At 36.0% G+C, this 230,686-nt stretch carries 210 protein-coding genes, 2 pseudogenes and 1 riboswitch (2 of these 213 only partly in view); of the genes and pseudogenes, 123 read left to right on the top strand and 89 right to left on the bottom strand.

The annotated features are described in order from the left end of the window. A protein-coding gene (locus tag H6W53_RS08530; RefSeq protein ID WP_087711034.1) for a putative quinol monooxygenase crosses the window boundary here: on the top strand, positions 1–104 show its final stretch. It extends 187 nt beyond the left edge of the window; only the last 104 of its 291 coding nucleotides appear in the window; its start codon lies beyond the left edge, outside the window; it ends in the stop codon at positions 102–104. Positions 105–263: 159 nt separating this feature from the next. Here the strand turns inward: H6W53_RS08530 and H6W53_RS08525 are convergent, their stop codons facing one another. Then, on the bottom strand, positions 264–1,064 hold the full coding sequence (locus tag H6W53_RS08525; protein WP_185206063.1) for a T9SS type A sorting domain-containing protein: 801 nt from the start codon (positions 1,062–1,064) through the stop codon (positions 264–266). Positions 1,065–1,160: 96 nt separating this feature from the next. Here H6W53_RS08525 and H6W53_RS08520 point away from each other — a divergent pair, with 96 nt between their 5' ends. From H6W53_RS08520 to H6W53_RS08480, 9 genes are all read left to right on the top strand, one after another. Then, positions 1,161–3,278, top strand: a complete 2,118-nt coding sequence (locus tag H6W53_RS08520) for a TonB-dependent receptor plug domain-containing protein (RefSeq protein WP_185206061.1) — start codon at positions 1,161–1,163, stop codon at positions 3,276–3,278. Positions 3,279–3,293: 15 nt separating this feature from the next. Next, positions 3,294–4,382 carry an HmuY family protein gene (locus tag H6W53_RS08515; protein WP_185206060.1) on the top strand — a complete coding sequence of 363 codons (1,089 nt, stop codon included), beginning with the start codon at positions 3,294–3,296 and terminating at the stop codon, positions 4,380–4,382. Between the two features lie 27 nt (positions 4,383–4,409). After that, positions 4,410–5,285, top strand: a complete 876-nt coding sequence (locus H6W53_RS08510; protein ID WP_185206059.1) for a hemin ABC transporter substrate-binding protein — start codon at positions 4,410–4,412, stop codon at positions 5,283–5,285. After that, positions 5,269–6,312: a FecCD family ABC transporter permease gene (locus H6W53_RS08505; protein WP_185206058.1), complete on the top strand. Its 1,044-nt coding sequence runs from the start codon at positions 5,269–5,271 to the stop codon at positions 6,310–6,312. Before H6W53_RS08510 ends, H6W53_RS08505 begins: the two co-directional genes overlap by 17 nt. Beyond that, positions 6,309–7,079 (top strand): heme ABC transporter ATP-binding protein, encoded by a 771-nt coding sequence (locus H6W53_RS08500; protein ID WP_108410348.1) that lies wholly within the window; start codon positions 6,309–6,311, stop codon positions 7,077–7,079. Before H6W53_RS08505 ends, H6W53_RS08500 begins: the two co-directional genes overlap by 4 nt. Before the next feature lies 1 nt (position 7,080). Beyond that, positions 7,081–7,731: a class I SAM-dependent methyltransferase gene (locus H6W53_RS08495; RefSeq protein ID WP_185206057.1), complete on the top strand. Its 651-nt coding sequence runs from the start codon at positions 7,081–7,083 to the stop codon at positions 7,729–7,731. 4 nt (positions 7,732–7,735) lie between these two features. Further along, positions 7,736–8,764 carry a hemin-degrading factor gene (locus H6W53_RS08490; protein WP_185206056.1) on the top strand — a complete coding sequence of 343 codons (1,029 nt, stop codon included), beginning with the start codon at positions 7,736–7,738 and terminating at the stop codon, positions 8,762–8,764. Positions 8,765–9,352: 588 nt separating this feature from the next. Further along, complete coding sequence (locus tag H6W53_RS08485) at positions 9,353–10,225, top strand: ChaN family lipoprotein (protein WP_185206054.1); 873 nt, start codon at positions 9,353–9,355, stop codon at positions 10,223–10,225. 228 nt (positions 10,226–10,453) lie between these two features. Continuing rightward, complete coding sequence (locus H6W53_RS08480; RefSeq protein ID WP_185206052.1) at positions 10,454–11,083, top strand: peptide deformylase; 630 nt, start codon at positions 10,454–10,456, stop codon at positions 11,081–11,083. Positions 11,084–11,086: 3 nt separating this feature from the next. On the opposite strand, the gene H6W53_RS08475 is transcribed toward H6W53_RS08480, so the two are convergent. The 6 genes from H6W53_RS08475 to H6W53_RS08450 form a co-directional block, all read right to left on the bottom strand. After that, the gene (locus H6W53_RS08475) at positions 11,087–11,683 is read right to left on the bottom strand and encodes a hypothetical protein (protein ID WP_185206050.1); all 597 of its coding nucleotides are present in this window, start codon (positions 11,681–11,683) and stop codon (positions 11,087–11,089) included. A gap of 59 nt (positions 11,684–11,742) precedes the next feature. Beyond that, positions 11,743–12,057: a hypothetical protein gene (locus H6W53_RS08470; RefSeq protein ID WP_185206048.1), complete on the bottom strand. Its 315-nt coding sequence runs from the start codon at positions 12,055–12,057 to the stop codon at positions 11,743–11,745. A gap of 170 nt (positions 12,058–12,227) precedes the next feature. Beyond that, positions 12,228–13,349 (bottom strand): lactonase family protein, encoded by a 1,122-nt coding sequence (locus H6W53_RS08465; RefSeq protein ID WP_185206046.1) that lies wholly within the window; start codon positions 13,347–13,349, stop codon positions 12,228–12,230. 346 nt (positions 13,350–13,695) lie between these two features. Continuing rightward, positions 13,696–14,118, bottom strand: a complete 423-nt coding sequence (locus H6W53_RS08460; RefSeq protein ID WP_116097987.1) for an organic hydroperoxide resistance protein — start codon at positions 14,116–14,118, stop codon at positions 13,696–13,698. Next, complete coding sequence (locus H6W53_RS08455) at positions 14,119–14,553, bottom strand: MarR family winged helix-turn-helix transcriptional regulator (RefSeq protein WP_076393251.1); 435 nt, start codon at positions 14,551–14,553, stop codon at positions 14,119–14,121. Positions 14,554–14,576: 23 nt separating this feature from the next. Beyond that, positions 14,577–15,209, bottom strand: a complete 633-nt coding sequence (locus H6W53_RS08450; protein WP_087711009.1) for an NAD(P)H-dependent oxidoreductase — start codon at positions 15,207–15,209, stop codon at positions 14,577–14,579. Between the two features lie 182 nt (positions 15,210–15,391). Here H6W53_RS08450 and H6W53_RS08445 point away from each other — a divergent pair, with 182 nt between their 5' ends. Further along, positions 15,392–16,144: an SDR family oxidoreductase gene (locus H6W53_RS08445; RefSeq protein WP_185206043.1), complete on the top strand. Its 753-nt coding sequence runs from the start codon at positions 15,392–15,394 to the stop codon at positions 16,142–16,144. Between the two features lie 16 nt (positions 16,145–16,160). On the opposite strand, the gene H6W53_RS08440 is transcribed toward H6W53_RS08445, so the two are convergent. The 12 genes from H6W53_RS08440 to H6W53_RS08385 all read right to left on the bottom strand — a co-directional run bounded on the left by H6W53_RS08440 (position 16,161) and on the right by H6W53_RS08385 (position 27,063). Beyond that, on the bottom strand, positions 16,161–16,472 hold the full coding sequence (locus H6W53_RS08440) for a hypothetical protein (RefSeq protein WP_185206041.1): 312 nt from the start codon (positions 16,470–16,472) through the stop codon (positions 16,161–16,163). Between the two features lie 66 nt (positions 16,473–16,538). Beyond that, entirely contained in the window at positions 16,539–17,498 is a 960-nt protein-coding gene (locus H6W53_RS08435) for a protein-glutamine glutaminase (RefSeq protein ID WP_185206039.1), read from the bottom strand. A 792-nt stretch (positions 17,499–18,290) separates the two neighbouring features. Next, the gene (gene lipB, locus H6W53_RS08430; protein WP_185206037.1) at positions 18,291–19,019 is read right to left on the bottom strand and encodes a lipoyl(octanoyl) transferase LipB; all 729 of its coding nucleotides are present in this window, start codon (positions 19,017–19,019) and stop codon (positions 18,291–18,293) included. Positions 19,020–19,051: 32 nt separating this feature from the next. Continuing rightward, entirely contained in the window at positions 19,052–19,786 is a 735-nt protein-coding gene (trpA, locus tag H6W53_RS08425; protein ID WP_185206035.1) for a tryptophan synthase subunit alpha, read from the bottom strand. A 361-nt stretch (positions 19,787–20,147) separates the two neighbouring features. Then, the gene (gene trpB / locus H6W53_RS08420; RefSeq protein ID WP_076393265.1) at positions 20,148–21,326 is read right to left on the bottom strand and encodes a tryptophan synthase subunit beta; all 1,179 of its coding nucleotides are present in this window, start codon (positions 21,324–21,326) and stop codon (positions 20,148–20,150) included. Continuing rightward, the gene (locus tag H6W53_RS08415) at positions 21,316–21,879 is read right to left on the bottom strand and encodes a hypothetical protein (protein WP_185206033.1); all 564 of its coding nucleotides are present in this window, start codon (positions 21,877–21,879) and stop codon (positions 21,316–21,318) included. The genes trpB and H6W53_RS08415 overlap by 11 nt, the downstream gene beginning before the upstream one ends. Positions 21,880–22,126: 247 nt before the next feature. Beyond that, the gene (locus H6W53_RS08410) at positions 22,127–22,801 is read right to left on the bottom strand and encodes a phosphoribosylanthranilate isomerase (protein ID WP_185206031.1); all 675 of its coding nucleotides are present in this window, start codon (positions 22,799–22,801) and stop codon (positions 22,127–22,129) included. 10 nt (positions 22,802–22,811) lie between these two features. Continuing rightward, the gene (gene trpC / locus H6W53_RS08405) at positions 22,812–23,591 is read right to left on the bottom strand and encodes an indole-3-glycerol phosphate synthase TrpC (protein ID WP_185206028.1); all 780 of its coding nucleotides are present in this window, start codon (positions 23,589–23,591) and stop codon (positions 22,812–22,814) included. Positions 23,592–23,602: 11 nt separating this feature from the next. Beyond that, positions 23,603–24,589, bottom strand: a complete 987-nt coding sequence (gene trpD, locus H6W53_RS08400) for an anthranilate phosphoribosyltransferase (protein WP_185206026.1) — start codon at positions 24,587–24,589, stop codon at positions 23,603–23,605. A 38-nt stretch (positions 24,590–24,627) separates the two neighbouring features. Then, a complete protein-coding gene (locus H6W53_RS08395) occupies positions 24,628–25,239 on the bottom strand; it encodes an anthranilate synthase component II (RefSeq protein WP_076393270.1) in 612 nt (203 codons plus the stop codon). Positions 25,240–25,241: 2 nt separating this feature from the next. Beyond that, positions 25,242–25,595 carry a four helix bundle protein gene (locus tag H6W53_RS08390; RefSeq protein ID WP_185206024.1) on the bottom strand — a complete coding sequence of 118 codons (354 nt, stop codon included), beginning with the start codon at positions 25,593–25,595 and terminating at the stop codon, positions 25,242–25,244. 43 nt (positions 25,596–25,638) lie between these two features. Beyond that, entirely contained in the window at positions 25,639–27,063 is a 1,425-nt protein-coding gene (locus tag H6W53_RS08385; protein ID WP_185206022.1) for an anthranilate synthase component I family protein, read from the bottom strand. 381 nt (positions 27,064–27,444) lie between these two features. On the opposite strand from H6W53_RS08385, the gene H6W53_RS08380 reads away from it, so the two are divergent. From H6W53_RS08380 to rlmF, 3 genes are read left to right on the top strand one after another with little or no spacing between them, the layout of a single operon-like run. Beyond that, positions 27,445–27,666: a hypothetical protein gene (locus tag H6W53_RS08380; protein ID WP_076393272.1), complete on the top strand. Its 222-nt coding sequence runs from the start codon at positions 27,445–27,447 to the stop codon at positions 27,664–27,666. After that, complete coding sequence (locus H6W53_RS08375) at positions 27,666–28,040, top strand: c-type cytochrome (protein ID WP_076393273.1); 375 nt, start codon at positions 27,666–27,668, stop codon at positions 28,038–28,040. Before H6W53_RS08380 ends, H6W53_RS08375 begins: the two co-directional genes overlap by 1 nt. Positions 28,041–28,043: 3 nt before the next feature. After that, entirely contained in the window at positions 28,044–28,955 is a 912-nt protein-coding gene (gene rlmF, locus H6W53_RS08370; RefSeq protein WP_185206020.1) for a 23S rRNA (adenine(1618)-N(6))-methyltransferase RlmF, read from the top strand. 70 nt (positions 28,956–29,025) lie between these two features. Here the strand turns inward: rlmF and H6W53_RS08365 are convergent, their stop codons facing one another. After that, on the bottom strand, positions 29,026–30,732 hold the full coding sequence (locus tag H6W53_RS08365) for a beta strand repeat-containing protein (RefSeq protein ID WP_185206018.1): 1,707 nt from the start codon (positions 30,730–30,732) through the stop codon (positions 29,026–29,028). A gap of 230 nt (positions 30,733–30,962) precedes the next feature. On the opposite strand from H6W53_RS08365, the gene lysS reads away from it, so the two are divergent. The 3 genes from lysS (at position 30,963) to H6W53_RS08350 (ending at position 34,362) form a co-directional block, all read left to right on the top strand. Next, the gene (gene lysS, locus H6W53_RS08360) at positions 30,963–32,660 is read left to right on the top strand and encodes a lysine--tRNA ligase (RefSeq protein ID WP_185206016.1); all 1,698 of its coding nucleotides are present in this window, start codon (positions 30,963–30,965) and stop codon (positions 32,658–32,660) included. An 84-nt stretch (positions 32,661–32,744) separates the two neighbouring features. Next, positions 32,745–33,485 carry a hypothetical protein gene (locus tag H6W53_RS08355; protein ID WP_185206014.1) on the top strand — a complete coding sequence of 247 codons (741 nt, stop codon included), beginning with the start codon at positions 32,745–32,747 and terminating at the stop codon, positions 33,483–33,485. 58 nt (positions 33,486–33,543) lie between these two features. Further along, positions 33,544–34,362, top strand: coding sequence for an OmpA family protein (locus tag H6W53_RS08350; protein WP_185206012.1), 819 nt, complete (start codon positions 33,544–33,546; stop codon positions 34,360–34,362). Between the two features lie 54 nt (positions 34,363–34,416). On the opposite strand, the gene H6W53_RS08345 is transcribed toward H6W53_RS08350, so the two are convergent. Beyond that, positions 34,417–35,421: a cytochrome d ubiquinol oxidase subunit II gene (locus tag H6W53_RS08345; protein ID WP_185206010.1), complete on the bottom strand. Its 1,005-nt coding sequence runs from the start codon at positions 35,419–35,421 to the stop codon at positions 34,417–34,419. Then, the gene (locus tag H6W53_RS08340) at positions 35,418–36,761 is read right to left on the bottom strand and encodes a cytochrome ubiquinol oxidase subunit I (RefSeq protein WP_185206008.1); all 1,344 of its coding nucleotides are present in this window, start codon (positions 36,759–36,761) and stop codon (positions 35,418–35,420) included. Before H6W53_RS08340 ends, H6W53_RS08345 begins: the two co-directional genes overlap by 4 nt. A 232-nt stretch (positions 36,762–36,993) precedes the next feature. Here H6W53_RS08340 and gyrB point away from each other — a divergent pair, with 232 nt between their 5' ends. The 5 genes from gyrB (at position 36,994) to H6W53_RS08315 (ending at position 44,689) form a co-directional block, all read left to right on the top strand. Continuing rightward, the gene (gyrB, locus tag H6W53_RS08335) at positions 36,994–38,928 is read left to right on the top strand and encodes a DNA topoisomerase (ATP-hydrolyzing) subunit B (protein ID WP_185206005.1); all 1,935 of its coding nucleotides are present in this window, start codon (positions 36,994–36,996) and stop codon (positions 38,926–38,928) included. A gap of 137 nt (positions 38,929–39,065) precedes the next feature. Next, positions 39,066–40,958, top strand: coding sequence for a DUF3857 domain-containing protein (locus H6W53_RS08330; RefSeq protein ID WP_185206003.1), 1,893 nt, complete (start codon positions 39,066–39,068; stop codon positions 40,956–40,958). A gap of 1 nt (position 40,959) precedes the next feature. Beyond that, positions 40,960–42,894, top strand: a complete 1,935-nt coding sequence (locus H6W53_RS08325; RefSeq protein WP_185206001.1) for a transglutaminase-like domain-containing protein — start codon at positions 40,960–40,962, stop codon at positions 42,892–42,894. A 78-nt stretch (positions 42,895–42,972) separates the two neighbouring features. Further along, the gene (locus H6W53_RS08320) at positions 42,973–43,794 is read left to right on the top strand and encodes an RsiV family protein (RefSeq protein ID WP_185205999.1); all 822 of its coding nucleotides are present in this window, start codon (positions 42,973–42,975) and stop codon (positions 43,792–43,794) included. Between the two features lie 43 nt (positions 43,795–43,837). Then, positions 43,838–44,689 carry a diacylglycerol/lipid kinase family protein gene (locus H6W53_RS08315; RefSeq protein ID WP_185205997.1) on the top strand — a complete coding sequence of 284 codons (852 nt, stop codon included), beginning with the start codon at positions 43,838–43,840 and terminating at the stop codon, positions 44,687–44,689. 201 nt (positions 44,690–44,890) lie between these two features. Here H6W53_RS08315 and H6W53_RS08310 read toward each other — a convergent pair whose 3' ends face one another. Together H6W53_RS08310 and ggt are read right to left on the bottom strand one after the other, a co-directional pair. Beyond that, positions 44,891–46,171 carry a dicarboxylate/amino acid:cation symporter gene (locus H6W53_RS08310; RefSeq protein ID WP_185205995.1) on the bottom strand — a complete coding sequence of 427 codons (1,281 nt, stop codon included), beginning with the start codon at positions 46,169–46,171 and terminating at the stop codon, positions 44,891–44,893. A gap of 270 nt (positions 46,172–46,441) precedes the next feature. Next, complete coding sequence (gene ggt / locus H6W53_RS08305) at positions 46,442–48,127, bottom strand: gamma-glutamyltransferase (protein ID WP_087710962.1); 1,686 nt, start codon at positions 48,125–48,127, stop codon at positions 46,442–46,444. Between the two features lie 91 nt (positions 48,128–48,218). Between ggt and H6W53_RS08300 the strand changes: the two genes are divergently transcribed. The 3 genes from H6W53_RS08300 (at position 48,219) to H6W53_RS08290 (ending at position 50,648) form a co-directional block, all read left to right on the top strand. Next, on the top strand, positions 48,219–49,184 hold the full coding sequence (locus H6W53_RS08300; protein WP_076393298.1) for an NAD-dependent epimerase/dehydratase family protein: 966 nt from the start codon (positions 48,219–48,221) through the stop codon (positions 49,182–49,184). 85 nt (positions 49,185–49,269) lie between these two features. Then, positions 49,270–50,022, top strand: a complete 753-nt coding sequence (locus tag H6W53_RS08295; protein WP_185205993.1) for a polysaccharide deacetylase family protein — start codon at positions 49,270–49,272, stop codon at positions 50,020–50,022. 2 nt (positions 50,023–50,024) lie between these two features. Beyond that, the gene (locus H6W53_RS08290) at positions 50,025–50,648 is read left to right on the top strand and encodes a hypothetical protein (RefSeq protein ID WP_185205990.1); all 624 of its coding nucleotides are present in this window, start codon (positions 50,025–50,027) and stop codon (positions 50,646–50,648) included. A gap of 25 nt (positions 50,649–50,673) precedes the next feature. Here the strand turns inward: H6W53_RS08290 and H6W53_RS08285 are convergent, their stop codons facing one another. Continuing rightward, positions 50,674–51,879 carry a metallophosphoesterase gene (locus tag H6W53_RS08285; RefSeq protein ID WP_185205988.1) on the bottom strand — a complete coding sequence of 402 codons (1,206 nt, stop codon included), beginning with the start codon at positions 51,877–51,879 and terminating at the stop codon, positions 50,674–50,676. Positions 51,880–51,947: 68 nt separating this feature from the next. Beyond that, complete coding sequence (locus tag H6W53_RS08280) at positions 51,948–53,015, bottom strand: 3-oxoacyl-ACP synthase III family protein (protein WP_185205985.1); 1,068 nt, start codon at positions 53,013–53,015, stop codon at positions 51,948–51,950. Positions 53,016–53,118: 103 nt separating this feature from the next. On the opposite strand from H6W53_RS08280, the gene H6W53_RS08275 reads away from it, so the two are divergent. From H6W53_RS08275 to H6W53_RS08240, 8 genes are all read left to right on the top strand, one after another. After that, positions 53,119–53,688, top strand: coding sequence for a hypothetical protein (locus tag H6W53_RS08275; RefSeq protein WP_185205983.1), 570 nt, complete (start codon positions 53,119–53,121; stop codon positions 53,686–53,688). A 3-nt stretch (positions 53,689–53,691) separates the two neighbouring features. Further along, positions 53,692–54,423, top strand: a complete 732-nt coding sequence (gene ubiE, locus H6W53_RS08270) for a bifunctional demethylmenaquinone methyltransferase/2-methoxy-6-polyprenyl-1,4-benzoquinol methylase UbiE (RefSeq protein WP_076393308.1) — start codon at positions 53,692–53,694, stop codon at positions 54,421–54,423. Between the two features lie 3 nt (positions 54,424–54,426). Next, complete coding sequence (locus tag H6W53_RS08265; RefSeq protein WP_087710951.1) at positions 54,427–55,209, top strand: porin family protein; 783 nt, start codon at positions 54,427–54,429, stop codon at positions 55,207–55,209. A gap of 138 nt (positions 55,210–55,347) precedes the next feature. Further along, positions 55,348–55,650, top strand: a complete 303-nt coding sequence (locus tag H6W53_RS08260) for a hypothetical protein (RefSeq protein ID WP_076393320.1) — start codon at positions 55,348–55,350, stop codon at positions 55,648–55,650. Beyond that, on the top strand, positions 55,650–55,940 hold the full coding sequence (locus tag H6W53_RS08255; protein ID WP_076393322.1) for a cell division protein ZapA: 291 nt from the start codon (positions 55,650–55,652) through the stop codon (positions 55,938–55,940). The genes H6W53_RS08260 and H6W53_RS08255 overlap by 1 nt, the downstream gene beginning before the upstream one ends. Positions 55,941–56,180: 240 nt before the next feature. Continuing rightward, positions 56,181–57,746: a ribonuclease Y gene (gene rny, locus H6W53_RS08250; protein ID WP_185144408.1), complete on the top strand. Its 1,566-nt coding sequence runs from the start codon at positions 56,181–56,183 to the stop codon at positions 57,744–57,746. A gap of 293 nt (positions 57,747–58,039) precedes the next feature. After that, positions 58,040–59,281: an MFS transporter gene (locus H6W53_RS08245; protein WP_185205981.1), complete on the top strand. Its 1,242-nt coding sequence runs from the start codon at positions 58,040–58,042 to the stop codon at positions 59,279–59,281. 171 nt (positions 59,282–59,452) lie between these two features. After that, complete coding sequence (locus H6W53_RS08240; protein WP_087710944.1) at positions 59,453–59,641, top strand: hypothetical protein; 189 nt, start codon at positions 59,453–59,455, stop codon at positions 59,639–59,641. Between the two features lie 240 nt (positions 59,642–59,881). On the opposite strand, the gene H6W53_RS08235 is transcribed toward H6W53_RS08240, so the two are convergent. The 4 genes from H6W53_RS08235 to H6W53_RS08220 form a co-directional block, all read right to left on the bottom strand. Then, complete coding sequence (locus tag H6W53_RS08235) at positions 59,882–60,823, bottom strand: YeiH family protein (RefSeq protein WP_185205979.1); 942 nt, start codon at positions 60,821–60,823, stop codon at positions 59,882–59,884. 117 nt (positions 60,824–60,940) lie between these two features. Beyond that, positions 60,941–61,822 carry a LysR family transcriptional regulator gene (locus H6W53_RS08230; RefSeq protein WP_185205977.1) on the bottom strand — a complete coding sequence of 294 codons (882 nt, stop codon included), beginning with the start codon at positions 61,820–61,822 and terminating at the stop codon, positions 60,941–60,943. A gap of 71 nt (positions 61,823–61,893) precedes the next feature. Then, positions 61,894–63,198 carry a voltage-gated chloride channel family protein gene (locus H6W53_RS08225; RefSeq protein ID WP_185205975.1) on the bottom strand — a complete coding sequence of 435 codons (1,305 nt, stop codon included), beginning with the start codon at positions 63,196–63,198 and terminating at the stop codon, positions 61,894–61,896. A 30-nt stretch (positions 63,199–63,228) separates the two neighbouring features. Then, a riboswitch (Fluoride riboswitch) is annotated at positions 63,229–63,296 on the bottom strand. 78 nt (positions 63,297–63,374) lie between these two features. Then, entirely contained in the window at positions 63,375–63,842 is a 468-nt protein-coding gene (locus H6W53_RS08220) for an acyl-CoA thioesterase (RefSeq protein WP_116098049.1), read from the bottom strand. Between the two features lie 114 nt (positions 63,843–63,956). On the opposite strand from H6W53_RS08220, the gene H6W53_RS08215 reads away from it, so the two are divergent. After that, on the top strand, positions 63,957–64,310 hold the full coding sequence (locus H6W53_RS08215) for an arsenate reductase family protein (protein WP_185205973.1): 354 nt from the start codon (positions 63,957–63,959) through the stop codon (positions 64,308–64,310). 3 nt (positions 64,311–64,313) lie between these two features. Then, positions 64,314–64,757, top strand: a complete 444-nt coding sequence (locus tag H6W53_RS08210; RefSeq protein WP_185205971.1) for a hypothetical protein — start codon at positions 64,314–64,316, stop codon at positions 64,755–64,757. A 162-nt stretch (positions 64,758–64,919) separates the two neighbouring features. Here H6W53_RS08210 and H6W53_RS08205 read toward each other — a convergent pair whose 3' ends face one another. From H6W53_RS08205 to idi, 4 genes are all read right to left on the bottom strand, one after another. After that, positions 64,920–65,459, bottom strand: a complete 540-nt coding sequence (locus H6W53_RS08205; protein ID WP_185205969.1) for a hypothetical protein — start codon at positions 65,457–65,459, stop codon at positions 64,920–64,922. Between the two features lie 204 nt (positions 65,460–65,663). Then, on the bottom strand, positions 65,664–66,740 hold the full coding sequence (gene gcvT, locus H6W53_RS08200) for a glycine cleavage system aminomethyltransferase GcvT (protein WP_185205967.1): 1,077 nt from the start codon (positions 66,738–66,740) through the stop codon (positions 65,664–65,666). 15 nt (positions 66,741–66,755) lie between these two features. Continuing rightward, on the bottom strand, positions 66,756–67,232 hold the full coding sequence (locus tag H6W53_RS08195) for a hypothetical protein (RefSeq protein WP_185205965.1): 477 nt from the start codon (positions 67,230–67,232) through the stop codon (positions 66,756–66,758). Continuing rightward, positions 67,229–67,744 carry an isopentenyl-diphosphate Delta-isomerase gene (idi, locus tag H6W53_RS08190; protein WP_185205962.1) on the bottom strand — a complete coding sequence of 172 codons (516 nt, stop codon included), beginning with the start codon at positions 67,742–67,744 and terminating at the stop codon, positions 67,229–67,231. The genes H6W53_RS08195 and idi overlap by 4 nt, the downstream gene beginning before the upstream one ends. A gap of 286 nt (positions 67,745–68,030) precedes the next feature. On the opposite strand from idi, the gene H6W53_RS08185 reads away from it, so the two are divergent. Together H6W53_RS08185 and H6W53_RS08180 are read left to right on the top strand one after the other, a co-directional pair. After that, positions 68,031–68,438, top strand: a complete 408-nt coding sequence (locus H6W53_RS08185) for a phosphoheptose isomerase (protein WP_076393358.1) — start codon at positions 68,031–68,033, stop codon at positions 68,436–68,438. Positions 68,439–68,529: 91 nt separating this feature from the next. Beyond that, positions 68,530–69,489, top strand: coding sequence for a D-2-hydroxyacid dehydrogenase (locus H6W53_RS08180; RefSeq protein ID WP_185205960.1), 960 nt, complete (start codon positions 68,530–68,532; stop codon positions 69,487–69,489). A 70-nt stretch (positions 69,490–69,559) separates the two neighbouring features. Here the strand turns inward: H6W53_RS08180 and mscL are convergent, their stop codons facing one another. Then, positions 69,560–70,006, bottom strand: coding sequence for a large conductance mechanosensitive channel protein MscL (gene mscL, locus H6W53_RS08175; protein WP_185205958.1), 447 nt, complete (start codon positions 70,004–70,006; stop codon positions 69,560–69,562). A 206-nt stretch (positions 70,007–70,212) separates the two neighbouring features. On the opposite strand from mscL, the gene H6W53_RS08170 reads away from it, so the two are divergent. Further along, complete coding sequence (locus tag H6W53_RS08170) at positions 70,213–71,727, top strand: NAD(P)H-hydrate dehydratase (protein ID WP_185205956.1); 1,515 nt, start codon at positions 70,213–70,215, stop codon at positions 71,725–71,727. Between the two features lie 274 nt (positions 71,728–72,001). Here the strand turns inward: H6W53_RS08170 and lgt are convergent, their stop codons facing one another. The 8 genes from lgt to H6W53_RS08130 form a co-directional block, all read right to left on the bottom strand. After that, positions 72,002–72,868, bottom strand: a complete 867-nt coding sequence (lgt, locus tag H6W53_RS08165; RefSeq protein ID WP_116098081.1) for a prolipoprotein diacylglyceryl transferase — start codon at positions 72,866–72,868, stop codon at positions 72,002–72,004. Positions 72,869–73,304: 436 nt separating this feature from the next. Next, positions 73,305–73,547 (bottom strand): membrane protein insertion efficiency factor YidD, encoded by a 243-nt coding sequence (yidD, locus tag H6W53_RS08160; RefSeq protein ID WP_185205954.1) that lies wholly within the window; start codon positions 73,545–73,547, stop codon positions 73,305–73,307. Positions 73,548–73,862: 315 nt separating this feature from the next. Beyond that, positions 73,863–75,020, bottom strand: coding sequence for a hypothetical protein (locus H6W53_RS08155; protein ID WP_185205952.1), 1,158 nt, complete (start codon positions 75,018–75,020; stop codon positions 73,863–73,865). A 427-nt stretch (positions 75,021–75,447) separates the two neighbouring features. Beyond that, on the bottom strand, positions 75,448–76,065 hold the full coding sequence (locus H6W53_RS08150) for a hypothetical protein (RefSeq protein WP_185205950.1): 618 nt from the start codon (positions 76,063–76,065) through the stop codon (positions 75,448–75,450). Positions 76,066–76,104: 39 nt separating this feature from the next. Beyond that, on the bottom strand, positions 76,105–76,674 hold the full coding sequence (locus H6W53_RS08145; RefSeq protein ID WP_185205948.1) for a DUF6705 family protein: 570 nt from the start codon (positions 76,672–76,674) through the stop codon (positions 76,105–76,107). A gap of 2 nt (positions 76,675–76,676) precedes the next feature. Then, entirely contained in the window at positions 76,677–77,252 is a 576-nt protein-coding gene (locus H6W53_RS08140) for a DUF6705 family protein (protein ID WP_185205946.1), read from the bottom strand. A gap of 13 nt (positions 77,253–77,265) precedes the next feature. Next, positions 77,266–77,799, bottom strand: a complete 534-nt coding sequence (locus H6W53_RS08135) for a hypothetical protein (protein WP_185205944.1) — start codon at positions 77,797–77,799, stop codon at positions 77,266–77,268. A 4-nt stretch (positions 77,800–77,803) separates the two neighbouring features. After that, on the bottom strand, positions 77,804–78,568 hold the full coding sequence (locus H6W53_RS08130; protein WP_185205941.1) for a hypothetical protein: 765 nt from the start codon (positions 78,566–78,568) through the stop codon (positions 77,804–77,806). 224 nt (positions 78,569–78,792) lie between these two features. Here H6W53_RS08130 and H6W53_RS08125 point away from each other — a divergent pair, with 224 nt between their 5' ends. The 3 genes from H6W53_RS08125 to H6W53_RS08115 all read left to right on the top strand — a co-directional run bounded on the left by H6W53_RS08125 (position 78,793) and on the right by H6W53_RS08115 (position 81,737). Continuing rightward, positions 78,793–79,188: a helix-turn-helix domain-containing protein gene (locus tag H6W53_RS08125; RefSeq protein WP_185205939.1), complete on the top strand. Its 396-nt coding sequence runs from the start codon at positions 78,793–78,795 to the stop codon at positions 79,186–79,188. 207 nt (positions 79,189–79,395) lie between these two features. Continuing rightward, positions 79,396–80,142 (top strand): DUF6261 family protein, encoded by a 747-nt coding sequence (locus H6W53_RS08120; RefSeq protein WP_185205937.1) that lies wholly within the window; start codon positions 79,396–79,398, stop codon positions 80,140–80,142. Between the two features lie 317 nt (positions 80,143–80,459). After that, positions 80,460–81,737 (top strand): replication-associated recombination protein A, encoded by a 1,278-nt coding sequence (locus H6W53_RS08115; RefSeq protein WP_185205935.1) that lies wholly within the window; start codon positions 80,460–80,462, stop codon positions 81,735–81,737. Between the two features lie 811 nt (positions 81,738–82,548). Here H6W53_RS08115 and H6W53_RS08110 read toward each other — a convergent pair. From H6W53_RS08110 to H6W53_RS08090, 5 genes are all read right to left on the bottom strand, one after another. Continuing rightward, a complete protein-coding gene (locus H6W53_RS08110; RefSeq protein ID WP_185205933.1) occupies positions 82,549–82,989 on the bottom strand; it encodes a hypothetical protein in 441 nt (146 codons plus the stop codon). Positions 82,990–83,106: 117 nt separating this feature from the next. Further along, the gene (locus tag H6W53_RS08105) at positions 83,107–85,311 is read right to left on the bottom strand and encodes a DUF2339 domain-containing protein (RefSeq protein ID WP_185205931.1); all 2,205 of its coding nucleotides are present in this window, start codon (positions 85,309–85,311) and stop codon (positions 83,107–83,109) included. A gap of 115 nt (positions 85,312–85,426) precedes the next feature. Next, entirely contained in the window at positions 85,427–86,161 is a 735-nt protein-coding gene (locus H6W53_RS08100; protein WP_185205929.1) for a hypothetical protein, read from the bottom strand. Positions 86,162–86,484: 323 nt separating this feature from the next. Further along, positions 86,485–87,333, bottom strand: a complete 849-nt coding sequence (gene pheA, locus H6W53_RS08095) for a prephenate dehydratase (protein ID WP_116098199.1) — start codon at positions 87,331–87,333, stop codon at positions 86,485–86,487. Between the two features lie 102 nt (positions 87,334–87,435). Continuing rightward, positions 87,436–87,846, bottom strand: a complete 411-nt coding sequence (locus H6W53_RS08090) for an acyl-CoA thioesterase (protein ID WP_087710920.1) — start codon at positions 87,844–87,846, stop codon at positions 87,436–87,438. Positions 87,847–87,984: 138 nt separating this feature from the next. Between H6W53_RS08090 and dnaA the strand changes: the two genes are divergently transcribed. From dnaA to H6W53_RS08070, 4 genes are all read left to right on the top strand, one after another. After that, positions 87,985–89,439, top strand: coding sequence for a chromosomal replication initiator protein DnaA (gene dnaA / locus H6W53_RS08085; protein WP_076393394.1), 1,455 nt, complete (start codon positions 87,985–87,987; stop codon positions 89,437–89,439). 96 nt (positions 89,440–89,535) lie between these two features. Next, positions 89,536–89,985: a low molecular weight protein-tyrosine-phosphatase gene (locus H6W53_RS08080; RefSeq protein WP_185205927.1), complete on the top strand. Its 450-nt coding sequence runs from the start codon at positions 89,536–89,538 to the stop codon at positions 89,983–89,985. Positions 89,986–89,987: 2 nt separating this feature from the next. Next, positions 89,988–90,488, top strand: a complete 501-nt coding sequence (locus H6W53_RS08075; RefSeq protein WP_185205924.1) for a nuclear transport factor 2 family protein — start codon at positions 89,988–89,990, stop codon at positions 90,486–90,488. A 4-nt stretch (positions 90,489–90,492) separates the two neighbouring features. Next, a complete protein-coding gene (locus H6W53_RS08070; RefSeq protein WP_185205922.1) occupies positions 90,493–91,191 on the top strand; it encodes an SAM-dependent methyltransferase in 699 nt (232 codons plus the stop codon). Positions 91,192–91,286: 95 nt separating this feature from the next. Here H6W53_RS08070 and H6W53_RS08065 read toward each other — a convergent pair. Further along, a pseudogene (locus H6W53_RS08065) lies at positions 91,287–91,427 on the bottom strand (GxxExxY protein); the annotation flags it as partial. Positions 91,428–91,607: 180 nt separating this feature from the next. Here H6W53_RS08065 and H6W53_RS08060 point away from each other — a divergent pair. Next, positions 91,608–92,675, top strand: a complete 1,068-nt coding sequence (locus tag H6W53_RS08060) for a DUF2891 domain-containing protein (protein ID WP_185205920.1) — start codon at positions 91,608–91,610, stop codon at positions 92,673–92,675. 182 nt (positions 92,676–92,857) lie between these two features. On the opposite strand, the gene H6W53_RS08055 is transcribed toward H6W53_RS08060, so the two are convergent. Continuing rightward, a complete protein-coding gene (locus H6W53_RS08055; RefSeq protein ID WP_087710910.1) occupies positions 92,858–93,331 on the bottom strand; it encodes a DUF962 domain-containing protein in 474 nt (157 codons plus the stop codon). A 70-nt stretch (positions 93,332–93,401) separates the two neighbouring features. Between H6W53_RS08055 and H6W53_RS08050 the strand changes: the two genes are divergently transcribed. From H6W53_RS08050 to H6W53_RS08030, 5 genes are all read left to right on the top strand, one after another. Then, positions 93,402–94,247, top strand: a complete 846-nt coding sequence (locus tag H6W53_RS08050; RefSeq protein ID WP_087710908.1) for a helix-turn-helix domain-containing protein — start codon at positions 93,402–93,404, stop codon at positions 94,245–94,247. Between the two features lie 89 nt (positions 94,248–94,336). Further along, on the top strand, positions 94,337–95,647 hold the full coding sequence (locus tag H6W53_RS08045) for a TolC family protein (RefSeq protein ID WP_185205918.1): 1,311 nt from the start codon (positions 94,337–94,339) through the stop codon (positions 95,645–95,647). Positions 95,648–95,669: 22 nt separating this feature from the next. Beyond that, complete coding sequence (locus tag H6W53_RS08040; RefSeq protein WP_185205916.1) at positions 95,670–96,785, top strand: HlyD family secretion protein; 1,116 nt, start codon at positions 95,670–95,672, stop codon at positions 96,783–96,785. A 92-nt stretch (positions 96,786–96,877) separates the two neighbouring features. Beyond that, positions 96,878–98,470 carry an MFS transporter gene (locus H6W53_RS08035; RefSeq protein WP_185205914.1) on the top strand — a complete coding sequence of 531 codons (1,593 nt, stop codon included), beginning with the start codon at positions 96,878–96,880 and terminating at the stop codon, positions 98,468–98,470. Positions 98,471–99,077: 607 nt separating this feature from the next. Next, entirely contained in the window at positions 99,078–99,782 is a 705-nt protein-coding gene (locus tag H6W53_RS08030) for a class I SAM-dependent methyltransferase (protein ID WP_185205911.1), read from the top strand. A gap of 244 nt (positions 99,783–100,026) precedes the next feature. On the opposite strand, the gene metG is transcribed toward H6W53_RS08030, so the two are convergent. Then, positions 100,027–102,063, bottom strand: a complete 2,037-nt coding sequence (gene metG / locus H6W53_RS08025; RefSeq protein ID WP_185205909.1) for a methionine--tRNA ligase — start codon at positions 102,061–102,063, stop codon at positions 100,027–100,029. 332 nt (positions 102,064–102,395) lie between these two features. On the opposite strand from metG, the gene H6W53_RS08020 reads away from it, so the two are divergent. The 22 genes from H6W53_RS08020 to guaA all read left to right on the top strand — a co-directional run bounded on the left by H6W53_RS08020 (position 102,396) and on the right by guaA (position 132,977). Then, positions 102,396–105,164 carry a SusC/RagA family TonB-linked outer membrane protein gene (locus H6W53_RS08020; RefSeq protein ID WP_185205907.1) on the top strand — a complete coding sequence of 923 codons (2,769 nt, stop codon included), beginning with the start codon at positions 102,396–102,398 and terminating at the stop codon, positions 105,162–105,164. 5 nt (positions 105,165–105,169) lie between these two features. After that, the gene (locus tag H6W53_RS08015) at positions 105,170–106,750 is read left to right on the top strand and encodes a RagB/SusD family nutrient uptake outer membrane protein (protein ID WP_185205904.1); all 1,581 of its coding nucleotides are present in this window, start codon (positions 105,170–105,172) and stop codon (positions 106,748–106,750) included. An 18-nt stretch (positions 106,751–106,768) separates the two neighbouring features. Continuing rightward, positions 106,769–107,848: a SusE domain-containing protein gene (locus H6W53_RS08010; RefSeq protein ID WP_185205902.1), complete on the top strand. Its 1,080-nt coding sequence runs from the start codon at positions 106,769–106,771 to the stop codon at positions 107,846–107,848. Positions 107,849–107,950: 102 nt separating this feature from the next. Continuing rightward, positions 107,951–110,110 carry a glycoside hydrolase family 97 protein gene (locus tag H6W53_RS08005; RefSeq protein WP_185205900.1) on the top strand — a complete coding sequence of 720 codons (2,160 nt, stop codon included), beginning with the start codon at positions 107,951–107,953 and terminating at the stop codon, positions 110,108–110,110. A 163-nt stretch (positions 110,111–110,273) separates the two neighbouring features. Beyond that, positions 110,274–111,317, top strand: a complete 1,044-nt coding sequence (locus tag H6W53_RS08000; protein WP_228457775.1) for a succinylglutamate desuccinylase/aspartoacylase family protein — start codon at positions 110,274–110,276, stop codon at positions 111,315–111,317. Between the two features lie 45 nt (positions 111,318–111,362). Further along, positions 111,363–113,219 (top strand): glycoside hydrolase family 13 protein, encoded by a 1,857-nt coding sequence (locus H6W53_RS07995; protein ID WP_185205896.1) that lies wholly within the window; start codon positions 111,363–111,365, stop codon positions 113,217–113,219. Positions 113,220–113,379: 160 nt separating this feature from the next. Continuing rightward, positions 113,380–113,892 (top strand): nuclear transport factor 2 family protein, encoded by a 513-nt coding sequence (locus H6W53_RS07990; protein ID WP_185205894.1) that lies wholly within the window; start codon positions 113,380–113,382, stop codon positions 113,890–113,892. Beyond that, positions 113,892–115,310 (top strand): MFS transporter, encoded by a 1,419-nt coding sequence (locus H6W53_RS07985; protein WP_185205892.1) that lies wholly within the window; start codon positions 113,892–113,894, stop codon positions 115,308–115,310. Before H6W53_RS07990 ends, H6W53_RS07985 begins: the two co-directional genes overlap by 1 nt. Continuing rightward, a complete protein-coding gene (locus tag H6W53_RS07980) occupies positions 115,279–115,515 on the top strand; it encodes a hypothetical protein (RefSeq protein ID WP_185206491.1) in 237 nt (78 codons plus the stop codon). Before H6W53_RS07985 ends, H6W53_RS07980 begins: the two co-directional genes overlap by 32 nt. Before the next feature lie 623 nt (positions 115,516–116,138). Then, positions 116,139–117,041, top strand: a complete 903-nt coding sequence (locus H6W53_RS07975; protein ID WP_185205890.1) for a branched-chain amino acid transaminase — start codon at positions 116,139–116,141, stop codon at positions 117,039–117,041. Continuing rightward, the gene (gene ilvD / locus H6W53_RS07970) at positions 117,034–118,719 is read left to right on the top strand and encodes a dihydroxy-acid dehydratase (RefSeq protein WP_185205888.1); all 1,686 of its coding nucleotides are present in this window, start codon (positions 117,034–117,036) and stop codon (positions 118,717–118,719) included. Before H6W53_RS07975 ends, ilvD begins: the two co-directional genes overlap by 8 nt. 22 nt (positions 118,720–118,741) lie before the next feature. Next, complete coding sequence (gene ilvB / locus H6W53_RS07965) at positions 118,742–120,481, top strand: biosynthetic-type acetolactate synthase large subunit (protein WP_185206467.1); 1,740 nt, start codon at positions 118,742–118,744, stop codon at positions 120,479–120,481. Between the two features lie 10 nt (positions 120,482–120,491). Then, on the top strand, positions 120,492–121,082 hold the full coding sequence (gene ilvN, locus H6W53_RS07960) for an acetolactate synthase small subunit (RefSeq protein WP_076393459.1): 591 nt from the start codon (positions 120,492–120,494) through the stop codon (positions 121,080–121,082). A gap of 321 nt (positions 121,083–121,403) precedes the next feature. After that, entirely contained in the window at positions 121,404–122,885 is a 1,482-nt protein-coding gene (gene ilvC, locus H6W53_RS07955) for a ketol-acid reductoisomerase (RefSeq protein WP_185205886.1), read from the top strand. 136 nt (positions 122,886–123,021) lie between these two features. After that, complete coding sequence (ilvA, locus tag H6W53_RS07950; protein WP_410500670.1) at positions 123,022–124,290, top strand: threonine ammonia-lyase IlvA; 1,269 nt, start codon at positions 123,022–123,024, stop codon at positions 124,288–124,290. Between the two features lie 112 nt (positions 124,291–124,402). Then, positions 124,403–125,131, top strand: coding sequence for a pirin family protein (locus H6W53_RS07945; RefSeq protein ID WP_185205882.1), 729 nt, complete (start codon positions 124,403–124,405; stop codon positions 125,129–125,131). Between the two features lie 232 nt (positions 125,132–125,363). After that, positions 125,364–125,915, top strand: a complete 552-nt coding sequence (locus H6W53_RS07940) for an NADPH-dependent FMN reductase (RefSeq protein ID WP_185205880.1) — start codon at positions 125,364–125,366, stop codon at positions 125,913–125,915. 281 nt (positions 125,916–126,196) lie between these two features. After that, on the top strand, positions 126,197–127,189 hold the full coding sequence (gene purM, locus H6W53_RS07935) for a phosphoribosylformylglycinamidine cyclo-ligase (protein WP_185205878.1): 993 nt from the start codon (positions 126,197–126,199) through the stop codon (positions 127,187–127,189). Between the two features lie 62 nt (positions 127,190–127,251). Beyond that, entirely contained in the window at positions 127,252–127,818 is a 567-nt protein-coding gene (gene purN / locus H6W53_RS07930; RefSeq protein WP_185205876.1) for a phosphoribosylglycinamide formyltransferase, read from the top strand. A gap of 415 nt (positions 127,819–128,233) precedes the next feature. Further along, positions 128,234–129,751 carry a bifunctional phosphoribosylaminoimidazolecarboxamide formyltransferase/IMP cyclohydrolase gene (gene purH, locus H6W53_RS07925; protein ID WP_076393472.1) on the top strand — a complete coding sequence of 506 codons (1,518 nt, stop codon included), beginning with the start codon at positions 128,234–128,236 and terminating at the stop codon, positions 129,749–129,751. A 248-nt stretch (positions 129,752–129,999) separates the two neighbouring features. Further along, complete coding sequence (purD, locus tag H6W53_RS07920; RefSeq protein WP_185205874.1) at positions 130,000–131,238, top strand: phosphoribosylamine--glycine ligase; 1,239 nt, start codon at positions 130,000–130,002, stop codon at positions 131,236–131,238. A 209-nt stretch (positions 131,239–131,447) separates the two neighbouring features. Then, positions 131,448–132,977 (top strand): glutamine-hydrolyzing GMP synthase, encoded by a 1,530-nt coding sequence (guaA, locus tag H6W53_RS07915; RefSeq protein ID WP_185205871.1) that lies wholly within the window; start codon positions 131,448–131,450, stop codon positions 132,975–132,977. Between the two features lie 290 nt (positions 132,978–133,267). On the opposite strand, the gene H6W53_RS07910 is transcribed toward guaA, so the two are convergent. Then, on the bottom strand, positions 133,268–133,582 hold the full coding sequence (locus tag H6W53_RS07910) for a hypothetical protein (RefSeq protein WP_123956650.1): 315 nt from the start codon (positions 133,580–133,582) through the stop codon (positions 133,268–133,270). A 48-nt stretch (positions 133,583–133,630) separates the two neighbouring features. On the opposite strand from H6W53_RS07910, the gene H6W53_RS07905 reads away from it, so the two are divergent. Beyond that, a complete protein-coding gene (locus H6W53_RS07905) occupies positions 133,631–135,130 on the top strand; it encodes a carbon-nitrogen hydrolase family protein (RefSeq protein ID WP_116098138.1) in 1,500 nt (499 codons plus the stop codon). Positions 135,131–135,167: 37 nt separating this feature from the next. Here H6W53_RS07905 and H6W53_RS07900 read toward each other — a convergent pair whose 3' ends face one another. Beyond that, complete coding sequence (locus H6W53_RS07900; RefSeq protein WP_165763002.1) at positions 135,168–135,317, bottom strand: bacteriocin-like protein; 150 nt, start codon at positions 135,315–135,317, stop codon at positions 135,168–135,170. A gap of 565 nt (positions 135,318–135,882) precedes the next feature. On the opposite strand from H6W53_RS07900, the gene H6W53_RS07895 reads away from it, so the two are divergent. Beyond that, entirely contained in the window at positions 135,883–137,529 is a 1,647-nt protein-coding gene (locus H6W53_RS07895; RefSeq protein WP_185205869.1) for an ABC1 kinase family protein, read from the top strand. Between the two features lie 91 nt (positions 137,530–137,620). Here the strand turns inward: H6W53_RS07895 and H6W53_RS07890 are convergent, their stop codons facing one another. Then, positions 137,621–140,260 (bottom strand): hypothetical protein, encoded by a 2,640-nt coding sequence (locus H6W53_RS07890; RefSeq protein ID WP_185205867.1) that lies wholly within the window; start codon positions 140,258–140,260, stop codon positions 137,621–137,623. Between the two features lie 52 nt (positions 140,261–140,312). Beyond that, the gene (locus H6W53_RS07885; protein ID WP_185205865.1) at positions 140,313–140,492 is read right to left on the bottom strand and encodes a hypothetical protein; all 180 of its coding nucleotides are present in this window, start codon (positions 140,490–140,492) and stop codon (positions 140,313–140,315) included. Positions 140,493–140,551: 59 nt separating this feature from the next. Here H6W53_RS07885 and H6W53_RS07880 point away from each other — a divergent pair, with 59 nt between their 5' ends. From H6W53_RS07880 to H6W53_RS07855, 7 genes and pseudogenes are all read left to right on the top strand, one after another. Continuing rightward, positions 140,552–141,295: a helix-turn-helix transcriptional regulator gene (locus H6W53_RS07880; protein ID WP_185205863.1), complete on the top strand. Its 744-nt coding sequence runs from the start codon at positions 140,552–140,554 to the stop codon at positions 141,293–141,295. 104 nt (positions 141,296–141,399) lie between these two features. Beyond that, entirely contained in the window at positions 141,400–142,767 is a 1,368-nt protein-coding gene (locus tag H6W53_RS07875) for a flavin monoamine oxidase family protein (protein ID WP_185205861.1), read from the top strand. A gap of 114 nt (positions 142,768–142,881) precedes the next feature. After that, positions 142,882–143,070 (top strand): annotated as a pseudogene (locus tag H6W53_RS21715) (helix-turn-helix domain-containing protein); the annotation flags it as partial. A 132-nt stretch (positions 143,071–143,202) separates the two neighbouring features. Continuing rightward, the gene (locus H6W53_RS21495; RefSeq protein WP_228457774.1) at positions 143,203–143,394 is read left to right on the top strand and encodes a hypothetical protein; all 192 of its coding nucleotides are present in this window, start codon (positions 143,203–143,205) and stop codon (positions 143,392–143,394) included. A 35-nt stretch (positions 143,395–143,429) separates the two neighbouring features. Continuing rightward, positions 143,430–143,612 carry a GyrI-like domain-containing protein gene (locus tag H6W53_RS21710; RefSeq protein ID WP_185205859.1) on the top strand — a complete coding sequence of 61 codons (183 nt, stop codon included), beginning with the start codon at positions 143,430–143,432 and terminating at the stop codon, positions 143,610–143,612. A gap of 107 nt (positions 143,613–143,719) precedes the next feature. After that, the gene (locus H6W53_RS07860) at positions 143,720–145,024 is read left to right on the top strand and encodes an agmatine deiminase family protein (RefSeq protein WP_228457773.1); all 1,305 of its coding nucleotides are present in this window, start codon (positions 143,720–143,722) and stop codon (positions 145,022–145,024) included. A 46-nt stretch (positions 145,025–145,070) separates the two neighbouring features. After that, positions 145,071–145,391, top strand: coding sequence for a hypothetical protein (locus tag H6W53_RS07855; RefSeq protein ID WP_185205855.1), 321 nt, complete (start codon positions 145,071–145,073; stop codon positions 145,389–145,391). Between the two features lie 3 nt (positions 145,392–145,394). Here the strand turns inward: H6W53_RS07855 and H6W53_RS07850 are convergent, their stop codons facing one another. Next, the gene (locus H6W53_RS07850) at positions 145,395–145,739 is read right to left on the bottom strand and encodes a winged helix-turn-helix transcriptional regulator (protein ID WP_185205853.1); all 345 of its coding nucleotides are present in this window, start codon (positions 145,737–145,739) and stop codon (positions 145,395–145,397) included. Between the two features lie 112 nt (positions 145,740–145,851). Here H6W53_RS07850 and H6W53_RS07845 point away from each other — a divergent pair, with 112 nt between their 5' ends. The 3 genes from H6W53_RS07845 (at position 145,852) to H6W53_RS07835 (ending at position 148,685) form a co-directional block, all read left to right on the top strand. Beyond that, on the top strand, positions 145,852–146,616 hold the full coding sequence (locus H6W53_RS07845; RefSeq protein WP_185205851.1) for a type 1 glutamine amidotransferase domain-containing protein: 765 nt from the start codon (positions 145,852–145,854) through the stop codon (positions 146,614–146,616). 30 nt (positions 146,617–146,646) lie between these two features. Then, positions 146,647–147,261: an NADPH-dependent F420 reductase gene (locus tag H6W53_RS07840; protein WP_185205849.1), complete on the top strand. Its 615-nt coding sequence runs from the start codon at positions 146,647–146,649 to the stop codon at positions 147,259–147,261. Between the two features lie 71 nt (positions 147,262–147,332). Further along, a complete protein-coding gene (locus H6W53_RS07835; protein WP_116098121.1) occupies positions 147,333–148,685 on the top strand; it encodes a DEAD/DEAH box helicase in 1,353 nt (450 codons plus the stop codon). Positions 148,686–148,717: 32 nt separating this feature from the next. Here the strand turns inward: H6W53_RS07835 and H6W53_RS07830 are convergent, their stop codons facing one another. The 9 genes from H6W53_RS07830 to H6W53_RS07790 all read right to left on the bottom strand — a co-directional run bounded on the left by H6W53_RS07830 (position 148,718) and on the right by H6W53_RS07790 (position 156,021). Further along, positions 148,718–149,152, bottom strand: coding sequence for a lipocalin family protein (locus H6W53_RS07830; RefSeq protein WP_185205847.1), 435 nt, complete (start codon positions 149,150–149,152; stop codon positions 148,718–148,720). Between the two features lie 287 nt (positions 149,153–149,439). Further along, a complete protein-coding gene (locus H6W53_RS07825) occupies positions 149,440–149,907 on the bottom strand; it encodes a hypothetical protein (protein ID WP_185205845.1) in 468 nt (155 codons plus the stop codon). Position 149,908: 1 nt separating this feature from the next. Next, positions 149,909–150,562, bottom strand: coding sequence for a GDSL-type esterase/lipase family protein (locus tag H6W53_RS07820; protein ID WP_185205843.1), 654 nt, complete (start codon positions 150,560–150,562; stop codon positions 149,909–149,911). Between the two features lie 77 nt (positions 150,563–150,639). Then, the gene (locus H6W53_RS07815; RefSeq protein WP_087710843.1) at positions 150,640–151,101 is read right to left on the bottom strand and encodes a lipocalin family protein; all 462 of its coding nucleotides are present in this window, start codon (positions 151,099–151,101) and stop codon (positions 150,640–150,642) included. Positions 151,102–151,295: 194 nt separating this feature from the next. Continuing rightward, on the bottom strand, positions 151,296–152,459 hold the full coding sequence (locus tag H6W53_RS07810) for an iron-containing alcohol dehydrogenase (RefSeq protein ID WP_185205841.1): 1,164 nt from the start codon (positions 152,457–152,459) through the stop codon (positions 151,296–151,298). Between the two features lie 1,151 nt (positions 152,460–153,610). Next, positions 153,611–154,189 (bottom strand): hypothetical protein, encoded by a 579-nt coding sequence (locus H6W53_RS07805; RefSeq protein WP_185205839.1) that lies wholly within the window; start codon positions 154,187–154,189, stop codon positions 153,611–153,613. A 33-nt stretch (positions 154,190–154,222) separates the two neighbouring features. Beyond that, positions 154,223–154,627, bottom strand: coding sequence for a hypothetical protein (locus H6W53_RS07800; protein WP_185205836.1), 405 nt, complete (start codon positions 154,625–154,627; stop codon positions 154,223–154,225). A gap of 43 nt (positions 154,628–154,670) precedes the next feature. Continuing rightward, complete coding sequence (locus tag H6W53_RS07795; RefSeq protein WP_185205834.1) at positions 154,671–155,444, bottom strand: DUF2971 domain-containing protein; 774 nt, start codon at positions 155,442–155,444, stop codon at positions 154,671–154,673. Beyond that, positions 155,431–156,021 (bottom strand): TM2 domain-containing protein, encoded by a 591-nt coding sequence (locus H6W53_RS07790; protein ID WP_185205831.1) that lies wholly within the window; start codon positions 156,019–156,021, stop codon positions 155,431–155,433. The genes H6W53_RS07795 and H6W53_RS07790 overlap by 14 nt, the downstream gene beginning before the upstream one ends. 123 nt (positions 156,022–156,144) lie before the next feature. Between H6W53_RS07790 and H6W53_RS07785 the strand changes: the two genes are divergently transcribed. After that, entirely contained in the window at positions 156,145–158,679 is a 2,535-nt protein-coding gene (locus H6W53_RS07785) for a phosphoenolpyruvate carboxylase (protein WP_185205829.1), read from the top strand. Positions 158,680–158,784: 105 nt separating this feature from the next. On the opposite strand, the gene H6W53_RS07780 is transcribed toward H6W53_RS07785, so the two are convergent. Continuing rightward, positions 158,785–160,395 (bottom strand): S8 family peptidase, encoded by a 1,611-nt coding sequence (locus H6W53_RS07780; protein WP_185205826.1) that lies wholly within the window; start codon positions 160,393–160,395, stop codon positions 158,785–158,787. Between the two features lie 86 nt (positions 160,396–160,481). On the opposite strand from H6W53_RS07780, the gene H6W53_RS07775 reads away from it, so the two are divergent. From H6W53_RS07775 to H6W53_RS07760, 4 genes are all read left to right on the top strand, one after another. Next, positions 160,482–161,606 (top strand): DegT/DnrJ/EryC1/StrS family aminotransferase, encoded by a 1,125-nt coding sequence (locus H6W53_RS07775; protein ID WP_185205824.1) that lies wholly within the window; start codon positions 160,482–160,484, stop codon positions 161,604–161,606. A 436-nt stretch (positions 161,607–162,042) separates the two neighbouring features. Beyond that, the gene (locus H6W53_RS07770) at positions 162,043–162,480 is read left to right on the top strand and encodes a hypothetical protein (RefSeq protein ID WP_185205822.1); all 438 of its coding nucleotides are present in this window, start codon (positions 162,043–162,045) and stop codon (positions 162,478–162,480) included. 18 nt (positions 162,481–162,498) lie between these two features. Further along, positions 162,499–163,521 (top strand): UDP-glucose 4-epimerase GalE, encoded by a 1,023-nt coding sequence (gene galE / locus H6W53_RS07765; RefSeq protein ID WP_185205819.1) that lies wholly within the window; start codon positions 162,499–162,501, stop codon positions 163,519–163,521. Between the two features lie 28 nt (positions 163,522–163,549). Then, complete coding sequence (locus H6W53_RS07760) at positions 163,550–164,002, top strand: adenylyltransferase/cytidyltransferase family protein (RefSeq protein ID WP_076393532.1); 453 nt, start codon at positions 163,550–163,552, stop codon at positions 164,000–164,002. Positions 164,003–164,051: 49 nt separating this feature from the next. On the opposite strand, the gene H6W53_RS07755 is transcribed toward H6W53_RS07760, so the two are convergent. The 5 genes from H6W53_RS07755 to pnuC form a co-directional block, all read right to left on the bottom strand. Beyond that, a complete protein-coding gene (locus H6W53_RS07755; RefSeq protein WP_185205816.1) occupies positions 164,052–166,571 on the bottom strand; it encodes a TonB-dependent receptor domain-containing protein in 2,520 nt (839 codons plus the stop codon). Between the two features lie 167 nt (positions 166,572–166,738). After that, positions 166,739–167,764, bottom strand: coding sequence for an endolytic transglycosylase MltG (gene mltG / locus H6W53_RS07750; protein ID WP_185205806.1), 1,026 nt, complete (start codon positions 167,762–167,764; stop codon positions 166,739–166,741). A 27-nt stretch (positions 167,765–167,791) separates the two neighbouring features. Continuing rightward, entirely contained in the window at positions 167,792–168,559 is a 768-nt protein-coding gene (gene dapF / locus H6W53_RS07745; RefSeq protein WP_185205804.1) for a diaminopimelate epimerase, read from the bottom strand. A gap of 104 nt (positions 168,560–168,663) precedes the next feature. Further along, entirely contained in the window at positions 168,664–169,290 is a 627-nt protein-coding gene (locus H6W53_RS07740) for a hypothetical protein (protein WP_185205802.1), read from the bottom strand. A gap of 4 nt (positions 169,291–169,294) precedes the next feature. Continuing rightward, on the bottom strand, positions 169,295–169,966 hold the full coding sequence (pnuC, locus tag H6W53_RS07735; RefSeq protein ID WP_185205800.1) for a nicotinamide riboside transporter PnuC: 672 nt from the start codon (positions 169,964–169,966) through the stop codon (positions 169,295–169,297). 165 nt (positions 169,967–170,131) lie between these two features. Here pnuC and H6W53_RS07730 point away from each other — a divergent pair, with 165 nt between their 5' ends. The 4 genes from H6W53_RS07730 to H6W53_RS07715 all read left to right on the top strand — a co-directional run bounded on the left by H6W53_RS07730 (position 170,132) and on the right by H6W53_RS07715 (position 175,723). Then, positions 170,132–171,649, top strand: coding sequence for an APC family permease (locus H6W53_RS07730; RefSeq protein WP_185205798.1), 1,518 nt, complete (start codon positions 170,132–170,134; stop codon positions 171,647–171,649). Between the two features lie 61 nt (positions 171,650–171,710). Beyond that, positions 171,711–172,724, top strand: coding sequence for a WD40/YVTN/BNR-like repeat-containing protein (locus H6W53_RS07725; RefSeq protein ID WP_185205796.1), 1,014 nt, complete (start codon positions 171,711–171,713; stop codon positions 172,722–172,724). Between the two features lie 424 nt (positions 172,725–173,148). Next, the gene (hemN, locus tag H6W53_RS07720; protein WP_185205794.1) at positions 173,149–174,507 is read left to right on the top strand and encodes an oxygen-independent coproporphyrinogen III oxidase; all 1,359 of its coding nucleotides are present in this window, start codon (positions 173,149–173,151) and stop codon (positions 174,505–174,507) included. A 4-nt stretch (positions 174,508–174,511) separates the two neighbouring features. Continuing rightward, complete coding sequence (locus H6W53_RS07715) at positions 174,512–175,723, top strand: hypothetical protein (RefSeq protein WP_185205792.1); 1,212 nt, start codon at positions 174,512–174,514, stop codon at positions 175,721–175,723. Positions 175,724–175,748: 25 nt separating this feature from the next. Here H6W53_RS07715 and H6W53_RS07710 read toward each other — a convergent pair whose 3' ends face one another. Further along, a complete protein-coding gene (locus H6W53_RS07710; protein ID WP_185205790.1) occupies positions 175,749–177,113 on the bottom strand; it encodes a PQQ-dependent sugar dehydrogenase in 1,365 nt (454 codons plus the stop codon). A gap of 215 nt (positions 177,114–177,328) precedes the next feature. Here H6W53_RS07710 and secD point away from each other — a divergent pair, with 215 nt between their 5' ends. The 7 genes from secD to H6W53_RS07675 all read left to right on the top strand — a co-directional run bounded on the left by secD (position 177,329) and on the right by H6W53_RS07675 (position 184,565). Beyond that, on the top strand, positions 177,329–180,241 hold the full coding sequence (gene secD, locus H6W53_RS07705) for a protein translocase subunit SecD (protein WP_185205787.1): 2,913 nt from the start codon (positions 177,329–177,331) through the stop codon (positions 180,239–180,241). Between the two features lie 356 nt (positions 180,242–180,597). Continuing rightward, positions 180,598–181,830 (top strand): TCR/Tet family MFS transporter, encoded by a 1,233-nt coding sequence (locus tag H6W53_RS07700; RefSeq protein WP_185205785.1) that lies wholly within the window; start codon positions 180,598–180,600, stop codon positions 181,828–181,830. 187 nt (positions 181,831–182,017) lie between these two features. Then, positions 182,018–182,362 carry a twin-arginine translocase TatA/TatE family subunit gene (locus tag H6W53_RS07695; RefSeq protein WP_185205783.1) on the top strand — a complete coding sequence of 115 codons (345 nt, stop codon included), beginning with the start codon at positions 182,018–182,020 and terminating at the stop codon, positions 182,360–182,362. A 1-nt stretch (position 182,363) separates the two neighbouring features. After that, entirely contained in the window at positions 182,364–182,930 is a 567-nt protein-coding gene (locus tag H6W53_RS07690; RefSeq protein ID WP_185205780.1) for a phosphatase PAP2 family protein, read from the top strand. Then, positions 182,927–183,742, top strand: a complete 816-nt coding sequence (locus H6W53_RS07685) for a tetratricopeptide repeat protein (protein ID WP_185205778.1) — start codon at positions 182,927–182,929, stop codon at positions 183,740–183,742. The genes H6W53_RS07690 and H6W53_RS07685 overlap by 4 nt, the downstream gene beginning before the upstream one ends. Positions 183,743–183,755: 13 nt before the next feature. Further along, positions 183,756–184,067 carry a hypothetical protein gene (locus H6W53_RS07680; RefSeq protein ID WP_139326157.1) on the top strand — a complete coding sequence of 104 codons (312 nt, stop codon included), beginning with the start codon at positions 183,756–183,758 and terminating at the stop codon, positions 184,065–184,067. Positions 184,068–184,109: 42 nt separating this feature from the next. Beyond that, a complete protein-coding gene (locus tag H6W53_RS07675; RefSeq protein WP_185205776.1) occupies positions 184,110–184,565 on the top strand; it encodes a tRNA (cytidine(34)-2'-O)-methyltransferase in 456 nt (151 codons plus the stop codon). Positions 184,566–184,589: 24 nt separating this feature from the next. Here H6W53_RS07675 and H6W53_RS07670 read toward each other — a convergent pair whose 3' ends face one another. Continuing rightward, complete coding sequence (locus H6W53_RS07670; RefSeq protein ID WP_108411135.1) at positions 184,590–185,063, bottom strand: 23S rRNA (pseudouridine(1915)-N(3))-methyltransferase RlmH; 474 nt, start codon at positions 185,061–185,063, stop codon at positions 184,590–184,592. Positions 185,064–185,460: 397 nt separating this feature from the next. Here H6W53_RS07670 and H6W53_RS07665 point away from each other — a divergent pair, with 397 nt between their 5' ends. Beyond that, the gene (locus H6W53_RS07665; RefSeq protein ID WP_185205774.1) at positions 185,461–186,480 is read left to right on the top strand and encodes a YihY/virulence factor BrkB family protein; all 1,020 of its coding nucleotides are present in this window, start codon (positions 185,461–185,463) and stop codon (positions 186,478–186,480) included. On the opposite strand, the gene nhaA is transcribed toward H6W53_RS07665, so the two are convergent. The 13 genes from nhaA to H6W53_RS07600 all read right to left on the bottom strand — a co-directional run bounded on the left by nhaA (position 186,477) and on the right by H6W53_RS07600 (position 203,441). Further along, positions 186,477–187,658 carry a Na+/H+ antiporter NhaA gene (gene nhaA, locus H6W53_RS07660; protein ID WP_185205771.1) on the bottom strand — a complete coding sequence of 394 codons (1,182 nt, stop codon included), beginning with the start codon at positions 187,656–187,658 and terminating at the stop codon, positions 186,477–186,479. The genes H6W53_RS07665 and nhaA overlap by 4 nt on opposite strands. Before the next feature lie 2 nt (positions 187,659–187,660). Next, on the bottom strand, positions 187,661–189,871 hold the full coding sequence (locus H6W53_RS07655; RefSeq protein WP_076393574.1) for a RelA/SpoT family protein: 2,211 nt from the start codon (positions 189,869–189,871) through the stop codon (positions 187,661–187,663). Between the two features lie 112 nt (positions 189,872–189,983). After that, the gene (locus H6W53_RS07650) at positions 189,984–190,349 is read right to left on the bottom strand and encodes a hypothetical protein (protein WP_185205769.1); all 366 of its coding nucleotides are present in this window, start codon (positions 190,347–190,349) and stop codon (positions 189,984–189,986) included. Positions 190,350–190,497: 148 nt separating this feature from the next. Next, positions 190,498–191,472 (bottom strand): XAC2610-related protein, encoded by a 975-nt coding sequence (locus tag H6W53_RS07645; RefSeq protein WP_185205767.1) that lies wholly within the window; start codon positions 191,470–191,472, stop codon positions 190,498–190,500. A gap of 343 nt (positions 191,473–191,815) precedes the next feature. Then, complete coding sequence (acs, locus tag H6W53_RS07640; protein WP_317169744.1) at positions 191,816–193,741, bottom strand: acetate--CoA ligase; 1,926 nt, start codon at positions 193,739–193,741, stop codon at positions 191,816–191,818. Between the two features lie 247 nt (positions 193,742–193,988). Continuing rightward, complete coding sequence (locus H6W53_RS07635) at positions 193,989–195,875, bottom strand: AMP-binding protein (protein ID WP_185205762.1); 1,887 nt, start codon at positions 195,873–195,875, stop codon at positions 193,989–193,991. 108 nt (positions 195,876–195,983) lie between these two features. After that, on the bottom strand, positions 195,984–196,343 hold the full coding sequence (locus H6W53_RS07630; RefSeq protein ID WP_087706415.1) for a response regulator transcription factor: 360 nt from the start codon (positions 196,341–196,343) through the stop codon (positions 195,984–195,986). A gap of 77 nt (positions 196,344–196,420) precedes the next feature. Beyond that, positions 196,421–199,087: an ATP-binding protein gene (locus tag H6W53_RS07625; RefSeq protein ID WP_410500691.1), complete on the bottom strand. Its 2,667-nt coding sequence runs from the start codon at positions 199,085–199,087 to the stop codon at positions 196,421–196,423. Next, positions 199,080–199,274 (bottom strand): hypothetical protein, encoded by a 195-nt coding sequence (locus tag H6W53_RS07620; protein ID WP_185205758.1) that lies wholly within the window; start codon positions 199,272–199,274, stop codon positions 199,080–199,082. Before H6W53_RS07620 ends, H6W53_RS07625 begins: the two co-directional genes overlap by 8 nt. Positions 199,275–199,352: 78 nt before the next feature. After that, positions 199,353–199,592 carry a DUF6814 family protein gene (locus H6W53_RS07615; RefSeq protein WP_185205756.1) on the bottom strand — a complete coding sequence of 80 codons (240 nt, stop codon included), beginning with the start codon at positions 199,590–199,592 and terminating at the stop codon, positions 199,353–199,355. A gap of 43 nt (positions 199,593–199,635) precedes the next feature. Continuing rightward, entirely contained in the window at positions 199,636–201,216 is a 1,581-nt protein-coding gene (locus tag H6W53_RS07610) for an MFS transporter (RefSeq protein WP_185205753.1), read from the bottom strand. Between the two features lie 237 nt (positions 201,217–201,453). Then, a complete protein-coding gene (locus H6W53_RS07605; RefSeq protein ID WP_185205751.1) occupies positions 201,454–202,833 on the bottom strand; it encodes a porin in 1,380 nt (459 codons plus the stop codon). A 191-nt stretch (positions 202,834–203,024) separates the two neighbouring features. Beyond that, a complete protein-coding gene (locus H6W53_RS07600) occupies positions 203,025–203,441 on the bottom strand; it encodes a terminase gpP N-terminus-related DNA-binding protein (RefSeq protein WP_059137148.1) in 417 nt (138 codons plus the stop codon). Between the two features lie 160 nt (positions 203,442–203,601). Here H6W53_RS07600 and H6W53_RS07595 point away from each other — a divergent pair, with 160 nt between their 5' ends. From H6W53_RS07595 to argH, 8 genes are all read left to right on the top strand, one after another. Next, positions 203,602–204,198: a GNAT family N-acetyltransferase gene (locus H6W53_RS07595; protein WP_185205749.1), complete on the top strand. Its 597-nt coding sequence runs from the start codon at positions 203,602–203,604 to the stop codon at positions 204,196–204,198. Further along, the gene (gene argG, locus H6W53_RS07590) at positions 204,170–205,357 is read left to right on the top strand and encodes an argininosuccinate synthase (RefSeq protein WP_185205746.1); all 1,188 of its coding nucleotides are present in this window, start codon (positions 204,170–204,172) and stop codon (positions 205,355–205,357) included. Before H6W53_RS07595 ends, argG begins: the two co-directional genes overlap by 29 nt. A 250-nt stretch (positions 205,358–205,607) precedes the next feature. Continuing rightward, positions 205,608–206,573 (top strand): N-acetyl-gamma-glutamyl-phosphate reductase, encoded by a 966-nt coding sequence (gene argC, locus H6W53_RS07585; RefSeq protein ID WP_185205744.1) that lies wholly within the window; start codon positions 205,608–205,610, stop codon positions 206,571–206,573. A gap of 292 nt (positions 206,574–206,865) precedes the next feature. Beyond that, entirely contained in the window at positions 206,866–208,005 is a 1,140-nt protein-coding gene (locus H6W53_RS07580) for an aspartate aminotransferase family protein (RefSeq protein WP_185205742.1), read from the top strand. A gap of 417 nt (positions 208,006–208,422) precedes the next feature. Then, complete coding sequence (locus tag H6W53_RS07575; protein WP_185205740.1) at positions 208,423–209,418, top strand: acetylornithine carbamoyltransferase; 996 nt, start codon at positions 208,423–208,425, stop codon at positions 209,416–209,418. Positions 209,419–209,473: 55 nt separating this feature from the next. After that, on the top strand, positions 209,474–210,268 hold the full coding sequence (gene argB, locus H6W53_RS07570; protein WP_185205738.1) for an acetylglutamate kinase: 795 nt from the start codon (positions 209,474–209,476) through the stop codon (positions 210,266–210,268). Next, complete coding sequence (locus tag H6W53_RS07565) at positions 210,243–211,325, top strand: M20 family metallo-hydrolase (RefSeq protein WP_185205735.1); 1,083 nt, start codon at positions 210,243–210,245, stop codon at positions 211,323–211,325. Before argB ends, H6W53_RS07565 begins: the two co-directional genes overlap by 26 nt. Before the next feature lie 434 nt (positions 211,326–211,759). Beyond that, complete coding sequence (gene argH, locus H6W53_RS07560; RefSeq protein WP_185205733.1) at positions 211,760–213,064, top strand: argininosuccinate lyase; 1,305 nt, start codon at positions 211,760–211,762, stop codon at positions 213,062–213,064. A 127-nt stretch (positions 213,065–213,191) separates the two neighbouring features. Here the strand turns inward: argH and H6W53_RS07555 are convergent, their stop codons facing one another. Then, positions 213,192–213,653: an Lrp/AsnC family transcriptional regulator gene (locus H6W53_RS07555; protein ID WP_076393695.1), complete on the bottom strand. Its 462-nt coding sequence runs from the start codon at positions 213,651–213,653 to the stop codon at positions 213,192–213,194. A 160-nt stretch (positions 213,654–213,813) separates the two neighbouring features. Here H6W53_RS07555 and egtD point away from each other — a divergent pair, with 160 nt between their 5' ends. From egtD to H6W53_RS07500, 11 genes are all read left to right on the top strand, one after another. Continuing rightward, complete coding sequence (egtD, locus tag H6W53_RS07550) at positions 213,814–214,800, top strand: L-histidine N(alpha)-methyltransferase (protein WP_185205731.1); 987 nt, start codon at positions 213,814–213,816, stop codon at positions 214,798–214,800. A gap of 21 nt (positions 214,801–214,821) precedes the next feature. After that, positions 214,822–216,003, top strand: a complete 1,182-nt coding sequence (gene egtB, locus H6W53_RS07545; protein WP_185205728.1) for an ergothioneine biosynthesis protein EgtB — start codon at positions 214,822–214,824, stop codon at positions 216,001–216,003. A 9-nt stretch (positions 216,004–216,012) separates the two neighbouring features. Next, the gene (locus H6W53_RS07540) at positions 216,013–216,918 is read left to right on the top strand and encodes an ABC transporter ATP-binding protein (protein WP_185205726.1); all 906 of its coding nucleotides are present in this window, start codon (positions 216,013–216,015) and stop codon (positions 216,916–216,918) included. Next, the gene (locus H6W53_RS07535) at positions 216,918–218,480 is read left to right on the top strand and encodes an ABC transporter permease/substrate-binding protein (RefSeq protein WP_185205724.1); all 1,563 of its coding nucleotides are present in this window, start codon (positions 216,918–216,920) and stop codon (positions 218,478–218,480) included. The genes H6W53_RS07540 and H6W53_RS07535 overlap by 1 nt, the downstream gene beginning before the upstream one ends. A gap of 198 nt (positions 218,481–218,678) precedes the next feature. Then, on the top strand, positions 218,679–219,374 hold the full coding sequence (locus H6W53_RS07530) for a DNA-3-methyladenine glycosylase family protein (RefSeq protein ID WP_228457772.1): 696 nt from the start codon (positions 218,679–218,681) through the stop codon (positions 219,372–219,374). A 165-nt stretch (positions 219,375–219,539) separates the two neighbouring features. Beyond that, positions 219,540–220,430, top strand: a complete 891-nt coding sequence (locus H6W53_RS07525) for an aspartate carbamoyltransferase catalytic subunit (RefSeq protein WP_116099860.1) — start codon at positions 219,540–219,542, stop codon at positions 220,428–220,430. 218 nt (positions 220,431–220,648) lie between these two features. Further along, on the top strand, positions 220,649–221,722 hold the full coding sequence (locus H6W53_RS07520; protein WP_185205722.1) for a carbamoyl phosphate synthase small subunit: 1,074 nt from the start codon (positions 220,649–220,651) through the stop codon (positions 221,720–221,722). Positions 221,723–221,992: 270 nt separating this feature from the next. Continuing rightward, positions 221,993–225,172, top strand: coding sequence for a carbamoyl-phosphate synthase large subunit (gene carB, locus H6W53_RS07515; RefSeq protein WP_185205712.1), 3,180 nt, complete (start codon positions 221,993–221,995; stop codon positions 225,170–225,172). A 116-nt stretch (positions 225,173–225,288) separates the two neighbouring features. Further along, complete coding sequence (locus H6W53_RS07510) at positions 225,289–225,777, top strand: hypothetical protein (protein WP_185205702.1); 489 nt, start codon at positions 225,289–225,291, stop codon at positions 225,775–225,777. Positions 225,778–225,914: 137 nt separating this feature from the next. Beyond that, positions 225,915–226,535: a hypothetical protein gene (locus H6W53_RS07505; RefSeq protein WP_185205700.1), complete on the top strand. Its 621-nt coding sequence runs from the start codon at positions 225,915–225,917 to the stop codon at positions 226,533–226,535. 12 nt (positions 226,536–226,547) lie between these two features. Next, positions 226,548–226,979: an SRPBCC family protein gene (locus H6W53_RS07500; RefSeq protein WP_185205698.1), complete on the top strand. Its 432-nt coding sequence runs from the start codon at positions 226,548–226,550 to the stop codon at positions 226,977–226,979. A gap of 40 nt (positions 226,980–227,019) precedes the next feature. Here H6W53_RS07500 and H6W53_RS07495 read toward each other — a convergent pair whose 3' ends face one another. After that, the gene (locus H6W53_RS07495; RefSeq protein WP_185205696.1) at positions 227,020–227,259 is read right to left on the bottom strand and encodes a hypothetical protein; all 240 of its coding nucleotides are present in this window, start codon (positions 227,257–227,259) and stop codon (positions 227,020–227,022) included. Between the two features lie 33 nt (positions 227,260–227,292). Then, positions 227,293–228,138, bottom strand: coding sequence for a hypothetical protein (locus tag H6W53_RS07490; RefSeq protein ID WP_185205694.1), 846 nt, complete (start codon positions 228,136–228,138; stop codon positions 227,293–227,295). 112 nt (positions 228,139–228,250) lie between these two features. On the opposite strand from H6W53_RS07490, the gene H6W53_RS07485 reads away from it, so the two are divergent. Together H6W53_RS07485 and H6W53_RS07480 are read left to right on the top strand one after the other, a co-directional pair. Continuing rightward, positions 228,251–229,402: an ATP-binding cassette domain-containing protein gene (locus H6W53_RS07485; RefSeq protein WP_185205692.1), complete on the top strand. Its 1,152-nt coding sequence runs from the start codon at positions 228,251–228,253 to the stop codon at positions 229,400–229,402. A gap of 21 nt (positions 229,403–229,423) precedes the next feature. After that, positions 229,424–230,686, top strand: partial view of a hypothetical protein gene (locus tag H6W53_RS07480; protein WP_185205690.1) — the 5' portion only. The gene runs 615 nt beyond the window's last position; the window shows 1,263 of its 1,878 coding nt (coding positions 1–1,263); the start codon lies at positions 229,424–229,426; the stop codon falls past the right edge of the window.

The raw sequence follows: 230,686 nt of genomic DNA, 5'->3' as shown, positions 1-230,686 counted from the left end.
TGAACCGACACAACGGGCAGGATCATTTGCTGAATTTCAGAAGAGATGTTTCTAAAATGCTGGAAAGTTCTACTCAGGTATTTAAAGGATTTAAAACTCTGTAAACTGTAAGAAGAAAGTTAGTCACTTAAAAATAACTTTACTCTTCCTGAGGGAAGCATAAAACTAAAAGGCTGTTCACTATTGCGGACAGCCTTTTATTAGAAAAAATAGAAAGTATTATCAATAAAGCTCCTGTGAACTTTTGTGATCCTGTGAAAAGTTTATTTTTTAATGAATTTTGATTTTACGATTTCTCCTTCCGCCGTTTCAATCAAAATATAATAAACTCCGGTTTGAAGCGTACTGATGTCAAACGATCTTCCGGATAATTTTCCTTCGGCTGTTTTCTGACCTCCCGCTGAATAGATCTGAATTTTTTTCGGTTCTTTTTTAGCAACAAACTGCAATGCGGTATTGTCGGAATTTACGGCAAACTGTACACTTTCCTTTGATTTTGCCTGATTTGAAACCGCAAGTATCGAACTTACTGCGTAAGAAATGTCATCCAACTGAATCGCGGTATGATTTAGACTTCCTACAATTCTGAAGGCAATATATTGTTTATTGGATGCAGGAATCGGTACGGAATACTGCGTGTCTGTTGAGGTAAGCGTAATAATATTTCCGATTCTCGAAAAACTTGCCATATCTGCTGTTGTAACACCGTCCACAAATCCAACTTCAATAGTTCCGGTACTTCCTGCGGAAGATCCTGCTGTAAGGGAAGACTTGAACGTAAGCGTCTGAGTTCCGTCCGGTGCCACAATTTGCGGAGCAATAGCATAACCCGGTGTATTCGTTGTAAAAAAGCTGTAATACTGGATATGTTTGTCCGCAGCATTTGAATTGTCAACATATACCCATGGTCCGGAACCACTTTGTACACGGTTCCAGTTATTTTGCGGCCATGCTGCGCCTGTTCCTGCCGTGAAAGATTCAAAATTCTCATTAATCGTTGTTACCTGTGCATTTCCCGAAATCGCTGTAAGCAGTAAACCTCCAATAAGTAGTCCTAGTTTCATAACATTATTTTTATTTAGAATTATTCTACAAAATTATATAATTATTTTTAATTGTTCTAAATAAAATATTATATTTGTCAAAAATTTTTTGATCCTATGAAGAAGAAATTGCTTTCTGTTCTGGCTTTAACGATGATTTTGTGGATGGACGCGCAGAAAAAAGATTCTGTAAAGCTGGAAAAAATTGAAGAGGTTGTCCTTACGGGACAGTATACTCAGCAATCCATTAATAAATCAATTTACAAAGTGGAGGTCATCGATGCGCAGCAGATCAAAAATATGGCAGCAACCAATGTGGCAGATGTTTTAAACCAAAGCCTGAATATTCTGATTACTTCAGACCGCAATTCCGGAAATTCAACGGCGAGTTTACTGGGACTGGGTGGAGAATACACCAAAATCCTGATTGACAATATTCCTGTGGTGGGAGATGTGGGACTGGGAAACAATATAGATCTTACCAAACTCAATATCAATAATGTAGAACGTATAGAAGTGGTAAGAGGTTCAATGGGAGTGGATTACGGAAGCAATGCCGTTGCCGGAGTCATCAATATCATTACCAAAAAAAGCACTCAGAAAAAATTAACGTTAAATGCTTCGGTTCAGGAAGAAACCGTAGGAAAAGAATACAACTGGTACAAAAAAGGAGAAGGAAGACATATCCAAACCCTGAATGCAGGATATAACTTAAATGAAAACTGGTACATCGGAGCCAATATCAATCATAACGATTTTCAGGGATTCAAAGGAACGCAGAAAGGATATAAATATTTTGAACAGGACGGAAAAAGAGGATATCTGTGGCAGCCGAAAGATGTTCTGAATATCGACGGAGTAATTCGCTACAGTAAAAATAAAACTTCCGTTTTCTATAAATTCGGATTCGTTAATGAAAAACTCAATTTCTACAGCCCGATTGTTTCAGAACTTTATTTAGGAGAGGGAAACAGAACTTATACTTCTGCCGACAGAGATTATCTCACGACAAGATACGTCAATCAGTTAAATGTTCAGACCAAATTAGGCAGCATCAATTATACCGGTGATTTTTCTTATCAGACTCAGGACAGAAAATACAGAGATTTTACCTATGATATTCCGAACAGGACAGTAATGGGAACGAAAGAAGCTTATCAGTCCTATAACAAAGCAGATGTCATCTATTCGCGAGGCGTTTTCAGCAATTTTCTTGATGATAAAAAAATAGATTTCCAGTTGGGTTATGAACTCGATCATACCAAAGGATACGCAGGTTTTATTGCAGGAGATTTTGCAGGAAATAATGTAGACCGAAAAATTTTCAATTACGCCAATTTTATTTCTGCGGAATGGAATCCCACAGACTGGCTTTCATTTAGACCCGGTTACCGTTTGGCGCTGAGTGATAAATTTGATACACAGCACAATTATTCCTTAACGGTAAGAGGAAAAATAGATGATTCCAGTAATATCCGACTCGTGGCAGGAAGCGCGAACCGGTTTCCCAATTTTGATGAACTGTATACCTATTTTGTAGACAGTAACCACGACATCAGAGGAAATGAAGATTTAAAACCGGAAGAAGGAATCACGATCTCTTTAAACGGAGACAAAAAATTCACTACCAGTTCAGGATGGAATGTTCAGGTAGGAGCGAGCGCAACGTACATGGATCTCAAAAACAGGATAGAAGTTCTGCAGATCAATCAGAGTCCGTTACAATACAAATACATCAATATCAACAAATTCAGATCATTACTCTTTGAAGCCAATTTTAAAGTTCAGAAAAACCAGTTCAGCCTTGCAGCCAATGCTTCTTATTATGGCATCGGAAAAGAACTCTTTTCGGGAACTCTGGTTTCTCCCGATGATTTCTTTTATACATTCGAAGGAAAACTGGCTGCAAACTATACCCTTCCAAAAACAGGAACCAATGTTTCGTTGTTTTACAGACACGTCGGGAAACTTCAGATGTTTGTCTTAGACAGTCAGGATATTGCCCATCCTTTTTATTATGTGGGAGAGCGCGGCAACTTTAACATGATGGATTTCGTGGTAAGTCAGCCCTTTTTCAAAAATCATTTTGAACTCAGTGCAGGAATCAAGAACATTTTTGATGTTTCATCCGTAAGAGACACCACCGTTGCCGGAACCGCACACGGAACCACCGATCCGAACTCGAACCTTTTCTACGGCAGAAGCTACTTCACCAGACTTACCTACAACTTTTAAAAAATAATCATTGAAATGAAAAAAATACTGCTTTACCTCTTCATCGGGACATCATTCATCACCCAGTCCTGTATTAATGATAATGAAGATCCCGTTGCCATATCAAAAATTGAAGGTTCCATCGTGAATCCTACCGTTGGCGGACCTACACAGCCCAATCAGGTCTGGTTTGATCTGGGAACGGATTCTGAAGTGCTGACCAAAAGAACCGATTGGGATCTCGCTTTGTATTCAGGAAGCAATTTTAAAGTCATTCTTAATTCTTCTCTGATGATGGCAGCAGGAAAAATCCCGAATGCTGCGAATATCGATCTGGTCACAGAAGCTGAGGTTTCCGGTTTGCAGGATCTTGTACAGGTTGCGAATTTTAATCCTTCCAACACCATTTATATTGATGATGTAAAGGGAAATTTTCCTTCAGGCTATACCGCGATTGAAGAAATTAATCCCAATGAATCTGAAAATGCAGTATATCTTCTGAACATGGGGAAAGGAATTTACACAGGAAATGTTCCTGCGGGAAGCGTTACCACAGCCGGAGAAAGCAGAGGATGGATGAAAATTCAGGTTTCGAGAACTTCAAACGGAGGATATAAAATAAAATACGCCCCAATAAACTCAACCTCTCACAAGGAATTAACCATCAATAAAAACTCCGCGTACAATTATAATTTCGTCAGCCTGAAAAATGAAAAAGAACTCTTCATTCAGCCTGAAAAAAAGAAATGGGATCTTTGCTTTTCGGTCTTTACCAATACCATTACAGGAGCTGGAAGCTATGTGTATGCAGACTTTATCACCATCAATAATGTAGGTGGAGCAGGAGCTTATGAAGTAAAAGCTTCAGGAACCACAACCGGTGTTGAAGCCTACAATAATTTTAAAGTTTCGGATATCGATCAGTCGAAATTCATTTACAACGATCAGCGCGTTATCGGAGGAAACTGGAGAGAAGTCGGACCTTCCGGATATCAGGTAAAAGGTGATGTATTTTATGTCATCAAAGATCCGGACGGATATTATTTTAAGCTGAGATTCACCAGACTTACGAGCAGCAGCGGCGAAAGAGGCTATCCGCAGTTCGAATACAAACCCTTGTTCTAAAATTTTTAAATCAAATAAAAAGATATCATGAAAAAATTCATTCTTGCCGCATCTGTATTAATGGCAGTCTATTCCTGCAAAAAAGAAGGAGCTTCTACTGAAAATAAAACAGAACAAAGCTCTGAAGCTCCCAAATCTGCTCATAAAATAGTAACGCTGAATGGCGGAATCACTGAAATAGTAGCCGCTTTGGGTCACGAAAAAGAAATCGTGGGAACCGACGTGACAAGTACTTTTCCCGAATCTCTTAAATCGACGGCTAAAGATCTGGGACACGTAAGATCAATGACCATCGAGCCTATTATGGCGGTTTTTCCCACCTTAATTTTGGCTTCCGATAAAGACATCAATCCTGAACTGATGGGGAAAATTAAATCTTCCGGCATCAAAACAGAAATTTTCAAGCAGGAATTTACTGTTGACGGAACTAAAAAACTGATCGCAGAAGTAGCGAAAGCAGTCGGAAATACAGATTATCAGAAACTGAATGATAAAATTGATGCCGATCTGAAACAGATTCAGCCGATTGCTAAAAAACCGAAAGTCCTGTTCATCTATGCAAGAGGAAATATGCTCATGGTTTCAGGAAAAAATACACCGATGGCTTCTTTAATTGAAATTGCAGGCGGACAGAATGCCGTTAATGGTTTTGAAGATTTCAAACCTTTAACACCGGAAGCGGTTGTAAAGGCAAATCCCGATGTATTATTCTTCTTCACGAGCGGATTGCAGGGAGCGGGAGGAAACGAAGGCGCGCTAAAAATGCCGGGAGTTTCCCAAACCAATGCCGGAAAAAATAAAAAAATTATTGCCATGGACGGCGGTCTTGTTTCCGGTTTCGGACCAAGATTAGGACAGGCAGCAGTAGAATTAAACCAACTTCTGATTGAAAGCACCAAGTAAATTATCCGTTTACATCATCATAAGCACCGTAGTGCTTTGCATCATTGCAGTAGGGTCGCTTAACACCGGAGTTTACGATTTCGGAGGTCAGTCTGCATTCACTGTTTTACAAAAAATAATGAACGGAGATCAGTCAATCTCAATGAGCGATAAATATGTAGTCTGGGACGTAAGAGCAGCCAGAATTGTGATGGCGATCCTTATTGGAAGTATGTTGGCGGTTTCCGGAACAGGTTTGCAGGGATTGTTCAGAAATCCTCTAGCAACGGGAGATTTAATCGGGCTCACTTCCGGAGCAACCCTGCTTGCAGCCATTACCATCGTTTTGGGAGGATATTTCAGAGAATTTCTTCCTGAAGCCGTACAGTTTTCATTGGTGGGGATCGCGGCTTTTATCGGATCTTTTATTTCCATGCTTCTGGTGTACAGAATTTCAACCAGCGGCGGTAAAACCAATGTCGTGATGATGTTATTATCGGGAGTTGCCATTACAGCGATCGGATTTTCCATTACAGGTTTCCTGATTTACATCTCAAAAGACGACCAGTTAAGAGATTTAACGTTCTGGAATTTAGGAAGTTTAGCCGCTGCAACATGGACGAAGAATATCATTTTGGGAATCGTTCTGGTTATTTCGTACACGGTTTTACTGCCAAAAGGTAAAGCGTTGAATGCAATGATGTTAGGCGAAAAAGATGCACAGCATTTGGGAATTAATGTAGAAAGATTAAAAAAGCAGATCATCCTTATTACGGCTTTAATGGTGGGAAGCTGTGTAGCATTTTCAGGAACCATTGGTTTTGTCGGGCTTATCGTTCCGTATATTTTAAGATTTTTGTTTAAATCAGACTATGCTGTTATTTTACCGTTATCAGCAGTTTGCGGAAGTATTTTGCTGTTGACGGCAGATACTTTCAGCAGAAGTATTGTGGAACCTTCGGAACTTCCGATCGGGATTTTAACCGCCTTAATGGGAGGTCCGGTTTTCATTGCGATTTTAGTTAAATTTAAAAAATCACTGTTATGATAAAAGCGCATCAGATCAGTTATCAGCATAAAACCTTTCATATTCTGGATTCGGTGGACGTTCATCTGGAATATGGCGAATTTCTGGCAATTGTCGGTCCAAACGGAGCAGGAAAATCGAGCCTTCTGAGTATTCTTGCCAATGAAATTAAATCTGAACAGCAGATTGTATTTAAAAACAGGCATATCAACGACTGGAATGTGAAAGAGCTTTCAAAACACAAAGCCAAATTTTCACAGCACAACAGCAACGATATTCCGCTGGAAGTAAAAGAGGTCGTGATGATGGGACGTTATCCGTATTTCGATGCACAGCCTAAAACAGAAGACCATGAATCGACAAACCGAATGATGAATGAAACGGATATTCTGCATTTAAAAGAAAGAGAATACAACACTTTATCGGGAGGCGAAAAACAGCGCGTTCATCTTTCGAGGGTTTTTGCGCAGCTTCAGAACGAAATTGCCCACAAACTTGTTTTTTTAGATGAACCTTTAAATAATTTAGACATTAAACATCAGTACAAAGCATTGGAAATCATTAAAAATTTTACCAAAAAAGCCAATTCTGCGATTGTTGTTCTTCATGATCTCAATCTTGCCGCACAATATGCCGATAAAGTTTTATTAATGAAATCAGGAAAAGTTGCCGCATACGGAACTCCGGAAGAGGTTTTCACCGCAGAAAATATCCGGGAAGCCTACAATTTTCCGTGTACAATCTGCAATCATCCGGTAACTTCGCACCCAATGATTATTTTTGGATAATATGGATACAGAAAAACTGAAAATATTAGCACAGAATCTCGCCCATCCTCAAGGAGAAAAAGGAATTGAGATCGGCGAAATGATGAATGAAACCAACATCGGAATGACGTTGGAAAGCATACAGACCCTTTTAATAGAAGACAATGAACACGTTCTGGAAATCGGTCATGGAAATGCAGGGCATGTCAGAAATATTTTAAACAAAGCCATTGATGTAAAATATACCGGAATTGATATTTCGGAAACCATGCATCATGAAGCCATAAAACTGAATAAAGATTTTAAAAATCAGGCTGAATTTATCCTGTATGAAGGAACAGAACTGCCTTTTGAAGACAAAACATTCGATAAAATATTTACCGTAAACACCGTTTATTTCTGGGAAAAACCAACAGATTTTCTCAATGAAATTTACAGAGTTCTGAAAGACAACGGAACATTTGTTCTCACTTTCGGACAGCGCAATTTCATGGAAAAACTTCCTTTTACGCAGTTCGGTTTTACATTGTACAATACCGATGAAATGGAGGAAACTGTTTCCAAAAGTTATTTTAAAAGAATGAAAATTTCCGAACGGCAGGAAGAAGTAAAAAGCAAAACCGGAGAAGAAACCATCACAAGAAATTACACAATTTTAACCATTAAAAAATAAATAAATGAGCACATTAGTAAACGATCTGAAGGAAAAATGGGAAGCTCTTAAAGCTGAAAATCCGCATCTGAGAATCCGAAATGCCGCAGCAGAACTCGGAGTAAGCGAAGCGGAACTGTTGGCAACCAGCGTAGGAGAAGGCGTAACGGTTCTGAAGCCGGAATTCCAGAATATTTTAGCGGAAGCAGAGCAGTTAGGAAAAGTAATGGCGCTTACACGCAACGAAGAGTGCGTTCACGAAAGAAAAGGAGTGTATCTGAACGGCGATTTCAGCAGTCCTCATGCACAGCTTTTCGTGGGAGAAGATATTGATTTAAGGATTTTCCTGAATCACTGGAAATTTGCTTTTGCAGTGGTGGAAGGAGATAAAAAAAGCCTTCAGTTTTTCGGAAAAGACGGTTTGGCGCTGCATAAAATTTACCTTACCAAAGACAGCAATGAAGCTGCATTCGATGAAATGGCAGAAAAATATAAAGCAGAAGAGCAGAACGGATCTTTCGATTTTGAAAAAGCAGCTCCGAAAGCAGAAGAAAAACCGGATGCCGAAATTGATGTAGAAGGCTTTCAAAAAGCATGGACAGAACTGAAAGATACGCACGATTTCTTTATGATGACCAGAAAATTCGGAGTGAGCAGAACGCAGGCGTTGAGACTGGCTCCTGAAGGTTTTGCAAAGAAAATTGAAAGCTCAAAAGTCGTAAATGTACTGGAAGATGCATCGGAAAAAGAACTTCCGATCATGATTTTTGTCGGAAACAGGGGAATCATCCAGATTCATACGGGAAATGTGAAAAAAACACTTTGGCATCAGCAATGGTTCAACGTGATGGATCCGGATTTCAATCTGCATCTGGACGTTACCAAAATTGCGGAAGCATGGATTGTGAAAAAACCGACGGAAGACGGAGAAGTGACCGCCATTGAAGTTTTCAATAAAGAGGGCGATTTTATCGTTCAGTTTTTCGGAAAAAGAAAACCCGGAATCCCGGAATTACAGGAATGGAAAGACCTCGTTGCCGATCTTGAAAAATAAATTGAAATAGTTAGATAGTTTCTTTAAGCCGTTTTGTTTTTTACAGGCGGCTTTTTTTATCTAAACGCAAATGGCACGAATGGTTTCACGAATGACACAAGGTAACGTTGATTTATTTTAATGCGAAGCTTTTTTAAACACGAATCGCACTAATATTTTTCACAAATGATACGATATTTAACGCGAAGAACGCGAAGTCTTTTTGACCTAATTGAGGATATTTTTTTGTTCGCAAGGGCACTTCGTTCAGCAAATGATAGAACTAGCCACTCAGCTAAGACATTGCCAAATGCGATCATAAAACGTTCGCTTAATAAAAGATGAAATCTGAATAACTTTGCTTACTTTAAAATATTTACTTTGCGTTAAAATAAATCAACGTTACATTGTGTCATTCGTGAAACCATTTGTGTGATTAGTGTTTAAAAAAGCTTCGCGTTAAAATAAACAATGGATCATTAAAAAATTAAAGTTATATTGTGATATTCGTGAAGCCATTTGTGTTATTCGTGTTTAAAAAAAACAACAAGTAATTAAAATTATATCATGATATTTGTAAAGCCATTCGTGTTTAAAAACAAAATTAAAATGAAAAACCTTTTCACAGCCTTTTTTCTTACTGTTTTCTGTTCATTTCAGGCACAGCAATTTAAAGCCTATCAGTTTTACGACAAAAAAGGAAAATCAATAAAGCCCGAAAAACTCATCAGACAACTGGCTGATTACGACGTGGTTTTCTTTGGTGAAAATCATAATAATTCCATCAACCACTGGTTACAGCTTAAAGTGACGGAAGGTTTGTATACTCAGAAAAACGGACAGCTTATTTTAGGTGCTGAAATGTTCGAAAGAGACAATCAGCAACAACTGAATCAATACCTTAATGGGAAAATAGATGCGAAAACACTGAAAGATTCCGCAAGACTCTGGAATAATTTCACGACCGATTATAAACCTTTGGTTGATTTTGCCAAAGCAAAAAAGCTGAATTTCATCGCAACCAATATTCCCAGAAAATATGCATCCCAAACCGCCAAAGAAGGTCTGGAATCTCTGAATAATTTATCCGAAAAAGAAAAATCTTATATCGCACAACTTCCCATAAAAGTAACACTAGAAACGCCGGGTTATCCTGAAATGAAAGCGATGATGGGCGATCACGCAGAAGGAACGAAAGTGATGAATTTTATTTCCGCTCAGGCAATAAAAGATGCGACTATGGCGGAATCCATCCTGAAAAATCTGCAATCCGGAAAAACATTCATCCATTACAACGGAAACTATCACAGCAAGGAATTTGGCGGGATTTACTGGTACATTAAACAAAAAAATCCGAACCTGAAAATGGCGGTCATTTCTGTTTTTGAATCAGATGATTCTGAATTAAAAGTTCCTGAGAAAGACTACATTCCCACCGATTTTAATTTGATCATTCCCAGTGATATGACGAAAACATATTGAGAAAGAGCCAGGTAAAAAGTGAAAAGTAAAAAGTTATGTTTTCATTTAGATTAAAAGTGTGTGAGAATTTCAAGCAGATTCTTCCTTCGTCAGAATGACAATGATTCGTTTAAAATGCAATGAGGTCTGCATATTTTTCATTGCTTTTTATCAAAAATTCAATTGGGTTTCAACCAAAATATACAAAACTTAGTCTGCAATATTTATCTTTGCAAAACATTCAGAAAAATGAAAAAAATATCCCTTCTTTTCATCTTTTTCATCGGTTTGATGAACGCTCAAAAACTTACACAAAGTGAAATTTCCATTATCAATCAGGGAGATAAAAATTCTGCGTTGCCGATTTATCAGACCACAGACGAAAATCAGCACAAAACATTATTAAGCCTTTCCGCAGAAATCGATCCGCTGGATAAAAACACGGCAGTTTTGGTCAGTAGAATGAAAGAATCTTTACTTTCCACCGATGGCGGAGTGGGAATTGCCGCACCACAGATTGGAATCAACAGAAAAGTAATCTGGGTTCAGCGTTTTGATAAAAAAGGTGAACCGTTGGAATATTTTATCAATCCTGTCATTGTCTGGAGGTCAGAATTACAGAATTTAGGTCCCGAAGGCGATCTTTCGATTCCCGATTTCAGAGATCAGTTTTACCGAAGCAAAGTCATTCAGCTTGAATATGTCGATTTAAAAGGTCAGAAATATTCAGAAATTGTGGAAGGTTTTACAGCCGTTATTTTCCAGCACGAAATCGATCATCTTTTCGGAATTTTAATTTCAGACAAAAAAGAAAAAGAGAAAAACGATTCTTATCAGAAAGTAGATGCTTTTAAGAAGAGCGATTCTGGGACGAGGTAAGAATTATTTGGCTTTTATCAATTCATAATTGTTCATCCTTCGGAAAGTATAAAACTCCATTCCGTTATTTTCCATAAAACTGACAATGTCGTAGATTGTCGAACCTTTTAAAGTATCATTTTTCAAAGCAAAAGATATATTCAAAGGAGTTCCGTTTGATTTTTGGGTAATAGCTGCTTTATTTTGAGCAAGAATTTTTATGATTTCTGTTGTTTTAATTTTTTGCAGTTTATCAGCGAATACATTACTCTTTTCTATAAAAATTAGAGAATCCTGTTTCGAAAAAGAAGGCTGATTACCACACATGAGAACTGTTGGTTTAAAAGTGTCTATTGCATAATAGGAGATGTTTTTATCTACTATTACAAAATGAATGGCTCCGTGCAGATAATTTTTGTTCAGCCTTTTATCGTATCTGTCTAAAAGTAAGATGTTTGAAGAGTCATTTTTGACATGATTTTTACGTATGCTGTCCAGTTTTTTATTCAGAAGTGAAACACTGAAATTATTTTTAGGAATTAAAAGTTCATTTTCATCTTTCTTAGTTTGAGTACATCTAAAAAATAGGAATAAGATGATAACAGTTAAATTGAACTTCATGTACGGATTGCATTTGTTAAGAGTAAACAAAATTATTTTTGTTCGGTCTAAATTTATCATTATATATTTTGTGGAGTCCACATTTTCAGAAATTTAAATTTTTTCGGATATTCCTCTTTCGGACAAAATGCCAAAGCGACTTCTCTGTTCTCTAGTGAAGATTCCGTCAGTAAAACATAATCTGTCTCATTTTTAAAACTGTTAAATTCGGTTTCGTTTACCACACAAACTACTTTTTTGAATATTCCGCTGATCCATTGAATCATATTTTCGTTGTCCTCAAATTTTTTGTAGCAGGCTAAAGAAGCGTGTGCAGTAATAACAGGAACTAATTTATCGGGAACAGTATTTAAAACAATGATGTACATTTTCATAAAGTAACTTTTTACAATTTGAAAGATACAATAAGTTGTTTCAACTTTTATTGAATCAGAAAAGATGAGAGAAATTTTTATTCATTTGAGATCTTCGAATATCCTTATAAACGCGTTAATTTTCTTTGTCTCTTTTGCGGTTAAAATCGAAATTACCTGTAAAAAAACAATCAATATCTTCTGATCTGCACATTCGAAACATTTCTGATCTTAATTTTTCTTCCGGCTTTTTTCAGCAAACCGGTTTCAGGATTTCTTTTAAAAACCGTAACATTATTCGTCGCCGTATTGGCGGTGATTAAAAATTGTCCGCTTGGATCGAGATTAAATGTTCTCGGATGTTTCCCTTTTACAGACTGATAACCAATTGTTTTCAGGCTTCCGTCGTCCTGAATTGAAAAAATAGCAATATTATTTTCTTTTCCGCGGTTGGAAGCGTACAAAAACTTTCCGTCCGGCGAAAGATGAACATCAGAACTTTCAAAATCTTCTTTACAGGTTTCAGGATGGGTAAAAATCCTCTGAAGCGGTTTCAGGTTTCCGTTTTCGTAAGCATAAACACTTATTGCACCGCCCATTTCTTCAATGCAGTACGCGAATTTTCCATTCGGATGAAAGGTAAAATGCCTCGGTCCCGCTCCTAAAGTTGTTTTTATAAAAGGAATTTCAGCTTCCTGCAAAGGTGTATTTTTTTCATTGTTAAAACGATAGGCGCGAATTTTATCCGCTCCGAGATCAGGCAGAAATAGATAATCGGAATCCGGAGAAAAAACGGTGGAGTGGATGTGCGCACGATCCTGTCTGTCGGGATTTACACTTCCTTCTGAAAATGGGATATTCTGCACAAAAGGTTTAAGAGTTCCGTTTTCTGAGATCGGGTAAACAGAAACACTTCCTTCCGTATAATTTCCATTAACGAGCCATTTTCCGCTTGGATGAACCGTAAGATAAACCGGATTTTCACCACCGCTGATTTGTTTACTGATGAACTGTAAAGTCTTTTTATCGGGATTAAATTCAAAACTGCTTACACTTCCGCCATTCTTTGTTTTGCTTTCCGTACACGCAAAAAGATATTTTCCGTTCGGTGACAAAGTGAGAAAAGAAGGATTTGAAATCCCCGAAACAGAAGCAATTTTTGATAATTTTCCGTTTTGCGTGTTCAATTCATACACATAAATTCCCTCCGTTTCTTTTTCCCAGTTAAAAGAACCGAAAAAAACATACGTATGTTGAGCATACAACTGAAGACAGCTAACAATTGTGATGAATAAGATGAAAAACTTTTTCAAATGATGATGGTTTTTAAAGAAATTCTGTTTAAACTTTTTTACCGAAAAAGATGCAAAAGATTGTAACACTTTAGTTGTTTAAGTTTACTACTTAAATGGGAAAAAGATAACATAAGTTTAAAAAATCAAAGATTTTTTCTCTTTGCAGACTTTTGAAATACCTTTGAATAAATCCAATAAAGACTTTTGTGTACTTTTTGCGGTTAAATTTAAAATGAGTTTACAACAAACATATAAACGTTTTTCGGATGAAACAAATTTCTGTTTCATATTTCTCATATTACTAAACAAAAAAAATCTGCTTCCAAAGAAACAGATTCTGATATTTATACCGTAAAACGCTGAATTAGTTGTTCGTAACTGAAAGTTTTACTTCGATATTATTTCTTGTTGCATTAGAGTACGGACAGATTTGGTGCGCTTTCTCTGTTAAAGCCTGTGCTTCCTCAATAGAAACTTCTGGAATATTCACATCAAGCTGAACCGCCAATCCGAAACCGCCGTTTTCCAATTGTCCGATGCTTACTTCCGCCGTTACTGTAGTTTCTCCGGTTTTTGCTTTAGACAAAGAAATTACTCGGTTCAGTGCGCTGTCGAAACACGCAGAATATCCTGCTGCGAAAAGCATTTCAGGGTTGGTGAAATCGTCATTGGCTCCGCCTAAAGCTTTAGGCATTTTCACGTCCAGATCAAGAACTCCGTTTTCGCTTTTTACGTGTCCGTTTCTTCCTCCTGTTGCAGTTACTTTTGTTGTATACAAAGTTTTCATTTATTTTTCTATTTTAGTTAATATTTTTTGAACATTTTCTTTCAGAGCTTTCCAGTCTTCTGGCGATGCTCCGATTTTCTGAAATAATTTTTCCGGAATTCCACAGGCTTTTTCCTGTAAATTTCTTCCGGATTCTGTGATGAAAACTTCCACCACACGTTCATCTTCTTTTTTTCTTTTTCTTTCGATAAATCCTTTATTTTCAAGTCTTTTAAGAAGCGGTGTAAGTGTTCCGCTGTCCAGATACAGCTTTTCGCCGATGCTGTTCACCGGAAGTCCGTCATGTTCCCAAAGCACCATCATCACAAGATACTGCGGATAGGTAATATCCAGCTCATCGAGAAAAGGACGGTAAAGCCCCGTAATTTCCTTGGCAATAACATATAAAGGAAAGCAGAGCTGGTTTTCTAATTTTAAAAATTCGGGATTTTCCATGATTTCTGAAAAATGAAGAGGTTTTATTTTTTGATGATGAATTCTTCCATCGGAATTCTTACTTTTTTCATGTGCGACAGCCAGTCGTTTTTCTCGTCTCTGTATCCTAAATACAGTAAACTCACACTTTTTAAGCCTAAATCTCTCAAGCCCAAAATTTCATCCACCACTTCATTGCTGAAACCTTCTGCAGGAGTGCTGTCTACTTTAAGTTCCGCAGCCTGAGCCATGGCAAGTCCTAAAGCAATATACGTTTGTCTTGCGGTATGCGCGAAATGTTCTTCGGGAGTCTGCGCACCATAGATTTCTTTAATTTTATCGGTGTAGCTGGAAAATCTTCCTCTCGGCAAATCTCTTACATCGGTGTGATGATCGTACACTTTATCGATTTTCTCATCAGAATAACTGTCCCATGCCGCGAAAACCAGAACATGAGAAGAATCTCTCATTACTTCAGGATTCAAAGCTCCCTGAACCATTTTTTCTTTTAATTCCTGATTTTCTACTACGATCACACGGAAAGGCTGTAATCCGGAAGAAGTAGGAGCGAGTCTTGCGGCTTCTAAAATTTTATTTAAATCTTCTTCTGATACTTTTTTTGTTGGATCATATGCTTTTACAGCGTGTCTCCAGTTTAAATCTTCTATTAATGACATTTTGTTAATTTTTTAATTTGAATACTATGATGCAAAAATATTGCCAAATTAAATTGTGTGCAATTTAATTTTGTTAAATTTAATTTAAAAATTTTTAAAACCTTCTTAAAACATCGCAGGAATCGGATTTTTTATGAAGACTGAACTTTCCATTTTTGCTGAAGAATTTTAAACCAAAAACAATGCAGAGATTTAAAAACAAAACCACTCTGATTACAGGCGGAACCAACGGAATGGGATTCACAACAGCACAACAGTTTATAGAAGAAGGCGGAAAGGCAATCATCACCGGAAGAAGTGAAGAAAATGTAAAAAATGCCGTAAAAAAGCTAGGCGAAAATGCTTTCGGAATAGTTTCGGATGCCGGAAAAATAAGCGACCTGATGAATCTTAGAAATGAAGTTGAAAAATTAACGGAACATATCGATCTGGTATTTGCAAATGCAGGATACGGAAGATTTGCTTCGATTGAAAATGTGGATGAACATCATTTTGATGAGCTTTTCAATATGTTGGTAAAAGGAAGTTTTTTTACTGTTCAGCAGATGCTTCCTTTAATGAAAGAGGGGAGTTCGGTTGTGTTTAATACTTCTTTTGTCACAGAATTCGGAATGTCCAATTTTTCAGTATATTCTGCGGCAAAAGCGGCAGTTCAATCTTTTATCAAAACTTTCGCAACTGAATTGACGATAAAAGGAATCCGAGTGAACGGAATCAGTCCGGGACATATCAAAACCAATATTTTTAATAATACGGGTTTAAATTCAGAACAGATTGATGAAGCCGTAAAGGATATTATTCCTACCATTCCTTTTAAAAGACAGGGAGAACCTTCGGAAATTGCAAAAGCGGTACTTTTTCTTGCTTCCGATGAAGCATCTTACATTCACGGAGCGGAACTGAGGATTGATGCCGGAATATCTGTAATCAAATGATAATGAGATGAAAATATTATTTTGGGTCTTTGATTTGTCTGATAATATTGGTTTTATTTTCAATGCCAATATCATATTTTTTGCTTTTCTTAAGACTTAAAGTTGCCTTTTCGATAAGATGAGTATAATCCTGAGATTTTTTTGAAAGATAGAAAACCTGCGCGCTGATTCCTATGGAAACACGGGCAAATTCCTGTGGCCGATCCGGATCATCTGTAATATCACTAATTACCGAATTGTTGTACCACGTAAGATTCTGTGAACTTTGATTGCCGGAGCAGGAAATGACCATCATTATTATGAAGAGGATATAGGTTAAGATTTTCATGAAAATAAAATTTAAAAAAGCTCCTGCAAAATAACAAATAATTGCAGGAGCTATATAAAAGATTTGTTAGAATCCGCAGCTTGCTACACTTGGAGCCGGAACAGGAGAGCATCCGGATAATGTAGAAAATTTTGTCAGTACACAATTCGTGTTTATATAATTGTTGTCATAAAGCAGCGAACCGGACGGACTTCTGTAATATACATTTCCTGCCGTATTGGCGTAAGAAGAAGCAGAGGCGGAACCACAGCTTGTATTTACGCACGCATTTCTCCATGTAACATCGGTTACCGGTCCGGAGGTGAAAAGAGAAGGATCTATAATTCTTTTTTCCACCACACCGGAAGCATTTTTAAAGCTTACTAAAATAGCTACGTGATATCCCCACGAAACACAGCACGTTCCCGTAGAAGCTTTTAAGTTTCCGTAGACAAATTGTTTTTCGCAGTCATAACCTGCATTCAGAAGGATCTGTCTCATTTTATGAGCTCTTGCATAACATCCGTCTACTGCATATCTGAACGTGATGCATGGTGAAGAAGCTGTAGAAGTTCCGCACGACTGATTTTTGATCTGTATGAAAAGATTGTTCAGAGTCGCCTGATTCGGAATTACACTTACTGCTTTGCTCGTTTCGCTTTGAGTTTCTTTGGTGAAGATGGATTTGAAGTAAGTAACATCTTCATCGGTTGCTTTTTCAACTTTGACAATTTCGTTGGAATTTTTTTTCAGAAAAACATGAACCGGAGTTTCATTTTCGACCGCTGATTGAATCATTGAGATGAAGGCTTCATTTTCTTTACTGTCTTTAATTTCATAGAACTGCGCAGAAATGATGAAAGAAACTTTCAGGACATTGCCTTCTTTCTGGATCCCTACCGGAATAGTACTGCCAAAGTCTCTCATGGCATTTTCATTGGTTTCTTTTACAACAAGATTCGGATCCTGATTGGCACTGGAATCTGAACAGGCATTAGAGGAAAGTACCATCACAAAAGCCATTGCGGATAGCAGAAATTTTTTCATAGTTTTAATTTTTGTGGTTAATGATGTGCAGTTTATTGTTAATATTTCACTGCGTTGTGATTTTAAAAATAATAAAAAATTGAATATAAAATTCAAAATTTTTAAGAAATTTTATCAGGCATTCAGATTACCGATGAATACTGGAAAAATTAAATTGGGCGAAAGTATTTAACGTGAATTCGATGAAATTAATGGGTCATAAATTGATCATATTTTATCAATCTCACCAGACTTCAGTATTAACGATCAAGGTTAGGTTGGGTAAAATTGATGATAAGTTTCGGCTGAAATCTTTCTGTTTTTCTATTTAACCTGAGTTCGGGATAAGTCTTCTTAATCGCAAGGTTAAACAAAGAGATTCAATTATCAGGAATTCAGCTTTTAAGATATACAAAGGCGTAAAACTTATCAATGTAATACCATTTTTGTCTTTTTTACATAAACGAAGTGCCTTTGTTTAGCTTGCAAACTTTCAATAAGTAGAAAAATTTTTTGTTTTTCTTTGCGATAAATCAATACAATGCTATAAATCAATTATTTAAATTTATTTCTTATCCCGAACTGAAGTTATTTAAGTTGTTTATAGTAAAAGTCTTTGCTCCTTTAGGAGCAGAATCTGTGTAGAAATAAGAATCAGTTCATCAATCAATCCGTAGGATTGATATCTGTAATTCTCAATGAATTTTCTAAAGATAGCGTTCCCACGGAACGCCGAACGTACTTCTAATATTGATTTTTTAATTAAAAATCCCTGCACATCGCAATATGCAGGGAAATGTTATTTAGTAAAAATTACTTAGCAATAAGTTCCGCTTCGAAAACCTCTGTAAAATGCTTTCTTATTTTAGCCTTAATATCTTCCATTTCTTCAGAAGTGAGTTCTCTTTCCAGTTCTCTTTTTAAGGAAGTTACCTGTTTGTCTTTAATTCCGCACGGAATAATGTATTCAAAATAACGCATATCCGTATTTACATTTAAAGCAAATCCGTGTAAAGTTACCCATCGTGAAGCTTTTACCCCCATAGCACAGATTTTTCTTGCATAAGGTTTTCCCACATCCAGCCAGACTCCGGTTTCTCCGGGAGAACGTTCGCCTTTCAATCCGTATTCGGCAATGGTTCTGATGATGACTTCTTCCAGATTTCTCATGTATTTATGAATGTCTGTGAAGAAATTTTCAAGGTCTAAAATAGGATAGCCTACAATCTGTCCGTAACCGTGATACGTAATATCTCCGCCGCGGTTTACCTTTACGAAAGTGGCATCGATTTCTTTCAGTTTATCAATTCCGGCAAGCATATTTTCTTCATGTCCGCTTTTTCCCAGCGTATATACATGAGGATGTTCTACAAGAAGAAAATGATTGGGCGTTTCGCTGTGCTGTTCCGCAGGAAGATCGCGGTTTTTAATTTTCAGATCTATGATGTTTTTCATCAGAGATTCCTGATAATCCCACGCCGACTGATATTCCCGCGTTCCTAAGTCTTCAAATTCTACTACTTTATTCTGAATTGTATTCATATCATTTTTTGAATACACAAATTTAGTGATTTTTAGGCTTTAATGGAATGGATGAAATCTATAGCTTTGGTCTTCCAGTCTCTATTTTGAAGTAAAATGTTGACGAAAGCAGTTCCGATGATTCCGCCATCCGCTTTTTCGGTTACATTTTCGAAGTCTTCTTTTGATTTGATTCCAAAACCGATCATCACCGGATTTTTCAAAGGAAGTGAAGCTAATCTTGAAAGATATTCCTCGTTTTTGAGAACAGCCTGATCGTTTCCGGTGGTTGAAGACGAACTGACCGCATACAAAAATCCGGAACTTAAGGAATCGAGGTACAAAATTCTTTCGTCCGAAGTTTCGGGAGTCACCAGAAAGGTGAAATTCAGATGGTATTTTGCTAAAATTTTCTGATAGTTTTTCTCGAATTCAATAGGAGGGAGATCGGGAATAATTAATCCTGAAACTCCGCTTTCCGAACATGCTGCACAGAATTCTTCAAATCCGAAACGCAGCACGGGATTGATGTAGCCCATTAAAATTAAAGGAACTTTTATTTCGTTTTTAATGGATTTCAGTTGTGAGAACAGTTTTTCGATGGTCATTCCGTTTTTCAGGGCTAATTCATGAGCCTGCTGAATAACGGGACCGTCTGCAACGGGATCTGAATACGGCATCCCGATTTCGATCATCTCTGCGCCGGAATCCTGAATTAATTGTATGATTTCAGCAGTGTTTTCCAGTTCGGGAATTCCTGCGGTGAAGTATATATTTAGTTTTTTCATTTAAAAATGCTTTTTAATGATGTCATTTTGTAAAGATCTGCTTAAAATGGTTTTTATTTTAACCGCAAAAGGTGCAAAAGATATTTATAAAGATAAGGTTGATAACATTAGTTTTCAAAAGTGTAAAAAATCAAAGATTTTTTGAAAGCTGTTGTGATCTTTTTATTGATAAACACTAATCATTTAGTTTATCTTTTATGACTTTTATGGTTAAATAAAGTGTAAGTTCATCAGTTCTTTGTAATGACAAAAATTATTTTTGATGTAGACGATGCGATCCGGCTTGAACGGAGCTCTTTTTGTGCAGCAAAGCGGAACAAAAAAGCGGGAGTGGAAGACGGAAATTATCGCCCGAATTATTTTACAAATGTTTCAGATAGGTTTCCATGTCTTTATCTCCGCGACCGCTGAGACAAATGACCACAATATCGTCTTCGTTGAATTTCTTTTTATCGAAAACCGCGAGCGCGTGAGAACTTTCCAGAGCGGGAATGATGCCTTCGAGTTTGGTGAGCTCAAATGCTGATTTCAGGGCTTCATCGTCGTTGATGCTGAAAAATTCTGCTCTTTGTTCCCTGAACAAATTCGCGTGAAAAGGTCCGATTCCGGGATAATCCAGTCCTGCGGAAATGGAGTGGGGCTCAATAACCTGTCCGTCATTGGTCTGCATCACAAGGCTTTTGCTTCCGTGAAGAATGCCTAAAGTTCCCAGAAAAGTCGTTGCGGCAGATTTTCCGGATTCTACACCGAAACCTCCTGCTTCAGCAGCGATAATTTTCACGTCTTTTTCGTTTACAAAATGGTAAAAAGCGCCTGCTGCATTGCTTCCGCCGCCAACACAGGCAATAATATAATCAGGATTTTCTCTTCCTGTCTGTTCCAGAAGCTGTTCTTTTATTTCTTTTGAAATCACACTCTGAAATCTCGCCACAAGATCCGGAAAAGGATGCGGACCGACCACACTTCCGATCACGTAATGAGTGGTCACGGGATTGTTAATCCAGTCTCTTAAGGCTTCATTTACAGCGTCTTTCAGTGTTTTGGAGCCAGAAGTGGCGGGAACGACTTTTGCGCCGAGCATTTTCATTCTTGCTACATTGGGAGCCTGTCTCTGGATATCGACTTCGCCCATGTAAACGATGCATTCCAGTCCTAAAAGCGCGCAGGCTGTAGCGGTGGCAACGCCGTGTTGTCCGGCTCCGGTTTCGGCAATGATTCTGTTTTTGCCGAGACGTTTTGCCAATAAAACCTGTCCTAAAGCGTTATTGATTTTATGCGCACCGGTGTGGTTGAGATCTTCTCTCTTTAAGTAAATTTTGGTATTGTATTTCCGGCTTAAATTTTTCGCAAAATACAGTGGTGTTGCACGTCCTACGTAATTTTTTAACAAATCCTGATATTCCTGTTGAAAATCTTCAGATTCAATAATGTCAAGATAGTTTTTTTGCAGTTCCTCTACGTTCGGGTAGAGCATTTCCGGGATGAAAGCGCCTCCGAATTCTCCATAATATCCGTGTTCGTCGGGGTTTCTATAATTCATTTTGTAATGTATTTATCAGTGAAAGGTTATAATCAAACTGCTGTCTGCTGATCTGTTTGTTCTGATGCAGCAGATGCAGTTTTGCAGTTAAATCTATTAAAATATCTAAATCTAATTTCGAGTTGTACATGGTAATCGCAATTTCAAGATTATCAACAAGATAATAAGAATCGAATTTCTCATACAGGCAGAAAATTTTACAGTAAACGATTCCGAAATCATATTTCACACTGGCTTTTACGTTGCTGTCTAGCAATTTGTCGGCAATCACTACCAAATGATAGCTGTCCCAGAAATGAATGGTTTTAAAGAAATATTCGACATCTTCTTTGTGAAAATTTTTAATGATCTCGATGAAATCACTTAATAATCCTCCGATGTACCAATATTCTGTATTACTGTCATTTTCAGAGACAAAATCATGCAGTCTTTCTACTTTTTCATTTTCAAATTTTTGAGAAAACAGGACTCTGTGAACGGATTTTCCGATCTCTTCAAGATTTAATTTCTTAAATTTTAAAAGCTTCAGTTTTCTCGAATAATATTTTTTCAATGTTTTTTGTTTTTTTATTGTAAGCTTGTTTAAACTTTTTTACCACAAAAGATGCAAAAGATTGTAAGACTTTAGTTATTTAAGTTTATACTTAAATGGAGAAAAGAGCACATAAGTTTAAAAAAATCAAAGATTTTTTTTCTTTGTAGACTTTTGAAATACTTTAAATAAATCCAATAAATTCTTTTGTCTCTTTTGCGGTTAATTTTAATATGAGTTTAAACAAATTTTGTGTTTTAATTTATGATCAGATCAGTTTTTCTTTAAATATTTTTATCTGATTGATGTTTTTAACTCCGGGTTCTGTTTCAAACCTCGAATTGATGTCCAGAGCAAAAGGTTTTTGTTTTAAAATGCTTATGTTTTCTATATTTTCTTCTGAAATTCCGCCACTTAAAAAATAGGGAAGGGGAATTTTAATGTCGTTTAACAGATTCCAGTCGAAGGTTTTTCCTGTTCCTCCAAATGATTTTGAATCGGTGTCGAAAAGAATATAATCGTTTGTTTGCACATATTGATTGATTGTTTTCTGAAGCTCATCAGAGTTTTGGTTTCCGATTCGGATCACTTTGATGATTTTGATTTCAGAATTTAATTGTTTTCTTAATTCAGTAATAAAATATTCATCTTCATCGCCGTGAAGCTGTATAAAATTCAGTTTTGCTTTTTCTGCTGTTTCAACTATTTTTTCTAAGTTTTCATTCACAAAAACGCCGACTTTTCCGGAATGTTCAATTGCTGAAATCTGTTCTGGATTCAAATGTTTCAAAACATACCTGAGCGATTTTTCATAAAAGATAAAACCGAGAAAGTCTGTCTGTAAAGATATTAACTTCTGAATCTGATCAGATTGGGTTAATCCGCAGACTTTTAGCTTCGGAGCGGTTTTATTCGTCAATAGATTGTTGTCTGGTGATTTCATACCTGATTTTTTAAATTCCTGTATTCGAAATAAATTCAGCCAACTTTTTTCCGGGATTTTCATGTTTCATAAAATATTCGCCCATCAGAAATCCGTCGAAACCTTCATTTTTTAAATATCTGAAATCTTCTTCGTTGTAGATTCCGCTTTCGGCAACAGACAGAATGTCTTTCGGAAGCTGATTTTTCAAAGTAACGGAATGTTGCAGATCTACTTTGAAATCTTTCAAGTTTCTGTTGTTAATTCCCACAAGATCAATGTTTTTATTAATGTGTTTCAGCTCTTCTCCGGTATGGATTTCCAGTAAAACCTCCAATCCCAACTCGTGAGAAAGTTCTGTAAATTCTGAAACCTGTTGCGGTGAAAGGCAGGCTGCAATCAATAAAATAACATCTGCACCGATGCTTTTGGCTTCATAAAACTGATATTCATCAATCATGAAATCTTTTCGCAGAATAGGAATATTTACAGAATTTCTTACATTCAGAATGTCCTCAGAACTTCCTCCGAAAAAATCACGATCCGTTAAAACAGAAATTCCGCTCGCCCCGAATTGTTCATATTCGGAAACCACTTTTAAAGGTGAAACTGTATCATTAATAATTCCTTTTGAGGGAGATTGTCTTTTGAATTCAGCAATGATTCCGCTTCTCTTTTTTAAGCTTTCTTTCAGTGAAAAATTTTCTCTTCCGAAAAATTCAGATTCCTTCAATGCTGAGACTGAAGTATTCGATTTCGAGAAGGAAACCTCTTCTTTTTTTCTTTGTATGATTTTATCTAAAATATTCATAATCAATTTCATTATTCCAAAAGAAGTTGCAAACTTCTTAATGCTTTTCCTTCGTGTAAACTTTCTTTCGCCATCAAAAGGCAATCTTCATAACTTCCGAATTTATCGGTGTGATAAAGGGCAACCGCTGCATTTGCCAATACAACGGCATTCTGTTGTTCCGTTCCTTTTCCCTGAAGAATATTTCTGAAAATTTTTGCCGTTTCCTGAGGCGTTTCTCCTGCTTTTATGCTTTCATGCGTAATAGAATCAAAACCAAGATCTTCCGTGGAATAGACTTCTTCTCCTTTTTTGGTAATAATTTTACTGTCGTGGGTAAGGCTGATCTCGTCGTAGCCGTCCATCCCGTGAACCAGAGTAAAGTGACGGTTATCTTTTTGCAATAAATACTGGTAAATTCTTGCGATTTCCAGATTGTAAACGCCGATCATGGAAAACTGAGGTTTTGCTGGATTCACAAGCGGACCGAGAAGGTTGAAAAAAGTTCTGAGACCTAAAGCTCTTCGCAGCGCACCAACCGATTGCAGTGCCGGATGAAAATAGGGGGCATGTAAAAAGCAGATGTTGGCTTTTTCAAGATCTTCCTGCAGTTTTTCCAAACTGTTTTTGAATTCGTAGCCCAGTTCTTCCAGTACATTGGAAGATCCGGTGATGGTGGAAGCTCCGTAATTTCCGTGTTTCATTACTTTCTGTCCCGCTCCTGCAACTACAAAACTTGCTAAAGTTGAGATATTGATGGTGTTTTTTCCGTCACCGCCCGTTCCAACAATATCGATGGCGTCTCCGGAATCTATGTTTACTGGAACTGCCATTTGCAGAAGGGCTTCACGAAAGCCTTCGAGCTCTTTAAGCGTAATATTTCGCATGAGGAAAACACTTATAAAAGCCGTAACTTCGGTTGCATTGAATTTATTCTGGGCAATCTCAATCATAATCGCCTTTGCCTCAGATTTGGACAAGGTATGATGATTAAAAAGGTATTGCAGGATCTCTTTCATTTGTGGAGGTTTTATGGTTGAGGGAATTTGTGCTGTTTTCAATTGAGTAGAAAGTTTTTGATGATAATTTCTCCCTGCGGAGTAAGAATGCTTTCCGGATGAAACTGTACGCCGTGAACATCATATTTTTTGTGCTGTAACGCCATAATCATTCCATCTTTGTCTACTGCGGTAATTTCCAGTTCTTCCGGTAAATCTTCGCGGTTAACAACCCAACTGTGGTATCTTCCGACTTCAATTCCGCTGGATAGATTTTTAAAAATTTTGGTGTCTTCTTTTACGAAATCTGCGGAAGTTGCCACTCCATGAAAAATTTCGGAAAGATTGGTTAAACTTCCTCCAAAAGCTTCTGCAATTGCCTGCTGACCGAGACATACGCCTAAAATGCTTTTTGTAGGAGCGTATTCTTTGATCAGATCCAGTAAAATTCCGGCTTCTTCGGGAATTCCGGGACCGGGTGAAAGTACTATTTTATCGTACTGATCGATTTCTTCCAGACTGATCTGGTCATTCTTTACCACATCCACTTTGGTATCCAAAACTCTCTCGATAATCTGAACCAGATTGTAGGTAAAGCTGTCGTAGTTGTCGAATACGAGAACTTTAGCTGATGGCTTCTGGTTGTTTGTTGATGGTTCTGTATTATTCATTTTTATTTTTTTCTGTAATAATTAATAAATCCGTTTAGCAATTTTTTGCAAAGAATTATTTGATTGATGATGGTGCTAAATTCTTCCTCTCTTACATATTTTTGATCTAATGATAAATAAAGCTGAGTTTCCAGTTCATAAAGAGAACCACGTGCAATAAATAAAAAATGAATGGTTTCCTTTGATGTATTTCTTCCACAACCTTCAGCAATATTCGAGGGAACAGAAACTGCAGATCTCCTGATTTGATTAGTTAGACCAAAAACTTCTTCTTTTGGATAATTTTTAGTTGAATCATAAATTAAATTTGATAGCTTTCTGGATTCAGTCCAGACATCTAAATTTGTAAATTCCATATTTGTGCTTTTATTAATTCTAAATTCTGTCAACTAGACTCAATCAACTATTCACTAATTTCTCCGCTTTTTCCACTGCTTTTTTCAGGGCATTCAGTTTATTGTTTACTTCCTGAAGCTCACTTTTGGGGTTTGATTTTGCTACAAGTCCGGCTCCTGCCTGATAATAAAGCGTATTGTTTTTGCTTAAAAAAGTTCGGATCATAATTGCCTGATTGCAGTCTCCGTTCAAGCCAATCATTCCGATGCATCCGCCATAATATCCTCTGGAATCTTTTTCATATTGGTTAATTAACTGCAACGCTCTGTGTTTTGGGGCTCCGCTTAAAGTTCCCTGCGGAAAAGTTGTTGCCACCATTTCGAAAGGATTTACTTTTTCCTGCAGATCCGCTGTCACTTCGCTTACCATGTGGATAACGTGGGAGAAAAGCTGTATTTCCTTTAATTTGGTTACCGTTACGTTTTTTCCGAGTTTTCCAAGATCATTTCTTGCGAGATCCACAAGCATCGTGTGTTCTGCATTTTCTTTTTCATCGTTTTTTAAAGTTTCGATAGACTGGAGATCCGTTTCAAAATGTCCTGTTCGTTTGAATGTTCCGGCAATCGGATGAATAACGGCTTTGTTGTTTTTGATGATTAACTGGCTTTCAGGGCTTGAACCGAAGAGTTTGTAATTGCCATAATCGAAGAAAAATAAATAAGGAGAAGGATTGATGTTTCTTAATGCACGGTAGACATTGAATTCATCTCCTTTAAATTTCTGCTGAAACCTTCTGCTGAGTACCAATTGAAAGACATCGCCTCTCATGCAGTGTTTCTGGGCTGTTTTTACGAGTTCAATATATTCTTCATCCGTAATATTAGAAGTTTCTGCTCCTTCTTTTTCGAAAGGATAAATTACGGAATTCAAATTCTTGATTAGGCTTTCAAGAAGGTAAAATTCAGATTTTACACCTTCCATCTGATTTTCAATAATATGCATTTCATCATTGTAATGATTGATGGCAATAACATATTGATATAATCGGTAACGAAGAATCGGGATTTCAACTTCGGGACTCTGTGCTTTGAACTGAATATTTTCAAAAAACTGAACCGCCTCGAAACTGGTATATCCGAAAAGACTTTGTGCCGTCTGTTCTATAGGATCTGCCGTTTTTTCGCATTCGAAAAGATCTGAGAAATTCTGAAAAACATCTTCAATTTTATTTTCAATGATAAATTGTTTTACAGGTTCCTGTCCCGGAAGTTTTATTTCAAAATCATTTAAATTTTTAATTTCGATTCCGGCAATCGCATTGATGGCAATGAAAGAGAAGTTGTTATCGATATTTTTAGAATCTGAGCTTTCCAGAAGAATAGTATCCCTGAATTTGTCGCGAATCTGCAGATAGATATTCATCGGAGTCTGAAGATCTCCGAGTGTTTTTTTGGAAACGGTTTTTATTTTTATCTTTTTACTGAACATTGCAGTTGAATTTTAAAATGGATGAAACAAAAAAAGACTTCAACGGATTACGTCAAAGTCTTTATTATTTGTTATAAATTATTTCTGTTGGTTGTTTAGCATTAACAACATGACAATAACATCAGACCCGACGAAGAGTTTGAATGCCACCACCACATATTTTTGTTGTTAACCATAGTACAAATGTATATAATTTTTTTAATATGAAAACAAAAAAAATATGAAATTAAAAAAAACTTAATCTGAAAACTGATGGCTTTCACTAATCAGAAAAATGTTTTATCAGAAAAAATTTAATGAAATATCTTTAAAAATGGAGGTTTATCATAAGCTTGAAAGTTTATTTTTTATATTTTTGTCTAAATTTTTATAGGAAAAATAATGAAAAAAGTATTAGCAATCGCGTTTATCGGTGGTTTATTGGCAGCTAGCTGCTCTAAAAAGCCAAATCATGACTTACAGGACAGCAACACGATGTTGCCAGAGCCGGATGCTCCAACTGTGGTGGATTCTACTGCCAAAAAAACTGAAGCAGCAAAAGTAAATGCCGCAGAATCTCTTCCTGCAGCTGAAGCTAAAGCAGATACTCTTACAAAAAAATAATGAAAAATCTGTTTTTGACAGGATGTCTGGCAATGCTGATGTTTTCCTGTTCCAAAAAAGAAAATACACCTGTTGATGCGGCTTCTCCTGAAGCTACATCAATGAATGAACCGGCGAAAAGTAATCTTTCCGGCGACAAAATTATTGAAACGCTGGACTGTTCCGGATGTCATGCGGTGAATGAAAGAATGATAGGACCTTCTTATCAGGAAATAGCAGATAAGTATTCTGAAAAGGATGCAGAAATGCTCGCTTCCAAGATTATAGAAGGCGGAAGCGGAGTTTGGGGAGGCGTTCCGATGTCTCCACATCCACAGGTATCGAAAGAAGATGCCAAAAAAATGGTACAGTATATTTTAAGTCTGAAAAAATAATTGATGACTGAAAAGTCTGCTTTACATCCAAGAAATCTGCATCGTGATCCTTATGATTTCGAACAACTGATTTCCTGTGTACCGGAACTCAAACACTATGTTTTTGTGAACGCTTATCAAAGTGTAACAATTAATTTCAGTCTTCCGAAGGCTGTAAAATTGCTGAACAAAGCTTTGCTGTTACACTTTTATAAGGTTCAGGATTGGGATATTCCCGATGGTAATCTCTGTCCTCCGATTCCCGGAAGAGCAGATTACATTCATTATATTGCCGATTTAATCGGTGAAAAAGATCCTCAGAATTCTGATATTAAAGGACTGGATATCGGGACAGGAGCAAATCTTGTCTATCCTTTAATTGCCCATCGTTCTTACGGGTGGAAAATGACGGGAACTGATATTAATGACAATTCCCTGAAAAACGCAGAATATATTTTAAGTCAGAATCCTGATTTACTCCCTTTTATACATCTGAAAAAACAGCCGGAACCTGAACATATTTTCAAGAATATTATTGATAAAGAAGATCGTTTTGCATTTTCGATGTGCAATCCGCCTTTTCATGATTCCGAAGAATCTGCCATGAAAGGGAATTTCAGAAAGACAAAAAATCTTAAAAAATCTACGGTTAAAAAACCATTACTGAACTTTGGAGGACAACAGTCGGAATTATGGTGTGAAGGCGGAGAACTGGCATTCATTACAAATATGATTCGCGAAAGTACTCTGTATTCCTCTCAGGTTTTATGGTTTACCTGTCTTGTTTCAAAAAAAGAGAACCTCAGTAAATTAACATTCCTTTTAAAGAAAATAAAAGCAGTCGATTTCAGGATTATCGAAATGTCTCAGGGACAGAAAATCAGCAGGATATTGGCTTGGACTTTTATTCCTCCCGACAAACATACAAAATGGTGATCCATTTTAAAAAAACGTCCTACAAATATTTGTAAGACGTTTATGAATTATTGTGTTTTAGAATCGTATTTTAGAAATAATCTGCTTTCACATACAAATTGTCGTTTCCTGTTCCATAAGTAGCACGAACCGACTGCCCACTCGAACATCCCGTTAATGCAAAAATATCAAGTCTGTAAGTTCCCGCAGGCAAACTCAGCATAGGATTGGAAGCCGACTGATAATTTCCGGTGACATTTGTTGTAGCACCGGTTAAAGAATTGACGTGTGAAACGGATGACAGCCCCATATTATCCTGAATAATTGTTGCGCCTGTAGAATCTGAAATCCTGATCCAGCTAATTGAAATACGCGGAGAACCATCTGTAATTACTCCTCCTGCAGCATTGGCAAATGACGTGGAGACCGATGAAAATATAGAAACAATGGCAGGTCTTGCTAAAGTAAATGTGGTATTATAAACAGACTGTGTTGCCGTTCCAATGGCTGAAGCTGTCGCTGTCGCATTAAGCACAACGGGAGAAGCATTAGGAATAACATTCGTGTTGAAAATCAGCATTTCCGAAGCTTTACCCTGATAAATATCTCCTGTTGCGGTATCCAGTATTAAAGGAACTGTTGTGGTAGGACTTCCTGTTGCAATTGCCTGTAAGTTGCTTATTCTGATAGGAGCTGTTGCGGCATTCACTTCAAGTCTTCTTGCAGGAGTACTAGTTCCTATCCCGATATTTCCTGCCGGAGCGGCGAGAGTTCCGGTCATTCCTGTTCCGAAAATTGCATTCCCAATATTCATCTGGTTACTTGTGGTTGCAGACTGGATCTGTGTATTGTTTCCAATCGCGATATTGGTGCCGCCTGTTGTAATATTGGTTCCTGCAGAAGCTCCCAAGATTAAGTTGTTGCTTCCCGTGGTTAATCCCGAACCGGCAATGCTTCCCAAAACAGTATTGCTTGCTCCGGTTGTTAAAGATACACCGCCCGCCGTATCTCCCAGAAGAACATTATTAGATCCGGAACTGATTGCGGTTCCGGTATTAACACCAATAGCTATATTTGAGTTTCCTCCATTATTAGAAATTAAAGCATTGTCACCGATGGCAATATTTCTCTGTATGGAAGCTGCTGTTGTACTGGATAAAGCATTTCCGCCAATAGCGATGTTGGTAGAACCTGTTGTGATCCCCCGTCCTGTATTTAAACCAATTCCGACATTTCTAGCGCCTGTTGTCACTGTATTTAAGGAAGTCGATCCGAATGCGGTGTTTCCGGTTCCGGTCACAGCGATAGGAATGGAATTATTTCCAAAAGATGTATTGGTTGTTCCCAAAATTCCGGACTGGATATTATTTCTTTTGAAGATAATATCCTGATTGTCTGTGGTTCCCATAAAATTGGTTCCGGATGCTGTTCCGGAGTTTCCTGTAAGTCCCCAATTCTGCGCATTAACTGCCGAAGGAGTAGTAAGTCTCTGCCAAACCCCTCCTTCAAAATAATAATAACCTGTAGCTGTGATATTGACAGCCTGTCCTGTGGCAGATCCTGTAGCTATATCATTTACGTAAATAAGTGTACCGGAAGGAACGGAAGTCATATTTAGGGCTCTTTCGCGATCCAGACGTGGAGCGAGAAGTCCGTCTACAGTAGTTGAGGTTCCTGTAGCATTTTTCGCAACAACGTCAAATGTAGCTGTAGGAGTAGTTGTATTTATCCCTACTTGTGCTTTAGTAATTGCTCCCATTGATAAAAGGGAGGATAATAGGATAATCCTTTTTTTCATAAGTAAATTATTTTATAATTAGTGGTAAACCAAAGATAATAAATAAAACTCATTTATAATTCATCATATAGTGATTATTAATATTTAATTTAAACTAATCTTTTAAATATAGTTTTATAAGAATTATTTACATTAAAAATAAAGTATTATGGTATAAAATATTTACCTTAAGTTTAAGGTGAAATTTTGTAAATAATCACTAAATTTGTACGCTTTTAGAAAAATAAGAAATGCAATTATCAGAACAAGAAATCATTAGAAGAGAAAAGCTGAATAAGCTTGTTGAAATGGGGATTAATGCATTCCCGGCGGATGAATACATCATTACAGATACTACAGAATCTATAAAACAGGATTTCGCAGAAAGTAAACAGGTGAAGATCGCGGGAAGACTGATGTCTCGTCGTATTCAGGGGAAAGCTTCTTTTGCTGAATTGCAGGATTCTACTGGAAGAATTCAGGTGTACTTCAACAGGGATGAGATCTGTACAGGCGAAGATAAGACTTTATACAATGAAGTGTACAAACACCTTTTAGATATTGGAGATATTATCGGAATTGAAGGTGAACTGTTTACAACACAGGTAGGAGAGAAGACGGTTTTAGTGAAAAATTTCACCCTGTTAACAAAATCTCTAAGACCTCTTCCACAAGCAAAAACCGATGAAAACGGTGTTGTTCACGATGCATTTAATGATCCGGAACTAAGATACAGACAGCGTTATGTAGATTTAACGGTAAATCCTCAAATTAAGGAAGTTTTCGTAAAAAGAACAAAACTGTTCAATGCGATGAGAACATTCTTCAATGATGCAGGATATTTTGAGGTAGAAACTCCCATCTTGCAGGCAATTCCGGGAGGAGCTGCGGCAAGACCTTTCATTACGCATCACAATGCTTTGGATATTCCTTTATATTTAAGAATTGCCAACGAATTGTATCTGAAAAGATTGATCGTGGGTGGTTTTGACGGGGTTTACGAATTCTCCAAAAACTTCAGAAATGAAGGAATGGACAGAACCCATAATCCGGAATTTACCGCAATGGAAATTTATGTAGCGTACAAAGACTACAACTGGATGATGGATTTCACGGAGAAGTTATTAGAGTTCTGTGCTATTCAGGTAAACGGAACAACAAAAGCTACTTTCGGAGAATATGAAGTGGATTTCAAAGCGCCTTACCAGAGAATTTCTATGACGAATGCGATCCTGAAATTTACAGGATTCGATATCACCGGAAAAACAGAACAGGAATTATTCGACTTTGCGAAATCTATCGGAATTGATGTGAATGAAACGATGGGGAAAGGAAAATTAATTGATGAAATTTTTGGTGAAAAATGCGAAGGAAACTTTATTCAGCCAACTTTCATTACAGATTATCCGATCGAAATGTCACCGCTTACGAAAAAACACAGAAGCAAAGAAGGTTTAACCGAGCGTTTTGAACTGATGGTTTGCGGAAAAGAAATCGCCAATGCTTATTCTGAGCTTAATGATCCTATTGATCAGAGAGAGCGTTTTGAGGAGCAGTTAAAATTATCCGAAAAAGGAGATGATGAGGCAGGACAGTTTATTGATGAAGATTTCTTAAGAGCCCTGGAATACGGAATGCCGCCAACTTCCGGTTTAGGAATCGGAATGGACAGATTAATTATGTTCCTTACGAATAATGCATCTATTCAGGAAGTTTTATTCTTCCCTCAAATGAGACCTGAGAAAGCGGTTCCTCAAATTGAACTGGGTGAAGATGAAAAAGTAATTCTTGAAATCTTAAAATCAGGAGAACAGATTGCTTTGGCAGAAGTGAAAGAGCAATCTCAACTTTCAGGAAAGAAATGGGACAAAGCCTCAAAAACTTTAACGAAAAATAATCTCGTGAAAGTGGAGAAGATTGATGAGGTTCTTTTGATGAAACTGGTTTAAGATTTTACCGTATAAAATAATAGAAGGTCGTCTCAGGACGATCTTTTTTATTATATTCAAAAACTTTTTTTAAAATTAAAACTAATGATTAAAAAAATTAAAGTTAATCAGACGATTCCTATATATTCTAGCCATGATGAAAACTCAAAAACCGAAAGTTTTTTGCAAGAGGGAGATATTGTTGAATTTAATCGCGAAAAAAGAAGGGACGGTATTGATTGGATTGAGATTATTTTGAACAGAAAAAATTACTTCATAAAAAAAGATTCTTCAAAGTTTTCTTTATTAAAAAGAGTCAAACTTATTGATGATGCTTGTACCATTGTATTCTTTGAATCTAAAGCCGGAGAAAAATATACTTTTGGTGAAGTATTTACGGTTCATTCGCTTGAAGGTATGAATCAGGGGTGTATTAAAGTGAAAAGAATTTTTGATCATGCGCAACAAGAGAAATGCATTAATCTGTATTATGATATAAACAAGGTTAATATTTCTAAAAGGATTTTTGCAAAAGGAGAAGAAATCATAATTACCAATAAGATAGGAGTGTTTACTGAGGTTTTATATGGCAAAAAGACAGGATATATTTTGTCTGATATTGCTTATTATGAACCGAAAAATTGGTGGATGGTAGCTGTTGTTTCTGTAGTTGGTTTATTTATGATGGTTGGCTTAATATATGGTGCTATATCTTCAGGTTGGGTTGTGAAAGGGGCTTTCTTAGCCATTCCGGTAATCATTGTATCTGCAATCATTATTGTTTTTATAAAAGGGATTTTGACAATTGTTAATCTTGTTGTTGAAAATATTAGAAAAAGATTGTAATTTTTTACTGTAAAAACTATTTCTGTACAATTTCCGTTATTAATAAAAACTAAATGAGATGAGAATTCTTATCGTCCTTATTTTTCTGTTCGTCAATTTGAAAGCTCAGATGCTTAGTTCTGTTTATTTTGAGTACAATAGTTCTAAACTGACGAAAGAATCGCAGAAAAAGCTTGACAGTCTGGCCCAATTGAAAAGCAATCTGAAATTCAGAATTTTTGGAAATTGTGATATTTCTGGAACTTCGGAATACAATAAAAAGCTGTCTGAAAATCGCGCTAATGCGGTTAATCAATATTTACAGTCAAAAGCCGGAAACAATATCAAGCTGGAAAGTGTAGTAGGATTGGGAAAAGAAAAACCGATTAATGACAACAGTACCGAAGAACTGCGCGGTAAAAACAGAAGAGTAGATGTGTTTATTGATCGGGTGATGATTGCCGGAGAAATACATTCCGGAAAGGTCTTTGATAGTTTTTTCAGCAAAAAAGTTTCAGAAATGAAAATCGGAGAAACTTTTTCTTTGCCGAATGTTAATTTTATCGGAGGTCGCCACGTATGGCTGCCAAAAGGAAATAGTGTATTGATGCAGTTAGCGGAAATTTTAAAAAATAATCCGACAATCGAAGTAGAATTGCAGGGACATATCTGCTGTGATTATGACAATTTCGATGGTGAAGATTTAGATTTGAAAACATTTAACCTATCTTGGACGAGAGCCAATGCCATCAAAGAATTTCTGGAAAAACAGGGAATTGCTTCCACGCGCATCAAAGCAACCGGAATGGGACATCTCAATCCTGTTGTTTATCCCGAAAGAAAGGAAGAGGATTTCATGAAGAACAGGAGGGTGGAAATTGTTTTGCTTAAAAAATAGATTACAAGGTTTCGGCGCAGCAAAGCTGCGCCGAAACTATTATACCTTATAAAATTATCTTCTCAGTTTACTGAATGAAGCCATCAGATAAAACAAAAACGGAAGGATGAAAACAGAGCCGAGCATTAACGCCCATCCCAAAGCCGAAATTGTTTTTGGCGCTGCAACGTTGTCTAATAAAGAAAGATGCTCTCCGTTTGCAAACAAAATAATATTCGGATTGTGCTGATAAGTAGCGGCAACCAGAATCATAATCACCTGAAATCCTGCTAAAGCTCTTACAGGTAAAAGTTTACGGCGATTCATTGCTCTCAGAATCAAAAATAGACAGATGGTAGCAAAAACCGTTGCCATAATTCCCAAAGGTTTTGAGAAAACCCACATCAGTAAAGGAATATCGGAAAAATAAGCTGTGATAAAAACCAGAAGCCCTGCGATAACAACAAAGACCATGGTCTGTTTGGATTTTCTGATCATCATCCCCAGCTCAAAACGGTCGGATGTTTCTCTCAAAGCAAAAACGGAAGCAAGATATGCACAGATGGAAACTGTAAATAACCCGACTGCAACACCAAACCAGTTCAGCCAACTGAAAATATACAAATCTAAAAAGTTAGTCGCATCCGGATTAATAGAATGGGAGATCGTTGCTGCTGCCGTTAATCCCAGAAAAAAAGGAGTCAGTAAACTCGCAAAGTAAAAAATCTGTGTGTAAATGCGTTGCCAACTGTCTTCCACCGCATCATAATGCCGGAACGTAAAAGCTGTACCGCGTGCAATAATCCCCACCAGCATTAAAACCAAAGGAATATGAAGGTACGTGGAAAGCGTAGTGTAAATCTCCGGAAAGCCAACAAAAAGAATAACAATCGCAATAATCAGCCACATATGATTGGCTTCCCAAACCGGAGCAATGGAAGTATACATCAAAGTCTGCGTTTTGGGTCTGTTCTTTTTTCTGGTGAACTGTTCCACAATTCCCGCTCCGAAATCAGCTCCGCCTAAAATAACATACAGACAGATCGATAGCCAGAGAAATCCTATAACAACGTAAATCATGACTTCTTATTTTTAGAGTTAAACTGAGGATCGGTAGGATCGTATAATTTGGGAACCATTTTAATCTGTCTTGTTAAAAGGAAAATAATAACCAAAGAGAGTGACGCGAAAATCGCAGTAAAAAAGTAAAAAGAATACTGAATTCCCGGCATTGGTGTCACGGCATCGGCTGTTTTCATAATTCCGTAGATAATCCACGGCTGTCTTCCCACTTCAGTTACCGTCCATCCCGCTTCCAGAGCAATATATCCGAAAGGAGTTGCATATAAAAATGTTTTCAGAAGCCAGTTTCTGGAAAGCCATTCTTTCCTGAAAAATGTTGCATACAGAAAAACACTTCCAATAATAATCATCACAACACCAAAGAAAATCATGATCTGAAAAGCATAATGCACAACCGCAATCGGAGGCCATTCATCTTTTGGAAAATCTTTCAGTCCTTTTACTTCCGCGTTAAAATCATTAGCCACTAAAAAGCTCAGAACTTTCGGGATTTTTACGGCATATTTTATCTCTTCTTTTTTCTCATCCGGAATTCCGCCAATCACAAATGAAGCCCCTTTTTCAGTTTCAAAATGCGCTTCCATGGCAGCTAATTTTATAGGTTGTCTTTCTGCAACAGATTTTGCGGCAACATCACCACTTAAGGGTGCTCCGAATGCTCCGATCAAAGCAAATCCTGCTGCAATTCTGAAGGCTTTGGTATGAAATTCAACATTTTTTTTCTTTAGAATCAAGAAAGCATGAACTCCGGCAACTGCAAATCCGGTTGCACAAAACGCAGCAACCGTCATGTGTAAAGCCTGAGGAAACCACGCGTCATTGAACATGGCTTTAATAGGATCTATATTTAAATATTGTCCGTTCACATAATCAAATCCTGCCGGAGAATTCATCCATGCGTTTGCGGCAACCACTAAAATTCCCGAAGCTAAACCGCTTAATCCTACCAAAAATCCGCAGAACCAATGAAACCATTTGTTAAAACGATCCCATCCGTACAGAAAAAATCCGATTGCGATGGCTTCAATAAAAAATGCAGTTCCTTCCAGTGAAAAAGGCATTCCGAAGATGGGTCCTGCGTGTTTCATAAATTCAGGCCACAGAAGTCCCAGCTCAAAAGAAAGCATCGTTCCGGAAACGGCTCCGGTCGCAAAAAGGATTGCTACACCTTTGCTCCATGCTTTTGTGAGACCTTTATAAACTTCGTTTTTTGTTTTTAAGTATTTCCAGTGCGCAAAAGCCATAAGGAAAGGCATTACCATACCTACACATGAGAAAATAATGTGAAAGCCGAGTGACATTGCCATCTGTGCACGAGCTGCAAGAAAGTCGTCCATAAACCATTCATTTTGAGTAAATAAATTTACGCATAAATTATAGATCGTCATTATGATTTACAACAGCATTTGTTTGAGAAATAGGTTTTAACTTTGATATTTTTTAAGAGAAAATAATCTTTGCTTTTTGTGGAAAAATCAATACTTTTTTGACACTTTTTAACTTTCATACCTCGAAAAAAATCACGATATTTGTAAGTCTTTGCATTTAGCAGGATTTTTTAATATTTATATGAGTCAGAAACAATATACAGCTAGTAGTATTCAGGCATTGGAAGGAATGGAACACGTGCGTATGCGTCCTTCAATGTACATTGGTGATGTGGGAGTAAGAGGTCTCCATCATTTGGTTTATGAAGTAGTAGATAACTCTATCGACGAAGCTTTAGCAGGATACTGCGACACGATCTTTGTCAGCATTAAAGAAGGAAACGGGATCGAGGTTAGCGATAACGGTAGAGGTATTCCTGTGGATTTCCACGAAAAAGAACAGAAATCCGCTCTTGAGGTGGTAATGACGAAAATCGGGGCAGGAGGTAAGTTTGATAAAGATTCTTATAAAGTTTCCGGAGGTCTTCACGGAGTTGGGGTATCGTGTGTAAACGCACTTTCCAACGAAATGGTAACGACAGTTTACAGAGACGGAAACGTTTATCAGCAGATATATTCAAGAGGTAAAGCTCAGACGGGCGTTGAGGAAATAGGACACAGCGATCAGAGAGGAACAAAACAGTTCTTCCAGCCGGATGATTCTATCTTTACAGAACTGGTGTATAATTATGATACATTAGCAAGCCGTTTAAGAGAGCTTTCTTATTTAAATAAAGGAATTACCATTACCCTTACAGACGAAAGAGGAAAACTGGAAGACGGTTCTTTCAGATCAGAAGTTTTTCATTCTGAAGGAGGTTTAAAGGAATTTGTTGCTTTTATCGACGGAAACCGTGAATCGATCATGGAAAACGTAATTTTCATGGAAGGTGAAAGAGACGATATTCCTGTGGAAGTAGCGATGCGTTACAATACTTCATTTAACGAGAATCTTCACTCCTACGTTAACAATATCAATACTCACGAAGGAGGAACTCACTTAGCAGGTTTCAGACGTGCTTTAACGAGAACCTTAAAGAAATATGCGGATGATTTAGGAATTCCTCAAAAAGAAAAAGTAGAAATTACAGGAGATGATTTCCGTGAAGGACTTACCGCTGTAATTTCCGTAAAAGTAATGGAACCTCAGTTTGAAGGACAGACCAAAACGAAATTAGGAAACTCCGAAGTTTCGGGTGCTGTTGATAAAATTGTTGGGGAAATGCTGACTAACTTTTTGGAAGAAAATCCTAACGAAGCAAAAATTATCGTTCAGAAAGTGGTGTTGGCTGCAAAAGCAAGACAGGCTGCGAAAAAAGCCCGTGAAATGGTTCAGAGAAAATCTCCGATGGGAGGTTCCGGGCTTCCCGGGAAATTATCCGACTGTTCTTCAAAAGATCCGGCAGAATCAGAAATTTTCTTAGTTGAGGGAGATTCCGCGGGTGGAACTGCAAAGCAGGGACGTGACAGATTCTTTCAGGCAATTCTTCCGTTAAGAGGTAAGATTTTGAATGTTGAGAAATCAATGCTTCATAAAGTATATGATAATGAAGAGATTAAGAATATTTATACCGCTTTAGGAGTTTCCGTAGGTACGGAAGAAGACAGTAAAGCGTTGAATATGGCGAAGTTAAGATATCATAAAATCGTAATCATGACCGATGCCGATATCGATGGTTCTCACATCTCAACCTTAATCTTAACGTTCTTCTTCAGATATATGAAGGAATTGATTGAGAACGGATATATTTATATTGCTCAGCCGCCTTTGTATTTATTGAAAAAAGGAAATAAAAAAGTATATGCTTACAACGAAAAAGAGCGTGAAGAATTTACTTTGGAAATGTCTCCGGATGGAAAAGGTGTTGAAGTTCAGCGTTATAAAGGTCTTGGAGAGATGAATCCTGAACAGCTTTGGGAAACCACTCTGAATCCTGAACACAGAATCCTGAAACAGGTAACCATCGACAATGCGGTGGAAGCAGACAGTGTATTTTCTATGTTGATGGGCGACGAAGTTCCGCCAAGAAGAGAATTTATAGAAAAGAATGCCAAATATGCAAAAATTGATGCATAATTGAATTCAAAAAATACGATTATAAAAGACTTCAGCAATGGAGTCTTTTTTTATTTACCTTATAAAATCTTCAAAACAATAAAAAAAAAATTTTGTCAGTTATAAGATTTCATTATTTTTGCTAAATTTTAATAACCATGATGAAAATACTTTGTATTGGAGCGCTTTCGATGGCTTCTTTTTACTACTCACAAAATTTTCCGGTTTCTGCTATTCCTGAGAATCTGAAGAAAAATGCAGATGCGGTAATCAGGAAAGATTTCACAACCATTCAGATCAATAAAATAGATGATATCAGATATCAGTATTACACGGTGACCACTGTTTTAAATAAAGACGGCGATTCCGATGCGCAGATTTATATTCCTTATGAAAAAGGCAATAGTATTTCAGACGTCAAGGTGAATATTTACGATGAATCCGGAAAAAAGATCAAATCATTTTCGAAATCAGATTTTGGAGATTTTGCCAACAATAATCAAGGAACTTTTTATTCGGATAATAGAGTGATGGCTTTATCTTATACTCCTACGCAATATCCTTATACCGTGGAATTTTCTTATCAGATTGGTGATGACAATACGGTTTTTCTGCCGGATTTTATTCCTTTCAGATCAACTAATATTTCACTGGAAGAATCGCAGATGAAGATCATCAATAAATCCGGTATTGAACTTAAAACAAAAACATATCCTTCGCTTTATAACTATACTTCAGTTACAGAAAGCGATAATGCAGGAGAAAAAATATATTCTTATAAAAATGTTCCGGCTATTGATGATGCTTTTTTACTTCCCCAACCGATAAAAATTTTGCCAAAAGTAAGTTTTGCGTTAACGAAATTCAATCTTGAAGGAAAACAGGGGAGTATAAACAACTGGGGTGAGTTCGGATCTTGGTATTACAACAGTATTTTACAGCCGGTTTCTTTATCAACACCTGCAATCAAAGCGGAAGTCGAAGCATTGAATTTACAGGGAACAACCGAAGAAAAGGTGAAAAAACTGTATCAGTATATGCAGAGCAAGACAAGGTATATTTTTGTAGCCTTGGGAATCGGCGGTTGGCAGCCGATGCTTCCGGATGAGGTTCAGAAAAAAGGATATGGTGACTGCAAGGGATTAACGAATTATATGAAAACTTTACTGGATGAAGCCGGAATTCCGTCTTATTATTCGGTGATCAATTCAGGTTCCTCTCCGGTTTCGTTTGATAAAGATTTTCCCAAAATGGGAGGAAACCATGTTATTCTGATGGTTCCTGCAGAAAAAGGAAATATCTGGCTGGAAAATACATCTCAGCAAATAGCTTTTAATCATCTAAGTTACGGAACCACAGAAAGAAATGTGCTTTCCATCAGAAAAAACGGAATTGAATTAATTGATACTCCGGTTTATGCGGCAGACCAAAGCAAAGAAAAACAGCTTTTAAAAATAAAGCTTAATGAAGACAACAGTATTTCCGGCGAAGGTAATTTTGCGTACACGGGAATTCAGTATGATAACAATCTAGTTCTGGCAACAATGTCACCAAAAGAAAGAAACGAAGCCATAAAAAATCTTCTGGATGTTCTTCATTTTGAAAAGATTGAAATGAAAAATTTCCTGAACGATAAAGACAATGCCGTTGCAAAATTTGATCTTGATTTTAAAGCCAATAATTATTCTAAAAACGCAGGAAGCAGCATCATTTTCAGAGCAGTACCTATTTATTCAAACAATGTTTACAAAACAGACGAAAACAGGGAATTGCCTTTTGAATTAAGACAGTCTTTTCAGGATGAATACGAAATCAACTTTGCGCTTCCTAAAAACTATAAAATAGAAGAACTTCCTGAGAATGTAACCTTAAATTCAGAATTCGGAAGCTATCAGTTAAGCTTTGTAAAAAATGGCGAAGAACTGAAAGTCAGCCGAACCATAAGAATCAATAAAGGACTTTATCCTAAAGAAAAATATAACGATTACGTTAATTTCCGAAAAAAAACCATTAACATCGACAACTCAAAAATTTTAATTTCTAAAATTTAACATGAAAAAAATATTTTTTACAGTTTTTTGCTCTGCAAATTTAATTTTCGTTTCTGCTCAGAAACATGACTTTCTGCATTATCCAAAATTCAATGAAAATGACTTATCAAAACAAAAATCATCTTTAGATGGAAATGCTCCGGCCGAGATTTTATATAAATCTTTGCATTTTACTGTTGATCATAGTTCAGGAAATCTTATCAAGACTGTTTTTTACAGAGTTAAGATTTATGATAAAGATAAGTCAGAAGATTGGTTGAACCTTGAAATTCCTCTTTACCAAAATGGAAGTGAACAAGAAACTATTTCCAAGATAAAAGCATTTACTTACAATTTGGAAAACGGTACTTCCATAGCTACGAAAGTTGATAAAAGTTCAAAATACAAAAGTAAGGAAAGTAAAAACTATTCAGTTACCAAATTTGCTTTTCCTAATGTAAAAAATGGGTCGATTATTGAATATTATTATGAAATAAACTCACCATACCTTTTTAGTGTTCCTGAGATTATGATAGAAACAGATACTCCATCTATATATACTGAATATGTTTTAGATAGTCCGTTAAATATTGCTTATAACGTAAATTATACAGGTTTTCTATTGCCAAAATATAAAGAAGTTGAAGAAAGAATGATGTATGGAACGAGTTACAGAACATATCGCTTCGGATATGAAAATGTAAAAGGTTTTAAGACGGAGAAATTTGTAAATAACGACCGGAATTACAGAACAAAAATAGGAGCAGAACTTCATTCAACAAGCTTCAGAGAGCTTAAGTTATATTCATCATCTTGGGAGCAGATTAAAGACAGATTATATGAAAATGAATATTTCGGAGGAGAATTAAAGAAGACAAGACTGGCAAAAGACAATATGCCTGCAAATATTTCAGGTATTTCAGGAGAGATAGAAAAAGCCAATGCAGTTTTTAACTATGTAAAAAATACTTTTACATGGAACAAAGACAGAGGAATTTATACAGAAGACGGTATCAAAAAAATGCTGGAAACAAAAACCGGAAATGCGGCAGAAATCAATCTGTTTTTGGTCATGATGCTTCGTGAAGCCGGAATTAAAGCAGATCCGCTTACGATTTCTACGGTGAGCAACGGTTTTATTAATATCGCTTCACCCAATGTTTCCAACATGAATTTTGTAATTGCTGCTGTTCAGACAAAAGATGGTTTTCATTTGTATGATGCGACTTCAAAACAGTCTTCAATCGATCAGTTACCGCCAAGAGACTGGAACCAGTTCGGAATTTTAATGAATAAAGATAAAGTTCAGCAGTTATCCATGATCAATGCGAAAACAAGTTTTACCTATCTTACGGCGGAGGCAAAAATTAATCCAGACGGAAGCATTTCGGGAACCTATTCCGATAAAGACACAGGAACGTATGCGATTTTTGCAAAAGAGAGCTATGACGATAATGCAGAGAAATACAAAAAGCAGTATAAAGATAATTTTGCGATAGACTTTACCAATATCGATTCAAAAGTACATGAAAACGGTGATTTTGAAAGCACCATGAAGTTTTCTTCCGAAAATTTAATCGACAGGATCGGAAAAAAAATGATTATCAATCCTATGTTGTTTTTAAATAAAAACTCAAATGAATTCGATCAGACAGAAGAAAGAAAATACCTTATCGATTTTACTTCGCCGTTCACCAGAATCAAGAAAATAGTTTTGGAAATTCCGGAAGGATATACCATTGAAGAAATGCCGAAAAACAAAAAAATCGTAACCGACGATAAAGAAATCGAATACAGTTATATTGCTGAACAAAAAGGAAACAAGATCGAAGTAATTTCCACCACCAAAGTTAAGAGTCCGAATTATGAGAAAGAATATTATCCGGCTTTTAAACAGATTTGGGGAGTGGCTTCCAAACAGGAAAACCAGGTCATCAGTCTTGTAAAAAAACAGTAATTAAATTTTTTTTCAAAAATAATCTCAAACCATTCATTTTTTGAATGGTTTTTGCATTGAAGAAGGAAAATCAGAATTATGAAAAATACCATTGCTGTCTTGGCACTTTCTTCTTTCTTTATTTTTTCTGCCTGTAAAAAGACGGAAAGCAATAATATAAATGAAACAGAAGCTGCAGCTCCCGAAATGTTTACAGTAGATTCCGTGAAAATCAGCGATTCAACTAAGCTTAGCGATTCTTTAACCGTTAAATATACTTCCAAAATGTTGCTGTTCCCGACAGTTAAGGATAAAAAATTATTAGACAGCATTTATTTTACAGAAAAAAATATTGGCGATTTTTCCAGAGAAGGATTGCTGAATTATCTTCAGAAAAGCAAAAACGAATATTTTAATAACATCAGAAAAGATTCAAAAGACTGGATTTCAGATATTTCATTCTCTCAGGAATGGTATTCGGATACGGGAATGAAAGTAAAATCCAATATCAACGATTATCTCCAGATCGAATACTTTTGGGCTTCATATGAAGGAGGAGCGCACGATAATTATGGTTATTCCGAAAGAGTTTTTGATCTTCAAAACAATAAAAAGCTTGAATTAAAAGACATTACTTCCATGCCGAAAGAAAAACTGGAAGCCCTTTTAATGAAAAATATCAACAAGACTAACAGCGGAACAACAGATGATAAAGGAGAAGTTAATAATTCTGAAATGCTTTTGGTAGACAAAATTCCGGCGACGGAAAATTTTTATTTCGATGACAAAAATCTGTATTTCCATTACAGTCCGTACGAAATTACAGCTTTTGCAGCAGGAGATATTATAATCCCTGTTTCCTGGACAGAGCTTAAAGGAACTCTTACTCCAGAATTTATGAAAAGAATGAAAATTAAATAACAATCATGCTTCCACATCGGAAGCATTTTTTATTTTTGCACTAATGGAAAAAGTCGCTTTCATCATCAATCCTTTTTCGGCGAAAAAAAATTATCAGCCTTTTCTTAACGAACTGAAAGCAAAGGTGAAAGATCCTTTGTATTACATCTCGGAATCCATTCCCGGAACCGATCAGTTTATTCAGGATCATTTTAATACCGTGGATATTTTTGTAGCCATCGGAGGCGACGGAACCATTTCTACCGTAGCCAGAAATCTCATCAACACAGAAAAAATTCTGGCGATTTTTCCGGCAGGTTCCGGAAACGGATTTTCCAACGAAACCCAGTTCAGCAAAAATCTGGACGAACTGTTGGAAAAGATCAAAACCAAAAATTCCAGAAAGATTGATACGTTCACTGTAAATGAAAGACTTTCCATCAATGTTTCCGGAACCGGATTCGACGGTAAAGTCGTAAAGGAATTTGAAAAAACAACGCGGGGATTTAAAAACTACATCAAAGTTTCCTTTAAAACTTTTTTCAGCTACAAGCCAATCAAACTGAAGTTTTTTGACGAAAAATACAAGCAGTACAACGGGAAATATTTAATGGTGAACATCGCCAACACACGACAGTTTGGAAACAACGCCTACATCGCACCTCATGCAAGTAAAAGTGATGGTTTGGTAGATATGGTTCTCGTTAAAAAATTCCCTTTCTTCTATTCCATGCTTTTTGCATTTAGAATGTTTACCAAAAAACTGAAACAGGATGATTACATTACATATCTTCCGGTTTCTGAAATAGAATTTAAAGTAAATACTAAAAACTGGCATCTCGACGGAGAATTCAACAAAATAAAATCTCCGGTTCGTGTAAAAGTTCAGCCTTCGAGCTTAAGGATTTTAATCTAAAAACCGTCATTCCGGTAAAAAAGAAATTGTTATCTATTTAATTTTAGGAGCTGTTTCGCGCTTTCGCTACTCGCTTTTTTTGGATTCGGCGGCTGCGAAACAGCCGCCGAATCCAAAAAAGAGCTCAGACATACCGCTCAATCACGGCTAGAATGGCAGTCATTATAAAACTAAATCTGTTTCAGATTAAACAATGTCAGGCTAAACCTCCAGTTTTTTTTCCACTTCATTCGGATGATCCAGACAATATTGAAGCTGATCTTTATCCAGTTGTTTTTCCCAATTGGCAACCACTACCGTTGCAACAGAATTTCCGATTACGTTGGTTAAAGCACGGCATTCACTCATAAACTTATCGATTCCCAAAATCAGCGTCATTCCCGCAATCGGAATTTCAGGTACAACCGCTAATGTTGCCGCTAAAGTCACAAATCCTGCTCCCGTAACTCCGGCTGCGCCTTTAGAACTCAGCATGGCAACCAAAAGAAGAATGATCTGTTTTTCAATCGGAAGATGGATATTTAAAGCCTGGGCAATAAAAAGTGAAGCCAGCGTCATATAAATATTGGTTCCGTCAAGATTGAAAGAATATCCAGTCGGAACCACCAAACCCACAATCGCTCTTGAACAGCCTGCTTTTTCAAGCTTTTCCATAATTCCGGGAAGTGCAGATTCTGAAGAACTCGTTCCTAAAACCAGCAAAAGCTCCTCCTTCAGATAATACATCAGTTTAAAAATATTAAAACCGTTGTACCAGGCGACAGCGCCTAAAACCAAAACCACAAATAATGCAGAAGTTATATAAAACGTTCCCACCAAAAAAATCAGATTCAAAACCGAATGAAGTCCGTATTTTCCAATGGTAAAAGCCATTGCTCCAAAAGCTCCGATCGGCGCCAGTTTCATCAGCATATGCACAATTTTGAAAACGGGAGTGGAAAGATCCTGTAAAAAATCCGTTACTTTCTGGCTCTTTTCTTTCGTTAAAACCAAAGCTATTCCCATTAAAATAGTAACAAGAAGCACCTGTAAAATATTATCTCCAACCAGCGGACTGAACAGCGTTTCCGGAATAATATTCATGATGAAACCCGTTAAAGTCGTTTCATGTGCTTTTTGCTGATACTGAGAAACATCGCCCGAAAGGGTAGAAGGATCAATATTCAGACCATGACCCGGCTGTAAGATATTTCCTACCACCAAACCGATAACCAATGCCAACGTTGAAAACGTAAGGAAATAGATCATGGCTTTAACCGCAATTCTGCCTACTTTCTTCAGGTCAGTCATGTGTGCGATTCCCAAGGTAAGAGTAATGAAAATCACCGGAGCAATAATCATTTTCACGAGTTTGATGAATCCGTCGCCCAAAGGTTTCATCTTTTCACCAAGTTCAGGATAAAATCTTCCTAAAAGAATTCCCGCAACAATCGCAATAATAACCTGAAAATAAAGCTGGTGGTAAATTTTTTTTGCTTTCAAAAGAATATTGATTTTAAAAGCCGAAAATTAGTGAAATTTGCTTTAAAATAATGACAAATGTCATGAATAGTTTCGGCTCGGGCGAAGCCCGACCCGAAACCAGATTACTTTAAATCTTTCTCTAATTTTTGATGAAGAAAGAATCTTAAAAAGCTATCTCAAAATCCAGATTATTTCACTCTTGTCATTTTGACGAATAAAAACATTTGATAATCAATTAATTAATATGTTTCTGAGTCAGCTTTTTTTAATTAACTACAAAAACGTCAACTATTCCACCGCCACAGAATCATCACCGCGTCCATCTGCAACCGCATGAATATTTCCGTTGTCATCAATCAGAATCATTTCTGTTCTTCCGATCTGGTTCCATTTTTCAGACTTATATCCTAATTTTTCCAGATCCTTAATCGTAGTTTCAGGGAAATTCTTTTCAAAAGCAACCGTTTCAGGAAGCCACTGATGGTGAAATTTCGGAGCATTGACAGAAATATTTGCATTCTGCTTAAAATCGATCACATCAACAATAGCCTGATAAACAGAAGTAGGAATCGTCGTTCCTCCCGGAGTTCCGACTACCATGTAAGGTTTTCCGTTTTTCAGAACAATCGTTGGAGTCATCGAAGAAAGCATCCTTTTATTTGGCTGAATGGAATTTGCCTCTCCGCCAACCGCTCCAAACATATTCGGGACACCCGGTTTTATGGAAAAATCGTCCATTTCATTATTTAAGAAAAATCCTGCTCCCGAAACGACAACCTTACTTCCGTAATAACCATTCAAAGTAGTGGTTACTGCTGCTGCATTTCCATCCTTGTCAATCACTGAAATATGGGTCGTTTCTGTAGATTCTTTAGGTTGTTTGGTTATTTTCCCCACTTCCGCACTCGGAGTTGCTTTACTGAAACTGAAACTTTTCCATCGGTTTTTCAGATATTCGTCAGAAATCAGATAAGAAGTTTTATCCTGAATAAAATCCGGATCGCCCATATATTCCGCTCTGTCTGCATAGGCTCTTCTTTCGGCTTCCACCATCACCTGAACAGCCTGTGTAGAGTTTTGCTGATATTTTTCCAGATTTTCATAAGCTGCCATTTTCAGCATCTGCGCAAGAAGAAGTCCGCCGCTCGAAGGCAAAGGCATAGAAACCACTTGATTTCCTTTGTAATCAAATTCAAGTGCTTTTCTTTCGGCAACTTTATAATTTTTAAGATCTTCAGAAGTAATAATTCCGTTTCCTTTTTTCATCTCAGAAACCAGAAGTTCCGCTGTTTTTCCTTCATAAAAGCCTTTCAAACCCTGTTTCTGAATCAACTTTAACGTTTCAGCCAGATCTTTTTGAACTAGAAGGTCTCCGGCTTTCCACGGAATATCTTTAACAAAAACAATGGAAGACTGATTGTGCTTCTGGAAATTCTGTTTATTGTTATTCAGTAAGTTAGCTTCCTGTTCGGTAATCGCAAATCCTTTTTCAGCAAGATCTATGGCGGGCTGAATTAGTTTCTCCATCGGAAGTTTACAGTATTTTAAAGTGGCAAAAAAACCAGCCACACTTCCCGGAATTCCAACAGCTAATCTTCCGTTTTGGGAAAGATCGGTATTGGCTTTACCGTTTTTGTCGACGTACATATCGCGGCTTGCTTTTTTAGGCGCAGTTTCACGATAATCGATTGTGAATTTTTCGCCATTGTTTTTTACACCAACTAAAAATCCGCCTCCGCCGATGTTTCCTGCCTGAGGATAAACAACGGCAAGTGCATATTGTGTGGCAACAATAGCATCATATGCATTTCCTCCCATTTTCATCACTTTTGCTCCTGCTTCGCTCGCCAACGGATGCGCAGAAACAACCACTCCTTTATTTTTAACTTTCACCTCCTTCACAATAGTAATATCTGTGTATTGTGCTGAAATTGTGGTAGAAAATAAAATAAGTGAAACAATAATCTTTTTCATTTACAAAATTTATATTCGAATTTACGATTTTGTTTTAAGATAGGGTCTAAAATATTTACTTTTGCTTTCGATCAACAAATAAAAGTTAAAAATGAAATCCCACACGGAAAGAATACTTATTACAGGTGCTTTAGGACAGATCGGCACCGAGCTTACAAACAGACTTGTTGAAATTCACGGAGCAGAAAATGTTGTGGCTTCGGGACTCGACAGATGGCAAAAGGGAATTACCGCGGCAGGTCATTACGAAAGAATGGATGTTACCAATACCCAATTGGTAAGACAGGTGATTAAAGACTACGATATTACTACCGTTTATCATTTGGCTTCATTATTGTCGGGTACTTCAGAAAAGCAGCCCATTTTCGCATGGAAATTAAATCTGGAGCCCCTGCTTCATTTTTGTGAAATGGCAAAAGAAGGACTTATCCAAAAGATTTTCTGGCCGAGTTCCATTGCGGTTTTTGGAAAAGGAATTCCTAAAGAAAATGTGGAGCAGGATGTGGTTCTAAATCCTACAACGGTTTACGGAATTTCTAAAATGGCGGGTGAGAAATGGTGCGAGTATTATTTTGATAAGCATGGAGTAGATGTAAGAAGCATCCGTTATCCGGGATTGATTTCATGGAAAACTCCTGCAGGTGGTGGAACTACAGATTATGCTGTTGAGATTTTTTATGAAGCCATCGAAGAAGGAAAATACACAAGTTTTATTTCCGAAAACACAGGAATGCCGATGTTGTATATGGATGATGCCATCAACGCAACCCTGAAATTAATGGATGCTCCAAAAGAAAATCTTACCGTAAGATCTTCTTATAATTTAGGCGGAATGTCTTTCACGCCAAAAGAACTGGCTGAAGAAATTAAGAAAGAAATTCCGGAATTTGAGATCGATTATAAACCGGATTTCAGACAGGCAATTGCAGATTCATGGCCGGCTTCAATTGATGACTCCGTAGCTAAAAAAGACTGGGGATTAAGCTATGATTTCGGGATTTCGGAGATGACTAAAGACATGATTAAAAATTTGAAAATCAAATTAGCTAAAAATTAATTTAATTCAAGTTTTAATTTAAATAAGAATTATTTTAACATCTGATTTTTAATTTATTATAAAAATTATCTAAAATTTAGTTTAAATGATATTGTTCACATTTAACATTCTGAATATTGAAGCTGACTGCAAAAAACAACAATCTGTTTCAGATGAAGAAAGGCTGAAAATTTCAGAAGATAATACAAAAGCAATACTTAGAATTTTAGACATTCATGATGTTAAAGCAAGTTTCTTTGTAGAGATTTCGATCGCTCAAAAACTTCAGAATTTAATAAAAGCAATTTCATTCCAAGGGCATGAAATTGCTTTTTATAATAAAAATTCTACCCTTCCGGAAATTGAAAATGCTAAAAAATTTACTCAGGAATTTTTAGAAAAACAGATTCGCGGAATTCGTCAGAAAGACAATAAACTTCCACAGCAGGATTTAAAATTGCTGGAATTTAATTACGTTTCCAATATAGATAATGCCAACATTCTTTTTCCTTTTAAACGTCTGAAAAGAGATACGCAGATTAACGAGGAAGACGGATTGAGTATTGTTCCGGAAAGCATTTCTCCTTACAGTCAGCTTCCGTATAACGATTTTGTATTTCAGATGCTTCCGATGAAATATTATCAGAGCATGGTTTTTGAAACCCTGAAAAAGGATGATTTCGTTCTGATCTATCTTAATTCATGGCAATTTACAGATTTTCAGAAATATCCGTTTGATATTCCCTTTTACAGAAGGCTGAATTCAGGCAAAAAAATGGAGGACAAATTAGATGCCCTCCTGAGTTGGATCAACGAGAAAGAAATGGCTACTTCCCGTATGAAGGATTATATTTTTTAATTATGAAAAAAACTTTGGAATTCCCCAAAACAATAAGATTTTTAAATGAAGATGAGATTCCCAACAATCCTTCAATCTTAAAAAGATGGGAAGAGAGTAAAACTGCAAATATTGTTCAGGGATATACTTTTAAGCTTAAAGAAAATAATTCTGAGCATGAATCGATAGGATTTGATTTTTTTGCTGAAATAAATATTGATAATTCTAACCTTTGGAATTTAACCGTTGCGCTTTCAAAAACATTACCCGAAGTTGCGGCTGTTCTATTTGGTCATATTGATTTTGGCTTAAATTATGGCAATTATGAGGAAAAAGACAGTATTTTGAAATTTATTAATCAATATAAAAAAGAACTCACTCAGGATGCTTTTATAAATTTTGGGCTAATCTACAATGATGATGAAAGTTTAGTTGAAATATTTATTGATGAAAGTAAATATATAAAATATTGGGGAGTAGATGAAGAATTGTTTCGGGAAATTATGAATGACTTTAAATTAGAACAAATCGAAAATCTTGAATTCATAGACGAATATCCTAAGGTTCGTGAAGTTTTAACAAGATTTGATGAGAATGCGATTGATTCAAATCTACTTATCGAAAAACTGAGTGAAAAATATCTTTGAATCAAACGCAATAAGTGTTTGTGATTTAAGCAAGTTCAAAAAGCGTAATTTCCGGTAAAACGCCGACTCTTCCGGGATATCCCAAAACTCCGAAACCTCTGTTTACATACAGCATTTTTCCTTCGCTTTCATATAAATCTGCCCATTTCGGGTATTTGTACTGAACAGGAGACCATTTTACGTTTTTAAGATCCAAACCAAACTGCATTCCGTGGGTATGTCCTGAAAGCGTTAAATGAATATTTGCAGGGTGTTTTTTCACCACATAATCAAAATGGGTAGGATCGTGGCTCATTAAGATTTTAACGGCAGATTCCGGAACTCCTTTTAAGGCGTCATCTAATCTTCCAAATTGCGGAAAAGGTTTCAGTCCCCAGTTTTCAACTCCTAAAATGTATATTTTTTCTCCGTTTTTTTCAATGATTCTGTGTTCGTTTCGAAGCATATCAAAACCGGCCTGTCTTTCGTAATCAATTAAGGTATCAAGATTTTTCTTTTTGGCTTCCGGAGAATCCCAGCTCACATAATCTGCGTAATCGTGGTTTCCGAGAACGGCAAATTTTCCGTCTTTCGCTTTAATTTTTGAAAACAGGGGAATGAAGGGTTTGAATTCTTCGGCTACATTATTCACCATGTCTCCCGTAAAAAGAACCAGATCGGGATTCTGTTCGTTGATTAAGTCAATCGCATGCTGAAGCTTTCCCGGATCCGCAAAACTTCCACTGTGAACGTCTGAAATCTGTACGATTTTATATCCTTTAAAGCTTTTGGGAAGATTCGCGAAATTCATTCTTACCCTTCTTACTTTATGGCGGTATTTTCCAAATGTAATTCCATCGATAAAAAGAGCTGAAAGAACGCCTCCCAAACCTAATCCCATGATGCTTAAAAACTTTCTTCTTTCCGGGAAAAAGTTCTCCGATGGTCTCGTAAGTCCGATAAGATAACTTCCGGTTCTGAAAATATCATCAATTAATAAAAACAAAACGATGAAAACTTTGGGCAGAATAAAAATCAGGAACAGGGAGATCATAATCTGTGCTCGCATCATGCTTCGGTCTGCTCTGCTGAAGTGGGAAACTTCGTAAGCGAAAAAACCGTAAACTGCTAAAGAAATGATACAATAGCCTATTTTGATCCAGTTATTGTCTGTTAAAGTTCTGATTGCCTGGTAAATGTAAATTTCCAGAAAAAGAAAAACTGCCGCAATGATAAAAAAGTTTCTTTGCATAACTAAGTTTAAAAAAAGCACAAAGAATTAATTTCCCTGTGCTTTATTATATTTTAAATTAAATATTGTTAAGGAAATCTGTAAACGATCGCATTGATGTTCATTCCGGCACCTACCGAAGTCATTACAATGTTACCTTTTTCTTTAAACGATTGACCTTCCATTTTTCCTTTAATTATTAAATCAAACATGGTAGGAATTGTGGCTACGGAAGAGTTTCCGAAATCCTGAATCGTCATTGGAGAGATAGAATGGTCGTAATCTTTCACATTATAAAGCTTGTGAAGCCTTTCGATCATCGCATAATCCATTTTTGCATTCGCCTGATGGATTAATATTTTGTTGATATCTTCGATGGAAAGACCTGCATCTTCAATGGTTTCTTTAATCGCAGCAGGAACATTTTTCAACGCATATTCGTAGATTTTTCTTCCCTGCATTCTTACAAACAGACGAGTCTGGTCAGAATCTTTGTTGATGGACGGTCCGTTGGCAAGATAATCCAGTTCCAAACCGTTATCACAAATGGTGTTATGAGCGATGATTCCTACATTTTCCTGATCTGTAGCCTGTACTACAACAGCTCCGGCTCCGTCTGCAAAGATCATTCTGTTTCTGTCATGCGGATCTGTTACTCTGCTCAACGTTTCAGCGCCGATTACCAAAATGGTTTTAGCTACTTTAGCTTTAATTAAATTATCTGCTAAAATCATTGCTTCCACCCAACCCGGACATCCGAAAAGCATATCGTAAGTAACACATTTTCTGTTCTTAATGCCCAGTTTGTTCTTTACTCTCGCTGCCATTGTCGGCATAAAATCTGCGTATCCGTTTACGGTAACCTCACCGAAATTGCTCGCATAAATGATATAATCCAGTTCCTCCTGATCTATTTTTGCATCTGCAATAGCAATTTTTGCAGCTTCGTAACCGATTTTTGAGTTGGAAAGATCATCTTCTATGAATCTTCTGTTTTCTATCTCTGTAATTTCTACAAATTTTGAGATCGTTTCCTCAGCAGGTTTGTCAATCTTCACCCCGTCTTCTGAATAAAACTCTGAATCTAGAAAAAAGTCTCTTCCGATAATTCTGCTGGGAAGGTAAGATCCAGAACCAATAATGATCGTATTCGGCATTCGTTTATATGATTTTTTTTAAAGATGCAAAGTTAATAATTAATATTAATAACAGAGAATTAAAAATATTACTAAATTTGCAAAAATTGTACTTTACAATCTTATGAAAAACAATCCTTCCTTAAAAGGCTTTCTTATTGCAGTTGTGGCGTTTATCGTAGCCTTTGGGATTTATTTCCTTTTTTTAGCCAAAAAAAATTACTACGTAGTAGACAATCCTACGCCAGATACATTTTACTACAAAATCAATAATGGTTCGGAAGGTGTAATCGCCGGAGGACAGACGGTTTCTGTAGACCTTAATCAGGGGAAAAATTCTATAAAAGTCTTCGACAGAAATAAAAAACTTTTGTTTGATTCAGCTTTTGAAGTAAAGAAAATAAGAGGTCTTATTAATATTGCTCATCAGGATTATTATATTAACGATCAGTATTATGGATATAATCTTAAAAAAGATTCATTACTTTTGGCATTGGATAAAACGATCATCGACGGAAAGCCTTACTTTGGAGGCGCAAGACGTTTCAGTAAGCTGTTTACCGATGATTTTTATTATAATGTAGACGAAGATTATGATAAGATTATCAAAAATATCCAGAAGGTAGAATCGAGATCGAAGATCTTCAGAAAGCAGGATTACCTTAATTATTATAACGAATATTACAAGTTTTAAGTTTTGACAAAAGATATTACCAAAATTACGCCTTATAATACCGACGCTACTAAAAAGAGTCAGGTAGAAGATATGTTCGACAATATTGCACCGAAGTATGATCTTCTGAATCGTGTTTTATCCATGAAAATTGATGTCATGTGGAGAAATACACTGGTGAAATGGATGAAAAAAGACAATCCGCAGGAAGTGCTGGATGTGGCTACAGGAACGGGTGATCTGGCGATTGCCGTAGAAAAAGGAACCGGCTCTAAAGTAATTGGTTTAGATTTATCGCAACAAATGTTAAATGTTGGCGTTATTAAAATAAAAAAACTTAAATTAGACGGCAAAATTTCCATGCAAAAAGGAGATGCGGAGAAGTTACTCTATGAAGATAACAGATTCGATGCGGTTTCCGTTGCATTCGGAGTAAGGAATTTTGAAAACCTTACCAAAGGTTTGGCAGAATTAAGAAGAGTAGTTAAAGATAACAAGAGTGTTTATATACTGGAGTTTTCAAAGGTTGAAGGGTTTATGGGACCACTGTATATGTTTTATTTTAAAAACATTTTACCTGCAATTGGCAGACTGGTTTCCAAAGATAACAGGGCGTATACATACCTTCCGGATTCTGTAAATGCTTTTCCTTATGGGGAAAAGATGAGACAAATTCTTTTAGATACAGGATTTAAAAAAGTTGAATATAAAAAACTAAGTTTAGGTATAGCCACAATTTATAAAGCAACAAAGTAACCTATGAATAAATTTTTATTAAGAGCACTGGTTTTAGCCTCAGTAAATGTTGCAGTTTTAGCAAACGCGCAATTCAGAACCCGAAACAGAATGGATAAGTTGGAAGACTTTGACGAGCAGAAATTCAGTTGGGGTTTTTATTTAAGTGGTAACAGACTAGACTACCGTATTGTTCTCAATCCAAGATATGGGATGTATAACAATCAGAATCTTGTTACATCTAAAGAAAGCTACAGTTTCGGTGCAGGTTTAATCGCAAAATGGAGGCTGAATGACTTCTTAGATGTAAGATTGGAACCGGGGTTACAATTTGGGCAGAGACAGCTTACTTTCAATACGCAGACCAACGACCAGTATGCTGCAGGTACTTTGACGAACGATCCTTTTATCCCAATGAAATTAACGGATAAAGACAGAATAAGAGATATTAAAACTACTTTAATAGACATTCCTGTATTATTGGAATTCCACGGAAACAGATGGTACAACTCCAGACCTTACGTTGCAACCGGGGTAAACTATATCGTAAACCTTCAGTCTAATGCAACTTCTACAGACGACAATATGCAGCAGGTTTTCAGATCGACAACGCATAACTTTGCTTGGTCTGCAGAAATGGGAATTCAGTTTTATTTCAATAAATTTAAACTGACTCCTGCCGTAAGAGGAACTTTCATCATGAACAATGAGATTGTAGCAGATAATGCAACAACACCGCCTTACTGGACGTCTGCAATGTCTACTTTACAGACAAGAGCAATCTTCTTTGTATTGAAATTCGAATAAAAATTTACTATAAAATAGATCAAGGGGATGCATTTTGTGTCTCCTTTTTTGTTTCAGGGCAAAATATAGACCGTTTTATTTTTGTTAGTATTAATATTTTGTTATTTTTGCTAATAGTTAGAATATACAAAACCTGAAATGCTTCAAGATTTAGAAAACAATTTTTCAGAATTAGAAAAAAAGATTTTGCAGTTACAGAAAAATTACAAAAATCTTAGTGAAAGATTCTCGGAATTAAATGTTGAGCATGACGAACTGAAGAAGAAATATGATGAGGAAAGAAGAAAAAATCAGGTATTAGCAGAAGAACAAAAAAATATAAAACTTTATTCGGCAATATCAGGAAATCCTGAACATAACCGACTGATGAAAAACCACATCAACAGGTTGGTAAAAGAAATAGATTTCTGCATTGCGCAGCTTCAAAACAGTGGATTATAATGGAAGTAAGAAGAATTACCATTAATATAGCCGGAAGAGTATATCCGCTGAATGTACCGGCAGCAGAGGAAGAAACCCTGCGTAAAGTCGGGAAGCAGATAGAGAATATGATTAAAGATTTTGAACAGAATTTCGATGTGAGAGACAAACAGGATGCTTTGGCTATGTGTGCCCTGAAATTGGGAACCAATGCCGAAGTAGTGTCTGCGAACTACGATAAAACAATACAATCTACCAACGAAAGATTAGCGAAAATTAATCAGTCGTTGAATAATGAAACAGGGAAATAGATTTTTTTTCCCGAAAAAGCTGCCTACAATAATTCTAACACATTAAAGGTAAACTCAACGCTAAACAATTACCGAACAAATGTCCATTGAATGGCGTGCCGGTTCTCCGGATTACAGACAATGGAAATCAGTTCAAATCGTGTTGATTAGGAGTTTACTCTCAATCTCTGGATTATTGTGGGCTTTTTTTATGTAAAATAATTAAAAGAATATGAATACAATTAAAACTCAATATAAATTATGATAGAAGTTATAATCGGCGTTGTTTGTTTATTAATCGGTGCTGCTGCAGGGATGTTTTTTTCCAAAAGCTCATTGAATACCAAAGCAAAATTTATTATAGATGATGCACAGAAAAATGCCGAAAACCTTATAGAAAAAGCCAATGTACAGGCTGAATCCATAAAGAAAGAAAAGAACCTTCAGGCGAAAGAAAAATTTCTTGAACTGAAATCTCAGCACGATGCAGACATTCAGGCAAGAGAAAAGAAAATGCAGGAAGTAGAAAAAAGAATCAAGGATAAGGAGCACAAGCTGAACGATGAGCTTAGCAAAACAGGAAAACTTGAAAAAGATCTGGACAAGCAGATTGCTGATTATGCTAAAAAAACAGAAATTTTAGAAAGAAAACAGCAGGAACTGGATGTTGCAACCGCTAAAAAAGTTGAAATTTTAGAAAAAATTGCCAACTACACCGCTGAAGAAGCAAAAGCTGAATTGGTAGAAACCATGAAGGCGGAAGCGAAAACAAGAGCTCAGGCGCACGTTCAGAGCATTATGGAAGAAGCGCAGCTTAATGCAAAAAGCGAAGCAAGAAAAATCGTTATCCAGACCATTCAGAGAATCGGAACAGAACAGGCAATCGAAAATTCAGTTTCTGTATTCAACATCGAATCGGATGAGGTAAAAGGAAGAATCATCGGTAGAGAAGGTAGAAATATCCGCGCTCTGGAAGCCGTTACAGGAGTGGAAATTATTGTAGACGATACTCCGGAAGCAATTCTTCTTTCATGCTTTGATCCGGTAAGAAGAGAAATCGCAAGATTATCCCTTCACAGATTGGTAACAGACGGTAGAATTCACCCGGCAAGAATCGAAGAAGTTGTTGAAAAAACAAGAAAGCAAATCGAGGAGGAAATTATTGAAGTAGGAAAAAGAACGATTATCGATTTAGGAATCCACGGATTACACCCTGAATTAATTAAAATCGTTGGTAGAATGAAATACCGTTCTTCTTACGGACAAAACCTGTTACAGCACTCAAGAGAAGTGGCGAATATCGCGGCGACAATGGCGGCTGAATTAGGCTTAAATGTAAAATTAGCAAAAAGAGCAGGTCTGTTACACGATATCGGTAAAGTTCCGGAGCAGGAATCTGAACTTCCTCACGCTTTATTAGGTATGCAATGGGCGGAAAAATACGGTGAAAATGCAGAAGTTGTAAATGCCATCGGAGCACACCACGACGAAGTGGAAATGACTTCATTACTGTCTCCTATCATTCAGGTTGCTGATGCAATCTCAGGAGCAAGACCGGGAGCAAGAAGACAGGTTCTTGAATCATATATCCAAAGATTAAAAGACCTAGAATCTGCAGCATTAAGTTTTGACGGAGTTTCTTCAGCTTATGCAATTCAGGCAGGGAGAGAGTTAAGAGTAATGGTAGAAAGCGGAAAAGTAAATGATGAAGTAGCTTCTCAGTTATCGTACGACATCTCAGAAAAAATTCAGAACGAACTTACTTATCCGGGACAGGTAAAAGTAACAGTAATCAGAGAAACGAGAGCTGTGAATATTGCGAGATAATAATCAGAAAAAGATAATTCATAAAAACCTTTCAAGAAATTGGAAGGTTTTTTATTTTTAGCAAAAAAAAATTTAAACTATTTACAGAATAAATCGTAAAAGTAGCAAAAGATAATAATAAAGCAAATTTCTAAAATGATCAAAGTGCTCAAAAGAATAAAAATCAAGATTTTTATAAACTATTGTGATCTTTTTTATTTATAATCAATACTTTAAATAAAAGTTTATTTCATCTTTTGCTACTTTTATGGTTAAATAAAAGTTTAAACAGACTTAAAATTTAAAACTCCAAAATGCAAGAACTTTCCACCTCTTCGAAACTGAAGTACATTTTTTCCATTCCCGTTATCATTTCCGCGTTAGGCTACTTTGTAGACATCTACGATTTACTCTTATTCGGGATCGTAAGAATTCCAAGCTTAAAAGCTTTAGGGCTGAATCCGGATGTAGACGGAACATTTATTTTAAATGCGCAGATGATCGGTTTGCTGCTGGGCGGAATTTTCTGGGGAATTTTCGGAGACAAAAAAGGAAGGCTTTCCGTTTTGTTCGGTTCTATTTTAGTCTATTCTTTGGCGAATATTGCTTGTGGATTTTTACCTTACTTCCCCAAAGATCATTTGGTGTATCAATATGCTGGATTAAGATTTATCGCAGGGATTGGATTAGCCGGAGAGCTCGGAGCAGGAATTACCCTTGTTTCTGAAAGCCTGCCGAAGAATTTAAGAGCGATCGGAACGTCCGTTGTCGCCGGTTTCGGACTAATGGGAGCCGTTGTAGCTCAGTTAACGGTAGAATTAGCAGGAGGATGGAATGTTTCTTACATCATCGGAGGAGTTTTGGGAATTCTGCTTTTATTTCTCAGAATCAGTGTTTCCGAATCCGGAATTTATAAAACCATGGAACATCAGTCGGTTTCCAAAGGAAATTTCCTGTCGTTTTTCACCAATAAAGACCGTTTGATACGCTATTTAAAATGCATAGCAATTGGATTGCCCACTTGGTTTTGTATCGGTATTCTGGCGGTTTTAGCCAATCAGTTTGCACGGGAACTCGGAATTAAGGATCTTAACCCCGGAAAAGCAATAATGTGGGCTTATGTTGGAATTTCTGCCGGAGATCTGGCAAGCGGTTTTATTTCCCACTTTTTAAAATCCAGAAAAATGGCGATTTTCTATATGCTGATTTTTACGATTATCGGAGTTGTACTGATGCTTTTCGGAAATACCAATACCGAAACAAAATATTACATCTTCTGCGTATGGCTCGGATTGGGAACAGGATATTGGGCAATGTTCGTTACATTGGCTGCGGAACAGTTCGGAACCAATATCAGAAACACGGCAACCACCACCGTTCCGAACATGGTTCGAGGATTGGTTCCTGTAATGATTTTTGCATTTGATCTTTTCAAAAAAGATTTTTCGGTCATTATAAGCGCAGCAATTGTCGGACTCATTGTTTTCGGGCTGGCTTTTTATGCTTCATTAACGGTCTCCGAAACTCACGATAAAGATCTGGAATTTACAGAATAATTTCTGCTGTTTAAGAAATAATAATCTCAAATTTTCGTTATCAGTTTTAATAAGCTTAAGAGAATAAATAAATTATCAAAAATAATAGTAAATTATGCTTTGAATAATGAATATTTGTTTAACTTTGGCACGCAACTAAAACTAACGTTTAACATCAAAAATCACATTACAATGCAAAATTTTTTGAAAAAAGCAACAAAATTAAAAAAAGCCGATCTTAAAAACATTACTGGAGGCGTAAGCGGAACACCGGATCTTTCAAAATGCGGATGCAGTTGTTCAGGATCTGTAACAGGACCGTTTTATTGCGTTCAGTACATTGCTTGTCCGCAGGTTTATACCTGCTACGAAGCTATATAAGAACTTATTTCAATTAGAAATAAACATTTCCACATTTAATACGCAAAAGCCTTTTGGGACCTTCCAAAAGGTTTTTGTAATTAATAGATGTCTTGTTATGAAGCAAAAAATATTTTGGAGCTTTATCTCGCTTTCCGCACTCGCTATTTTCATTATTTGTGCTGCCGCAGCACAAATAATGAAAATGAGCTCAGACAGTTGCTCCAATCGAGGCTAGGATTTCAGGATTTCTCATCAATGTCAGTCAAAATTTAAAATATACAGCAGACTTCCGGTACTGATAAAAATCCACAGAAATACAGCAAAAGCAAGAGGCTTAACACCGATGGTTTTCAAAGTTTCAACAGAAAGAGTAGAACCAATAAAAAACAACGTTAAATTTAACCCTGACTTCGCTAAAACAGTAATTGTAGAACTTAACTTACCAAAAAAAGGAAAATACGTATTCAGCAAAATAGCCACAATAAAATAACCGATAAACCATGGAACTTTCACTTTAGATTCCTTGCTTTTAAAAATAAACATCGTGATCACAGAAACCGGAATAATCCACAATGCTCTGGCTAACTTTACCGTAGTAGCGATTTTAAGCGCTTCATTTCCGTATTTTCCTGCCGCTCCTACCACAGAACTCGTATCGTGAATTCCGATGGCGCACCATAACCCGAATTGTTCCTGTGTAAGATTCAGCAAATGACCGATGGGCGGATAAATAAACAGAGCAACAGAATTCAGCGTAAAAACAATAGCCAGAGCCAGTGAAATCTGCTTCGTGCTGGGTTTAATGATGGGAGAAGTCGCAGCAATGGCACTTCCGCCACAGATGGCGGTTCCCGTAGAAATAAGATAAGACAAAGGTCTTTCAAGCTTAAGGAATTTTCCGGCAAAATATCCTAAAATCATCACAGTAAAAATGCTCATAACCGTTAAAATAAATCCGGATTTTCCGGCCTCCAAAGCTTCATCAAGTTTTAGCCCGAATCCCAAACCTACAATGGAAATCTGCAATAATAAATGAATATACTGATGCAGACTCTTTTCAAAAGGATTTCCGAGAAAAACCGCCAGTACAAATCCCAAAAGCAATGCAACAGGCGAAGAAACAATAGGAGTGAGGCATACAACTGCCAGTAATATGAAGATTATTTTCTTGGAAGTTTCATGAAATAGTAAACTTTTCATTGATAGGAATTTTAAATTAATGATTCAAAATTCCGACAATTATCATTACAAAGTAAATCGTATTTTGTTATACAGAATAACTTAAAGTTATAATTTAACTGCTGTTTTTTGTTAAATTTAAATCTGGCTGATAAATTTTAAGAACAGGCGGATCAGTTCAGATTGTTCACCTTTGGGAAGAATAAAATGAAAATTCCTTTCAATACTGAAATTTTTAACATCAATAATCGTTAATTGATTGTTTTTCAATTCATTTAAAATTGTGCTGACTGAAAGAAATGCTAAAGCATCTGAATGTAAAAGATAATTTTTAATACTTTCGCTGCTTCCCAATTGCATTACAACATTCAGATTTTCAATAACAATTCCTTTTTCCTTCAGTCTGTTTTGGATAAACTCCAGAGAACCGGAACCTTGTTCTCTTAAAACCAATTCCAGTTCGTACAGATCTTTAACATTCAGCGTTTTATTGACTAAAGGATGATTCGCTTTTGCAACCAGTACGATTTCATCAGCTTTAAATTTCTGATAATCAAAGTAGGCAGATTGAGATTCCCCTTCAATAATCCCGAGATCAATTTTTCCGTCTTTCAGCAGTTCGGAAACCATTTCCGTGTTGTGCGTAATCAGTTCAATTTTAATGTCTTTATAGTAAGATTTGAATTTGGCTAAAATTTCCGGTAAAATGTATTGGGCAACCGTTGTACTCGCTCCGATAATCAGTTTTCCCCGATGTTTCTGATTGATCTGATGGATTTCAAATTCCAAATCACGGTAAATATTTCTGATCTTTTCGGCATATTCAAACAGAATTTTTCCGCTTTGCGTCAGTTGAATAGAAGTTCCTTTTCTGTCAAATAGTTTAGTGTTTAATTGATTTTCAATTTCTTTGATATGCTTTGTAACGGCAGGCTGCGAAATATTCAGTTCTTCCGAAGCTTTGGTAAAACTCGATCTGGAAGCAACGGTATGAAAAACTTTTAATCTGTAATCAAACATTGTGGTTGTTGGTTTTTAATTATAGTAAAATTACAGCGTTAATTGCTGACAAATATCAACCATCAACGACTCTACAAATCCGAGAAATTTTTATCGTGAAGATGTTCAAATCTACGGTTTTTTGCTTCACCGATTTTTTGTTTTGTATAAATGCTGTTATTTCCTGAAAACAAATACGATACGATACAGGCAATTGCCACATAGATTCCGCATTCTGCTCCAAACAATTCAATTCCCATGAGCATACACGCAAGCGGAGTGTTGGTTGCGCCCGCAAAAACAGCCACAAATCCCATTCCGGCAAGCAAACCAAACGGAAGCGGAATAAATAATGACAAAGCACTTCCCAATGTCGCTCCGATAAAGAAAAGGGGAGTCACTTCACCACCTTTAAATCCTGCTGAAAGCGTAACAATGGTAAAAATCATTTTGAAGGCAAAATCATAAAGCGGAAGCTGTTTTTCGAAAGATTCTACAATGGTCGGAATTCCCAATCCGATATATCTTGTAGTTTCCATTGCAAAAACGGCAACAGCAACAATAATTCCGCCGATAACGGGACGAAACGGAGGATATTTTATATTAGATTTGAAGACAGAACCTGTAAAATGAATCATCCTGCTGAAAGCTGCAGCGCATATTCCAAATAAAATTCCTGCTAAAACACTGTATAAAATCGGTAAAAATTCAAGTTTTGGAATAAGTTCGATATGATAGTGTGTATGTTTTGCTTTCCAGAGATTGGTAACAAGATCAGCCAAAACCGCAGAAGTAAAAGCCGGAAAAAGAGCATTGTAACGAATTCGTCCCATCAGGAAAACTTCAAGTCCGAAAACCGCTCCGGCTAAAGGAGTTCCGAAAACCGAACCAAAACCTGCCGCAATAGCCGAAATCAGTAGAATTTTTCTGTCGTTTTTATCAAGTTTCAGGATTTTTGTCAGTTGATCGGAAATTGCTCCCGCCATTTGTAGTGCCGTTCCTTCACGACCTGCAGAACCTCCGAAAAAATGCGTGACCATCGTTCCTAAATAAACAAAAGGTGCCATTTTTAAAGGAATAATTTCCTTCGGTTCCTGAATATTTTCCAACAGCAAATTGTTTCCCGCTTCCACATCTTTTCCGAAATAATGATACAAAAGTCCCGTTAAAAATCCACCAACAGGTAAAAGAGCAATCAGCCAGAGATGATTTTCCCGGAAATCGGTTGCCCATTGCAGTGATGTTAAAAATCCGGCAGAAGCACTTCCTGCCAAAATCCCGATAATACTACTGATAAAAAGCCATTTCAGAATATAAGGGAAAGCTGGGTATTTTCTAAAGAAAAAACCAGTGTGAAATTTTATTGTACGGTTTAAATTTCTTTGATGTTGAGACATATTTTTCCTGATCAATTACTGTTAATAATCTTTTAATCAGGCGTCATCAGCTTTTGGAAAGCGGTTGGGTAAGGAAGAACACCATTTCCTTGTGTACTGCAAAGATAAAAATTATAAATCATTTTTCAGAAGATATTTCTGCTTTTAAATCTTTGTTTACAGAACCGTTAAAAATTCTAAAGAAAAGGCTTCATTTCATCCTCAATCTGAGTTCTCAGTTCCATTAGACGAATCGCATACTTTTCTTGCTGTTTTTCCTCTTCTGTTTCCGGAATCCATTTCGGAACGGGAAGTTTTTTTCCGTTTTCGTCTACGGCAACAAATACAATGATACAGTGTGTTTTTTTATCAAAATTCGGTTGTTTCAGGTTTCTGGAAAATACATTGATGGAAATATGCATACTCGATGAACCTGTGTAAATAACCTGCGCTTCCACTTTTACAATTTCCCCGATTTTGATGGGTTCGTAGAAACGGATTCCGCCAACATATACTGTTACGGAGTAATTTCCGCTCCACGTTGTTGCACAGGCATAACCAGCCTGATCAATCCATTTCATGACGCTCCCTCCATGTACATTTCCACCGTAGTTGACGTCCGAAGGTTCTGAAATAAACTGAAAAGTGATCGGTTTGTTGTCCATTCTTTTTAAAATTTGAATAAAGGTATTTATAATTTTTAAAATTTTAGATTAAATCTTACTTTTGAAGAATGAAAATGTTAAAATTTTCTCTTAACCATCAAAATAAATCTCTCAATGAAAAAAGTATTTTACCTGAATACGTGTGGTACGTGTAAAAAAATAATGGCTGAGTTTGATCTTAAAGACTGGGAACTTCGGGAAATAAAAAAAACTCCTGTTACCAAAGAAGAGCTTGCAGAAATGTATGAAAAAACAAATTCTTATGAAGCACTGTTCAGTAAAAAATCTACCCAGATCAAACAAAGGGATATAGATGTAAAATCTCTTTCGGAAGATGGTTTTAAAGATTTGCTGCTGGATCATTATTCTTTTTTGAAACGTCCCGTTTTCATTACCGATGATAATATTTTTGTTGGAAATGAAAAGAAGAATGTGGAAGCTTTGAGGGAGTTTTTTGATATAAAATAAGTAATGGGTTTTGGTTTAGAAATTTATTTTGTTTTTGATATTGAAGAACCCCGAAAAGAATATTCGGAGTTGGTAAGCCATTATGATTTTGATCATAGAGACGGACTGAACATGATAATGTCGGGAGAAGATGTTTACGATGCAGGTGATAACGAAATGAGATTACTAAGACAAATAGAAAAAGTTTTAGAGATAAATTTAGGAATCTTGGATTTTTGGGAAGAATATGAAAAATTTATCGAAATAGAACCTTTACGATTGAAATTGATTGAATTAGAAACTGCATTGGTAAAAAATACTGATTTCTATAAGAAAATATGCTGGGGAAAAGACATCGAAGACAGATACCTAAAGAAGAATTTTGTAATGGATGTCCGTTTTTTAATTGAAAGATTAAACCTTAATATTAAAAACGGAGCTTCTAAGGTAAAGTATATTTCTTATTGATAAATAATAATTTTTAACGAATTCTTCCAAAACCTCACAGGTTTTAAAAACCTGTGAGGTTTTTTCGGTATACTAAAAATTGCAGGAAGTCTCAAACAATTTACGGGAAGCGAACTGCAACTGACGGAAGTTTTAAACAAAACCGCTTTCAAAAATTAACTGTTATGTAAATTCTTTAAAGTGTTTTTCATATGATCTTAAATATAAATTCCTTTTTTTCAGACCATGATTGTTCGTTATTTGTAATTCAGAGTTTTGATGAAACGGAAGTTTGTCGGAAAGCTGTTCCGTAAATTTTTCAATTCCTTTACAGTATTCGTCTAGAAATTCATACTTTTTATCGACTGTAATTAATTCAATGCCGGACTGAGTTTCTCTATACAAAAAACGAATGGTGAAAGAATTAACTTCCAAAATTTCTGAATATTTAATGTATTGCTTCGGTTCTGATTCTTTTTTGAAATAAAAACCTTCTGCTGTATAGCTGAAAATTCCGTCTTCTGAATAAAGTCTGTTCATCTCTTTTTCTGTTGATTCATAATCTGTTGGAAAATTTCCCGTCATTATTTTTGCAATGGTAAAACAGAGCGTAACAAAACAGCAGAAAATAATGAGATAAGAAATTTCTTCACTGTCGAAAACAGGATAGAAAATGTAAACTGAAATAAGTACAATAATACAAATGAATACAATTTTTTTCATCAGAAAAAATTTCTGCAATAGTACGAAAAAATGTATTGCGATATAATTATTTAGCCCGGATAGAAACGGCATCCTTTATTTTTTTGCCGGAGCGAAGCTCTGGCAAAAAAATAAAGATAAAGTGGATAGCCGGAAACAGCTCCAAAAAAATAACCGCCTCACAAATTCTGCAAGGCGGTTTTATATTCGTTAAAAAACAATCAGTTATACAAAAGGAGCTTTCACTACTTTTGCAGGAATGTTTTTGTTTCTTACCTGAATGAAGATTTCAGAACCTAATTTAAAGTGAGGTTTATCTACATAAGCAAGACCTAAACCTACTTTTTTCATCGGCGACTGCGTTCCCGAAGTCACTTTTCCGATCACGTTTCCTTCTGCGTCTACAACAGGGTAGTCGTGTCTTGGAACACCTTTGTCCGTTAATTCAAAACCTACTAATTTTCTGGTAACGCCTTCTTCTTTTTGCTTGGCAAACGTTTCTTTAGATACAAAATCTTTATCGAATTTTGTGATCCATCCTAAACCTGCTTCAATTGGTGAAGTCGTATCGTCAATATCGTTTCCGTAAAGGCAGAACCCTTTTTCCAGTCTCAAAGTATCTCTGGAAGCCAGTCCGCAAGGAATAATTCCTTCTTCCGCACCTGCTTCCATAATAGCATCCCAAATTTTTTCGGCAGATTCGTTTTTAAAATAGATCTCAAAACCTCCGCTTCCGGTGTAGCCTGTGTTGGAAATGATCACATCACTTACTCCTGCAACAGAGCCTACTGTAAAATGGTAGTAAGGAATTTCAGAAAGGTTGATTTCGGTTAATTTCTGAAGAATTTCAGTCGCTTTCGGTCCCTGAACTGCCAATAAAGACATTTCATCCGAAGCATTCGTCATCTTTGCCCCGAAAGTATTGTATTTGGAGATATGATCCCAGTCTTTATCAATATTTGAAGCATTGACAACCACGAAATATTTGTCGTCTTCCATTTTATAAACGATAAGATCGTCTACAATTCCTCCGTTTTCGTTCGGAAGACAAGAATATTGAGCTTTTCCGTTTTCCAAAGCATCTACATTGTTGGAGGTAACGTACTGTAAAAGTTCTTTGGAACCCGCCCCTTCAATGAAAAACTGTCCCATGTGAGACACATCGAACAGACCTGCTTTTTCTCTTACGGCAAAATGCTCTTCAGTAACTCCGGAATATTGTACAGGCATTTTAAAACCTGCGAAAGGTACGATTTTAGCTCCCAAAGAAACGTGTTTGTCGTACAATGCTGTTTTCTTCATAGTTAATTTTTATTTCTATTTCTTTATTTTAAAACTGTCGAAAGCCTCGTTGAAAAGCTTCATATAATTTCCGTTCCAGTACTTTTGTGTGCAGTTGATGGTAACGAGAAACAAATCTTTGTCTTTCTGAAAAACTTTGGTGATCCAGTGGAGTTTTTCGTGTTCATCATCATATTCGTAAAAATATTCTGTGTATCCTTTTTTTCCGCTTTTGCTTTTTATTTTCTTCTCGTCATCCGAAGACTTGTAAAGCGCGAGAATAAATTTTTTGGTTTCCGTTTTTGGAAGATTAAGATCGTGATATTCTGAAATCGTAATAGCTCCAATCTCATTGCCCGGAAAAATATTGATAATATCATTATCGTTCGTTACTTTCCAGCCTTCCGGAAGGGTGATGGAGTAGTTATCATTTTCATACACCTTCGTTGGAACAGATTGTGCAGAAAATAAAGATGCGGTTACCAATGAGATGATAAGAAGAAACTTTTTCATGAATGTAGATGATGTTTATATTCTTCAAGAATGATTTTAAACCACTCTGTAAAGTTATCAGGATTTTCAGAAATTTCTTGGTTGAGATTTTCGAGGGAAATGTAGCGTACTTCTTCCACTTCCTCTTTGTTTAAATAGAATTCACCTTCAAAAGTTCCTGTAAAAACATGATCAAGTTCGTGTTCCCAAAGTCCGTTTCCCACATCGGCTTTATAGATGAAATTAAATTTTTCTGAAAGTTCCACATCAATTCCCAACTCTTCTTTCACTCTTCTTTTGGCTCCTTCAAGATAGGTTTCCTCATTTCTCGGATGCGAACAGACTGCATTGGTCCATTTCAGAGGAGAATGATATTTTCCGGAAGCTCTTTTCTGCAGAAGCATTTCGCCGCTGCTGTTGAATAAAAAAACTGAAAAAGCGCGATGCAGTAAGCCGTTGATGTGCGCCTGCTGCTTTTCCATCAAGCCAAGAACTTTGTCTTCAGGATTTACTAAAACTACGAATTCTTCCATTCCTACAAATGTAAGTGTAATAAATGTATTTTGGAAATTTTTGGTGAAACATCATATTTTTTGATTTTTAACCTGATGTGTTTTCTTTATATTTAAGATTTTGAATGAAATACAAAGATTCAGATTTTATAAAAGAGAAAAATTTTAATTAAAATTGTAGTAAAAGCAAATTAATTATTGATATTATTCATTAAATAAATGTTTTTAACGTAAAAATTTAATATAAAGCAAGTTTAACAAGCCTTTTTAATGCAAAAAATGTAACTTTGCAGTTCAAATTTTTATGATGGAATTAGAGTACATAGAACACATTAGTCCGATTCTTAAGGACGGCGTAAAAAACTATTTAATTGATATTGACGGAACCATTACAGAAGACGTTCCGAACGAAGAGCCTGAGAGAATGGTTACCTGTGAGCCTTTTCCGGATGCTCTGGAAACCATCAACAAATGGTATGACGAAGGTCACCAGATTTGTTTTTTCACGTCAAGAACAGAAAATCTTAAGCAAATTACAATCGACTGGCTGGATAAGCACGGATTTAAATATCACAGTGTTTTATGCGGAAAACCAAGAGGCGGAAATTACCACTGGATCGACAATCATCTGGTAAGAGCAACAAGATATAAAGGAAGATTTACAGACTTGGTTGAAAAACAGGTTACGATTGAAGTTTTCAAAGAAGACGAGTAAAAAATAAGGAAAAAGATTAAACGATTAAATATTATGATAAATAGTTTTTAATTGTATTGATTTTCTCAAATATTAAATCTATAAAAGTTTTATGAAAGTTTTAGCAAACGACGGTTTGGATCAATCCGGTATTGATGCATTGAAAGAGAAAGGTTTTGAAGTAATTACGACAAAAGTTCCGCAGGAACAGTTGGTAGATTACATTAATGAGCACCAGATCCGTACTATTTTGGTACGCAGTGCAACACAGGTGAGAAAAGATATTATCGATAACTGTCCTTCCATCGAAATCATCGGAAGAGGTGGAGTAGGAATGGATAATATTGATGTGGATTATGCAAGAGAAAAAGGAATTCATGTGATCAATACGCCTTCTGCATCTTCAGAATCGGTTGCTGAGCTGGTTTTTGCACACCTGTTCTCAGGAGCAAGATTTTTACAGGATTCCAACAGAAAAATGCCTTTGGTGGGAGATACTGAGTTTGCCGGTCTTAAAAAAGCGTATGCAGCAGGAATTGAGCTGAAAGGTAAAACTATCGGTATTGTCGGAATGGGAAGAATCGGGCAGGAAGTTGCTAAAATCGCTTTAGGTCTTGGAATGAGAGTCATTGCTGCAGATAATAATGTAGGAAAAGCAAGCATTAAAGTTAAGTTTTATAACAACCAGTTCATTAATGTTGATATTGAAACGGAACCGCTTCACGATGTTCTGAAACATTCGGATTTTATCACCCTTCACGTTCCGGCTCAGAAAGACGGTTACATGATCGGAAAAAATGAATTTGAAATGATGAAAGACGGAGTAGCCATTGTAAACTGTTCAAGAGGGGGAGTAATTGACGAAGCCGCTTTAATTGAAGCTTTGAATTCCGGAAAAGTGAAGTTTGCAGGTTTGGATGTATTCATTAACGAACCGACTCCTTCAAAAGAAATTTTAAATCATCCGAAAATCTCCATGACGCCGCATACAGGTGCATCTACACTGGAAGCGCAGGACAGAATCGGGCTTTCTTTGGCAGAGCAGATTTCAAGTATTTTACAGATTCAGTAATTTTTTTGATAAAATATAAAAACTCCGGCGCAACAAAGTTGCGCCGGAGTCTTGTTTTATAACGAATTTTTTAATTCTTCTTTTTCAGCTCATCACGAATTTCCGCAAGCAATTGTTCTGTTGCAGTAGGAGCAGCAGGAGCCTCCGGAGCGGCAGCTTCTTCTTTCTTCATTTTGTTGATTGCTTTTACCATGACAAATACAACAAGTGCCAGTAAAAGGAAATTAATGGCAACCGTTATAAAATTACCATACGCAAAAATAGCGGCATCAGGCGCAATCTCTTTCGCTTTGGCTAGAGTAGCTCCAGCCGGAATATTTTCAGCTCCTTTTCCCATAGCATAATAAATACTGCTGAAATCCGGTTTTCCTACAATGGCAGCAACAATTGGCATAATTAAGTCATCGATAACGCTGGTTACAATTTTTCCGAAAGCTCCACCAATGATGACACCGACAGCAAGATCGAAAGCATTACCCTTAATCGCAAACTCTTTAAATTCTTTTACAAATCCCATAATTTATATTTTTTTAAGTATTATTTTCACAAAATATGGGTTTAAATTACAAAAAAAAATATAAATTTTGCCTTTTCATAACTAAATATTAATCAAATATGATAAAATGTGAAAGTTTCTTAATTAAGAGATCCACATAATTCTTTTCAGAGCATTTAAAAATTCTTTTTCGTAAATTGCTTTTAATACAAAATACAATATTAAATATGAAAATTTTTACAGCGGAACAGATTCGCAATGGGGATGAATATACAATAAAAAATGAACCGGTCTCTTCTGTTCAGCTTATGGAAAGAGCTGCGCAGGCTTGTGTTGACTGGATTTTTGAGAATTGTAAAAATCATAGAAATTTTGCAGTCTTTTGTGGTAAAGGCAACAACGGAGGCGATGGTTTCGCTATTGCGAGAATGCTTCATCTCAAAGGTTTTGATGTAGATGTTTTTACCAATACCAAATCGAAATTTTCTTCGGATGCGGGAAATAATTTAAGGGAATTAAAAGAATTTTCGGGTGTTTTCATCAGAGAATTTAAAGAAGCAAAAGAATATAGGTTTGATAACCGGACAGTAATTATCGATGCTCTTTTCGGAACCGGTTTATCTAAAAATATTGAAGGAGAATTTGAAGAACTTATTGATTTCTTAAATGAAAAAAATAATCTTAAAATTTCTGTTGATATGCCTTCCGGACTTTTTGCCGATACTGTTTCTGCTGAAAATGCCACTATTTTTAAGGCAGATTATACATTGAGTTTTCAGTTCTGGAAAAAAACTTTTCTTCATCCCGAAACCGGAAAATATGCAGGAAAAGTGAAAGTTCTGGATATTAATATAAGTGAGGACTATATTGCAGAAACAAAAACAGAAGATTTTGTTATTAATGAAGAGATAATCAAAGATATTTTCAGACCGAGAAACGTGTTTTCTCACAAAGGAACTTACGGAAAAGTAATTATTGCAGGTGGAAGTTACGGAAAAATAGGTGCAGCGGTTCTTTCTGCAAAATCTGCCCTGAAATCAGGAGCCGGACTTACTTTTACACTGGCTCCAAAATGCGGATATGAAATTTTACAGACTTCGAATCCTGAAGCCATGTTTATCGAAGGAGGAGATGATTTTATCAATCATTTTGAAGCAGATGAAAAGGCAGTTTACGGAATTGGTCCCGGTTTGGGAACAAACGAAGAAACCGCAAAGAGCTTTCTAAATTTTCTGAAAAATTATTCTCAGCCTTTAATTTTGGATGCCGATGCATTGAATATCATTTCACAGGATCAAAAAAATCTAAAGATCATTCCGAAAAACTCGATCATAACACCTCATCCGAAAGAGTTTGAAAGATTATTCGGAACTACCGAAAATTCTTTTGAAAGGGTAAAACTGGCTAAAAGTAAAGCCAAAGAACTTGGAATTTATATTGTTTTGAAAGATCATCATACACAGGTCATCACGCCGGAAGGAGAAGTTTTTTACAATATTACAGGAAATTCAGGACTGGCGAAAGGAGGAAGCGGAGATATTTTAACAGGAATAATCACCTCCTTTTTAGCACAGCATTACTCAGAAAAAGAAGCTGCAATTTTAGGAGTCTGGTTTCACGGCAGAGCTGCAGAATTTGCTTCTGAAAAGCACTCTAAAGAATCTGTTCTTCCCACCAATATTATTGATGAATTCGGAACTGTTTTCAAAGAACTGAATGCAAAAGTGGAAAGAGCATTATAATTCGAAGATTTTTTTTACGATAAAAAATAAAGGCAAGTCTGGATTACAAACTTGCCTTTTTATATTAAATCTGTTTAAAGTTTTTATTTAACCTCAAAAGATGCAAAAGATGAACAAAACGTTTATTTAAAGTTGGTGATTATAAGTAATAAGATCACCACAGTTTTTAAAAATCTTTGATTTTTATTCTTTTGAGCACTTTGATTACTCTTGAAATCCTCTTTATCATTATCTTTTGCATCTTTTGCGGTTAATTCTGAAATTATTTAAAAGCTTATTCAGGTTTTTCGTTTTCAGCCTGAGTAATTTTGAATTTTTTCGAAACGATCATAATAATTACTCCTGCAATCATGAACGGAATAGATAAAACCTGACCGGTGTTTAATCCTCCAAACTGGATGAATTCGTCACCTTGCGGCTCTTTCAGGAATTCTACAAAGAATCTGATTGCCCAAAGAATAATGAAGAACAATCCAAATAACCATCCCTGCTGATATTTTTTGTTGGTTTTTCTGTACAGAATCCACAGTAAAACGAAAAGGCAAACATATCCGAAAGCTTCAAATAACTGTGAAGGATACCGCGGAACTGTTACACCGTATTCACTGCTCTGCTGTGGGAAAAGCAATGCAAAAGGAGAGTTGGGATCAACAGGTTTTCCGATGATTTCAGAATTGAAAAAATTTCCCATTCTTACAAAAGCGCCGCCTAAAGCAACCACAATTCCTAATCTGTCGTACACCCAGAAAGGATTTTTTCTGATGATTTTAAATGAATAATAAAGGGTTGTAAAAATTAAAGCAATCGTTGCACCGTGACTTGCCAGTCCTGAAAATCCGGTGAACTTCAAACCGTTTTTAGTACTGATTGGTAAAAATACACTCCAGAAATCTTCTTTGAAAAGTTCAGGCTGATAAAAAATAACGTGCCCCATTCTTGCTCCCAAAATGGTTCCCAACAACGTCCATGTGAAAAGAGGTTCTAAATATTTCTGGTTTACATTATCGATTTTAAAAATTCTGTTCATTAAAATATATCCGAAACCGAATGCAAAAATGAACATCAGACTGTAAAAATGAAGTGTAACAGGTCCCAACTGAATTCCCTTTGTGGGATCCCAGATCTTAAAAGGAGTTTCCAGACTGATGTTGTCTGATTCTGTAAGAGGTTTTGCAGTTTTAACGGCATACTTAAAGGTATTGATATTTTCCTTCGTTGCCGCCGCATCAATTACTTTAAAATTCTTGTCTAAAAGCTGATAATGAACAAGCTTGTATTTCGCCAATGTCGCAATGCTGTAATTTACATAAACAGGCTCGAAATTCGACTCATTCAGAATAACAAGCACATTTTCTTTAATAGGTTTGTCTGCAAATTCATTCAGATCCTGAACTTCGGTGGTCGAATAAATTTTTACCGGAACATTGGTAGAGTTTACTTTTAAAGTTCCGTCGGACATTCCATCCGGATAATTCTGCGCAACAAGACACTGGGTAATGAACGCAAAAATGACGAGATACATTCTGAAAAAAATATTACTCATTGTTATTTTTTTATTAGTTTGTTTATTTTAAATTTTACTTTTTTGGCGGTACGGGATCATATCCGCTTCCTCCCCACGGATGACATCTTGAAATTCTCTTTGCACCCATCCAGAATCCTTTAAAAATACCGTGCACCTGAAGCGATTTCACCATATAATGCGAACAGGTAGGCTCATAACGGCAGTTTTTGGGAAGCAGGGGCGAAATAAACCACTGGTAAAATCTGATGAGAATTACCAAAGGAAAAGTGATGATTTTATTGAATGTAAGTTTCAAAACAATGCAAAAATAGGGTAAAAAATTGAAAATTAGTTTAAATTTGTTAGAAGTTTCGGGACGGTAAAAGTCTGTTCGGAGGATAAAACGGTATGTTTATCGATTTGCGGTTTTTACTGTTTTTAAAATTAAGAAAAGAATAGATGATCTGTATAACAAAAGCAAAAAACCACCAAAGAAAGGTGGTTTTCGTTTGCTATTGTTTATTTCCTTTATAGGCAGTACTTCGTAAAGTGTAATATAAAGATCTTTAATAAAACAGAATCTCATAATTATATAACCTAAAAAAGAGGATGTCTCATTTTAAAACAGCTTCTATTCATAGTATTTAATTTCTCTTACCCATTTATATAGGTCTTTTCCATTTATGTTTTTAATAATTTCCGTCCAGTTCTTTTGTTTATCAAATTTGTATTTGAAAATAATTTCAGTTGGTTTTAAGTTGTTTTTATCTTTTCCCCAAGTATCTAAGTAAAAAATCTTTTCTATTCGATTATTTTTATATACAAACTGAATTCTATTTGAAATATTTCCTTGGTAAAAGTGTGTTCTTGTTTTAAGGTTGCCATCATCATAATACTCGTAAGCCATAGCTGATGTACTTGCATAACCTCCATCTTTTATTTCCTCACGATATTTTCCGTTCTTTTCCGGTACAAAATAATGATACTTGTCATCCTGAATTTGTGTTTCTTTTTTAATTCTTCCTAATGAATCACGTTCGTATTTTGTGTACCCGCTTTGAAAAAGTTTTTTATTATAATGGTCAATTTTATAATCAAAGAACTTAGATTCTTTAATTTGGAAGTCGTCATCATAAAAATTAACCTGACAAAGTTTTTTTCGGAAGATAGAATCATTCCCCTCTTGAAAAGAATTTTCTCCTACCTTCTTCCATACGAAATCTGTTACGGCAAAAACACTGTCGGTTTTCGATAAAGTATTAAATCTTGTAACTATAAATGGAGCATGATATTCACGATTGTTAAAATAGTTTTTCTCCGGTTCATTTTCCCATTTTGAACGATATTCTGTAAATTTTAATTTTTTACTTGAACCTTTATAAATATATTTTTTATTGGTTGTAGAGTATTTGTCAGTGGAATTTTCATTAATTAATCTTCCCAAACTATCGTATGTATATGTATAATCATCAACAATTTCTCCCGATTTATAATACCATGTTTCTTTTGTAATATTACGGTTTTTATCATAATAAGTTTCATTATTAATATATCTGCAAAAATCGGTTTCAAACCAAGAACCTGACATACTTTTCCTTAAATTATCGGGTCTCATTATAGTAGCATGGCCATATTCATTATCACCTTTCATAAAAGTAAACGGACCGGAATCATTCAGAAAAACTACATATTCTTTTACATATTTTGGATTTCCTAAAACACTGTCTTTTATAACTTGAGACTGTAAAAGAGAAGATGTTAGAATTAAAAAATATAATAATTGTTGCATTATAATTTGTGTTTAGAAATAAAGCCTCCGAATAGGCTTTTAATTATTGTTTTGTAAAAATTAATTTTCTGTTTCTGGCAAATGCACTGTTCTATCAGCAGTAGCAGGACAATCATCTCCCACGGAAGTACTGTTAGGATTGTAATTCCAAAATATTTGGGTAGAATTAAGGTTTTTTAAAGTTACTTTTCCCCATCCAACTCCGAAATTAGTACCAGTATAATATAATATTACAGAATTTTCATATGGTCTCGTATTTATACTATATAATTTTTTAGTTTGAATAGTTTGAATGGATATTGTGTCCTTTGCAAGAAATAATTAAAAATGACATGAGTAGATTGATAATAGTTTTTCATAATATGTTTGGTTAAAAAGAGTCCGCCCTTTTTAGATAGCCTCCTGCTAATACTTTTTGAAAACTTTCTCAGTCTTTATTTTTTATAAAATCCAGAATTTCATGATAGTTATATTCTTCGATTCGCTTTTGAAAACTTCCATCAGGCTTAATAACAATATAATTTCCATGATCAAAAGGATATTTAAAAAATAAATCTTTTATCTTTCCTTCTTTATCTTCGTAAGCATTTCTTACATCGCTCTGATACCCTTTTTCTGTCATGAAAATATTGAAAACATTCTTATTTTTACGGAAAAAATTTGTGTAGGGTCTTTGTGAAGACTGATGAGCAACAATTTCTTGAGCTTCATTTATAGGTTTAAAAAAATAACAGATTGCAATAGTATACTCTTCATCTATTCCTGCATTAGTAATCTTATTAATATAGTCTATGGCTTCTTTGTGTGCTTCTTTGGATATTACACCTTTTTCCAAAGCTCGAAAAATAATTGCTACTTCTGTATTTGCATTTTTAAGATCTGAAAAATATCTTTTTAAATAACCTGTTTTCCAGCCAGATTCTCTTTTGTCAAACTCTGATTTTGAAATCTCCTGTTGATTTTCATCAAAATAATAGGTTTTGGGCTTTTGTGAAAAGCTCATAAATGCAATCAGTAGTATTAAAATAATTGATATTTTTTTCATAATTTATTTGAAAAACAAAGCCTCCGAAGAGGCTTACCTTTATTGTTTGGTGAAAATCAAATTTTCTGTTTCAGGAAGATAAATTGCTGTCTCTATTGGATTAAGACAATTTACACTGTTTATTGCCGTACTATTTGGATAGTATGACCAAGAGATTTGAGAGTTATTTATTTTCTTAATGTCTATACTTCCCCAACCAATACCACAACCTGCACCAGTGTAATAAAATTTTGCAATATTTTGGGATGGCATTATAAATGTGTTTGCTATAAAATGTCTATTATCATTGTTGTTATCAACAGTATTTTGAATTGTATTGCCTGATGAATCCTTAATAATAAATTTTATTAATAATGCATCTTTAAAATAGTGAGATATTGTAGTTCCATTACGAGTAAATTGTCTTTTAATATTTTTTGATATATAAAGTGTCACCTCATTACCATTATAAGTTGATTTAAAAATACCTGTAAAAGGATTTAACTCATTATTATAATCTTTTATATATGAATTGTCTGGTATATCTGAAGGAAATGTATTTAATGGATATTCTTGAGCTTTACAGAAAAGCATAACAAATATTAATGAATATGTTACTAATATTTTCAATACTATTGTTTTGTAAAAATTAAATTTTCTGTTTCAGGCAAATAAATGTTATAATCCAGATTTGGAGGACAGGTAATATCATTTCGAGTAGTAGTTCCTGGATAATAGCTCCAATAAAATTGTGTATTATTTATCTTTTTTAATATAATTTCACCAATTCCAACACTACAATTTCCTCCAGCGAATAGCAAATTTACTATGTCTCCATTAGATTCGGTACCAGAGCTTTCTATTAAAAGCTTGACGTCATTTTGATCAGTAAAACTTCTATTTAAGGTTGTCTGTAATACAGATTCATTTATATCTTTAATTTCATACCTTATAATTAATTGGTCTTGAAAATAATTTTTATCAAGCATTTCAAAAGGTCTATGTAATGCTTTTGTAATTTTTAAAATCATTGTTTTATTTTGAAAGTTTGCTTTCCAATTTCCAACGTAAAAATCTAATTCATTATTTATATCTTTAAAATATGAATTAATCGGAGAATTAACAACTGAACCATTTAATGGTAAAACTTGTTGAGATTTACAGGTTGTTAATAATAATATAAATAGTATTGCTAAAATATTTTTCATGCCTTTTTTAATTTTAATTATTACACGGAACTGGTATTATAGTACCATCAGAATTTTGAGTTACAGTTGTAATATTGTTTGTTAAATTATCTATTTTTTGTAATATTATTTTAGAATTTAATCCCATTTTTTTAATAGTATCAAAAAAAATTACTTCTAGTCCTTTGGTATTAATTACTTTTTTTCCATTGATATTATCATAATAATCATTTTCTTTAATCAGCTTTTGTTGAAGTCTCCACATTTGAATATTCCAAACATCTTTATCAGTTTCACTATAACTTCCAGAAGGTGGTAGATCAGCATGACTTCCGTTGAAGTATATTACATAATGTATACCATTGGGGGCAACTAAACCTGAAAATGCATTTCCCGCATTTCCTATACTTTGATATCGGGCAATCTCAATCAGAGTAGCAATATCAGTAGCTGAAAAAATATCAACTTTTGTTCCTGTATGATTGTGGTAAGTACCATTTATGAGAGAGGGATCTCCTACTGTAACACTATGTTCACTATTATTGGAAGTTTCCGTAGGATTTCCCACTTTATTAAATTTCCATCCCTTTTCGCCACCTGCGCGCGCTGCTAAGGTGGTTTTTCAAGTTGCTAACAACTGCCTGTACATCGGGTTTTGTAAGCAAGTTCTTTGTTTTCTCGCAGGGCGTTTTAGGATTCTGCGGATTCGGGTTTCCACCTCCTCCCGGATAAGGATAAATAGTATCACCAGGTCCCGACTCATTGCCGTCTCCATCGGTTTGTTCAGGAGGGCAGGTAATGATATAATTGGTCTCCCAATATCCCGCGTTAGATCCATATTCGTCTGCAGGATACCACATAGATACGGCGGTTACTTTACATTCTGCAAGTCCTTTTCCTGTGGGATTACTATAAGGCTCCTGCTTTACAGGCTCTCTTTTTTCGGATAAAAGGTAATTCTGGAAAAATTTAATATGTTCACGATCATTATCGTATAAAAAACGAACATAGTTTCCTTTTCGGGGAACCTGTAGACATGTAATAACGGTTTTTCCATCCGCTACAGGAACAATAAGGAAACTTTCGTCCATCGTCCCCATCGTCATGGCATAATCCCAAAGAGGGGTTCCTGTAGTTTTTTTAATCGCTTCTTCATTTTCAAAATAGATGTCCATTACATTTTTAATGTACTTTTCATCTTCTTTAAAAACACTTTTAGAATGGTATTCTCTGGATGCAGGATCGGAAGAAGAATAGATCTCATCGTGCACACAGGAGTGCAGGAGAAAAAGAAACACTGCCATGAAAGACAGCCACGAAATCATTTTTTTCGTCATGGTCATTTTGTTTTTTTATGGGTTAAATATAATTCTTTTTATTATAAGATGCATTTTTTTGTTTTGGTTGCACCAGATATATTAAAAAAATCGATCTATATGTGTTCAACGGCAAAACTAAAGTATTATTTTCCTCTTGCCTACAACAAAAGTTTTAAAATCCACCACAAAAGTTTTAATTTTGAAATATAAAAAACAGTAAATTAGCTGAAAATTGTTAGAATATGTCTTTAGGAACCAAACTCAGGGAGTTGAGAATAGGAAGAAATTTGTCGCAGACACAGGTAGCCATGGAGCTTGATGTTTCGCAGACTGCAGACTGCAAATGGGAAAGCGACCAGACCAAACCGGGAATTGACAATCTGCTGAAAATCTCTGAATTCTATGAAACGGATATTTATAATCTAATGAAAGACGAAGGATATGTTCAGGTAAATAATAATAATGACCAAACAAATGATAGTGGGAGCGGAATGATTCAAAATCAGACCAATAATTATAATGCTTCAGAAAAACTCATTGAGCAATACGAAGAACGCATCAAAGAGCTTCAGGAAAGAAATCAGGAGCTGAAAGACCAGATCGACTTCTGGAAAAGTAAAGGAGAAAGCAAAGCGTAGTCTTTTTTCCGAAAGTTTACTGCGGCAGACAGCCACGCTCCGGAGCAATCCGAAAACCCGCTGCGCCCTGCACGGAGCTTTCGGAAGCATCCGAAAACCTCCTGCACTGTGCAGGGAACTTTCGGGAACCCCCGAAAAAATAAATCTGCCCCCTCAGCAGATTTTACGATAAAGAACAATATTTTATCTTAATAAAAATAAATACAAATGAATTCTATTGACCTTCCAAAACTAAGGAATGCAGAATACCTGCAATATGCCAAAGATTTTACCGCTATTATTAACCTTAATAATCCTGCTGGCTTACAGATAGATACCAAGCTTTCTGTTTTTACATCCAAAATTGCAGAGCTGGAAGCACTCTTCAAAAAAGCACTTGCCAGTGAAACTACCGCAGAAATTATGCTGCTGGACGAGAGGAGGGATAACGCTATCATAGGAATAAACTATTTTCTGCAATCGCAGTCTTACCATTATGAAGCAGATAAAAAGCAGAAAGCCAGACTGCTTCTTGATAATATGGCACTGTACGGAAGCGGTATTGCACGACTCAATTATCAGGCAGAAACAGCTACTCTTAATAACATGATCCGGGATTGGGAGAGTAAACCGGAGCTTACCGATGCTGTTGCATTCTTTTCCCTTTCAGCATGGGTGAATGAGCTGAAAACAGCTAATGAGTTCTTCAATACAAAGTATCTTGCCCGTACACAGGAATACGGAGACGCCAGTCCTGAAACCATTAAAGGAAAAAGAGAAGAAACCAATGCGGCATATTATGCTTTAAGAGACAGGATCGATGCGCTTCATCTTTTGGTAGAAACTCCGCCATCGCCATATACTAGGGTCATTAATCAGCTCAATGCGCTTATAGACCAGTACAATATACTTCTTGTGAACAGAAAAGAAACCGGAGCGGTACCCCAAAAAAATGAAAATCCTCCTTTACAATAATTTTAGCCCGTCTATACCGACGGGTTTTTTATTGAGAAAACATATCCTTATCTTTACGTTGTATTAAACTTTAAACTAATTTCAGAATTAACCACAAAACGCACAGAAGACAATGTTAAAGCGATTTTCTATAATAATGAAAGCGCTAAAAAGGATAAAAATCAAAGATTTTTAAAAACTATGGTAAGTTTTTCATTGATAATCATCAGCTTTAAATAAAAAGTTCAGTCATCTTTTGTCACTTTTGCGGTTAAATAAAAAGTTTAAACAGATTTAATATGTACTAAAAGAAGTTGATATAAACAATACATTAAATTTTGAACCAAAATATTCCATTAGCTGAAAAATTAAGACCCAAAACACTGGATGATGTTCTCGGGCAGGAACATTTAACCGGAGAAAAAGGCACGATCCGGAAAATGCTGGAAAACAATTCCCTGAATTCTCTTATTTTCTGGGGACCTCCCGGAACCGGAAAAACCACTCTGGCGGAAATCATTTCTGAAAAGTCGGGAAGGAAATTCTATAAACTTTCTGCGGTTTCTTCGGGAGTGAAAGATGTAAGAGATGTAATTGAAGACGCCAAAAAGCAGAATCTTTTTTCCGGAAAATCGCCGATTTTGTTTATTGATGAAATTCACCGTTTCAATAAATCTCAGCAGGATTCTCTTCTGCATGCCGTAGAAAAAGGCTGGATTGTTCTGATTGGTGCCACAACCGAAAACCCGAGCTTTGAAGTGGTTTCGGCTTTGCTTTCCAGAAGTCAGGTCTACGTTTTAAAAGCATTAACTTATGAAAAACTGGAAGAACTGATTGATACAGCTTCCGAAAAATTCAATCAGGATGAAAAAACATCGTTCAAAATCACTGAAAAAGAAGCTTTTATCCAATATTCGGGAGGCGATGCAAGAAAGCTGATTAATTCTGTGGAGTTGGTTTTAAATCAATATAAAAATTCCAGAAAATCAGAAATTAAAAATGAAGATGTGCTTGAAGTTTTGCAGGAAACGATGGCGCTTTACGATAAAAACGGAGAACAGCATTATGATATAATTTCGGCTTTCATTAAATCCATGCGCGGAAGCGATCCGAACGGTGCGGTGTATTGGCTGGCAAGAATGATTGCAGGAGGAGAAGACATTAAATTCATTGCAAGAAGAATGCTGATTCTGGCTTCCGAAGATATCGGTCTTGCCAATCCGAATGCATTGGTAATCGCCAACAACTGTTTTCAGGCAGTGAACGTGATCGGAAATCCTGAAGCACGAATTATCCTTAGTGAAACGGCGGTTTATCTTGCGGTTTCGCCAAAGAGCAATTCAACGTACATGGCGATTAATGAAGCTTTGGCATTGGTTAAAAAAACGGGAAATCTTCCTGTTCCTTTACACTTAAGAAATGCGCCTACGAAATTGATGAAAGATCTGGATTACGGAAAGGAGTACAAGTATGCGCATTCTTATGAAGGCAACTTTGTAGATCAGAGTTTTCTGCCGGAAGAAATTAAAGAGGTAAAATTGTACGAACCGGGAAACAACGCCACCGAAAAGAAGATCTACGAAGAATTAAAGAAAAAATGGAACAATAAATACTGAAACTATTCATTAACCGCAAAAGAGACAAAAGACAAACATCATAAATAACCTCAGTTCGGGATAATAAATAAATTTAAAAAAATTGATTTATAGCATTGTATTAATTTATCGCAAAGAAAAACAAAAGATTTTTTTACTTATTGAAAGTTGGTAAGCTAAACAAAGGCACTTCGTTTATTTAGAAAACACAAAAATGGTATTACTTTGATAAGTTTTACGCCTTTGTATATCTTAAAAGTTGAATTCTTGATAATTGAATCTTTTTGTTTAACCTTGCGGTTAAGAAGACTTATCCTAAACTCAGGTTAAATAAGGTTTAATGGTCAAAAATAGTTGGTGAAATTCTTCGCAACGCTTATTATTACTAATGATACAGTAAGTTTATTGAACTTTGTTTCAATAAACTTTTTTTGTAGCTGAAAATTCAAAAAATATCGTTGTTGGAGTTTCAAAAAGTATGGATGTGATTTTTTTGGGAAAGCAAAACAGTAAGCGTCGTTCGTAAAAGGTTTTTAAGCCATAGTGCTGTTCCAATAATTTGAAAAAAAAGGATGGCAAAAGCCATCCTCTAAACTATTGTTTACAGCGTTGATTGTATTGCTGATGAGTTGCTCCTCAGCATTGCTCATTTCCTCTTCCAATCAACAGCCAAATATTACGAATTATTTTTGTGAAAAACACCAACTATTTTTGACCACATTACCTTAAATAATAAGAATATTTAAAGTTCTCAAAAGAAAAGCTTTAAGCAATATTACTGAAAAAGGATGCTCAAATTGGGCATCCTTTTCTTTAAATATGATCTGAGAAATTACTTTTTAGAAGTCGTTACCGATACCATTTTCTTACCGTTGTTAGTAACAACCTGCGCATTATTGATGATGTCTCCGTATACCATCGTTTTTGTATTGGTAAACTCATATCCGTCAATAAGTACCGGTGTATCTGCAGGAAGCCCGAACTGCGCATTCAGTTCGTTTACAGGCATTCTGTCTAATACAGGCTGATTGCTTTTCAGCTTGTATTCTACCAATCCGTTATCTGCAATATAATCGAATTTTTTAAGGTTTTGCGGAAGTTCTGTTGAAGATTTGTAAGCTTTAGAGCTTTGTACAGAACTTTTATAATGAGTATTAAACATATCTACCGTTCCTACAATATCATTTGCCACTGCAAATTTTGTAGCTGTATTCTTCTGAGCAAACAGCGTAGCAGAAGATAATAATAAAAAAGAGTAGAGAATTTTTTTCATAATGTTTCTTGAATAAATGACTATTAAAAACTTGATAAATATAGGTATTTTTTACAAAATGTAAATAAAAATTCATAATATTTTAACGATTGTTTATCGATAAAAGTTTTTGTAAAACTATAAATTTTCAGTTTCCGGCTTATCTTCTTTCGTTTCCACCAGATTTTTAATGATTTTCTTAAGCCTTTGAAATAGAAATGAACTTAATAATAATATGACGCCCAGAATGATAAAAGCTATAATTCTGGATACATTATCCATTTCCCACACATCATACAGATACAGTTTCAGGATGGTAACGGCAACCAGTGCAAAACCGATTTTGCTGTATTCTGAAATATTATTCTTCAATCCTCTGTAAATAAAAATACAGGAAAGAACCGCCCAGATAATCGGAAGATAAAGAAGACCGAAATGTTTTCTTAAAGCTTGGATATCTGATGTTTTTTCGGCATTCAGCAAAATATAAATGTTGTACAATTCGAAGCTTAATGCAGTGATAACAGCAAGAGAAATCATCCAGTAAGATAATTTTGCAGTTAAGAAGTGAGATCGTGGCAACACTTTCACCATAATATAAATGAATGGAACCCAATAGAGAAGATAAAGTCCGTAAAAGCCAGACGATATTTTATGCAGCAAAAAATTGGAGACAATTCCCGGACCTGAAATTACTGTATCCAATATAATCAATACACAGAAAAGATAAATAAGATTGGTTTCCGCAGGTTTCGGGATTTCCAGTTTTTTCCTGAACAGTAGAATTGCAAAAATATAATACAGCGTAAAAATCATTCCGACACTGAAGATTACAATCCACGGCTGCGCTGAAATATGATACATGATTTCCAGCAGAATCGCAAAATAGATCACGCTGTAGCTTAATATCGAAAATAAATATTCAAAGAAATCATTAATTTTTTCGTCGTGATCGGGATGTTTTCTCAGTAGAAATAAATTGAAAAATGTAGTAACCAACGTCACGGAACTTGTAAGAAATACAGGATTGAAAACAATATTCAGGCTTTTTGCATCGATATATTCTGTCCAGGTGATAATCTGTGCAATGATGACCAAAGGAAAGAGAACATTAAAACATTTTCTGAAAATTTCAAGGTTGGTTTTCTTCCATATATAGAGAAGAAGCGTTGCTTCAATAGCCCAAACACTCGTAATGAGATGGGTTTTGAACTGCAATGCAACAGCTAATGTTAAAAGACTCACTGTAATGGCTGCAAAAACAGAGTAGTTAATTCCAAAATTCTTTTGAGAATATTCCCTGAACAGTAAAGTGGAATTCACCAAAGCAAAAATCAGCGGAAAAATAATTACCGGTTCATAGTCAAGCTGATCAAAAATATAAGCGAGTCCGATGATGTTGGTAAAGTTAATTAGAACAAGCATCAGAATATCGGATGAAGACATAACTTCTTTCCTGAAGTAATTTTTTAAGGCAAAAAAATAGAAAATAAGGTATCCGGAAATATAAAAATAAATGCTTAAAAGCTGTGTGGTCTCAAAAGTCCAGTACAAAAGATAAACATAAGTAAAGATAAAAGCGATCCATCCGATACTCTTCCAGTTTTTAAGAAAAGCAACGGCAAGCATTCCAAGATTAAGAACGGTAATGTAGGTAAACAGAAACAGATAGTTGCTGTGTCCGGAACTTACCATTAATGGAGCTAAAAATCCTCCGAATAAAGAAAAGATAATAAGAATTTCACTTTTATAATAGTAGGAGAGTGCGATGCAGATTAAAGTAATAAGGCAGGTAACGGAAAAAGCAATATTCTGCGAAAATAAATGATATTCCCGAAAAGCAATGGTTGCGGTAAAGTATAAAACGGCAATCCCGCCTCCGGTAATGATAGATGAAAAGACCGAATAGTTTTTCCTCAAAAAATGACCAAGCGAAATGATGACAGCTCCTAAAAAGAATCCGATTCCCACTCTCAGCGTTTCTCCGATCCAGTTTTTATCAATCGCATATTTTACGAAATAGCCGATTCCTAAAACCAATGTAAAGATCCCGATAATCGTTAAAGCATTTTGTTTCAGAAATTCGAAAATGATATTCATCCAGTCCTTTCCTTCCAGTTCAGGAATAATATCCTGCTCTGCATGAAGTGTAGGTTCTGCATTCTGTACAGCCAAAGAAATTTTCTGGTGGTTTTCTTCTTCTTTTTTTACTTCTGGCTTTTCAGCATTTAATTTTGAACTCAATTCCGAAACTTTTTCCTCCAGTCTGCTGATTTTGCTGTTCAGATGAGTAAAGATGATCAGAATACATAAAATGAGGAGAATAACGATCGAATAAATCATTTTTAGACTTTTGGTTATATCAAATATAACAATAAACTTAATACCATATAATTAATCCGCCGTAAGTTGCTGTACGGCGGATTAATTCTAAAGTAATATTTGAACTATAAAAAAATTAATTGGATACTTTATAAATATAGAATGAACCAGTGCTTGAACCTAATAAACCTAAATCCAGCAAAGAATTATTTGTAAGTCCGAAAGATATTTTGTCTCCTGCCTGAAGAGGGTATAAAGAATTAATGCTTCCTTCAGAAATTGTTAAGCTCACCAATCCCAGATTGATCCCGCTGAATTCTCTAGTATCGATAATTGTTCCTGTTCCGGCTCTGTTTCTTAAAATCGCAATACTTGGAGGTGTGGTAAGTACTCCGGACTGAAGCCCCGTTCCGTATCTGAAAGTAAAGCCAATGGCATAGATTCCTGCAGATGGAGCAGTATAACTACCATCGGAATCTGAGAAAAGAGATGAGGTTCCCGTTGTTTTTTCTGCCACTAAAAAGTTAACCGGTCTGAAACCGTTAGGCAGGATTCCGATATTAATAAGAGTAATTCCTGAAGTTTTTTTCGCTGAATATACCGAAGTATTTATTCCCGAATTAATAACATAATCTGAAATAACCTGTGGGGAAACCTGTACGACCTGAGCGTCTCCACCGGTATTCTGATTGACAGCAAGAACCTGATAACCCGGAAGAGTGGGAGCAGCAGGTGTTTGTCTGATTTTCATTGTTCCGTTAACATCAAGACTAGCCTGAGGATTCGGAGTACCAATACCAACCCATCCACTTTGAGAAAAAGCTAAAGTTGACATCGTCGCTAAAAGTAAGCTGTAGATTTTAGTTTTCATGCTATAAAATTTAAATTAGTTAATGGTTTTAGTCTCAGTTAGTTATTTTCAATTTACATCAAATAGTATGCAATAAATATGTTAAATTTTATTTTTTTTCAACAATTGATGAAAAATTATTAAAAACGCATTTATAACCCTGTTGTATTGCTTTTTTTGAAGATAAATTTCAATTATATTACATTATGAAAAATATGAAAATCAATATTTTATGAACATAATTATAGTAAAGTTAGTTTTTTTTCTGCTTACAACCAAAAATAACTTATTAAATCTCTTTAATATGAAATATTTTAAAAAAATTACAAATATGTACTTATAAATTAACTCGTTAGAATATATTCTCTGTAATTTCCTAAGAAATCTACCTCTACATTCAGTGCTTTAAGCTCTTCCAAAGCGTTTTTGTAAAGTGCTGATTCCCAGATTCCGGATACATTGATGTAAAAAAAGTAATTTCCCAGACCTGTTTTCAGCGTTCTGGATTCTATCTTGCTGAGGTTCATCTTTCTCCATGCAAAAACAGACAACACCTGATGAAGACCTCCCGCATGATCTTCCGGAAGGGTAATCAGCAATCCGGATTTTTCTCCTAAAATTTCCAAATCTTTATTGTCATAAGTTTCCTGCTTTTTTGAAATAACAATAAATCTCGTATGGTTTTGTTCAAAATCCTGTATGTTCCGGTGGATAATTTTCAGACCGTATAAATTGGCTGCAAACTGATTCGCGACCGCGGCAAGATTTCTGTCCGGATGTTCAGAAACGTGTTTTGCAGCAGCAGCAGTGGAAGAAAACTCCTGTTTCGGGATTTCCTTACATGTTTTATCCAGAAAATGAAAACTCTGCGCTAAAGCCTGCGGATGAGAATATATTTTTTCAATATCTGCTTCATCACAGTTAGGATGAATCATCAGATGATGCGCAATAGGCATTACGGCTTCAGCCTGTATTTTTATATCCGGTGTTTTGTAAAGATAATCCAGCGTCATGGAAACCGTTCCTTCGATGGAGTTTTCCAGCGGAACAACGGCTTTTTCAACCTCTCCGGCTTCTACCGCAGTAAAGCAGTCTAAAATATTGGTTTGTGGTAAAAGTTCTTCATTCGGGAAAAGCTGGGTGGCAGCAAGCTGTGTAAAACTTGCCTGCGGTCCCAAAAATGCAATCTTCATTATATCTCTGTTATTATTTATTTAAATATAGCGAAATTTATATAAGCCGCTCAATTTGTACTTTTAAAAGTTTAATCTTCTGTGTATGTGCTTTTGTTTGTGTTATTCCTTCCAGTTCTCCTCAATCAGTTTCATCAGATAATCCGGACACTTCACCACTTTGTTGGTTTTGGCATCCAAAAAGAATAGAGTAGTAGAAGCTTCTGTGATCTTTATATTTTCTTCGTTGAAGATTTCATATTCAAATTCAATTCTCACTCCCGGAATTTTTTTTACGTACGTATGAATTTCTAATTTTTCATCATAAAAAGCAGGTCGTAAATACTTAATTTTATACTCGGAAACAGGCAGCCAAATTCCTTGATTTTCAATCTCATTATAAGACATTCCTATGCTTCGGAAAAGCTCCACTCTTCCAATTTCCAGATACTCGGCATAGTTGCCGTAATAAACGTATTTCATAGGGTCTGTTTCTCCGTAACGTACTCTTAATGAGTGTGTTGTATGTATCATCTTAAGCTTCTTTATATACATACAAATATATTTTTAAATAATCAATATCCACAATATTTTTTTTTAAGATAAAAAAATTAGACCTTTGTCGTCCTTCCAAAAAGTACTAACAACTAAGAATTAATCGGGGCATCAATTATGGATGAAAATTTAATGATGATATGGCAGAAGTGCCTTCAGTTCATGCGCGATAATCTCAACGCAGCTGAAGATAATTCTGATCTGAAAAAACTTGAAAAATCTTTCGATTTACTATTCGATAAGGTTCAGCCGATCTCATTGGTTGAAAACAACCTTACGCTTATGGTACCGAGTGATTTTTACAAGGAATATATTGAGGATAATTACCTGTCCCTGCTTTCGGCTGCCCTGAAGAAAAATATAGGAAAAGGAGTGAAATTATGGTATTCTGTAATGGAAAACAAACCTGCCGGTTTGGAAAGACCCGTTACCATGAATATGAAAGGTAAATCCGTACCTACTCCGAAAGTGCAGGAAACAATGCCGCAAGGTTTTTCTGCCAATATCGTGAATCCATTTGTGGTTCCGGGAATCCGAAAAGTAAATATTGATTCCAACTTAAAATCTGACTTCTCTTTCGATAATTATGTAGAAGGAGAAAGCAATAAATTTGCAGCTACCGTTGCAAGATCTATCGCTAAAAGACCGGGTGCAACGGCATTCAACCCATTATTTTTATACGGTGGTTACGGTGTAGGTAAAACACACTTAGGACAGGCTGTAGGTCTGGAAGTAAAAAGCCAGTTTCCGGATAAAGTAGTATTATATCTTTCTTCCGAAAAATTCATTCAGCAGTTTATTTCGGCGGCAAAAGCACATAAGCAGACTGAATTTGCGAATTTCTACCAGATGGTTGATGTTTTAATCATTGATGATATTCAGTTCCTTTCCGGAAAATCTGCAACACAGGACAGCTTCTTCCACATTTTCGATCATTTGCATCAGAACGGAAAACAGATTATCCTTACTTCAGATAAAGCTCCGGCAGACATTCTGGATATTCAGGACAGGATTGTTTCCCGATTCAAATGGGGACTTTCTGCAGAGATCAAATCTCCGGATATTTCAACAAGAAAGCAGATCATCATCGATAAATTAAGCAGAGACGGAATCGTTCTTCCGGATGATATGCTGGATTTCCTTGCTGCGGAAGCAAAAACAAACGTAAGAGAGCTTATCGGAATCATCAATTCGGTTATTGCTTACTCTACCATTTATAAGCAGGATCTGAGCTTAACTTTACTGAAGGATACCATTAATAAGATTGCATCCAACCAGAAAAAAGTCATCAATATTCCTTACATTCAGGAAGTGGTTTGCGATTATTTCGGAATCAAAAAAGAACAGCTTTTATCCAAAACAAGAAAAAGAGAAATTGCACTTCCAAGACAATTGGCGATGTATTTTTCTAAAGAGCTAACCAATGCTACTTTCACAAAGATCGGTGAGGAAATGGGCGGAAAAGACCATTCTACGGTAATGTACGCTTGTGATACCATCAAAGATGTTTCCAAGATAGACAAAGAAGTTAAAAAGTATGTGAAGGAATTGGGAGAGAGAATTAAACAGTAAGAAATAATTTAATTTGAATACAGAAAATGGAGAATAATTTTATTCTTCATTTTTTATTTAGTTTTGTTACCTGAAACATTAAAAACTGAGACTGAGATGAAAATATTAATGGTATGTCTAGGAAACATTTGCAGAAGTCCTTTAGCAGAAGGAATTATGAAAGCAAAGGCTCCTGAAAATTTTGTAATAGATTCTGCCGGAACCATTTCCATGCACGAAGGAAATCATCCCGACAAAAGAGCCATTAAAACCGCTTCAAACCACGGAATAGATATTTCGAAACAGAGATCAAGACCGATAACGTCTGCAGATTTTGAAACATTTGATAAAATTTACTGCATGGATGTCGATGTTTTGGCAGATGTGGTTTCCAAAGCTAAAAATGAAGAACAGCGGAAAAAAGTTTCGTTGTTTCTTGAAGTTTTAGGCGATCATGAAAATGCTGAGGTTCCCGATCCATATTGGGGAGATATGCAGGAATTTGAAGACGTCTATCATTTGCTGGATCGTGGCTGCGATGCTGTTTTAAATAAAATTTCAAAATAATTATGAAAAAATTTTTCGTCCTTTTTCTTTTTTGCAGCAGTTTTGCTTTTGCCCAGACAAAAGATGAAATCGCCATCCGTACCATGATGGATGATTTTATGAACTGCATTAAAACCAGAGATGAGGCAAAGTTTGTATCGCTTTTTCAGGATCCGGTTCTCTGGACGGGAGTGTATACAGATCGTACCTTTAAAAAAGTTGTAACAGAATATCCCGACGAAAAAATTTATTTTACAGATAATTACAAAGCCTTCATTAAAAGTTTTAAAGACAATAAATCGGAAGAAAAATTCGATAACGTAAAAATTATTCAGGACGGATCCATTGCTTCCGCTAATTTCGATTACAGTTTCTGGCATGACGGCAAAATGCTGAACTGGGGAAAAGAAATCTGGACGCTGATGAAAACCGACGGTAAATGGAAAATTACTTCCGTTTCTTTTTCCATGGATCTTACAAAATATTACCCACAACCTTCTTTAAAAGAAAGAACAAAAAAATAAAATCATGCTTTTTTTACTTCCTGCTTATCTTTCGGAAAACACCTCTATTACGCATTTTTCACCAGTGATTAAAGAGTATATTATGCAGACCGATTACTTCTTCGTGGAAAATGAAAAAACCGCCAGAAAAGTGGTTAAATTTTTTGCTCCCGAAAAAAAACAGTCGGATCTGAAACTTTTTTTGCTGGATAAATACACAGAAAATGCAGATATTAAAGAAGCGCAGCAACTGATGCTAAAAGGTCAGGATTTCGGCTTGCTTTCTGAAGCGGGACTTCCGTGCATTGCAGATCCGGGAAATCTGATGGTGAAATGGTGTCATGAGAAAAACATCCGCGTTATCCCGATTTCAGGACCTTCATCGATTATTTTAGCGCTAATTTCCAGTGGCTTTAACGGTCAGGAATTCACCTTCAACGGCTATCTTCCGATTGATAAAAGTGAAAAGAAGAAGCAGATTCTTCAGCTAGAAAGTCTGGTTCAGAAGACAGGATATTCGCAGATTTTTATGGAAACCCCTTACAGAAACAACGCGCTTTTTGAAGATCTGACTAAGTTTTTATCACCAAACACAAAGCTTTGCATCGCCGCCAACATTAACGATCCTGAACAGGAATTTATTAAAACAAAAACCATAAAAGAGTGGCAGAAGCAGAAACCGGAACTCCATAAAATTCCGGCGGTGTTTGTTTTGGGAAAATAGAAGGTTTTGTAATCTCCCGCAGATTTTACTGATCATGCAGATTTTTTTAGTGCAAATTTAATCTGCTTAATCTGCAAAATCTGCGGGAGAGATAATTATAACTTATTGACCACTCTTTTAATTCCATCTAAAATATTCGTTGTATTAAAATTAATCAATAATCCGAGTCTTTTATCTGAAAGTTTCAAATAAGTCTGCAATTGCTTGTAATGAATTTCTTCAAGATTTTTTACAGATTTTAAGCTTAAAAGCGGTAAGTATTTGTAAACTTTTCGTTAAAATTTAGCACTAGAATTAATTAAGGATAAGTAAAAATCTTTTAATAAATATTCAAAACAGATGAAGATAATTTATGAATTTCTATTTTTAGCCTGATCACAAATGGGAAGATTGAATTTATTTTATATTTTTAATGAATGAAAAAGAGTCTTTTAGCTATCGTTTTTTTACCGTTTATGATGTTTGGTCAGGAAATTCCGAAACTTACCGATGAAATGGCAGTCAGATTATCTGAAAAGCCGCTTCATTGTATCAATCAGGAATATCCGAACAAAACGGCGCATATCATCAATAACGAAAAAGAAGTTCCTTTAAGTCCTAAAGATCTTCATCCCAGTTTTTATGGCTGTTTTGACTGGCACAGTTCTGTTCACGGACACTGGATGCTGCTTCGGCTGCTGAAAACAAAACCGAATCTTTCGGTGGCAAAAGACATTGAAAATATTCTCGACAATTCATTTAAAAAAGAAAATTTACAGACCGAAGCCGATTATTTCACCAAATATCAGCTAACCGGAACATTCGAAAGAACGTACGGATGGGCTTGGTTATTAAAATTAGACGAAGAACTGACAACATGGAATCATCCCAAAGCAAAAATATGGCATGAGAATCTAAAGCCTCTTACCGATAAAATTTTAGCTTCTTGGAAGACTTTTTTACCCAAACAAACCTATCCTAACAGAACGGGAGTTCATCCCAATACTGCTTTTGCAATGGTTTTTGCACTCGATTGGGCAAGAGCGACTGGAGATAAAGATTTTGAAAATCAGCTTATTGAAAAAGCGAAATATTTTTATCTGAAAAATACAAAAACACCCGCTTATCTAGAACCGGACGGATCGGATTTCTTTTCGCCAAGTCTGGAAATTGCAGATCTCATGCGACGCGTTTTACCCCAAAAAGAATTTGTCGTATGGTTAAATAATTTCTATGAAAAGCGAAGCCTGGAAAATATTGAAAAAATTCCTGTGGTGAGTGATCTTTCAGATTATCAGACGGTTCATTTGGTTGGTTTATCTTTTTCTAAAGCGTGGTGCATGAAAGGAATTGCTAAATCACTTCCCGCAAGTCATCCTTTGAAACAGAAATTTGAAAAAACAGCCAAAGTATTTTTAAACAACGGATTGCCATTGCTTTTTCAGGGAAATTACGGGGGAGATCATTGGTTGGCAAGTTTTGCCGTTTATGCTCTGGAAGATTAATAAGGATAGAAGTTTGATGCCGGAAGAGGGAAGCTTTATATGCGCGACTTCAACGGTTGAAATAATTCTTGCTGGAAACACCATAAAGTAAGAGGGAAGTTGTATAGCCTGAAAACCAACTTCCATCTTCAATCATCCGTTTCAGTTATCGATCATCAATCATCATTCATCAATCATTAATATTAATATCTGATTCCCAGTTTTTTAAGAATAAAACTCAACAGCCAGATCGGTCCTACCAAAAGGAACTGCAAATCTTTCAGGAAAGAAGGTTTTTTGCCTTCAATCTTATGTCCTACAAACTGAAAAATCCACGTTATTACAAAAACAGCGAGGTAAACCATCCACGATTTTTCTTCAAAACGGATATTGATTCCATAAGCGAAACTTTCCATTAAAATCATCACGAAAAACATGATCAGACCGATTAAAAAAGAAAGTCTGGTATAAAAAATAGTCACTAAAGCGATGGCAGCAAAGCTTATATAGCTGATTTCGCCGATGTACCTGAAGCCAATTGATTTTGAAGGAATGATAGAAATAAAACCTAAAATTGTCCAGAAAATTAAAGGAACACAGATCCAGTGGATCAGCTTATTGGTCGAGTTTCTGTGGCTTTCGGCGTATTCTGCAAATAGTAAATCAATTTTTCTCATATCATTAATTTGGAAAACACTAAAATAATAAATTTTTGTGATCGCTCAAGAGATTGCTTACATTTGTACTATGTCTGTCTTAGAAAAATTCGGGGTTGAAATCTTTACGCAACATAATATTTTCGAGAGAATTTCTGTCGATAAACCATTCCGTCCTGATAATCCGGCGTTTATCTTTGTGAAAACAGGAAGTATTAAGCTGAAACAGCATTTTCGAGATCTTGAGCTTTCCGCCAATATGTTTATGGTAACAGATCCTCAAACGGTGTACGAAATGATCTCCATCAGCGATGATTTCCAGTCGAGAATGGTTTCTTACAAACGTGAATTTATCTCCGCCTTATCTTTGAAGTTCAACAGATTAATTACATACCGTTACTTCAGACAGCAGATGAACATTGGTGTTCCTTTCGAACCGGATGAACTGGAAGTGGTCTGGAAAAGTGTAAATTTCCTTAAATATATTCTCGATTCTGAGACAGAAATGACTTACAAGAAAGAAATTGTTGAACATCTTTTTTCCGTATTCTGCTATCAGATGGCGGGAATTATTTCCAAGGAAGACAGCAATTCCATGAGTCAGATGTCAAGACAGGAAGAAATTGTTTTTATTTTCCTGAATGATCTCGCGCAACACCACACCCATGAGCGAAGCGTGGAGTTCTATGCGCAGCGCCAGTCGATTACAACCAGACATCTTTCGGCGGTGGTAAAAGAGATTACGGGAAAGTCGGCAAGCCAGATTATTTCACTGATTGTGATGAATGAAGCAAAAGTGCTGCTGAACTCATCAAATAAGCCTGTTTCGGAGATTTCAGGTATTCTCGGTTTTAGTGATCCTTATTCTTTTTCGCACTTTTTTAAAAAACATCTGGGCGAAAGTCCTTCTCAATACAGAAATCAGTTCGAAAACTAAAATCTTACATTTGAACATCTTTTTCCAATTCTTAAACATTTGTTTGAGTTTGTTGCTGCCGTACCTTTGTATCCGTAAAACAAGGTAAAATGGTTAAGAACATAAAAACAGCGCTATCACTCGTGATAGCCTTATTTCCTGCGCTGTTTTTTTCGCAGGAAATAAAACAGCTCACTGCAGACGAAGTTGCCGAACTCGCGGTGCAGAATCATCAGCAACTGAAAGTTTCGGCACAGAATATCGACATTGCCAGACAGAACACGGAAGTGGTAAAACTACAGAAACTGCCGAACATTACGGCTTCTACCAGTCAGTTCTACTTAGGCGATGCCGTTGCTATCGACAAAGATTTCTCAAATTCCACAAATATTCCAATGCCGCACTACGGAAGTTCGTATGCAATTCAGGCAACACAGCTTATTTTTAAAGGTGGATTGGTGAACAAGTCTATTGAAATGGCGGGACTTCGTGAGCAGCTTTCCAAACTTGATCTGGAAAAGAACAAACAGGACGTGAAACTTCTGGTCATTTCAAATTATCTGGATATTTATAAAATTTTAAATCAGGAAGCAGTTTTTCAGAACAATAAAAAACTGGCTCAGGAAAGACTGAAAAATATTCAGAAATTTTATCAGCAGGGAATGGTGACGAGAAATGAGGTCATTCGTGGTGAACTGGCAATCAAAAATTTAGATCAGGGTATTTTAACGTTAAAAAACAATAAAAAAATTCTGAATTATAATTTAAGCATTGCTTTAGGATTACCCACTGATACGGAAATTGTTCCTGTAGAAAGTTTGCAGAACAAAGAATCGGGAATCGGGATCGAGTATTATGTAAATCTCGCTCATGACAGCAATCCTTTGCTGAAATCTGCGAAAACAAACATTGATGTTGCCGACAAAAATATTGAAATTATTAAAACCGACAGAATGCCTACGATTTCAGGTTTTGGAGGATATTCTCTGCAAAGACCGATTACTACAAGAAATCCTGTTCTGGATATGTATTCCGGTGGTTGGCAAACGGGGATTTCATTAAGTTACAATATTGATAATCTTTTTAAAACCAAAGAAAAAGTGAAGCTGGGAGAACTGCAGAAAACGCAGGCAAATGATGCGATGACTTTAACGCAGCAGAATATTGATATGGCTGTAAATGCGGCATATACCAAATATCAGGAATCTATTCAGCAGGCGGAAATTTTAAATGATGCTAAAAAACTGGCGGAAGAAAACTATAAAATTACCGAAGCTAAATATCTGAATCAATTGGCGGTACAGGCGGAAATGATCGACGCGCAGAACCAGAAATTACAGTCGGAGCTTGATTATGCGAATGGAGAAATCAATGTGCTGTATCAGTATTACAATCTTTTAAAATCTACCGGAACACTTTAATATTTAAAATTTGAAAAACAAAATGGAAAACAAGGAACAAAATACACAAAATACAACTCAGGCTCCTGCCAATTCAGGAGCTGCAGCCAATAAAAAAGAACGAAAGAAAAACAGAATCAAAGCTATCATTTCCAACATCGTGGTCTTTGCCGTCATCGGTTTTGGATTGTACTGGCTGATTGCACAATATTTTCACATCGGTGATAAAACTTATACGGAAGCGGCTCAGGTTGAGGAATTTATCAATCCTATCAACACAAGAGTTTCAGCTTATATCAAAGATATAAAATTCATTGAACATCAAAAGGTTAAAAAAGGAGATACACTTGTTGTACTGGATGACCGCGAAATTTTAACCCAGATCGGACAGGCGGAAGCAGCGTATCAGAATGCTTTGGCGCAAAGAACGGCAACAAGTTCATCGGTGAATACGGTTTCCAATAACGTGAATGTAATGGAATCTAATATTGCGGGAGCAAAAGCAAGACTCTGGAATGCAGAGCAGAATTTAAACCGTTACAAAAACCTTCTGGCTTCCGAAGCGGTGACGAGACAGCAGTACGATCAGGTAAAAACGGAGTATGATGCACAAAAAGCGGCGTATCAGACTTTAATCAACCAGAAACAGTCGGCGAATCTTTCAACTGTGGAAGTGAAAAGTAAATTCGGGATCATTGATGCGGAAATTAAACGAACAAAATCTGCTCTGGATATGGCGAAAATTAATCTTTCTTATACGGTAATTACCGCGCCTTATGACGGAGTGATGGGAAGAAGAACGATTTCTGAAGGACAGTTGATTCAGCCGGGACAACAGGTGGCAACGATTGTTTTGAACGGTCAGAAATGGGTGACTGCCAATTTTCTGGAAAGTCAGATGCCGAATGTAAAAACAGGAGAAAAAATGATGATGACAGCCGATGCGTTGGGCGGAAAACAATTTGAAGGAGTGGTTACAGCGATTTCTGCGGCTACAGGTTCAAGATATTCTAATATTCCGACGGATAATTCTACCGGAAACTTCATTAAAGTTCAGCAGAGAATTCCTGTAAGAATTGAGTTTACGCCTTCCAATAAAAAAGAAGATATCGAAAAGCTGAGCGCAGGAATGAATATGAATATTGTGATTAAAAAATAAGAACAGCAGAAAGAGGGATGAGGAAAACCGAGGTGAATGTGTTTTAAATCATACATCTTCAGACTTTCAGCCTTCAAATCAAATTTTAAAATATGTACAACAAAGGATTATACCGAGATTGGGTACCGAAACCTGTCCAGCTTTTACTGATCGTGCTTTTACTGGCGATCGTGATGCCTTTAGGCGGTGTTTACACAGGAAACATCAGTTATATGGTGGGCGGAACCGGTGCGCTTTCGGAAAATTATATTTTTGCAAATTATGCTTCCACGATCGGAATGGGAGCGGCAATGCCGATTGTTCTTAGACTGAAAATGCGGTTTAAGATCAGGGATAAAATTACGGTTGTTCTGGTTCTTTTGGGAATTTTAAATTACATTAATGCAACCACACTTCAGCCTTCTGTAATCATCGGAAGTTCTCTTCTGATCGGTTTCTTTAAAATGATTGTTGCGATCGAATTATTTTTACCTGTTATGGCAATGATCGGGAACCGTGGTATTTTTTACGGTGTTTTTTATTCATTTATCCTGATTATGAACCAGATTGCGGGGTATTATGCCGTAGAAGTTTCGGTTTTGTATAACTGGCAGCAGTTTTTCGTGCTGATTTCGATTTTGTGTTTCGGACTTGCCATTTTGCAGTGGATTTTTATGCACGATCAGTATTTTGCGCTGAAAGTTCCGCTTCATTATATTGACTGGCTGAGTATTGTGCTTTTTGTGGCAACGTTTATGTTTTCGGCGTATGTTTTTGCTTTCGGAAAGCAGCAGGATTGGCTGAATTCTAAAAATATCATGAATGCAGGGATTGGCGCTTTTGTAAGTTTTGCGCTTTTGGTGACCAGACAGACGCATCTGAAAAGACCTTATTTATCATTCAAGGTTTTTTCAAAAAGCAATGTTCTTCATGGATTGTTTATGCTTCTTTGTCTGGGAATGTTTATGGCGACAGCAACGTTACAGAATATTTTTGCCGTCGGAGTTTTGGGATACGACCAATTAACGAACGCGAAGCTTAATCTTCTGATGATTCCGGGAATTGTAGTTGCAGGAATTGTGGCGATTATCTGGTTTAAAAGAGACAAACCTGTGAAAATGTATATTTTTTCCGGATTTGCAGCGATGTTGGGATATTCAGTTATTATGTATTTCTCTATGGTTTTGGAGTTTAATTATGACAACTGGTATCTTCCTTTATTCCTGAAAGGTTTTGGGATGACGGTACTTTTTATTTCCGTTTGGTATTACACGCTTGATAAGCTTGAACTTGATGATATGATGGCTGCCATCGGATTGGCTTTGGTCTGGAGAACTTTTCTTACGATCGGTTTCTTTTCGGCGGTATTTTCATGGTTTCAATATCGTTTTCAGGTGGAAAGTTTAGGGAATCTGGCGGTTTATATGGATGGATTAACGGTGAGTTCACAAAGTGTGGCTGCCAATCTTAAAGGAATTCAGCTCAATGCCATTATTGCTGCCAATAAAAAGATTTTCGGGTATATCGTTATTGCCGGTTTCGGAATTTTAGGATATATTCTTACGCATCATTTTGGAAGAGAACGTTTTGTATCCACAAGATTTATAAAAGTGTTAAGCGGAAAATCTGTAATTGCCAGAAGAAGACTTTTGGAAAGAAAAAGATTATCCGAAGAAATAAAAGACGCAGCAGGTCCTGCAATGTAAAGAACCTTGTTTTTCATTTACTGAGTCAAAGCTCCATTTTAATTGTAAAGTGGGGCTTTGCGTTTTGAGAATGAAACTTGATTAAACTAATTTCAGAATTAACCGCAAAAGGGACAAAAGATAATGTTAAAGCGAATTTCCAGAATAATCAAAGTGCTCAAAAGAATAAAAATCAAAGATTTTTAAAAACTATTGTGAACTTTTTCATCAACTTTAAATAAAAAATTTAGTAGATCTTTTGCACCTTTTGCGGTTAAATAAAGTTTAAACAGACTTATGGTTTAAAAATTTAAAGTCAAAAATTTCGAATGTTAATTTTAGAATTAAAACTTGTGATAAACTAATTTCAGAATTAACCACAAAAGGGACAAAAGATAATGTTAAAGCGAATTTCCAGAATAATCAAAGTGCTCAAAAGAATAAAATCAAAGATTTTTAAAAACTATTGTGACCTTTTTCATCAACTTGAAATAAAAATTTAGTAGATCTTTTGCACCTTTTGCGGTTAAATAAAAGTTTAAGCAGACTTTTAGTTAAGTGCGTTTTTCACCATAGATGTTCATTTAAAAATTTCAAAAAACTTATCTTTGCATCAATATATTACGCTATGAAAGATTTAATGGGGAAAGCCATTTGGGATTTTTATCACAACGAAAATCCTGAAGATCTGCAGACCGAAACTTCTATTTCCGAACTGGATGAACTTCCTGTAAAATATCTGTTCCGTGATTTTGACGGAATGAATACAATTGAGCAAAAAGCTCTGCAACTTGCAAAAGGAAAAACGTTAGACATTGGAGCAGGAGCGGGTTCTCATGCTTTATATCTTCAGAATGAAAAAAATCTGGATGTTACGGCATTGGATATTTCTCCGAAATCCATTGAAGTCTGCCGGTTAAGAGGAATAAAGAAAGCAGTTGCTGAAAATATGCTTCATTTTTCCGGAGAAACATTTGATACGATTCTTTTACTGATGAACGGCACAGGCATTTTCCAAAGTCTTCATGTGATTGATATTTATCTGAAAAAACTTTATTCGCTTTTGAATCCGAACGGTCAGATTTTAATCGACAGCACAGATATTTTATACATGTTTGATGAAGATGAGGACGGCGGTGTTTATATTCCTGCGGAAGGATATTACGGCGAACTCGATTATATTGTTCATTATAAAGGAGAATCTGAAGATCCGATAAAATGGCTGTATCTGGATTTTAATACCTTAAAAAATGCAGCCGAGAATAATGGTTTTAAAATAGAAGAAGTGTTGCAGGAAGAGGATTCTTATCTGGCGAAACTGATTAAAGAATAATTAGTTTTTGTCATTGCGAGGAGCAAAGCGACGAAGCAATCTCAAACTTAAAAAATAACATTCAGACTTAACTTTTCTTAAAGCCTTAACAGAATCTTAATGGTTAAAATCTGAAACATTAAGATTTATTTATATCGTTAAGATTAATAAAAGATTGCTTCGTCGCTTTGCTCCTCGCAATGACAAATAAAAAATCCACATGAAGTTGAATTCACGTGGATTTATTTTTTATCTCAATATCGGATTATCCAATCTCAATACCGTTTTCAACATTGCTGTCATCCGGCGTTACGAAAGATAATTTTCCGTCCGGTTTTGTGGTTAAAAGCAACATTCCCTGAGATTCAATTCCTCTGATTTTTCTTGGGGCAAGATTCAATAAAATCATAACCTGCTTTCCAACAACTTCTTCCGGGGTAAAGCTTTCTGCAATTCCTGAAACTACAGTTCTTACATCCACTCCTGTATCAACAGTTAGTTTCAGTAATTTATCTGCTTTCTCAACTTTTTCAGCTTCTAAAATAGTGGCTGTTCTTAAGTCGATTTTCATAAAATCATCAAAAGTGATTTCTTCTTTCATAGGTTTTGCGTTAGGGTTTGTTTTTTTATTGTTTTGCTTGGTGTCTTCCAATTTCTGGATTTGAGCTTCGATAACATTATCTTCAATTTTTGAGAAAAGAAGAGATGCTTCGTTGATTTTATGACCTGTTTCAATTAAAACAGATTTAGTTTCAATAGTATTCCAATCAGATTTTTGAACATTAAACATATTCAACAATTTCTCAGAGCTGAAAGGCATAAACGGTTCACACAACTGTGCTAAAGCAACTGCAATCTGAGCTCCTACAAATAAAGAATGTGCCGCTTTTTCAGGGTTATCTTTTATTGTTTTCCATGGCTCTTCTGTCTGAAGATACTGGTTTCCGAAACGTGCCAAATTCATTAAAGCTGTTAAAGAATTTCTGAATTCATAGTTTTCTAAAAATCCTGAAATTTCTTTTGCTGATTTGTTAATTTCTTTTAGCTCAGGAGTGTTTACATCACCTTGAGGAATAACCCCATCATAATATTTATGAATTAACACAGCAACTCTGTTGATGAAATTTCCGAAAATTCCAACCAGTTCAGAATTATTTTTCGTCTGGAAATCCTTCCACGTAAAATTGTTATCTTTTGTTTCAGGAGCGGATGAAAGTAAGGCATATCTTAAAACATCCTGTTGTCCCGGGAAATCTTCCACATATTCGTGCGCCCAAACCGCCCAGTTTCTCGAGGTGGAAATTTTATCGTTCTCAAGATTTAAAAACTCAAAAGCAGGAACATTTTTAGGCATGATATAATCTCCGTGAGCCTTCATCATCGCAGGGAAAATAATACAGTGGAATACAATATTATCCTTTCCAATAAAGTGAACCAAATCACTTTCCTCGCTTTGCCAGTAATCTTTCCAGTTTTTTCCGTTTTTCTCCGCCCATTCTTTCGTGAAAGAGATATATCCGATTGGCGCATCGAACCAAACGTACAATACCTTTCCTTCCGCATTCGGAAGAGGAACCGGAACACCCCAGTTCAGGTCTCGGGTCATGGCGCGAGGTTTTAACCCATCATTTAACCATGATTTTACCTGTCCGTAAACGTTGGGTTTCCAATCGTCTTTATGCCCTTCAATAATCCATTCGTTCAGGAAATCTTCGTATTCATTTAATGGTAAGTACCAGTTTTTTGTTTCTTTCAAAATAGGAACGTTTCCGCTTAACATGGATTTCGGATTAATCAATTCCGAAGGTGAAAGGGTAGTACCGCATTTTTCACACTGATCTCCGTAAGCATTCTCATTACCGCAGTTCGGGCAGGTTCCGACGATGTATCGGTCTGCTAAGAATTCTCCAGCCTGTTTGTCAAAATACTGCTCAGACATTTCTTCGGTGAATTTTCCTTTTTCATAAAGAACCTTAAAGAAATCCTGACTGGTTTCGTAATGATTTTTAGAAGTTGTTCTGGAATATTCATCAAAAGAAATCCCTAAATCTGAAAAAGATTTTTTAATGATTTCGTGGTATTTGTCTACAATATCCTGTGGTGTAACCCCTTCTTTTTTAGCTCTTATGGTAATAGGAATTCCGTGTTCATCGCTTCCGCAGATAAACGCTACATCTTTCCCCAATCTTCTCTGAAATCTCGCATATACATCCGCAGGAATATAAACACCTGCCAAATGCCCTATATGAACCGGTCCGTTTGCATATGGCAATGCCGCCGTAATCATCTTTCTGTTTGACATTTATAGTAAAGTTTTAGGGTGCAAAGATAAGCATTATCCATGAAAATCTGATATTGTCTGTATTTTGAAGCTTTACGGGTAATTTGAGGATGTCAAATATTACATTTAGTTAAACGATTGTTTAACTTTTTGTTAATTTTAAACCAGTATTATGTATTGCATATTTTAATGCAACGAATTGAAAAATAAATATTTAACTTAAATGGATCGTTTAATATACATAAATTTATGTTAATTTTAAATAAATTTATCATAATTATAATTTTTTTATAAATTGCAACGCAAGCAGTAATGCTTATTTAACAAGAACGAAACTATATAAAAGAAATATTGTGAAAAACTTTACAACGGTATTAAAAATTGCGCCTGCATTTTTATTAGCAAGTACAATGATTCATGCTCAAACAAAAGACTCTGCTACGAAAGAAAAAAAGATAGAAGAGGTTGTTTTGATTGGGTATGGTAAACAGAAGAAAACGGATCTTACGGGTTCTATAACTTCAGTAACAGCGAAAGATTTTAATGGTGGTGCACTTTCTGCCGGACAATTGATTCAAGGAAAAACACCAGGTGTTCAGATTACTAATAGCAGTGGAGCTCCAGGATCGGGAACTAAAATTAGAATTAGAGGAACATCTTCATTAAATGGCGAAAACTCACCTTTGATTGTGATTGATGGAGTTCCGCAGGACTTCGTTGGAATCAATGGAATTTCAGACCCTTTATCATTAATTAATCCTAATGATATTGAAACGTTTGATATTCTTAAAGATGCTTCTGCAACAGCTATTTATGGAAATAGAGCTTCTAATGGTGTTATTTTAATTACAACAAAAAAAGGAACAGCGGGTAAATTTAAAGTTAATTTTTCTACTGTAACATCTGTTTCTACGAAGATGGGTAATGTGGATGTTCTTAATGCTGATGAATATAGATCCTTTGTAAATGAGATTGCAAAAACAAATCCTGCAGTTGCTGTAAATGCATCTCGTCTTGGATCTGCCAATACAAATTGGCAGGATTTAATTTATCAGAATGCATGGGGAACTGATAATAATTTAGCTTTTTCAGGAGGTGTGAAATGGCTGCCTTATCGTTTATCTATAGGTTATAATGATCAGAATGGTATTGTTAAAACCAATTCTTTTAAAAGAACGTCTGTGGGATTAAATTTGAATCCAAAATTTTTAGACAATCATCTATCTGTTAATATTAATGCAAAAGGAACTTTTACAGATAATAGATTTGTAGATTCTGGAGTTATTAAAGCAGCTACCTATTTTGATCCTACTCAGCCAGTTTATTCAGGTAATCCAAAATATGGTGGCTATTATGAGTGGACCGATCCAAATAATACAAACACAGGGTTAAACGTTAATGGTACTTCGAATCCTTTAGGTCTTATAGATGGAATACATGATGTATCATCCGCTTGGAGAGGTTTAGGTAATGTTCAATTAGACTATAAATTACATTTTTTACCTGATTTACATTTTAATGTAAATGCTGGTTATGATTATTCTAAAAGTGATGGCGCAAAAACAGTAAGTCCTATTTACAGAGCAGGAATTGCAGATTTGGGAACATACAATAATTATTCAATGGAAAAAAAGAATAAATTGTTAGAAACTTATTTTAGCTATCTAAAAACAATTAATTCTATCTCTACGACAATTGATTTAACTGCAGGATATTCTTATCAAGATTTTTATACTAGCATTCCGGGATCTGTAACGTTTAAAGGAACTGGTCAAAATACTTCTACTTCAAATTTTGAGACCAAAAATGTTCTATTGTCTTTTTATGGTAGAGGAATATTTACAATAGCTAATAAATATATTATTTCTGCATCCATCAGAAGAGATGGATCATCAAGATTCTATAATGGAACAAAGAGTAATCTATGGGGTAATTTTCCAGGAGTTTCGGTTGCTTGGAAAATCAATGAAGAAAACTTCTTAAAAGATAAAGGTATTGATGCTTTAAAATTAAGAGCGGGTTGGGGAGTTACAGGGCAGCAAGAACTTCCTACTCTGGATACAAACAAGCCTAGAAATTATCCGGCATATGCAGCTTATAATATGAGTTTTGATGGAGCACAATATCAATTTGGAGATCAGTTTTTTTTCATGATGCGACCTGAAATTTATAATCCAAATTTAAGTTGGGAAACAACTACTACAAAAAATGCGGGTATTGATTTTGGATTCCTTAAAAACAGAGTTACAGGATCAATCGATATCTATCAGAAAGATACTAAAGATCTTATTGTAGATTCTCCGATTGCTGCGGGAGATTTAAGCAATCATAATCTTTTAAATGTAGGCAATATGCAGACAAAAGGTATTGAGGGTTCAATTACGATTATTCCTATTAAAAAAGAGAATACAACTTGGGAAGTGTCATTCAATGCTACACACTACAAATCAAAAATTACCAAATTGATTAATGGAGCAGATTCTACTTACAGAATTTTAGTAGGAGGAATTGATGGTGGCGTTAACAATACGGTTCAGGCACATACAGTAGGATATCAACCTAATGCTTTTTATGTTTTCCAGCAGGTTTATGATTCTAACGGTAAACCTTTAGATGGAGTATATGTTGATAGAAACGGAGATGGAAAAATTGATGTGAATGACAGATATTATTATAAATCCACGCAACCAGATGCTATTTTGGGATTCAATACAAAATTTACTCATAACAATTGGGATATCGGACTTAGTGCAAGAGCAGTTTTAGGAAATTATGTATATAATAATGCCGCTTCAAATAGTTCAATTCAGTCTTTAACTACCAATAATTATTTACAGAATGTGTATTCTAGTGCTGCTAATTACAGATTCAGCAGCCCTCAGTATAATTCAGATATATTTGTAGAGAATGCATCTTTCCTTAGACTGGATAATGTAAATGCTGGTTATAATTTTAAAGATGTTTTTTATAAAGGAAGTAACATTAGAGTATATGCAATGCTTCAAAACGTTTTTGTTATTACTAAATACTCTGGAATAGATCCTGAAGTTTTCGGGAATATTGATAATGGATATTATCAGATGCCAAAGGTGTATTCATTAGGATTTAACTTTCAATTTTAATTAAAATGAGACAATTTAAAACAAATATAATAGCAGTTGCAGCTTTATTAAGTATTTTTACTGCAACATCATGTGTGAATGATTTAGAACAGATTCCAATTACAGATGTTACTTCCGCCAGTGTTTTTGCTGATTTTACAAACTATCCGATGGCTTTAGCTAAAATTTATGGTGGTTTTGCCAACGGAGGACAATCCTCGAATGGTGGAAATTCTGATATTAATGGTATTGATGGAAATTTTTCACAATATACAAGGGTTCTTTATACTTTACAGACTTTGCCTACTGATGAAGCGGTTATTGCTTGGAATGATGGAACATTACAAACAATTCATAAAATGACATGGGATTCTTCTAGTGAATTTATTGAAGGTGCTTATTATAGAATTTTTACACAAATAGCAACTAGTAATGAATTCTTAAGAAATGTAACTGATGAAAAGTTGGCAGCAAATAATATTACAGGAAGTAATTTAACTGAAGCAAAGTATATGAGAGCAGAGGTAAGATATCTTCGAGCACTATCTTATTATTATGCTTTAGACCTTTTTGGAAATGTACCTTTTGTAGATGAAAGTTATTTACCAGGATCTGTAACCCCTCCAAAAAGAATTACACGTGCAGAACTTTTTAATTTTGTTGAAAGTGAGTTGCTTGCAGTAGCTGGAGAGTTGAAAGATCCCAAAACTAATGTATATGCTAGAGCAGATAAGGCAGCGGCATGGTCATTATTGGCAAGATTATATTTAAATTCTGGAATTTATAACGGATCTAATCACTATACAGATTGTATCACATATTGTAATAAAGTAATTACAGCGGGATATTCTTTAAAAACAAAATATGGAGATTTATTTTTAGCTGATAATGATAAAAATAATCCAGAAGTTATCTTACCAGTCGCATTTGATGGGATCCACATTCGTACATCTGGAGGAACAACGTATCTTATCCATGCTGGCGTGGGTGGAAGTATGCCAGCTTCAAACTTCGGAATTAGCGGAGGCTGGGGAGGTCTAAGAACGACTAAGGCTTATGTAAACTTATTTTCAGGAACGCCAGCTGATCAAAGAGGTAATTTTTATACAAACGGACAAAGTTTAGAAATAAATGACTTGGGAGTTTTCACTGACGGTTATGGCTTTATTAAATTTAAAAATTTAACAAGTGGGGGTGTAGCTGGGTCTGATGCTTCAGGAAATTTCTGTGATACAGATATTCCTATATTCAGGCTTGCTGATATTTATTTAATGTATGCTGAAGCTACTTTAAGAGGTGGAAGTGGAGGAAATATAACTACAGCACTAGGATATGTAAATGCATTAAGAACAAGAGCTGGTGCACCTACAGTTTCATCAATCAATACAGATTATATTTTGGATGAGAGAGGCAGAGAGCTAGGTTGGGAAATGACCAGAAGAACAGATTTAATCAGATACGGTAAATTTACGACAGCTTCATATTTATGGCCTTGGAAGGGAGGAATAAAAGATGGTAAAGCGGTAGAAGATTTTAGAAATCTTTATCCTATTCCGGCTAAAGATATTATTGCGAATCCAAATTTAATTCAGAATCCTGGATATTAACAAAAAACACTTTTTAAAATGAAACATTTATTTAAAATATTCACACTGTTTGCTGTAGCATTTATTATTTCTTCTTGCGAGAAAGATGAGGATTTAGCTGTTGTAAACGATGGGACGGATCCAACAGTTTCTGCAAATAAAACTTCAGTTGTTTTAATTAACAATCAGTCTGCCAATGAGGCTGTTGCGTTTAATTGGGTAAATTCAGATTTTGGGGTTCCTATTCAAATTACCAATCAATTGCAATTTGCTCTTAAGGGAACGAATTTTGCCGCTCCAAAAATTGTTGAGCTTTCAGCAGGAGCTAAATCTTACAGTATAATTGGAAACGATCTTAACAATATAATTTTAGGGTTAGGGGTAACATCTGTTACAGCTACAGATATTGAGGTAAGATTGAAATCAACAGCTGTTGGGAAGACTCACTATTCAAATATATTACCATTAAAAGTTACACCATTTATTAATGGTCCTATTTACACTTATACAGATTTATACTTAATAGGGGATGCTACAGCGGGAGCATGGGATAACGTGGCGACAAATGCGAAAATTTATCCGTTACTAAAATCTTCGAATCCAAATATCTATACTTACACAGGATATTTTGCGCAGGGAGGATTTAAAATTATTAAAACTCCAGGTTCTTGGGATCCACAGTACGGAATGGGTTCTTCTGCAGGAGTATTAAGTACAAGTGGTGGTTCCGGAAATATCACTATTAATGGTTCAGGATACTATAAAGTTACTATTAATATTTCTTCCTTAACATATACTGTTACGGCTGTAACACCTTCAACAACTACATATACATCTATTTCTTTAATTGGTCCTGCAGCCGGAGGATGGTCTACAGATTTAGATTTAGAAAAGTCTACTTTTGATCCTCATGTATGGGTGAAGAAAAATGTAATGCTAAGTTCTGGAGAATTTAAATTCAGAGCTAATCATGATTGGGGAACAAACTGGGGATTATCTCAGCAGTACTTTGGAACAGCATTATTGGGTGGGGGAAATATTCCTTTAGCAACAACATTTAATTATAATGTCTATTTTAATGATATGACAGGTGATTTCTCTGTAATTCCAGCGAACTAATTAAATCATGTTTCCAATAATAATTTTAAATTGAATTTTACATAGCAAAGTGTTGCTTTTCGGCAACACTTTCTTTATTTTTAAAGTCTATAAATAGTCATTATGAAGAAAATTACAGCAGGAGCAATCATGCTCTCTATGATGTTTGCGGGTGTTAATGCACAATCTTTAAAATCGCCGGATGGAAAGTTCGAAATGGATTTCCAGTTGAAACAGGGCGTACCTTATTACAATCTTAAATATAACGGGAAAACGATCGTTGAAGATTCCAAATTGGGACTCAGATTATTTAAAGATACTTCAATAAAATTCGCCTCAGAAATTGCAAAACCGGAAGATGTAAAATTCGATCTTAACAACGGTTTTACAAAAGTGGATGAAAAGCGTGATGCTAAGAACGAAACGTGGCAGCCGGTTTTAGGAGAAAAGAAAAACTACATCAATCATTACAATGAATTGGCGGTGACGCTTAATCAGACTTCCACAGACAGAAATATCGTGGTGAAATTCAGACTGTTTAATGACGGTTTAGGTTTCAGATACGAATTTCCTCAGCAGAAAAATCTCAACTATTTCGTAATCAGAGAAGAAGATTCTGAAATTGATTTTCCTACAGATATGAAATCCTGGTGGATTGTTGCAGATTATGATTCTCAGGAATACCAGTATCAGGAAACAAAACTTTCTGAAATTCCTGCAAGATGGCCAAAAGCTGCAGATGCAAACGCTTCGCAGACTTTAATTAAAAATGCCGTTCAGTCGCCGGTAATGTTGAAGCAGGAAGGAAAAGAGCCATTATACATCAATGTAGCTGAAGCTGCCGTTTTAGATTATCCGGCTTCTCACTTAGAAGTTGATGCACAAAATTTTAAATTAAAAACACATCTTACAGCAGACAGACAGGGTGCGAAAGGTTACATTCAGACTCCTTCCGTAACTCCCTGGAGAACCATTATCGTTGCCCCAACAGCGGGGGAGGTGATGGATTCTAAAATGCTATTTAATCTTAACGAGCCAACAAAATATACCGATACTTCTTACATTCACCCAACAAAATACATGGGAGTATGGTGGGAAATGATCATCGGAAAATCTCAGTGGGCTTACGGACAGCCGGAATCGAATGTACGTCTTGGTGTAACAGATTTTTCTAAACTGACACCTAACGGAAAACACGGAGCCAACAATACAAAAGTGAAAGAATATATAGATTTCGCTGCAGAAAACGGTTTTCAGGGACTTTTAATTGAAGGCTGGAATGTTGGTTGGGAAGACTGGTTCGGTCACTCAAAAGAATTTGTTTTCGATTTCATCACTCCTTATCCTGATTTCGACATCAAGATGTTAAACGATTACGCACATTCCAAAGGCATCAAACTGATCATGCACCACGAAACTTCAGGTTCTGCAACGAACTACGAAAGATGGGCAGACAAAGCGTATCAGTTAATGAACAAGTACGGTTATGATGCCGTGAAAACAGGGTACGTAGGAGACATGATCCCAAGAGGAGAACATCATTATTCTCAGTGGACAATCAACCATTTCTACAGAATTGCTGAAAAAGCAAATGAATATAAGATTATGGTAAACTCCCATGAATCTGTTCGTCCGACAGGAGAAAGCAGAACATATCCAAACTACATTTCTGCGGAAGCAGCGCGTGGAACGGAATATGAAGCTTTCGGAGGAAATAATCCCGATCATCAGACCATTCTTCCGTTTACAAGATGGATGGGAGGTTCGATGGATTATACCCCGGGAATTTTCCAGACAAAACTGGATTACTATTTCCCCGGAGACAAGCGTTTCGTAAAAACAACTTTAGTAAAACAGTTAGCGCTTTATGTGGTAATGTATATGCCTCTTCAGATGGCGGCAGATTTGCCTGAAAATTACAAAAAGCACATGGATGCCTTCCAGTTTATCAAAGATGTTGCAGCAGACTGGGACGATACGAAAATCTTATCGGCAGAACCGGGAGATTACATCATCACGGCAAGAAAAGCAAAAGGAACTGAAAACTGGTTCGTAGGTGGAATTACCGATGAAAACAAACGTGATTACACTGTAGATTTTTCTTTCTTAGACAAAGGAAAAAAATATGAAGCTACGATTTACGAAGATGGAAAAGATGCGGATTACATCAACAATCCTCAAAGCTATAACATCTACAAAAAAGAAATCACAAGCAAATCTAAAATTAATTTTAAAATGGTACGAAGCGGAGGTTTTGCCATCTCTATCAAACCTGTAAAATAAATAATACAGAAACTGCTAATTCCTTAAAGGTATTTTCCTTTAAGGAATTTTTTTGGCAGAAAATAGATAGATTAATTTAATTTTCATTAAAGAAGCAAATAATAGCAAGTACTTAGCTGCTATTATTTATGATAATTTGATTATCTTTAATTATATGAAAAATATGAAGAAAGCAGTTTTGCTGATGATGATAACAACAGGACAATTAATATTTGCACAAAGCATCAGTCAGATTCTAAAAAATGAAGGAGCATTCAGAAAAGATACTGTTTTATCGGTTAAAAGTGATTCAAAAGAAACTCATTTACCGGTAATTATAATGAAAGGAAAAATAAAAGATCCCGTTTTTACTATTGTAGCAGGAATTCATGGCTACGAATATCCTCCTATCATTGCTGTTCAGGAAATGATAAAAGAAATTGATCCCCAAAAACTAAAAGGAACACTAATCATCGTCCCGATAGCCAATGTTGAAGGATTTCAAAAACGTACCCCATTCATCAATCCTTTAGATAATAAAAATCTAAACAATGCATTTCCGGGATCAGAAGCCGGAACACCCACGGATCAGATAGCTCATCTTATCGCCAGAGAAATAATTTCAAACTCAACCGTATTTCTTGATATTCATGGGGGAGATGCAAACGAAGATCTGCTGCCCTTTATCTGCTACTATAATCGAAAAGACACCCCTGAAAACACAAAGAAGGCTTATCATTTATCACTTCGTTCTCAAATAAGACACATAGTTTCTTATCCTTACAACCTTTTACCTTCTGATCCTGCAAAATACGCATTCAAGCAGGCAACACAGCAGGGAATAACTGCATTAAGCATAGAAGCCGGTAAACTCGGAACTGTACAGAGAGAAAATGTAGAAATCATAAAAAGAGCAGTCTACAATATGTTAGAATACACAGGGAATTATAAAGAAAAAAAAATAAAAATCCAAAAAAGAAAAAACACAATAATTCTGGATCAGCAGGATTACATTAAAGTTCCGGAAAGCGGAATTTTTTACAGCCACCTCAAAAGCGGAGACAGAGTTCGAAAAAAACAGCTTTTAGGATACATTACCGACGAATTTGGAAACAAAAAGCAGAACATATTCTCAGACTCGGAAGGAACTATTTTATACAAAGTGGGAACCCCGCCAGTAAATAAAGGGGAAACCCTCTTCTGCATTGGATATTCCGAAAAAAAATGAACAGAAAATTAATAGGATTAAATAAATTCTCAGTAAAACATATAAATGAATAAAATATATACAATCATAACATTATCCGCAGCGGCATTTGCTTTTTCACAAAAGCCTCTCGATAAAGTAGAACCTGCATTCTGGTGGAAAGGAATGAAAAACCCGGAACTTCAGATTCTGGTGTACGGAAAAGATATTGCTAAAAACGAAATAGAGCTTTCAGACGGAGTTCAGATCAAAGATATTCAGAAAGTTGAAAATCCAAACTATATTTTCGTAACCGTTAATACCAATGAAATTAACGTTCCGAAGTTTAAAATCAATATTAAAAACGGAAAGAAAAATATAGGTTCTTACACGTATGAACTGAAGCAGAGAAATCCAAATTCAGCAAACAGGGAATCTTACTCTTCCAAAGACGTGATGTATCTCATCATGCCCGATCGTTTTGCGAACGGTGACGAAAAAAACGACTCCAGTCCGAATTTAACCGAAAAAGCAAACCGAAATTTTCCTAACGGCAGACACGGAGGAGATCTGCGCGGGATCATCAACAATTTAGATTATATTCAGAACCTTGGAGCAACTGCAGTCTGGCTTACTCCCGTTAATGAGGATAACGAAAAAGTATATTCTTACCATGGATATGCACAGACCGATTTATACAAGATCGATCAGCGTTACGGAACCAACGAAGAATATAAAGAACTTTCCCAAAAACTGAATCAAAGAAAAATGAAACTCGTGATGGATTATGTAACCAATCATTGGGGAGTTTCGCACTGGATGATCAAAGATCTGCCTACAAAAGACTGGATTCACTGGTTCAGCGATGGAGAAAATGGCTTTAAACGTTCCAACTATAAAACAACCACTCAGTTTGATACTAATGCTTCTGAGGTAGATAAAAAATTAGCTTTAGACGGATGGTTTGATACGACAATGCCCGATATTAATCAGAAAAATCCTTTGGTTCTAAAATATTTAACACAGAATGCAATCTGGTGGATCGAATATGCCGAATTGGGTGGTTTTCGGGTAGATACCTATCCTTACAATGATAAAGATGCCATGGCAAAATGGGCAAAAGCCATTACAGATGAATATCCTAATTTCAATATTGTAGGAGAAGCATGGCTGTATTCCAGCGCACATATCGCAGCATGGCAAAAAGATTCTAAAATAGGAGAGGCAGCAAATTATAATTCAAATCTTCCTTCTGTAATGGATTTTATGCTGTATTCTGATCTGCCGAAAGCCTTGAAAGAAAAAGACGGTTGGGATTCCGGAATGGTAAAATTATACAATGTGTTTACCAGCGATTTCCTGTACCCGAATATCAATAACCTTTTGGTGTTTTTTGAAAATCACGATACCGAAAGATTTAACGAAGTTTTCAATGGAAATCCTGCGGAATATAAACTTGCTATGACCTTAATATCAACAGTTCGCGGAATTCCACAGCTATATTATGGTTCTGAAGTGGGAATGCGCGGCGACAAAAACAAAGGGGGCGATGCAGACATCAGAAGAGATTTTCCAGGCGGCTGGAAATCAGATAAGACCAATGCTTTCAATCCTTCATCTCAGACTCCTGAACAAAAAGAATTTTACGATTTTACCCAGAAGTTGCTGAACTGGAGAAAAGGAAAAGAAGTTATTCATACAGGAAAAACCAAAAATTTCGTTCCGCAGAATAATGTTTTTGTGTATTTTAGATACAATGAAAAAGAAAGCGTAATGGTCATTTTAAATAATAATGATGCCGAACAAACGATCGACGTGAAGCATTTCGCAGAATCTCTGAACGGTTTTTCAAAAGGGAAAGACATCATTTCCGGTAAAGAATTTCCGGTAAAGGACAATTTTAAAATCCCTGCAAAATCATCAATGGTTATTGAATTGAATTAAAACTAGGTTTCACAATTAAAATCTTTGTGGTCTTACCTAAGTGAATAGTTTATGCTGAGCTTGTCGAAGTACCTTTGCGAACTTAAAGACAGTTAGTAGTTAAAAAGAAAACTTTGAGCTCTTTGCGTTAAAAAATAAAATTAAAGGTTTATAATTAAAAATGAAAAAAACAACAATATTCTTTACATTCATCCTATTCGTATTGAGTTTTACATCCATTTCTGCTCAGTCAAAATTCGATAAAGAAAAAACAGAAATCGGAAACATGCTCGACGGATTTAATGTCGCAGCAGCAAAAGCAGATTACACCACCTATTTTAATTATTTTGCCGACGAATCTGTTTTTATCGGGACAGATGCTACAGAAGTATGGGACAAAAAAGCTTTTATGATTTGGGCAAAACCCTATTTCGACAAAAAGAAAACATGGAATTTTACTTCCCTGAAAAGAAATATCTACTTCAGCAAAGACGGAAAACTGGCTTGGTTTGATGAATTATTAAATACCCAGATGAAAATCTGCCGCGGTTCAGGAGTAGTGGAAAAAATAAACGGACAGTGGAAAGTAAAGCAGTACGTACTCTCTGTAACCGTTCCGAATGAAGTTGTAGACAAAGTTGTCGCTGAAAAAGCATCGATTGAAGAGATGTTAATCCAAAAACTGAAGAAATAATGGCAGAAATGGTAGGAAAAGCAGATGCAGGAAAATTTGGAAAAGTAAAAAAGCCTAATTTATCCATGGCTCAGATCATCAATATGAGCATGGGATTCTTGGGAATCCAGATGGCTTTTGGTCTGCAAAACGGAAACGCAAGCCGGATTTTGGCAAATTTCGGAGCCGATGTACATGAATTATCATGGTTTTGGCTCGTTGCACCGATAACAGGATTAATCGTTCAGCCGATCATCGGTCACATGGGAGATAATACATGGAGTCCGCTGGGAAGAAGGAAACCTTACTTTTTAATAGGAGCTGTTTTATGCGCCATCGGATTGGTAATGCTTCCCAATGCCGCTTCGGCAACACAAATGATGGCTGCAAACGTTTTACTGATGGCGGTTATTTTTCTGGCCATGATGGATGCTTCTATCAATGTGGCAATGGAACCTTTCCGTGCTCTGGTGGGAGATATGCTTCCAAAACATCAGGCTACGATTGGTTTTTCTGTTCAGACAATTTTGATAGGAATTGGAGCGGTGATAGGTTCAGATTTACCAAACTGGCTTACCAAACTGGGAATTTCCAACGAAGCTCCCAAAGGATTTGTTGCAGATAATGTCATCTATTCTTTTTACATCGGAGCAGCCGTACTTATTTTATCAATTTTATATACAATTATTACTACCAAAGAATATTCCCCGGAAGAATTCGCTTCCTTTGAAGGCGGAAAGGAAATCGTAGAAGAAAAATCCAGAATGTCAGATATTTTCAGAGATTTTGCCAATGTTCCGTCCCAGATGAAGAAACTGGGAATTGTTCAGTTTTTCTCATGGTTTGCCTTATTTACGATGTGGGTTTTTACAACCAGTGCTTTGGCAACCCATCATTTTGGACTTTCTCCGGAAGATACCCATTCAGCGGAATTTAATAAAGCCGGAGATTTAACGGGAAGCCTGTTCGGAAGTTATAATCTCTACGCCATTTTCTTTGCGTTTGCATTAACACCGATTGCTAAATTTATCGGTAAAAAACAGACTCACGCGCTGGCTTTGGCAAGTGGCGGTTTCGGGCTGATTTCCATGTACTTTATAAAAGACATAAATTACCTCTGGATTTCCATGGTCGGATTAGGTTTTGCATGGGCAAGTATTTTGGCAATGCCTTATGCGATGCTTATTGACTCAATTCCACAAAAGAAAATGGGCGTTTATATGGGAATTTTCAATTTCTTTATTGTAATTCCTCAAATCATTAACGGAGTTTTTGGAGGACCAATTGTAAGCAGAATTTTCGGTAAAATGGCAATAGATTATATTGTAGTGGGCGGAATCTGTATGGTTTTAGGAGCTGTTCTCACACTTCTTTTCGTTAAATCTGAACAAGACACCCCAAAAGAAATTGAAAAAGAAATTCAGCAGGTGCATTTCTGATAAAAAGAGAAATACTTCAGTTGATTTTCTAAAATTACCCAAGTGCGGAATAAAGATTGTAAAAAACTTGTTTAAACTAATTTCAGAATTAACCGCAAAAGGGACAAAAGATAATGTTAAAGCGAATTTCCAGAATAATCAAAGCGCTCAAAAGAATAAAAATCAAAGATTTTTAAAAAACTATGGTGAGCTTTTTCATTTATAATCACCAACTTTAAATAAAAAAAATTGTAGATCTTTTGTGACTTTTGTGGTTAAATAAAAGTTTAAACAGACTTAAAATATAAAATAATAGCTTAGCTCATTCATTTTAAATTAAGGATAAGCAAAATTTAAACACTTCTTATCCCGAATTCAGGTTAAAATATAACTCTAAATCTACTGGATTCGGTAGATTTTTTTATTGATGACGATAAAAAATCAGAAAAACTTAAAAAATACGATCCCGATACACAGTCTTTAGGCAAATTTTAGACATCGTATTTTTATCTCACGTTAAAATTTGAAATTCAGCAGCTTATGGAATATTTTTATTTTAATGAATATCGTAAAAAAGACTGTTTTTTATAGATTTTTGATAATTTTCGGGCGGAATTTTTATGAAAAAGTAATTGCGTATCAAAATTAGTTTATACATTTGTATCGTTAAATACAAGCAAAATGAATAACTCAATTATTATTCTTGTCATTTTTGTCATTATCGGATTTTCGGTGATGGGCAATGGCTTGTGATAATTTTTGAAATTGAAATAATACAGACCATTCTCATCACGAGAATGGTTTTTTGTTTAAAGACCAACACCAAAATAAAAATTAAAACAATATAGAATGTATTACAATGACGACAGTGTTCTCTTCTTTGATGGAGAATATGTGAAAGCAAAAGAAGCAAAGACCGATTTGTACGGTCAATCATTACACTACGGATATGCGGTTTTTGAAGGCATTAAATCCTACAAAACAGCCAAGGGAACCAAAATTTTTAAAGTAAAAGAACATTACGACAGACTGAGAAAATCAGCAGAGGCGATGCATATGCCTTTCCATTATTCTACTGAGGAAATGGTAGAGACTACTTATAAATTGTTGGAAATTAATAATCTGAGTAACGCTTACATCCGTCCTTTAGTTATCTGCTCTCCCAATATGTCCCTTTCAAAAGGACAGAAAAGCTACCTTGTTATTGAATTATGGAACTGGGATAATGGTTATCTGGCAAACAAACTGAGAATTATGACTTCTTCCTTTCAGCGCCCCAATCCGAAAGCATTTAAAATAGAAGCTAAAGTGAGCGGACATTACGTAAATTCTATTCTGGCAAGTCAGGAAGCGAAAGATAAAGGATTTGATGAAGCACTTGTTCTGGACGAAAATGGAAATGTAGCAGAAAGCTCCGGTGCAAATGTATTCTATGAAAAAGACGGAAAACTATATACACCTCAAAAAGGAAACATCTTACCCGGTATTACAAGAGCTACTGTTTTCGAAATATGTAATCAGTTAGGGATTCCATACGAAGAAAAATTATTTACACCGCAGGAAATGCAGGGCGCAGATGCCGCATTTTTCTGTGGAACAGCAGCAGAAATTGTCGCTGTGGAATCTTTGAATGATATTCCTTTCAGAATGAATTGGGAAGACAGTTTATCAGCGAAAATTCAGCAGGCTTACCGTCATTTGGTCGTAGAAGAAAATTATTCATATCTGAAATCAAACTTACAAAATGCATAGTACAGAACTGAACAAATATTCCAAAACCCTTACAAAAGACCCGACGCAGCCCGCAACTCAGGCAATGTTTTACGGTATTGGTTTTCAGAAAGAAGACTTCGACAAAGCGCAGATCGGTATTGCAAGCATGGGGTACGATGGCAACACCTGCAATATGCATCTCAACAGCCTCGCTGAAATCGTGAAAAAAGGAGTAAAAGAACAGAATTTGGTGGGTTTAATGTTTCATACTATAGGAATAAGCGACGGAATGACCAACGGTACAGACGGGATGCGCTATTCTCTGGTAAGCCGGGACATTATTGCAGATTCCATAGAAGCTGTATGCGCAGGACAGTATTACGACGGGCTCATCACCGTTCCCGGATGCGACAAAAATATGCCCGGTTCCCTCATCGCAATGGCAAGACTGAACCGACCTTCCATTATGGTATATGGCGGAAGTATTGCTCCCGGACATTACAAAGGTCAGGATCTGAACATTGTTTCGGCTTTTGAAGCTTTAGGAAATAAAATTGCCGGAAAAATTTCAGAAGAAGACTTTCAGGGAGTCATTCAAAACTCCTGTCCAAGTGCAGGAGCCTGTGGCGGAATGTACACTGCAAATACCATGGCTTCTGCTATTGAAGCTCTGGGAATGAGTCTTCCGTATTCTTCTTCCTATCCGGCGCTCAGTCGCGAGAAAAAAGAAGAATGTCAATTTGCGGGACATTACATCAGAATTCTTTTGGAAAAAGACATCAAACCTTCCGATATCATGACACCAAAAGCCTTTGAAAATGCTTTGAGACTGATTATGATTTTAGGCGGAAGCACCAATGCTGTACTGCATTTTATTGCCATTGCAAAATCAATAGGATACGATCTGGCTTTGGATGATTTTCAGCGGATTAGCGATGAAACACCGTTTCTGGCAGACCTCAAACCCAGCGGAAAATATCTGATGGAAGACTTACATAAAGTAGGAGGAGTTCCGGCGGTGATGAAATACCTGTTGGATCTGGGACTTCTTCACGGCGACTGCCTTACAGTAACAGCAAAAACCATTGCAGAAAATCTCGAACATGTCACCTCCATTATTGAAAGAGATCAGCATATAATTCACGATATCAGAAATCCTATCAAAGAAACAGGACATATCAGAATATTATATGGAAATCTTGCCGAGAAAGGATCGGTAGCCAAAATCACAGGTAAAGAAGGAAACTATTTCAGGGGAACAGCCATTGTATTTGATGGCGAAAAAGAATTCATCAAAGGAATTGAAGACAAAAAAATTAAAGAAGGAAACGTTGTCGTGATCAAAAACGAAGGTCCGAAAGGTGCTCCCGGAATGCCCGAAATGCTGAAGCCAACTTCCGCTTTAATGGGTTCCGGCTTGGGAAAAAATGTGGCACTGATCACAGACGGAAGATTCTCCGGAGGAACACACGGTTTTGTTGTAGGACACATCACACCGGAAGCATTTGAAGGAGGACTGATCGGTCTTATACAGGACGGAGACCTCATCGAGCTCGATGCAGAAAAAAATACCATCAATGCATTGCTGTCGGATGAAGAAATTGAAAAAAGAAAAGCCGGTTTTCATCAGCCTGAATACAAAGTGAAAAGCGGAGTTCTTTATAAATATGCCAAATCTGTGGCAGATGCATCGCAGGGCTGCGTAACCGACCTGTAATCACAATAAAAATTGAAACATGATGAATACACTTGAAATAAATGAACAGAAAGATACCCGAAGTGCGGAAGCCATCGAAATATCAGGTTCCAAAGCAGTTTTAGAAGCTTTATTGCAGGAAAATGTAGACACCGTTTTCGGATATCCGGGTGGAGCAATTATGCCTATTTATGATGCTTTATACGATTATTCCGAAAAACTGAAACACATTCTCGTTCGTCACGAACAGGGCGCAATCCATGCAGCACAGGGATTTGCAAGAGTATCAGGAAAAACAGGCGTTGTCTTTGCCACAAGTGGTCCCGGAGCTACCAATCTGGTGACAGGTCTTGCAGATGCCATGATCGACAGTAACCCGCTGGTTTGCATTACGGGGCAGGTTTATGCTTCCTTGTTGGGAACAGATGCGTTTCAGGAAACCGATGTTATCAATATCACCACACCGGTTACCAAATGGAACTATCAGGTTACCGATGCCACAGAAATCCCTGAAGCTATTGCCAAAGCATTTTACATTGCAAACACCGGTCGTCCAGGACCTGTTTTAATTGATATTACCAAAAATGCACAGCTTCAGTTATTCGATTATTTAGGCTATAAAAAATGTACTCACATCCGAAGTTATCGTCCCGAACCCGAGATCAGAAAAGAATATATTGAAAAAGCAGCACAGCTCATTAATCAGGCCAAAAAGCCATTTGTTCTTTTCGGGCAGGGCGTGATTCTGGGAAAAGCTGAAGACGAATTTAAGTCATTTATTGAGAAAGCCAATCTTCCGGCAGCAGCTACCGTAATGGGACTGAGCGCGTTGCCTACTCATCACAGATTACACGTAGGAATGTTGGGAATGCATGGAAATTACGCCCCCAACGTAATGACGAATGAATGCGATGTATTGATTGCTGTAGGAATGCGGTTTGATGACCGCGTTACCGGACGCCTCGATAAATATGCAAAACAGGCAAAAGTAATTCATCTTGATATTGATCCTGCAGAAATTGATAAAAATGTAAAAACAACAGTCCCTGTTTGGGGCGACTGTAAAAAAACACTCCTTTTATTGACAGCACTTCTCGAAGAAAATGACCATTCAGAATGGGTGGAGAAATTCCGCGAACTGGAAAAAGAAGAAATAAAAGAAGTCATACATAATGAACTGAATCCCAATACAGATGCAATGACGATGGGAGAAGTTATCAGAGTATTAAACGAGCTTACCAATGGAGACGCCATTATCACAACAGACGTCGGTCAGCATCAGATGGTTGCTTGTCGATACGCCCGGTATAACCGTTCAAAATCCAGTGTAACTTCCGGAGGATTGGGAACAATGGGATTTGGTTTGCCGGCTGCTATCGGAGCATGGTATGGCGCTCCCGAAAAAACAGTCGTGGCGATTATCGGGGATGGCGGATTTCAGATGACACTTCAGGAGTTGGGAACGATTATGCAGTTTGGGGCAAAAGTGAAAATTCTCATCCTCAATAACGAGTTTTTGGGAATGGTGAGACAATGGCAGCAATTATTCCACGACAGACGTTACTCCTTCGTAAATATTACAAGCCCTGATTTTGTGGCAGTTGCCAAAGGATATTACATTGATGGTGAAAAAATATCCGAAAGAAAAGATTTAAAAGCTGCCCTCGAAAAAATGCTCAGTCATGATGGAGCATACCTTCTGGAAGTGATGGTGGGAAAAGAAAACAATGTATTTCCGATGGTAGCGCAGGGAACCTCAGTTTCGGAGATCAGACTAAAATAAAAAAAAGAAAATGGAAAAACAGGAATTTACCATCACATTATACACCGAAAATTCAGTGGGATTAATCGGCAGAATATCGGGAATCTTCTCACGGAGAAAAATCAACATCGAGAGTCTGAATACCTCACCTTCAGAAGTAGAAGGCATTCACAGATTCACCATCGTTATCCAGGAAAACGAAGAAGTAGTGAGAAAACTTTGCCGGCAATTGGAAAAGCAGATCGATGTAATGAAAGCCTATTACAATACAGACGATGAAATTGTATGGCAGGAACAGGCACTTTACAAAGTACCCGCAGATGTGGTGACCGAAAAAGTATATGTAGAGCGGCTGCTTCGGCAGTATGGCGCATCAACCGTAGTCATCCGTCAGGATTATATCGTTTTTGAAACAGCCGGACATCGTGAAGAAATAGACAGATTAACCGAAGAACTTAACAAATACGGTCTCATAGAATTTGTTCGCGGTGCCAGAATCGCCATCATTAAAAACAGTGCGGGAATCCACCAAAAAGTACTTCAGTTTGAAAACCGAGAACCCTCTCCGCATATTGTAGAGAACGAATATCTCGATAAGCGGGATGATGTTTTTACCATGTAACAGATTAGTCAAAACATTCAAATCCCGAAATTGAATACAATGTTTTATTGTTTCAAAACATTCTTTCATTGTCCGTTTATTAACCTAAAGCTTCGACAGGCTCAGCTTGACATAATTAAAAATCAAGCGTTTAGTATTAGAGGTGTCACACTGAGCTTGTCGAAGTGCCTGTTATAAATAATTGATTTTTATATCAGTGCATAGTAATAGGTTGTTTAACGGATATTCAAAAACATTCAAAACAAAACCTAAAAATATTAATCCTGAAAAGTAGTTACAGTAAACATTTTACTTAATACTTTTTACATTTTACCCAAAAATATGGCAAATTACTTCAATACCTTATCACTAAGAGAAAAATTGCATCAGCTTGGACAGGCAGAATTTATGGACAGTACAGAATTTTCCGATGGTGTAGCAGCTTTAAAAGGAAAAAAAATAGTAATCGTCGGATGTGGCGCTCAGGGACTTAATCAGGGGCTTAACTTAAGAGACAGCGGACTAGATGTTTCCTACGCCCTCAGAAAAGAAGCCATCGACGAAAAAAGAGACTCGTGGAAAAATGCCACAGAAAACGGATTTCACGTAGGAACATATCAGGAACTCATTCCTACGGCAGATTTAGTCATCAATTTAACCCCCGATAAACAGCATACTTCCGTCATCAACACCGTACAGCCACTCATGAAAGAAGGCGCTACATTGTCCTATTCCCACGGATTCAATATCGTAGAAGAAGGAATGCAGATCCGTAAAGACCTCACCGTAATCATGGTTGCTCCGAAATGCCCCGGTTCCGAAGTCCGTGCAGAATACCTTCGAGGTTTTGGAGTACCCACACTTATTGCCGTACATCCCGAAAATGATCCTCAGGGAAAAGGATGGGCAGAAGCAAAAGCCTATTGTGTGGCAACTGGCGGACACAAAGCAGGCGTACTAAAATCATCCTTTGTAGCAGAAGTAAAATCAGATCTAATGGGAGAACAAACCATTTTGTGCGGACTTTTACAAACCGGCTCCATTCTTTCCTTTGATAAAATGGTAGAAAAAGGCATTGATCCCGCTTACGCTTCCAAGCTCGTTCAGTATGGCGTTGAGGTGATCACAGAAGCACTGAAACACGGCGGTGTGAGCGGAATGTTAGACCGGCTTTCCAACCCTGCAAAAATCAAAGCATTTGAACTTTCCGAAGAATTAAAACAAATCATGCGACCGCTTTTCCAGAAACATCAGGATGATATCATCTCCGGAGAATTCTCCAAAACCATGATGCAGGACTGGGAAAACGGAGATGCCAACCTTTTGAAATGGCGTGCGGAAACAGGCGAAACAGCCTTTGAAAAAACTCCGGCGGGAGACGTAAAAATCTCCGAACAGGAATACTTCGATCATTATCTCCTCATGTCCGCATTCATAAGAGCAGGCGTAGAACTCGCTTTCGAAACCATGGTGGAAGCAGGAATAAAACCGGAATCTGCCTATTACGAATCCCTGCACGAAGCTCCCCTCATTGCCAATACCATCGCAAGAAAAAAACTATTCGAGATGAACCGCGTGATTTCCGATACGGCAGAATATGGCTGCTACCTCTTCGATCAGGCTTGTAAACCCCTTCTGGCAGACTTCATGAAAAAAGTAGACACAGACCTCGCAGGAAAAAACTTCAACGAAGGAAAAGACGCGTCCGTAGACAATGCGCAATTGGTTCACGTTAACGACACCCTCAGAAACCATCCGGTAGAAATGGTCGGCAGAAAACTTCGTCAGGCAATGACGGCAATGAAATCCATAAAAACCGTATAAAAATTTTTGGGCAGCTATTTCCGCCCTCCGTTCCCGCTTTTTTCTTTTCTCGAAAAAGAAAAAGAGCTCCACTCAGGTCGGGCTGCGAGACATTCCCACTTTCAGGAAATAAAGACCATAAAAACCGGTAAAATAAATGAAGATGAATAAAACACGCACACTTCCCACACTCGAATCCGCCATACAGGCAAGAAAAAGCATCGAAAACGTGGTGAATTACACCCCTTTGCAATACAGCACCCGTTTGTCGGAAAAATTTGATGCGCATATTTACCTTAAAAGAGAAGACTTACAGCCGGTGCGATCCTACAAATTAAGAGGCGCTTATCATAAAATAAAAACCCTTTTCAACGAAGGCAGAACTTCAGAAGGAATAGTTTGTGCAAGTGCAGGAAATCATGCTCAGGGAGTTGCTTTTTCATGTAAGCAGCTCCAGATAAAGGGAACCATTTTCATGCCCGTAACCACACCAAAACAAAAGCTGGAGCAGGTAGAAATGTTTGGCGGTCATTTTGTAGACATTAAACTCTTCGGAGACACCTTCGACGCATCCAAAAAAGCCGCTTTGGATTTTGCAGAAACTTCCGGTGCTGCCTTTATTCATCCTTTTGATGACGTTCAGATCATTGAAGGACAGGCAACAGTCGCACTCGAAATTTTAGAACAGAAAAAAGAAGCAACAGATTTTGTTTTTATTCCGATCGGCGGAGGAGGACTCGCTTCCGGAATTTCCACCGTATTTAAACAACTTTCCGCAGAAACCCAACTCATAGGCGTAGAACCGAAAGGAGCGCCCTCCATGAAAACATCCATAGAAAACAAAATCAATACCGAGCTTGCTGAAATTGACAGCTTTGTAGACGGAGCAGCCGTGAAAAAAGTAGGAGATTTAACATTTGAAATTTGCAGAAATACACTTTCCGGATGCATTTCCGTAGATGAGGGAAAAATTTGTGAAACCATTCTTCAGCTTTATAATAAAGATGCTATTGTACTTGAACCCGCGGGAGCATTATCAATTTCTGCACTCGAGCAGTATAAAACGCAGATTAGAGGAAAAAATGTGGTGTGCATCGTCAGCGGAAGCAATAACGATATTACTCGGATGGAGGAAATTAAAGAACGCGCTTTGCTCTACAATGGTCTTAAGCACTACTTTATGGTGAAATTTCCGCAGCGTCCCGGTGCTCTTAAAGATTTTGTCCTCAATGTATTGGGAACAAACGATGATATCACCCATTTTGAATACACCAAGAAAAACTCCAGAGAAACAGCTTTGGCAATTGTCGGAATCGAGCTTTCCGATCCATCAGACTTCGAAGGGCTCAGACAGAGAATGCAGAATCTGGATTATTTTGAATCGTATCTCAACGAAAATCCCGATGTTCTCAATATGCTTGTGTAATATCAAAAACAAACAATAAATCCGCTTAAAAGGCGGATTTTGTCGTTCTTATCTTACATCAACAGTTTAGCCGTTTATCTCCTGTACCTTTGTATCATAAAATAAAAACATTATGAAAACAGTATATCATAAAGCAGACACAAGAGGTCACGCCAATCATGGATGGTTAAACTCTTATCACACATTCAGTTTTGCCAATTACCAGAATCCTGAAAGAACACACTTCGGAGTGTTGAGAGTATTGAATGACGATACCGTCACTCAGGGAATGGGATTCGGAACACATCCACACAGAGACATGGAAATTATTTCCATTCCGTTGGAAGGAGATCTGGAACATAAAGATTCTATGGGAACTACAGCAGTCATTAAAAAAGGAGAAATTCAGGTAATGAGTGCCGGAACCGGAGTAATGCACAGCGAATACAACAAAAATAAAGATCAGGCGGTAAAATTCTTACAGATCTGGGTATTCCCGAGAGAAGTAGGAGTAGAACCAAGATACGATCAGCAAAGCATTAAAGAAGGCGAAAAAATAAACGGATTCCAACAGATTTTATCTCCAGATAAAAATGACGACGGCGTTTGGATTCATCAGGATGCATGGTTCAATCTTGCCAATTTTACCAAAGGAAATGGCAAAAACTACATGTTGAATAAAAAAGGAAACGGAGTCTATGCTTTCGTATTAAAAGGAAGTGCAAAAATTGGAGACCGTATTTTAAATGAAAGAGACGGCTTAGGAATCTGGGATACTCAAAGTTTCAACATTGAAGCCGTAGAAGACACAGAAATATTATTAATGGAAGTTCCGATGGAATTACCGTCATATCTCAAATAAACCCTTAATTTTGCACAACGAAAATTCCCCGCCTTTGGAGGGGTGGCAAAAATTCAGAATGAATTTTTGACGGGGTGGTTAAACAAAATTTAGTCGGACTTCTCATCTTTGCTGAGTGAAACGCCTTTGCGAACGAAAAAATAGAGATTTGCCAATAAAAAAAATCTTAGCGACCTTAGCGTTAAAATTCGGACAAAATAACAAAAACATACTTTAAAATAGATAAAAGACAATGAAAGTTTTAGCAATAGCAGGAAGCAATTCCGATACATCAATCAATAAAATGCTGGTTACTTACGCAGCTTCATTAATTCCAAACGCAGAAGTGGAAATCGTAGACATGAACGCTTTTGAAATGCCGATCTACAAACACCAGCGTGAAGTGGAAAGCGGAGTTCCGCAGGAAGCAAAAGACTTTGCCTCAAAAATAGACGGAGCAGATGTTTTACTGGTTTCTTTGGCAGAACATAACGGAACCTACTCTTCAGCATTCAAAAATGTATTCGACTGGACATCAAGAATCAAAGACAGAGCAGTATGGAACGAGAAACCAATGCTGCTAATGGCAACAGCTCCCGGAGCAAGAGGCGGTTTAGGCGTTTTGGAAGCTTCAGGAAAACGTTTTCCTCTTCACGGCGGAAATATTGTAGATACCTTCACACTGCCTTTCTTTAATGACAATTTTGATAAAGCAGCTCAGAAAATTTCTAACGAAGAGAAAGACAGCGAATTAAAAGAAAAAATTCAGAAAATTTCTGCCTTAGAATCTATTCTTGAAAAATAGATTTGAAAATTAATATAAAATTAATATCTTTGCAAAAAGGAAAAAAGATGAAAATTCAGACCACTTTTAAAGAATGTTTCTCCAAGAAAGGGAATATTGTGGACTCTGAAATTCTGAGATAAAACAACGGCCGATAATCTACCAAGATTGTCGGCTTTTTTGTTTTCTGAATTTGAATAAAAAGTAAAAATAAAATGTACCAATTCAGTAATGCAGAAATTTAACAATTCAAAACATTGTTACATTGCTAAACTGATACATTGTTAGATTATTAAAATACTATGAGCAACACGTACAAATCAGCAGGAGTAGACAAAGAAGAAGGATACAAAACCGTTGACAAGATCAAGAAAGCGGTGGGCGAAACACATAATTCTAATGTGTTGAACCATTTGGGAAGTTTTGGGGCATTCTATGAGATTGGAGGATACAAAAATCCTGTATTGGTTTCCGGAACAGACGGAGTAGGAACAAAGCTTAAAGTAGCTTTAGACTCAAAAAAATACGATTCTATCGGGGTAGACTGCTTTGCTATGTGTGCCAACGATATTCTTTGTCACGGGGCAAAACCATTATTTTTCCTTGATTATCTGGCTTGCGGAAAACTGGACTCCGAAATTGCTGCTGAAATCGTTTTAGGAATGGTAGAAGCCTGTAAAGACAATAACTGCGCATTAATTGGCGGCGAAACTGCTGAAATGCCGGGAATGTACCAGCCGGGTGATTACGATGTTGCGGGATTCTGCGTAGGAATCGTTGAAAAAGATCAGATTATTGATGGTTCAAAAATCAAAGCAGGAGACAAAATTATTGCGTTGCCAAGCTCAGGATTCCATTCCAACGGATTCTCTCTGGTAAGAAAAGTGTTCCCTGATTTCAACGAAGAATTCGAAGGAAAGCCTTTGTACGAAACGCTTTTGGTTCCAACAAGGCTATATTATAAAGATATTCATAAAATTCTTGAAGAAGTAGAAGTTTCAGGGATCGCTCACATTACAGGTGGTGGTTTGTACGAAAATATTCCGAGAATAATTGGTGACGGACTTTGCGCTTCAATCGACGCTTCAAAAATCCAGATTCCAAGCATTATGTTAGAATTGGAAAAAAGAGGAGGAGTTGCCCGTGAAGAAATGTTCGGAACATTCAACATGGGAGTAGGAATGATCGTTGTAGTGGATGCACAACACGCAGAAAAAGTATTGCACCTTTTAGACGATGCTTACGAAATCGGAGAAATTACAGAAGGAAGCGAAAAAATCAACTTGAAAATTTGAAAATTTACCAATTAGATAATGTATTCCATTTTCAAATTAACTAATTTTCAAATTGACTAATCATGAAGAATCTTGTCATACTCGTTTCAGGTTCAGGAACCAATCTTCAGAGAATCATCGATACCATTCATAATGGAGAAATCCGGAATGCAAAAGTATCTTTAGTAATTGCCGACAGAGAATGTTACGGACTGGAAAGGGCGAAAAATCATAACATAGAAAATATTCTGATTCCGAGAGGAAAAAACTTCAGTAAAGAATTGGCTGAAAAAATTCCTCAAAATACAGACTTAATCGTTTTAGCAGGGTTTTTATCCATCCTGAAACCCGAGTTCTGTGAAAAATGGAACGGAAAAATAATCAATATTCATCCGGCGCTGCTTCCGAAATTCGGAGGAAAAGGAATGTGGGGACATCATGTTCACAATGCCGTGATCGAAGCAAAAGAAAAAGAAAGCGGAGCAACCGTACACTTTGTAACTTCAGGAATCGATGAAGGAGAAGCCATCCTTCAGAAATCATTCGAAATTACAGAAGACGATACTCCCGAAAGCGTAGCGGAAAAAGTTCACCTAATAGAATATGAAATTTTCCCAATTGCGATAAACAAAGTATTAAATAATAATTAGCATTAATTATTAGTGATACAAAAAATTCCCCTCCTTTGGAGGGGTGGCAAAAATTCAAAGAATTTTTGACGGGGTGGTTAAAAAACTAACAACAATGAAAGGCTTCGACAAGCTCAGCCTGACAACGCAAAATCTAGCCACTCAGTTTGTCATTCCGTAGGAATCTAAGCTTAGTTGAGATGCTTTCAACATGACAAACAGAACGGAAAAATAGTTAGTATTAGAGATGCAGCGCTGAGCCAAGAGTTTATCCTGAGCTTGTCGAAGGAAATAAATCATCTCTTTAATGAAAAACACATTTAGATTTTATTATTTCGAAAAACAAGAAAAATCTAAGTAAAAATAAAAAGACCGGAGGTGAAAGAACCGGTCTACAGTTTGAAATAGCTGTAAAAAGTAAAAAATCGAAAGTAAAATGAGCAAAAAAAGAGTTTTAATCAGTGTTTCTGACAAAAGCGGATTAACCGAATTCGCGCAGTTTTTGGAAGCCCAAAATTATGAATTGATTTCTACAGGAGGGACGTTCAAACATTTGAAAGACGCTGGTTTAAATCCGATTCAGATTGATGAGGTTACCAATTTCCCGGAAATGTTGGATGGAAGAGTGAAAACATTACACCCGAAAGTTCACGGTGGTTTGTTGGCGGTTCGTTCCAACGAAGAACACATGAATACCGTTCAGGAACACGGAATTGGACTGATTGACATGGTAATTGTAAATCTTTATCCTTTCTTCGAAAATGTAAACAAAAACATTTCTCTTCACGAAAAGGTAGAATTCATCGACATCGGAGGACCTTCAATGCTACGTTCTGCAGCGAAAAACTTCGATTCGGTTACGGTAATCACGGATGTTGAAGATTATGCAACCGTAAAAATCGAAATGGAACAAAACGGCGATACATATATCGAAACACGTAAAAAACTGGCAGGAAAAGTATTCAACCTTACTTCGGCTTATGATGCAGCGATTTCAAGAATGCTTTTAGAAGAAGAATATCCAACCTATCTTAATGCTTCTTACAAAAAAGTTTCTGACTTAAGATATGGAGAAAACCCGCATCAGACAGCAGCTTACTACGTTTCTACTTTCGAAAACGGAGCAATGAAAGATTTCGAACAGTTGGGAGGTAAAGAATTGTCTTTCAACAACCTTCGGGACATGGATCTTTGCTGGAAAGTAGTGACCGAGTTCAAAGAAGAAATGGCTTGTTGTGCAGTAAAACACTCTACACCTTGCGGAGTGGCGATCGGAACTTCAGCTCTGGAAACCTATCAGAAAACTTTCGAGTGCGATCCGGTTTCCATCTTTGGCGGAATTGTTGCTATGAACTACAAAATCGATGCGGCAACCGCAGAAGAATTAAACAAAACCTTCCTTGAAATTGTAATGGCTCCGGAATTTGATGAAGAAGCACTTGAAATTTTAAGAAAGAAAAAGAACTTAAGAATTATAAAAATTGTCAATCCGGTTTCAGACAAACAGACCTGGGTGAAAATCGACGGAGGAATCCTGGTTCAGGACAACGACAGCATCTTTTCAGATGACATCAAAGTTGTCACAGAAACACAGCCTACAGAAGAGCAGAAAAAAGCATTATTGTTCTCTCAGAGAGTGGTAAAATATGTAAAATCCAACGCGATTGTCGTTTCCAACGGAATTCAGGCTTTCGGAATCGGAGGAGGACAGGTAAACAGAATCTGGGCAACTCAACAGGCGATCGAAAGAGCCAAAGAAAAATTCTCCGGCGACTTAGTATTGGCTTCAGATGCGTTTTTCCCGTTCCGTGACGTAGTAGATTTCTGCGCTCAGGAAGGAATTACCGCAATCATCCAGCCGGGAGGAAGTGTAAAAGATCAGGACAGTATAGATGCTGCCAATGAACACAAAATCCCGATGATGTTTACCGGAATTAGACATTTTTTACATTAATTAAAATTAAATTAAAATTATAGATGAAAATCTGTAATTTAGGATAGATTGCTTTCCGGTCTTTGCTGAGTGTTAACGCCTTTGCGAACTTAAAAAGCAGTCAGTTATTAAAGATATCTTAGCGGACTTTGCGTTAAAAATTTTTATTGAGATTAAATGCATACATCCGGAAATTATATTTTGAGATTGTATTTATAGCATCCAAAATTATATATTTGTAAATTATAGACTAGTTAATTAAATAAAGTATGAGAATATTAATCATAGGTGAAGGTGGAAGAGAATCTGCTTTGGCAGCAAAACTTCAGAATGACCCAAGAATTTCTAAAATGTTTTTTGCCAACGGAAACGCGACCACTGATGTTATTGGAAAAAATGTTCATTTATCAGAGATTAAAGAACTTAGAGACTTTGCCATCAAAGAAAAGGTAGACTTAACGATTGTTGGTCCCGAAGCTCCGCTTGTAGCAGGTTTGAAGGACGAATTCAAAAAACACGACCTTAAAGTTTTTGGTCCGAATCAGAAAGTTGCAAGTTTGGAAGGAAGTAAGGCTTTCTCTAAGAAATTCATGCAGACCTATGATATCAAAACGGCAAAAGCAGTAGTATTCGATTCCTATAATGAAGCTAAAGAATATGTTCAGACGCAGAAGTTTCCATTGGTCGTTAAAGCAAGCGGTTTGGCAGGAGGAAAAGGAGTGGTAATCTGTGATACTCTGGAAGAAGCTGAAGCAACGATTCATGATTTTATGATCAGAAGAATATACGGAGATGCAGGAATCCGTTTGGTAATCGAGGAATATTTAGAAGGATTTGAAGCCTCTATCATCGCATTCTCAAACGGGGAAAAATTATTCCCTTGTATTGCGGCGAAAGATTATAAAAAAGCCGGAAATGGCGATACAGGACCCAATACAGGAGGTATGGGAACCGTAGCTCCAAGCCCGGAATTTACTCAGGAACACTACGCAGATTTCGAAAAAAATATCTTAGAACCTACCATTAAAGGTCTTAAAGGTGAAGGATTCAGCTTCAAAGGAATCATTTTCTTCGGATTAATGGTAACGAAAAACGGAACTTATCTTTTAGAATACAACATGAGATTCGGAGATCCTGAAACGCAGGTTTTAATGGCTTTAATGGAAAACAATCTTCTGGATGTTATTCAGGATTGTATGGACGGAAAAGACATCGAGCTTAAATTTAAAGACGAAAAAGCAGTTTGTCTTGTCATGTGTTCAGGAGGTTACCCAAGAAACATCGAAACAGGTTTCGAAATCGTGGGCGAAGATAAACTGAAATACAGCAAACTTTTATACGCAGGAGCCATCAGAAAAGGAGATAAAGTAGTTTCTAACGGTGGAAGAGTACTGAACATCGTGGCTACAGGAGTAACGTATGAAGATGCCCGCAAAAAAGTGTATGAAGATGCAAGCCATGTGCATTTCGATTACGGCTTCTACAGAGAAGACATCGGAAAGTTTTAAAATAATGCCCTGATTTTTCGGGGCTTTTTTTGTTAGAAGCTATTTCCCGCTTTCCGCTGTATCTTTTTTGTCATTGCGAACAAAGTGAAGCAATCAATGGAACTTCTCGGCAATCGCAATAACAAAAAAGGATGCCGCTGCAATCGGGGCTATAATTTCAGACAATTTTATAAAATCATTTATCAATCATTATTCATCAATTATAAAAAATGAACAACGGTATTATCATATTAGATTTCGGATCACAGTACAACCAGCTTATCGGAAGAAGAATCCGAGAGATGGGAGTATATTCTGAAATTCTACCATTCAATACACCTTTAGAAACCATTTTAGAAAAACAGCCAAGAGGAATTATCCTTTCCGGCGGACCAAGTTCTGTGAATGCAGAAAATGCCCATTTGGTTGAAAAAGAATTATATGAACAGGGAATTCCTGTTCTGGGAATTTGCTACGGAATGCAGTTAACCGCACACCTTTTAGGCGGAAAAGTTCATAAAGGCGTAAAAGGTGAGTACGGAAAAGCACACCTTGAAATCGTAAAAGAATCGTCTTTATTAAAAGGCGTTACCAACAATTCTATAGTTTGGATGAGCCATTTCGACGAAGTGGGAGAATTGCCTGAAGGATTTGAACTGAATGCAAAATCAGGTGTAATTGCTTCAATTTCCAACGAAGATAAAAAAATCTACTGTGTACAGTTCCACCCGGAAGTTTCCCACACCGAAGAAGGAGGAAAAATGCTGGAAAATTTCGTTTTTGGAATCTGTAATGCAGAGAAAAACTGGAAACTGACCAATTATATTGATAAAACAGTTGCCGAAATCCGTGAAAAAGTCGGAGATCAGAAAGTAATTCTTGGACTTTCAGGAGGAGTAGATTCTTCTGTAGCGGCAGTGTTAATTCACCGTGCCATTGGCGACCAGTTGACTTGTATCTTCGTAGACACAGGTTTACTGAGAAAAGACGAAGGCAAAAAAGTAATGGATAATTATGGAGAGCATTTCCATATGAACATTAAATTAGTGGATGCTTCCGAAAGATTTTTATCAAAATTAGCCGGAGTGGATGATCCCGAAGCCAAAAGAAAAATCATCGGAAACGAGTTCATTCACGTTTTTGATGAAGAATCTCATAAAATTGAAGGTGCTAAATTCTTAGCACAGGGAACAATTTATCCGGATGTAATAGAAAGTCAGTCAGTAAACGGTCCTTCAGCGGTAATTAAATCGCACCATAACGTTGGCGGACTTCCTGAAGATATGGAATTCGAATTGCTTGAGCCTCTGAGAGAATTATTCAAAGATGAAGTAAGAAAAGTAGGCGAAGAATTGGGAATTCCTCATCATCTGGTTCACAGACATCCTTTCCCGGGTCCGGGATTGGGAATCAGGGTTTTAGGAGCAGTGGATGCAGAAAAAGTAAGAATTTTGCAGGAAGCAGATGATATTTTCATTGAAGAATTATATAAAAACGATTTGTATGAAAAAGTTTCTCAGGCTTTTGTGGTGCTTCTTCCGGTAAAATCTGTAGGAGTAATGGGCGATGAGAGAACATACGAATACACAGCAGTCGTTCGTTCCGCAAACACCATCGACTTCATGACCGCAACATGGAGCAGACTTCCTTACGAGTTTTTAGATACCGTTTCAAGCAGAATCATCAACGAAGTAAGAGGAATCAACAGAGTAGCTTATGATATTTCAAGCAAACCACCTGCAACGATCGAATGGGAATAATCTTGAATTGAATTTTAGATATAAATCCTGCCTTTTGGCGGGATTTTTTGTCTACCAATCCTGTCTCAGGAAAATTAATATGCTTAAAAGATAAATCAGGATAAGAAAAACAATTCCATTTAAAATATAAAGTAGAACTTTCCGATGATGCTGATGAATAATGTAAAAGTTAATAATTAGAATTAGTAAAATAACGGGAATAAATTCAAGGAAAAACTCAACTTGAATACATATTGATAAAATCAGATAGATCCATGATATCAATAAAGTAACTACAGAAATAGTTTTCATTAGTTTAATTTTTCAAATATAAAATCAGAAAAAATTTTAGAGTAATCTTCACTGAAAAAGAACATTCTGCTTATTCCATCATATCTAGCTATTACAAACTTGATGTACTTGTAAGATTGTTTTTGTATTAAATAAAAGTCATTTAAAATCTGCTTTGTATTTTTTTTGGTATTTTCGTTTTTCGCAATATGATTTCTAAGTTCGTATAAACTAATCAGCTCATTTATAGGCAATAGATGATCGGTAAATGAAATATCAAAATTTTTCATCTTTGAATCGTACTTTTGGATTTTGCTATAAATTAATTCCTTCATTTTTTTAATACTAACTTTTTTCACTAAATTTAAGTAAAATTACAGCAAATGCAAATAGAAACACGACCACTGACGGTACAGGATTACGATGAATTAGTAATAACAATGAAACGTGCATATCCACAAATGTCCGAGTCAATCTGGTCTAAAAAAAGTATAGAAAAACTCACAAGAATATTTCCAAAAGGACAGATCTGCATTACAGTAGATGGGAAATTAGCTGCGGTGGCGCTTTCCATTGTTGTAAATTATAATGAATTTGGTGATGATCATACATACAGTGATATCACAGGAAATTATACCTTCAATACCCATTCCGAGACAGGCGATGTTTTGTACGGAATTGAGGTCTTTGTAGATCCCGAATACCGCGAACTTCGTTTAGGCAGAAGATTGTACGATGCAAGAAAAGAACTTTGTGAACTTCTGAATCTGAAATCGATCGTTTTAGGCGGAAGAATTCCCAATTACCATAAACACAGTGATCTGTCACCAAGAGAATACATCAGAAGAGTAAGGGATAAAGAAATTTATGATCCGGTTCTGTCTTTTCAGTTGTCCAATAACTTTTTACCCATCAGAGTTTTAAAAAAATATCTTCCCGAAGACGAATCGTCCAAAGAAAACGCAGTTTTACTCCAATGGAACAATATTTATTACAGCAAAAAACCAAACACCATGCAAGACAGCATCATTCGTTTGGGATTGGTTCAATGGCAGATGAGACATTTTAAAGATGTGAATGCTTTTTATGAACAGGTTGAGTTCTTTGTTAACGTAATGGGCGATTATAAGTCGGATTTTGTATTATTTCCTGAACTGTTCAATACCCCTTTGTTGGCTCCTTTCAATAAACTTTCTGAAAGAGACAGTATGATTGAACTGGCGAAATTAACCGAAGAGATCAAGATGAAAATCTCCGATTTGGCAATCAGTTATAATGTCAATATCATTTCCGGAAGTATGCCGGTTTTCGAAAATAATGATTTGTATAATGTAAGTTACCTTCTTCACAGAGATGGTAGAGTGGATGAATACAGGAAAATTCATATCACACCCAACGAGAAAAAATATTATGGAATGAAGGGTGGAAACGAAATCCGTGTTTTCGATACCGACTGCGGAAAAATAGGTCTGGTAATTTGCTACGATGTTGAATTTCCGGAGCTTCCGAGGATTTTAGCCGATCAGGGAATGAAAATTCTATTTGTACCTTATCTTACAGACACCCAAAATGCGTATATGAGAGTTCGTCATTGCGCGGCGGCAAGAGCGATTGAGAACGAATGTTATGTGGCAATTGCAGGTTGTGTAGGAAACCTTCCCGGAGTTAATAATATGGATATTCAGTTTGGTCAGGCTGCGGTTTTTACTCCTTCGGATTTTGCGTTTCCATCCAATGCGGTGAAAGGAGAAGCCACCCCGAATACAGAAATGACTTTAATTGTAGACGTCGACCTCAATTTATTGAAAGATCTTCACCATCACGGTTCCGTTCAGGTCATGAAAGATCGGAGAAAAGATTTATACGAAACCTATCTTAAATAAAAAAACGGGATGCTTTTACAGCATCCCGTTTTAAATTTTAGTTTGGACATAAAACAGCCAGACAGATCAATCCGGGACATCTTGGTCTTCCGTCATCCGGACAGCATTTGTTTGAGCAGTTTCTGACTAATTCGCCACCTGCGATACTTTTCATTTGTTCTCTTGAAACTTTTTTTAAATTTTTCATTTTAATAATTTTTAGAGTTGGTTTTAATATTTTGTTACGGTAAAGTTAAAGAAAAAAAATATAATATATTCATTTAGAGCTTTTTCCCGCTATCCACTGTATCTTTTTTGTTACGGCTTCCGCTTCACTCCAGCCGCAACAAAAAAGGATGTCGTTTCTATCGGGGCTATGGTTGGAAGTTGCTTCATTAACATTAAGAAATAACCACAGAGTTTGTCAATCCTTAGAAATCTAAGCGCAAACCTTTCAGTTTTATAATTCTAATACTAAGTTCAGGTTCATACAGAAAAACAAACTATATTGAAAAGATTGAACAGCTTTATTATCATTTGCTGAATGAAATCGAAGATTCGAAGTAGTCAAACACCATTGCGAACGAAAAATATTTTCAATGTTTTTAAATAAAATCTTCGCGATCTTTGTTTAGAAAATAGATTCTTTAATGCATTGCGCTTCGATCAGAACAAACCGAAAGGGAAAATTATAAAAAAGCGATTTAAAATAGAAAATTAATTATTATCAATAGGAACAATTTTTGAATTAAATTGCAACTACATTTCAGAATATGTTCGATAAACAGCAAAGAAAATTAAAAAGATCTGCCCGGTTAATTTCCGTGTTAAGCAAATATGGTTTCAAAGATCTGTTGGCAAGAATGAACGGGGGAAATAAAGAGGAAGTTCCCTCCAATTCCGACGAAGTAATTTCAAAAGGAACTGTTTATGAAAGAATCCGGCTCGTTTTGGAAGAATTGGGACCTACTTTTGTGAAGCTCGGACAGTCTTTCAGCAACAGGGAAGATCTTCTTCCGCCGGAACTTCTTCAGGAACTGCAGAAGCTTCAGGATAAAGTGGAAACGGTTGAAATGAATGTGGAAGAAATACTGGAAAACGAATTCAGTATTTCGGTGAAAGATCATTTTGCGGATATTCAGAAACAGCCTTTGGCAACAGCATCGATTGCGCAGGTTTATAAAGCAACATTAACAGATGGAACAGAGGTTATTCTGAAAATTAGAAAATCAGATGTTCAGTCTGTGATTGAAGACGATCTGCTGCTTATCAAAGATCTGGAAAAGCTGGTCTCTTCTTATTCCGAAATAGGAGAGAAGCTCAATCTGAAACAGGCAATTTCCACGTTTGAAAAATCTTTGCTCGAAGAAGTTTCGCTGATTAATGAAAAGGAAAATATCCTGCAGTTCAGAAGAAATTTTAAAAACAGCAAAGAAACCTATGTGCCGAAAGTATACGAAGAATTTTCTAACAACAATGTACTCTGTATGGAGTTTATTGATGGAATTAAAGTAACGGATACAGCAACTCTTTTACAATACAATATTGATCCCGTGAACATTTCCGAAACGGGTCTCAGACTTTTTGTTTCCCAGATTTTAGACTATGGTTTTTTCCATGCAGATCCACACGCAGGAAATATTTTGGTGAAAAAAGATGGAAAAGTGGTTTTTATAGATTTCGGTGCGGTCGGGAAAATTCCGCCGAATGACAAGGAAGTCCTTGAAAATCTTATTGTGAGTTTTGTTGCCAAAAATCCACATAAAATAGTACGTTATCTGAAGAAAATGGCGATCAGTTATGAGATTCCGGATGAAAGAAGATTTGAAAATGATGTGGAAGATATTCTGAATTTCGTTCACAGCACCTCTCTGAAAGAAATTAATGCACAGGTTATCATCAATAAAATGAAAGATGTATTGAAAGATAACCGTCTTCATATGCCGGATTACTTTTATCTTTTGTTCAAAGGAATCAGCTTGATTGAAGGAGTGGGAAGAACTATAAATCCGGATCTGGATGTGGTAAAAAGTCTCCATCCTTACACCAAAAAAATATTTACGAAAAAAATAAGTCCTAAAAACCTTGTAAAAACGGGATTAGACAGAATGTTGATGTTTACAGACAGTGTAGACGAAATTCCCAAAGAGCTACGCTCTGTTTTACAGAAATTAGACGAAAATAAATTCACTGTTTCCAGCGAAATCAAAAATATAGAAAAGACGAATCAACTGATAAAATCGAGTATTATCAATCTTATTCTGACAATGGTTTTAGGCGCAAATATCATCGCAACGGCTATTGTATTTTCTTCAGAATCGGGACCCAGAATAGGAGAATTGTCTTTGGTGGCAGTTTTAGGATTTATCTTTTCAATATTTCTGGTAATTGTTATTTTACTGAGGGTTACAAGGAAGTAAAACTTTCAATTCTAAAATAAAAACCCTGCAAGTTCAGGATTTTAGCATGGACTTGCAGGATAATATGATTTTAATAATTTAAATTTTGAAATTAGTTATAGACTCTGAATTCAAATGATCCGGCTTCTGCGTAAACATCGTAGTTTGATCCGTAAGAATCTACAATATCTACGTAAATAGTATCATTATCTATTCTACCGCTTAAGCAAAATCTCTGATCTTTTCCTACTGTTTTTTGGTTTATTACACTTACCGACCAAATTTTTCCGGAAGGAAAGGCTCCGTTTAAAGTACCGATAAATTCTCCTGTGCCTTTCTTGCTCCACATAATATCTCCAACGGTATTTTCAAACACGGTGAATTTTGGCTGTGCTGTAGATTCATCAAATACCAAAGATCCTGAATAAATTTTGTATGGTTTAACCTCTTGTAAATGCTTTCTCTGAACAAAATCTGTATCACTATTGGCCGGAAATACATTAATTCCTGAAATACCTGTTCTACGGTCTATTTTAGCAATATTTGAAAGATGTACAGAGTTGATGTTTGAATTACCAATGGTTGCGGTATTGTTCCCGTTTCCTGTTGTTGCGGCTCCAATTACGATTTCATTAGTAGATGTATTCTTATCTTTAAAGCCACTTCTGTTACCTATAACAACACTTTGAAAAACATTTTTGGAATTTCCGGTTGCCTCACCTATAAAAATACTTTTTTGTGCTTCTTCTACGTTTATCCCTGCGCCATTTCCTACAGCAATTAATTCGTTCCATGTGTTGTTTTCATAAAAATTTCCTTTGAAATTTTGTAATGCATAGCAGCCTAGTATAACTGATGATCTAAGATTGGATGCATTTGGGGCAATATCCTGTCCAACTGCTGTTATTCTGTCCACAATATTATTTGCGCTTTTTAAATTGTTATACCCAACTATGGTATTAATTCTTGTTTTTCTTATATTTTCAAGATTATTATTACCAAAAACAAATGTTGTTGCAATAGAATTCGCCTTTGATAAGGTGTTGGTACCAAAAATAGCATTATTAATTCCTACTGCATATTTGGGTGCAGAATTTTTACCAAAAGCAATATGATTGTCATTGCTATTTGCAGTTCTTAATTCAAGTGTAACATTATTATTAAAATCTCGTATTTCATAGATAGGAGATTGTTTTTCGTCATTTTTTATACGCTGCATAGAAACGCTTATCTCTCCTGTTATATTTGTTCCCTCTAAAGAAATCTCTAAAAAGTTATTGACATTATCGGTTATTTCAGCTAATTGATTATTTAATATCCACCAGTCACCATTTCCACTGTCAATGAGATAGATTGTTTTATATCCCCATGTTCCTGTATTGCCAATATTTGAGCTAATACTAAAAAGATAAGATTCTCCTACAGTTAAACCTTCAAAAAGTCTGTAATTTCCGGCGGGAGAATTTTTTAGTATTAACTTTTTTGTTTTTACATCATATGATGCATTGGAATTTGGCGGTGAAGAAACTAAAGAAAGATCTACATTTTCAACAGGAACTTTATTTAATTCGTCCTGAATATGATTGATAGATTTTCCCTGAATACCAAAGTATTTTTCTTTAAAATTACCTTCTACTAAAGGTTTATAATTAAAGTCTGGACTTCCGTTTCCGTAATGTTCATGAGAACCGATTAACAGGTTATGACTTGCAGGATGTCTTTTCGGATCTTTATAAAATCCAAAGCCTAACATTACATCATTGTCTAAATAAGAGTCATGTGTTTCGCCGGGATATTTTCCATTTGCATCGTAAATGTTTCCTCCCATCACCAGCGAGTTAAATATATAACGATAATTTCTTATATTATATCCTGTAATTACAGAGCTATGTATGTCGCCTGCCCAAATGAGATTTCCAACAGTGATGTTATTGGATATCATTTGCCTTAAATCAAAACCATTTGATGCTACTGCTGTTCTTTTTGGATCATTGTAAATTCCTTTAGCGTTGGCAATATTATTCCCAAAGGCTGTTATTGAATCACCAATCGGAATATCATTCAACTCATACAATGCAGTCCCGAATAAACTATAGTTTGTTCCATCAACAAAGCCTTTTCCCAATTTTGAACCGTAGGCAATTAAAGAATCATGAGCAGGATGTTCAGGTCTGTACTCTGTATTTCCTTTAAAATCAGAGAGGATATCGGTTCCCTGTAAAATGTATCTTGAAGAATATAATTTTTCGCTCTCATCTTTGCCAATATAATTCGGTAAGACATTCCATCCTGCAATAAAAGCATCATACATTGTTTTGTTTTCATGATCTTTGTTGTTTGTAATAACCCTTCTGCCAGAGTTTGTTGTATACTGCAAATAATGATCGTTGATGTATTGTTTTGAATAGACATTTCCTGTTAATCCACTTTCAGAATTGTCTATTGTGGCAATATTTGAAGGTAACTGATTAACATTTAATTTATTTTTCCAATTTTGGACGTTCTCACTGCTTAAATTGGAAGCGTCTAATTTGGCTAAACTGTTTTCATGAGCATTAGAAGAATTAAGGTGACTATTGAACGCTTCTAAACTTACTGTTTGATGAAAAAGTGCAGAAAGTCCTTCAATTGATGAAAGCGGAATAGATTCACTTTTGTGAAAAAAAGAAGACCAGGATGCTGCAAATTCCTCTTCCGTAGGTGTTTTTCCTGTCTGAAACCAATATAGAATTGTATTTAAAGGTGTTGCCATTTTTTTTATATTTTGTTAGTATTTGGTTGATAGATTTTAATTTGTGATAATATTAGTAAGTGATTTTAAATTTCGGGAACATGTAATCGTCCTTTCGGATCTCAGGATAATAATTTTGTTCATCAGATAAATCGATCTTATAATTTGATTTCGAATAGAAATCTTTTGCTGTTTTTTGACAATTGGTGAGAATTTCAGCAATTTCTTGTAACTTAGTTATTAATATTTCCATACTTTTGGTTGATTTAAAAAAGCAAATATAAACGATTTATTTCGTATAAAAAAATAAATATGCATCAAATTTCGCCTATAAAAAATAAAATTTTACAATATATTGAATATAAGGGTATTAGTAAATATAAATTTTATCAGGAAAGTGGTATTACAAGAGGTGTTCTGGATAAAGAAAGCGGAATAAGTGAAGATAATATAGCGAAATTTATCGCTTATGCGCCGGAAGTTGATCTGTCATGGCTTTTTTTAGATCAGGGAAAAATGCTTAAAAATAAAGAAATCGAAAAAACGTTTGAAATCAGTGATTTTAAAGATGATAAAAAACTCCAGCCTGAAATGGGAGACATTTCCGGAGATAAGCATTATGATAAAGTTTTTAGTAAGCTGAAATTTGATGATGAAATAAAGATTGTTGAAAACGGAATTCCTTTTTACAGCTTGCCGGTAAGCGCAGGAAAGCTTAATGAACTGCTGGAATTAACGGAAACACCTACCGGATATATCAATTTGCCCGGAGTTCACTGCGATGCATTTTTTCCTATTGTTGGCGCTTCATTTGAGCCTTATATTAAAGCAGGAGATATAATAGGAATTAATTTTATAGATAAATGGGAAAATCTCGATCCGGATTGTATTTATCTAATTATCACTTATGATCAGAGAATGATCAAAAGATTAATGCATCATCCTGATGACAGTACATTGTTAATCTGTATCTCTCCGAATTATAAAGAATTTACGATAGACAAATTCACAATTCGGTATATTCATAAAGTAACATTTTGTGGACGTCCAATCTGATTTTCATAAACCGTTGGACTTAATATTTTTTGTTTTAAAAGTTTTTATTGCATTTATAGACAAATTGAAAAATAAATTATATTTGTTTTTCAAAAAAAATACAAATGCAACGCAGAAAATTTATTAAGAATACTTTAGCAGGTTTTCCCCTGATATTTTTAGCACCTTCTTTACTGGCTAACTCATGCGCTTCTTCTGAGGATGAAGCTGATGATCCTAAGGGAAAATCTGTCATCGTTATAGGAGCGGGGATTTCAGGTCTTGCTGCAGCCAAAAAATTGAAAGAAAAAGGCTTTCAGGTGACGGTTTTGGAAGCACAGGAAAAAGTGGGAGGCAGACTGAGAACCAATCGAAGCCTGGGTATTGCTTTTGATGAGGGAGCAAGCTGGATTCACGGAATCAATGGAAATCCGATAACAACTCTGGCTCAACAGGCAGGAATGCAGACTTTTGAAACGCTTGATGATAGCAGAAAATCCTATGATATTGGGGGAATTCTGCGTAACGATACTGTATTTGACAATACAGAAACCGAATATTACAATATTCTTGCTGCTTTAAAAAATAACGGTAACTCTGCGCAAAGCTTTCAGACCGTTTTCCAAAATTTATATCCGGCTAAATTCAACGACAGGTTATGGAAATTTTTCCTGTCTACCTATTTCACGTTCGACAGGGGCGATCTGGATAAAGTTTCATCATTGCTGTATGATGAAGGAGAAGAATTCGGAGGGGCAGAAAAAATAGCAACTAATGGTTATGATACGATTGCCAATTTCTTAGCTTCCGGACTTAATGTTAAATTTAACGAAAGGGTCACCAAAATAGATTACAGCAATACCAAAATAAAAATAACGCACAACGGAATCATTTCGGAGGCAGATTATGTGATTGTAAGTGTTCCGCTGGGTGTTTTAAAAGCCAATAAAATTGAATTTCTTCCTTCACTTCCCGCTGCAAAGCAAAACGCTATCCAAAAAGTGGGAATGAACTGTGTAAATAAATTTCTTTTAATATGGAGCACTGCTTTTTGGGATGATGTACAGTATATTTCCTACACACCGGAAACAAGGGATAAATTCAATTATTTTGTGAATGTAAAAAAGTTCCATCCGAATGTAAATGCGTTAATGACTTTTGCATACGCAAATTATGCAAGACAGACGGAAACAATGTCTGATTCTCAGATTATCTCAGAAATTATGACTCATCTGAAAGATATTTACGGAAACAGCATTCCGAATCCGTTAAATTTGCTTCGTACCAAATGGCAGAACAATGAAAATTCTTTCGGTTCCTATTCCTATACGGCTGTCGGTACAGAAATGTCTCATTTCGATGATTTGGCAGAAGAGGTAAACGACAGGCTTTTCTTTGCCGGAGAGCATACGGAAGCAGATTATTTTTCAACGGCTCACGGTGCTTACTTAAGCGGAATTCGGGAAGCTGACAAAATTATAGCATTGCTTTAAATGAAGTTATATAAAAATTTATAGAAGAATAATTTATAAAAATAAAAGCTGATGTACCAACTATACCAAGTTCAGAAGATTGTTTTATTAATATAAAACAACTTCGATAATGAAATTACCCAATCTGAATTTGAAAAAATCTCTAATTATTCATATAGAAATATTCAACGGATTTTTAAGAGCATATTTGGAGAGAATATAAAGTCATTTCAGCGAAGACTAAGACTGGAAAGAGCATATAAAAAAATAGTTTACACAAAAGATTGTATTACGGATATTGCAATACAGGTAGGATATAGCAATTTACAAGCATTTTCTAAGGCATTTTTTAAACAATTTCATATTTCACCTTCTGAAGCTAGAATAGATAAAAAAAAGATTTTTGAAGCATTTATTGCCAATACAACTATGGATTTAAATGTGGAAAAAATATATATGGAGCAACAATTATTATATTGTAAAACCATTAAAACCGAAAATTATGATAATGCTAAAATTAATAAGCTATGGAGAGAAATAGATTTTTGTAATCAAAAGCTGAGACCTTACGAAAGCTACGGAATTATAGTAGATCAACCGTTAATTACGGAGCATAAAAACTGTATAAGATTCCTGAACAATCCGTAGGATTTATCTCGAAGAAAATTTTTGGAAAAAAATACTTGAGGTTTATTCATTATGGTACTCATGATAATATAGAAGAGACCTATAAGAATTTCTATAAATTTTGGTTATCATCACCAAATTTAGAACTAGATCATTCTCCTGTGATAGAGCATTACCTGATTTCTGATAAAGAAGAAGAAAACTATATAACACACATTTATTTTCTCTTAAAAAATTAGACTGTCATTTTTGGACAATACTTGAGGTAAAAAATGTAATAGATTTGTAAAAATACTATATGAAACACATTTTTTTACTACTTCTATTTGTAAATCTTAATTTTTGTATGTCTCAAACCTATACTTTCCCTGAAGAATCGGGACAGCATGAAGGAACTTGGCTTCAATGGCCCCATCAGTATCAGTTCGGTACAACATATAGAAACAGACTTGATGCAACTTGGGTTGCAATGACAAATGCACTTCAGACTAATGAAAAAGTACACATCATCGCTTATGATAATACTGAGAAAACGAGAATCATTGGTTTACTAAACGCAGCAAGTGTTCCTTTAACCAATATTGATTTTAAAATCTATCCTACAGATGATGTTTGGGTAAGAGATAATGGACCCATTTTTGTGAAAAATTCTAGCAATCAAATTGTGATACAAGATTGGGGATTTAATGGATGGGGAGGAAAATTTAATTTCTCTAATTGTAACCAAATTCCCACAAAAATAGGAACAGACTTAGGAATTCCAGTTGTGAATCTCAACTCGGTAATGGTAAATGAAGGAGGTTCAGTAGAATTAGACGGAAGTGGAGTTTTAATGGTTTGTAGAAGCTCTGTGATCAGCCAAAGCCCTGCTAATACAGTGAGAAACTCGGGAATGAGTGAAGCGACTGCCACTAATAATTTTAAACAATACTATGGCGTTTCAAAAGTAATTTGGCTTAACGGAGTTACAGGTTTAGAAGTTACAGATATGCATATTGATGGATTTATGAAATTTGTAAATTCTACTACAATGGTAACCATGAATAACGCAGACTTGTTAAACTGGGGAGTTACACAGGCAGATATTAATACACTTTATGCAGCAACTAATGCGAATGGGCAAACATACAACAAAGTGTACATTCCTTTAACGCAAAATAATGTAGTAACTACCTATGGAACCAATTTAGGATACAAAGGTTCTTATGCAAACTATTATGTAGCGAATGGTGTGGTTTTAGTGCCCAATTATAATGACCCAAATGACAGTATAGCTAACCAAATTATAGGAAATCTTTATCCGGGGAGAACAGTTATAGGAATTGATGTAAGAAATCTTTATGCAAATGGAGGAATGATACATTGTGTAACGCAGCAACAGCCTTCTGCAGGTACAAGTCTTTCTACCAAAGAAAAAACTTCTTTCAAAAAAGTTTCCATTTTACCTAATCCTACCTCTGGAGAAATCAGAATTAATGCAGATAAAAAAATAAAATTTTCAGAACTGTATTCTTCAGCAGGACAAAAATTAAAAACGATTAATGAAAATTTTAATAAGATAGAAATTCAGAATTTTTCCAAAGGAAATTATCTGCTCAAAATAAATTTTGAAGATGGTACTTCTGAAACGCAGAAAATAATCAAAAAATAAAGTATTTTTGAACCGACTTAGGCCGGTTTTTTTAATTGATATCAGAATGGAAGACAAAATACAATCTTACAGACAGCCTTTAGTAACTGCTACCGGAATTATTCTTGGTTTTATACTGAATTTTGCTTCATCCTATGTAAAAAATGAAAGCACTTTACCTGTTTTTTTAGATTATTTGGTGGGAGCTTGTATATTAATAGGTATTATCTGTTTAATTATTGTTTTGAAGCGGATTTTACAAATGAATTATCCTAAAGAAAAATCTGAAAAATTCTATCAAAAAACACTCAATTATTTTATTTTTGGGGTAAGTATTTCTTTTATCGGAGTTTTAATTGATTTATTTGCAAATTTCATGATGGATTAATTATTACTCTCCAATCCCAAAATCTTTCATCAGCTCAAATCCGTAATTTCTTAAAGTTGAAATAATTTCTACAGCTTTTTTACCGCGTTCTGTAATGTTGTATTCAGTTCTTGGAGGAACTTCCGGAAATATTTCTTTGGAAATAAAGCCGTCTTCCAGCAGTTCTTTTAAACTTTTAGAAAGCATCCTGTCTGAAATGTGGGGAATGCTGTCAGCCAATTCCGAATAACGCCATGCCTTATCCTTCAGACGCCAGAGAATAGGCATTTTATAGGTTCCGCCTATTTTGCTCATGGCAAATTCTACAGGATTGTGAAAAAGGTGCTTATCCGAAACAAAATCAGGCATACTTACATTTTTGTTAGTTTCTTACAAAGATAGCCATTATTGATTTTCTTTTCTATTCAGAATTATCTTTGTTTCATCAAAATTAGAAATTTTAAAATCAAAAAAACAAAAAATGGAAAAAGTAAAAGAAGTAAACAGCTATGTTCATTTTCACGGAGCTCCTGTAAAAGGTAAAATTCTGATGATTGCAAGTTCGCCGAGTGTGAGTAAACAAACCAATTGGCCAATCGGTTTCTGGGCTGCAGAACTTACACATCCTTTAAGAGTCTTTCAGGAAGCAGGTTACGAAGTGGAACTGGTTTCAACAGAAGGCGGAAAACTGGAAATGGACGGCTATTCCAATCCTTTGGACGAAAGTGGTTATTCTGCGCATGATGTTATTTCATTGGGTTATCTTCAACAGGATTCTTTCAAAAATATGCTTGAAAACACCCAAAAATTAACTGAAGTTGATACAAAAGATTATGATGCGGTTTTTCTGGTTGGCGGACAGGGACCAATGTATACTTTCAGAGGAAATAAAGATCTGGAACAATTATTTGTGAGTTTTTACGAAAGCGGAAAGCCAAGCGCAGCGGTTTGCCATTCAACCACTTTATTACTGGAAGCTAAAAAATCAAACGGTGAATTGCTTGTAAAAGGAAAAACCTGGACCGGTTTTGCGGATGCTGAAGAAGAGTTTGCAGATCAGGCAGTCGGAATGAAAATTCAGCCGTACAGAATTGAAGAAGAAGCTAAAAAATTACAGGAAACAACATTTAAAGTGGCGGCTCCATTTAGTTCGTATGCTATTCAGGATGGTAATTTAATTACAGGACAGCAGCAAAATTCAGGGGCAGCAGTTGCAGAACTGGTTGTAGAACTATTAAATAAATAATGAGGTAAATTTCACTTTAAACTAAAAAAAATGAATATAGCAATCATCGGCTCCGGAAATGTTGGAGGAGCTTTGGCTCAACAATGGATAAAAGCGGGGCATACTGTTTTGGTAGGTGCACAATTTCCTTTGAGTGAAAAAAATATTTCCCTTGCAACGAAAATAGGGGAAGATCGCTTTGCCGTGATCGAAAATGCAGTAAAACAATGTGATGTGATTCTTATTGCAACACCTCCGACTGCTATTTTTGAAGTAATTGAACAGTTAGGCGATGTATCGGGAAAAGTCATTATTGATGCTACCAACGCCGTAATGAAGTCTCCGGAACCTTACAAAACAGTGTATCAGGCTTTGGCAGATAAAACCAACGCAGAAATCGTAAAATGTTTTAATACAACAGGTTTTGAAAATATGCTTGATCCGATATACAATGGTGAAGGAATCGATATGTTTATGGCAGGAGACAGCGAAAAAGCAAAAGATATTGCCAAAAAACTGGCTTTGGATTGTGGTTTCGCTTCCTGTACAGACTTTGGAAAAGCGGATAAAGTAGAACTGCTAGAAAAATTTGCACTTTCGTGGATCAATCTCGCTATTATGCAGGGTTATGGAAGAGATATGGCTTTTAAGATTATTAGAAGGTAATATCTGTAAATAATTTAAGCATGAAAGTTTAGGCTTATTTTTCTCAAAAATTAATTGTCTATCTTTGCAAAATGGAAAAACTCACTTTTGCAGATTTTGACCTTCCGGTTAAAATTCTTGATGTTTTAGCGGATCTTAATTTATTTGAACCTACCCCTATTCAGGAAAAGAGCTTAAAGCCAATACTTTCCGGACGTGATGTAATGGGGATTGCGCAGACGGGAACAGGAAAAACACTGGCGTATCTTTTACCGGTTCTTAAGACTTGGAAATACAATAAATCGGGAAATCCAACCGTTTTGGTGCTTGTTCCTACCAGAGAATTGGTGGTACAGGTTTCTGAAATCGTAGAAAAACTGACGGAAAATACTACTGCAAGAGTAATCGGGATTTACGGAGGAAAAAATATCAATACCCAGAAATTATTATTTGATAACGGATGTGATATTTTGGTAGGAACTCCCGGAAGAGTAATGGATTTGGCGATCGATAATGCCATTTCTTTAAAAGAAGTCCAGAAGCTGATTATTGATGAGTTTGATGAAATGCTGAACCTTGGTTTCAGACCACAGTTGACGCATATTTTCGAAATGATGAAGGAAAAAAGACAGAATATTCTTTTTTCTGCAACCATGACGGAATCTGTTGACGAAATGCTGGATGAGTACTTTGCGAGTCCGGTCGAAATTTCACTGGCAAAATCCGGAACGCCGCTTGAAAAAATTGAGCAGACTGCTTACAAAGTAGAGAATTTCAATACCAAGATCAATCTACTGGAGCATTTGCTGAAAACCGATACCGATATGTCGAAAGTATTGATTTTCACAAATAACAAACGAAATGCAGATCTTTTATTCACAAAAATTGATGAGCTTTTCCCTGAGCAGTTTGATGTGATCCACTCCAATAAATCTCAGAATTACAGGCTAAAAGCAATGAAAAGCTTTGAAAATGAAGAGATCAAAGGGTTGATTACTACGGATGTTATGGCGAGAGGTCTTGATATTTCAGACATTACCCATGTTATCAATTTTGAAACGCCGGATATTCCGGAGCAGTATATTCACAGAATCGGTAGAACGGGTAGAGCGGACAAAGATGGTAAAGCCATAACTTTCGTCACCAAAAAAGAAGAAACTTTAGCTCTTGACATCGAATTACTGATGGATAAGGAACTGAAATACATTGATTTCCCAGACGGAGTAAAAATAAATCCTAAAAAGATTGCTTCTGAAGAGGAAACTGTGATCATGAAGAATCCTGTGAAGGTAAAATTAAATGAAGGAGGAGGAGCTTTTCACGAAAAGAAAGCGAAAAATACCAAAGAAAACTGGGGCGGACCTTCCAAAAGAAAAGCTCCCAAAAAATTTGGAGCCAACAGGGCGCAGCAGAAATCAATATCTAAATCCAAAAGAAAGAAATAAAAAAACTCCCGAATTTTTCGGGAGTTTGCTTTTTATCGGGTTAAAACCAGAACTATTTTGTCATCGATTCCGTCTCCGTCTTCATCACTGTAATCTGAAACAATATGCATTTCATTGTTCGTAAGCTTCAGAACTTCACTGGCTTCGCCGTCTATAATGATCTGTTTGTTCTGCGGGTCATAAGAATAAGAAGAAGTGTCTGTTCCCAGATTTTCACAATTTCCGCTCATTCCATCATCAAAAATGTTGCTTACCATTGTATTGTTCGATTTAAAATCAAATGTACTTTTTTTGTAGCAGCTTGAAGAAGGATCATTATAAATAGTACTTCCGTTTTTTCCGGAAACTGCCATTTCTCTGGATGGCTTCCAGACTCCTACAACAGATGCATAAACATCGTCATCATCACTTTTGCAGGCTGTGAAAAGAAAACCTGCCGAAATAGCAAGAAATAAGATTTTTTTCATGGTTTAAACTAATTTTTAAGGCTGCAAAGAAAAGGAAAAAAACTTTTCACACAAAATCTTTCAATAAAATAATCATCGAGTTTGTTTAAACTTTTTAACCGCAAAAGATGCAAAAGATTTTAACACTTTAGTTATTTAAGTAGAAAGAAAGAGCACATAAGTTTAAAAAAATCAAAGATTTTTTTCTTGCAGATGTTTGAATACTTTAAATAAACCCATATTCTAGCTATAAGTTTAAATTAATTTATCAATAAAAAAGCTGCTTCAAAACTGAAACAGCTCATTTTTTATTCCTCATCCTCATCAAGAAAATTCAGTTCGTCATCCCGCTGAACATAATCATGCGAAATTCCCGGAGGATTAAACAATCCCCAATTGTCCACAATAAAATGTTTAGGATTAAATCCTGAAACCCAGTCGACGAATAAAATCCTGAATTCTTCGGTAAGATTTCTTATAATGGTATAATACTTTGCATCTGTAAATCCCATCATTTCCAGTGTATTTCCGCTTACCATAATGCTTCTTGCCGCTTTTCTTATGATCGCTGCATTTTCCATCTTGATGTCATACAGTTTTACGGCTTCCGCACCGGATATTTTTGCCTGAATAATCATGCTGTCTTCAAGAAGATGTGATTTCAGTGTCTGGAGATAATCATTATCCTCAGGAAATAAATCTGTTATCACTTTTAGAGTTTCATAGATTTCCTGCGCTTTTTTAAAAATCGGAAGGTTTCGGGTAGATTCTCTCATTTTATTTCATATAAGGATTCATCACAGAAGTCCATAATCTGTAGCCTTCCGGAGTCATGTGAAGCATATCTTCCACAAACAGGTCTTTTCTCACGTTTCCGTTTTCATCCTGCATTACCTTTGTGATGTCAATAAACGCTGCATTCGGTTGCTTTTTCATGAAATCGGCAATCTTTTTATTGGCTTCCTTCATTTGCGGCCACAACTTTTCGCGGCTCGGCGAATATTTAATGGAAATATAATCTACTTCAATTTTCGGGAATTTTGCACGGATTTTTTTGTAGAATGTTTTAAATCTTTCCACTACAACATCGGCTTTCAATTTATCGTTGTCGGCAAAATCGTTCTCACCACAGTAAATGATGATCTGTTTGGGTTGATAAGGATTTAAAAGATCCTCTGCATAATCATTCAGATCCGTTAATCTTGAGCCTCCGAAACCTCTGTTGATGATGGTTTTATCCGGAAAATAATTCGCAACATCCGTCCATTTCGTGAAAGACGAACTTCCGACTAAAAGAATTGCGTTTTTAGCAGGAGGATTTTCCAGATCCAGTTTCTTAAAATTTTGGATGTCCTGCCAGAACATCGGTTTTTCCTGTGCAAAAAACAGGGCAAAAGTCAGCATCAGAAATGCCGAAAAAATCTTCTTCATTGTTTTAATAATTTTAGTTGAATATTAAAATTTTCTTTTCAAGAAAAAACTCCCGAATTTTTCGAGAGTTTTCTTTTTTATCTTTTGTAGGTAATATATTCCGCATCCGGTATCGTATCGCCGTCTTGATCTATATTGCCGGACAATTGCTTTATTCTCATTTCAGAGCTTGTAAGAACTACGATTCTGTACTTCACAGCACTGTTTCCTGTGTAGGTAACGGTTAAATCTTTTGTTTCAGAATTATACTCATATTTACCTTCTACTTTCGCCACAACATTACAGTTTGTACCAGTTCCTCCATACGTTGTAAAAGAGGTATAATAATCTGTTCTGAACTCAAGTTTGTCATTCACAGAACATCCTGTAGGTGTTGTAGTACCGATTACAAATTTATCGTCTTTTCCTGATATCGTTTCTTTTTTACTGATCTTCCAATCACCTTTCATCATATCCATTTCATAACCCTGGATATCATCATCGTTACATGAAGTAAGCGCTAACGCTGAAAAGGCAAATAAAAGTAATTGTTTTTTCATTTTTACAAATTTAAGAATATGCTAAAATATAAATAAATTTGAAATATCTCTAATGAAATTAAGGTTTTTTAAACGATTGATTACAGAAAAAGCAAATTGGAATAAAAGTTGTAAGAGGAAAGTTTATCCCTGTCTGGTTTATTTTTTACAGCATAGCAATAAACTTCCCTCTTCGGATCTGGAACTTTCTGCTTTTAATAGCTCATTTCCACAATTTTATAAGCATCCTGCGGAGTCAGCTTTTTATACTCTCCCAAACCGAGCCAGTTTCTCTCTGTGAAGGTTTTTTCCACTCTTTCAGCAGTTCCTTTATAATCTTCCGTATATTCAGAAAGTTTCGTGTCAATATTCAGGCTGTGGAAAAATTCTTCCAGTTTTTTGATACCCAGTTCCGCTTTTTCATCAACCGTTCCGTCTTTAATTCCCCAGACTCTTTCCGCATACTGAGCCAGTTTACCTTTTTTGGTTTCGAAATTATAACGGTAATGAGACGGAGCAATAATGGCTAAAGTTCTTGCATGATCGATCCCGAAATAAGCCGTAAGTTCATGTCCCATTGCGTGAACCGCCCAGTCTGTAATTACACCTTTCTGAATAAGTCCGTTAAGAGCCATTGTACAGCACCACATGAAATTTCCGGCTGCATCATAATCAAATTCCTCCGCCAATACTTTCGGAGCCGTTTCCTGTATACTGATCAGAATACTTTCTGCAATTCTTTCCTGAAGATCTGCCGAAGAAGGAGCCGTCATATACTGTTCCAAAACGTGAGTATAAGCGTCCGTTAAACCATTAACGATCTGTCTTTGCGGAATCGATCTCACTACTTCCGGATCCAGAACCGAGAATTGAGGAAATAATCCCGGACCTCCCGAAGACAATTTTTCGTTGGTTTCTCTTCTCGAAATCACGTACCCCGAATTCATCTCAGACCCGGTTGCAGGAAGCGTAAGAACAGTTCCGAAAGGCATTCCTTCGCCTTCAAAAGTTCTTACAGGTTTCGTAAGGATTTCCCACGGTTCTCCATCATAGTTTGCTGCTGCGGAAAGAAGCTTCGTTCCGTCGATCACAGATCCGCCTCCGACAGCCAAGAGAAAAGTAATATTATTTTCTTTGATAAAGCTCAAAGCATTAATCAATACTTCATATTCCGGATTGGCAGGAACTCCGCCGAATTCATGTACTTCATGATCTTTTAAAGCTTCTTTTACCTGATCGTAAACACCATTGTTTTTGATGCTTCCGCCTCCGTAAATCATTAAAATCTTGGCATTTGCAGGAATTTCTTTTGAAATTTTAGCAATTTCACCTTTTCCGAAAAGTATTTTGGTTGGATTTTTTAGTTCGAAATTAAGCATTGTTCTTAAATTTATTTGAAGTCAAATTTACGCATTGCTTACTGAAAACTGAGTTAAGAAAGTTTTAAAATTATAATGATTGCTTTTTATTAAAACTATTGAATTTTGTTGATTAATCATTAAAAGATCAAATGAGAAGAAAATCAAAAATTTTCACAAACTAATGTGTTCTGATATAAAGCTTAGAAATTATTTTAAAATCTTATGTGAGTAATGTGTTTAATAAAACTCTTACATTCAATCTACAACACTGTCATTTTGAGCGCAACGAAGTGGAGTCGAAAAATCTCAAAAAACTTCATATGAATAGATTCTTCATTGCAAATTGCTTCGCAAAATACCATTCAGAATGACAGAGGAATTTAACCACAAAAGTCACAAAAGATTATGATAAAGCCAAATTTCAGAATAATAAAAGTTCTCAAAAGAATAAAAATCAGAGATTTTTAAAAACTATTGTGTACTTTTTCTATAATGTTTGTTAACTTTAATTAAGCCTAAAAATATTTTGTGGCTTTTGTGGTTCAAAAATTATATGTGTTTAATATTTAAAGGTTTCATTTTCAATAAATTAATCATTGAATAAGCCTTTGCGAAATTCCATTCAGAATGACAGAGGAATTTAACCACAAAAGTCACAAAAGATGATGATAAAGCCAAACTTCAGAATAATAAAAGGTCTCAAAAGAATAAAAATCAGAGATTTTTAAAAACTATTGTGTGCTTTTTCTATTATGCTTGTTAACTTTAATTAAGCATAAAAATCTTTTGTAGCTTTTGTGGTTCAAAAATTATATGTGTTTAATATTTAAAGGTTTAATTTTCAATAAATTAATCATTGAATAAGCCTTTGCGAAATTCCATTCAGAATGACAGAGAAATTTAACCACAAAAGTCACAAAAGATGATGATAAAGCCAAATTTCAGAATAATAAAAGGTCTCAAAAGAATAAAAATCAGAGATTTTTAAAAACTATTGTGTGCTTTTTCTATTATGCTTGTTAACTTTAATTAAGCCTAAGAATCTTTTGTGGCTTTTGTGGTTAAAAAAGTATGTGTGTTTAATGTTTAAAGATTTCATTTTCAATAGATTCTTCATTGCATAATGCTTCGCAAAATTCCATTCAGAATGACAAAAAAACAAAAAAACTTTAATAAGCTCTATTACTTTTCACCTCCAATTTTCCTGTTTTTCTATTGATTTTAATGAAAAAAGATTCCTTCGTTTCAGAATTGTTTTTAGATTTTGAAAGATAGAGCGAAATATACTGATCTTCAATTTTATATGAACTTCCCAGCTGATTGGAACTGTCAACCGAATATCCGAAAGTATTCGCAATTAAAATAGCTTCGGGAAGATTGTCTACAAAACCGATAAAATCTCTTAGCTGCTGTTCGTTTGAAAAGTATTTCGACCGGCTTTTTTCACAGGCTAAAACGTAAGAAAAACAATTTTCTCCGAGACATTTCTGAAAAAATCCTTTTTCGGGAGCAGGATCATTCAACGTCATCAGATCAGGCATCTGGCTTTCGTAAATAATGGCTTTATCGGGATCGGGATTATTTCTGAGAACACTCCAGTATTCGTATTTTTTATCCGGAACGATAAAAGGGTAGAGCAGTTCTGTATTGTCGAGGATTTCCGGAATTTTTTTGAAGTCTGCAGGAACGGTTTTCTGGCTGAATACCCAACCTGAGCAAAGCAGTAAAACCGGAAATAATACTTTCATTCTTTTGTTTTTGCAAATGTAGCGAACAGAAATTTACTGGAAAATAATTTTGTAGTGGCCGTTCTCGTCTTTCACATCAATTCCGATGCCAGTAAACGTGAGTTTGTTGATCTGAAAACCATCGCAGCCTCCTTTAAATTCCGACGACTGGATCGTAAAAGTGAAATTTTTTATATTGGAAGTAAACGTATAATTTTTCGTTCCGTTGTAAGCACCCACATTTTCCAGAATAACCATATCATCATTGGTTTTCGTAAGCTGAATATTGGTCTGGTTTTCCTCCTTCACCGAATAATTGGTAAGCGTTCCGTCTGTAATCAGATTTACATCGTTGGAATCCACAAATTTAAAAGCAATCGGCTGTGGCGCATTGTAGCAGTCTTCGCCGCAGGCGGAGAAAAGGAGAAGGGGAAGTAGGAATAAGAGTATTTTTTTCATGGGATAAGCTTTTATTATTTGTAAAATAGTTACATCAAAAATTTTAACCAGCAAGAGCTTCATTAATAAATCTTTGGCAATTTATTCTTTTATTTAAAGATACTAAATCATAAGGTAGAAAATATAGTTTAAATTTATCTGAGAACAATTTGGCTTTGTAAACTTTAGCACCTTTAATATATGCAATGGAACAAAGTAAAATCTCTTCAATTAATCCGCAATCTGCACCTAAAAAAATTGTCTTTAGACAATTTTCATCATAGGTATGTAGACCTGAATTATCACTAATAAATCTATATTCTTTTTCGTAATTCCAACATTTACTTTTAAATCCAAAAATCATATTATTATCACTATGTAAAATAGAAGCTTTTGGATATTCATCGGAGTAGTTAACCTTTTTTAAGTCTACTTTTGAGATTAATTTTTTATTGTTAAACTCAATAAAATTCTTAGATTCTAAATTAAATTCTATACAATAGCCTTTTTGATTATTAGTATAGTGAGACCACATTAATAAATTTTGATTATCTGTAGTCAATGATAAAATACCAGAATTTTTTTTCTTGTCTTTTATAATATTAATTTTAAGATTTTCTAATTTTTCAATGTTAACGTCTTTTTTTAATAATTTTAATGCTTTTCCTATAGATGTATCAATTTGAAATACTCCTTCAAAAGGATCGTTTAAAATTTCTAATGATGAAAACCATAGCTGATTATTTAGTAGACATTTACAGTCTCTTATAAATATTTCTGAATAAATTTTTTTCTCGTCTGATGGTAATGCAATTGATTTATATTTAAAAAGAATCATCTTCAGGTAAATAAGTTGTAAAGAAAGTAAAATAGTTAATTTTAGGGTCTCCTACAGAAATGTTTATTTTATTTATTTCGTTTTGTAATTTATTGAATTCAGTCCAATAAAATTTCATTTCTGAAACTGGTACATTAACCATTTTCTCATAAATATTCATAAGCTCTTTTATTAAATCGTTATATGTACCTTTTTTGTAATCCCCGTTTTTGATCCTTATTAAGTCAATGGTTTTTATATATTGATAATAGGAATCAATTTCATTTTGGATTTCTTTAAAATATGTATTGCTATTATAATTATTATAAGCATAATCAAATTTTTCATCTGTGATTATTAAAAATGAAAAAAAATCGAAAACAATAATTAATACTAACAATGCAATCAAAAAGTAATTTGAAAATAAAATGAAATAACTCTTTAAATTAAAAAAATATATTATTGTAGAAAATAAAATTATACAAGAAAATAAGAATAAATACCTATAACCTTTCTTATCTTGATTAAGATAGAATCGATGAGCTCCAATATAACCAAAAAAAAGAGCTAATAATGCTGCTGAAATTTTATTTTTCAATATTTTAACTTTCTAGGTTGTCAATTTTGTGTAATTCAACTAAAGCAAATTTAATAATTATAATGTTTAAAATGTAGTACCAATTGTAAAGAAATTTATCAAAAAATCCCCTACATTTGTTATATGATACACGACCAACGCGCAGAAAAATTCAGGCAGATCGTGGAAAATAAGTTCCAGATCTACAATTCATTGTTTATGAGCCTGCCTTATGATAAAATGACGAATATCGGGATGCTGCTTCCGTTCCTTTGTGAAGAAAGCAAAATCGGCTACGAAGCCGGAAAAACGCCTGAAGAAATCGTTGAAGAATTCTTTAAAAATCATACCGATTTGCAGACTGAAGAACAGAAAACAGAACTTCTTTTCAAAATAATCCAATATATTGAAAGACAGGTGGTTTTGTTTGATAGTATTGAAGATGCTGCATTTCCGAACCTGCATTCCGAAAGTGATAACGGAACGGTAACCAATATGTACGAACGTTCGCTTCAGGATCATAAACTGGAAAAAGTGCGTGAAAAACTGAAAGATTTTGCCATTAAAATTGTGTTTACGGCGCATCCGACACAGTTTTACCCGAATTCTGTACAGAGAATTCTTCACGATCTCAGAAATGCCATTACAACCGATTCTATCACGAATATCGATATGCTTTTGCAGCAGTTGGGGAAAACACCGTTTGTCAATAAAGAAAAACCAACTCCGATTGATGAAGCGTTGAGCATCATTTATTATCTGAGATATGTATATTACGATACCATCGGAGAACTTTTCACGAAAATAAAAACGACATTTGAAAACGATCATTTTCATTTGCATGAAGATCTGATCCAGCTTGGTTTCTGGCCGGGAGGAGACCGCGACGGAAATCCTTTTGTAACGGCAGATGTCACGAAAAGAGTGGCGGAAGAACTGCATACTGCAATTTTAAAAGCCTATTACAACAACCTGAAATCGGTTCGAAGAAGACTGAGTTTCAGAGGTGTTTCAGAAGTTTTAACAAAACTGAGCAACGAATTGTATTCCGCGATTTTCAGAAATGAAAAAATTACGGCAGATGATATTATCAAAAGACTGGAAGAAGCCGAAAAAATCCTCGTGGAGCAGCACAATTCATTGTTCCTTGATCAGTTGATGAATTTTAAAGATCGTGTGAAGATTTTCGGGACACATTTTGCGACTCTGGATGTTCGGCAGGACAGCAGAATTCATCAGAAAGTAATTGATGAGGTTTTTGCTAAAGTATTCGGAGCCATTGATGCTACGCACGAAGAAAAATTCAATAAGTTAATTCAGGTTACTGAAAAAGTAAATCCGGATGATTTTGAAGATATTGTAAAAGATACTTTGCTCACCGTTTCCCAGATTTCAGAAATCCAGCAGTTGAACGGTTTAAGAGGAATGAACCGTTATATTATTTCCAATTCCGATGCGGTAAAAGATGTAATGAATGTGTACGCATTTTTCAAAGTCTGCGGTTATCAGGAAGACGAAATCAATATGGATATCGTTCCGCTTTTCGAAACAATGGAAGGTCTTGCCAACGCAGAAAATGTGATGAACAAATTGTATCAGAACCCTGTTTATAAAAAGCATCTGGAAAAAAGAGGAAATCAGCAGACCATTATGCTGGGTTTCTCGGACGGAACGAAAGACGGCGGTTACCTGAAAGCCAACTGGGAAATTTATAAAGCCAAAGAAGTGTTAACGAAACTTTCCGAGCAAAACGGAATTAAAGTCGTGTTCTTCGACGGGCGAGGCGGTCCTCCTGCAAGAGGTGGCGGAAAGACCCACGATTTCTATGCTTCACAGGGAAAAACCATTGCCAATAATAAAATTGAATTAACGATTCAGGGACAGACGATTACGAGTATTTTCGGAAATAAAGAACAGGCAAAATACAACTTCGAACAGCTTCTGACTGCCGGAGTGGAAAATGATGTTTTCAAAAATTCGAAAAAAGAACTAACCGAAAAAGAAAGGGCGTTAATCATTGAACTGGCTGAAATCAGTTATAAAAAATATTCAGATCTGAAAGCGCATCCTATGTTTGTACCCTACCTTCAGGAAATGAGTACGCTCGAATATTACGGAAAAACAAATATCGGAAGCCGTCCATCGAAAAGAGGAGGCGGAAGTGAGCTTAAATTTGAAGATTTGAGAGCCATTCCGTTTGTAGGATCATGGTCGCAGTTGAAGCAGAATGTTCCGGGATTCTTCGGGTTTGGTTTTGCGATGCAGCAGCTTAAAGAACAGGGTCGATTTGATGAGGTAAGAGAATTGTACAAAGGTTCGGATTTCTTTAAAACTTTGGTTTTAAACTCGATGATGAGTATGAACAAGACCTATTTTCCTTTGACGTATTATATTAAAAACAACCCGAAATTCGGTGCTTTCTGGAATGTTTTATTTGATGAATACAATCTTTCCAAAAATATTATGCTGGAATTAACTGGCTTTAAAATGCTTCAGGAAGAAGATCCGCTTTCCAGAAAATCGGTGAAAATCCGCGAAAGAATTGTTTTGCCTCTGTTGAGCATTCAGCAATATGCATTAATGAAAATTCAGAAAGGGGAAGGCGATCTGGAAGCCTACGGAAAACTGGTGACGCGTTCATTATTCGGTAATATTAATGCGAGCAGGAATTCGGCTTAATAATAAATAATCTGTGTGTCATTCTGAATGCAGTGAAATGGAATGAAGAATCTATAAACATTCGGGAATAATAAGAAAACCTCTCAATGCGAGAGGTTTTTCAGTTTATTCTTTTATAAATTTTTCATAATAAATTTTATCCTTCGTCTGGATTTTCAGGTAATAAACGCCTTTTGCAAAATCTTCGACTTTTACAGATTTTTGATTATTGACTTTTGTAATGAATCTTCCCAAGTTATCATAAACTTCCAAGGATAAAACATCACTTTCCGAAGCCACATTCAGAATATTTTTAACAGGATTCGGGAAAATGGCAACATTGTTTCTCCTTACTAATTCCGAAGTGCTTAAAACATTATTGTAAAGACCTCCGAAATTTAAAATTCCAAATCCCATCTGATCGGTATGATTGGGATAAAGCGATGCATTCTGTCTTAATTTATCCCTCATTAAATCTCTGTTCATGGTAGGAAAAGCCTGAATCAGACAGGCGACTCCGCCCGCAGCAATGGGAGTGGCAATGGATGTTCCGTTAACTGAAATGGTTGAATTATTATTGATAACACTTGTTGCAGCGGTTCCTCTTGCACTTGCATCGGGTTTTACAACGCCCGCAGAATTCGGACCGAAAGATGAGAACGTGGAAGAAGCTCCGGAAGAATCTACGGCTCCGATGGTAAAGACTTTTGCATTATCCGCCGGAGTTAAAATGTAATGCCACGTCTGAGCTCCTGAATTTCCTGCGGCAAATAATGTGAAAATTCCTTTGTTAACAGCTATTTCGGCTCCTCTTGCAATAAAGGAAGTGGTTCCGTTCATATTGGTATAAGTGTAGTTGTATTTCGGATCATCAAAAGTAGCATAGCCCAGAGAAGTTGTAATCATATCCACTCCTTTACGGTCGGCTTCTTCTGCAGCTTCAATCCAATACAGTTCTTCTTCAGGAATTTCGATTGCAGCATTTTCACTTCGGTACAGATAAAAATCGGCATCCGGTGCGGAACCTACAAAAGTATTCTGAATATAACCTCCGATTGCACCCAAAATAGCAGAACCGTGGTTATTAAGTGAAGTATTGTAAATGTCTGTTCCTTTAGCCACAAAATCATATCCGCCTTTGATGTGTCCGTTCGTCCATAATCTTGAATAGGCAGAACCTGTATTTACGTAAGGAAATCCGGAATCAATAACCGCAATGGTAACTCCGGTTCCTGTGTAGCCTGCTAAATGGAGGGGGCGAAGATTGATCTGGTCGATCTGTGCGGAACCTGAACCATAGTCAAAAGTGGTTAAATTTTTATTCGCCGGGTCGATTGGATTGTCCCATTTATTCTGATGGCTCATTTTTGTTCCTCCGGAAGAATTTCTTGCAAAACTTTCCACAGACTGTACATAATTCTGCGCCTGAAGCGTGGCAATCTGAGCCGGAGTTGCATTCACGGCGACACCATTCAGCCATTTTGAGTAATCGGTTACGGTGAATCCTAAATTCTGAATATTGGTAATGTAAGTCGGTTCTATCGGAGCATCCTGATCATTCAGCGTAATTCCTAATGAAGTACGTCTGTTAAGGGATTTTTGAGATAATTCTGATAACGGATTTGCATAAAATGCAGCCTTGTTCGGTTTGTCCTTAAAAAATACAAAAACAAGCGATGTCTGTGCAAAACTGACAGAGTAACCTGCTAAAAGACAAAAAAGTAAAGTTTTTTTCATGTATTTATTTTGTATAAAGATAAAACAAAATCAATAAAATTTTTGAAGGGATTTTAAATTCCTTATTTTTACAAAAATATTTATTTATGAAAAAGATTCAAATGGTTGACTTACAAAGTCAGTATTACAAAATAAAGAATGAAGTAGATAATGCAGTTTTAAATGTAATGGATTCAGCGGCTTTCATTAACGGTCCTGAAGTAAAGTCTTTCCAGAATGAATTAGAGTCTTATTTGGACGTAAAACATGTTATTCCTTGTGCAAACGGTACAGATGCACTTCAGATTGCTTTAATGGGTCTTGATCTGAAGGAGGGTGATGAGATCATTACAGCAGATTTTACTTTTGCGGCAACGGTGGAAGTTATTCATTTGCTTAAACTTAAATCTGTTTTAGTGGATGTGGATTATGATACTTTCACCATTTCAACAGAGGCGATTAAAAAAGCCATTACTCCGAAAACAAAAGCTATTATTCCCGTACATATTTTCGGACAGTGCGCGAATATGGAAGAAATTTTAAAAATTGCTGAAGAGCATAATTTATATGTAATTGAAGACAACGCACAGGCAATCGGTTCTGAATTCACTTTTTCGGACGGAACTGTAAAAAAAGCAGGAACCATGTCTACGGTGGGAACTACTTCTTTCTTTCCTTCTAAAAATTTAGGATGCTATGGAGACGGTGGAGCAATTTTCACGAATAATGATGATTTGGCGCACCGTTTAAGAGGAATTGTAAACCACGGAATGTACCAAAGATATTATCATGATGAGGTAGGTGTAAACTCAAGATTAGACAGTGTTCAGGCTGCTATTTTGAGAAAAAAACTTCCGCATCTGGATAATTATAATGAAGCGAGAGGAAGAGCAGCAGATTATTATGATGAAGCTTTTGCCGGACATGAACATATTTTAACTCCAAAGAGAGCTGATTATTCAACGCACGTTTTTCACCAGTATACTTTAAGAATTCTGAACGGAAAACGTAATGATTTGCAAAAATTCTTAGCTGAAAAGGAAATTCCGGCAATGATCTATTATCCGGTAGCTTTAAGAAAGCAAAAAGCCTATTTTCAGGAAAGTAACGATGCCGATTTTGTGAATACGGATAAACTTCTGGATCAGGTAATTTCTCTTCCAATGCACACGGAACTGGATGATGAGCAGCTGAAGTATATTACGGATGCGGTGTTGGAGTTTATGGGGTAAGTTATGCTTCACGACGAAAGAATATTAAAAATAAATTTGCTTATTTTTATGCTATAATTTTTTGTTTTTTTTGGCTAATGTATTTTGGCTATTTTACTCTATTGATTATAAGTGATAATTTTATTATTAGTGAAAATTATGCTGGTTTAAAGTATTTATTTTACACATTAATATTTGGAATCTTTTCAACTTTATTAATAAGTTTTGTATGTATTTTTAAGGAATCAAATAAATTTTTCATCAGTTTCAATACTGCTGTACTCTTAATAATTTTTCTTCATCTTTTAAGATATTTTATTGATTTTAAAGAAATTTATTCTCAGTTTGTTTATTTTATATTTTTTTTGTTTTTGTCTGGAATGTTGGTTAATATTTTTCGACACAAGAGACGTAAATGTGAGATCGAAAACATAGGAGAAAATAAAGATTAAATAATATGAGACCAAAAATATTTAAATATAAGTTTGTAGGAATATCAATATTTATATTTGAACTATTTGTAACAATGTTATTTGGTTATGGGAGTTATGATTCATTTATAGAATTTAGCTCTGTAAATATATTTTCAATTGAAAATTTTATTTTTATTTTCGCTTTGATGATATTTATTACTGCAATTTTATGTCTTATTACTATCATATTTAGAATTAAAAAGAGTATATACTGTTTAAATGTAAACCTATTTTTAATTTTACTATTTTTTCTTGTGGGCTATATAAAATTATTAATAAATGATGATTTCAGAAGTGATGATAATTTGAAATTAATGATTACAATTTCTGTTACCTTAGTTTTTATTTTTTTAACTAACTTTTTTAAATATAAAGAAATAGAGTTTTTAGAAATAGATAACATAGGAACACATAACGATTAAAAAAGAAACAATAAAAAAATGGCAATACTCGTAACAGGAGGTTTAGGATATATCGGTTCCCATACGGTGGTGGAACTTTTAAATAACAATTTTGAGGTTGTTATTGTGGATGATTTATCGCATTCCGAGAGATTTATATTAAAAAATATTGAGGAAATTACAGGGAAAAAACCTGTTTTTTATCCTTTCGACTTAAAAAGAAAAGAACTTTTAACGCAGGTTTTTGATGCTCACGAAATTGAAGGGTGTATCAACTTTGCGGCATTCAAAGCGGTGGGTGAAAGTCAGGTAAAACCTGTTGATTACTACGAGAACAATTTGTTTTCATTAATCAATATCTTACAGGAATTTAAAGAAAGAGGAATTTCAAACTTTATTTTCAGTTCATCCTGCACGGTTTACGGACAAGCGGATGAAATGCCGATCCACGAAAATACTCCGTTAAAAATGCCTGAAAGCGTTTACGGAAAGACAAAACAGATGGGAGAGGAGATCCTGATTGATTTTGCAAAAGCATATCACCGTAAAATTTCTTTATTAAGATATTTCAATCCGATCGGAGCACATCCTTCCGGGAAAATCGGGGAACTGCCTATTGGAATTCCGAATAATTTAGTACCTTACGTGATGCAAACTGCGGCAGGAATTCGCGAGAAGTTGAGTGTTTGGGGAAATGATTATCCTACCGAAGACGGAACAGCAGTTCGTGATTATATTTATATTGTAGATTTGGCTAAAGCCCATGTTGCAGCACTGAAAAAATTAATGGCAGACGATTCTGATCATGCTGTGATTGATATTTTTAACTTAGGAACAGGAAAAGGTTCATCGGTTCTGGAAGTAGTAAAAGCTTTCGAAACAGCAAATGACGTGAAAGTTCCTTACCAGATCTGTGACAGAAGAGAAGGAGATATTACCATTGCATATGCAAACGTAGATAAAGCCCAAAAAGAGCTTAACTGGAAGTCTGAAACGACTCTGGAAGAGGCATTAAGAACAGTTTGGCAATGGCAGAAATATTTAGAGACAAGAAACATTTAACAATTTGTACAAAGAAGAATTTATTTATATGAAAACACAAAGAATAGGCATTACGTTTTCGTCATTCGACTTGCTTCACGCAGGACATATTAAAATGCTTGAAGAAGCAAAAACCGTATGTGACTACCTTATAGTAGGTTTGCAGATTGATCCCTCTCATGATCGTCCAACCAAAAATAAGCCGACTCAGACCATCGTAGAAAGATATATTCAGTTAAAAGCAGTAAATGCTGTTGATGAGATTATTCCATATTATACAGAGGAAGATCTTCTGGATATTTTAAAATCTTTTGTAATTGATGTAAGAATTATCGGGGACGATTATTTAGACAGAGATTTCACCGGAAAAAAATACTGCGAAGAAAAAGGAATTGAGATTTTTTACAATAAAAGAGATCACAGGTTTTCTTCCAGCGATTTAAGAAAAAGAATTTACGAAGCCGAACTTCAGAAACTGGAAAAAGCAGAAGCTGCAAAATAAAAAAATCCCGAATTCAATTTCGGGATTTTTTGTTTGTATGAAAGGCAGATTACATTGGTCCTCCTTGCTGATCGTCTCCGGTTGCATTGGAGTTGATGTCTTTTTTACGTTTCGGCTGCTCTACTTTTTCATTTCCTTGCTTGAATCTGTAGGTCAAGGATAAAGCAAATTGTCTTGGCTGCCATTGCATATAAGAATCTCTGCTAAATCCAGGTCCGTAAGATGTAGATTGCATTGCTCTGGTATTGAAAATATCCTGAATATTGAATGAAATCGTTCCGTCTCCTTTCCAGATGGTTTTTGAAGCCCCAAAATTCAAAGCATACATATCTTTTCTGTCAACACTCTGTGTTTTTTGTCCTCCTCTGTAGAAACCCTGAAGCTGAAAGCTTAGTGTTTTATCGATTTTAATAGTGGAAGTAAGTCTTGCTCTTACGGCTAATCCGCTTCCTTCAAAAGAAAGAGGTTCGCTTATTAAAGCCGGATCAAAGAAAACACCTTTTGTATTATATCCGAAAATATCTACATTTCCTAAGAATTTCAGCCATTTTGTAGTATCCCAGTTGAAGTTTAGATCTAAACCGAATCTGTCATCGCTTCCAATATTTACAGGCTTGGTATGGAAAACTGTTGTCGGAACATTATTAATTAATTCCTGTTTGTTGTATGTTACAATCTTTACATCATCAGTCTGATGTCTGAAATACAATGTTGGATTGATCGTAAATTTACTTTTTGAAATGCTGTATCCTAACTCGTAAGAATCTACATAAGAAGGATTCAGGTCAATATTTCCGTCAAAAATATTCTGATTATCGCTGTAGCTTGGGTTAGGAATCAAAAAGAAAGATCTCGGTCTGTCTATTCTGCGGGAATAGTTTAACAAAAACTGATTGTCTTTTGCGATTTCATAACTCAAAAATACACTTGGGAAAAGATTATTGTAGTTCTTCTTTGTTTTCTGTGTATCGCCCGACATATTCAGATAATCAATATCAATAGTAGAATACTCATTTCTCAAACCTAACTGATAACCTAAATTACCAATTTTGCTTTTGAACTGAACATACCCTGCATTGAACATTTCTTCATACTTTGCATTGTATGTGTAATCATCAAGATAAAGCATGAATGGCAATGTAGATGTTTTCTGCATTACAAGGTTCTGATAGTTGTTGTTATTAACATCTATTCTGTAACCAGCTTCTAATTTTGAGTTTTCACCTATCGGAAGTTCATAATCTGCTTTGCCGATTAATGTTTTATTCTTTGTTTTTTGATCAATATTATTTTCTAAATCAAAAAAGCTGTTTTGAGTCTGGTAAATATAACTTCCATTATTGGAGCGATTGCTCTGTAAACTCAATGATAAGGATAAATTATGTCCCTTATCGTTAAATTTATGATCTAATCCAAAATCTCCCTGAAAAGCAAGGTTGTCGTTGGTTCCAATACTGGTTCTGTTTCTTGTCGTAATTGCGTTACTGAAAGAATAATTGGTATAATCGATATTTCCGGTATTGGTTCCGTCAAAAGTTCTTACGGTTCCCGAAGCGTTGATTGAAGTTTTGTCGGTAAGATCTACAACTAAACCTCCGGTTGCGTTATAGTTATCGTTTTTGCTTTTAGAAATCGATTCGTTATGCGTTTCTCTGAAATCTCCTGTAGAAAGATAAGCATTGTTTCTCTGGGTATTCTTAGATTCTCTGTAACCGCCGCCGCCATTAAGAAACCAAGTGAATCTTCCCTTTCTCCAGCTTAAATTGGTATTAAGATTTGTTTGTGGTAAATATCCTAAAGTTCCGGTAACACTTCCGTTGAAGCCTGTTTTCTTATTTTTCTTAAGAATAATATTTAAGATACCTGCTGTTCCGCTTGCCTCAAATTTTGATGAAGGGTTGGTAATTACTTCAATTTTCTCGATCTGATCTGCCGGAATACTCTGCAAAGCATTGGCTCCGTCATCAATTCCAAGAAGGGCAGAAGGTTTTCCGTTGATCAAAAATTTCACATTAGAACTTCCTCTCATAGAAACCGTTCCGTCTGTGTCTACAGAAACCGAAGGAACGTTGGAAAGGACGTCCTGAAGATTTCCACCTTTACTTACAATATCCTGAGACGGATCATATGTTCTTTTATCCAGTTCCACCTTGTAAGGCTTCGTAGCCTGAGCTGTGATCACAACTCCCTGAATGTCTCCGGTTTTCAGATTGGTAGCGCTTTTTTCAGGGTCGATTGATAAAGCACCGATGTTTCCTGCCGCAGTAATTTGTTTGTTAACTACGCTTTTCTGGTAATCGATTGCTTCAATAGTAATGTCGTAAGCTCCCGGAGCAAGATCAAGCTTGTACTGACCTTTTTCGTCGGTAAGCGTAGCATCACTGAACTGTTTGTTTGCCTTGTTACTGAAGGTAACAGAAGCGTAAGGAACGGGCTGGTTATTCTTGCTGACCACCGACCCGGAAATACCGACCTTCTCCTGTGCAAAAGCCAATGCCGCTGCCGAAAGTACAAAAGTAAGCCCTAAGGTTTTCTTTGTAAAAATGTTAATGATTTCCGTCTGATTCATAAGGTATTTTTTGTGTAAAATCGTGAAAGATTTTACTTAATATTGTGAAATTGTTAATCTGTTTAAATTTCAGAATACTAAGTTTAATTTATTATTTGTAAGGTATATGTCGAATTAAAAAGCCAAATGTTAGTTATAGAATTGTTAAAAAAAAGTTAATATGATTATTATTTTATATTTTTTGAATTCAGCCAGTCCTGATAAGCTTTTGCATTAATAGCATGTTCTTCTGCACTCGCTGTAAATTTGTGGTATCCGAATTTCGCAGGATCGGCACACATAAAAATATAATCGTTCTTTTCTGCATTTAACACTGCATCCACAGAATTTTTATCTACTACACAAATAGGTCCCGGAGGAATTCCTTTATTAGCATATGTATTGTATGGCGATGGAGTAGACAAATGCTTGTAAAAAACCCTTTTGATCTGCTCTTTAAAATTCGTCTGCTTATTGATCGCATAAATTACCGTTGGATCAGATTGAAGCTTCATCCCTTTTTTATAACGGTTAAGATACAATCCTGCAATCGTTTTCTGTTCGTCCTTTTTTCCTCCCGATTCCTTGTACACAATAGAAGCTAAAGCATAAATCTGATCTCTCGTTAAACCGGATTGCTGTTCTTTAGACTTTCTTTCGCTGTTCCAGAATTCATTGTACTGATCATCAAATTTTTTGAAAAATTCTTTCGGAGTTACCGTCCAGAAAAAATTGTACGTATCGATAAAGAAATACTTTTTTAAATCTTCCGCATTATTATATCCTTTTTCGGCAGCAATCGAATTGAAATCATTCACAAATTGTAAAGAATCAAGTTCTGTTTTTTTTGTTACTTTACCAATCATCTGATAAACATCCCCAAAATCACCAATTCTAAAGCTGTTCTCACTCTGATTTCCGGCTTTAATCATATTAACCAAATTCGCATTTCCCAAACCTTTCTGGAAATGATAGCGTCCAGGTTTGAAATATTTTTCAAGATCCTTTTCTTTCGCAACGGCTTCAAAAGCTTCTTTATTGTCAACATATTTTGCGGCAGAATCAAGGATTTGTTTAAAATTTGCCTGATGAGGAATCAAAACATATCCATCCTTTTTGATGTTGTTGCCGTAATATTTTCTATAAAATTTAAATCCAAAAAATCCGCCTGCTACAAAAACAAGCAGGATGATGATAAGAATGGCTTTCTTCATTTAATGATGATTAAAAGTTTTACTTTTTTAAATAAGGTCTATTTTGCCTCTAAAAACCTGCTTTGCAGGACCTTCGAGCCAGATATTCTGAAAAGTGTCTCCGTTTTTTTCAGCATATACTTTCAGATTTCCGCCCAAAGTTTTAACTTTTACAGAGATTAGATGGTTATTTTGCAGAAAAGTTAAAGCCGAAGCCGTAACTCCCGTTCCGCAACTGTATGTTTCGTCCTCAACACCTCGTTCATAGGTTCTTACGAAAATCTCATCATCCGAAATTTTTTCCATAAAATTCACGTTGATCCCTTTTTCCATATAATTTTCAGAATTTCTGATGCTGTTTCCTTCCGCAAAAACGTTGTAGTTAACGATATCTTCCACATATTTTACGTAATGCGGCGAACCTGTATCCATTACCGTATCCTCTCCGTCATTGGAAATGGTAGTAACATCGCTCATTTTTAATTTTACAATTCCGTTGTGGATTTCGGCAATATGTTCCCCATCGATAGCGGTAAATTTGCAGTTGCCTTCAAAAATATCAAGGAAAAAAGCAAACGCTACAGAACATCTCGCTCCGTTTCCACAAAAGCTTTTAGAACCGTCTGAGTTGTAATAATCGACTTCAAAATCATATCCTTTCGCGGTGTTTATTTTGATAAGTCCGTCTGCTCCGATCCCGAAACGGCGGTCGCAAAGTTTCTGAATATTTTCAATGGAAAGATCATCCCATTCTCCGGAACGATTGTCTATCATTACAAAATCGTTTCCTGTACCCTGATATTTATAAAATTCCATATTTCTTAATAGAATGTTTGTTTTAAAAATTGAAACTGCAAAATTACTATAATTAAAACGAAAACGAACAGTGTTAGCTGTCCGTTTCCTTATTTATAATGGTTTTATCTGAATCCGCCTCCGCTTCTCGTTGGTTGAGGAGAAGTTGTCTGCGGTTGAGGAGTTGAAGCTCCCGAACTGTTTCTGAATCCTCCGCTGTTTGAATTCGTATTGCCTCCGGAATTATTTCTGAAGCCACTGTTTGAATTGCTGTTCCCCGAATTATTTCGGAAACCTCCGTTGTTCTGAGGTCTTGGAGTTGTTGTATTCTGCTGTGGATTTCTGAACCCGTTATTCGGTCTCTGGTTGGTATTCTGTCCGTTGTTCGGTCTGAAACTTCCGTTCGAACTTCCGTCGTTTACACCGCCTCTGAAGCCATTGTTTGGTCTTGCCGAAGTTGTTCCGTTCGATCCTGATCTTCTTTCAACATAAACTTTTCTTCGGGAATTATTATAATTCTGGTAATAATAAGGCATTCCGTTATCATAATAATACGTGTAATCGTTTCTGTAATAATATCCGTCATTTCCCCAATATCCGCCGTTTCCGTAATATCCCTGAGGTGCATAATAATATCCGTTGTCATAATAAGGATCTCCGTAATTATTGGCGTAAGGATCCGAATATATTGCGCAAGATGTTAAACTTGCCATTGTAATTAAGCTGAATGCTATTTTAAATAAATTTTTCATGTTTTTAAATGTACTTTTTTTCTTTATAACTTTTTTTCCAACTGGCGTATCCCTGGATCGCCATAATAGTAAATACCAAATATTGAACCGAAGTGATTCCGAGTTCCTTATAAATCATCATCGGAATGCAGATAAAATCTCCGATGATCCAGAAAATCCAGTTCTCTATGCGTCTTTTCGCCATGAACCACATCCCTACAAGAAAAATAGAAGTTGTAATCACATCCAGCCAGTTTCCCCAGTCCAAATGATCCAAACCTAAATCCACACCTTTCATGGAAAACTTATTGTCAATATAAGGCTTGAAATAATACACTACCGTCACTAAAATTAAACTTAAGACGAAAAGTAAAATTCCGTACAGCCATTCTTTTTTGGATGCCCAGCTTACTTCCACATGAACGTGATCCTGGGAACTTTTTCCCCAAAGAATCCATCCGTAAACACTCATTACAGTATAATAAACATTAATCATACAGTCTCCGAGCAACCCTAAATTAAAAAGAATATACACATAAATTAAAGTTGAAACAATTCCTGTAGGATAAACCCAGATATTTTTTTTAATTGAAAAATAAACACTTAAAATCCCGAATACCGTAGCCGAGAATTCCAGCAAAATCTGCGTGAGAGAGGCGGTTTCATAGGGTTTTATGAAAAGATCGTATACATTCATGCGGTCAAAAGTAAATAAAAAAACACTTACTTTGCAATGATTTAAATATTATGAAAATCAGATTTTTAAGTTTCATAATTTAAAATTAACAAGGAAAAATTATTAATAAACGTTAATGTTTCTAAATTTTTTATATTTTCGTAAATCTTTAATAAATAATAAAATATGTCTAAAATTTGGACCAAAAAACCGATGAGTGCTTTCGAAAATGATATGAAAAGCAGTCAGCTCAAAAGAGTACTCGGTAAATGGAGTCTTACAGCTATCGGAATCGGGGCTATTATTGGTGGAGGAATTTTCGTACTTACAGGTACCGGAGCGTATTATCATGCGGGACCTGCATTGGCTCTTTCCTTCATTATTGCCGGAATTGCTTGTGTATTTGCAGCGTTGTGTTACTCAGAATTTGCATCTATTCTGCCTGTTGAAGGTTCAGCGTATGCGTATGCGTACGGAACAGTGGGAGAAATATTTGCATGGATCATCGGTTGGGGACTCATCCTCGAGTATGCGATGGGATCTATGACAGTAGCCGTTTCCTGGTCGGGATATTTTAATAAGTTGTTAAAAATGTTCGGTCTTCATCTTCCGGATTACCTTACCTCAGATCCTGCAAGTTATTCAGGAGAAGGTTTTTCAATGAATTTACCGGCATTCCTTATCGTAATTTTTGTAATTTCTATCCTTATCAAAGGAACTAAAGAAGCGGCTAAAGCCAACAACCTTATCGTAATCATGAAGGTTTCTGCGGTTCTTTTCGTGATTATTGCAGGAGCATTCTTCATTAATGCAGATAACTGGAATCCTTTCATTCCTGCTGCTACAATGGTAAGAGAAGGCGAAAATATGAAAGAAGCGTATGGTATTCAGGGGATTATTTCCGGAGCGGCGGCAATTTTCTTTGCGTATGTAGGTTTCGATGCCGTTTCTACACAGGCTGGAGAAGCGATCAACCCGAAAAAAGATGTTCCGTTTGCGATCATCGTTTCACTTTTGGTTTGTACAGGATTATATATTTTGGTATCTCTTGTTTTAACAGGGATGATGCATTACTCAGACTTCAATCCACAAGGAAAATATCCGGACGCAATTAAAGCACCTGTAGCGTATGCATTCGAAATTGCAGGACAGGGTTGGGCTGGATACATCATCACGATTGCAGCAACTGTAGGTTTGATTTCCGTATTGATGGTAATGATCATGGGACAATCGAGAATTTTCTTAGGAATGTCTAAAGACGGTCTTATTCCTAAAATGTTCAGCGATGTTCATCCGGTAAGAAAAACACCGGCTAAAAGTTTAATGCTTTTAGGAATCATTATCGCTACTGTTGCAGCGTTTACACCAATTAGTAAACTGGCAGATATGACGAGTTTCGGTACCTTATTCGCATTTACAATGGTTTGTGTTGCGGTTTGGATCTTAAGAAAAAAAGAACCGAATATGCCAAGAACATTTAAAGTTCCTGCACTTCCTGTAATTGCAACATTAGGAATCTGCATCAATCTTTATCTGATCTGGAACTTAAGCCACGAAGCAAAATACCTTTCCATGGCTTGGTTAGCGCTTGGTGTGGTCATTTACTTTACGTACAGTTTAAGAAACAGTAAACTTCACAAAGTGGGTTATGGCGAAACGTTCAAAGCAGAGCAGGAGCCGTTAGAAAAACCTGATTTAGATTAAAATTTTATAAATAGATCAAATAAAATCCACAGAATTCTGTGGATTTTTTATTTTTGTGAGTATGAAAAAGCTTTTACCATTTTTACTTTCATTCTCAGGAATTTTTACATTTTCTCAGCAGATCGAAAGTTCAGAAACAATTTTAAACGATAAAATCAGCATCCGAGCCATTGAAATCTACGATAACAAAGTCTGGTACAGCGGAACGGATTCTAAGTTTGGTTATGTTGATTTAAAAGATTCTGGCAATCAAAAACAGATTAAATTATCGGAAAAGAAATTGCAGTTCCGTACTTTGGGACAGGATAAAAAGGCTTTTTATGCCATCAATATCGAAAGTCCTGCTGAATTTTTTAAGATCGATAAAAAAAGTTTAAAATATGAAGTGATTTTTAGAGATACTGTAAAAACAGCTTTTTATGATGCGCTTCATTTTGTGAATGATAAACTGGCTTATACTTTCAGTGATGCTGACAAGGACAGCAAATTAAAACTTGCCAAATTTGATAACGGAAAATGGGCTATGCTTAAAAATGATGTCGTGCTGAATGAGGGAGAAGCAGCATTTGCAGCAAGCAATACCAATATTTCATCCACCAAAAATTATTTATGGATTGCAACAGGAGGGAAAGCTTCAAGAATTTTAAAATTAAATTTTAAGAATAATCAGTTTAAAATCATCAAGACTCCGATTATTCAGGGAGAATCTTCTCAGGGAATCTATTCCATCGATTTCTTAGACGATACATTCGGGATTGCGGTTGGCGGAGATTACACAAAACAGGAAGCTAATATCAACAATATCGCCACAACCAATGACGGCGGAGAAACTTGGCAAATTCAGGCTTCAGGACAAAATGCAGGATACACAACCTGCGTGAAAATAAGACCGGGTTCTAAAGGAAGAGAGATTATTTCTGTCGGAGATCGACATATCAGTTATTCTTCGGATTTTGGGAAAACATGGAAGAAAATTTCGGAGGAAAAAGGGTTTTTTGTTTGTCAATGGATTAACGAAAATACCGTTGTTTTTGCAGGAAATGGTAAAATTTCTGTCATGAAATTGAAATTCTGAATCTAAAGAATAGAATTTAACTTCAGAAATTCCAAAAACGATTATTTTTTTGAACTTATCTTTGATGCTTTTATATAGAGTCTGTTTAAACTTTTTATTTAACCGCAAAAGGTACAAAAGATAACTAACCTTTTATTTAAAGCTGACAATTATAAATGAAAAAGTTCATAATAGTTTTAAAAATCTTTGATTTTTATTCTTTTGAGCACTTTGAATATTATTGAAATTGGCTTTAACATTGTCTTTTGCCACTTTTGTGGTTAATTCCGAAATTAGATTAAATATATTTAAATTCGGAATATTTAGACTCATTATAAATTTCATAAAAACGACTAATATATTTCATGATACAAAATTCATCAGATATAGTTAATTTTGCATTGTGAAACCTGATCTCGGTTCACCTTAAAATTGTAAACAGAAAATGAATTCTTTAATCGATAAATATAATATTCCCGGACCTCGTTACACTTCTTATCCTACCGTTCCTTATTGGGATGAAAATTCTTTCACTCCGGAATTGTGGAAGCAGAGTGTCATCCGAACATTCAAAGAAAGTAATGCAGAAGAGGGGATTTCCATATACATTCACCTTCCTTTTTGCGAAGCTTTATGTACGTTCTGCGCATGTCATAAAAGGATCACAAAACAACACAGCGTTGAAATCCCTTATCTCGAAAGTGTTTTGAAAGAGTGGCAGCTTTACCTTAAACTGTTTAACGAAAAGCCTAAACTGAAGGAATTGCATTTGGGAGGCGGAACTCCGACTTTTTTCTCTCCGAAAAACTTAAAAACCTTACTGGAAGGAATTTTTGAAACGGTGGAAATTGCCGAACATCAGGAATTTTCTTTTGAAGGGCATCCGAATAACACCACGAAAGAACACCTTCAGACTTTGTACGATTTAGGATTCAGAAGAGTAAGCTTTGGCGTTCAGGATTACGATCCGAAAGTGCAGAAAGCGATCAACAGAATTCAGTCTTTCGAAAAAGTGAGAGAAGTAACGGAGTGGGCGAAAGAAATCGGTTACAGAGGAATCAGTCACGATTTGGTTTTCGGACTTCCGCATCAGACTTGGGAAGCAATGGAAAGTACCATCCGCAAAACGATGGAATTAAAACCGGATCGTTTGGCTTTTTATTCTTACGCACACGTTCCGTGGGTGAAAGGTGTCGGACAAAGAGGTTTTGATGAAAACGATTTGCCAAGTGGTGAAGAAAAACGCCGTTTGTACGAAGACGGTAAAAAATTATTAGAAGAATTGGGCTACATCGAAGTAGGAATGGATCATTTTTCTCTGGAACATGACGATTTGTACCAATCTCTGATTCAGAAGAAATTACACAGAAATTTCATGGGCTATACCTCAAGCAAAACCCAGTTGATGGTTGGTTTGGGAATGTCTGCCATTTCAGATTCCTGGTATGCTTTTGCCCAGAATATCAAAACGGTGGAAGAATACCAGAAAATGGTGGAAGAAGGAGAAATTCCTGTCGTGAAAGGTCATATTCTTAATGATGAAGATCTTACGGTAAGAAGACATATTCTGAATCTGATGTGTCAGTTGGAAACCACTTTTGACATCAATAATTCTTTTCCGGAGCTTGAAAATGCATTTGAAATGCTGAAAGAAATGGAAAATGATGAGCTGGTGGAAATTAACGGTCATCATATCCAGATTACAGAAAAAGGAAGAGCCTTTACGAGAAATGTATCAATGGTTTTTGATCTCAGAATGATGAGAAACAAGCCGGAAACGAGAATTTTCTCGATGACGATATAATGGCATGAACAGAAAATTTCTTTTGATATTTCTTTATCTGTATGCGCTGATTTTCAGTGTTTCAAAAACGATAAGGATTCCGAATGAATGGGCAAGATCTCATTGGTTGCTGGATTACAGATTTGGATTTATCAAAAGAGGTTTAGCCGGAGAATTATTTGGTTTTTTATGTGAGAAGAAGCTGTTTTCGATTACCGTTCTTTCAGCAAGGATCTTATGTTTACTGTACTCTTTAATTTTAAAAATTGCATTAAAAACCACCTTCAGTTTTCAGAAAAGTTTTTACAGGATTTTATTCTTTGTTATTTTTCTGCTTTCCCAATACATCGTTTTTTCTGCTCATTTAATCGGCTATTTCGATCATGTTATTTTCCTATTGACCATTTTAGCAGTTTACCTGATCGGGCGGGGAAAGTTGTTTTTATCTTCGTTGGTGGCGGTCTTCAGTATTTTTATCCATGAAATTTCTCTTTTTCTGATGCTTCCTGTCTGTTGTTTTGCAATTATTGTTAATGAAACTTCAATACCGCAGTTTTCATTCAGAAATATTATTTCAAAACATCTTTTAAAGAAACTTGGTACATTTATCATCTTGCCTCTTTTTGCCGTGTTTTCGATTTCTTTTTTTCAGGAAATCTACGGGGGAAATTATTATTCTGAAATTTTCAGCTATCTGAAAGGCTCATCAATTTCACCAAAAGTTGCAGATTCTGTTTCCGGAGCCTATACAAAAAGCTTCTCGTATTATCTTAAAGATCAGTATGTGCATTTTATCCAAAGGCTGTTTATATCCAAAGCGACGATATTTTACGGAATTCCGCTTCTTTTTTCTTTATGGATGATGTTTAAGGAATTTAAATTACAGAAGAATATTCAGTTGTTCATACTTTTGGCATCAGTTTCTTTTATTCCGTTACTGTGGCATGCCATCGCTTATGATACTTACAGAATCTGGAGTTTCCCTTTTATGATTCTGTTTTTAATTTTCTGGATTTTAAGCTCAAAATCTGAAAAGAATGAACATGAGACAAAGCCAATGTCAGTTCCCGAAATTGTATTTTTTATGGCTGCTTTTCTTTTGGTAACCCTGATTCCGAATTTTTTATTCGATGATGAAACGGAGAGGTTTTCTTTATGGATGAGGCTCATTTTAATCCTTCCGATTCTTTCAATTCTTTATTTTTTTAAAAAAAGCTTCAATCAGAAGACCGACTGAAGCCTATTAAAAACTGTTTGAAAATTTATTTAATTATTATTTTTTTGCTGTAAGATTTTTCATTTCCTGAATTTAAGTTGATGAAATAAACTCCCGAAGGAATTCCTGAAATATTTATACTGTTGTCATTTTCAATTTTTCCCTGTTCCAAAACCTTTCTTCCTTCAAAGCTGATGATCTCAACCGTTGTGTTTTTATCCTTTACACCCTCGATGAAAACCTTTTTAGAAGCAGGATTCGGATAAACTTTTATCTTCGTTGAAATACTGTTCTCATTCGTTCCCAGACTTGTCGTGGTAATTCTGAAAATTTTACCGCTGTTAACGGCAGCTACAAAAAGCTCATTCTGATTATTCACTCCGAATGTTGAAAAATTATTGCCTGAAAAAGCGGAAGTCCATGTGATCGAATCATCGGAATTCAGACTTCCGATCTGCGTAGAGCAGTAATCTGCAAAAAAATACCTTCCCTGCAGCGCTGGAAACTGTGTTCCTCTGTAAACATAACCTCCCGTTATTGAGCATTTTCCTCCGGAATGATCATAGGCTGCAACAGGAAAAGTCATCGTTGATTGCGCAGGGCAACCTGCCGTATTGTACGTGTTATTTCCTTCATAACAGCGCCATCCGTAGTTAATTCCTGCCTGTGTTAAAGGTATCCTGTTGATTTCTTCAATCTGTCCCTGTCCCACATCGGCAATCATTACGTTACCTGAAACAGTATCAAAATTAAACTTCCACGCATTTCTCAATCCGTAAGCCCAGACTTCATCGGCTCCGTCGATTCCCACAAAAGGATTTCCCGAAGGAATATTGTACGCTCCGGTAGAATTGATGTCCAATCTTAGTAATTTACCCAAAAGAGAATTCTTATTCTGGGCATTATTGTTCGGATCGCCGCCGCTTCCGCCATCACCGGTAACGACCCACAAATAACCATCCGGTGCAAAATGAATGCTTCCTCCGTTGTGATTGTCAAAAGGTTTTGGGAGATTCAGAATAATTTTTTCAGTTGCAGGATCTGCAATATCAGGATTGGCAGAACTTCTGGTGTATCTGGCTACGGTAATATTTCCGCCGGTGTCATTGTAATACACAAAAAAATACCCGTTTGTAGGGTATTGCGGGTGAAAAGCCAGTCCGAGAAGCCCTCTTTCTCCTCCGTAAGTGATTTTTGAGCTGATGTTTAAAAAGTTAGTAGAGTTTACTGTTCCATTCGATTGTAAAATTTTAATGATTCCGTTTTGCTGAACAACAAACATCCGGCTGTCGTTGGCGTTGGTGATTTCTACGGGTGCCGTAAACCCGGTCGCAAATTCTTCCAGAGTAATGCTTTGGGCATTAAAGAGGAGGAAGGAAAAAATACCTGCGAAAAAAAATAGTTTTTTCATAATATTTTGATATTTAGTGTATTAAATCTGAATGAAAATTTCATACCAATCAAACTTTGAAAAATTCATTAAAATATCACGAAAAAATTATTAAATCTTAAATGAAAATAAGAATGCCGATATATCTGAAAATAAACGATTTCTGTTGTTAAAAATTCATAAAATTCAAGAAAATGATTATATTTGCCGACTTAATTTAACGTAGTTATAACAAAATGCAAGGAAAAGGACTTATTACAATTGTTGCTATTGTACTAGGGTTAATTTGCTTAAATGAGCTATTACCAACATGGTACGCCAGCAAAATTGAAAAGCAGGCGACTGCTATTGCAGGAGACAATCCGGAGAAGTATCAGAAAGAAATTACAAAACTTTCTAAGGATACTCTGAATCTGGGATTCACTAAACTTTATTACACAAAAGCCAAAGACAAGGAAATGAAACTTGGTCTTGACCTTAAAGGGGGGATCAACGTTCTTTTGGAAATCAACCAGAGAGATCTTGTGAATGATCTTACAGGGTATTCTACAAATCCGATCCTTATTGAGGCTTTAAACAAGACAGATGAAGTTCAGAAGAATTCTACAAAAGCTTACATCGACAATTTCTTCGATCAGTTCGATGCAATTAACACAGCAAAAGGTACAAATCTGAAGCTGGCAGATCCGGAACTTTTCGGAAATACAACGCTTACTGAAGTGAAGTACAACACGCCTGATGACCAGGTAAAAGCAATTGTTAAAAGAAAGATCGATGCATCTGTAGGAACCGCTTTTGAGGTAATCAGAACCAGAATTGATAAGCTTGGAGCCATCCAGCCGAACGTTCAGAGAGTTCCGGGTACAGCAAGGATTTCTGTTGAAATGCCGGGGATGAAGGATATCGATAAAGTAAAGAAAATGCTTCAGACTTCTGCAAAACTTCAGTTCTGGGAAGTGCAGCAATCTCCTGAGGTTTATCCTTATTTCCAGACATTAGCTACTATGATCGCTGCAAAAGGAGATTCTATGGGAGTTGCAAAAAATGTAAACTTGATGAATATCTTGCAGGGTGGAAAATCTATGAGCCAAAGTGCTGTAGGAAGCGTAAAATTGTCTGATACCGCTGTTGTAAACAAAATTTTAAACAGCAAAGTTGCAAAGTCTTTACGTCCTGCAAACATAAAATATACCCAGTTTATGTGGGGATACAAGCCGGAAGCTTCTGATGCTGAAAGCTTAGTATTGTATGCCATCAGAGGAAATATCAACCAGAAAGCTCCGGTAGACGGTGCTGTAGAAAGTGCAAACATCAGCTATGATGAGTTGAGCAGAGTAGTGGTAGATATGCAGATGGATTCTAAAGGTGCTAAAGAATGGAAAACATTAACAGAGAAAAACGTTGGAAAACCTGTTGCTGTAACGCTTGATGGCAGAGTTTACACTGCGCCGAACGTTGTAGGTGCTATTCCAAACGGTAGAACTCAGATTTCTGGAAACTTCTCTCAGGAGGAAGCAAAAGAACTGGTTGACGTTTTAGGAGCGGGTAAATTACCTGCAGGAGCAAAAGTAGTTCAGGCTACGGTTGTAGGGCCGTCTTTAGGTCAGGAATCGATTGATGCAGGGTTAATGTCGTTCATGATTGCCTTTGCGATCATTATCGTTTACATCATTTTCTACTACGGTGGAGCAGGTGTTTATGCAGTAATTGCCATGATCATCAACTTATTCTATATTTTCGGTATTATGGATTCGGGCGACTTTACGCTTACGCTTCCGGGTATCGCGGGTATCGTTTTAACAATGGCAGTTGCTGTTGATACAAACGTTATCATTTACGAAAGAACAAAAGAAGAATTATTCGCAGGAAAAAGTATTCTTGAAGCGTATAAAGATGGTTTCAAACATGCATTGAATGCGATTATCGATGGTCACACAACCACATTCTTAACGGCGGTTGTATTGTTCTTCTTCGGAACAGGACCTATCAAAGGTTTCGCATTGACGTTGATGATCGGGGTTGCAATGACCTTATTTACTTCCGTATTGCTTTCAAGAGTAATGATCTTCTCAAGATTGTCTAAAGGAAAAGGACTTTCTGTATGGACTCCGGCAACGAAGAATCTTTTCAGAAATACTTGGATCGATTTTATTGGGAAAAGAAAATATGCATACATTTTCTCGGCTGTTTTAACGGTTATCTGTATTATTTCAATCGCAACACACGGTTTCAAATACGGTATCGACTTTACAGGTGGTAGAAACTACGTGGTAAGATTTGATAAAGATGTAAAAGCGGAAGATGTTGAAGATAAATTAGTCGCTTTATTCAAAACGGAAGATGGAAAGAACTCTTCTGTTGAAGCTAAAACTTTCGGAAGCAACAACCAGGTAAAGATCTCTACAGATTACCTTATCGAAGACGAATCTCTGAAAGCAGATCAGATAATTGAGCAAAAATTATTTGAAGGTTTAAAATCAAACTTACCTGCAGGAACAACATTGAAAGATTTCAAATCAGCAGATAAAGAACATGCAGGAATTATTTCTTCTGAAAAAGTTGGACCTTCGGTTGCAGATGATATCAAAATTCACGGGATCTACGCCGTTTTAGGAGCTTTAGGAATTATCTTTATCTACATCTTATTAAGATTCAGAAAATGGCAGTTCTCTTTGGGTGCGGTTGCTGCGTTATTCCACGATGCGATCATTATTTTGGGAGCGTATTCATTGCTTCACAAATATATGCCGTTCAATATGGAGATCAATCAGGATTTCATCGCTGCGATCCTTACCGTATTGGGGTACTCAATTAACGATACCGTAATTATCTTCGACAGAATCAGAGAATATTTAAGAGAGAAGAAATCGTTAACATTGGCAGGATTGTTTGATGATTCTATTTCAAGTACTTTGGGTAGAACATTCAACACCTCATTTACAACAATTCTTGTAATTCTGGCAATCTTCATTTTTGGTGGAGATAACCTTAGAGGATTTATGTTTGCGATGTTAATCGGTATTGGTTTCGGTACGTATTCATCCATCTTTGTGGCATCCGCAATTGCCTACGACTTCCTGAAAACAGGAAAAGAAGATGAAGTACATGGTAAATCAACAACCAACAAAGAAGTACTTGCTTCAAAATAACTTATACTACAATAAATAAGAACAAAAGCCTTCCGGTTTCGGGAGGCTTTTTTTGTTGCTGTTAAGTGCTTTGATATTGAATCTTTAAGACTCTCCAACTCTTTTATTTAATCAGGAGTTATTTCCTGCTTTCCGCACTCGCTATTTTTTAGTTTTGGATTTCGGGCGCGGCGAAGCCGCGCCCGAAATCCAAAACTAAAAAATGAGCTCAAACAAATGCTGCAATCAGGACTAGGGTTGCAGTCGGAAAAATTGCTTTTAAACAAAAACATCAAATATTCAGTTACAATAACAAATATCAATCAACAAATAATTAATACCATTTGAAATCAATATTTTTATAATTTTGTATACGTATGGAAAATTCGAGAAAAAAAGCCGCAATCGGTTTCATTTTTATAACCTTACTGATTGATATTACGGGGTGGGGAATTATCATTCCGGTGGTTCCCAAACTTATTGAAGAACTTATTCATAGTAACATAAGTGAAGCGGCAAAATATGGAGGCTGGCTTGGTTTTGCCTATGCATTTACACAGTTTATTTTCTCTCCGATTGTTGGAAATCTCAGTGATAAATTCGGACGGAGACCCATTATTCTGATCTCGCTTTTCGGTTTTTCAATAGATTATATTTTCCTTGCTTTGGCTCCTTCCATTGTCTGGCTGTTTTTAGGCCGCGTTATTGCCGGAATTACAGGCGCAAGTGTAACTACGGCGAGTGCTTATATTGCGGATATTTCTACAGATGAAGACCGTGCAAAAAACTTCGGACTCATTGGAGCTGCTTTCGGACTGGGATTCATCATTGGTCCCGTTTTAGGTGGTCTTTTGGGAGAATATGGTTCCAGAGTTCCTTTTTATGCGGCTGCAGGATTATGTCTGCTGAATTTCCTTTACGGATATTTTATCCTTCCCGAAAGTTTAGACAAAGATAAAAGAAGAGAATTCAACTGGAAAAGAGCAAATCCTGTCGGTTCTTTTAAATTTTTAGGAAAACATCCCGAAATCTCAGGTTTAATAGTTTCTTTGATCTTAATTTATATCGCAGGACACGCCGTACAAAGCAACTGGAGCTTCTTCACCATGTATAAATTCAACTGGAACGAAAGAATGGTCGGAATTTCCTTAGGAGTGGTCGGTTTGCTCGTAGGTTTGGTTCAGGGAGGTTTGATCCGATGGACAACGCCCAAATTGGGAGAGGAGAAAAGCATTTATTACGGTCTTGCTTTGTATGCAGTCGGAATGCTTCTTTTTGCATTTGCTACACAGGGCTGGATGATGTTTGCATTTTTGGTTCCTTATTGTTTAGGCGGAATTTGCGGACCCGCATTACAATCGGTGATTACTAAAAGTGTTCCCGCTAACGAACAGGGAGAATTACAGGGTTCGTTAACAAGTTTAATGAGCGCCACTTCCATTATCGGTCCTCCGATGATGACGAACTTATTTTACTTTTTCACCCACGACGAAGCTCCCTTCAAATTTTCAGGAGCACCTTTTTTCCTGGCTTTCATTTTAATGGCCATCAGCGTAGTTATTACCTATATTAATTTCAGGAAAAAAAATATCAAAAAAGAAGAAGTGTAGACTGCATTTAAAGAAATAATTAGTAAATAGTTACAATATTAGAAAGTTATGTTTTTATGTGGTAATTATTTATTAATCAATTTTTTATGAAATTTTGAAAATCTGAAATGTTTTTAATACAGCTTAATATTTTATTAAAAGTTAATATTTAACATCCAATTTCGCATATCTTTCGTAATTTTACAATATGGAATTAAGCATTGGAGAAATGGCACTGATTGCCATAGCAATCGTAGTATTATTCGGACCGGATAAACTTCCTCAGATTGCACGCGACTTGGGTTCGGGTGTAAGAAAAATGCGTGGCGCAGTGGAAGACATCAAAACCGAGATCATGAAAGAGACAGATAACCCTGTTTCTGAGATCAAGCGTGAAATTGAGAAAGTAAAAGATGCTGCAAAAGATTTCAATCCGATGAATGATATTCAGAAAGATATCTTAACAGAACCTCAGACAGCTCAGGCATCCAATGAACCTCCAAAACCAAAACCTTCTGAAGACGAAACCTACGAAGGTCCTGTAAGCAGATAGGATGGACGAGATCATTCAGGAAGATAAAAAAGTCTTTTTGTTTCTCAATAACTTGGGAGACCAATCTTTTGATCAGTTTTGGCAGCTCATTTCCAGTACATGGATCTGGATTCCGCTTTACATTATTTTCTGCTACTTTTTATTTAAAAACTATAAACTAAGATCATTGGTTTTTATATTGATCTTTGTTGGTATTGGCGTGACGGTTTCAGATCAGCTTGCCGGTATTTTCAAATATGGGGTCGCGAGACTCAGACCGTGTCACGATCCTACATTGGAGCATCACATGAGAATTGTGAAATGTGGCGGACAGTACGGTTTTTACTCTGCTCATGCTTCCAATACATTTTTTTTGGCAACTTATTTAAGTATTTTATTAAAAAAGAATCTTAAATGGTTTCCTTATGTTATATTTGTATGGGCGGCAGTGGTTGCATACAGCCGCATTTATTTAGGAGTGCATTTCCCGATAGATATTTTGGTGGGGGCGTTTGTTGGATCTTTATTGGGAGTGGTTTTCAGTGCGCTCGCAAAAAAAGTAATCAACAAACAAAAAATAGCTTCATGAAAAAATCTTTATTCCTTTTAGCAGCAGTATTTGCTTCATTCAATCTTAACGCACAGGACAAAAAAATAGCTGAAGACTGCTTTCAGAAAGCAGACTATAAATGTGCGGAAGAACAATATTCCAAATTGGCTCAAAGTGAAAGAATCCAGAAATTACAGTCGGAATATTACAACAATTTAGGAACTGCCCAGAGAAGACTTGGCAAAACTTCATTGGCTTTTAAATCTTACGAATCTGCCTTAAAAGCCAATCCTATGTCTGCTGCTGTATATGCCAATTTAGGCTCCATTCACGGGCAGAAAGGAAATAAACAGGCAGCAATCGATTATCTTAACAAAGGGCTTCAGATTGAGCCTGAAAACGCAGATATTTACCTTACCCGTTCTAAAGTCTATGAAAGTTTAGGCAAAAAAGATCTTGCCATGAAAGATCTTAACCAGATTCTTACGTTTGCTCCCGATAATATTTATGCAAGAACCGGACTCGCGAATCTGAAAAAAAACAGCGGAGATCTTGAAGGTGCTTTAAAAGATTACAACCAGCTTATTTCTGAGAAACCCGAATCTTTGCTGTACAGTGGAAGAGGAGACGTTTATTTTAGGCTGAAAAAAAACAAAGAAGCGCTTGCAGACGTTAATAAGGCAATTTCTATCGATCCGAAATTTGCTCAGGCTCATGTAAATAAAGCTTTGATTTTATTTGAAACCGGAAAACCGAAAGAAGCATGTGCAAGTCTGGATAAAGCAGTAAGTATGGGATATGAAAAGCCTTTGCTGATGGATTATTATTCTAAATGTGAGGTTAAAAAATAAATTACGATACTACATGAAAATACCAAATTTCAAATTATTGATAACGGCAGTTTTTACTTTTGGAGTAATGATTGTTGCAAATGCTCAGCAAACTGAAGTAAAGACGAGGGAAAATTCACTTTTGGAAGCTTCTTTGAAAAAAGCTGATGCGAAGTCTGAAAATTCTCTCTTTTACATCAATAAAAAAGAAACAGATATTGAGACTGTAAAGAAAATTCCGGCTGAAGATATAAAGTATGTCATGGTGCTTAAAGATGATAAGATCAGGAAAAAATTTAAAGAAAAAGGAATTACACAAATTGTGATGATCACCACAAAAAGTTAAGTTTATATCCTTTTCAAACTTCAAAATAATTTAAGTCATTCAATGCTAAACATCGTTCTCGTAGAACCGGAAATACCCAATAACACAGGAAATATAGGAAGATTGTGTGTAGGAACAGAAAGTAAATTACACTTAATTCATCCTTTTGGATTTGTCATTAATGATAAAAATCTGAAACGTTCAGGATTAGATTACTGGATACATCTTGATGTAACGGAATATCAGAATGTGGACGAATGGATAATGAATATTCCGGATTTGTCGCGTGTTTTCCTGATGAGTTCCCATGCCGAAAAATCCTATCTGGAAACAGAATTTCAGGATGGAGACTGGCTGGTTTTCGGAAAAGAAAGTGTGGGTTTAAGTAAAGATGTGCTTAATCGTTTTGAAAATCATCTTACCATTCCGATGTCTAAATTGATTCGAAGTTTTAATATTGCCAATTCCGTTGCTTTTGTGGTGGGTGAAGCAAAAAGACAGATTGGCTTAAAAGTTTAATATTATTTTAAAACCTTATCAAATTTAATCATTATGATAAGGTTTTCCCTGTAAAATCTGATCTGCTCGATACAGTTGTTCCACAATGAATAATCGGATCATCTGGTGTGTAAAAGTCATTTTGGATAACGACATTTTTTCATTCGCTCTGCTGTAGATCTCTTCTGAAAAACCGTAAGCTCCGCCAATCAGAATATGAATTTTTTTCACGGAAGAATTCATCCAGTTGTCAATTTTTTGGGCAAATTCTCTGCTGGTAAACTGTTTTCCTTTTTCATCAAGAATAATCACAGAATCTGTTCTGTCGATATGGTTCATAAAAAGCTTTGCTTCCTCTTTTTTAAGAAGATCTGGAGAAAGATTTCTTGCGTTTTTTACGTCGGGAATTTCAATAATTTCAAAATTCCAGTGTTTGGGAAGACGTTTCAGATAATAATTGATTAAAGAAGAGATTTCCTTATCGTCAGTTTTGCCGATGCAAAGCAAATTAATCTGCATTTTTTAGTTTAAATTTAGACAGCAAAGATATTCATAATTAAACAATCTCAGTTCGGGATAAGAAATAAATTTAAATAATTGATTTATAGTGTTGTATTGTTTTATCGCAAAGAAAAACAAAAGATTTTTTTTACTTATTGAAAGTTTGTAAGCTAAACAAAGGCACTTCGTTTATTTAAAAAAGACGAAAATGGTATTACTTTGATAAGTTTTACGCCTTTGTATATCTTAAAAGCTGAATTCCTGATAATTGAATTTCTTTGTTTAACCTTGCGTTTAAGAAGACTTATCCCGAACTCAGGTGATTAATCTCTTATCTAAAAAATTGGCATCAGATTTTCAAGTTTAAAAAAATCATTATTTTTGTATGGCACCTTTATGATGAAGCAAAATAAGTATGGGCATAAAACTTCCTAAATTCATCTTGAAAATTCAAGAATTTTTTGACGATATACATATTCCTTTTCTGGGAATATCGCTTTGGCAGATGTTTCAGATCTACATCAGCGGTATTTTTAAAGATAAAATCGGCAGAAAAGCTGCGGCTATTTCCTGGAGTTTCACCATCAGTCTTTTTCCATTTATTCTGTTCCTGCTTTCGGTTTTGCCATATATGCCGCACTACGATAAGCTTCAGTTCTATATTTTCGAAGTGTTGCTTCACAATGTATTCCCGTCCAATATAGAAGGTGACGTCCGAAATTATATAGAAACGAGTATTGTTCCCAACATGAAAGGAATCAGTAATTTAACCATTGTTTTTGCTTTGGTTTTTGCAACGAACGGAACGTTTTCGCTTATTAACGGATTTAACGAGAATACGGATGAAAAAATGTCGGACGTTAAAGAATTTATACTGTCTTTTTTCATCACCATCGGGTTTATTACGATTGTGTTTTTAGCGCTTTTCGGAGTTTATTATTCAGAGTTTGTTCTTAAACTTTTTACGCCGGTTCAGGATATTTCATGGCTGGTGGATAACCTTTCAAAAATCATCGGATTTGTATCGTTTCCCATCTTTTATTTTATTCTGCTTACTCTATTTTACTGGTTGGGAACGGTAAGAATTGCAAGATTCAGACAGGCGGTTCCGGGAGCTATTTTAACCACGGTTCTGTTTGTGCTAACCACGTACGGATTCGCGCTTTATGTGAAGAATATCGCCCGTTACAACGTTCTTTACGGTTCTATCGGAAGTATGATTCTTCTGATGGTCTGGGTAAATGTAAATGTATATCTTCTGCTTTTTGGCAACGAATTAAACATGGCACTGAGAAAAGTGAGAATTGAAAAACTGCTTTCCGATGAACTGAAGAAAGAAGCAAAAGGCTATCACGCAAAAAATTCTGAGCCGGATTTAGAAGGCGATGAAAATCACAAGTGGAAATTTAACGATAAAAAAAACGAAGAAAATTAATTTTCCTCGTCTTCAATAATATCATTTTTAGAGCTTATTTTCAAAATTAAAAAACCGGAAACCGCTGCTATAAAAGAAGCAATTAAAATGGCAAATTTAGCCTCATCCTGAATCGGAATTTCATCCTTGAAGGACAACAGTGCGATGAAAATAGACATCGTAAAACCAATTCCGGCAAGCAATCCTACGCCAATCATGTGCATCAATGTGCTGTTTTGAGGAAGAGAGCTGAGTTTCAGTTTTATGGCTATTAAGGAAAAAATATTGATTCCGATTAATTTTCCGGCAACTAATCCGATAATAATTCCCAAACCTAAGGTGCTTGTAAGACCTCCGATCATTTCGTTATTGAAAGTGATGTTAGTATTGGTTAAAGCAAAAACAGGCATAATGATGAAACTTACCGGGAAATGAAGCTGATGCTCCAGTTTTTCCAAAGGAGAAATCTCAACAGTTGAAACATTGGTAGGAATGGTAAATGCCAGTAAAACTCCTGCAATAGTAGCATGAATTCCCGAATGATGAAGGAAATACCACAAAAATAATCCGGGAATCAGATAGAAGATAATTCGGGTAACTTTTAGGAAATTCAGTAAAAATAAAAGCACTGTAATTCCTAAAGATAAAAATAAATACATCCAGTGAATCTGTTCTGTATAAAATATGGCAATAACCAGAATAGCTCCCAGATCGTCTACAATCGCCAAAGCGGCAAGAAAAATTTTAATGGAATTCGGAATTCTTTTTCCCAGCATGGAAATAATTGCCAGTGAAAAAGCAATATCTGTTGCCATCGGAATTCCCCAACCGTTTCCGTATGAAGTTCCGAAATTAAAAAAACTATAAATAATTGCCGGAACAAGCATACCGCCGATTGCCGCAAATATCGGCAGAGAAGCATTTTTAAATGAAGAAAGTTCACCTTCCACCATTTCTCTTTTAATCTCCAATCCTACCAAAAGGAAGAAAATCGCCATCAAACCGTCGTTAATCCAGATACTAACGGGATATTTAAGATGAAAAATTTCTGTTCCTGCTTCTCTGTCCAAAAAGTGCTGAAAGCTTTCCGCAAAAGAGGAATTGGCAATAAGTAAAGAAACTAAAACACAGAAAATCAGGATAATTCCTGAAGCCTGACTGCTTTCGAAAAATTTTTTAAAATATACCGTTAAATTCATATCTAAGATTGTAGTCGTCTCACTCTGGAGACGCCGTTAATATCATTCAGTTTGGTGAAGGTCTGCTCGAGCTGACTTTTATTTTTTACCTCAAGAATGATCGTTCCTGTAAAAATCCCGTCGTTGGATTCGATGGACATACTTTTCATATCCATTCCCATTGCACCACTGATGACGGTGGTAATATCATTTATCATTCCCATTCTGTCGAGTCCTTCAATTTCTATTTTTACTCTGTTTTTGAAGCTTTCCGCATTCACCCATTTCGCAGGAATTACCCTGTAATCATATTGTGCGCGAAGGTTGATCGCGTTCGGACAATTGTCGCTGTGTACTTTGATCCCATCCGAAATCGTGATGAATCCGAAAATTTTGTCTCCCGGAATTACCGTACAGCATTTTGCATAGCTGTAATTCAGTTTTTCTTCATCTTTTCCAAAGACAATCATGTCGAGATTCTGCTCTTTCGGCTCTACGTAAGTTGTATTTTTCGCAGGCGATTTTCTGAATCTTGAAAGCAGGTTGTTGAATACATTTTTACTTTCAATATATTTTCTTAAACTGCTTGCATCCAGCTCGTTGCTTTGGAATTTTAAAAATAATTCCTGTGAACTTTTAAGATTAAAGAATTTTTGAAGCTTATTAATTTCCTCATCATTAAAATTAATTTTCGCATGACGCAGTTTTCGCTGTAAAATTTCTTTTCCGTCTTCAACCAGTTGATTTTTTTGTGAGTTTAAATAACTCTTGATCTTGGATTTAGCCTTTGAAGTAACAACAAATTCCAGCCAGTCGGATTTTGGTTTCTGATTTTGGGAGGATAAAATATCGATCTGATCGCCATTCTGCAAAACATACGAAATCGGAACCAGTTTGCCGTTGATTTTCGCGCCTAAACATTTCATTCCCAGATCGGAGTGAACGGAAAAGGCAAAATCCAGAGCGGTTGCATTGGTCGGTAAAATTTTAATCTCACCTTTTGGCGTAAACACAAAAACTTCTTTCGAATACAAATTCAGTTTAATATTATCGAGTAATTCCGAAGTGGAAAGATCCTGCTGCTGTTCAAGAACTTCGCGGATTTCGGTTACCCAGTTTTCAAAATTCCGGTCTTCGGAGCTTTGTTTGTAGCCTTCTTTGTATTTGTAATGCGCTGCAACGCCTTTTTCAGCAATTTCGTCCATTCTTTCGGAACGGATCTGTACTTCAATCCATTTTTTATCAGGACCTAGAACGGTTAAGTGTAAACTTTCGTATCCTGTAGAACGCGGCTGCGTAATCCAATCCCGCATTCTGGAAGGATTACTGTGATAAACATCCGTTACAATGGAGTAAATTTTCCAAGCCAGGAATTTTTCGTTTTTGGCATCCGATTTATAAATGATTCTGATGGCGTAATTGTCGAAAACCTCTTCAAAGGAAACACCCTGTTTCAGCATTTTCCTGTAAATCGAAGAAATGGCTTTCGCACGTCCTTTAATTTTGAAATTTAATCCTTCTTCATTTAATTTCTCAGAGACTTCTTTTTTAAATTCCTCAATATATCTTTCGCGGCTTTCTTTGGCAAGTTCTAATTTCTCGGTAATTTCTTTGTAAACATCCGGATTGTTATACTTTAAAGAAAGGTCTTCAAGCTCAGATTTGATGTTGTATAATCCGAGACGATGCGCCATCGGAGCGTAAATATAAACGGTTTCGGAAGCAATTTTCTTCTGCTTGTCCGGAGCCATGCTTTCCAGAGTACGCATATTGTGAAGACGGTCTGCAATCTTAATAAGAATCACCCTGAAATCTTCAGACAGCGTCAACAGAAGCTTTCTGTAATTCTCAGACTGCACCGAAATATTCTGATGATTCATGATGGAGATTTTCGTGAGTCCGTTCACGATATTGGCTATTTTTTCACCAAAAATTTTCTTCAGATCTTCATAAGTGTAGTCAGAATCTTCAATTACATCATGCAGCAAGGCACACGCAATGGAAGTGGCTCCCAAACCGATTTCCGTTGCTACGATTTTGGCAACAGCAATAGGATGGTAAATGTAGGGTTCACCAGATTTTCTTCGCTGATCTTTGTGCGCATCAAGCGCTATATCGAATGCCTTACGGATGAGCTTGTTATTTTCCTCATCTAAAGTTCTGTATGTATTCGAAATCAGATCCTTATATCTTGCAAGGATCTCCTTGTTTTCCTGTTCTAAGTCGTAACTCATTTGTGTAAAAGCCTATATTTACACGAAAATACGAAATTTTTTGCAGTTTTCAGCATTAAAAGATCCGCAGAACGCTCTGCGGATTTCGGTTATTAATTTTTATCTTGAATGGTTAAAATTTTACTTCAGAATCCATTCCGGCAGTAGAGGTTTTTATTCTTATATCCGGACTGTCGTGGATTTCCGCTTTATTTCTGGCATCGATAAACCTTTTGATGTTCATATAATTTGCCTGCTCAATTTCTACATTTTCAAAAAGATAGGTTTTTAGCACATTATTCCGGCTGAAAATAGAGGAAGCATTATCCGTCTGATGGTGGTCTTTTACGGCTACACTTACCAGATATTGGGAATGTAGCTCATCATCATGAAGATAGACAATATATTCTGAATCTGTGAAACCTGAGTTTTCAAGGTCTGCTTCTATTTTTTTATAATCGCTGTGATGTCCAAATAATCCAGCTAATATATTTGACATAAGCAATAGTTTTTAAGTTGAATATAAATTTAGTGAAAATAATTCATGTATTTTAAGAAAATAACAATTAAATGGTTTTATTAATATAAAATCTATAAAGTTTTGCCTTTTCTTTGAAATCTTCTATTGAACAAATGTTTGATTTTTACTAATTAATAATTTCCAGATTTTCTATATTTTCATTTTTAAAAGAATTGTAAACATTTGAGATATTATTTCTCCTCGTTTCTGTTTTTGCATTGATTATGGTTTTTGCATTATTCATGTTAACTTCGATCTTATTATTAAAAATCGTATAACGCACATTGCCACTTTTGAAAGAAAGCGAATTTTCTTTTTTTGAATAGAAAAAGATATCACGGTAAAGAAGTTCAATATCTCCGTTTTTTTTGGTGAAAAAATAATACAGTTGGTTACTTTCTGTTTTAATAAGGTACATTTTTTTGTTGTTTTCCAGCGTGTAGGAGAGAAGAATGTATTTACTAACAATATAAATATCAATGGTTTTGTATTTATAATTGATGTATCTGTTTTTCCATTCTTTAACTTCTGTTTCAAAATAAAGACCGGAAGCATCGAGCTGTTCTTCAGATTGTTTCAGAAGAAAAGGTGAGCCATTTTTTATAATGAAATCAGAATATTGATGCCAACAGCAGCCAGACTTAGTCATGACATGAATCTGCTTTTTAGCTTTATCAACATCAAAAAAGCCACAATAGTTTTGGGCTAAATCTGAAAAATCTGCATTTTCAACAAATGTGTTATTTTCATAAAGATAAACCACGAACGACGGACCGCCGTAGCAGCTTTCATTACCATATTTTATTGCGATATCTTTTTTACCGTCAAAATTAAAATCATCATAGATAATAATACTTTGATGACCATATGGAATTTCTGCAATATTGGATTGGGTATTTTTAAAATCATACTCGCTTAAATTTACCGTTTGCGTGATAAGCGGTTTTTTATTTTTCAGACTAAAAACTTTGAGGATCTGTGATGTTTTGTCTCTTGAGTTTTTAGTAACTGTAGCATAATAATCTTTAGAAAAATCTGATATTTTATAGTTTTGAGCGTTCAGAAAAACAGTTGAAAATGTCAGAAGAATAAGCTTTTTCATGCTGATAAATTGAATTTAAAAATAACCTCAGTTCGGGATAAGAAATAATTTTAAATAATTGATTTATAGTGTTGTATTGTTTTATCGCAAAGAAAAACAAAAGATTTTTTTTACTTATTGAAAGTTTGTAAGCTAAACAAAGGCACTTCGTTTATTTAAAAAAGACGAAAATGGTATTACTTTGATAAGTTTTACGCCTTTGTATATCTTAAAAGCTGAATTCCTGATAATTGAATTTCTTTGTTTAACCTTGCGTTTAAGAAGACTTATCCCGAACTCAGGTTAAAAATAACAAAAAAACCTCACATTTCTGCGAGGTTATATATAGGTTTCAGTGAAAATATTAAATTCTTTCGTTCTTGATTTCTTCAACAATTTCAGGATTCAAAAGGGTAGTGATGTCTCCGAAGTTGCTGAAATCTCCTTCTGCAATTTTTCTCAGGATTCTACGCATAATCTTTCCGGAACGCGTTTTTGGAAGTCCTGAAACAAACTGAATCTTATCAAGCTTTGCAATCGGACCTATTTGGTCTGAAATCAACTGATTAATTTCTTTTTTCAGATTGTCCTTGTCTCTGCTTTCACCGGATTCTTTCAGGATCACGAAACCGTACAGCGCATTTCCTTTGATGTCGTGAGGATAACCTACGATTGCAGATTCCGCAACAGCAGGATGTTCATTGATGCTGTCTTCAATTGGGGCTGTTCCTAAATTGTGTCCGGAAACAATAATCACATCATCTACACGACCAGTAATTCTGTAATAGCCGACTTCATCTCTTAAAGCACCGTCTCCCGTGAAATATTTCCCCGGAAAAGCAGTAAAATAGGTTTCTTTGTATCTTTGATGGTCTCCCCAGATCGTTCTTGCAATTCCCGGCCATGGAAAACGGATGCAGAGATTTCCCGTCACCTGATTTCCGGTAATTTCGTTTCGTTTATCGTCCATCAGAACAGGCTGAATTCCAGGCAGTGGAAGAGTAGCGTACGTTGGTTTTGTAGGGGTAACGAAAGGGAGCGGCGAGATCATAATTCCTCCGGTTTCTGTCTGCCACCAAGTATCAACAATCGGACATTTCTTGTTGCCCACATGATCGTTGAACCAATGCCAAGCTTCATCGTTAATGGGCTCTCCAACAGAACCGATCACTTTTAACGAGCTTAAATCGTGTTTGTCTACCCATTCTGAACTTTCTTTAGCCAGAGAACGGATCGCAGTCGGAGCTGTGTAAAACTGTGTAATTTTATGTTTTTCAATCACTTCCCAGAATCTGTCCGGTTCAGGATAAGTAGGAACCCCTTCGAAAATAACAGTGGTTGCACCGTTTAAAAGCGGACCGTAAAGGATGTAGGAATGTCCTGTAATCCAGCCAATATCTGCAGTACACCAATAAATGTCATTTTCTTTATAATTGAATACATTTTTAAAAGTATACGCGGTGTACACCATATATCCGGCGCAGGTATGAAGCATTCCTTTAGGTTTTCCCGTAGAACCGGAAGTGTACAGAATGAACAGCGGATCTTCTGCATCCATAATTACGGTAACGAAATCCGTAGAAGCGTTTTCGTAAAGATCTTCCATCCAGAAATCTCTGTGCTCCTTCATTTTCACTTCATTGTTGGTTCTTTTTACCACCAAAACTTTTTCTACGCTCGGTGTTTTTTCCAGAGCTTCGTCTACAATGCTTTTCAGATCTAAAACTTTGTTTCCTCTGTAGCTTCCGTCTGAGGTGATGACCATTTTTGCACCACAGTCATTTACTCTTGAAGAAACCGCTGAAGCGGAAAATCCTGCGAAAATAACGGAATGAACAGCTCCCAGTTTTGCACAAGCCAACATCGTGATAGCAAGCTCCGGAATCATCGGAAGATAAATGCAGACTCTGTCGCCCTTTTCGATGCCCATTTCACGAAGAACATTGGCAGTTTTGTTGACTCTTTTGTAGAGTTCGTTGTAAGAAATATGCTGTGCTTCTTCTTTTGGATCGTTCGGTTCCCAGATGATTGCCGTTTTATCGCCTCTTACTGCTAAATGTCTGTCGATGCAGTTTTTGGTAATATTTAATTTTGCATTTTTAAACCACGAAATTTTGGCTTCATTCATATCGTATTTCACGACCTTGCTCCATCTCTGATACCACACGAAATTTTCATCTGCAATTTTATCCCAGAATTTTTTAGGATTTTTGATCGATTTTTTATACTCTTCAAAATATTGCGGTAGGTTTTCTATCTGATAGTTTCTCATATCCTTCTTTTTTGAAATTTTATTATTTAAATTTTTAGTCTCTTTTTAAAGTCTGTTTAAACTTTTATTTAACCGCAAAAGTCACAAAAGATGAACTAAACCTTTATTTAAAGTTGATTATTATAAATCAAAAAGATAACAATAGTTTTTAAAAATCTTTGATTTTTATCCTTTTGAGCGCTTTAATTATTATAGAAATTCACTTTAATACTGTCTTTTGCGACTTTTGTGGTTAATCCTGAAATGGTTTAAACAATTTTATATTTTATCTTCTGTAATCTCCAATTTTTTCCTGAATTTCTTCAATAATCTTTTCGTCATCAATTGTTGAAGGAATCTGAAATTCTTTTCCGTCCAGTAAAGTACGGATCAGCTTTCTTAAAATTTTTCCTGAACGGGTTTTAGGTAAGCGTTTTACAACCATCACATTTTTAAGACAGGCAACAGCGCCTATTTTTTCACGGACTGTTTTTACGATATCCTTTTCTACTTGATCTTCGGAAACAGCGGATCCGTTTTTTAAAACAACCGTTGCAAAAGGAATCTGTCCTTTCAGCTCATCATCAATTCCTACAACAGCGCATTCTGCAACATCGGGATGAGAGGAAACAATTTCTTCCATTTCTGAAGTGGAAAGGCGGTGCCCTGCAACATTAATAACATCATCCACTCTTCCTGTGATGAAAATATAGCCGTCCTCATCTTTTATGGCTCCGTCTCCGGAAAAATAATAGCCTTTGTACTGTGAGAGATAGCTTTTCTCAAAACGGTCATAATCTTTCCAGATTCCCAGCAAAGCTCCGGGAGGAAGCGGTAATTTTATAACTAAATAACCTTCATGATGCGCATTTAGTTCATAGCCGTTTTCATCGAAAATTTTAATATCATAGCCGGGAATTGGTTTTCCTGCGGAAGCTCTTTTGATTTTGTATTCTTCATTAAAAGTCATTAAACCCAGCATTGGAGAACCGGATTCGGTCTGCCACCAATGATCGATTGCCGGAACGCCGATGTGTTCTGCAAACCAGTCCAGAGTGGCAACATCACATCTTTCTCCTGCTAAAAACTGTTTTTTGAAGTGGCTTAAATCATATTTTTTCACCAATTCTCCGTTCGGATCTTCTTTTTTGATGGCTCTGATTGCAGTAGGAGCGGTAAACATGGCTGCTACTTTATATTCGGAAATAATTCTCCAGAATGTTCCCGCATCGGGCGTCATAATAGGTTTTCCTTCAAAAATAATCGTTGAATTTCTGTTGATTAAAGGACCGTAAACGGTATAACTGTGACCAACTGCCCATCCGAAATCGGAAGCTGCCCAAAAAGTTTCTCCCGGTTCGATTCCATAAATATATTTCATCGAAAACTTCAACGCGGTGGCGTAACCTCCTGTATCTCTTGCAACACCTTTTGGTTTTCCCGTTGTTCCGGAAGTATACAGCAAATAGAGTGGGTGAGTGGATTCCACCGAAACGCAATCCGCAGGTTCTGAGTTCTGTACCAATTCTTCGTAATCAATTAACCCACCAAACATTTCATGTTGATTGTCAACCAGTTTTCTGTTGTAGACAATGATGTGATCTACCTTATCTTGTGCCAGTTCGATCGCTTTTTCTACCAAAGGCAGATAAGGAATTCTTTTTGCAATTTCAACTCCTGCGGTTGCCGTAATTAATGCTTTTGGTTTGCAGTCGTCAATTCTCACCACCAGTTCGTGTGGCGCAAAACCTCCGAAAACCACATTATGGATCACTCCAATTCTTGCGCACGCCAGCATGGAAAACAAAGTCTGCGGAATCATCGGCATATAAATGACAGCGGTATCACCTTTTTTTAATCCTAAAGAAATTAATCCTCCTGCTAATTTCGAAATTTCCTTTTTGGCTTCATTGAAGGTATAGGTTTGCTTTTGGTTCGTTACCGGAGAATCGTAAACAACTGCAACCTGATCTCCAAAACCATCTTTAATATGTTTATCAATACATAAATCGCACATATTGAGTTTTCCGTCCGGAAACCACTGGTTGTAGTGGTTTTCGTCATTAGAAGTAATGGTTTTCGGGAATTCATACCAACTGATTTCCTGAGCCTGTTCTTTCCAGAAATTCTCTTTGTCTTCTATGCTTTGCTTGAATAAAATATCTGTATTCATATTAGTTTTTGTGTTTTTGTCATTGCGAGGAGCGTAGTGACGAAGCAATCTTTTAATATTTTGTTGAGATTGCTCCACTTCGTTCGCAATGACGGTTTGTAAAATGTATCAAAACATTTCTTCTATCTGCTGCATAAGTTTTTTTATTGAATAAGGCTTCGTAACGTAAGCATCGGCTCCCATTTCCAGACCTTTTTCAATGTCTTTCGGGTTGTTTTTCGCACTCAGAAAAATTACTTTTGTATCTTTCAGTTTTTCATCCTGTTTTATTAGTTCCAGAGTACTGTATCCATCGAGATTTGGCATCATAATATCCAGTAAAATGACATCGGGCGTCATTGTTTTCAGAAATTCCAGAACTTCTGTTCCGTCTCTTGCAATAAATACATCGTATCCGTTTTTCTTAAAGCTGTATTCCAGCGACATTAATATTTTGTGCTCGTCATCGGCAATGATTATCTTCTTCATATTGTGGTTATCTTATTGTTCAACTGCATTGTTTTTTTGTTTCTTTTGGGGAACCCTTCGGGTTCCCCTCCTCCTTCTTATTCTTTTGGCAGAGCGATTGTAAAAGTCACGCCCAATCCGCTGTTTTCTGCTTTTATGGTTCCTCCCTGCGCTTCTGTGATTTTTTTTGAAATGGCAAGTCCCAGTCCGCTTCCCGTTGGTTTCAAAATATTTTGATTTTTCGACTGGTAAAATTTATCAAAAATCATTTCCAAATCCTCTTCGGGAATATGTTTTCCGGTATTGAAAATTTTAATGATTAACCCATCTTCTATTTCTGATAATTTGGTCTGAATAGTTCCCTGTTCATCCGTAAATTTCAAAGCATTTCCTAAAATATTCTGAAAAAGCTGAATCATTCTCGCTTCATCATATTTAAATAAAAACTGATTGAGAAGATTGACTTCACTGAGATGAATATTTTTCTGCTGAATAAGATGCATAAGAGGATTAACTGCTTTTTTGTACGTTTCAAGAATATTATTTTCCTGAATGTGCAGTACGATTTCTCCATGCTGCAATTTGTCCAGATACAGAATATCGTTGATGATCTCACTCAGTCTGTCGGATTCTGTGATGATGTTATTTAAAAATTCCTTTTTAATTTCCAAAGGAATATCGTCATCATCGGCTAAAATTTCTCCTGCGGAACGTATGGCGGTAATCGGAGTTCTTAATTCATGGGCAACAGAATCCAGAAAATCATCTTTCTGACGGTCTTTAATGATGAGGTTTTCATTGGCATTTCTCAGATCATCGGATAATTTCTGTAGCTCTTCCGATTGTTCGGTAAGCTTTTTATTAAGCGTGATAGTTTCTTTTGATTCTTCAAGAATGTTTAAAACTTCCTTTAAAGAAATTTTATCTTCTTTGGTTACCCCTTCGATAAGGATTTTGGCAGAAGCCGTTCCTATTCTTCCGGCAAGAAGGTTTTCCGAGAATTTAATAAATCTGGAATCGGCGGTTTCTGTCTGCGAATCAATATTATATTTTAAATTAAAAATTCTTAATGCCTGTTCGGTTTTGTTTTTGCCTAAAAATCGTTCCAGAATATTTTTAATGTCGGAAACGTAGGCTGTTCCGCGCCAGATAAAAGCATTTTCGTGGTTTTGAATGTACTTATCAATGTCTACATACAATTCAGCGAAATTTCTTTCACGGTAATTTCCTTTGATGCTCACCGAAATGATAGAAAATAAAGCAGTATTCACTAAAAGAGACCAGAAGAAAATCTGTGGAATTCTTCCTAAAAAGGAAATCTTGAAAAAATCAAAAGCATCGTATAAATCTCTTAAAATGCCTTTAAATTCCTGATTGTAAGAGAAGTAATATTGTGGAATAATCAATCCGAAATAGCAGATTGCCAATCCTGCCAATAAACCGATAACAGCCCCTTTATAACTTCCTCTTCTCCAGAAAATAGCTCCGAAAAAAGCAGGTGCCAATTGAGCAATGACAACGAAAGAAATGAGTCCGACAGAATCCAGCGAAGTTTTTAAAATAAAATATTTATAAAAACCAAAAGCCATGATAATCAGTGCGAAAATGCTGAATTTCCTGATGTTGGTGATATTTCTGGTATTCTGAACTTCGTTTTCAGATTTGAACTTTCCTAATAATCCGTAAGGAATGATAAGATTATTGGAAAGCATGATGGATAAGGTAATAGCTGAAATGATGATCATCGAAATAGAGGAGCTTAATCCTCCCAGAAAAACCAAAACCGTAATTAAAGTATTGTCAAAATACTGAGGAATCAGGATAGAGTAGAACTCCGGATTGACGTTTTGTCCGTCAAAAATCAATCTTCCCGCCCATGCAATTGGAAAAATGAAGATCGTAAAAATCAATAAATAAAGCGGAAAAAACCAGATGGCTGTTTTGATGTGTTTTTCCTGTCGGTTTTCTACGATTGCGGTATGAAACTGTCTTGGAAGAATACAGATTGCTGTTCCGGAAATCATGCAAAGCACCATCCAGTTCATCGCACCTTCAATACCGTTGAATGTATTTTTTTCTTTAAAATCTTTAAAAAGACTCGCCTTTTCATAAATATCCGAGAATCCGTCAAATGCAAAGTAAATAACGAATAATCCTAAAATAATGATAAAGAACAGTTTAAGAAAACTTTCCAGTGCAATAGCGGAAATTATTCCCAAACGTTTTTCGGAAGCATCAACGTAGCGTGTTCCGTAATAGGATGAAAATAAAGCAATTAAAACAACAACGAAAGTTGCGTTATCCGTTAAAATGTTTTTAGAAATCGCTGTTTTGGTTACCAGATGAAAAGTTTCAGAAATAGCCTTGATCTGCAAACCAATGTAAGGAACAATTGCCAAAAGACAAACCACCGTAATAATCGCGCTGAAACTTCTGCTGTTCCCATATCGTAAAGAAATAAAATCGGCTAAACTACTGATCTTATTCACCCTTGAAATACGTACAATCCTTGTGTTGATGTAGATCCACGCCGGAATTACCATAATCGGTCCCACATAAATCGGAAGATAATTAAGCCCGCTTGTTGCCGCCACACCAATGCTTCCGTAGTACGTCCATGCGGTACAGTACACAGCGAGGGAAAGCGCGTAGATGTAAGGATTGTTGATCCAGAGCTTGCTCTTTTTCTTCTCCGCCAGATGAGCGACTAAGAATAAAAGTGCCAGATAAAACAAAACTACGGTGAATAAAGCGAAACTACTCATCATACTTTTTTACGATTACAAAAGAAATAATGATGGAAACCATCCAGACAGCGAAAATATAAACCAGAATCATTGGGTAACCGAAAACTTCCCGGTCACTGTTGAACAGCAACGAAACAGGAATGCTGAAGGCAATCATAAGTCCGATGCTCAGAATGATCAGTTTTTGTTCGTGTCTTTTTTTCATATATGATAATTAAATGAATGATAATTGATGGTCTGACATTTTTGTATCATCAATCAATTATCATTCATCATCAATAGATTAAACTTTATCGTCAGAATATTCCCCGATCAGTGCATAGTAGCCGAAAATTGCCATTCCGCCGGAAATAATCGGCATCAGTACACAAAGGATAATGATTCCGAAAACCAGATCTTCCTGTTTTCCTGAGGTGATTTTTGGAATTCCCATTACTGTAATTCCGAAATATCCTACCACCAGTGCAATGGCGATCCAGAGTACACCAAATATCTTTTTTATTATGTTGAGTATTTTGTTCATTTTAGTAGTTTTAAAATTAATAAATTTTTAAGTGATTCTGGGCTTAATCGTGAATATTATTGTTCTTATTTTTTAGATAAATTAATCCGACTAAAAGACAGACAGCGGCAACGCCTATCGGATACCAAAGTCCTTCCAGATACCATTCAGGATGTCCTCCGTCTTTTCCTGTGGTTACGAGATAAGTGGCAACAGCAGGAAGCAGTCCTCCAAAAACTCCGTTTCCAATATGATAAGGCAATGACATTGAGGTGTAGCGGATTCTTACCGGGAACATTTCAACTAAAAATGCCGCAATAGGACCGTAAACCATCGTTACAAAAATCACCTGAATGAAAACTAAAAATACAAGATACCATTTTGTGCTGTCGTTGATCTTTATCGACTGAGTTACCTTTGGTTCTTCAGCTTTTCCGTCTTTCATCACAGGTCCGGTCGGAGACCAGTGTACAATGCTGTCTTTTTTAGCCAAAGTTCCGTCCGTGAAAAGCGTTTCTTTGTGGAAAGTGATTAAACTGTCCGTCGCAATTTTGTCATGAATTTTTGCCGTTCTTTTTTCAACCAGACCACTTTCTGCAATGGTTTTGGATTTTAAATCAACGCTTTTAAACATATTGTCATAAATCGGTCTGTATGCGAAAATCGCGATCAGCATTCCGGTCATCATGATTGCTTTTCTTCCAACTTTATCAGAAAGCCATCCAAAGAAAACGAAGAACGGAGTTCCTAAAAACAAAGCAGTTGCCATTAAATAATCCACCTGAATCGATTCAATATTCATCACTTTCTGAAGGAAGCTCATCGCATAAAATTGTCCTGTGTACCAGATTACCCCTTGTCCCATCGCCGCTCCGAACAATGCAAGAAGAACAAATTTGAAGTTTAGTTTATTTCCGAAACTTTCCTTTAACGGATTTTTGGAAGTCTTTCCTTCACTTTTAGCTTTGGCAAAAAGCGGAGATTCTTTCATGTTTTTTCTGATGATGTAAGAAACGCCCACCATTAATATCGAAATCCAAAACGGAACTCTCCATCCCCAACCGTCAAATTCCTCAGTGGAAAGAGTGGTTTTTGTTACCATAATTACAATAAGTGAAATGAAAAGTCCGGCTGTTGCAGTAGTCTGGATCCACGAAGTCCAGTAGCCTCTTCTTCCAGGTTGTGCGTATTCTGCGACATAAGTTGCAGCGCCTCCATATTCACCTCCTAAAGCCAATCCTTGTAATAATCTTAAAATTAATACCAAAACAGGAGCCATAAATCCTATGGTTTCATAACTGGGAATACATCCGATAAGAAATGTAGAAAATCCCATAATCAGTAAAGTGACCAAAAAGGTGTATTTTCTCCCGATAAGATCTCCTAATCTTCCGAAAAATAGCGCTCCGAAAGGTCTCACGACAAATCCTGCGGCAAAAGTAGCTAATGTAGATAAAAATGCTGCAGTAGGATTATCTGCCGGAAAAAATTTTGTAGCCAGTACAACGGCAAGACTTCCGAAAATGTAGAAATCATACCATTCGATTAGTGTTCCGAGAGATGATGCTGTAATGACGCTCCAGATCGTACGATTCTTTTGCTTATCCGTCATATTCTCGTAGCTTATTTCATTGTTATCGCTCATATGCTTTAATTTTTGATGTTAGTTTAAATTGATTGGATTTTGATAGTTTTTGTTTTTTATCGCAAGGGTGCAAGGAAAATTTTATATGCTTTATGTTGTAAGGCGCAAAGAATTTATCTTCGATAAAATTTAAAAGGGACTTGCTGAAAATCTTTGATTTTCTTGCGTCTTAAAAACGTTCTGGTTTAAAAAAGCTTTGCGTCTTTGCGATTGTAAAAAAAATAATGATTAATATTTTTATAAATAAATCTGGAACTGTACAATGAATTCCCCTTTTGAAGAAGGGCTTTCCGTAGGACTCGTATAAACCGGTCTTGTAGAATACTGCGTGGTAATTTTCGCGTGATGACCGTCTATGAACCAGTTTGCACCCACATCAAACTGTGACGAAGATTTGTCAAATGCTTCAAAATTCTTGTGAGTATATGCTGCGAAAGGCTGGATTCTGATTTTCGGTTTTTCAGCCTGACTTGGCAATAGCAATCCGGCTTGTGCATAGATAATATTCCCTGTTCCGATGGTCGGTTGCAGATTTCCTACTCCTGCAATGGCTTTGCTTCCCGTAAAATTCGGATCAGAGGCAGCGATGTTCATAATTCCTAAATTTCTCACGTAATTCGGACCAAACTGATAGTTGTAATAGCCTGCATACGCGGAAACTGCCATTTTATTTTTAGCATTTCCCAAAGGAATATCTGCAAAAGCATCTACTGCAACAAGGGTGATGTCGTGCTTTTCAACAGTGGAATTTATAGAAGTTCGGGTTCCGTCTTTTTGATGGTAAAATCCTGCGCCAAGATTAAAAACTTTTTTGGTTCCCAGATAAGAACCTACTTTGAAAGGCAATACATTGGATTCTTCATCTAAAAACTGATACTCTACATATCCTGCTTTTGAAAAATTGGGGTTTCCGTTGTTGTCCACGGCAACCGCTTTAGCAGGATCGGTAACATTTACCGGAGTTAAATCCGTTGCAAAAGGCTTGTTTAAACTGAAACGGTATTCCAGTTTTCCATATTTGCCTTTCGCAAACATTCCCAGTTGTCTCGCAAACTGATCTGAGTTATCGATTAATGGCCATGTGAAAATAGGGGAGTCAACCGTAAGGAAGTTTAATGTTGAAGCCATCGTCATTCGGGAAAGTCCCATATAGTAATGAAGTCCCGCTCCTAAAGATAAGGTGAATTTTCCTGCCTCTCCGGGTAGAAACACGGCGTATTCATTCCATGCATCATGAAAAAAGAGCTGCGGTTTTTTACCGTTTCCATAACCTCCTGTTCCTGAAGTTCCCGAACCGCCTCCATTGATAAATGTCTGATTGTTAATCCCAAAATGCGCTAAGATCATATATCTTTTGGAAATCTGAGCGTACGCCAAAGTACGTAATCTTCTGTTTCCCAGACTCCATGAATTGTCTGTGGGTTCTCCGCCAACCATACTTCCCGGATTCATCTGCGTGTTCCTCAACCAAAACTGATCCCATAAAATGAACCTGACATATTTATCGCCCTGCTGATTGAGATTAATTTTTAATCCGCTTCCGTAATCCGGCGAACCTTGAGCGTGTAAAGAATTGCTGATTAAAGCCAATCCAATAAAAGTGATTAATTTCTTCATAAATTATCAATTTTTGGCGTTGTTTTTTGTGAAAGCCAAATTGTAATTAAAAATTTATTTAAAGAAATTTAATATATATTAATGGTAAGTATATAGATAGATCTTAAAGTTCTAAGTTTTGAGTTTAGTATTTATTGGTATTGAGCAGGATTTTAAATTCTCAATTCATTTATTTTCAATTGATTTTAAAATTATTTCTTAAATCTTTCCCATTTTATCAGCATATATTTGTCTGCAAACTGAGTGATAATTAATCCTGAATTTTTCAGATTTTCTTCTTTACTCATATAGTCAATCAGCTCATTTTGTTTTAGGATTTTATATACCGGATGAAACTCAGAATGAGGAGGTCTTGTAATATTGTATTTCTTGATCCATGAACTGATCGTCACATGAGAAACGCCTATAATTCTTTCAATTTCACGAAAACTCAATCCCTCGAGATAGAGCTGTAAAGCTTTGGTTACGTAGTAATCATCTATTTGTTTTCCCAGTTTTTTTACCGTGAAATAATAGTTGCAGTCTTTGCATAGAAAGCGTTGTTTGTTGTTTACAATTCCGCTTTTAACCACTTTGTCTGTGTTGCATTTAGGGCATCGATTTTCCATAGCTATATCTTTTTAGCAAATATATAATAATTTAGCAAAATGTTAATTTCATGTAAAGATAAAATTACCTGTATATTAATTTAATTCAATAAAATTATCTTTTTTATTTGGTTTTAAAAGAAATTATATTTTAAATTTGCCAAAAAATTTAGATAAATAAATGGAAATAGAAATTTCCTCATCCATACATCTGATGTATGTGAGTGAAATACAGCAGGAAATGTACGATTCTGCACAGCGCAGAGGAACGGGGATTGCCAAGCGTTCCATAGAATACCTCAGTAAAAAAATTACTGATGGAAACGCTGTAGTAGCAACCGATAAAGGAAAGTGGGTGGGTTTCTGTTATATAGAAACATGGTCTCACGGTCAGTTTGTTGCCAATTCCGGGCTTATTGTTTCTCCTGAATTCAGACATTTGGGAGTGGCAACCTTAATCAAGGACAAAGTATTCGCTTTGTCCCGAAAAAAATACCCCAACGCTAAAATTTTCGGATTAACTACCGGTTTGGCAGTCATGAAGATCAACAGTGATCTGGGGTATAAACCCGTCATTTATTCTGAACTTACTCAGGATGAAGAATTCTGGAACGGCTGCAAAAGCTGCGTGAATTATGATATTTTAATGAAAAAAGAACGGAAAAACTGTCTTTGCACAGCAATGCTTTTCGTTCCCGATAATACAAAAAACAGTACTGAAAATAATCAGTCTGAAAACAGATACAATAATGAGCAAGAAAGTAGTTTTAGCATTTAGCGGAGGTCTCGATACCTCTTACTGCGCCAAATATCTCAGCGAAACACTGGGATATGATGTGTATGCAGTTACTGTAAACACCGGAGGTTTTTCCAAAGATGAAGAGAAAGAACTGGAGAAAAAAGCCCTGAATCTTGGAGTAAAAGAATACGGGTGCGTTGATGCTCAGGAAGATTATTACAATTCTTGTGTAAAATATCTGATTTTCGGAAATGTTCTGAAAAACAATACCTATCCTCTGTCTGTAAGTGCGGAGCGTACCATTCAGGCGAAGGAAATTGCAAAATATGCGATTGAAATCGGAGCGGATGCAATTGCGCACGGAAGTACGGGAGCGGGTAACGATCAGGTTCGTTTTGATCTTATTTTTCAGGTAATGTGTCCGAATGTAGAGATCATTACGCCCATTCGTGATATGGCTCTTTCCCGTGAAGAAGAAATTGAGTTTTTGAAAAGTCACGGCTACGAAATGGAATTTCAGAAAGCACAATATTCTGTTAATAAAGGACTTTGGGGAACTTCAGTTGGGGGGAAGGAAACGCTGACTTCAAGAAATTATCTTCCTGAAGAAGCTTTTCCGTCACAAATTAAAGAAAATCAACCCTCTGAATTAGAAATTGAGTTTAAAAATGGTGAAATTATCTCTGTAAACGGAGAAAGTTTTGAGCATCCGGTTTACGCCATTCAGAAAATTGAAGAATTGGCTTCGGCTTACGGAATCGGTCGTGATATTCACGTAGGAGATACCATTGTCGGAATCAAAGGAAGAGTAGGTTTCGAGGCGGCAGCAGCTTTAGTGATTATCAAAGCGCATCATTTATTAGAAAAACATACGCTTTCAAAATATCAACAGATGATGAAGTCCCAATTATCCGACTGGTACGGAAACTGGCTTCACGAAGCACTTTTCTTAGATCCTGTGATGAGGAATATCGAGTCTTTTCTGGTTGATTCTCAAAAAACAGTCAGCGGAAAAGTATTTGTAACCCTTCATCCTTACCGATTTATCTTAAACGGAATTGAATCTGAACACGATCTGATGTCAGACAAATTCGGAAGCTACGGAGAAGCAAACAGGGCATGGACAGGCGAAGATGTAAAAGGCTACACAAAGATTGTAAGCAATTCTTTAAATATATACCATCAGATTAATAAATAAAATCTGGGCAGCTTTATCCGCCTGTAGTTTATCCTGAGCTTGTCGAAGGATCCCAATCTTTTATTCGTCGTTTCTCCTCATAAAAGGATTTCCGCTCAAATCGGACTGCGAGAGATTTGAAGATCAATGAACCCGAAGGGTTCAATACGAATAGCCGTAGGTAAAACCTATGGATGATAAAATCAATAAAATAAGCGAACCCGAAAGGGTTCAATAATAATATCCATGATGAAACCATGGAAATAATAAAATGAAAAAGAAAATAGGAATCATCGGAGCCAACGGTTACACAGGAAGCGAACTGGTTCGTCTGTTGGTTTTTCATCCCAATGTATCATTGAGTTTTTTATATAGCCGTTCAAATTCGGGAACAAAAATTTCAGATTTGTACCCGGATTTAACGATGGTTTGTGAAATGGTTTTAACGGATCAGTCTGAAGAAGTCGATATTCTGTTTCTATGCCTTCCTCACAAAGAAAGTCAGAATTGGCTGATTCAGAATTCTGTAAAAGATGAAACATTGGTGATTGATTTAGGGAACGATTTTCGCCTCGATGGAAATTTCGGAAACAGAAATTTTATCTACGGATTGCCCGAAATCAATAAAAAACAACTTTTCGGAGCCAGAAGCATTGCCAATCCGGGATGTTTTGCAACAGCAATTCAACTCGCTCTGCTTCCTTTAGCTCAAAAAGGTTTGCTGAATGAAGTGTATACAACAGGAATTACGGGTTCCACAGGTGCAGGTCAGTCTTTACAGGCAACCACGCATTTTACCTGGAGGAACGATAATATTTCAGCGTATAAAACTTTAACACACCAACATGTGGATGAGATTTTACACCAATTAGTTTCTTTTAATGCCAATGAAATCAGTCTGAATTTTGTTCCATGGAGAGGAGATTTTGCCAGAGGCATTTTTACAAGTTCTACCGTGAAAACAAATGCAGAACTTTCAGAGATCTATCAGTTGTTTGAAGATTTTTATGCAGATGAGCCTTTTGTACAGGTAAGCGGAAAAGCAATTGATTTAAAGCAAGTTGTCAATACCAATCGCTGTGTGATACAGATTGAAAAATGTGGGAATGTTGCGGTCATTCACTCAGCGATTGACAATTTGTTGAAAGGAGCTTCAGGACAGGCAGTTCAAAATATGAATATCGCCATGGGCTGGGAAGAAAATTTAGGGTTGAATTTAAAACCAATTGCATTTTAAAACGGACAATAATCCGACCTAGGAAAATGGAGCGTTAAGAAAATTAAAAATTAATACGTTAAAAAATTTCCACTGTTCGAAGCGCGAGACAAATTTTGAAATGAAAACAAATCTTCAATTCGCGCAAGTTTTGGAAATTTTAGGATTAAGTTTTAATTTTTAGCGGAAGTTTCCAGTCTTGAACTTTTGTTTCTTTTGTTTGACTACGTCGAATCTTCGATTTCAAGGCAAAAGAAAAATATAATAAAGATGAAATCATTCATCAAACATCAATTATCATTTATAAATAGACATGAATTTATTCAACGTATATCCATTATTCAACATCAATCCGGTAAAAGCTCAGGGATCATTTCTCTGGGATGATAAAGGAGAAAAATATCTTGATTTTTACGGAGGTCATGCGGTGATTTCTATCGGTCACAACCATCCCCATTATCAAATTCAATTAAAAAATCAATTAGATAAAATATCTTTCTATTCAAATTCGGTTCAGAACGAGTTACAGACTGAACTGGCTGAAAAATTAGGAAAACTTTCAGGCTTTGAAGAGTACAATTTATTCTTGTGCAATTCAGGAGCAGAAGCCAATGAAAATGCCTTAAAGCTGGCTTCATTTCATAACGGAAAAAACAAAGTGCTATATTTTTCAGGTTCCTTTCATGGAAGAACTTCTGCAGCCGTTTCGGTGACGGACAATCCTAAAATTGTAGCTCCGGTAAATTATGATGAAAGATTCATTAAGTCTGAATGGAACAATATCGAACAGCTTGAAGAAGTTTTTGAAAAACAGGGAAATGAACTTTCATCCGTCATCATTGAAGGAATTCAGGGAGTGGGCGGAATTATGATTCCAACAGTTGAATTTTTAACTAAAATCAAAGAATTGTGCGAAAAATACAATGCTGTCTTGATTTTGGATGAAGTTCAGTCGGGATATGGAAGAAGCGGCTATTTCTTTGCCCATCAGGAATTTGGGATTGAAGCAGATATCATCACCACTGCAAAAGGAATGGGAAATGGTTTCCCGATTGGTGGCGTTTTAATTCATCCGAAGTTTCAGGCAAGCAACGGTTTATTGGGAACTACTTTTGGCGGAAATCACTTGGCTTGTGTAGCGGCAATTGCGGTTTTAGACGTCATGAAAGATGAAAATCTCATCGAAAATGCCCAAAAAATGGGCGAATATATTGAAAATGAAATTAAGGATTTTTCGCATATCAAAACAATCCGAAGGAAAGGTTTGATGATTGGAATAGAGCTCGACAGAGATTGCTCGGAAGTGAGGAACAGCCTGTTGTACCATCATCATATTTTCACAGGAAACTCTAGTGATAAAGCGGTCTTAAGGATTCTTCCGGCGCTTAATATTAAAAAAGAAGAAACGGATCTATTCATAAATGCTTTGAAAGAAGTATTGGAGAATATTTAAGTGCTAAGATATTAAAGATAGCTGAGAAGGCTTATTTGAAATTAAATTTAGCGCACAGTTTGTCATTCTGTAGGAATCTAAAGTAGGCAAAATGAAAAATTAGATTCTTCCTTCGTCAGAATGACAAACACAACTATCATTAGCTGAGTATAAACTGAAGGTTTACGAACGTAGTTCAGCCCTTGCGGACGAAAATATTTTCAAGTTAAATAAAAAAAACGTAGCGATTCATAGCGTTAAAGCTCCAATGATATGGAGATAAAATTTTAAAATTAACTAACTACAAGTCTAAAGATTTAAAGAACATGGGAAAATCAAAGATTTTCAACTTATGTGTTCTAATATTTTCAAAGTTTTTGAACTTAAATCTAATGTGACTTATGTGTTAAAACTTTTGCGGTAAAAAAACAATTCAAAATGAAAAAATTCACCTCTGTAAGTGATGTTGAAAACTTACAGCACATTATAAAAAAAGCATTACAAATTAAAGAAGACCCTCATTCGGAATCCGAAAAAGGAAAAGGAAAAACAATAGGACTTGTCTTTTTAAATTCAAGTTTGAGAACCCGTTTAAGCAGTCAGATTGCAGCTCAGAATTTAGGTTTAAATGTTTTAACCTTAAATGCGGCTCAGGAAGCATGGAATCTGGAATTTGCAGACGGCGCAGTGATGAACGGTGATACAGTAGAACATATCAAAGATGCAATTGAAGTATTGAATCAATATTGCGATATTATTGCCGTTCGTTGTTTTGCAGGAATGAAAAGTAAGGAAGATGATGTAAACGAAAGCATTTTAAGCCAGTTCGAGCAACATGCGAAAGTTCCGGTTATTTCTCTGGAATCTGCGACACGTCATCCTTTGCAAAGTCTGGCAGATTGCATCACCATTACCGAAAACTGGCACTTCGATGGTTCGTCAAGCTCACCACAAGCTAAGCTCAGTGTAAACCGTAAACCGAAAGTGGTTTTAACCTGGGCGCCTCACATCAAGCCCATTGCTCATGCGGTTGGAAACTCTTTCGCTGAATGGATGCAGGAAATGGATGTAGATTTTGTCATCGCCAATCCAGAAGGGTATGATTTAGATAAAAACTTTACAAAAAATGTGAAGGTTATTCATAATCAGGAAGAAGCATTGAAAGATGCCGATTTTATTTATGTTAAAAACTGGTCGTCTTTTGATGATTATGCTGCAATGCCTGAAGTAAAAGACAATTGGATGTTGACGAATGAAAAACTGGAAAATACCAATCAGGCAAAGGTAATGCACTGTCTTCCGGTTCGTAGAAATGTAGAGTTGAGCGATGAGGTGATGGATGGTGAAAATTCAATCATTTATCAGCAGGCAAAAAACCGGATTTTCTCTGCACAGGCGGTTTTTTCTGAAATTTTAGATGAATTGAATTCTTAATAAATCAAACCTCATAGGTTTCAAAAACCTATGAGGTTTCCAAAAAAGATTTGTAATGAAAGAAAAGTTATACATCATAAAAATTGGCGGAGCGTTAATTGATGACGAGGAATTGTTAGAACAGTTTTTAGAGCAATTTGCAGAAATTCAGGAAAAGAAAATTCTGGTGCATGGAGGAGGAAAACTGGCAACGACTTTAGCCGACAAACTGGGAATTGAGCAAAAACTTGTAAACGGAAGAAGAATAACCGATAAAGATACGTTGGATATTGTCGCAATGGTTTATGCGGGAGGGATCAATAAAAACATTGTCGCAAAACTTCAGCAGAAAAAGTGTAAAGCCGTTGGTTTTTCGGGAGCGGATGCGAATTTAATTAAAGCCAAAAAAAGAGAACACGCCGAAATAGATTTCGGATTTGTGGGAGATATCACAGAGAAAAGCGTGAACAGAAAGTTAATTTCAAAATTGCTGAAACTGGAACTGGTTCCTGTATTTTCGGCAATTACCCACGATAAAAAGGGACACCTTTTCAATACCAATGCAGATACAATTGCTTCGGTAATTGCGCAGGCTTTATCCGTGAAATATGATGTGGAATTGCTGTACTGCTTTGATAAAGAAGGCGTTTTGGAAGATGTGAATAATCCGGAATCGGTTATTAAAAATATCTCCGAAGACGAATTTTCAACCTTAAAAGAGGACGGAAAACTTCATAAAGGAATTCTTCCCAAACTGGAAAATGCTTTAGGAGCAGTGAAAAATAATGTCAATAAAGTATTTCTCATTAAAGAAACTCAACTGAAAAATCATATAGAAAACCATCATGCAGGAACTGAAATCTGTTTATAGCAAAGAAGAATTACGGGATAATGCTATTGAATTATTAAAAAAGTTGATTGAGATTCCGTCATTCAGCAAAGATGAATTTAATACTTCGGTGGAAATTGAAAATTTTTTCAAAAAACATCAGATTCCGACAAAACGTTTTAAAAATAATATTTGGGCGGTAAACAAAAATTTTGATGTTTTCAAGCCATCCATTTTGCTGAATACCCATCACGATACCGTAAAACCCAACAAAGCGTATACTTTGGATCCTTTTGTTCCGATTGAAAAAGACGGGAAATTATTCGGATTGGGAAGTAATGATGCGGGAGCTTCATTGGTTTCGATGGCGCAGGTTTTTTTACATTTTTATGAAAAAGAAAATTTACAATATAACTTAATTATAGCTTTGACGGCAGAGGAGGAGATTTCAGGTTTTGACGGTATTGAAGCGCTTTTCCCCCAATTACCGAATATTGAACTCGCCATTGTAGGAGAACCCACGCAGATGAATCTGGCGATTGCAGAAAAAGGACTTTTGGTAATTGATGGTGAAATGAAAGGCACTCCTTCTCACGCCGCTCATCCGAACGATGATAATTCGATTGTAAAATGTATGGAAGATTTGCAGAATATTCTGAATTTCAGATTTCCGAAGGTTTCAGAGTATTTGGGTGAGGTTAAAATTACCTTGTCAGGAATTCATGCCGGAGTTCAGCATAATGTCGTTCCGGAATCCTGTACTTTCACTTTAGATGTAAGAGTTACGGATGAATATTCCAATAAAGAAGCATTTGAAATCATACAATCTCAGATGAAATCTACATTAACCGCAAGATCGTTCAGATTAAATTCTTCAAAAATTGAAATGGATCATCCTTTTGTAAAAGCAGGTTTGGAAATCGGGAGGACAACGTACGGTTCCCCAACTTCATCGGATCAGGCGATAATTCCGTGCACTTCCGTAAAGCTCGGTCCCGGTGACAGTACCCGTTCTCACACCGCGGATGAATACATTTACATAAAGGAAATAGAGGAGGGAATTGAGATTTATATTCAAATTTTAGAGAAAGTTTTATAGGCTGGAAGTAGGAAGCAGGAAGAGGGATGGATGATGGGAGGCTTGTAAGTAACGACTTAGGAATCGGAGGCGTTAAGAAAATTAATTCTGTGAACGTTAAGAAAATTCTACTGTTCGAAGCGCGAGATAAATATTGAACCGAAGAACAAATTTTGAATTCGCGCAAGTTTAGAATTTTTAGAGAACAGAAATAATTTTTAGCCGGAGTTTCCAGTCTTGAATTTTTGTTTCTTTTGTTTTAAGACAAAAGAAAATAATACAAAAAACAGTTTTGTTATTCTCAAAGCTACGAAATATGCAGAAGAATCTTTAGTATTTTTAAAAGAGATTCCTTCTTCGTAGGAATGATAAAATCAAATTAATAAAGGAAGATAAAACAGTTGGTTGTAAACATCCGTCACCCAACTTCCATCTTCCAACAAAAAAGAAATTTTATGAAAAAAATATGGCAGAAAGACGATAACGCCACCAATATATTAGTCAATACATTCACAGTCGGGAAAGATCTTGATTTTGACGAACGTTTGGCAAAATACGATGTCAAAGGTTCAATGGCGCACTGCAAAATGTTGGCAGAAGTAGGGATTATTTCCAATGAAGAATCAGAGCAAATGTTGTTTGTTTTAGCAAAAATTTTAGAAGATATTGAAAACGGAATCTTTGAAATCGATAAAAATGCGGAAGATATTCATTCCCAGATTGAATCAATTTTAATTGAAAAATTAGGTGATACCGGAAAGAAAATTCACACGGCACGTTCCAGAAACGATCAGGTTTTACTGGATATCAAATTGTATTTATTGGACGAAATCCGTGAAATTACAGCGTTAACGGATGAGTTTTTCCAAATATTAATCAAATTAGCGGAACAGCATAAAAATGTTCTGCTTCCAGGATATACACATTTACAGATTGCAATGCCTTCCTCATTTGGATTATGGTTTGGAGCCTATGCAGAAGCATTGTTGGATGATATTGAAATGTTGTTTTCAGTTAAAAATATTATCAATAAAAATCCATTGGGTTCGGCGGCGGGTTACGGTTCATCATTCCCAATTGACCGTGAAAGTACAACATACAATTTAGGCTTTCAATCGATGAATTACAATTCCGTGTATGCTCAGATGACGCGTGGGAAGTCTGAGAAAATGCTGTCGATGGCAATGGCGAATTTAGCGGGAACTTTAGGTAAATTCTCTTATGATGTTTGTCTGTATTTAAGTCAGAACTTTGATTTCATCAGCTTTCCGAAGGAATTTACCACAGGAAGCAGCATTATGCCACACAAAAAAAATCCTGATATTTTTGAGTTGGTTCGTGCGCGCTGCAACAGAATACAGTCGTTACCGAATGAATTTATTTTATTGACGAATAACCTTCCTTCAGGCTATCACAGAGATATGCAGCTTACGAAAGAAATCCTTTTTCCTGCGATTGATTCCTTAAAAGAATGTCTGGAAATTTTAAATTATACATTACCCAATATTCAGGTGAAAGACGGAATTTTGGAGGATGAAAAATACAAATACCTTTTCAGTGTAGAGAAAATTAATGAAGAAGTCAAAAACGGAAGTTCATTTCGGGATGCTTATGTAAAAGTAGGGCAGGAGATTGAAAATAATGCGTTCGATTTTGAAATTGGAAATTTAAACCATACGCATCAGGGAAGTATCGGGAATTTGTGTTTGGATAAAATAGAATATCAGTTTAATAAGCTGAAAAATAAATTATTGGGTTGATTTATTTTAAACCATTAAGATTTAATTAAGGAGTTAAACAAAATTAAGAGATATAGGATTTTTTAATATAATTCGCTTCAAAATCTTAAATTCGCTTAACTTCTTAATTAAATCTTAATGGTTCAATTTAACCCAGATCAATCTTAAACTTCGTAGACTTTTTCACCTCATGCAGCACAATAGAACTGTGATATTGCCCGATATTAGGTATGTTTGAAATCACATTCACCGTAAAATCATTATAAGAATTAATGTCTTTTGCGATAATCTTCAGCATGTAATCATATTCACCGGAAAGACTGATGATTTCCTGAACTTCATCATGCTGCATGATGTTTTTCTCAAATGTTTCCAGAACTTTTTTAGACTGTTCTTTAAGACGCACATTGCAGTAAACCACAATATTTAAGCCCAGTTTTTCGCGGTTTAAAAGACCTACATATTTCTCAATAATTCCCTGTTTCTCCAGTTGCTTGATGCGTTCGTACGTCGGAGTGAAAGTAAGACCAATTTTTTCTGAAATTTCTTTCACCGAAAGTGTAGAATCTTCCTGAATAATACTGAGAATCATCCTGTCTTTTAAATCCATATAGTCGATTTTGAATCGTAAATATACAATTTTATAAAAATTAAAACTAAAATTTTGTTTTATAAACCCAAAACCTTTTGATATACAGCCCGAATATTAACATCTGTTTTGTTCAATGGCAGACTAATTGCTGTAATCTGCGTACGAAATCCAGATTAATATGAACCGAAATACGACTACGGCAACAACTTCATTGGCTGATTACAACACCCATCATAAATTTAAAAGTGAAATTTTAGACGGACTGAAAGAGGAGCCTAAACATTTATTATCCAAATATTTCTACGATAAAAAAGGAGATGAGCTTTTTCAGCAGATCATGAATATGCCGGAATATTATCTCACCGATTGCGAACTTGAAATCTTTACCGGAAAAAAGAGGGAACTCGCAAACGCGATACGAGCATTCGACGAACCTTTTGATTTGGTGGAACTCGGAGCAGGAGATGCTACAAAATCCTCTCATCTGCTTGAATATTTAGTAAAGCAAAACGCAGATTTTACCTATATGCCGATTGATATTTCGGCAAATATTATTTCTGTTTTGGAGGAAAATCTTACATCTGAAATTCCGGGGCTTAAAATGACGGGGCTCAATGGAGAATACTTTGAAATGCTCGATAAAGCAAACAAAATTTCTTCCCGCAGAAAAGTCATTCTTTTTTTAGGAGGAAATATTGGAAATATGGAAATTGAAGAAGCCTATCAGTTCTGTAATGCATTGAAATCGAGACTCAATCCGGATGATATTCTTCTCATTGGTTTTGATCTGAAGAAAAATCCACACACCATTCTTGCTGCCTATAACGATAAAGCGGGAATAACGGCATCGTTCAACCTTAATCTTTTAGACAGAATTAATGAAGAGTTGGATGCAGATTTTAAAACGAATCAGTTCAAACATTACCAAACTTATGATCCGCTTTCTGGAGCCTGCAGAAGTTACCTGATCAGTCTGGAAGATCAGTCGGTACATATTGAAGAGGAAGAGGTAAACTTTAAGGCAAATGAAGCCATTTACATGGAAATTTCTCAGAAATATTCGGAAAAAGAAGTCGATATAATGGCAAGAAAAACAGGTTTTAAACCGTTAAAACAGATTTCGGACACCAAAGGCTGGTTTGTGGATGCGATCTGGAAAGTCTAATTTAAATTAAAAGCTAAAACGATGATCGAACAGAATACACTAGTCAAAGAAAAACAGTTGCTTGAGAATTACTGCAGAATCAGAGCGCGGTCTGTAGAAATATGCGAACCACTTGAAACAGAAGATTTTGTAGTTCAGCCTGTTATAGATGTAAGTCCGCCAAAATGGCATTTAGGACATACCACATGGTTTTTCGAAACTTTTATTTTGATCCCGAATCTTGATGGTTATCAGGTGTTTAATTCCCAATATAATTTCGTATTCAACAGTTATTACGAAACCATTGGGGCAAGAGTAATCCGTACAGACAGAGGAAATTTAAGCCGACCTTCGGTCGCAGATATTTTTCAGTATCGGAAATATGTCGATCAACAGATGGAAATTTTTCTTTTAAACAACGACTTATCCGATGATCTTAAAAAACTTTTTGAATTAGGAGTAAACCACGAACAGCAGCATCAGGAATTGTTACTGACTGATATCAAATATATTTTGGGTCATAATCCTTTATTTCCCGCTTACAACGAAAATTTTCCGTTAGAAAAATCAGAACCCGAAAATTTTGAAATGCTTTCTTTTAAGGAAGGAATTTATGAAATAGGATTTGAAGGAGAAGGATTTTGTTTTGATAATGAACTGAACAGACATAAAGTATATCTCAATGATTTCCAAATCTCAAACCGATTGGTAACCAATTCAGAATATCTGGAATTTATGAATGACGGAGGATATGAAAATTTCAGACATTGGCACGCGGAAGGTTGGGATTGGGTGAAAGAAAACCATGCAAAAGCTCCCTTATACTGGCATTTTGTTGAAGGTAAATGGATGCATTACACGTTGAACGGTCTAAAAGAAATCATTCCCGACGAAGCCGTTTGTCACATCAACTTTTTTGAAGCTTCTGCTTTTGCCTCTTGGAAAGGGATGCGTTTACCTACCGAAGCGGAATGGGAAGTCGCTTCCGGAAAATTTGACTGGGGAAAACGCTGGGAATGGACAGGAAGTGCTTATCTTCCTTATCCGGGATTTAAAAAAGAAGAAGGAGCGGTAGGAGAGTATAACGGAAAATTTATGGTCAATCAAATGGTGTTAAGAGGCGCTTCATTAGCAACACCAAAAGGACACAGCCGGAAAACATACAGAAATTTCTTTCCCATATCACTGCAATGGCAGTTTACAGGAATCCGACTGGCTAAATAATTCCCATTGATGATTACGGTAGAATCTGTTTCCAAAAGTTTTAATAATCGTCCCGCAGTGGACGATATTTCCTTTGCTGCCCATGAAAAGGAAATTCTGGTATTGCTGGGAACAAGCGGCTGCGGAAAAACAACTACTTTAAAAATGATCAACCGGCTTATTGAGTCAGATTCGGGAAGAATTTTAATCGATGGTAAAAATATCAAAGATCAGAACGTAGAACAACTGAGAATGGGAATCGGTTATGTCATGCAGAATTCAGGGCTTTTTCCTCATTATACAGTTGCCGATAATATCGCCGTTGTTCCGAAACTTCAAGAATGGAACTCAAAGCAGATTAAAGACAGAACGGAGGAGCTTATTCAGAAATTACATTTATCTGATGATGTTTTAAACAGGTTTCCCCATGAATTAAGCGGCGGACAACAGCAGCGCGTCGGAATAGCCAGAGCTTTAATCGCCAATACTCCCGTCTTACTGATGGACGAACCTTTCGGAGCATTGGATAATATGACGAAATCCGAGATTCATAATGAGTTTAAAACGCTGGACGAGCTTAAAAATAAAACCATCATTCTGGTAACCCACGATGTATCTGAAGCTTTCGAATTGGGACACAGAATATGCCTCATGGATAAAGGAAAAATAATACAGATCGGAACCCCGAAAGAAATGATTTACCGTCCTGCGAATGATTTTGTGAAAAATTTCTTTGCCAATAACCGTTTGACATTAGAATATCAAATCACGAAAATTTCAGAACTGCAGTTTAAAAATGTTTCAGAAAAAAGATTTGATGAAGATCAGAATATCTGGAATGTTTTGCAGGATCTCAGTACAAATTCCGGAGATGCTGAACTTTACAATATAATTACGGCTTCTTTTAATGAATACCGACAAAAACAGTTGACCTGATGCAGCAAAGTTTATGGCAGTTTCTTGTTGAGCAGCAACACAAGATCTATATTCAGGTGATCCAGCATTTGGGATTAACCTTTATAGCTCTGTTGTTGGCAATTGCTGTCGGTTTGCCGTTGGGAATTCTCATCAGCCGGAAAAAGAAATTAGCCACTCCGGTTTTAACGGTTGCCGGAATTTTACAAACGATTCCAAGCATTGCCTTGCTAGGTTTTATGATTCCCATTTTCGGGATCGGACCGCAACCCGCCATTGTCGCACTGTTAATTTACGCTTTATTACCCATCATCCGAAATACATATACAGGAATTTCGGGAGTAAATGACAATATCATTGAAGCGGCAAAATCTTTGGGAATGACGAAAAGCCAATTACTTCTGAAAGTAGAATTACCTTTAGCAATGCCGGTTATCGTTGCCGGAATAAGAACTGCCGCAGTAATCAACGTTGGAGTCGCAACATTGGCTTCTTTTGTTGCAGCGGGAGGTTTGGGAGAATTCATCTTTGGTGGAATTTCCCTGAACAATTCCAATATGATTCTTGCAGGAGCAATTCCGGCCGCTTTACTGGCAGTTATTGTGGATCAGATGATTGCTTTTGTTCAGAAATCAGAATACCGTACAATCGGAAAAATGATATGGATTATTCCTTTACTGTTAATTGTTGCAGGAGGAGTTTATTTTTGGAATAAAAACTCATCAACCCGATTAAAAGCAGGTTTTACCCCTGAATTTATGGGAAGAAAAGATGGAGATATCGGCTTGAAAAAGATTTATCAGCTGGATGTCACTCCTTCGGTTGTTAATGACGCTCTCATGTACAAAGCTCTGTATGAAGGTAAACTAGACCTTATCAGCGGATATTCTACCGTTGGAAGAATAAAGGCATACGATCTTTTGGTTCTTGATGATGATAAAAAAATATTTCCGCCTTACTTCGCAGCTCCTATTGTTAAAGAAAAAACGTTGCAGAAATATCCTGATCTCGAAAAAACGCTCAATCTTCTTTCAGGAAAAATCAATGATTCCGTGATGACCGAACTGAACTATCAGACAGATTATCTTCATCAGGTTCCTGAAAAAGTAGCAAAAGAATTTTTAATCAGGAATAATTTGTACAAAGCACCTCAAGAAGCAGGAAATCAAACCGTCCGGATCGGATCAAAAATTTTTGGAGAACAATATATTCTTGCCGAAATCTACCGAATGCTAATCGAAGGAAACACAAACTATAAAGTTGAAACCAAAACAGGATTAGGCGGAACAAAAATCTGTTTTGATGCCTTAATGAATGATGCTGTCGATTTTTATCCGGAATATACAGGTACCGGATTGCTGGTTCTGCTCACTCCGGATCATAAAACGATTGAAAGTGTGACCAAAAGCCCTGATCTTACCTATCAGTTTGTACAAAATGAATTCATCAAAAAATACAAGATCCGTTGGCTGAAACCGATTGGATTTAACAATGCGTATGCGCTCGTTATGCGAAGAAAACAGGCAAATCAGCTCAAAATAAAATCCATAACAGATTTAAAAAACATGGAGACCGGGAAATAATTTCTGCTGTACTAATTTTAAATTTAACCACAAAAGATACAAAGGGCTTTATTGGATTTATTTAAAGTATTTCAAAAGTCTGCAAAGAGAAAAAATCTTTGATTTTTTTAACTTATGTACTCTTTTTTCCATTAAGTATTAAATTCAAGAAACTAAAGTGTTTAAATCTTTTGTAGTAAAAAAGTTTAAATAAATTTAATGATAAAGATTGTAAAACAAAACGCAAAAGAGATGACTGATGAAATACTGACTTTCAATACCTCAAATTTTCATGAGATGTGTGATTTTCTCGCGAATTGTGATCAGGATTTAAAATTAATTATCGAAAATCATGGCTATCCTCCGATGTGGAATCGAGAAAATACTTTTGAAACCCTTGTTCATATCATTCTGGAACAGCAGGTTTCTCTCGCTTCAGCATTAGCCGCATTACATAAACTGAAAGAAAAAATTACAGAAATCACTCTTGAAAACATTCTTAGTCTTACGGATGCAGAAATGAGAGAATGCTATGTAAGCCGACAGAAAAATACATATATCAAAAGTCTGGCAAATTCAATTCTGGAAAGAAAAATAAATCTTGAGAAATTCCAGAAAATGTCTGATGAAAAAATTCGGGAAACATTAATCAGCTTAAAAGGCATCGGAAACTGGACGACCGATATTTATCTTATGCTAGCTCTTCGACGAACCGATATTTTCCCAATCGGGGATCTTGCCGTAGTAAATGCTTTAAAAAAAATTAAACAATTGCCTCCGAAAATATCCAGAGAAGAAATCATAACAATCAGTGAAGAGTGGAAACCGCTCAGATCTATTGCTGCAATGATACTTTGGCACTATTACTTATCAGATTCAGCCAGAAAAAAAATGACAGATTTTTCACAAATTTAATTTTCATTTTGTCAGTTTACAGAATTGTTATATCTTTGCACCTAATGAATAACACAGTATTTATATCATTAGAATTACCGGGCGTAGACGCCCTTTACGATATTTATTTATTTTAAGCGAAGATATTTTCTTCGCTTTTTTTTTTGTAAAAAATTTAAAGACAATATGTTTACGATTACAGAACTAAGCAACGAGAGAATCAACAGTATAGTAACAGAAGCATTGGCTTTTGCGAACGGGAAAACTGCCAAAATTGAAGGAGAAGTTTTCTGTTCCAATCTTTTCTTCGAAGACAGTACAAGAACAAAAACAAGTTTTGATATTGCTGAAAGAAAATTAGGATTGCAGGTCGTTCCTTTCGATGCTTCCCACAGTTCCGTAAACAAAGGAGAGAGTCTTTATGATACGGTAAAAACCATCGAAAGTTTAGGGGTAAATCTTGTCGTAATCAGAGATAAGAAAGACAGATATTTCGAAGAACTTAAAAACATAAAAATTCCGGTAATCAACGGAGGAGACGGAACAGGAAACCACCCTTCACAATGTATGCTGGATTTAATGACGATCTATCAGGAATTCGGAAAATTTGAAGGATTAAAAGTAGGAATCGTTGGAGACGTAAAACACAGCAGAGTGGCAAATTCCAATGCCGAAGCATTAAGAAGGTTAGGCGCAAAAGTATATTTCTCAGGACCGGAACAATGGTTTGATGAAGGAGCCTTAATCAACGGAACCTATCTGAATATTGATGAAATGATTCATGATGTAGATGTTCTGATGTTATTAAGAATCCAGCACGAAAGACATGATGCCAAAATGAGTTTCTCCGCTTCGGAATATCACAAAAAATATGGCTTAACCAAAGAAAGAGAAAAAGCCATGAAAAAAGAAGCCATCATCATGCATCCTGCACCCATCAACAGAGGAGTGGAAATTGATGACGACTTGGTAGAATGCGAACGCTCAAGAGTTTTCAAACAAATGCAGAACGGTGTTTTCGCAAGAATGGCAATCTTAAAAGAAGCCTTGGAAAAACAAGGATATACTTTTAAATAAGAACCAAGGTAAAAGTAAAAAGAATCAAGTAGTAAGCCGACCCGAAAGGGTCAAACAACAATAGCCGTGGGTAAAACCCATGGAAAAAAATGACCAAAGCCCTGAAAGGGCGATCTGTTAATAGCCATGGGTAAAACCCTTGGAAACAAAAAAGATAAAGATTATCCAAGCCTCGTAGAGGCGACCTGTTAATAAAAAAGAAAATCTAAATAAAAAAAATGAAGAAAAAGTTAATACTGGAGTCCGGTGAAGTGTTTCACGGAGAAGGTTTCGGAGCAGAATTGGAAACGGCAGGAGAAGTGGTTTTCAATACCGGAATGACAGGGTATCAGGAATTGATCTCTGATCCGTCTTACTGCGGTCAGATTGTTTGCATGACCTATCCGCTTATCGGAAACTATGGAATTAATAGAGATGACTATGAGAGTATTGAACCGGCAATTAAAGGACTTATTGTAAAAGAACTTTGTGATCTGCCATCCAACTTCCGTACTCAGATTACTTTAGATGAATTATTTAAAAAGAAAAACCTTTCCGGAATTTCAGGGATCGACACCAGAAGGCTGACAAGAATTCTTCGTAACCACGGAGTTGTGAAAGGAAAAATCGTAAACGCTGATGCCAATGAAAGCACAGTAGTTTCAGAATTAAAATCAACCAGTTTTCCAACCAATCAGGTAGAGCAGGTTTCCACAAAAACACCTTATGCAAATCCGGGAAGAGGACTTAAAGTGGTGCTTGTAGATTTTGGTTCCAAATTAGGGATTATCAGAGAGTTATCCCAAAGAAACTGCGATATTACAGTCGTTTCTCAGGATGTAACCGCGGAAGAGATTTTACTGATGAATCCGGATGGAGTTATGTTATCCAACGGTCCTGGTGATCCTGAAGATAACCAACAAGCTTTAGAAATGATCAGAGGAATTTTAGGAAAAGTTCCGATCTTCGGAATCTGTTTAGGACACCAGTTAATTGGTTTGGCTTGTGGTGCTAAAACGTTCAAACTAAAATTCGGACACAGAGGTGGAAACCATCCGGTTTTAGATGTAGAGAAAAACAAAGTAGCGATCACTTCTCAGAACCACGGTTACGCAGTAGATCAGGAAAGTTTAAAAGGAACAGATTTAATTGAAACACATATCGCATTGAACGACAGAACAAACGAAGGTCTGAAACACAAAATTCACCCTTGTTTCTCTGTTCAGTATCACCCTGAAGCAAGCCCGGGTCCTGAAGATGCGAATTATTTGTTTGATGAATTCATCCAGCTAATGGAGGATTTTAAAAAGTAGAAAATTAATTTGGGCAGCTTAATCCGCCTTCCGCTCCCAATCTTTTTTGCAGGACTTTTCGGCGAAAACAGAATAAACAGGATGGCAAAAAAGGATTTCCGCTCAAGTCGGGCTGCGTGCAATTCGCTGCAAAATTAAAGAATCCGAAGGATTCAATATGAATAGCCGTAGGTGCAACCTATGGAAAACGGTGGACCTCATGAAAATGGTGAAACAACCAACATCAGAACCCGAAAGGGTTCAACATCAACAAAAAGGATAAATTTAAAAATGAAAAGAAACGACATAAAAACAATTTTAGTAATCGGTTCAGGTCCCATCATTATCGGTCAGGCGGCGGAATTTGATTACGCAGGAACGCAGGCTTGCTTATCTTTAAAAGAAGAAGGCTACAAGGTAATTTTGATTAATTCAAACCCTGCAACCATTATGACGGATGTTGAAATCGCAGACAAAGTCTACATCGAGCCGATTTCACTTCAGTTTGTAAGTCACATCATCAGAAAAGAACGTCCCGATGCGCTTTTACCAACGCTTGGAGGACAAACCGGACTGAATATGGCGGTAGAATTGGAAAAATCAGGAATTTTGGAAGAATGCAAAGTTGAGGTGTTGGGAACAAAACTTTCAGCCATCAACAGAGCGGAAGACAGAGATCTTTTCCGTGAACTGATGAGAGAATTAAACGAACCCGTTCCGGAATCTGACATCGTAAACACAGTAGAAGGAGCATTAAATTTTGCAGACAGAATCGGGTATCCTGTTATTGTTCGTCCGGCTTTCACCATGGGTGGAACAGGAGGAGGTATCGCTTCCAACGAAACTGAACTGAAAGAAATTGCTGAACTGGGATTAAAACACAGCCCCGTAACACAATGTCTGATTGAAAAATCAATCGCAGGTTTCAAAGAAATAGAATACGAAGTAATGCGTGATGCAAACGACAACGCCATTGTGGTTTGTAACATGGAAAATATAGATCCGGTTGGAGTTCACACAGGAGATTCAATCGTTGTGGCACCTTCTCAGACGCTTTCAGACAGAGAATACCAGTTGTTGAGAAACGCTTCACTTAAGATTATCAGAGCATTAGGAATTGAAGGAGGATGTAACGTACAGTTGGCCTTAGATCCGCATTCATTCAATTATTATATCATCGAAGTAAACCCAAGAGTTTCGAGATCATCCGCTTTAGCATCAAAAGCAACAGGATATCCAATCGCAAAAATCGCTGCAAAAATCGCGGTAGGATTAACACTGGATGAAATCATGAATCCGGTAACAGGAAAGACTTACGCTTGTTTCGAACCGGCTTTAGACTATGTGGTAACAAAATTCCCAAGATTCCCTTTCGATAAATTCGAAACAGCAGACAGAAGATTATCAACCCAGATGAAGGCTACGGGTGAAGTAATGGCAATCGGAAGAAATTTCGAAGAATCTTTACAGAAAGCCATCCGTTCTCTGGAAACAGGAATTAAACATATCGGTTTAAAAACAAAACAGGCAGCAGCTTTAACGGCTGAAGAAATCGAAAGAAGAATCAGAGTTTGTGATGACGAAAGATTATTTATCATCGGAGATGCTTTAAGAAGAGGGTACGACTGGGAGCAGATCGTAGAATGGAGCAAAATTGATAAATTCTTCATCTGGAAAATCAAAAAACTGATTGATTTCGAAAAGACAATCGCAGAAAATAAATTCAGCAAAGAAATTTTACTGGAAGCCAAAAAACTAGGTTTTGCAGATGTAAATATTGCGGTTCTGTGGAACGTGACGGAGCGTGAAGTGTTCAATTTCAGAAAAGAAAACGGAGTAATGCCGGTGTACAAAATGGTAGACACCTGCGCTGCGGAATTCGAATCTGAAACCCCTTATTTCTACGGGACTTACGAAGAAGAAAATGAATCTGTAGTTTCAGATAAAGAAAAAATCATCGTTCTTGGTTCAGGACCGATCAGAATCGGACAGGGTGTTGAGTTTGATTACGCAACGGTGCATTCAGTTTGGGCCATCAAAGAAATGGGTTACGAAGCGATTATCATCAACAATAACCCGGAAACAGTTTCTACAGACTTCTCGATTTCAGATAAACTATACTTCGAGCCTTTAACGGAAGAAGATGTAATGAACATCATCGAACTGGAAAAACCAAAAGGAGTGGTTGTACAGTTCGGAGGACAGACAGCAATCAATTTAGCAGATAAATTAGCCGCTCACGGAGTTCAGATTCTGGGAACTTCCCTGGAAGATCTGGACAGAGCGGAAAACAGAGACAAGTTCGAAAAAGCGCTTCAGGAAATGCAGATTCCGCAGCCTTTAGGAAAAACATCGGTTTCAAAAGAAGAAGCGATAAAAATTGCCAACGAAATCGGTTATCCGGTGTTGGTTCGTCCGAGCTATGTTTTGGGAGGAAGAGCCATGGAAATCGTGTACACGGAAACAGAACTGGCGCACTACATGGAAAATGCAGTGGAAGCAAGTCCTGAACACCCTGTTTTGGTCGACAAATACATGGTGGGAAAAGAAGTGGAAATCGATGCCATCTGCGATGGTGAAACGGTAATCATTCCGGGAATTATGGAGCACATCGAAAGAGCGGGAGTTCACTCCGGAGACTCAATTGCAGTGTATCCTCCACAGAATATTTCACCAAGCGAAATCGAAACTTTAGTTGATTACACTAAAAGATTAGCGAAAGGATTAAATGTGATCGGATTAATGAATATCCAGTATGTACTTTTCGAAGGAAATGTATATGTGATCGAAGTAAATCCAAGATCATCAAGAACCGTTCCTTTCTTATCTAAAATTACGGATGTTCCGATGGCAAATCTGGCTACAAAAGCAATTTTGGGACAGAAACTGAAAGATTTAGGTTACGAAAGCGGACTGGTTCCCAATAAAGAAGGAGTTTTCGTAAAAGTTCCGGTGTTCTCTTTCTCAAAATTAACGAAAGTAGATATCTCTCTAGGCCCTGAAATGAAGTCTACAGGAGAGGTTATGGGGAAAGATACGACCTTGGAAAAAGCTCTGTACAAAGGATTGGTTGCGGCTGGAAGAAAAGTTCCGATGCACGGCTCAATTTTGTTCACGGTTGCAGATAAGCATAAGCAGGAAGCGGCTGATCTGGCGGCAAGATTCCACGAAGTTGGTTTCAGAATCTGGGCAACGGAAGGAACGGCAAAATTCTTCGAAGAAAAAGGAATTCCATGCAAAATCGGATATAAAATCGGGGAGGAGAGTGTCAATCTGATCGATCTGATCCAGAAAGGAAAAGTACAGTACGTTGTGAACACGATGACGAAAGGGAAACAGTCGGAAAGAGACGGTTTCCAGATCAGAAGAATGAGCGTAGAAAACGGTGTTCCTTGTTTAACATCCATGGATACAGTAGAAGCCATCCTGAAGGTAATCGAAAGCATGAGTTTCAAAATGGAGACAATGTAGTTTTCGGAAATTTTAATGATTTACCATAAAATCAAACCTCACAGGTTTTTAAAACCTGTGAGGTTTTTGTTTTAATAAAATGTTTAAAGTAGATTTTTATAGCATAATGTAATACTATGTGTGAGAATAAAAAATATATAACTTTTTGTACCTGTAACGAACAAGAATTAAAGAGTATTCTAAACTTAGAAATAGAATCGTTTAAAATATTTGACAATAAAGAAGAATATAATAAGCAGATTTATTATTGGAAATTAGAAAAAACTGTCCGGGAATTAACATTTGAAGAAAAGCGTAGAATTATGGGGCAGATTATTAGACCTTCAGAAAAACTTGATCAAGACCTTACTGCTGAATTTGTTATGGAAGCTCTGAATAATAATGCTGAATTTGATTTTGACTACAATCCTGAAGATGGAGATGAATTGCTTATCGGTGTAAGTTATAAATATCCTCAGGTTGGAAATCATTACAGACCTCTTCTGCCACAGCCTATGACATTTGTTTATGAAAACAAAGAATGGTACTTTGGGTATATTGATCATTTTAGCTATAAACAAATAGAACTCAAAAAAGGTAATATTACATTCCGTAAAAGTATATGAGGAAAAGACTAATGTGATGTCTGAATTTTGAAAACTTTGTGATATATATTCGTAAAAACTTTTTTTCCAATTTTTAGTTCAAATTTCATCAAAAAAATAGGTAGTTCGCTAATCATTTTCTATAATCACAAAATGGTATGTTAAAAAAAATAATAACGTCAATTTTAAAGAATAGCAGTGAAAATAAAAATTTAGATAATGCTTCCGATTCACTTGTTTTGGAAAATATTAATGAATTTTTTGCTGAATATCCGATAAAAGATGTTCAATGTAAGCACAATATTTTAATAGATTATGAAAAGATTTTTAAGATTTACGACGGTAAATTTGGATATTTAAGTTATCTGGAATTTAAATCTTCAGATAATTCAGAAATTTTTTTAGGTTCTTATCCGATGAACGGAGCCGATTTATGGAAATGTAAAAAATGTGGAAAGCTCAAATTCTTTTATACCGAAACAGGCGGTCATTTTCCTCAGACTTTATCTCTTGATGTGGATTTTAATAAGAAATATCTTTCAGATCTCTTTGCAAAATCAGTCTCCATAAAAGCCGAAAAATTGAGTGATTTTATCACTACATTTGGTTTTGCCGAATTGCAAAATCCTGAAAAAATAGAAAAATTTAACGGAATTAAAGTTATTGATAAATCAAAAAGCTATATTTTTGGTTATCATGAATTTAACAGAAATATTACTTTCAATATGATTGCAGATAAAAATACTTTGAGAAAAGTATATGATTTTGAAAATTCATAAAAACACAAAACGATGTCAGTACAAAATTTCTCTTACACGTTCACCACTTCAAAATCCCCTGAAGAAGTTTTTAATACTTTAATCAATCCCCGAAACTGGTGGATTGGTCTGCATAATGAAATCATTACCGGAAAATCTGAAAAAATAAACGATGAATTTATTTTTGATGCCGGAGATGGAGTTCATCACACCGTTCAAAGGCTTGTAAAAGTAAATCCTTACGAAAATATTGTTTGGGAAGTGATCGAAAGCAAACTCACATTTGTAAACAAAATGGACGAATGGACCGGAACAAAAATTTGTTTTGAGATTTTCAAAGAAGCCGATAAAACAAAAATTATTTTCACGCATAAAGGCTTGATCCCGCAATTTGAATGTTTTGGTGGGTGTTCTGGTGCATGGTCGCAGTATATGGAAAAGTTGGAGAAAGATTTGAATCAATAAAATTTTAAGATTTTGAAAGAAAAATTATCTGCTCTGTTTATTATTCACTATAATTATAATATTTAGAATTCATTTCATTAAGAAAAGTATAAATTTCAGTATGTTGTTGGTAGGATCTTTCTTTTATTTTTTGAAGACTCTTTTTTTGTTCATCCGAAAGCTTGAATTCAGATTTTTCATCATCTAAAATTCCTTCTATGTAGCCTGAAACCCTCTCCAGAATATTTTCAGGGGCATTTTTCAGAATTTCATTGATATTTTTTAAGGTAACGGATTCCATCTTTTTGTTTTAAACAAATTTATAACATATTACTCAATTCATTTTATAATAAGCTTTCTTAAAATATTTACTAGGCTTAAAATAAACTTTATTTCTTTCCGCATCAAAAATCCAGTTGAACCTCCTCAATAAATCTGCTCCGAAATAGCTGGATTTCTGAATTTTAAGCTCACCTGCGAAAAATCCTGCCGAAACATCCTTTAAAACAAAATTTCCCACTTTCAGAACAGGCAAAATTCCGTTTTTGGTGATAACGCTTTGTCCGGATGAGTTTTTCAATGTTTTTTCGCCGGTTACTTTCAGCTTTTTGTCGAGTTCTTTGCCATCTGCAAATTCATTGCTGTAAAGAATCCCGCCGGAATATCCGGATTGAAGAAGAAAATAGGCTTCTACATTTTGCTTTTCAATGATACTGTTCGCAGGAATAAAAAGCTGTTCATTTTTTAAAAGTAATGGAACTGACTGATACCCCTTTAAATCCGGCATTTTATCATACACTACAAATCTGCTGTTATCATAATCGATCTTAAAAATTTTTCCTTTAAAAATCCCAGTTCCGATTTTTCCGTCTGCTTCATGACCGGTCAGTTCATTATCGAAAAATCTAATATTTTCATATTTCTTTTTGCCGATTTTTATCGTATTTCCGTTGCTTATTTCATCTTTAAAAATAATATGATCTGCATTTCTTTTCCGGTCCGGAGAAATGGACGCATCTTCCATAGCAATCTGAAACATCAGATCCAGAGAATCTTTGTCATTTACTAAAGTTTTAACAATGATGTTGTTATGCTTTGTAATTCTGAACGGAATGATTTCCTGAGACTGAATGGTTGATAAAAAAGATAATAACAAAAGCGATGAAATTATTTTGAACATCTGATTCTAATTTTACATAAAAATAAAATTAGTTTTTATTTGAGCCAAAAGAATTGAGGAGAAAAAAAATTTTATATCTTTAAAACCTGAAAATTAATAACTCTGAAACCAAATGACGAAACATCAGAAAAGAGTAGCCGAAGTCTATCATTTTTTCGACAATAAAGATACTGTTTTAGGATTTAGAAAATTACTGGACTGTGCGATGGATACTCAGAATATGGAGATCTACAAAGAAGCTGTCGCATTAACTGACTGGAAAGAACAGTTTCCTTCGTACACGGAGGAACTCATCGAAAAATCAAAAAATCTTCTTCAGAAAATAGAAAAAATTCCGGTAAAAGAACAATCACTGGAAAAATCTGTACTAAGAGCCAGAAATATTTTAAAATCCTACGGAAGCAACCGCTTTTCGCTCGGTCCTGTTTCTGTGGAAATGAATAAAGGACAGGTTTACGGTTTGGTAGGCGAAAACGGTAACGGAAAAACAACTTTACTCAGAATTCTGGCAAAAGAAATTTCCCACAACGAAGGAGAGCTGAATTATTCTTTCAATGAAGAGCCTAAAAATGAATACGATCTCCGTACAAAGCTGGTCTACATTCCGCAGAGAACTGCGAAATGGTACGGAAGTTTAAAGGACAACCTGAAATTTGTACTGTCAAATTACGGTGTGAAACCTGAAGAAAATGAAACACGAACTTTAATGATGATTGCCCGTCTCGGACTTTGGAATTACAAACATCTGAAGTGGAGTGAACTTTCTTCAGGCTACAAAATGCGTTTTGAATTAGCCAGAACACTGCTAAGAAAACCGGAAATTTTATTACTGGATGAACCTCTTGCCAATCTGGATGTTTTGGCACAGCAGGTTATTCTGGAAGATTTAAAATCGATTGCAAATTCGGTTAACAATCCTATTGCATTGATTTTGAGCTCACAGCAGCTTTACGAAGTAGAGAAAATATCAGACAAAGTTATATTCCTGAAAAACGGACAGTACAAAGACAATTCTGAACTGGTAAATGAAGAAAACGACGGACTGATTATCGAAATTGATACCACAAACTCCAGAGAAGATTTATTGAAAGCATTTGAAGGTTTCCCTCTTGAAAAACTGAATTTCAACGGAGGGGTGTATGTTGCTCACTTTTCAGCAGATACAGAGTTTCATACCGTGATGTCCGCGCTTGGAAATGCCAGAATGAATGTGGTGTACATCCGGAATATTTCTTCTTCAACCAGAAGATTTTTCGTAAGCTAATTTTCTCAAATTCAACAAAAAATGCAAAAAATAAATAAAATCAATCAATATCTGCTCGAAAAATATCCGACGGTCTGGAACACCAGAATTGTATGGATGCTTTTGGCGAGTGCAGTGCTTCATATTTTCTTTTTTATCGTAGGCTATATTTCTCACGCAGATCCGGCCTCTTTACAGAAAATGAATGTAAAAGATGACTATTTCCGCGAAGGAATGATTTTTATCCACCTCATTATTTCCGTTCTCATGATGGTGGGATGGCTGATCATGATGTTTAAAAATAACGCATTCAAAAACTTTTACCCTTCTTCAAAAGGGAAATTGTTCCTGCAGTTTGTTCAGTACTTCATTATTATTTTTGCAGGTACTACTTTTTATTTTTCTTATATGACGGGTTTTAAATTGTTTATTAAAAACAAATATCCCGATCAGGAAATGACTGAAAACATCAACGTTATTAATAAAGCCAATGCTTTTCTTTCTCAGGATCTTGAACATTATACCTTGGATAACAGAACTTTTCCAAAGTTTTACGATTTGTATTGCGAAACGGATATTAATAAAATAGACCGGAATCAGAAATATTTTGTGTACTATAACAGGGTTTATCAGTTCTATAACTTATATTCAAAAACCGTTTATAAAAAAGATAAATACGGAGATTTCCTTTTCCCATCAGGTGAAACCAAAAAGAATCTGGCGTATGAAGAAAATAAAAAGGGTTCTGCAACTTACTATTTCAAAAAAGATGTCGTGGATATGTCATCCTACATCAATACCACGGATTTAACGTATTATAATTTTTCTGATATATTTTACAGTGATGATGATTCAGGAAAGGATTATTTGAGGATGCAATATTCCGGTGAAGAGCCTTATGACGGATACAATCAGATGCTTAAAGACTCTTATAAAAAGAAGAGATTTGAAATCAACAGATTTACAACGGATCTGCTGAATAAAAAAAATCCTGCTGAAATTGAAAAGCTGCTGAAAAGTTTTCTTGATATTTCGAAAGAATTCGGAATCAACAATAACCTTGATTCAAAAAGCTGGGTGAAAATGATCTATCATCCTAATGATTTCAACGTAAGATATTTTATTAAAAAATACAAACCGGTTCCGGGTGAAGATTATGATGTAAATAATCCGCCAATGGACGAAGACGGAAATTATGTGTATACCGAAGCTGTTACAGATTCTGCCGCTGCAGTTGTAGACGGTGAAGTGATAAATGATTCCGTTCAGATCAGAGACTTTAATCCGGATATTGATAACCAGCTT

It is taken from the genome of Chryseobacterium sp. C3, assembly GCF_014218905.1.
Lineage (GTDB): Bacteria > Bacteroidota > Bacteroidia > Flavobacteriales > Weeksellaceae > Chryseobacterium > Chryseobacterium mucoviscidosis.
This window is presented reverse-complemented; position numbering and strand designations above follow the sequence as displayed.

What these genes read in the sequence shown, in the direction of transcription:
- H6W53_RS08290 (WP_185205990.1), top strand. Translation starts at nt 50,025, where the DNA reads ATGAAAAAAACTTTGGAATTCCCCAAAACAATAAGATTTTTAAATGAA.
- purN (WP_185205876.1), top strand. Translation starts at nt 127,252, where the DNA reads ATGAAGAATCTTGTCATACTCGTTTCAGGTTCAGGAACCAATCTTCAG.
- H6W53_RS07805 (WP_185205839.1), bottom strand. Translation starts at nt 154,189, where the DNA reads ATGAAAGTATTATTTCCGGTTTTACTGCTTTGCTCAGGTTGGGTATTC.
- H6W53_RS08275 (WP_185205983.1), top strand. Translation starts at nt 53,119, where the DNA reads ATGAAAAACAATCCTTCCTTAAAAGGCTTTCTTATTGCAGTTGTGGCG.
- H6W53_RS07990 (WP_185205894.1), top strand. Translation starts at nt 113,380, where the DNA reads ATGAAAAAAACAACAATATTCTTTACATTCATCCTATTCGTATTGAGT.
- H6W53_RS08345 (WP_185206010.1), bottom strand. Translation starts at nt 35,421, where the DNA reads ATGATTTACGTTGTTATAGGATTTCTCTGGCTATCGATCTGTCTGTAT.
- H6W53_RS07680 (WP_139326157.1), top strand. Translation starts at nt 183,756, where the DNA reads ATGAAAATACCAAATTTCAAATTATTGATAACGGCAGTTTTTACTTTT.
- H6W53_RS08080 (WP_185205927.1), top strand. Translation starts at nt 89,536, where the DNA reads ATGAAAATATTAATGGTATGTCTAGGAAACATTTGCAGAAGTCCTTTA.
- H6W53_RS07825 (WP_185205845.1), bottom strand. Translation starts at nt 149,907, where the DNA reads ATGAGAGAATCTACCCGAAACCTTCCGATTTTTAAAAAAGCGCAGGAA.
- H6W53_RS07885 (WP_185205865.1), bottom strand. Translation starts at nt 140,492, where the DNA reads ATGGAAATATTAATAACTAAGTTACAAGAAATTGCTGAAATTCTCACC.
- H6W53_RS07690 (WP_185205780.1), top strand. Translation starts at nt 182,364, where the DNA reads ATGGACGAGATCATTCAGGAAGATAAAAAAGTCTTTTTGTTTCTCAAT.
- purM (WP_185205878.1), top strand. Translation starts at nt 126,197, where the DNA reads ATGAGCAACACGTACAAATCAGCAGGAGTAGACAAAGAAGAAGGATAC.
- pheA (WP_116098199.1), bottom strand. Translation starts at nt 87,333, where the DNA reads ATGAAGATTGCATTTTTGGGACCGCAGGCAAGTTTTACACAGCTTGCT.
- H6W53_RS08315 (WP_185205997.1), top strand. Translation starts at nt 43,838, where the DNA reads ATGGAAAAAGTCGCTTTCATCATCAATCCTTTTTCGGCGAAAAAAAAT.
- H6W53_RS08055 (WP_087710910.1), bottom strand. Translation starts at nt 93,331, where the DNA reads ATGAGAAAAATTGATTTACTATTTGCAGAATACGCCGAAAGCCACAGA.
- H6W53_RS08125 (WP_185205939.1), top strand. Translation starts at nt 78,793, where the DNA reads ATGTCTTTAGGAACCAAACTCAGGGAGTTGAGAATAGGAAGAAATTTG.
- H6W53_RS08035 (WP_185205914.1), top strand. Translation starts at nt 96,878, where the DNA reads ATGTACAACAAAGGATTATACCGAGATTGGGTACCGAAACCTGTCCAG.
- H6W53_RS07985 (WP_185205892.1), top strand. Translation starts at nt 113,892, where the DNA reads ATGGCAGAAATGGTAGGAAAAGCAGATGCAGGAAAATTTGGAAAAGTA.
- egtD (WP_185205731.1), top strand. Translation starts at nt 213,814, where the DNA reads ATGAACCGAAATACGACTACGGCAACAACTTCATTGGCTGATTACAAC.
- hemN (WP_185205794.1), top strand. Translation starts at nt 173,149, where the DNA reads ATGAATTCTTTAATCGATAAATATAATATTCCCGGACCTCGTTACACT.
- H6W53_RS08150 (WP_185205950.1), bottom strand. Translation starts at nt 76,065, where the DNA reads ATGAAAAAAATATCAATTATTTTAATACTACTGATTGCATTTATGAGC.
- H6W53_RS08475 (WP_185206050.1), bottom strand. Translation starts at nt 11,683, where the DNA reads ATGAAGTTCAATTTAACTGTTATCATCTTATTCCTATTTTTTAGATGT.
- H6W53_RS07520 (WP_185205722.1), top strand. Translation starts at nt 220,649, where the DNA reads ATGAAGAAAAAGTTAATACTGGAGTCCGGTGAAGTGTTTCACGGAGAA.
- H6W53_RS08460 (WP_116097987.1), bottom strand. Translation starts at nt 14,118, where the DNA reads ATGAAAACTTTGTATACAACAAAAGTAACTGCAACAGGAGGAAGAAAC.
- H6W53_RS08470 (WP_185206048.1), bottom strand. Translation starts at nt 12,057, where the DNA reads ATGAAAATGTACATCATTGTTTTAAATACTGTTCCCGATAAATTAGTT.
- H6W53_RS07670 (WP_108411135.1), bottom strand. Translation starts at nt 185,063, where the DNA reads ATGCAGATTAATTTGCTTTGCATCGGCAAAACTGACGATAAGGAAATC.
- H6W53_RS07845 (WP_185205851.1), top strand. Translation starts at nt 145,852, where the DNA reads ATGGAAAAAGTAAAAGAAGTAAACAGCTATGTTCATTTTCACGGAGCT.
- H6W53_RS08225 (WP_185205975.1), bottom strand. Translation starts at nt 63,198, where the DNA reads ATGTCTCAACATCAAAGAAATTTAAACCGTACAATAAAATTTCACACT.
- H6W53_RS08525 (WP_185206063.1), bottom strand. Translation starts at nt 1,064, where the DNA reads ATGAAACTAGGACTACTTATTGGAGGTTTACTGCTTACAGCGATTTCG.
- H6W53_RS07800 (WP_185205836.1), bottom strand. Translation starts at nt 154,627, where the DNA reads ATGAAAAAAATACTCTTATTCCTACTTCCCCTTCTCCTTTTCTCCGCC.
- trpA (WP_185206035.1), bottom strand. Translation starts at nt 19,786, where the DNA reads ATGAAAAAACTAAATATATACTTCACCGCAGGAATTCCCGAACTGGAA.
- H6W53_RS08520 (WP_185206061.1), top strand. Translation starts at nt 1,161, where the DNA reads ATGAAGAAGAAATTGCTTTCTGTTCTGGCTTTAACGATGATTTTGTGG.
- H6W53_RS07995 (WP_185205896.1), top strand. Translation starts at nt 111,363, where the DNA reads ATGAATAAAATATATACAATCATAACATTATCCGCAGCGGCATTTGCT.
- H6W53_RS07760 (WP_076393532.1), top strand. Translation starts at nt 163,550, where the DNA reads ATGAAAACACAAAGAATAGGCATTACGTTTTCGTCATTCGACTTGCTT.
- H6W53_RS08195 (WP_185205965.1), bottom strand. Translation starts at nt 67,232, where the DNA reads ATGAAAAAGTTTCTTCTTATCATCTCATTGGTAACCGCATCTTTATTT.
- H6W53_RS08355 (WP_185206014.1), top strand. Translation starts at nt 32,745, where the DNA reads ATGATTAAAAAAATTAAAGTTAATCAGACGATTCCTATATATTCTAGC.
- H6W53_RS07850 (WP_185205853.1), bottom strand. Translation starts at nt 145,739, where the DNA reads ATGCCTGATTTTGTTTCGGATAAGCACCTTTTTCACAATCCTGTAGAA.
- H6W53_RS08325 (WP_185206001.1), top strand. Translation starts at nt 40,960, where the DNA reads ATGAAAAAAATATTTTTTACAGTTTTTTGCTCTGCAAATTTAATTTTC.
- idi (WP_185205962.1), bottom strand. Translation starts at nt 67,744, where the DNA reads ATGGAAGAATTCGTAGTTTTAGTAAATCCTGAAGACAAAGTTCTTGGC.
- H6W53_RS07875 (WP_185205861.1), top strand. Translation starts at nt 141,400, where the DNA reads ATGCAACGCAGAAAATTTATTAAGAATACTTTAGCAGGTTTTCCCCTG.
- nhaA (WP_185205771.1), bottom strand. Translation starts at nt 187,658, where the DNA reads ATGAATTTAACGGTATATTTTAAAAAATTTTTCGAAAGCAGTCAGGCT.
- ilvD (WP_185205888.1), top strand. Translation starts at nt 117,034, where the DNA reads ATGCATAGTACAGAACTGAACAAATATTCCAAAACCCTTACAAAAGAC.
- H6W53_RS08240 (WP_087710944.1), top strand. Translation starts at nt 59,453, where the DNA reads ATGCAAAATTTTTTGAAAAAAGCAACAAAATTAAAAAAAGCCGATCTT.
- H6W53_RS08105 (WP_185205931.1), bottom strand. Translation starts at nt 85,311, where the DNA reads ATGATTTATTCGATCGTTATTCTCCTCATTTTATGTATTCTGATCATC.
- H6W53_RS08235 (WP_185205979.1), bottom strand. Translation starts at nt 60,823, where the DNA reads ATGAAAAGTTTACTATTTCATGAAACTTCCAAGAAAATAATCTTCATA.
- carB (WP_185205712.1), top strand. Translation starts at nt 221,993, where the DNA reads ATGAAAAGAAACGACATAAAAACAATTTTAGTAATCGGTTCAGGTCCC.
- H6W53_RS07505 (WP_185205700.1), top strand. Translation starts at nt 225,915, where the DNA reads ATGTTAAAAAAAATAATAACGTCAATTTTAAAGAATAGCAGTGAAAAT.
- H6W53_RS07575 (WP_185205740.1), top strand. Translation starts at nt 208,423, where the DNA reads ATGAAAAAATTCACCTCTGTAAGTGATGTTGAAAACTTACAGCACATT.
- H6W53_RS08045 (WP_185205918.1), top strand. Translation starts at nt 94,337, where the DNA reads ATGGTTAAGAACATAAAAACAGCGCTATCACTCGTGATAGCCTTATTT.
- H6W53_RS07755 (WP_185205816.1), bottom strand. Translation starts at nt 166,571, where the DNA reads ATGAATCAGACGGAAATCATTAACATTTTTACAAAGAAAACCTTAGGG.
- H6W53_RS08040 (WP_185205916.1), top strand. Translation starts at nt 95,670, where the DNA reads ATGGAAAACAAGGAACAAAATACACAAAATACAACTCAGGCTCCTGCC.
- H6W53_RS08015 (WP_185205904.1), top strand. Translation starts at nt 105,170, where the DNA reads ATGAGACAATTTAAAACAAATATAATAGCAGTTGCAGCTTTATTAAGT.
- H6W53_RS07620 (WP_185205758.1), bottom strand. Translation starts at nt 199,274, where the DNA reads ATGAAAAAAAGACACGAACAAAAACTGATCATTCTGAGCATCGGACTT.
- H6W53_RS07855 (WP_185205855.1), top strand. Translation starts at nt 145,071, where the DNA reads ATGGAAGACAAAATACAATCTTACAGACAGCCTTTAGTAACTGCTACC.
- H6W53_RS08255 (WP_076393322.1), top strand. Translation starts at nt 55,650, where the DNA reads ATGGAAGTAAGAAGAATTACCATTAATATAGCCGGAAGAGTATATCCG.
- H6W53_RS08385 (WP_185206022.1), bottom strand. Translation starts at nt 27,063, where the DNA reads ATGTTCAGTAAAAAGATAAAAATAAAAACCGTTTCCAAAAAAACACTC.
- ilvN (WP_076393459.1), top strand. Translation starts at nt 120,492, where the DNA reads ATGGAAAAACAGGAATTTACCATCACATTATACACCGAAAATTCAGTG.
- H6W53_RS08030 (WP_185205911.1), top strand. Translation starts at nt 99,078, where the DNA reads ATGAAAGATTTAATGGGGAAAGCCATTTGGGATTTTTATCACAACGAA.
- pnuC (WP_185205800.1), bottom strand. Translation starts at nt 169,966, where the DNA reads ATGAATGTATACGATCTTTTCATAAAACCCTATGAAACCGCCTCTCTC.
- trpD (WP_185206026.1), bottom strand. Translation starts at nt 24,589, where the DNA reads ATGAAAGAGATCCTGCAATACCTTTTTAATCATCATACCTTGTCCAAA.
- H6W53_RS08490 (WP_185206056.1), top strand. Translation starts at nt 7,736, where the DNA reads ATGAGCACATTAGTAAACGATCTGAAGGAAAAATGGGAAGCTCTTAAA.
- H6W53_RS08330 (WP_185206003.1), top strand. Translation starts at nt 39,066, where the DNA reads ATGATGAAAATACTTTGTATTGGAGCGCTTTCGATGGCTTCTTTTTAC.
- H6W53_RS08220 (WP_116098049.1), bottom strand. Translation starts at nt 63,842, where the DNA reads ATGGACAACAAACCGATCACTTTTCAGTTTATTTCAGAACCTTCGGAC.
- H6W53_RS07630 (WP_087706415.1), bottom strand. Translation starts at nt 196,343, where the DNA reads ATGAAGAAGATAATCATTGCCGATGACGAGCACAAAATATTAATGTCG.
- H6W53_RS08395 (WP_076393270.1), bottom strand. Translation starts at nt 25,239, where the DNA reads ATGAATAATACAGAACCATCAACAAACAACCAGAAGCCATCAGCTAAA.
- H6W53_RS07880 (WP_185205863.1), top strand. Translation starts at nt 140,552, where the DNA reads ATGCATCAAATTTCGCCTATAAAAAATAAAATTTTACAATATATTGAA.
- purH (WP_076393472.1), top strand. Translation starts at nt 128,234, where the DNA reads ATGAGCAAAAAAAGAGTTTTAATCAGTGTTTCTGACAAAAGCGGATTA.
- H6W53_RS08005 (WP_185205900.1), top strand. Translation starts at nt 107,951, where the DNA reads ATGAAGAAAATTACAGCAGGAGCAATCATGCTCTCTATGATGTTTGCG.
- H6W53_RS07645 (WP_185205767.1), bottom strand. Translation starts at nt 191,472, where the DNA reads ATGAAAAAGCTTATTCTTCTGACATTTTCAACTGTTTTTCTGAACGCT.
- gcvT (WP_185205967.1), bottom strand. Translation starts at nt 66,740, where the DNA reads ATGAAGAAAACAGCATTGTACGACAAACACGTTTCTTTGGGAGCTAAA.
- H6W53_RS08245 (WP_185205981.1), top strand. Translation starts at nt 58,040, where the DNA reads ATGCAAGAACTTTCCACCTCTTCGAAACTGAAGTACATTTTTTCCATT.
- H6W53_RS08060 (WP_185205920.1), top strand. Translation starts at nt 91,608, where the DNA reads ATGAAAAAGAGTCTTTTAGCTATCGTTTTTTTACCGTTTATGATGTTT.
- dapF (WP_185205804.1), bottom strand. Translation starts at nt 168,559, where the DNA reads ATGGAATTTTATAAATATCAGGGTACAGGAAACGATTTTGTAATGATA.
- H6W53_RS07650 (WP_185205769.1), bottom strand. Translation starts at nt 190,349, where the DNA reads ATGTCAAATATATTAGCTGGATTATTTGGACATCACAGCGATTATAAA.
- H6W53_RS21495 (WP_228457774.1), top strand. Translation starts at nt 143,203, where the DNA reads ATGGAGCAACAATTATTATATTGTAAAACCATTAAAACCGAAAATTAT.
- H6W53_RS07655 (WP_076393574.1), bottom strand. Translation starts at nt 189,871, where the DNA reads ATGAGTTACGACTTAGAACAGGAAAACAAGGAGATCCTTGCAAGATAT.
- H6W53_RS08075 (WP_185205924.1), top strand. Translation starts at nt 89,988, where the DNA reads ATGAAAAAATTTTTCGTCCTTTTTCTTTTTTGCAGCAGTTTTGCTTTT.
- H6W53_RS08365 (WP_185206018.1), bottom strand. Translation starts at nt 30,732, where the DNA reads ATGAAAAAAAGGATTATCCTATTATCCTCCCTTTTATCAATGGGAGCA.
- mltG (WP_185205806.1), bottom strand. Translation starts at nt 167,764, where the DNA reads ATGAAGAAAGCCATTCTTATCATCATCCTGCTTGTTTTTGTAGCAGGC.
- galE (WP_185205819.1), top strand. Translation starts at nt 162,499, where the DNA reads ATGGCAATACTCGTAACAGGAGGTTTAGGATATATCGGTTCCCATACG.
- H6W53_RS08300 (WP_076393298.1), top strand. Translation starts at nt 48,219, where the DNA reads ATGAAATCCCACACGGAAAGAATACTTATTACAGGTGCTTTAGGACAG.
- H6W53_RS08050 (WP_087710908.1), top strand. Translation starts at nt 93,402, where the DNA reads ATGTCTGTCTTAGAAAAATTCGGGGTTGAAATCTTTACGCAACATAAT.
- H6W53_RS08380 (WP_076393272.1), top strand. Translation starts at nt 27,445, where the DNA reads ATGAAAAAAGTATTAGCAATCGCGTTTATCGGTGGTTTATTGGCAGCT.
- H6W53_RS07780 (WP_185205826.1), bottom strand. Translation starts at nt 160,395, where the DNA reads ATGAAAAAAACTTTACTTTTTTGTCTTTTAGCAGGTTACTCTGTCAGT.
- argG (WP_185205746.1), top strand. Translation starts at nt 204,170, where the DNA reads ATGAGCAAGAAAGTAGTTTTAGCATTTAGCGGAGGTCTCGATACCTCT.
- H6W53_RS07795 (WP_185205834.1), bottom strand. Translation starts at nt 155,444, where the DNA reads ATGATTCTTTTTAAATATAAATCAATTGCATTACCATCAGACGAGAAA.
- H6W53_RS07605 (WP_185205751.1), bottom strand. Translation starts at nt 202,833, where the DNA reads ATGAAGAAATTAATCACTTTTATTGGATTGGCTTTAATCAGCAATTCT.
- H6W53_RS07600 (WP_059137148.1), bottom strand. Translation starts at nt 203,441, where the DNA reads ATGGAAAATCGATGCCCTAAATGCAACACAGACAAAGTGGTTAAAAGC.
- H6W53_RS07785 (WP_185205829.1), top strand. Translation starts at nt 156,145, where the DNA reads ATGATACACGACCAACGCGCAGAAAAATTCAGGCAGATCGTGGAAAAT.
- H6W53_RS07685 (WP_185205778.1), top strand. Translation starts at nt 182,927, where the DNA reads ATGAAAAAATCTTTATTCCTTTTAGCAGCAGTATTTGCTTCATTCAAT.
- H6W53_RS08375 (WP_076393273.1), top strand. Translation starts at nt 27,666, where the DNA reads ATGAAAAATCTGTTTTTGACAGGATGTCTGGCAATGCTGATGTTTTCC.
- trpB (WP_076393265.1), bottom strand. Translation starts at nt 21,326, where the DNA reads ATGAATTATAGAAACCCCGACGAACACGGATATTATGGAGAATTCGGA.
- H6W53_RS08285 (WP_185205988.1), bottom strand. Translation starts at nt 51,879, where the DNA reads ATGCAAAGAAACTTTTTTATCATTGCGGCAGTTTTTCTTTTTCTGGAA.
- H6W53_RS07610 (WP_185205753.1), bottom strand. Translation starts at nt 201,216, where the DNA reads ATGAGCGATAACAATGAAATAAGCTACGAGAATATGACGGATAAGCAA.
- secD (WP_185205787.1), top strand. Translation starts at nt 177,329, where the DNA reads ATGCAAGGAAAAGGACTTATTACAATTGTTGCTATTGTACTAGGGTTA.
- dnaA (WP_076393394.1), top strand. Translation starts at nt 87,985, where the DNA reads ATGGATGAAAATTTAATGATGATATGGCAGAAGTGCCTTCAGTTCATG.
- egtB (WP_185205728.1), top strand. Translation starts at nt 214,822, where the DNA reads ATGATCGAACAGAATACACTAGTCAAAGAAAAACAGTTGCTTGAGAAT.
- H6W53_RS08350 (WP_185206012.1), top strand. Translation starts at nt 33,544, where the DNA reads ATGAGAATTCTTATCGTCCTTATTTTTCTGTTCGTCAATTTGAAAGCT.
- H6W53_RS07485 (WP_185205692.1), top strand. Translation starts at nt 228,251, where the DNA reads ATGACGAAACATCAGAAAAGAGTAGCCGAAGTCTATCATTTTTTCGAC.
- H6W53_RS07910 (WP_123956650.1), bottom strand. Translation starts at nt 133,582, where the DNA reads ATGAAGGAATTAATTTATAGCAAAATCCAAAAGTACGATTCAAAGATG.
- H6W53_RS08485 (WP_185206054.1), top strand. Translation starts at nt 9,353, where the DNA reads ATGAAAAACCTTTTCACAGCCTTTTTTCTTACTGTTTTCTGTTCATTT.
- H6W53_RS07675 (WP_185205776.1), top strand. Translation starts at nt 184,110, where the DNA reads ATGCTAAACATCGTTCTCGTAGAACCGGAAATACCCAATAACACAGGA.
- trpC (WP_185206028.1), bottom strand. Translation starts at nt 23,591, where the DNA reads ATGAATATTTTAGATAAAATCATACAAAGAAAAAAAGAAGAGGTTTCC.
- H6W53_RS08280 (WP_185205985.1), bottom strand. Translation starts at nt 53,015, where the DNA reads ATGCCGAATACGATCATTATTGGTTCTGGATCTTACCTTCCCAGCAGA.
- H6W53_RS08480 (WP_185206052.1), top strand. Translation starts at nt 10,454, where the DNA reads ATGAAAAAAATATCCCTTCTTTTCATCTTTTTCATCGGTTTGATGAAC.
- H6W53_RS08450 (WP_087711009.1), bottom strand. Translation starts at nt 15,209, where the DNA reads ATGTCATTAATAGAAGATTTAAACTGGAGACACGCTGTAAAAGCATAT.
- H6W53_RS07595 (WP_185205749.1), top strand. Translation starts at nt 203,602, where the DNA reads ATGGAAATAGAAATTTCCTCATCCATACATCTGATGTATGTGAGTGAA.
- H6W53_RS07895 (WP_185205869.1), top strand. Translation starts at nt 135,883, where the DNA reads ATGTTCGATAAACAGCAAAGAAAATTAAAAAGATCTGCCCGGTTAATT.
- H6W53_RS07900 (WP_165763002.1), bottom strand. Translation starts at nt 135,317, where the DNA reads ATGAAAAATTTAAAAAAAGTTTCAAGAGAACAAATGAAAAGTATCGCA.
- H6W53_RS07495 (WP_185205696.1), bottom strand. Translation starts at nt 227,259, where the DNA reads ATGGAATCCGTTACCTTAAAAAATATCAATGAAATTCTGAAAAATGCC.
- H6W53_RS07975 (WP_185205890.1), top strand. Translation starts at nt 116,139, where the DNA reads ATGTATTACAATGACGACAGTGTTCTCTTCTTTGATGGAGAATATGTG.
- H6W53_RS07860 (WP_228457773.1), top strand. Translation starts at nt 143,720, where the DNA reads ATGTCTCAAACCTATACTTTCCCTGAAGAATCGGGACAGCATGAAGGA.
- H6W53_RS07615 (WP_185205756.1), bottom strand. Translation starts at nt 199,592, where the DNA reads ATGAACAAAATACTCAACATAATAAAAAAGATATTTGGTGTACTCTGG.
- H6W53_RS08010 (WP_185205902.1), top strand. Translation starts at nt 106,769, where the DNA reads ATGAAACATTTATTTAAAATATTCACACTGTTTGCTGTAGCATTTATT.
- argB (WP_185205738.1), top strand. Translation starts at nt 209,474, where the DNA reads ATGAAAGAAAAGTTATACATCATAAAAATTGGCGGAGCGTTAATTGAT.
- ilvA (WP_410500670.1), top strand. Translation starts at nt 123,022, where the DNA reads ATGAAGATGAATAAAACACGCACACTTCCCACACTCGAATCCGCCATA.
- H6W53_RS07730 (WP_185205798.1), top strand. Translation starts at nt 170,132, where the DNA reads ATGTCTAAAATTTGGACCAAAAAACCGATGAGTGCTTTCGAAAATGAT.
- H6W53_RS08265 (WP_087710951.1), top strand. Translation starts at nt 54,427, where the DNA reads ATGAATAAATTTTTATTAAGAGCACTGGTTTTAGCCTCAGTAAATGTT.
- ilvB (WP_185206467.1), top strand. Translation starts at nt 118,742, where the DNA reads ATGAATACACTTGAAATAAATGAACAGAAAGATACCCGAAGTGCGGAA.
- H6W53_RS08515 (WP_185206060.1), top strand. Translation starts at nt 3,294, where the DNA reads ATGAAAAAAATACTGCTTTACCTCTTCATCGGGACATCATTCATCACC.
- H6W53_RS08435 (WP_185206039.1), bottom strand. Translation starts at nt 17,498, where the DNA reads ATGAAAAAATTTCTGCTATCCGCAATGGCTTTTGTGATGGTACTTTCC.
- lipB (WP_185206037.1), bottom strand. Translation starts at nt 19,019, where the DNA reads ATGAATACAATTCAGAATAAAGTAGTAGAATTTGAAGACTTAGGAACG.
- H6W53_RS07525 (WP_116099860.1), top strand. Translation starts at nt 219,540, where the DNA reads ATGTTTACGATTACAGAACTAAGCAACGAGAGAATCAACAGTATAGTA.
- H6W53_RS08260 (WP_076393320.1), top strand. Translation starts at nt 55,348, where the DNA reads ATGCTTCAAGATTTAGAAAACAATTTTTCAGAATTAGAAAAAAAGATT.
- H6W53_RS08170 (WP_185205956.1), top strand. Translation starts at nt 70,213, where the DNA reads ATGAAAATTTTTACAGCGGAACAGATTCGCAATGGGGATGAATATACA.
- H6W53_RS08410 (WP_185206031.1), bottom strand. Translation starts at nt 22,801, where the DNA reads ATGAAATCACCAGACAACAATCTATTGACGAATAAAACCGCTCCGAAG.
- H6W53_RS08230 (WP_185205977.1), bottom strand. Translation starts at nt 61,822, where the DNA reads ATGTTTGATTACAGATTAAAAGTTTTTCATACCGTTGCTTCCAGATCG.
- H6W53_RS08440 (WP_185206041.1), bottom strand. Translation starts at nt 16,472, where the DNA reads ATGAAAATCTTAACCTATATCCTCTTCATAATAATGATGGTCATTTCC.
- H6W53_RS08295 (WP_185205993.1), top strand. Translation starts at nt 49,270, where the DNA reads ATGATATTGTTCACATTTAACATTCTGAATATTGAAGCTGACTGCAAA.
- H6W53_RS07700 (WP_185205785.1), top strand. Translation starts at nt 180,598, where the DNA reads ATGGAAAATTCGAGAAAAAAAGCCGCAATCGGTTTCATTTTTATAACC.
- H6W53_RS07820 (WP_185205843.1), bottom strand. Translation starts at nt 150,562, where the DNA reads ATGAAGAAGATTTTTTCGGCATTTCTGATGCTGACTTTTGCCCTGTTT.
- H6W53_RS07580 (WP_185205742.1), top strand. Translation starts at nt 206,866, where the DNA reads ATGAATTTATTCAACGTATATCCATTATTCAACATCAATCCGGTAAAA.
- H6W53_RS07715 (WP_185205792.1), top strand. Translation starts at nt 174,512, where the DNA reads ATGAACAGAAAATTTCTTTTGATATTTCTTTATCTGTATGCGCTGATT.
- H6W53_RS08110 (WP_185205933.1), bottom strand. Translation starts at nt 82,989, where the DNA reads ATGAAAAAAATTCTCTACTCTTTTTTATTATTATCTTCTGCTACGCTG.
- H6W53_RS07565 (WP_185205735.1), top strand. Translation starts at nt 210,243, where the DNA reads ATGCAGGAACTGAAATCTGTTTATAGCAAAGAAGAATTACGGGATAAT.
- H6W53_RS07555 (WP_076393695.1), bottom strand. Translation starts at nt 213,653, where the DNA reads ATGGATTTAAAAGACAGGATGATTCTCAGTATTATTCAGGAAGATTCT.
- H6W53_RS08180 (WP_185205960.1), top strand. Translation starts at nt 68,530, where the DNA reads ATGAAAGTTTTAGCAAACGACGGTTTGGATCAATCCGGTATTGATGCA.
- H6W53_RS07830 (WP_185205847.1), bottom strand. Translation starts at nt 149,152, where the DNA reads ATGAAAAAAATCTTATTTCTTGCTATTTCGGCAGGTTTTCTTTTCACA.
- H6W53_RS08185 (WP_076393358.1), top strand. Translation starts at nt 68,031, where the DNA reads ATGGAATTAGAGTACATAGAACACATTAGTCCGATTCTTAAGGACGGC.
- H6W53_RS08120 (WP_185205937.1), top strand. Translation starts at nt 79,396, where the DNA reads ATGAATTCTATTGACCTTCCAAAACTAAGGAATGCAGAATACCTGCAA.
- H6W53_RS07940 (WP_185205880.1), top strand. Translation starts at nt 125,364, where the DNA reads ATGAAAGTTTTAGCAATAGCAGGAAGCAATTCCGATACATCAATCAAT.
- ilvC (WP_185205886.1), top strand. Translation starts at nt 121,404, where the DNA reads ATGGCAAATTACTTCAATACCTTATCACTAAGAGAAAAATTGCATCAG.
- H6W53_RS07810 (WP_185205841.1), bottom strand. Translation starts at nt 152,459, where the DNA reads ATGCTTAATTTCGAACTAAAAAATCCAACCAAAATACTTTTCGGAAAA.
- H6W53_RS07530 (WP_228457772.1), top strand. Translation starts at nt 218,679, where the DNA reads ATGATAAAGATTGTAAAACAAAACGCAAAAGAGATGACTGATGAAATA.
- H6W53_RS08340 (WP_185206008.1), bottom strand. Translation starts at nt 36,761, where the DNA reads ATGGACGACTTTCTTGCAGCTCGTGCACAGATGGCAATGTCACTCGGC.
- argC (WP_185205744.1), top strand. Translation starts at nt 205,608, where the DNA reads ATGAAAAAGAAAATAGGAATCATCGGAGCCAACGGTTACACAGGAAGC.
- purD (WP_185205874.1), top strand. Translation starts at nt 130,000, where the DNA reads ATGAGAATATTAATCATAGGTGAAGGTGGAAGAGAATCTGCTTTGGCA.
- H6W53_RS07815 (WP_087710843.1), bottom strand. Translation starts at nt 151,101, where the DNA reads ATGAAAAAACAATTACTTTTATTTGCCTTTTCAGCGTTAGCGCTTACT.
- H6W53_RS08155 (WP_185205952.1), bottom strand. Translation starts at nt 75,020, where the DNA reads ATGCAACAATTATTATATTTTTTAATTCTAACATCTTCTCTTTTACAG.
- H6W53_RS08090 (WP_087710920.1), bottom strand. Translation starts at nt 87,846, where the DNA reads ATGATACATACAACACACTCATTAAGAGTACGTTACGGAGAAACAGAC.
- argH (WP_185205733.1), top strand. Translation starts at nt 211,760, where the DNA reads ATGAAAAAAATATGGCAGAAAGACGATAACGCCACCAATATATTAGTC.
- H6W53_RS07775 (WP_185205824.1), top strand. Translation starts at nt 160,482, where the DNA reads ATGAAAAAGATTCAAATGGTTGACTTACAAAGTCAGTATTACAAAATA.
- mscL (WP_185205958.1), bottom strand. Translation starts at nt 70,006, where the DNA reads ATGGGATTTGTAAAAGAATTTAAAGAGTTTGCGATTAAGGGTAATGCT.
- H6W53_RS07905 (WP_116098138.1), top strand. Translation starts at nt 133,631, where the DNA reads ATGCAAATAGAAACACGACCACTGACGGTACAGGATTACGATGAATTA.
- rlmF (WP_185206020.1), top strand. Translation starts at nt 28,044, where the DNA reads ATGACTGAAAAGTCTGCTTTACATCCAAGAAATCTGCATCGTGATCCT.
- H6W53_RS08215 (WP_185205973.1), top strand. Translation starts at nt 63,957, where the DNA reads ATGAAAAAAGTATTTTACCTGAATACGTGTGGTACGTGTAAAAAAATA.
- H6W53_RS07945 (WP_185205882.1), top strand. Translation starts at nt 124,403, where the DNA reads ATGAAAACAGTATATCATAAAGCAGACACAAGAGGTCACGCCAATCAT.
- lysS (WP_185206016.1), top strand. Translation starts at nt 30,963, where the DNA reads ATGCAATTATCAGAACAAGAAATCATTAGAAGAGAAAAGCTGAATAAG.
- H6W53_RS07840 (WP_185205849.1), top strand. Translation starts at nt 146,647, where the DNA reads ATGAATATAGCAATCATCGGCTCCGGAAATGTTGGAGGAGCTTTGGCT.
- H6W53_RS07535 (WP_185205724.1), top strand. Translation starts at nt 216,918, where the DNA reads ATGCAGCAAAGTTTATGGCAGTTTCTTGTTGAGCAGCAACACAAGATC.
- H6W53_RS07695 (WP_185205783.1), top strand. Translation starts at nt 182,018, where the DNA reads ATGGAATTAAGCATTGGAGAAATGGCACTGATTGCCATAGCAATCGTA.
- H6W53_RS07635 (WP_185205762.1), bottom strand. Translation starts at nt 195,875, where the DNA reads ATGAATACAGATATTTTATTCAAGCAAAGCATAGAAGACAAAGAGAAT.
- H6W53_RS07740 (WP_185205802.1), bottom strand. Translation starts at nt 169,290, where the DNA reads ATGAAAAATTTATTTAAAATAGCATTCAGCTTAATTACAATGGCAAGT.
- ggt (WP_087710962.1), bottom strand. Translation starts at nt 48,127, where the DNA reads ATGAAAAAGATTATTGTTTCACTTATTTTATTTTCTACCACAATTTCA.
- H6W53_RS08500 (WP_108410348.1), top strand. Translation starts at nt 6,309, where the DNA reads ATGATAAAAGCGCATCAGATCAGTTATCAGCATAAAACCTTTCATATT.
- gyrB (WP_185206005.1), top strand. Translation starts at nt 36,994, where the DNA reads ATGAGTCAGAAACAATATACAGCTAGTAGTATTCAGGCATTGGAAGGA.
- H6W53_RS08000 (WP_228457775.1), top strand. Translation starts at nt 110,274, where the DNA reads ATGAAGAAAGCAGTTTTGCTGATGATGATAACAACAGGACAATTAATA.
- H6W53_RS07835 (WP_116098121.1), top strand. Translation starts at nt 147,333, where the DNA reads ATGGAAAAACTCACTTTTGCAGATTTTGACCTTCCGGTTAAAATTCTT.
- H6W53_RS07510 (WP_185205702.1), top strand. Translation starts at nt 225,289, where the DNA reads ATGTGTGAGAATAAAAAATATATAACTTTTTGTACCTGTAACGAACAA.
- H6W53_RS07490 (WP_185205694.1), bottom strand. Translation starts at nt 228,138, where the DNA reads ATGTTCAAAATAATTTCATCGCTTTTGTTATTATCTTTTTTATCAACC.
- guaA (WP_185205871.1), top strand. Translation starts at nt 131,448, where the DNA reads ATGAACAACGGTATTATCATATTAGATTTCGGATCACAGTACAACCAG.
- H6W53_RS08455 (WP_076393251.1), bottom strand. Translation starts at nt 14,553, where the DNA reads ATGGAAAATCCCGAATTTTTAAAATTAGAAAACCAGCTCTGCTTTCCT.
- H6W53_RS07725 (WP_185205796.1), top strand. Translation starts at nt 171,711, where the DNA reads ATGAAAAAGCTTTTACCATTTTTACTTTCATTCTCAGGAATTTTTACA.
- H6W53_RS08130 (WP_185205941.1), bottom strand. Translation starts at nt 78,568, where the DNA reads ATGACGAAAAAAATGATTTCGTGGCTGTCTTTCATGGCAGTGTTTCTT.
- H6W53_RS08445 (WP_185206043.1), top strand. Translation starts at nt 15,392, where the DNA reads ATGCAGAGATTTAAAAACAAAACCACTCTGATTACAGGCGGAACCAAC.
- H6W53_RS08320 (WP_185205999.1), top strand. Translation starts at nt 42,973, where the DNA reads ATGAAAAATACCATTGCTGTCTTGGCACTTTCTTCTTTCTTTATTTTT.
- H6W53_RS08210 (WP_185205971.1), top strand. Translation starts at nt 64,314, where the DNA reads ATGGGTTTTGGTTTAGAAATTTATTTTGTTTTTGATATTGAAGAACCC.
- metG (WP_185205909.1), bottom strand. Translation starts at nt 102,063, where the DNA reads ATGTCAAACAGAAAGATGATTACGGCGGCATTGCCATATGCAAACGGA.
- rny (WP_185144408.1), top strand. Translation starts at nt 56,181, where the DNA reads ATGATAGAAGTTATAATCGGCGTTGTTTGTTTATTAATCGGTGCTGCT.
- H6W53_RS07540 (WP_185205726.1), top strand. Translation starts at nt 216,013, where the DNA reads ATGATTACGGTAGAATCTGTTTCCAAAAGTTTTAATAATCGTCCCGCA.
- H6W53_RS08070 (WP_185205922.1), top strand. Translation starts at nt 90,493, where the DNA reads ATGCTTTTTTTACTTCCTGCTTATCTTTCGGAAAACACCTCTATTACG.
- H6W53_RS07625 (WP_410500691.1), bottom strand. Translation starts at nt 199,087, where the DNA reads ATGAGTAGTTTCGCTTTATTCACCGTAGTTTTGTTTTATCTGGCACTT.
- H6W53_RS08140 (WP_185205946.1), bottom strand. Translation starts at nt 77,252, where the DNA reads ATGAAAAATATTTTAGCAATACTATTTATATTATTATTAACAACCTGT.
- H6W53_RS08495 (WP_185206057.1), top strand. Translation starts at nt 7,081, where the DNA reads ATGGATACAGAAAAACTGAAAATATTAGCACAGAATCTCGCCCATCCT.
- H6W53_RS07890 (WP_185205867.1), bottom strand. Translation starts at nt 140,260, where the DNA reads ATGGCAACACCTTTAAATACAATTCTATATTGGTTTCAGACAGGAAAA.
- H6W53_RS07770 (WP_185205822.1), top strand. Translation starts at nt 162,043, where the DNA reads ATGAGACCAAAAATATTTAAATATAAGTTTGTAGGAATATCAATATTT.
- H6W53_RS08390 (WP_185206024.1), bottom strand. Translation starts at nt 25,595, where the DNA reads ATGGAATTTACAAATTTAGATGTCTGGACTGAATCCAGAAAGCTATCA.
- H6W53_RS08205 (WP_185205969.1), bottom strand. Translation starts at nt 65,459, where the DNA reads ATGAAAAAAATTGTATTCATTTGTATTATTGTACTTATTTCAGTTTAC.
- H6W53_RS08100 (WP_185205929.1), bottom strand. Translation starts at nt 86,161, where the DNA reads ATGAAAACTAAAATCTACAGCTTACTTTTAGCGACGATGTCAACTTTA.
- H6W53_RS07710 (WP_185205790.1), bottom strand. Translation starts at nt 177,113, where the DNA reads ATGAAAAAACTATTTTTTTTCGCAGGTATTTTTTCCTTCCTCCTCTTT.
- H6W53_RS07500 (WP_185205698.1), top strand. Translation starts at nt 226,548, where the DNA reads ATGTCAGTACAAAATTTCTCTTACACGTTCACCACTTCAAAATCCCCT.
- H6W53_RS07665 (WP_185205774.1), top strand. Translation starts at nt 185,461, where the DNA reads ATGGGCATAAAACTTCCTAAATTCATCTTGAAAATTCAAGAATTTTTT.
- H6W53_RS08510 (WP_185206059.1), top strand. Translation starts at nt 4,410, where the DNA reads ATGAAAAAATTCATTCTTGCCGCATCTGTATTAATGGCAGTCTATTCC.